Annotated in this window: 200 protein-coding genes, 8 tRNA genes, 8 pseudogenes and 1 riboswitch (1 of these 217 only partly in view); of the genes and pseudogenes, 145 read left to right on the plus strand and 71 right to left on the minus strand. The window is 59.4% G+C overall.

What is annotated here, in order from left to right; all coding sequences use genetic code 11:
- The first annotated feature begins 113 nt into the window (after positions 1-113).
- The gene (locus BLIJ_RS01020; protein WP_012576644.1) at positions 114-827 is read left to right on the plus strand and encodes an AlbA family DNA-binding domain-containing protein; all 714 of its coding nucleotides are present in this window, start codon (positions 114-116) and stop codon (positions 825-827) included.
- A 514-nt stretch (positions 828-1,341) separates the two neighbouring features.
- Here the strand turns inward: BLIJ_RS01020 and BLIJ_RS01025 are convergent.
- Positions 1,342-1,426 (minus strand) — tRNA-Ser (locus BLIJ_RS01025).
- Between the two features lie 301 nt (positions 1,427-1,727).
- Here BLIJ_RS01025 and BLIJ_RS01030 point away from each other — a divergent pair.
- The 8 genes from BLIJ_RS01030 to BLIJ_RS01065 all read left to right on the plus strand — a co-directional run bounded on the left by BLIJ_RS01030 (position 1,728) and on the right by BLIJ_RS01065 (position 11,791).
- Positions 1,728-3,371: a DUF6020 family protein gene (locus BLIJ_RS01030; protein ID WP_012576645.1), complete on the plus strand. Its 1,644-nt coding sequence runs from the start codon at positions 1,728-1,730 to the stop codon at positions 3,369-3,371.
- A gap of 168 nt (positions 3,372-3,539) precedes the next feature.
- On the plus strand, positions 3,540-5,468 hold the full coding sequence (locus BLIJ_RS01035) for an FTR1 family protein (RefSeq protein ID WP_012576646.1): 1,929 nt from the start codon (positions 3,540-3,542) through the stop codon (positions 5,466-5,468).
- A 132-nt stretch (positions 5,469-5,600) separates the two neighbouring features.
- Positions 5,601-6,296, plus strand: coding sequence for an iron transporter (locus tag BLIJ_RS01040; protein ID WP_012576647.1), 696 nt, complete (start codon positions 5,601-5,603; stop codon positions 6,294-6,296).
- 152 nt (positions 6,297-6,448) lie between these two features.
- On the plus strand, positions 6,449-7,717 hold the full coding sequence (locus tag BLIJ_RS01045) for a DUF2318 domain-containing protein (RefSeq protein ID WP_012576648.1): 1,269 nt from the start codon (positions 6,449-6,451) through the stop codon (positions 7,715-7,717).
- Between the two features lie 21 nt (positions 7,718-7,738).
- Entirely contained in the window at positions 7,739-9,043 is a 1,305-nt protein-coding gene (locus BLIJ_RS01050; RefSeq protein WP_012576649.1) for an ABC transporter permease, read from the plus strand.
- A 33-nt stretch (positions 9,044-9,076) separates the two neighbouring features.
- On the plus strand, positions 9,077-10,300 hold the full coding sequence (locus BLIJ_RS01055; RefSeq protein WP_012576650.1) for an ABC transporter permease: 1,224 nt from the start codon (positions 9,077-9,079) through the stop codon (positions 10,298-10,300).
- A 15-nt stretch (positions 10,301-10,315) separates the two neighbouring features.
- Positions 10,316-11,113, plus strand: a complete 798-nt coding sequence (locus BLIJ_RS01060; RefSeq protein ID WP_011068491.1) for an ABC transporter ATP-binding protein — start codon at positions 10,316-10,318, stop codon at positions 11,111-11,113.
- 114 nt (positions 11,114-11,227) lie between these two features.
- Positions 11,228-11,791, plus strand: a complete 564-nt coding sequence (locus BLIJ_RS01065; RefSeq protein WP_012576651.1) for an FMN-binding protein — start codon at positions 11,228-11,230, stop codon at positions 11,789-11,791.
- Between the two features lie 5 nt (positions 11,792-11,796).
- Here BLIJ_RS01065 and BLIJ_RS01070 read toward each other — a convergent pair whose 3' ends face one another.
- The 3 genes from BLIJ_RS01070 to BLIJ_RS01080 form a co-directional block, all read right to left on the minus strand.
- Complete coding sequence (locus BLIJ_RS01070; protein ID WP_012576652.1) at positions 11,797-12,396, minus strand: TetR/AcrR family transcriptional regulator; 600 nt, start codon at positions 12,394-12,396, stop codon at positions 11,797-11,799.
- Between the two features lie 114 nt (positions 12,397-12,510).
- On the minus strand, positions 12,511-14,673 hold the full coding sequence (locus BLIJ_RS01075) for a YhgE/Pip domain-containing protein (RefSeq protein WP_012576653.1): 2,163 nt from the start codon (positions 14,671-14,673) through the stop codon (positions 12,511-12,513).
- Positions 14,670-17,300 carry a YhgE/Pip domain-containing protein gene (locus tag BLIJ_RS01080; RefSeq protein WP_012576654.1) on the minus strand — a complete coding sequence of 877 codons (2,631 nt, stop codon included), beginning with the start codon at positions 17,298-17,300 and terminating at the stop codon, positions 14,670-14,672. The genes BLIJ_RS01075 and BLIJ_RS01080 overlap by 4 nt, the downstream gene beginning before the upstream one ends.
- A gap of 587 nt (positions 17,301-17,887) precedes the next feature.
- Between BLIJ_RS01080 and BLIJ_RS01085 the strand changes: the two genes are divergently transcribed.
- Both BLIJ_RS01085 and gnd read left to right on the plus strand, forming a co-directional pair.
- Positions 17,888-19,174, plus strand: a complete 1,287-nt coding sequence (locus tag BLIJ_RS01085; RefSeq protein WP_012576655.1) for a putative ABC transporter permease — start codon at positions 17,888-17,890, stop codon at positions 19,172-19,174.
- Between the two features lie 174 nt (positions 19,175-19,348).
- Positions 19,349-20,803 (plus strand): NADP-dependent phosphogluconate dehydrogenase, encoded by a 1,455-nt coding sequence (gene gnd, locus BLIJ_RS01090; protein ID WP_041981587.1) that lies wholly within the window; start codon positions 19,349-19,351, stop codon positions 20,801-20,803.
- A gap of 147 nt (positions 20,804-20,950) precedes the next feature.
- Here gnd and pgl read toward each other — a convergent pair whose 3' ends face one another.
- The 3 genes from pgl to zwf form a co-directional block, all read right to left on the minus strand.
- Positions 20,951-21,793, minus strand: coding sequence for a 6-phosphogluconolactonase (pgl, locus tag BLIJ_RS01095; RefSeq protein WP_012576657.1), 843 nt, complete (start codon positions 21,791-21,793; stop codon positions 20,951-20,953).
- 293 nt (positions 21,794-22,086) lie between these two features.
- Complete coding sequence (locus tag BLIJ_RS01100; RefSeq protein WP_012576658.1) at positions 22,087-23,112, minus strand: glucose-6-phosphate dehydrogenase assembly protein OpcA; 1,026 nt, start codon at positions 23,110-23,112, stop codon at positions 22,087-22,089.
- Positions 23,109-24,647 (minus strand): glucose-6-phosphate dehydrogenase, encoded by a 1,539-nt coding sequence (gene zwf, locus BLIJ_RS01105; protein ID WP_012576659.1) that lies wholly within the window; start codon positions 24,645-24,647, stop codon positions 23,109-23,111. Before zwf ends, BLIJ_RS01100 begins: the two co-directional genes overlap by 4 nt.
- A gap of 151 nt (positions 24,648-24,798) precedes the next feature.
- Between zwf and BLIJ_RS01110 the strand changes: the two genes are divergently transcribed.
- Positions 24,799-24,871: transfer RNA gene (locus tag BLIJ_RS01110), tRNA-Lys, on the plus strand.
- A gap of 187 nt (positions 24,872-25,058) precedes the next feature.
- Positions 25,059-25,625: a hypothetical protein gene (locus BLIJ_RS01115; RefSeq protein ID WP_012576660.1), complete on the plus strand. Its 567-nt coding sequence runs from the start codon at positions 25,059-25,061 to the stop codon at positions 25,623-25,625.
- Positions 25,626-25,831: 206 nt separating this feature from the next.
- Here the strand turns inward: BLIJ_RS01115 and BLIJ_RS01120 are convergent, their stop codons facing one another.
- Positions 25,832-25,987, minus strand: coding sequence for a hypothetical protein (locus BLIJ_RS01120; RefSeq protein WP_012576661.1), 156 nt, complete (start codon positions 25,985-25,987; stop codon positions 25,832-25,834).
- 77 nt (positions 25,988-26,064) lie between these two features.
- Here BLIJ_RS01120 and BLIJ_RS01125 point away from each other — a divergent pair, with 77 nt between their 5' ends.
- The 4 genes from BLIJ_RS01125 to BLIJ_RS01140 all read left to right on the plus strand — a co-directional run bounded on the left by BLIJ_RS01125 (position 26,065) and on the right by BLIJ_RS01140 (position 29,814).
- Positions 26,065-26,262, plus strand: a complete 198-nt coding sequence (locus BLIJ_RS01125) for a type II toxin-antitoxin system RelE/ParE family toxin (protein WP_041981589.1) — start codon at positions 26,065-26,067, stop codon at positions 26,260-26,262.
- Positions 26,263-26,683: 421 nt separating this feature from the next.
- Positions 26,684-27,946, plus strand: coding sequence for an MFS transporter (locus tag BLIJ_RS01130; protein WP_012576663.1), 1,263 nt, complete (start codon positions 26,684-26,686; stop codon positions 27,944-27,946).
- 36 nt (positions 27,947-27,982) lie between these two features.
- Positions 27,983-28,651: a response regulator gene (locus tag BLIJ_RS01135; protein WP_012576664.1), complete on the plus strand. Its 669-nt coding sequence runs from the start codon at positions 27,983-27,985 to the stop codon at positions 28,649-28,651.
- 95 nt (positions 28,652-28,746) lie between these two features.
- Positions 28,747-29,814: a sensor histidine kinase gene (locus BLIJ_RS01140; RefSeq protein ID WP_126386276.1), complete on the plus strand. Its 1,068-nt coding sequence runs from the start codon at positions 28,747-28,749 to the stop codon at positions 29,812-29,814.
- Positions 29,815-29,951: 137 nt separating this feature from the next.
- Here the strand turns inward: BLIJ_RS01140 and BLIJ_RS01145 are convergent, their stop codons facing one another.
- Positions 29,952-30,236 (minus strand): ribbon-helix-helix protein, CopG family, encoded by a 285-nt coding sequence (locus tag BLIJ_RS01145; RefSeq protein WP_012576666.1) that lies wholly within the window; start codon positions 30,234-30,236, stop codon positions 29,952-29,954.
- A gap of 152 nt (positions 30,237-30,388) precedes the next feature.
- On the opposite strand from BLIJ_RS01145, the gene BLIJ_RS01150 reads away from it, so the two are divergent.
- A complete protein-coding gene (locus BLIJ_RS01150; RefSeq protein WP_014484522.1) occupies positions 30,389-31,963 on the plus strand; it encodes a C69 family dipeptidase in 1,575 nt (524 codons plus the stop codon).
- 214 nt (positions 31,964-32,177) lie between these two features.
- Here the strand turns inward: BLIJ_RS01150 and BLIJ_RS01155 are convergent, their stop codons facing one another.
- Both BLIJ_RS01155 and BLIJ_RS01160 read right to left on the minus strand, forming a co-directional pair.
- Complete coding sequence (locus BLIJ_RS01155) at positions 32,178-33,212, minus strand: glycosyltransferase family 2 protein (protein ID WP_012576668.1); 1,035 nt, start codon at positions 33,210-33,212, stop codon at positions 32,178-32,180.
- A gap of 23 nt (positions 33,213-33,235) precedes the next feature.
- Complete coding sequence (locus BLIJ_RS01160) at positions 33,236-34,057, minus strand: TetR/AcrR family transcriptional regulator (protein ID WP_070104403.1); 822 nt, start codon at positions 34,055-34,057, stop codon at positions 33,236-33,238.
- 174 nt (positions 34,058-34,231) lie between these two features.
- Here BLIJ_RS01160 and BLIJ_RS01165 point away from each other — a divergent pair, with 174 nt between their 5' ends.
- The 5 genes from BLIJ_RS01165 to BLIJ_RS01190 all read left to right on the plus strand — a co-directional run bounded on the left by BLIJ_RS01165 (position 34,232) and on the right by BLIJ_RS01190 (position 39,991).
- Positions 34,232-34,525, plus strand: coding sequence for a DUF2089 family protein (locus tag BLIJ_RS01165; RefSeq protein WP_012576670.1), 294 nt, complete (start codon positions 34,232-34,234; stop codon positions 34,523-34,525).
- Positions 34,526-34,851: 326 nt separating this feature from the next.
- A complete protein-coding gene (gene ftsY, locus BLIJ_RS01175) occupies positions 34,852-36,114 on the plus strand; it encodes a signal recognition particle-docking protein FtsY (protein ID WP_012576671.1) in 1,263 nt (420 codons plus the stop codon).
- A gap of 307 nt (positions 36,115-36,421) precedes the next feature.
- Positions 36,422-37,717, plus strand: a complete 1,296-nt coding sequence (locus tag BLIJ_RS01180; RefSeq protein ID WP_012576672.1) for an ammonium transporter — start codon at positions 36,422-36,424, stop codon at positions 37,715-37,717.
- Between the two features lies 1 nt (position 37,718).
- On the plus strand, positions 37,719-38,057 hold the full coding sequence (locus BLIJ_RS01185) for a P-II family nitrogen regulator (protein ID WP_007051565.1): 339 nt from the start codon (positions 37,719-37,721) through the stop codon (positions 38,055-38,057).
- 107 nt (positions 38,058-38,164) lie between these two features.
- Positions 38,165-39,991, plus strand: coding sequence for a [protein-PII] uridylyltransferase family protein (locus BLIJ_RS01190; RefSeq protein WP_041981593.1), 1,827 nt, complete (start codon positions 38,165-38,167; stop codon positions 39,989-39,991).
- Between the two features lie 33 nt (positions 39,992-40,024).
- Here BLIJ_RS01190 and BLIJ_RS01195 read toward each other — a convergent pair whose 3' ends face one another.
- Complete coding sequence (locus BLIJ_RS01195) at positions 40,025-41,470, minus strand: MATE family efflux transporter (RefSeq protein WP_012576674.1); 1,446 nt, start codon at positions 41,468-41,470, stop codon at positions 40,025-40,027.
- Positions 41,471-41,744: 274 nt separating this feature from the next.
- On the opposite strand from BLIJ_RS01195, the gene dnaB reads away from it, so the two are divergent.
- From dnaB to BLIJ_RS01225, 6 genes are all read left to right on the plus strand, one after another.
- Positions 41,745-43,205 carry a replicative DNA helicase gene (dnaB, locus tag BLIJ_RS01200; protein WP_012576675.1) on the plus strand — a complete coding sequence of 487 codons (1,461 nt, stop codon included), beginning with the start codon at positions 41,745-41,747 and terminating at the stop codon, positions 43,203-43,205.
- Complete coding sequence (locus BLIJ_RS01205) at positions 43,205-44,689, plus strand: Mur ligase family protein (protein ID WP_041981596.1); 1,485 nt, start codon at positions 43,205-43,207, stop codon at positions 44,687-44,689. Before dnaB ends, BLIJ_RS01205 begins: the two co-directional genes overlap by 1 nt.
- Before the next feature lie 100 nt (positions 44,690-44,789).
- The gene (locus BLIJ_RS01210) at positions 44,790-45,542 is read left to right on the plus strand and encodes a type 1 glutamine amidotransferase (RefSeq protein WP_012576677.1); all 753 of its coding nucleotides are present in this window, start codon (positions 44,790-44,792) and stop codon (positions 45,540-45,542) included.
- Positions 45,543-45,690: 148 nt separating this feature from the next.
- Positions 45,691-45,978 carry a phasin family protein gene (locus BLIJ_RS01215; protein ID WP_012576678.1) on the plus strand — a complete coding sequence of 96 codons (288 nt, stop codon included), beginning with the start codon at positions 45,691-45,693 and terminating at the stop codon, positions 45,976-45,978.
- Entirely contained in the window at positions 45,975-47,795 is a 1,821-nt protein-coding gene (locus BLIJ_RS01220) for an ABC1 kinase family protein (RefSeq protein WP_012576679.1), read from the plus strand. Before BLIJ_RS01215 ends, BLIJ_RS01220 begins: the two co-directional genes overlap by 4 nt.
- Before the next feature lie 64 nt (positions 47,796-47,859).
- On the plus strand, positions 47,860-48,696 hold the full coding sequence (locus BLIJ_RS01225) for a YggS family pyridoxal phosphate-dependent enzyme (RefSeq protein ID WP_012576680.1): 837 nt from the start codon (positions 47,860-47,862) through the stop codon (positions 48,694-48,696).
- Between the two features lie 75 nt (positions 48,697-48,771).
- On the opposite strand, the gene BLIJ_RS01230 is transcribed toward BLIJ_RS01225, so the two are convergent.
- Positions 48,772-49,785, minus strand: coding sequence for a ribose-phosphate diphosphokinase (locus tag BLIJ_RS01230; protein ID WP_012576681.1), 1,014 nt, complete (start codon positions 49,783-49,785; stop codon positions 48,772-48,774).
- Between the two features lie 258 nt (positions 49,786-50,043).
- Here BLIJ_RS01230 and rpsF point away from each other — a divergent pair, with 258 nt between their 5' ends.
- From rpsF to BLIJ_RS01260, 6 genes are all read left to right on the plus strand, one after another.
- Positions 50,044-50,334, plus strand: a complete 291-nt coding sequence (gene rpsF, locus BLIJ_RS01235) for a 30S ribosomal protein S6 (protein ID WP_003828111.1) — start codon at positions 50,044-50,046, stop codon at positions 50,332-50,334.
- 56 nt (positions 50,335-50,390) lie between these two features.
- Positions 50,391-51,050 (plus strand): single-stranded DNA-binding protein, encoded by a 660-nt coding sequence (locus tag BLIJ_RS01240; RefSeq protein WP_012576682.1) that lies wholly within the window; start codon positions 50,391-50,393, stop codon positions 51,048-51,050.
- A gap of 60 nt (positions 51,051-51,110) precedes the next feature.
- Positions 51,111-51,359, plus strand: a complete 249-nt coding sequence (gene rpsR, locus BLIJ_RS01245) for a 30S ribosomal protein S18 (RefSeq protein WP_007051545.1) — start codon at positions 51,111-51,113, stop codon at positions 51,357-51,359.
- Positions 51,360-51,378: 19 nt separating this feature from the next.
- Positions 51,379-51,825, plus strand: coding sequence for a 50S ribosomal protein L9 (rplI, locus tag BLIJ_RS01250; RefSeq protein WP_012576683.1), 447 nt, complete (start codon positions 51,379-51,381; stop codon positions 51,823-51,825).
- Between the two features lie 203 nt (positions 51,826-52,028).
- Positions 52,029-52,102: transfer RNA gene (locus BLIJ_RS01255), tRNA-Lys, on the plus strand.
- A 229-nt stretch (positions 52,103-52,331) separates the two neighbouring features.
- Complete coding sequence (locus BLIJ_RS01260; protein ID WP_003828118.1) at positions 52,332-52,568, plus strand: transposase; 237 nt, start codon at positions 52,332-52,334, stop codon at positions 52,566-52,568.
- Positions 52,569-52,615: 47 nt separating this feature from the next.
- On the opposite strand, the gene BLIJ_RS01265 is transcribed toward BLIJ_RS01260, so the two are convergent.
- The 4 genes from BLIJ_RS01265 to BLIJ_RS01280 form a co-directional block, all read right to left on the minus strand.
- On the minus strand, positions 52,616-53,308 hold the full coding sequence (locus BLIJ_RS01265) for a hypothetical protein (RefSeq protein WP_003828119.1): 693 nt from the start codon (positions 53,306-53,308) through the stop codon (positions 52,616-52,618).
- 25 nt (positions 53,309-53,333) lie between these two features.
- The gene (locus BLIJ_RS01270) at positions 53,334-54,038 is read right to left on the minus strand and encodes an ABC transporter ATP-binding protein (RefSeq protein WP_003828120.1); all 705 of its coding nucleotides are present in this window, start codon (positions 54,036-54,038) and stop codon (positions 53,334-53,336) included.
- A gap of 1 nt (position 54,039) precedes the next feature.
- Complete coding sequence (locus tag BLIJ_RS01275) at positions 54,040-54,648, minus strand: ABC transporter permease (RefSeq protein WP_231837847.1); 609 nt, start codon at positions 54,646-54,648, stop codon at positions 54,040-54,042.
- A 158-nt stretch (positions 54,649-54,806) separates the two neighbouring features.
- Positions 54,807-55,733: an ABC transporter ATP-binding protein gene (locus tag BLIJ_RS01280; protein ID WP_032744903.1), complete on the minus strand. Its 927-nt coding sequence runs from the start codon at positions 55,731-55,733 to the stop codon at positions 54,807-54,809.
- Between the two features lie 554 nt (positions 55,734-56,287).
- On the opposite strand from BLIJ_RS01280, the gene BLIJ_RS01285 reads away from it, so the two are divergent.
- The 3 genes from BLIJ_RS01285 (at position 56,288) to BLIJ_RS01295 (ending at position 59,407) form a co-directional block, all read left to right on the plus strand.
- Positions 56,288-56,890: a response regulator transcription factor gene (locus BLIJ_RS01285; protein WP_012576686.1), complete on the plus strand. Its 603-nt coding sequence runs from the start codon at positions 56,288-56,290 to the stop codon at positions 56,888-56,890.
- A gap of 11 nt (positions 56,891-56,901) precedes the next feature.
- Positions 56,902-58,068, plus strand: a complete 1,167-nt coding sequence (locus BLIJ_RS01290) for a sensor histidine kinase (RefSeq protein WP_013140531.1) — start codon at positions 56,902-56,904, stop codon at positions 58,066-58,068.
- 217 nt (positions 58,069-58,285) lie between these two features.
- The gene (locus tag BLIJ_RS01295; RefSeq protein WP_229773788.1) at positions 58,286-59,407 is read left to right on the plus strand and encodes an MFS transporter; all 1,122 of its coding nucleotides are present in this window, start codon (positions 58,286-58,288) and stop codon (positions 59,405-59,407) included.
- Positions 59,408-59,512: 105 nt separating this feature from the next.
- Here BLIJ_RS01295 and BLIJ_RS14080 read toward each other — a convergent pair.
- Positions 59,513-59,683: pseudogene (locus BLIJ_RS14080) on the minus strand (IS30 family transposase); the annotation flags it as partial.
- Positions 59,684-60,002: 319 nt separating this feature from the next.
- On the opposite strand from BLIJ_RS14080, the gene BLIJ_RS01300 reads away from it, so the two are divergent.
- The 3 genes from BLIJ_RS01300 (at position 60,003) to BLIJ_RS01310 (ending at position 64,126) form a co-directional block, all read left to right on the plus strand.
- Positions 60,003-61,220 (plus strand): MFS transporter, encoded by a 1,218-nt coding sequence (locus tag BLIJ_RS01300; protein WP_012576689.1) that lies wholly within the window; start codon positions 60,003-60,005, stop codon positions 61,218-61,220.
- 109 nt (positions 61,221-61,329) lie between these two features.
- Entirely contained in the window at positions 61,330-62,679 is a 1,350-nt protein-coding gene (locus BLIJ_RS01305; RefSeq protein WP_012576690.1) for an alpha-L-fucosidase, read from the plus strand.
- Between the two features lie 712 nt (positions 62,680-63,391).
- Complete coding sequence (locus tag BLIJ_RS01310; protein ID WP_012576692.1) at positions 63,392-64,126, plus strand: MIP/aquaporin family protein; 735 nt, start codon at positions 63,392-63,394, stop codon at positions 64,124-64,126.
- Between the two features lie 83 nt (positions 64,127-64,209).
- On the opposite strand, the gene BLIJ_RS01315 is transcribed toward BLIJ_RS01310, so the two are convergent.
- Positions 64,210-66,876: an HAD-IC family P-type ATPase gene (locus BLIJ_RS01315; protein WP_012576693.1), complete on the minus strand. Its 2,667-nt coding sequence runs from the start codon at positions 66,874-66,876 to the stop codon at positions 64,210-64,212.
- A gap of 110 nt (positions 66,877-66,986) precedes the next feature.
- Between BLIJ_RS01315 and BLIJ_RS01320 the strand changes: the two genes are divergently transcribed.
- The 4 genes from BLIJ_RS01320 (at position 66,987) to BLIJ_RS01335 (ending at position 70,467) form a co-directional block, all read left to right on the plus strand.
- A complete protein-coding gene (locus tag BLIJ_RS01320; protein ID WP_012576694.1) occupies positions 66,987-67,268 on the plus strand; it encodes a metal-sensitive transcriptional regulator in 282 nt (93 codons plus the stop codon).
- A gap of 206 nt (positions 67,269-67,474) precedes the next feature.
- Positions 67,475-68,899, plus strand: a complete 1,425-nt coding sequence (locus tag BLIJ_RS01325; protein ID WP_012576695.1) for a DNA recombination protein RmuC — start codon at positions 67,475-67,477, stop codon at positions 68,897-68,899.
- Positions 68,896-69,525, plus strand: a complete 630-nt coding sequence (locus BLIJ_RS01330; protein ID WP_012576696.1) for a phosphoribosyltransferase — start codon at positions 68,896-68,898, stop codon at positions 69,523-69,525. Before BLIJ_RS01325 ends, BLIJ_RS01330 begins: the two co-directional genes overlap by 4 nt.
- A gap of 93 nt (positions 69,526-69,618) precedes the next feature.
- Positions 69,619-70,467 carry a TrmH family RNA methyltransferase gene (locus BLIJ_RS01335; protein ID WP_012576697.1) on the plus strand — a complete coding sequence of 283 codons (849 nt, stop codon included), beginning with the start codon at positions 69,619-69,621 and terminating at the stop codon, positions 70,465-70,467.
- 434 nt (positions 70,468-70,901) lie between these two features.
- Here BLIJ_RS01335 and BLIJ_RS01340 read toward each other — a convergent pair whose 3' ends face one another.
- Complete coding sequence (locus tag BLIJ_RS01340; RefSeq protein ID WP_007051533.1) at positions 70,902-71,870, minus strand: type IV toxin-antitoxin system AbiEi family antitoxin domain-containing protein; 969 nt, start codon at positions 71,868-71,870, stop codon at positions 70,902-70,904.
- A 582-nt stretch (positions 71,871-72,452) separates the two neighbouring features.
- Here BLIJ_RS01340 and gatC point away from each other — a divergent pair.
- The 8 genes from gatC (at position 72,453) to rho (ending at position 83,644) form a co-directional block, all read left to right on the plus strand.
- Positions 72,453-72,752, plus strand: a complete 300-nt coding sequence (gene gatC / locus BLIJ_RS01345) for an Asp-tRNA(Asn)/Glu-tRNA(Gln) amidotransferase subunit GatC (RefSeq protein WP_011068473.1) — start codon at positions 72,453-72,455, stop codon at positions 72,750-72,752.
- 3 nt (positions 72,753-72,755) lie between these two features.
- Positions 72,756-74,297, plus strand: coding sequence for an Asp-tRNA(Asn)/Glu-tRNA(Gln) amidotransferase subunit GatA (gatA, locus tag BLIJ_RS01350; protein WP_012576700.1), 1,542 nt, complete (start codon positions 72,756-72,758; stop codon positions 74,295-74,297).
- 25 nt (positions 74,298-74,322) lie between these two features.
- The gene (gatB, locus tag BLIJ_RS01355; protein ID WP_007051530.1) at positions 74,323-75,822 is read left to right on the plus strand and encodes an Asp-tRNA(Asn)/Glu-tRNA(Gln) amidotransferase subunit GatB; all 1,500 of its coding nucleotides are present in this window, start codon (positions 74,323-74,325) and stop codon (positions 75,820-75,822) included.
- A 295-nt stretch (positions 75,823-76,117) separates the two neighbouring features.
- Positions 76,118-77,182: a GNAT family N-acetyltransferase gene (locus tag BLIJ_RS01360; protein ID WP_012576701.1), complete on the plus strand. Its 1,065-nt coding sequence runs from the start codon at positions 76,118-76,120 to the stop codon at positions 77,180-77,182.
- A 10-nt stretch (positions 77,183-77,192) separates the two neighbouring features.
- Positions 77,193-77,507 (plus strand): DUF2469 domain-containing protein, encoded by a 315-nt coding sequence (locus BLIJ_RS01365; RefSeq protein ID WP_003828150.1) that lies wholly within the window; start codon positions 77,193-77,195, stop codon positions 77,505-77,507.
- Positions 77,508-77,675: 168 nt separating this feature from the next.
- The gene (locus BLIJ_RS01370; RefSeq protein ID WP_012576702.1) at positions 77,676-79,547 is read left to right on the plus strand and encodes a histidine-type phosphatase; all 1,872 of its coding nucleotides are present in this window, start codon (positions 77,676-77,678) and stop codon (positions 79,545-79,547) included.
- A gap of 213 nt (positions 79,548-79,760) precedes the next feature.
- Positions 79,761-81,374 carry an NAD(P)/FAD-dependent oxidoreductase gene (locus BLIJ_RS01375; RefSeq protein ID WP_012576703.1) on the plus strand — a complete coding sequence of 538 codons (1,614 nt, stop codon included), beginning with the start codon at positions 79,761-79,763 and terminating at the stop codon, positions 81,372-81,374.
- 206 nt (positions 81,375-81,580) lie between these two features.
- Positions 81,581-83,644: a transcription termination factor Rho gene (gene rho / locus BLIJ_RS01380; protein WP_012576704.1), complete on the plus strand. Its 2,064-nt coding sequence runs from the start codon at positions 81,581-81,583 to the stop codon at positions 83,642-83,644.
- Between the two features lie 232 nt (positions 83,645-83,876).
- Here the strand turns inward: rho and BLIJ_RS01385 are convergent, their stop codons facing one another.
- From BLIJ_RS01385 to BLIJ_RS01405, 5 genes and pseudogenes are all read right to left on the minus strand, one after another.
- The gene (locus tag BLIJ_RS01385) at positions 83,877-84,995 is read right to left on the minus strand and encodes a LacI family DNA-binding transcriptional regulator (RefSeq protein ID WP_014484531.1); all 1,119 of its coding nucleotides are present in this window, start codon (positions 84,993-84,995) and stop codon (positions 83,877-83,879) included.
- Positions 84,996-85,157: 162 nt separating this feature from the next.
- Positions 85,158-86,603 carry an MFS transporter gene (locus BLIJ_RS01390; RefSeq protein WP_012576706.1) on the minus strand — a complete coding sequence of 482 codons (1,446 nt, stop codon included), beginning with the start codon at positions 86,601-86,603 and terminating at the stop codon, positions 85,158-85,160.
- A gap of 73 nt (positions 86,604-86,676) precedes the next feature.
- Complete coding sequence (locus BLIJ_RS01395; protein ID WP_012576707.1) at positions 86,677-88,497, minus strand: glycoside hydrolase family 2 protein; 1,821 nt, start codon at positions 88,495-88,497, stop codon at positions 86,677-86,679.
- Between the two features lie 365 nt (positions 88,498-88,862).
- Positions 88,863-89,339, minus strand: a pseudogene (locus tag BLIJ_RS14540) (transposase); the annotation flags it as partial.
- 32 nt (positions 89,340-89,371) lie between these two features.
- Positions 89,372-90,730 carry an IS256 family transposase gene (locus BLIJ_RS01405; RefSeq protein ID WP_012576708.1) on the minus strand — a complete coding sequence of 453 codons (1,359 nt, stop codon included), beginning with the start codon at positions 90,728-90,730 and terminating at the stop codon, positions 89,372-89,374.
- 134 nt (positions 90,731-90,864) lie between these two features.
- Here BLIJ_RS01405 and BLIJ_RS15330 point away from each other — a divergent pair, with 134 nt between their 5' ends.
- From BLIJ_RS15330 to BLIJ_RS01425, 4 genes and pseudogenes are all read left to right on the plus strand, one after another.
- Entirely contained in the window at positions 90,865-92,328 is a 1,464-nt protein-coding gene (locus BLIJ_RS15330; protein ID WP_012576709.1) for a site-specific integrase, read from the plus strand.
- Positions 92,327-92,617: pseudogene (locus BLIJ_RS01415) on the plus strand (transposase); the annotation flags it as partial. The gene BLIJ_RS15330 and the pseudogene BLIJ_RS01415, both read left to right, overlap by 2 nt.
- Before the next feature lie 77 nt (positions 92,618-92,694).
- Positions 92,695-93,084, plus strand: a complete 390-nt coding sequence (locus tag BLIJ_RS01420) for a chorismate mutase (protein WP_012576710.1) — start codon at positions 92,695-92,697, stop codon at positions 93,082-93,084.
- A 121-nt stretch (positions 93,085-93,205) separates the two neighbouring features.
- Positions 93,206-95,248, plus strand: coding sequence for a hypothetical protein (locus BLIJ_RS01425; protein ID WP_012576711.1), 2,043 nt, complete (start codon positions 93,206-93,208; stop codon positions 95,246-95,248).
- A 357-nt stretch (positions 95,249-95,605) separates the two neighbouring features.
- Here the strand turns inward: BLIJ_RS01425 and valS are convergent, their stop codons facing one another.
- The 8 genes from valS to BLIJ_RS01465 form a co-directional block, all read right to left on the minus strand.
- Positions 95,606-98,341, minus strand: coding sequence for a valine--tRNA ligase (gene valS, locus BLIJ_RS01430; protein ID WP_012576712.1), 2,736 nt, complete (start codon positions 98,339-98,341; stop codon positions 95,606-95,608).
- 143 nt (positions 98,342-98,484) lie between these two features.
- Positions 98,485-100,011, minus strand: coding sequence for an ABC transporter substrate-binding protein (locus tag BLIJ_RS01435; protein WP_014484535.1), 1,527 nt, complete (start codon positions 100,009-100,011; stop codon positions 98,485-98,487).
- 60 nt (positions 100,012-100,071) lie between these two features.
- On the minus strand, positions 100,072-100,758 hold the full coding sequence (nth, locus tag BLIJ_RS01440) for an endonuclease III (protein WP_012576714.1): 687 nt from the start codon (positions 100,756-100,758) through the stop codon (positions 100,072-100,074).
- Positions 100,759-100,816: 58 nt separating this feature from the next.
- Positions 100,817-101,599: a winged helix-turn-helix transcriptional regulator gene (locus tag BLIJ_RS01445; protein ID WP_014484537.1), complete on the minus strand. Its 783-nt coding sequence runs from the start codon at positions 101,597-101,599 to the stop codon at positions 100,817-100,819.
- Between the two features lie 179 nt (positions 101,600-101,778).
- Positions 101,779-102,483 (minus strand): hypothetical protein, encoded by a 705-nt coding sequence (locus BLIJ_RS01450; protein ID WP_012576716.1) that lies wholly within the window; start codon positions 102,481-102,483, stop codon positions 101,779-101,781.
- Positions 102,484-102,592: 109 nt separating this feature from the next.
- Entirely contained in the window at positions 102,593-103,171 is a 579-nt protein-coding gene (locus BLIJ_RS01455; RefSeq protein ID WP_012576717.1) for a manganese efflux pump MntP, read from the minus strand.
- A gap of 173 nt (positions 103,172-103,344) precedes the next feature.
- On the minus strand, positions 103,345-103,839 hold the full coding sequence (locus BLIJ_RS01460; protein WP_003828172.1) for an inorganic diphosphatase: 495 nt from the start codon (positions 103,837-103,839) through the stop codon (positions 103,345-103,347).
- Between the two features lie 227 nt (positions 103,840-104,066).
- Positions 104,067-106,307, minus strand: a complete 2,241-nt coding sequence (locus BLIJ_RS01465; protein WP_041981642.1) for an alpha-1,4-glucan--maltose-1-phosphate maltosyltransferase — start codon at positions 106,305-106,307, stop codon at positions 104,067-104,069.
- Positions 106,308-106,549: 242 nt separating this feature from the next.
- On the opposite strand from BLIJ_RS01465, the gene BLIJ_RS01470 reads away from it, so the two are divergent.
- The 4 genes and pseudogenes from BLIJ_RS01470 (at position 106,550) to BLIJ_RS14660 (ending at position 109,858) form a co-directional block, all read left to right on the plus strand.
- Positions 106,550-108,514 (plus strand): cell surface protein, encoded by a 1,965-nt coding sequence (locus BLIJ_RS01470; protein WP_014484538.1) that lies wholly within the window; start codon positions 106,550-106,552, stop codon positions 108,512-108,514.
- Between the two features lie 113 nt (positions 108,515-108,627).
- A pseudogene (locus BLIJ_RS13255) lies at positions 108,628-108,729 on the plus strand (transposase); the annotation flags it as partial.
- 53 nt (positions 108,730-108,782) lie between these two features.
- Positions 108,783-109,475: an alpha/beta hydrolase gene (locus tag BLIJ_RS13260; RefSeq protein ID WP_014484540.1), complete on the plus strand. Its 693-nt coding sequence runs from the start codon at positions 108,783-108,785 to the stop codon at positions 109,473-109,475.
- A gap of 233 nt (positions 109,476-109,708) precedes the next feature.
- Positions 109,709-109,858, plus strand: coding sequence for a hypothetical protein (locus tag BLIJ_RS14660; RefSeq protein WP_014484541.1), 150 nt, complete (start codon positions 109,709-109,711; stop codon positions 109,856-109,858).
- Between the two features lie 673 nt (positions 109,859-110,531).
- On the opposite strand, the gene BLIJ_RS13270 is transcribed toward BLIJ_RS14660, so the two are convergent.
- Together BLIJ_RS13270 and BLIJ_RS13275 are read right to left on the minus strand one after the other, a co-directional pair.
- Positions 110,532-110,837 carry a VOC family protein gene (locus tag BLIJ_RS13270; RefSeq protein WP_197535188.1) on the minus strand — a complete coding sequence of 102 codons (306 nt, stop codon included), beginning with the start codon at positions 110,835-110,837 and terminating at the stop codon, positions 110,532-110,534.
- 182 nt (positions 110,838-111,019) lie between these two features.
- A pseudogene (locus tag BLIJ_RS13275) lies at positions 111,020-111,142 on the minus strand (Maff2 family mobile element protein); the annotation flags it as partial.
- Between the two features lie 199 nt (positions 111,143-111,341).
- On the opposite strand from BLIJ_RS13275, the gene BLIJ_RS01490 reads away from it, so the two are divergent.
- Both BLIJ_RS01490 and BLIJ_RS01495 read left to right on the plus strand, forming a co-directional pair.
- Positions 111,342-112,163, plus strand: a complete 822-nt coding sequence (locus BLIJ_RS01490; RefSeq protein ID WP_014484542.1) for a hypothetical protein — start codon at positions 111,342-111,344, stop codon at positions 112,161-112,163.
- Positions 112,164-112,579: 416 nt separating this feature from the next.
- Positions 112,580-113,803 (plus strand): tyrosine-type recombinase/integrase, encoded by a 1,224-nt coding sequence (locus BLIJ_RS01495; RefSeq protein WP_012576724.1) that lies wholly within the window; start codon positions 112,580-112,582, stop codon positions 113,801-113,803.
- A gap of 10 nt (positions 113,804-113,813) precedes the next feature.
- Here the strand turns inward: BLIJ_RS01495 and BLIJ_RS14890 are convergent, their stop codons facing one another.
- Positions 113,814-114,218, minus strand: a complete 405-nt coding sequence (locus tag BLIJ_RS14890) for a BsuBI/PstI family type II restriction endonuclease (protein WP_231837848.1) — start codon at positions 114,216-114,218, stop codon at positions 113,814-113,816.
- A complete protein-coding gene (locus BLIJ_RS01500) occupies positions 114,146-114,763 on the minus strand; it encodes a truncated deoxyribonuclease (protein WP_014484544.1) in 618 nt (205 codons plus the stop codon). The genes BLIJ_RS14890 and BLIJ_RS01500 overlap by 73 nt, the downstream gene beginning before the upstream one ends.
- Before the next feature lie 387 nt (positions 114,764-115,150).
- Between BLIJ_RS01500 and BLIJ_RS01505 the strand changes: the two genes are divergently transcribed.
- The 3 genes from BLIJ_RS01505 (at position 115,151) to BLIJ_RS01510 (ending at position 117,018) form a co-directional block, all read left to right on the plus strand.
- Positions 115,151-115,624, plus strand: coding sequence for a VOC family protein (locus tag BLIJ_RS01505; protein WP_197535189.1), 474 nt, complete (start codon positions 115,151-115,153; stop codon positions 115,622-115,624).
- Between the two features lie 24 nt (positions 115,625-115,648).
- Positions 115,649-116,044, plus strand: a complete 396-nt coding sequence (locus tag BLIJ_RS13280; RefSeq protein WP_012576726.1) for a bleomycin resistance protein — start codon at positions 115,649-115,651, stop codon at positions 116,042-116,044.
- A 422-nt stretch (positions 116,045-116,466) separates the two neighbouring features.
- Positions 116,467-117,018, plus strand: coding sequence for a helix-turn-helix domain-containing protein (locus BLIJ_RS01510; protein ID WP_012576727.1), 552 nt, complete (start codon positions 116,467-116,469; stop codon positions 117,016-117,018).
- Here the strand turns inward: BLIJ_RS01510 and BLIJ_RS01515 are convergent.
- From BLIJ_RS01515 to BLIJ_RS14745, 6 genes are all read right to left on the minus strand, one after another.
- The gene (locus BLIJ_RS01515) at positions 117,015-117,323 is read right to left on the minus strand and encodes a hypothetical protein (RefSeq protein WP_041981656.1); all 309 of its coding nucleotides are present in this window, start codon (positions 117,321-117,323) and stop codon (positions 117,015-117,017) included. The genes BLIJ_RS01510 and BLIJ_RS01515 overlap by 4 nt on opposite strands.
- 90 nt (positions 117,324-117,413) lie before the next feature.
- A complete protein-coding gene (locus BLIJ_RS01520) occupies positions 117,414-117,629 on the minus strand; it encodes a hypothetical protein (protein WP_012576728.1) in 216 nt (71 codons plus the stop codon).
- Positions 117,616-117,807 carry a hypothetical protein gene (locus BLIJ_RS14090; RefSeq protein ID WP_012576729.1) on the minus strand — a complete coding sequence of 64 codons (192 nt, stop codon included), beginning with the start codon at positions 117,805-117,807 and terminating at the stop codon, positions 117,616-117,618. The genes BLIJ_RS01520 and BLIJ_RS14090 overlap by 14 nt, the downstream gene beginning before the upstream one ends.
- Before the next feature lie 19 nt (positions 117,808-117,826).
- Positions 117,827-118,237: a Rep family protein gene (locus BLIJ_RS14095; protein ID WP_012576730.1), complete on the minus strand. Its 411-nt coding sequence runs from the start codon at positions 118,235-118,237 to the stop codon at positions 117,827-117,829.
- 3 nt (positions 118,238-118,240) lie between these two features.
- Positions 118,241-119,020 (minus strand): type IV secretory system conjugative DNA transfer family protein, encoded by a 780-nt coding sequence (locus BLIJ_RS01535; protein WP_230581255.1) that lies wholly within the window; start codon positions 119,018-119,020, stop codon positions 118,241-118,243.
- Positions 119,021-119,554: 534 nt separating this feature from the next.
- On the minus strand, positions 119,555-119,722 hold the full coding sequence (locus tag BLIJ_RS14745; protein ID WP_012576732.1) for a hypothetical protein: 168 nt from the start codon (positions 119,720-119,722) through the stop codon (positions 119,555-119,557).
- Positions 119,723-119,875: 153 nt separating this feature from the next.
- Between BLIJ_RS14745 and BLIJ_RS01545 the strand changes: the two genes are divergently transcribed.
- Entirely contained in the window at positions 119,876-120,943 is a 1,068-nt protein-coding gene (locus BLIJ_RS01545) for a helix-turn-helix domain-containing protein (RefSeq protein ID WP_012576733.1), read from the plus strand.
- Positions 120,944-121,067: 124 nt separating this feature from the next.
- On the opposite strand, the gene BLIJ_RS01550 is transcribed toward BLIJ_RS01545, so the two are convergent.
- Positions 121,068-121,144, minus strand: a tRNA-Met gene (locus BLIJ_RS01550).
- 53 nt (positions 121,145-121,197) lie between these two features.
- On the opposite strand from BLIJ_RS01550, the gene BLIJ_RS14545 reads away from it, so the two are divergent.
- Positions 121,198-121,356 (plus strand): hypothetical protein, encoded by a 159-nt coding sequence (locus tag BLIJ_RS14545; RefSeq protein WP_155392792.1) that lies wholly within the window; start codon positions 121,198-121,200, stop codon positions 121,354-121,356.
- A gap of 126 nt (positions 121,357-121,482) precedes the next feature.
- Here the strand turns inward: BLIJ_RS14545 and brnA are convergent, their stop codons facing one another.
- The gene (brnA, locus tag BLIJ_RS01555) at positions 121,483-121,767 is read right to left on the minus strand and encodes a type II toxin-antitoxin system BrnA family antitoxin (protein WP_012576735.1); all 285 of its coding nucleotides are present in this window, start codon (positions 121,765-121,767) and stop codon (positions 121,483-121,485) included.
- Complete coding sequence (locus BLIJ_RS01560; RefSeq protein ID WP_012576736.1) at positions 121,745-122,026, minus strand: BrnT family toxin; 282 nt, start codon at positions 122,024-122,026, stop codon at positions 121,745-121,747. Before BLIJ_RS01560 ends, brnA begins: the two co-directional genes overlap by 23 nt.
- A 358-nt stretch (positions 122,027-122,384) precedes the next feature.
- On the opposite strand from BLIJ_RS01560, the gene BLIJ_RS01565 reads away from it, so the two are divergent.
- The 10 genes from BLIJ_RS01565 to nucS all read left to right on the plus strand — a co-directional run bounded on the left by BLIJ_RS01565 (position 122,385) and on the right by nucS (position 131,560).
- A complete protein-coding gene (locus tag BLIJ_RS01565; protein ID WP_012576737.1) occupies positions 122,385-123,419 on the plus strand; it encodes a homoserine O-succinyltransferase in 1,035 nt (344 codons plus the stop codon).
- Positions 123,420-123,711: 292 nt separating this feature from the next.
- Complete coding sequence (gene atpB / locus BLIJ_RS01570) at positions 123,712-124,524, plus strand: F0F1 ATP synthase subunit A (protein WP_012576738.1); 813 nt, start codon at positions 123,712-123,714, stop codon at positions 124,522-124,524.
- A 103-nt stretch (positions 124,525-124,627) separates the two neighbouring features.
- A complete protein-coding gene (gene atpE / locus BLIJ_RS01575; RefSeq protein ID WP_012576739.1) occupies positions 124,628-124,858 on the plus strand; it encodes an ATP synthase F0 subunit C in 231 nt (76 codons plus the stop codon).
- Between the two features lie 46 nt (positions 124,859-124,904).
- Positions 124,905-125,423, plus strand: coding sequence for a F0F1 ATP synthase subunit B (locus tag BLIJ_RS01580; protein WP_012576740.1), 519 nt, complete (start codon positions 124,905-124,907; stop codon positions 125,421-125,423).
- A gap of 34 nt (positions 125,424-125,457) precedes the next feature.
- Entirely contained in the window at positions 125,458-126,294 is an 837-nt protein-coding gene (locus tag BLIJ_RS01585) for a F0F1 ATP synthase subunit delta (protein WP_012576741.1), read from the plus strand.
- Positions 126,295-126,369: 75 nt separating this feature from the next.
- On the plus strand, positions 126,370-128,001 hold the full coding sequence (gene atpA, locus BLIJ_RS01590) for a F0F1 ATP synthase subunit alpha (protein ID WP_012576742.1): 1,632 nt from the start codon (positions 126,370-126,372) through the stop codon (positions 127,999-128,001).
- Between the two features lie 3 nt (positions 128,002-128,004).
- Positions 128,005-128,928 (plus strand): F0F1 ATP synthase subunit gamma, encoded by a 924-nt coding sequence (locus BLIJ_RS01595; protein WP_012576743.1) that lies wholly within the window; start codon positions 128,005-128,007, stop codon positions 128,926-128,928.
- 8 nt (positions 128,929-128,936) lie between these two features.
- On the plus strand, positions 128,937-130,409 hold the full coding sequence (atpD, locus tag BLIJ_RS01600) for a F0F1 ATP synthase subunit beta (RefSeq protein WP_012576744.1): 1,473 nt from the start codon (positions 128,937-128,939) through the stop codon (positions 130,407-130,409).
- Positions 130,409-130,702 carry a F0F1 ATP synthase subunit epsilon gene (locus BLIJ_RS01605; RefSeq protein ID WP_012576745.1) on the plus strand — a complete coding sequence of 98 codons (294 nt, stop codon included), beginning with the start codon at positions 130,409-130,411 and terminating at the stop codon, positions 130,700-130,702. Before atpD ends, BLIJ_RS01605 begins: the two co-directional genes overlap by 1 nt.
- 87 nt (positions 130,703-130,789) lie before the next feature.
- On the plus strand, positions 130,790-131,560 hold the full coding sequence (gene nucS, locus BLIJ_RS01610) for an endonuclease NucS (RefSeq protein ID WP_007051476.1): 771 nt from the start codon (positions 130,790-130,792) through the stop codon (positions 131,558-131,560).
- A gap of 51 nt (positions 131,561-131,611) precedes the next feature.
- Here nucS and BLIJ_RS01615 read toward each other — a convergent pair whose 3' ends face one another.
- A complete protein-coding gene (locus BLIJ_RS01615) occupies positions 131,612-132,601 on the minus strand; it encodes an FKBP-type peptidyl-prolyl cis-trans isomerase (protein WP_012576746.1) in 990 nt (329 codons plus the stop codon).
- Positions 132,602-132,681: 80 nt separating this feature from the next.
- Here BLIJ_RS01615 and BLIJ_RS01620 point away from each other — a divergent pair, with 80 nt between their 5' ends.
- The 3 genes from BLIJ_RS01620 (at position 132,682) to BLIJ_RS01630 (ending at position 135,981) form a co-directional block, all read left to right on the plus strand.
- Positions 132,682-133,752 carry a hypothetical protein gene (locus tag BLIJ_RS01620; RefSeq protein ID WP_012576747.1) on the plus strand — a complete coding sequence of 357 codons (1,071 nt, stop codon included), beginning with the start codon at positions 132,682-132,684 and terminating at the stop codon, positions 133,750-133,752.
- Complete coding sequence (locus BLIJ_RS01625; protein WP_012576748.1) at positions 133,752-134,759, plus strand: DUF8094 domain-containing protein; 1,008 nt, start codon at positions 133,752-133,754, stop codon at positions 134,757-134,759. Before BLIJ_RS01620 ends, BLIJ_RS01625 begins: the two co-directional genes overlap by 1 nt.
- 247 nt (positions 134,760-135,006) lie before the next feature.
- On the plus strand, positions 135,007-135,981 hold the full coding sequence (locus tag BLIJ_RS01630) for a tetratricopeptide repeat protein (RefSeq protein ID WP_012576749.1): 975 nt from the start codon (positions 135,007-135,009) through the stop codon (positions 135,979-135,981).
- Positions 135,982-136,063: 82 nt separating this feature from the next.
- Here the strand turns inward: BLIJ_RS01630 and BLIJ_RS01635 are convergent, their stop codons facing one another.
- Entirely contained in the window at positions 136,064-136,690 is a 627-nt protein-coding gene (locus tag BLIJ_RS01635; RefSeq protein ID WP_012576750.1) for a CYTH domain-containing protein, read from the minus strand.
- A 97-nt stretch (positions 136,691-136,787) separates the two neighbouring features.
- Here BLIJ_RS01635 and BLIJ_RS01640 point away from each other — a divergent pair.
- The 10 genes from BLIJ_RS01640 (at position 136,788) to BLIJ_RS01685 (ending at position 147,319) form a co-directional block, all read left to right on the plus strand.
- Positions 136,788-136,863: transfer RNA gene (locus tag BLIJ_RS01640), tRNA-Arg, on the plus strand.
- A 345-nt stretch (positions 136,864-137,208) separates the two neighbouring features.
- Positions 137,209-137,598 (plus strand): Rid family detoxifying hydrolase, encoded by a 390-nt coding sequence (locus BLIJ_RS01645; protein ID WP_007054771.1) that lies wholly within the window; start codon positions 137,209-137,211, stop codon positions 137,596-137,598.
- A 182-nt stretch (positions 137,599-137,780) separates the two neighbouring features.
- On the plus strand, positions 137,781-138,698 hold the full coding sequence (locus BLIJ_RS01650; RefSeq protein WP_041981660.1) for a lysophospholipid acyltransferase family protein: 918 nt from the start codon (positions 137,781-137,783) through the stop codon (positions 138,696-138,698).
- 93 nt (positions 138,699-138,791) lie between these two features.
- Entirely contained in the window at positions 138,792-139,793 is a 1,002-nt protein-coding gene (locus tag BLIJ_RS01655) for an NAD(P)H-dependent glycerol-3-phosphate dehydrogenase (RefSeq protein WP_012576752.1), read from the plus strand.
- 186 nt (positions 139,794-139,979) lie between these two features.
- Positions 139,980-141,167, plus strand: a complete 1,188-nt coding sequence (locus BLIJ_RS01660; RefSeq protein ID WP_012576753.1) for a D-alanine--D-alanine ligase family protein — start codon at positions 139,980-139,982, stop codon at positions 141,165-141,167.
- A gap of 305 nt (positions 141,168-141,472) precedes the next feature.
- Positions 141,473-142,639 carry an ABC transporter substrate-binding protein gene (locus tag BLIJ_RS01665; protein WP_012576754.1) on the plus strand — a complete coding sequence of 389 codons (1,167 nt, stop codon included), beginning with the start codon at positions 141,473-141,475 and terminating at the stop codon, positions 142,637-142,639.
- A 9-nt stretch (positions 142,640-142,648) separates the two neighbouring features.
- A complete protein-coding gene (locus BLIJ_RS01670) occupies positions 142,649-143,596 on the plus strand; it encodes an ABC transporter permease (protein ID WP_012576755.1) in 948 nt (315 codons plus the stop codon).
- Positions 143,593-144,513 carry an ABC transporter permease gene (locus tag BLIJ_RS01675; RefSeq protein WP_014484552.1) on the plus strand — a complete coding sequence of 307 codons (921 nt, stop codon included), beginning with the start codon at positions 143,593-143,595 and terminating at the stop codon, positions 144,511-144,513. Before BLIJ_RS01670 ends, BLIJ_RS01675 begins: the two co-directional genes overlap by 4 nt.
- 4 nt (positions 144,514-144,517) lie before the next feature.
- Positions 144,518-145,804: an ABC transporter ATP-binding protein gene (locus tag BLIJ_RS01680; RefSeq protein WP_014484553.1), complete on the plus strand. Its 1,287-nt coding sequence runs from the start codon at positions 144,518-144,520 to the stop codon at positions 145,802-145,804.
- A 483-nt stretch (positions 145,805-146,287) separates the two neighbouring features.
- Positions 146,288-147,319: a CPBP family intramembrane glutamic endopeptidase gene (locus BLIJ_RS01685; RefSeq protein ID WP_041981662.1), complete on the plus strand. Its 1,032-nt coding sequence runs from the start codon at positions 146,288-146,290 to the stop codon at positions 147,317-147,319.
- A 38-nt stretch (positions 147,320-147,357) separates the two neighbouring features.
- Here BLIJ_RS01685 and BLIJ_RS01690 read toward each other — a convergent pair whose 3' ends face one another.
- The 6 genes from BLIJ_RS01690 to BLIJ_RS01715 all read right to left on the minus strand — a co-directional run bounded on the left by BLIJ_RS01690 (position 147,358) and on the right by BLIJ_RS01715 (position 153,600).
- Positions 147,358-148,155 (minus strand): mechanosensitive ion channel family protein, encoded by a 798-nt coding sequence (locus BLIJ_RS01690; protein ID WP_012576759.1) that lies wholly within the window; start codon positions 148,153-148,155, stop codon positions 147,358-147,360.
- Between the two features lie 178 nt (positions 148,156-148,333).
- Complete coding sequence (locus tag BLIJ_RS01695; protein ID WP_012576760.1) at positions 148,334-149,767, minus strand: aspartate ammonia-lyase; 1,434 nt, start codon at positions 149,765-149,767, stop codon at positions 148,334-148,336.
- A gap of 117 nt (positions 149,768-149,884) precedes the next feature.
- On the minus strand, positions 149,885-150,601 hold the full coding sequence (locus BLIJ_RS01700; RefSeq protein ID WP_012576761.1) for a TetR/AcrR family transcriptional regulator: 717 nt from the start codon (positions 150,599-150,601) through the stop codon (positions 149,885-149,887).
- A 90-nt stretch (positions 150,602-150,691) separates the two neighbouring features.
- Positions 150,692-152,104, minus strand: coding sequence for a DUF2974 domain-containing protein (locus tag BLIJ_RS01705; protein ID WP_012576762.1), 1,413 nt, complete (start codon positions 152,102-152,104; stop codon positions 150,692-150,694).
- Positions 152,105-152,423: 319 nt separating this feature from the next.
- Positions 152,424-152,975 (minus strand): methylated-DNA--[protein]-cysteine S-methyltransferase, encoded by a 552-nt coding sequence (locus tag BLIJ_RS01710; protein WP_041981663.1) that lies wholly within the window; start codon positions 152,973-152,975, stop codon positions 152,424-152,426.
- A 457-nt stretch (positions 152,976-153,432) separates the two neighbouring features.
- Positions 153,433-153,600 (minus strand): hypothetical protein, encoded by a 168-nt coding sequence (locus BLIJ_RS01715; protein WP_007057690.1) that lies wholly within the window; start codon positions 153,598-153,600, stop codon positions 153,433-153,435.
- Between the two features lie 226 nt (positions 153,601-153,826).
- On the opposite strand from BLIJ_RS01715, the gene BLIJ_RS01720 reads away from it, so the two are divergent.
- The 4 genes from BLIJ_RS01720 to BLIJ_RS01735 all read left to right on the plus strand — a co-directional run bounded on the left by BLIJ_RS01720 (position 153,827) and on the right by BLIJ_RS01735 (position 154,703).
- Positions 153,827-153,899: transfer RNA gene (locus BLIJ_RS01720), tRNA-Gly, on the plus strand.
- Positions 153,900-153,945: 46 nt separating this feature from the next.
- Positions 153,946-154,017, plus strand: a tRNA-Val gene (locus BLIJ_RS01725).
- A 48-nt stretch (positions 154,018-154,065) separates the two neighbouring features.
- A tRNA-Val gene (locus BLIJ_RS01730) sits at positions 154,066-154,138 on the plus strand.
- A gap of 340 nt (positions 154,139-154,478) precedes the next feature.
- Positions 154,479-154,703 (plus strand): hypothetical protein, encoded by a 225-nt coding sequence (locus BLIJ_RS01735; RefSeq protein WP_014484555.1) that lies wholly within the window; start codon positions 154,479-154,481, stop codon positions 154,701-154,703.
- A gap of 415 nt (positions 154,704-155,118) precedes the next feature.
- On the opposite strand, the gene BLIJ_RS14100 is transcribed toward BLIJ_RS01735, so the two are convergent.
- The gene (locus BLIJ_RS14100) at positions 155,119-155,328 is read right to left on the minus strand and encodes a hypothetical protein (protein ID WP_014484556.1); all 210 of its coding nucleotides are present in this window, start codon (positions 155,326-155,328) and stop codon (positions 155,119-155,121) included.
- Positions 155,329-155,587: 259 nt separating this feature from the next.
- Here BLIJ_RS14100 and BLIJ_RS01740 point away from each other — a divergent pair, with 259 nt between their 5' ends.
- The 3 genes from BLIJ_RS01740 (at position 155,588) to BLIJ_RS01750 (ending at position 157,017) form a co-directional block, all read left to right on the plus strand.
- Positions 155,588-155,911 carry a type II toxin-antitoxin system RelB/DinJ family antitoxin gene (locus BLIJ_RS01740; RefSeq protein ID WP_012576766.1) on the plus strand — a complete coding sequence of 108 codons (324 nt, stop codon included), beginning with the start codon at positions 155,588-155,590 and terminating at the stop codon, positions 155,909-155,911.
- Positions 155,901-156,095, plus strand: coding sequence for a hypothetical protein (locus BLIJ_RS01745; protein ID WP_014484557.1), 195 nt, complete (start codon positions 155,901-155,903; stop codon positions 156,093-156,095). Before BLIJ_RS01740 ends, BLIJ_RS01745 begins: the two co-directional genes overlap by 11 nt.
- A gap of 178 nt (positions 156,096-156,273) precedes the next feature.
- Positions 156,274-157,017 carry a MerR family transcriptional regulator gene (locus BLIJ_RS01750; RefSeq protein ID WP_012576767.1) on the plus strand — a complete coding sequence of 248 codons (744 nt, stop codon included), beginning with the start codon at positions 156,274-156,276 and terminating at the stop codon, positions 157,015-157,017.
- Positions 157,018-157,197: 180 nt separating this feature from the next.
- Here the strand turns inward: BLIJ_RS01750 and BLIJ_RS01755 are convergent, their stop codons facing one another.
- Complete coding sequence (locus BLIJ_RS01755) at positions 157,198-158,475, minus strand: MFS transporter (protein WP_012576768.1); 1,278 nt, start codon at positions 158,473-158,475, stop codon at positions 157,198-157,200.
- A gap of 245 nt (positions 158,476-158,720) precedes the next feature.
- Positions 158,721-159,737, minus strand: coding sequence for a carbohydrate kinase family protein (locus BLIJ_RS01760; RefSeq protein WP_012576769.1), 1,017 nt, complete (start codon positions 159,735-159,737; stop codon positions 158,721-158,723).
- A gap of 370 nt (positions 159,738-160,107) precedes the next feature.
- On the opposite strand from BLIJ_RS01760, the gene rpmB reads away from it, so the two are divergent.
- Both rpmB and BLIJ_RS01770 read left to right on the plus strand, forming a co-directional pair.
- Positions 160,108-160,302, plus strand: coding sequence for a 50S ribosomal protein L28 (gene rpmB, locus BLIJ_RS01765; protein ID WP_007051452.1), 195 nt, complete (start codon positions 160,108-160,110; stop codon positions 160,300-160,302).
- 99 nt (positions 160,303-160,401) lie between these two features.
- A complete protein-coding gene (locus BLIJ_RS01770) occupies positions 160,402-163,236 on the plus strand; it encodes an ATP-dependent DNA helicase RecG (RefSeq protein ID WP_012576770.1) in 2,835 nt (944 codons plus the stop codon).
- Between the two features lie 137 nt (positions 163,237-163,373).
- On the opposite strand, the gene BLIJ_RS01775 is transcribed toward BLIJ_RS01770, so the two are convergent.
- Positions 163,374-163,913, minus strand: a complete 540-nt coding sequence (locus BLIJ_RS01775) for a substrate-binding domain-containing protein (protein ID WP_256756172.1) — start codon at positions 163,911-163,913, stop codon at positions 163,374-163,376.
- 363 nt (positions 163,914-164,276) lie between these two features.
- On the opposite strand from BLIJ_RS01775, the gene BLIJ_RS01780 reads away from it, so the two are divergent.
- From BLIJ_RS01780 to rsmD, 9 genes and pseudogenes are all read left to right on the plus strand, one after another.
- Complete coding sequence (locus tag BLIJ_RS01780) at positions 164,277-165,188, plus strand: carbohydrate ABC transporter permease (RefSeq protein WP_012576772.1); 912 nt, start codon at positions 164,277-164,279, stop codon at positions 165,186-165,188.
- A complete protein-coding gene (locus BLIJ_RS01785; protein WP_012576773.1) occupies positions 165,188-166,165 on the plus strand; it encodes a carbohydrate ABC transporter permease in 978 nt (325 codons plus the stop codon). Before BLIJ_RS01780 ends, BLIJ_RS01785 begins: the two co-directional genes overlap by 1 nt.
- Positions 166,166-166,279: 114 nt before the next feature.
- Positions 166,280-167,668: an ABC transporter substrate-binding protein gene (locus BLIJ_RS01790; protein WP_014484561.1), complete on the plus strand. Its 1,389-nt coding sequence runs from the start codon at positions 166,280-166,282 to the stop codon at positions 167,666-167,668.
- Between the two features lie 89 nt (positions 167,669-167,757).
- A pseudogene (locus tag BLIJ_RS01795) lies at positions 167,758-168,333 on the plus strand (enolase-like domain-containing protein); the annotation flags it as partial.
- Between the two features lie 310 nt (positions 168,334-168,643).
- Positions 168,644-169,867: an MFS transporter gene (locus BLIJ_RS01800; protein WP_012576776.1), complete on the plus strand. Its 1,224-nt coding sequence runs from the start codon at positions 168,644-168,646 to the stop codon at positions 169,865-169,867.
- A 77-nt stretch (positions 169,868-169,944) separates the two neighbouring features.
- Positions 169,945-171,969 (plus strand): beta-galactosidase trimerization domain-containing protein, encoded by a 2,025-nt coding sequence (locus BLIJ_RS01805; protein ID WP_012576777.1) that lies wholly within the window; start codon positions 169,945-169,947, stop codon positions 171,967-171,969.
- Between the two features lie 837 nt (positions 171,970-172,806).
- Positions 172,807-173,118 (plus strand): annotated as a pseudogene (locus BLIJ_RS15335) (type IIL restriction-modification enzyme MmeI); the annotation flags it as partial.
- A 292-nt stretch (positions 173,119-173,410) separates the two neighbouring features.
- Positions 173,411-174,010 (plus strand): IS5/IS1182 family transposase, encoded by a 600-nt coding sequence (locus BLIJ_RS14110; protein WP_012576779.1) that lies wholly within the window; start codon positions 173,411-173,413, stop codon positions 174,008-174,010.
- An 80-nt stretch (positions 174,011-174,090) separates the two neighbouring features.
- Positions 174,091-174,702 (plus strand): 16S rRNA (guanine(966)-N(2))-methyltransferase RsmD, encoded by a 612-nt coding sequence (gene rsmD, locus BLIJ_RS01820; RefSeq protein ID WP_012576780.1) that lies wholly within the window; start codon positions 174,091-174,093, stop codon positions 174,700-174,702.
- Between the two features lie 23 nt (positions 174,703-174,725).
- On the opposite strand, the gene trmD is transcribed toward rsmD, so the two are convergent.
- Complete coding sequence (trmD, locus tag BLIJ_RS01825) at positions 174,726-175,541, minus strand: tRNA (guanosine(37)-N1)-methyltransferase TrmD (RefSeq protein WP_012576781.1); 816 nt, start codon at positions 175,539-175,541, stop codon at positions 174,726-174,728.
- A gap of 73 nt (positions 175,542-175,614) precedes the next feature.
- Between trmD and BLIJ_RS01830 the strand changes: the two genes are divergently transcribed.
- The 27 genes and pseudogenes from BLIJ_RS01830 to BLIJ_RS01955 all read left to right on the plus strand — a co-directional run bounded on the left by BLIJ_RS01830 (position 175,615) and on the right by BLIJ_RS01955 (position 209,628).
- Positions 175,615-177,261: a peptidase U32 family protein gene (locus BLIJ_RS01830; RefSeq protein ID WP_012576782.1), complete on the plus strand. Its 1,647-nt coding sequence runs from the start codon at positions 175,615-175,617 to the stop codon at positions 177,259-177,261.
- Positions 177,262-177,362: 101 nt separating this feature from the next.
- Positions 177,363-178,343, plus strand: coding sequence for a purine nucleoside phosphorylase YfiH/LACC1 family protein (locus tag BLIJ_RS01835; RefSeq protein WP_012576783.1), 981 nt, complete (start codon positions 177,363-177,365; stop codon positions 178,341-178,343).
- 79 nt (positions 178,344-178,422) lie between these two features.
- On the plus strand, positions 178,423-179,298 hold the full coding sequence (locus BLIJ_RS01840; protein ID WP_012576784.1) for an IspD/TarI family cytidylyltransferase: 876 nt from the start codon (positions 178,423-178,425) through the stop codon (positions 179,296-179,298).
- Positions 179,299-179,307: 9 nt separating this feature from the next.
- Entirely contained in the window at positions 179,308-179,985 is a 678-nt protein-coding gene (locus tag BLIJ_RS01845) for a pyroglutamyl-peptidase I (protein ID WP_012576785.1), read from the plus strand.
- A 147-nt stretch (positions 179,986-180,132) separates the two neighbouring features.
- The gene (locus tag BLIJ_RS01850) at positions 180,133-181,692 is read left to right on the plus strand and encodes a cell division protein (protein ID WP_012576786.1); all 1,560 of its coding nucleotides are present in this window, start codon (positions 180,133-180,135) and stop codon (positions 181,690-181,692) included.
- Positions 181,693-181,806: 114 nt separating this feature from the next.
- Complete coding sequence (locus BLIJ_RS01855; RefSeq protein WP_012576787.1) at positions 181,807-183,150, plus strand: C1 family peptidase; 1,344 nt, start codon at positions 181,807-181,809, stop codon at positions 183,148-183,150.
- 171 nt (positions 183,151-183,321) lie between these two features.
- Positions 183,322-184,455 (plus strand): 3-deoxy-7-phosphoheptulonate synthase, encoded by a 1,134-nt coding sequence (locus BLIJ_RS01860; protein ID WP_014484562.1) that lies wholly within the window; start codon positions 183,322-183,324, stop codon positions 184,453-184,455.
- 128 nt (positions 184,456-184,583) lie between these two features.
- On the plus strand, positions 184,584-185,816 hold the full coding sequence (locus BLIJ_RS01865) for a 3-deoxy-7-phosphoheptulonate synthase (protein WP_014484563.1): 1,233 nt from the start codon (positions 184,584-184,586) through the stop codon (positions 185,814-185,816).
- 120 nt (positions 185,817-185,936) lie between these two features.
- Positions 185,937-186,650 (plus strand): 5'-methylthioadenosine/S-adenosylhomocysteine nucleosidase, encoded by a 714-nt coding sequence (mtnN, locus tag BLIJ_RS01870; protein WP_012576790.1) that lies wholly within the window; start codon positions 185,937-185,939, stop codon positions 186,648-186,650.
- A 257-nt stretch (positions 186,651-186,907) separates the two neighbouring features.
- A complete protein-coding gene (locus tag BLIJ_RS01875) occupies positions 186,908-188,221 on the plus strand; it encodes an MFS transporter (protein WP_014484564.1) in 1,314 nt (437 codons plus the stop codon).
- A 148-nt stretch (positions 188,222-188,369) separates the two neighbouring features.
- On the plus strand, positions 188,370-189,749 hold the full coding sequence (locus tag BLIJ_RS01880) for a sensor histidine kinase (protein WP_012576792.1): 1,380 nt from the start codon (positions 188,370-188,372) through the stop codon (positions 189,747-189,749).
- Positions 189,750-189,932: 183 nt separating this feature from the next.
- Entirely contained in the window at positions 189,933-190,637 is a 705-nt protein-coding gene (locus tag BLIJ_RS01885; RefSeq protein ID WP_029680021.1) for a response regulator transcription factor, read from the plus strand.
- A gap of 237 nt (positions 190,638-190,874) precedes the next feature.
- Positions 190,875-192,008 (plus strand): phosphate ABC transporter substrate-binding protein PstS, encoded by a 1,134-nt coding sequence (gene pstS, locus BLIJ_RS01890; protein WP_012576794.1) that lies wholly within the window; start codon positions 190,875-190,877, stop codon positions 192,006-192,008.
- Between the two features lie 203 nt (positions 192,009-192,211).
- A complete protein-coding gene (gene pstC, locus BLIJ_RS01895; protein ID WP_012576795.1) occupies positions 192,212-193,165 on the plus strand; it encodes a phosphate ABC transporter permease subunit PstC in 954 nt (317 codons plus the stop codon).
- Complete coding sequence (gene pstA, locus BLIJ_RS01900) at positions 193,165-194,163, plus strand: phosphate ABC transporter permease PstA (protein ID WP_012576796.1); 999 nt, start codon at positions 193,165-193,167, stop codon at positions 194,161-194,163. Before pstC ends, pstA begins: the two co-directional genes overlap by 1 nt.
- A gap of 53 nt (positions 194,164-194,216) precedes the next feature.
- Positions 194,217-194,996, plus strand: coding sequence for a phosphate ABC transporter ATP-binding protein PstB (pstB, locus tag BLIJ_RS01905; RefSeq protein ID WP_007051433.1), 780 nt, complete (start codon positions 194,217-194,219; stop codon positions 194,994-194,996).
- 296 nt (positions 194,997-195,292) lie between these two features.
- Positions 195,293-195,871, plus strand: a complete 579-nt coding sequence (locus BLIJ_RS01910; protein ID WP_007051432.1) for a LemA family protein — start codon at positions 195,293-195,295, stop codon at positions 195,869-195,871.
- Positions 195,872-195,934: 63 nt separating this feature from the next.
- Complete coding sequence (locus BLIJ_RS01915; protein WP_012576797.1) at positions 195,935-198,205, plus strand: DUF2207 domain-containing protein; 2,271 nt, start codon at positions 195,935-195,937, stop codon at positions 198,203-198,205.
- A 9-nt stretch (positions 198,206-198,214) separates the two neighbouring features.
- Positions 198,215-200,251 (plus strand): annotated as a pseudogene (locus BLIJ_RS01920) (DUF2207 domain-containing protein).
- Positions 200,252-200,565: 314 nt separating this feature from the next.
- Positions 200,566-200,736 (plus strand): hypothetical protein, encoded by a 171-nt coding sequence (locus BLIJ_RS14750; protein ID WP_014484569.1) that lies wholly within the window; start codon positions 200,566-200,568, stop codon positions 200,734-200,736.
- Between the two features lie 207 nt (positions 200,737-200,943).
- Entirely contained in the window at positions 200,944-201,807 is an 864-nt protein-coding gene (locus BLIJ_RS01925) for an aldo/keto reductase (protein WP_014484570.1), read from the plus strand.
- 88 nt (positions 201,808-201,895) lie between these two features.
- Positions 201,896-202,951, plus strand: a complete 1,056-nt coding sequence (locus BLIJ_RS01930; protein ID WP_012576799.1) for a nucleoside hydrolase — start codon at positions 201,896-201,898, stop codon at positions 202,949-202,951.
- Positions 202,952-203,202: 251 nt separating this feature from the next.
- Positions 203,203-204,189, plus strand: coding sequence for a LacI family DNA-binding transcriptional regulator (locus tag BLIJ_RS01935; protein WP_012576800.1), 987 nt, complete (start codon positions 203,203-203,205; stop codon positions 204,187-204,189).
- 150 nt (positions 204,190-204,339) lie between these two features.
- A complete protein-coding gene (locus tag BLIJ_RS01940) occupies positions 204,340-205,605 on the plus strand; it encodes an ABC transporter substrate-binding protein (RefSeq protein ID WP_012576801.1) in 1,266 nt (421 codons plus the stop codon).
- Positions 205,606-205,719: 114 nt separating this feature from the next.
- On the plus strand, positions 205,720-206,652 hold the full coding sequence (locus BLIJ_RS01945) for a carbohydrate ABC transporter permease (RefSeq protein ID WP_012576802.1): 933 nt from the start codon (positions 205,720-205,722) through the stop codon (positions 206,650-206,652).
- Positions 206,649-207,482, plus strand: coding sequence for a carbohydrate ABC transporter permease (locus BLIJ_RS01950; protein WP_010081158.1), 834 nt, complete (start codon positions 206,649-206,651; stop codon positions 207,480-207,482). Before BLIJ_RS01945 ends, BLIJ_RS01950 begins: the two co-directional genes overlap by 4 nt.
- Before the next feature lie 19 nt (positions 207,483-207,501).
- The gene (locus BLIJ_RS01955; RefSeq protein WP_014484571.1) at positions 207,502-209,628 is read left to right on the plus strand and encodes a hypothetical protein; all 2,127 of its coding nucleotides are present in this window, start codon (positions 207,502-207,504) and stop codon (positions 209,626-209,628) included.
- Between the two features lie 368 nt (positions 209,629-209,996).
- Here BLIJ_RS01955 and BLIJ_RS01960 read toward each other — a convergent pair whose 3' ends face one another.
- From BLIJ_RS01960 to rpsP, 5 genes are all read right to left on the minus strand, one after another.
- Positions 209,997-211,214: a type II toxin-antitoxin system HipA family toxin gene (locus tag BLIJ_RS01960; protein ID WP_008782865.1), complete on the minus strand. Its 1,218-nt coding sequence runs from the start codon at positions 211,212-211,214 to the stop codon at positions 209,997-209,999.
- Positions 211,215-211,221: 7 nt separating this feature from the next.
- Positions 211,222-211,515, minus strand: a complete 294-nt coding sequence (locus BLIJ_RS01965) for a helix-turn-helix domain-containing protein (protein WP_012576804.1) — start codon at positions 211,513-211,515, stop codon at positions 211,222-211,224.
- 193 nt (positions 211,516-211,708) lie between these two features.
- On the minus strand, positions 211,709-212,323 hold the full coding sequence (gene rimM / locus BLIJ_RS01970) for a ribosome maturation factor RimM (RefSeq protein WP_012576805.1): 615 nt from the start codon (positions 212,321-212,323) through the stop codon (positions 211,709-211,711).
- 22 nt (positions 212,324-212,345) lie between these two features.
- Complete coding sequence (locus tag BLIJ_RS01975; RefSeq protein WP_007051427.1) at positions 212,346-212,579, minus strand: RNA-binding protein; 234 nt, start codon at positions 212,577-212,579, stop codon at positions 212,346-212,348.
- 20 nt (positions 212,580-212,599) lie between these two features.
- Complete coding sequence (gene rpsP, locus BLIJ_RS01980; protein WP_012576806.1) at positions 212,600-213,061, minus strand: 30S ribosomal protein S16; 462 nt, start codon at positions 213,059-213,061, stop codon at positions 212,600-212,602.
- Positions 213,062-213,338: 277 nt separating this feature from the next.
- On the opposite strand from rpsP, the gene BLIJ_RS01985 reads away from it, so the two are divergent.
- From BLIJ_RS01985 to ribH, 6 genes are all read left to right on the plus strand, one after another.
- Positions 213,339-214,136, plus strand: coding sequence for an aminotransferase class IV (locus BLIJ_RS01985; RefSeq protein WP_012576807.1), 798 nt, complete (start codon positions 213,339-213,341; stop codon positions 214,134-214,136).
- Positions 214,133-215,527, plus strand: coding sequence for an aminodeoxychorismate synthase component I (pabB, locus tag BLIJ_RS01990; protein ID WP_012576808.1), 1,395 nt, complete (start codon positions 214,133-214,135; stop codon positions 215,525-215,527). The genes BLIJ_RS01985 and pabB overlap by 4 nt, the downstream gene beginning before the upstream one ends.
- Positions 215,526-215,640, plus strand: a riboswitch (FMN riboswitch). (Overlaps the previous gene by 2 nt.)
- A 99-nt stretch (positions 215,641-215,739) precedes the next feature.
- Positions 215,740-216,867 carry a bifunctional diaminohydroxyphosphoribosylaminopyrimidine deaminase/5-amino-6-(5-phosphoribosylamino)uracil reductase RibD gene (gene ribD / locus BLIJ_RS01995; RefSeq protein WP_231837849.1) on the plus strand — a complete coding sequence of 376 codons (1,128 nt, stop codon included), beginning with the start codon at positions 215,740-215,742 and terminating at the stop codon, positions 216,865-216,867.
- Positions 216,852-217,481: a riboflavin synthase gene (locus tag BLIJ_RS02000; protein ID WP_012576810.1), complete on the plus strand. Its 630-nt coding sequence runs from the start codon at positions 216,852-216,854 to the stop codon at positions 217,479-217,481. The genes ribD and BLIJ_RS02000 overlap by 16 nt, the downstream gene beginning before the upstream one ends.
- 17 nt (positions 217,482-217,498) lie before the next feature.
- Complete coding sequence (locus tag BLIJ_RS02005; protein ID WP_012576811.1) at positions 217,499-218,704, plus strand: bifunctional 3,4-dihydroxy-2-butanone-4-phosphate synthase/GTP cyclohydrolase II; 1,206 nt, start codon at positions 217,499-217,501, stop codon at positions 218,702-218,704.
- Complete coding sequence (gene ribH / locus BLIJ_RS02010) at positions 218,705-219,172, plus strand: 6,7-dimethyl-8-ribityllumazine synthase (RefSeq protein ID WP_012576812.1); 468 nt, start codon at positions 218,705-218,707, stop codon at positions 219,170-219,172.
- A gap of 90 nt (positions 219,173-219,262) precedes the next feature.
- Here ribH and BLIJ_RS02015 read toward each other — a convergent pair whose 3' ends face one another.
- On the minus strand, positions 219,263-220,372 hold the full coding sequence (locus tag BLIJ_RS02015) for an endonuclease/exonuclease/phosphatase family protein (protein ID WP_012576813.1): 1,110 nt from the start codon (positions 220,370-220,372) through the stop codon (positions 219,263-219,265).
- A 76-nt stretch (positions 220,373-220,448) separates the two neighbouring features.
- Positions 220,449-222,101, minus strand: a complete 1,653-nt coding sequence (gene ffh, locus BLIJ_RS02020) for a signal recognition particle protein (RefSeq protein ID WP_012576814.1) — start codon at positions 222,099-222,101, stop codon at positions 220,449-220,451.
- Between the two features lie 304 nt (positions 222,102-222,405).
- Here ffh and BLIJ_RS02025 point away from each other — a divergent pair, with 304 nt between their 5' ends.
- Positions 222,406-223,314, plus strand: coding sequence for a cation transporter (locus BLIJ_RS02025; RefSeq protein ID WP_012576815.1), 909 nt, complete (start codon positions 222,406-222,408; stop codon positions 223,312-223,314).
- A gap of 18 nt (positions 223,315-223,332) precedes the next feature.
- On the opposite strand, the gene cysS is transcribed toward BLIJ_RS02025, so the two are convergent.
- The gene (gene cysS, locus BLIJ_RS02030) at positions 223,333-224,982 is read right to left on the minus strand and encodes a cysteine--tRNA ligase (protein ID WP_012576816.1); all 1,650 of its coding nucleotides are present in this window, start codon (positions 224,980-224,982) and stop codon (positions 223,333-223,335) included.
- Positions 224,983-225,200: 218 nt separating this feature from the next.
- On the opposite strand from cysS, the gene BLIJ_RS02035 reads away from it, so the two are divergent.
- Together BLIJ_RS02035 and BLIJ_RS02040 are read left to right on the plus strand one after the other, a co-directional pair.
- Positions 225,201-225,929 carry a type 1 glutamine amidotransferase gene (locus tag BLIJ_RS02035; protein ID WP_012576817.1) on the plus strand — a complete coding sequence of 243 codons (729 nt, stop codon included), beginning with the start codon at positions 225,201-225,203 and terminating at the stop codon, positions 225,927-225,929.
- Positions 225,930-225,976: 47 nt separating this feature from the next.
- On the plus strand, positions 225,977-228,253 hold the full coding sequence (locus BLIJ_RS02040; RefSeq protein ID WP_012576818.1) for an ABC-F family ATP-binding cassette domain-containing protein: 2,277 nt from the start codon (positions 225,977-225,979) through the stop codon (positions 228,251-228,253).
- 52 nt (positions 228,254-228,305) lie between these two features.
- Here BLIJ_RS02040 and BLIJ_RS02045 read toward each other — a convergent pair whose 3' ends face one another.
- The 4 genes from BLIJ_RS02045 to BLIJ_RS02060 form a co-directional block, all read right to left on the minus strand.
- Positions 228,306-228,725: a type II toxin-antitoxin system VapC family toxin gene (locus BLIJ_RS02045; RefSeq protein ID WP_012576819.1), complete on the minus strand. Its 420-nt coding sequence runs from the start codon at positions 228,723-228,725 to the stop codon at positions 228,306-228,308.
- A gap of 9 nt (positions 228,726-228,734) precedes the next feature.
- Positions 228,735-229,013 carry a FitA-like ribbon-helix-helix domain-containing protein gene (locus BLIJ_RS02050; RefSeq protein WP_012576820.1) on the minus strand — a complete coding sequence of 93 codons (279 nt, stop codon included), beginning with the start codon at positions 229,011-229,013 and terminating at the stop codon, positions 228,735-228,737.
- Between the two features lie 154 nt (positions 229,014-229,167).
- Positions 229,168-229,722, minus strand: coding sequence for an acetolactate synthase small subunit (gene ilvN / locus BLIJ_RS02055; RefSeq protein ID WP_012576821.1), 555 nt, complete (start codon positions 229,720-229,722; stop codon positions 229,168-229,170).
- Positions 229,723-229,738: 16 nt separating this feature from the next.
- Positions 229,739-230,686: the 3' portion of an acetolactate synthase large subunit gene (locus BLIJ_RS02060; protein ID WP_012576822.1), read on the minus strand. It continues 984 nt past the right edge of the window; 948 of the gene's 1,932 nt are visible here — the last part of the coding sequence; its start codon lies beyond the right edge, outside the window; its stop codon occupies positions 229,739-229,741.

Raw genomic sequence — 230,686 nt, forward strand, 5'->3', positions numbered from 1 at the left:
TCGGTGCGGCTTTCGCTGAATGTTTCACTGAATACACTGAATTCAGTTATTAAACATTGAATTCAGTGTAAAATTCAGTGTATCAAGAAGAATGCGTTGGGTTGGATCCCTTTATGGCACATGAATATGGCAAGGAAACGTTGTCGCTCGAGTTCAAAAGCGATTTGAAGCGTCTGCCAGATGACGATCTACTTGATGCCGTCGTGGCGTTGGCGAACTCGGATGGCGGTACGGTGTATATGGGCGTCGAGGATGACGGCACGCCGACCGGCATCGACAAAGTACATCAGGATGCGGTCGGTTTGTCGGCGATGATTGCCAACCGTACAGTTCCTCCGGTTTCCGCTCGTGCGCAGATCGTCGGGACGGAGAAGACGCCGGTGATGCAGATCGATGTGCCGAAATCCCGCAGCGTGGTCTCGACCAAGTCGGGCAAGGTGTTGCGACGCCGTATGAAGGTGGATGGTACGCCGGAGAGCGTGCCGATGTACCCGTACGAGATCGCCACGCGCCTGTCCGATTTGGGACGTTTGGACTTTTCCGCACAGCCGGTGCCGGATGCGACCCGTGATGATTTCGATCCCCTTGAACGCGACCGTCTGCGCCGGATTATCGGCACCTACCAATCCAGTGACCGTAATTTGTTGGAACTGACCGATGAGGAGCTGGAGAAATCCCTGCAAGCGGATGTCATGGAACTGCTGCATGTCGATGCGAACCAGGCGTACTACCAGCTGTCCAAGCTCGTTAAGGGTGGGAAGCTGGGGGTCATTGGCCGTGGCAAGGGGGCGCGCTATACGATCGGTGGCTTTACCGGGCGAAAGTGATGTGCTGGCGGATGTGCCTGTATGGATGCTTTGTGCTGGGCATCGTCCGAACTTGGGAAGTCGTTTCGGTACTTAGGAAGGTACCTAGGAACCTAGGAAGTGGTGTGGGTAAGGTTCCTAGGTTCAGGTATGCGTTCGTGTGGCGTTCATCGGAGGGGGTCAGGGGGAACCTTCGCGCTGGGCCGACCGGTATTCGCTGCGATGCGCTTGCGATACGGAGGCTGGGATTGTTGCGAACCAAAACGAAAAAAACTGCGCGGGGGGCATGAGGGGATCCGAATCGGCCCACTGACGGGACACATGGGACGCGGCCGGACTCCGATGACGAACACACGGCGGGCGAAGGCTCGAAGGCGTTTTCGGAATCGTCGGTTCCGATATGTGACACGCGCGGCAGGTCGGGGCCAAAGGTGTCGAAACGGAGGGAACCTGGAGGGAACCGACAATCGGAAGGAACCAAAGCAAAACCCCGGAAACCGAATGATTTCAACGGTTTCCGGGGCTTCAATACGGGCGGAGGATACGAGATTCGAACTCGTGAGGCTGTTACACCAACACGCTTTCCAAGCGTGCGCCATAGACCACTAGGCGAATCCTCCGTGCTTTGCAGCGCGCAGTCGAACTGTGTTCCGCAGGCAACTCGAATAAGTTACCACAGGTTTCGGATAAGTGCACGCTTCGGCGTGGCGCGTGTCGCGACGCGGATGCGAAGAATGATTACTGCGAGTGAAGGACTCACTGGAAAGTCCCGCGCAACACCTGCACAAGGACCGCATACTTGTGCAGGGCCCACACACCCGCGCGCACCTACACAACCACCGGTAAAGAAATCACCGTGTCCAGGTGAATTTTCGATGTTCGCCCGGCGCGCGCCCGCAATCGCGCCTAGGCTGTGGAGTCATGAACGAGGGGACAGCGGCCGACGTAACCGCAGCACATGGCGGCCGGTCGCGCCAATCGAAGAAACACTCAAAGACGTACCGCAGCATATCCGCGATCCTTAGTTGGCTCACGGCCCGCCGCCCGACCACGTTATCCACATCGCTGCGCGCGCGATTCCTCCCTTACCTGCTCACGCTCGCTATCGCCTGGCTGCCGTGGCTCATACTCACCTGGCCGGGCTCGATGCGCGACGATACGCTTGCCCAATATCTGCAATCGTCCGGTCTGCACCACTACTACACCCAGCATCCGCTGTTTGATACTCTCACGTTCGGCTTGTTCTGGCATATCGGCAGCGCACTCGGCTCCCCTCTGATCGGGCAGGCCCTGTACACCGTGACCCAAGCGGTTCTACTCGCCGCCGGGTGCGCGCTTCTGCTGTGCTACATCCGCAAAATCGGCTCGCCGCGCTGGCTCATCGGTCTCGGCCTCGTCTATCTTGCCACCAACTATGTGGTGGTCGGTGCAATCACCACGATGGGTAAGGACTCGTTGCACGCCGTGTTCTATCTGCCGTTGGCCGTGCTGTTCGTGGAGGCTTGTCTGACGCGCGGCTCGGTACTGGCTCGCCGCCCGGTGGCATTCGCGTTCGTCATCCTGTTGTTCGCCACCATCGTCTCCAAGCGGACGGCGCTCATAATCGTGCTATGCGCCGGCTGCTGTTTGCTCGCCGTCTGCACGCCCAAAGGCGCGCGGCGTCGTGCGTTCGCGTGTCTTGCGGTTGCCATCGTTGTGGCGCAGGGTGTGTGGACGCCATTAAGCGCGGCCGCCACGCATGCGAATCGATCGCCCGGACGTGAGGTGTGGGGCCTGGTCACCCAGCCCGTGGCCCGGCTCGCGCACGATGATCCCAGTGCGATAGACAAGGTTCAGCGGCGGCGACTGAACGCAATCATGGATCTCGACTGGGCCGCCGCCGGCATCAACCCGCACCGCACCGATGAGACCTTCCGCACTCTGCGCGAGCACCCTAGGCCAACCGCGGCGCAACAACTCGCGGCCCTGCAGGTCTGGGCGCAGCTCGGCCTCGCGCATCCGACTGAATATGCCACGGCCTATGCCGGGGTGACTCGCGGATGGTGGGACCCGCGCGTCAATTTCGCGTACCCCACTGATTCCGACTACCTGTTCACGCCTGGCTATCTCAGGCAATGGGCATCTTTCCTGACTGAAGGTGCTTGGAAGCATACTTCCGACGGCGATGCCGATACCGTGGCAGCCGAACGGCTTGCCGCCATCGAACATGACCTTGCGCCGCTGAGGGGTACCTCCGATAAGCCGCAATGGCAGAAAAATATATTGCGGGCGATTCATCGGTGGGCGCGTTCGGATGGTCGCGTCGGTGTTCGTAAAGGCAATCTGCTGACTTCGATGGCCCTGTACGTCACGTGGATTCCGCTGGCTGCGGGTCTTGCGCTGGTGGTGCGGCCTGCGCGACGACGCTACGGCCCCGCACTGGCCGCTTACGGTTTGTTGGCATTCACGGTGCTGTCGCTGTATGCCTCACCCATGGCACTATTTTGGTATCCGATTCCGGTATTCCTCGCGTTGCCGCTTTTTGTGGTGTTACCGTTCACATTCCGGGAGAGCCATCCTCTCTGAGCATAGTTATCTCAGATAGTGAAATAATTGCGGGGTTGAAAAGCACTAAAACGCCTTCTATTACCTCGCACCCGTCAAAAAATCAAGACTGTTGTTCAAGAATTTTTTTCTATAGAGTTCATAGTTGTTTTTGGACCATTCGAGTACTTGAAGTGAGAGGAATTCAGCATGGTTCGTCGCGCCTGCGCGCAGTCCGCTGAAATGAACACGATGCGGGAACGTGATACGCGCGTTGCCGTTTCTCGCGTGCGCGCGAAGTCGGGCAGCACCGGTCGTCTGCAGTCGGCCACGGTCTCGGCTCGTGCATTTGCGGTCATCGTTTTTCTGTTTGCGATGATCGCCGCGACCTTCCTCCCCTCCGCCATCATTCCGCAGTCCGCGTTCGCCGTGACGCCGGCAACCACTGCCACTGCTGCCACCGTCAAGAGCGACGACACCACCAGCGTCGATTACGCGACCTGGGCCGACGTTGCCAAGGCCGTCGAAGCGCAGTTGCAGGAAGGCCTTAAGGAATACAAGGACGGCAACCCAATGGGTGCCAAGTCCGATTTCGGGGCTGCATACACCACCGTCTACGTGACGTCCAACTTCAACAAAGTGGTGAGCGACACCATCGGCGCAGACAAGCAGACCGCGCAGCAGCAGGCCTTCCAGGACCTGCAAAGCCAGGTGTTCACGTCAGACCAGGCCGATCAGCTTACCCAGAAGGTCAACGACCTGACCGCCGACCTCGACGCCACGGCCCAGCAGCTCGACGCCAACACCAGCCTCGCCAACCCGAAGCAGTACTCCGAAGACCTCCAGAAGCAGATCGCCAAGGAGCGCAAGGAGCTCGACGCCAAGAAGAAGCGCACCGAGGAAACGGCCAAGACTTGGAAGGAAGTCGCGGATGCGATGCTTCCGATCCTGGACAACGCCTACAAGGCCTATGAGGGTGGCGACGCCGCCAAGGGCGCCACGCTCGTGAACGACGCCTACTACCAGCACTACGAGAAGCTCGGCTTCGAGAAGACCGTGCTGAGCGCCATCAGCGGCAACCGCGTCTCCCAGGTGGAATACCAGTTCAAGCTGTGCCGCTCCTCGATGAACACCGGCAAGCCTGCTTCCGAAGTCAAGAAGTACATCGACGACCTGAAGAACATGCTGGCCACCGATGCCGCCAAGCTCGACGGCGGCGCGGCCGATGAGGAGGGTGGCTTCCTCAAGTTCATCACCAGCTCGGTCGGTCAGGCGTTCCTGATTCTGATCCGCGAGGGTCTCGAGGCCCTGCTCGTGGTCGCCGCTGTGGTGGCCTACCTCGTCAAGTCCGGCAACAAGCGTTTCACCAAGTGGATCTACGTGGGCGTGCTCGCTGGTCTGGCCGGTGCCGGCATCGTGGCGGTCATCTTCATGCTCGCATTCGGCGGCTCCAGCCCGCTGCAGGAGATCATGGAAGGCGTGTGCGCGCTCGTCGCCATGTGCATGCTGTTGTGGACCAGCAACTGGATGCTCAACAAGTCCTCGGTGGAAGCGTGGAACCGCTACATCAGGGAAAAGACCGAAGCCGCGGTGGCCTCTGTCTCCTCGCAGGTCGAATCCGGCGAGAAGGTGGCTTCCCGCACGGTGATTTCGCTCGCCATGCTGAGCTTCCTCGCCGTGTTCCGTGAGGGCGCTGAAACCGTGATCTTCTACCAGTCGATCTACACGATGAGCCAGGATACGCATGGCATGGTGGTCGGCGCACTCGCCGCCGCCGTGGTGCTCGTGATCATCTTCCTGGTGATTCGCTTTACCTCCGTGAAGATTCCGATTGGCCCGTTCTTCCTGGTCACCTCGATCCTCATGTCCGTACTGGTGGTTGTCTTCGCCGGCGGCGGCGTGCACGCGCTCATCGAGGGCGACCTGCTGCCCGCCAACTACCTGCCGGGCGTTCCCACCAACGACTGGCTCGGATTCTACCCGTACGTCGAATGCATCATCGCCCAGGTACTGGCAGCCATCGCCGTCATCGCGCTGTTCGTGGTCGGCTTTGCCAAACAGCGTAAGGCCAAGGCCCGGCTTGCGGCCGGTGCAAGCAAGTCGGACGCGAAGGCTGACGAGGAGAGCGCGCAGGCGTAGCACAACGCCCGGTGCGACCATCTCGCGCAACACAACTTGCGACATGGCAACGGAAGCGATTCCAGCCCACGCCGCCACAACTAAAAACAGATAATAAATAATCCATTCACCACAACAAAAGGAATAAGAGAAATGATGAAGAACAAGAAGCTTGCTGCTCTGCTCGGCGTGCTGCTCGCCGGCTCCATGGCTGTTTCGATGGCTGCTTGCGGTTCCACCAACAACGCTTCCGATACCAAGTCCTCGACCAGCTCCTCCGACACCGCCAAGAAGGACGACTCCAAGAAGGCCGACGCCCCGACTGAGACCTCCGGCTTCGAAGAGGTCCCGGTCGGTCCCTCCGGCACAGCCAAGGAGCAGGACAAGGCCGCTGGCCCGCTGACCGTGGGCGCCGTCTACTTCCAGCCCATCGACATGTACCCTGCGTCCATGGGTCTGAAGGCTGCTGATGCTTCCTTCCACCTGGAAGCCGACATCCACGCCTCTGAGGAAGGCACCGACTACGGCTACGGCAAGGGCGACTTCGTCCCTGACCTGACTGTGAACTACACCATCATCGACAAGTCCACCGGCAAGGAAGTCGAGGGCGGCCAGGCCACCTCCGGTACCTTCATGCAGATGAACGCTTCCGACGGCCCGCACTACGGCGCCAACGTCAAGCTCGACAAGGCCGGCACCTACCAGCTCAAGCTCTCCATCGAGTCCCCTGAGAAGAACGGCTGGATGCTCCACGTTGACCCGGAGACCGGTGTCAAGAACCACAAGTTCTGGACCGAGCCCATCGAGGTCACCTTCGACAACTGGGACTACACCCCGCGTCAGTGGTGATTGACTAAGCAGAAAGCCCCTTCGTCAGAGGGGGCTTTACGCCGCTTTAGGGAGATAATTCTTAGGACGGTCTAAAAACTCCCCTCAGTCCGCTTTGCGGACAGCTCCTCTCAGGGGTGGGGGAGCCTAAGGTGAATAGAGAAAGGACGCGAATGCTTGAACAATTCGTGGCAGTGATGCCGGGCACCTTGGCCCCCACATTGCTGGTGATGAGCCTGAGCGTGATGCTCACGGTCGGCGAGGGGCGAGATAAGCCGATAAGCTCGCATTGGCGTCTCATCGGCCTGACCGTCGGCCTGATCGCCGCTATCACATTCGCCGGCCTGCGCGCCTCGGCCGTGATCAACCAGCGCACGTTCGTCAACTATCCGGTGCTGTGGTGCGCGATCATTGCCGACATCCTGACCATCGTCGTGGTGGTGTTCGCACGCCGCATCACCACCAATTGGCAGCAGCACAAGGTGTTCATGCACATTGCGAACGCCGTGGCCGCCATCGACATCGCGCTCACCCTGTTCTACGCGCTGCCGGACGTGATCCTGCAGCTGACCATCTGGGTGGAGCCCGGCGACCCGATCTTCACGTCCGACATGCTGCTGCGCGCGCTCGGCTTCGCGCTGGGCCTGGCCATGTCGATCATCGTGGCCGTGATCTTCCGCACGATGCGTTCGACCGCGGTGCGTGCCTCGTTCACCGCCGCCGTTCTCGCGGTGCTGGTGATTCTGTTCGTCCGGCACCTGACCGGTGTCATGCAGATCCTGCAGGCACGCGGTTTCCCGATAGGCCACACGGGATTCGTGGCCCTCGCCTGGTTGATCAACCACAACGACTGGATGATCATGGCCCAGGCGTTCGTGTTCCTGATTCCGGCCGTCGCCTCCGTGGTGGCCGGCTTCCGCATGCCGCTGACCGGCGCGAACGAAGCCATCGGCCGCAAGCACAAGGCGTTCCGCCGCCGCGCCGTGGCCTCCGCTGTCTGGAGCCTCGTGGCCATGATCGGCGTCACGCTGACCCTCACCGTCGGCGTCGCCGCGACCCATCAGACCATCACTCTTTCGCCGCCGGAAGCCTACTCGCTCAAGGACGGCGTGGCCACCATTCCCTTCAGCCAGGTCGAGGACGGCCACCTGCACCGTTTCGAATACAAGGCCAAGGACGGCACCGTCATGCGCTTCATCATCATCCGAAAGAACGGTGGCGCGTACGGCATCGGCCTGGACGCCTGCGAGAACTGCGGCGACGCCGGCTACTACGAGAAGGACGGCAAGATCATCTGCAAGAAGTGCGAGGTGGCCATCAACCTGGCGACCATCGGCTTCAAGGGTGGCTGCAACCCGATACCATTCCCGTACAAGACCGGCCACGGCAAGATCACCATTCAGACTACGGATCTGGACGCGCTGAGCGCCCACTTCCAGTGAGTCAGGCAGGAGGCAAGAATCATGTTCTTTCTGCGTATGATTACTCGCTCGTTCACCCGACAGCTGCGCCGGCGCCTGCTTATCGCGCTGACCGTATGCCTGTCGGCGACCGTGTCCGTATCGATGCTGGGCGTCGTGTTCGACGTGGGCGACAAGCTCAACGCCGAGCTGTCCACCTACGGTTCGAACATCACCGTGCAGCCCAAGGCGGACGCGGTCGTTTCCGACCTGTACAACACCGAGTCGGGCGGCGCGGCGTCCACCAGCGACCCGACCGCCTTTCTGAAGGAGTCGGACGCGGCCAAGATCAAGACGATCTTCTGGTCGTTCAACATCACCAACTTCGCGCCGCAGCTCAACATCCACGCCATGGTGAACGGCACCAACGTGCCGGTCGTCGGCACGTGGTTCAACAAGGACCTCAAGATTTCCACCGGCGAGACCACCGTCGTGGGCGTGGAAGGCATGCGCTCGTGGTGGCAGCTGGATGGCAAGTGGCCCAAGGACGATTCCGATCAGGGCGTGATCGGCAAGACGCTGGCCTCCGAACTCGGTGTGACCACCGGCGACACCATCACCCTCAACAAGACCACCGCCTCGGGCAAGAAGAACGAGCAGAAAATCAAGCTCACCGGCGTCTACGATTCCGGCGACGAGGACAACGGCTCGCTCTACATCGCCTCCTCCACGGCCCAGGTGCTCGCCGACCTGCCCGATTCGGTCGACAAAATCGAGGTCAAGGCCCTGACCACGCCGGAGAACGACCTGGCCCGTAAGGCCGCCGCGAATCCGGCCGCGCTGAGCCAGGAGGAATGGGAGACCTGGTACTGCACCGCCTACCCGAGCTCGATCGCCTACCAGATCGAAGAGGTGATTCCGGGCGCGGTGGCCAAGCAGGTGCGCCAGGTGGCCGCGTTGCAGGGCAATGTGCTGCAGAAGACGCAGGCCGTGATGATTCTGATGACCGTGCTGAGCCTGATCGCCGCAGCCGTGGCCGTGGCCAACCTGATGGTCGCCTCGATCGGCGAACGGTCTGGCGAGCTGGCGCTGCTCAAGGCGCTCGGTGCCACCGATGCCGCGGTATCCCGCCTGATGCTGGCCGAAACGGCGGCAATCTCGCTGCTGGGCGCGATTGTGGGCGCGTTGCTTGGTTCCGGCGTGGCCCAGCTGATAGGCCGGGTGGTATTCGGTTCCGGCATCACGATGCGGCCGATGGTGTTCGTGCTGGTGTTCGTGCTGCTGGCTGTCACCGTGCTGCTGGCGTCCGCCTCCTCGATTCGTTCGATTCTGAATCTCAAGCCCGCGGAGGTGCTCCATGGCCGCTGAGTTTATCTACGTAGGTGTGGAAGGAGGAAACCGATGACCAACACCGGTATGTTCTTCAGAATGCTGTTCAGCGCCGTGTTCCGCCGGCGTTCGCGCGCGGTGATGGCCGTGGTGGCGTCGCTGGTCGGCGCGGCCACACTGTTCTGCCTGGCGATGATCTGCCTCGCCGTGCCGCAGCAGATGAACGAGGAGATGCGTGCGTACGGCGCGAACCTGATTGTCACACCCACCGAATCGACCAATGCCGACGGCAAGGCCGGCATCGACAAGGCGATGGTGCAGCACACCACTGAAATGGTCAAGGCCAAGGGTTCCGCGAAATACGCCACTTACCGCTACGAGAACGTGCGCGTCAACGCCTCGCCGTACGTGATGGCCGGCGTGAATGCGGCGCAGGTCAAGAACCTCAACCATCACTGGGTGGTCGACGGCTCGTGGCCGACCGACGGCAAGGTGCTGGTCGGACGTGACATCGCCGACGCCATCGGTCTGAGAATCGGCTCCGCCATCACCATCGGCTACCGTGCATCCGATAACGCCAGCACCAACGGCACTTCGTCGAACTCCTCGATCGACCAGCAAACCAAAGACGGCCGTGTCTCCAGTGACATCATGGACACCTCCGGCACCGAATTCCGCGTGGCCGGCATCGTGGACACCGGCGGCAGCGAAGACTCGATCATCTACGCCACCAACGCCGACGTCAACAAGCTCACCGGCATCACGCGCGGCGTGGACGTCATCGAGTATTCGGCCGGCTCCAGCGACCTCGCAGGCCTGGTGTCCAGCATCAACGACATGACCTCCATGCACGTCAAGGCGCAGCAGGTCACCAAGATCACCGCCTCCGACACCCGCATCATCACCATGCTGCAGACGCTGTTCTGGATCGTCTCGTTGGTGGTGCTGGTGCTGACGCTCGTCGGCGTCGGCACCACAATCAGCTCGATCGTCTCGCAGCGACGCAACGAGATCGGCCTGCGCAAGGCCCTCGGTGCCAGCTCGCGTGCCATCGGCACCGAGTTCTACATCGAATCATCGCTCTACGGCCTGATTGGCGGCCTCGTCGGCACCGCAATCGGCTACGGACTTGCCAGTTGGCTGTGCGTGGCGGTGTTCGAACGCTCCATCGGATTCAACTGGTGGCTGGCGCTGATCTCCGTGCTGTTCAGCGCGCTGGTCGCCATCGTCGCCTCCATCCCGCCCGTCCACCGCGCCACCCGCATCGACCCCGCCGTCGTGCTTCGCGAAGAATAAAGAAAGAGAAACGTCATGCTACTTGAACTCGACCACATCTCGAAGATCTACGGCGACCTGCATGCCGTGGACGACCTCAATTTGACCGTGCCGGAAGGCGAATGGCTCGCCATCGTCGGCTCCTCCGGCTCAGGCAAGACCACGCTGATGAACATGATCGGCTGCATGGACACGCCCTCCAAGGGCTCCGTGAAGCTGGAAGGCCGCAAGCTGGAGGACCTGAACGCCACGCAGCTGGCCGACGTGCGCAAGAACCTCATCGGACTGGTGTTCCAGAAGTTCTATCTGGTGCCGCACCTGACCGCCGTGGAAAACGTGATGGTGGCCCAGTACTACCATTCGGTGGTCGATGAGAAGCAGGCCATGGAGGCGCTGGAAAAGGTCGGCCTGAAGGACCGCGCCCACCACCTGCCCGGCCAGCTCTCCGGCGGCGAGCAGCAGCGCGTGTGCGTGGCCCGCGCGCTGATCAACGACCCGAAGCTGATTCTGGCCGATGAGCCCACCGGCAACCTCGACGAGAAGAACGAGAAAATCGTGCTCGACCTGTTCCGCAAGCTGCACGAGCAGGGCACCACGATTATCGTGGTCACCCACGATGCGCTTGTCGCCAGCTGCGCGCAGCGCGAGATCATGCTCAACCATGGCGTGCTCGTCGGTGAGAAGTGGAATGACGAGGATGCGCGCAAGGCCTACGAGGCGGCCGGCGGCAAGCCCGCCTCCACGGGTGCACAGGTCGAGGGCGCGCAGAACGGCGAGACCGCCATTGGTTTCGCTGACCCCACCAAGGCCGCGAAAACCGGCGGCGAGGAGTAGGGCCGTCAGGGGCATCGAGCAGTATGTGAGGAATACATGGCAAGCTGATGGTCTCTCCCCCCAGTCAGCTTCGCTGACAGCCCCCTCGTCAGAGGGGGCTTAAGGAGCGTGAATATGACCGAAAAGAATACGTTGAAGAAATCTGCGACATTGGCGGCGGCCGGACTGGTCGTGGCTGGCGCGCTGCTGGCCGGGTGCGGCGAATCCAAGGCCACGCCGATGGACGATGCGTACGCCGGCAACTCGGGCGAGACCGAGAAGTCGCAGGAAGAGCAGTCGCAATCCCAGTCGAACGGCTCCGATAGCTCCGACGGCTCCGATTCCGGCTCATCGCACAACGACCCGTCCACCACCACGTCCGACAAGAAGGACACCGGCAACTACAAGGACGGCAACTACTCGATCAACGGCCAGTACGGCCCGGTCGGCGAGGATTCCATCGACGTCCATCTGACCATCAAGGACGGCAACGTCGAGACCGTCAAAATCATTGGGCACCCGTTCACCACGATTTCCAAGAACCATCAGGACGACTTCGCCAAAGCCATCAACGGCGTAGTGGACGGCAAGCCCCTGAAGGGACTCAAAGTGGACAAGGTCGCCGGCGCCAGCTGGACTTCCGACGCCTTCAACAAAGCCCTCGAAGTCGCCCGCCAGGAGGCTTCGATTCAGGAGTAAGACCGCTACTTCAGCAATGCTGGCCACAGCAGATCGGCCATGCGCGAGGCCCAGGCGGTGTCGTCGTCCATCGCTTTGCCCTCGATGGCCTCATACGCCACCAAAGATCCGATAATCGTGGACAACAGCAACTTCTCGTCAACGTCCTCGCGAAACACGCCCTGCGCGACTCCCTGCTTGAGGAACGCCCCCACATGCTCCAGCCACGGGGTCACCACCTGGTCGACGATGTGCTGGAAGAACTCGGCCTCGCTGGACAATACAATGCCCACGCGCTTGACGTCGATGTCGTTGTCGCGCACCCAATCGACCAATCGCTGCAATAGTTGCGTGAAATGCTCACGCGTGGGGCTGGGCACTGGGCCGGAATCTGGGATGGCCAGATACATCGCGCTGATCTCGCGCAGCAGCTCGTCGGCATTATGGTATCGACGGTAAATCGTGGTTTTGGCCACACCGGAGCGCCGGGCCACCTCCTCGATGGTCACGCCGCTGATGCCGCGGTCCACCGCAATCTGCAGCGTGGCTCGCATGAGCTTGCGATCCGTCGCCTCGCGCGTGCGCTCACCGCGCGGTGTCGCCGTCGTACCTGTCATCTCCGTCATCTCTTCTCTTCGAAATATGCTCCCGTACGCTCCAGCTGGCGGGAGCTGGCTGGCAAAGCCAGACTGAGGGTGGTAAGTCCATGCCGTTTGTAGGCAACTCCCGGATAATACCTACTAGCCCAGCACTTTAGTGCTCTCGACTTTGGCTACATACCACTGGTTGAACCGCACCAGTGGCTTCCTGAGCAACAGTCCAAGCAACAGTAGCGGCGGCACGAATGCCAGCAGCATTCCGGCGGCCCGCCAGTAATCCATGTCGTAGATGCCGGCGATGGCCGCACGCATCATCGTCACCGCATGGGTGAGCGGCAAGAACGGACTGACTTTGGCGATGAAGTCGGGCAACATCTGCACCGGGTAGGCAGCGTTCGCACCCGAAATCTGCACGATGAGCATAAGCACGCCGATTGCCTTACCCACATTGCCGAAACTCACCACCATCGTATAGGTGAAGAACGAGAACACCAGCGAGGCCAGCCATCCGGACAACATAAACAGCAGCGGATGCACGGCCTGCACGCGCAGGAACAGCAGATCGCCGCCGAGCGACACCGTGGATTGCAGCAGCGCAATCAGCGCGAACACCCCGTAATGCCCAAGGAAGAGCCGATGCGGCCGCGGATCGCCCAAGGCTTTGCGCGTCCGGCGAGACACGGTGGTTTTCAGCGTCACCACCATCAGCAGCGCGCCCACCCACAGCGGCAGCAGCGTGTAGAACGGCGCCATCGACGAACCGAAATTCGCCACCGGGAATACGGCCTTGCGCCTGAGCTGCACCGGCGCGGCCAACGTACTGGCCAGCGTTTCGGGATCATTGCCCAGCACCTCTTTGACCATGCTCATATCGCCACTGTTTAGTGCGTCGCTCAGTGTGCTGTTGAACGAAGCCAGTTCGGCACCGGCGGAACGCAGTTTGCCGGACACCTTGTCCAACGTGGTGCGAGCGTCGCTGAGCATATCGCTGGCGTCGTCGGAAGTCCTTTTCAGGTCGCCGAGCGTGGAGTCCAACTGGGTGGCGCCGGAACTCAGTATGCCGGAGGCGTCAGAGACGGTGGACGACAGGGAGTCGATCTGCGGTTTCACCGTGGCCGTGAAATCCGACTTGATATTGGCGATACTGTTCTGCGCTTGATCGGCCAGATCCTTGACCTGCGCATGCTGATCCTGCGCGTCCTGATTACCTTGGCGAATATTGGTCGCCGCCGTATTCAGCGCTTGCCGCAGCCTGTTCTGCCGTGCGATTGAACGGTCAATCGCCGTGATGATGGATGAGTCGTTGCCCAGTATGCCGGCCAACGTGTTGCGAATTTCAGTGTATTTCTCCGTCTGCTTGCCAATGGCCGTGGCTTGACGGTCCAATTCGTCGGCGGCCGTGGTGGCACCATCATTCGCGTCGGAATACAGCTTGTCTATGGAATCGGACACCGCGCCGAAACTGGAGGCGCTCGCGTCCAGTGCGCTGCTCATCGCGTCAGCGGTGGTGCCCAGGGCTCCGACCACGTCGGTGACTCCCTGCTTGGCGCTGGCGAGATCCTTGCCTCCTTGTTTGGCGGCAGAGGAAACCTGAGTGATCAGCGAGTTCGAGGTGTCGAGCAAGGCGCCGGCCGTATCGGTCAATGCGCTGTATGTGCCAAGCAAATCCGCCGTATCGTCAAGCCGTGTGGCGAAATCGGCGATATTGGCGTTGAAGGTATTCAGTTGCTCTTTGGCTTCGGGCTTGGACAGCTGATCGGCCAGCGAAGACGCGATTTCCAGCCCTGCCGAAGTGATGGTCTTGGCGAACGTGGTGTTGATTTCCGCCGCCACCTCGTCCGTGCCCTCGTTGAGCAGATTCGGTGCCAGCGCGTTCTTCTTCTCGTTGCGGTAATAGGTCAGTTCGGCATGCTGCACATCGTCGGAGAAGAAGGTCATCATGTCTTTGCTGAACGACTTCGGAATTACGATGGCCGCGTAGTATTTGCCGGATCGTGCGCCCTCGACGGCATCGGCTTTGGACGTGATCGTCCAATCGAGCTGACTGTTGGCGCGCAGCGCGTTCACCACCTGATTGCCGACCGTGACTTTCATCGGGATCAGGTCGGAACGATACCCCTCATCCACGTTCGCCACCGCGAATTTCAGGTTCTTCATATTCGAGAACGGGTCCCAGCATGCGGCCACGTTGAACCAGGTGAACAGGCCGGGAATCATCACCAAGCCGATCACGATGATGATGGAGACCACGTTGCTGGTCAGGCGTTTGATGTCGCCGGTAAACAGTTTCCACATGGTGTTCATCGTGCGTGCCTGCCTTCCTTGGTCGGCGGAATAGTGGGGATGATTGCGGTAACGGCGGCGCTCGGGTCCGCTTCTTCGTGGCGTTCGGCGGAGGTGTCGCGACGCTTGGCCTTATGCCCGTACAGCATGGCGCGGATCGACTCGTCGGAGAGGTTGCCGAGCTCGGTTTGGCGGCGGATGGAATCGCGCATGAATTCCACGACCATCAGGAAGCCCATGATGATGAGCACCCATGCCAGCCATGTGCCCATGACCACGATTTTCTCGCTGGTGGTCAGCGCAAACACGATAATGAGCGCGGCCGGCACCACAAATCCGGCGATAAGCGCACCCAGCAGCAGCCGGGGATACTGGTAGGCGAATTTGGCGGCCCGACGTTCGATGGCATGACGGTATTCGTCGCGGTCGGCCAGTGCCGCAATGGCCTGAGTGACACGGTATTCGCTGCCGGGCAGGTGCACCGGCTCGCCGATAATCATGTCGCTTTCCTTGATTTCCCGCGCGAACAGGCGGTTGAGATTGGCCAGTTTCGGCCGGGCGCCGAGGCCAAGCACAAAGGCCAGAACCGCGAAAACCAGCAATTTGCCGATATAGGCGAACCAGAGGCCGTCGTAGAAGCCGCCGATGGTTTCACGCATTGCGTCAATCGAATAGGTGAACGGCAGCAGCGGATAGATGGCGCGGAAGAACGCGGGCATCATTTCAATCGGGTACAGGCCGGAGGCGCCCGGCACCTGCAGAATGACCAGCGCCACGCACACGCCTTTGCCCACGTGCATGAACGTGGTGGAGAGGGCGAAAATCACCGACATATACACCAGTGAGGTGATGACGCAGGTGAGCAGAAACACCGGGGCGCTCGCGCATTGAATGCCGATGACAAGATCGCCGATGGCTGTGACCAGGCCTTGGACGGCGGCCAGCGTGGCCAGCAACAGGAAACGGCCGAGATAGCCTTGAGTGGGCGTGAGATCGTCGATGCCCTCGTCGTCGGTTTCGAGTTTGGGAATGACCACGAGCACGAACGCGCCCACCCACAAAGACAGGGTGGTGAACAGCGGTGCCATGCCGGAACCATAGGAGGCGACTGGGTAGACGGCCCGTTCGCTGATAACACTGGGGGAGAGCATGAAGTCGGCGATTGTGGCGGCATCCAGCTTGCCGTCGGTGTCGATCAGGGAGCTGAGTGAACTGGAGACGCTCAGGGTTTTGATGTCGGTGGCCAGCGTTTCGAGCTTGGTTTGCATGCCGGCCAGCGCCTTATCGGTGTCGCGTAGCGCGGTCACCGTGGTGGAGGCGGCTTTGTCGAGTTGGTCGAGGGTGTGCTTCGACTGATCGATGAGTGAGCCTTGCGACGTGATGCCGGTCGACAGAGTGTTGGCGGTCGAGCTGAGGGTGTTGAGGCCGGTGTTGAGCTGAGGAATGGTGCCGGAGATGATGGTGCCGCGAGCGGTATTGGCCTCGCGCACCGTGGTTTGGGTGGCGGTATTGAGATGCTGCGCCAATCCGGCGGTGTCTGTGGAGGCGTTGCCGATAGTGGTGTTCAGGCTATCGAGGTTGCCCAGTGCGCCGGCAAGCTCGCTATTGCGGCTTTCCAGTGCGGCAATGGCGGATTGCAGCGGTTCTCGATCGGTGTTCGGCAGCCCTTTGAGTTGGTCGATGATGTCGGCGTTCGCTTGGTTGATGTCTTCCGCCGTATTGATCAGTCCGTCTACCTGCTGATTGGCGGCGCTGATGGTTCCGGCTACCGTGCCCACGCTTTGGTTGGCCTGCGCTGCGGCTTGGCTCAGCAGGCTTGAGCCTTGGTCAAGCGCTTCGGACGTGGAGGTGACGAAGCCGTTCAGGCTGGTCTGGGTAGTGCCGATCAGGGTGGAGACGCCGGCCAGGCCTTTCGCGGTGTCGATGCCAAGTGTGCGCGCGTCGTCCAGCGCCTGACGTGCGGTGCGTGTCTGCTCTGGGGTATCGGTGAGTTTGGTGGTGAGTTTGGCGATGGTGCTGCGTGTGTGCTGCACATCGCCGGAGGCCTCGGCAAGGGCCGTGAGGGCCTTGGCTTTGGTGGTGTCTTCGGTGCTGATGACTTTGTCGCCAACCGTATTGATGACTTCGGTAAGTACTTTGGATACGGTGGAGACGAATGTGGAATTGACCGTGCGGTCCACAGTGGACGCGCCGACGTCGGTGACTTTGGGGGCGATGGCGCTGGCTTTTTCGTTGACGTAATACTCCAGAGTGGGCCGACTCTTGCCGCCGGTCACCACGCCGGCGAGATCGTTGGAAAAGTCTTTGGGGATGATGATGGCTGCGTATGCCTTGCCGGATTCCACCTGGTCCATGGCCTCGGCTTCGGTGACGAAGGTCCAGCCGAGCTGGTCGTTGCTTTTCATCTGCTTGACGATTTGATCGCCGAGGTTTTGCTTGCCGATGAGTGCGTTGTCGGTGCCGTCGTCATTGTTGGCGATGGCGACGGTGATGCCTTTGGTATTGCCGTACGGGTCCCAGAAGCCGACGATGTTGTACCACGAATACAGTGGTGGGATGAACACCATGCCGAACAGGATCACCCATGCGGCCGGCACCTTGAACAGGCGCAGGAAGTCGCGTTTGAGGACCTTGAAGATATTGCCCACTGATACCTCCGGAGCTTGGTGTTGCTTGGTTGCTACGTTTTCCGTAGCGATACGTTAATCGTAGCGCTACGGTTGCCGGAGATCAATGGGGTGATTGATGATGTCTTTGGCGGAATAACGCCGCTGCCCAGCGGCTTATCGTGCGTCGCTGGGCATTGTGCCTAATTTTTGTGGCTGGGGTGCTGTGTGGCTGGGGTGCTGTGGGCTGGGGTGCTGTGTGTGTTGGTGTGAGGCTGCCCTCCATGGGGCGGTAAAACCTTCATCGGGCGGTAAGTGGCCCATGGGGCGGTGAAATCCCCATGGGGCGGTGGCTTAAAATGGCTTTATTCCGCGGAATGCGGTTTTGGGCTAACCGCCCCATGGGGTAATTACCGCCTCATGAGAGAGCTACCGCCCCATGGATAAACCGTTGTATCAGCTTTCGATGGTGCCGGATTGGCCGTCGATGGCCGACTGCTCGTTCTGGCTGGATGACTGGTCGGAGCTGGAGTTGCCGGAAGTGTCAGAACCTGTGCCGGCCGTCCATCAAGTTCGGCAAAACTGCAATCGGGTGATAGTGTAAGGGGACGCTATGTGGGGAGGAAACCATGGTTGAATTCAAGGACGATGGCACGGCCACTACCCTTGGAAAGACGCGAGAGAACCGTGACGCCGAGTCCGCAGTCGTGGCCGATCTGGTGGCCGTTGAATTGGACGACGCCGGCTTGAACCTGAACGCCAAGCGATTACCGATTCTGGCGCGCATCTATGGCGCGGTCGTACTGCTGGACGGACTCGCCACATTGCCGATTATGGTGATTTCCATCCTCTATGCCGTGCGCGAGATTCTGGATGGTCATGTGCACGTCGATGCGATGAGCCTGACCTTCATCCTGTCCGCGGTCCGCGCGGTGGTGCTGGTGGTCAGCGCCGTCTGCCTGATCGTGTTCGGCGTGATGCTGCTGCGCAACCATCGCCGGTATGCCGCGCGCTGGACCTACGTGCTGATGCCGCTGACGCTGGCGGATGGCATGCTGTCACTGGCGTTGACCGGCCTCGGCCCCAACCTGCTGATGCCGCTGGTCCAGATGACCATCCTCATCGTGATCTCGGTGACCGCCGACCCCTCCCTGAGCGAGGAACGGCGCCTGCAGCGCGCGCTCAAACGCATGGACGATCGAGATGACTATGAGTCGGCGGTGGCGGCCGGCATGCTGGGACGCGACCAGTCCGGCAAAGGCTACATCGCACTGGACTTCTTCAACATCTTCTGGCTGTTCACCATCGCCTCGGTATTCGGTCTGATCATGGAGACGATCTATCACATGGCGTTGTACAACGGCGAACTTCAGGACCGTGCGGGCCTGCTGTGGGGGCCGTTCTCGCCTATCTACGGCTGCGGCGCGGTGCTGGTGACCGTATGCCTGAACCGCCTGTGGAAAGCGAACCCGTTCCTGATCTTCTGCGCCTCGGCGGTGATCGGCGGCGCGTTCGAATACTGCACGAGCTGGTTCATGGAGGCGGCCTTCGGCATCACCGCGTGGGACTACACCGGCCGATGGCTGTCGATCGACGGGCGCACCTCGGGCCTGTTCATGTTCTTCTGGGGTCTGATCGGCGTGGCGTGGGTCAAATGGCTGCTGCCGCGACTGCTCGCCCTGATTAACCGCATTCCCTGGAAGGTGCGGTATTCGCTGACCGCCGTATGCGCGGTGCTGATGGTGATCGACATCGCCTTCACGCTGATGGCCTTGGACTGCTGGTACGGGCGCATGGCCGGCCAACCGCAGAATTCACCGGTCGCGGTGTGGTTCAGTGAACGGTATGGCGATGCGTACATGGCCAACCGTTTCCAGACCATGCACATCGACCCTTCCAAGGCCGGGCGTATGTGAATGGCAAGTAATTACGCTTCGCGGGCAGAAGGTGCGTAGAGCCTAAGACAGCCCTCGTGCGTGGGTGATAAGCGGGATACACTTTCAAGCGTTGAAGGAATGATTCCCTCCGCTGATGCGCTGTTTTGTGACGCGCGTGATGACGATGGGACAATCAAACGAAAGGCAAGGCACATGGCCGAAGCTACAGCAAACATTGGTGTGATCGGACTGGCCGCGATGGGCTCCAATCTGGCGCGTAATCTGGCGCACCATGGCAATACGGTGGCGTTGTTCAACCGTCACTACTCGCGTACCGAGAAGCTCATGAACGAGCATGGCGCCGAAGGCAACTTTGTGCCGGCCGAGACGCTCGAGGAATTCGCCGCGTCCCTGAAGCGTCCGCGTACCGCCATCATCATGGTCAAGGCCGGTGCTCCGACCGACGCGACCATCGCGCAGCTAGAAGAGGTGTTCGAACCGGGCGACATCATCGTCGACGGTGGCAACTCCTTCTTCAAGGACACCATCAAGCGTGAGAAGGAAGTACGTGCTAAGGGCTTCCACTTCGTGGGCTGCGGCGTGTCCGGCGGCGAGGAGGGCGCGCTCAACGGCCCGTCCCTGATGCCCGGCGGCACCGTGGAATCCTGGAAGACCCTGGGGCCGATTCTGGAATCCATCGCCGCCAAGGTGAACGGCGAACCGTGCGTGACCCACATCGGCACCGATGGCGCCGGCCACTTTGTCAAGATGGTGCACAACGGCATCGAGTATGCGGATATGCAGGTGATTGGTGAGGCGTATGACATTCTGCGCCGTGGACTCGGCATGGATGCCGAGGAGATCGGCGACGTGTTCGAGGAGTGGAACAAGGGCGATCTCGACTCCTACCTGATCGAGATCACCGCCCAGATCCTGCACCATAAGGATGCCGAGACCGGCAAGCCGTTCGTGGACATGGTCGTGGATCATGCCGGCATGAAGGGTACTGGTACGTGGACCGTGCAGACTGGTCTGGAATTTGGTTCTCCTGTGGCTGCCATCGGTGAAGCCGTGTTCGCTCGTGCACTGTCTTCGCACGGTGAGCTGCGTGAAGACGCTCAGAAGGAAGGTCTGGCTGGCCCGAACAAGACCATCGATCTGGCCGGAGAAGACGAGGCCGCGTTCGTCGATGACGTGCGCAAGGCCCTGTTCGCTTCCAAGGTCGTGGCCTATGCTCAGGGCCTGAACGAGATTCAGGACGGTGCCAAGGAATACGGCTGGGATATCAACCTGTCCGAAGTGGCCCGCATTTGGCGTGGCGGCTGCATTATTCGCGCCCAGTTCCTGCTCGACCGCATCACCGAGGCCTTCAAGGGCGATAACCCGCCGGCTTCCCTGCTGTTCGATCCGTACTTCGAGAAGATCATCGGCGAATCGCAGGACGCATGGCGTCGCGTGATCGTTCGCGCGGTGGAGGCCGGCATACCGACCCCGGTGTTCTCCAGCTCCCTGGCTTACTACGATGGTCTGCGCTCCAAGCGTCTGCCCACCGCTCTGACCCAGTCCCAGCGTGACCTCTTCGGTGCCCACACCTACGGCCGCGTCGACAAGCCCGGCGTGTTCCACACGCTGTGGGCTGAAGAAGGCAAGCCTGAAATCGAGGCGTAGCCTCGTGATTTCAGGCTTAGGACAGCCCTGTGGGCTGTCCGGCCTTCTTCAGGCTCGGCGATAGCCGAGCTGAGAAAACAGCAAGCCTGAGATCGAGGCGTAGCCATAGACGAATTAAGCCCCCTCATCAGAGGGGGCTTAATTCACTCACAATGCGGTGACGGTTTCTTCGGTGGAGAACCAGGTGAACTCGTCCACTCCGTTGGCGTAGGAGGACGGGTAATCCGGGTTGTTGGGCTGCTCGAAGACATGGGCCAGCGATTCGGCTTTGCCGGCACCGGCGGCGAAGAACCACGTATGGCGTGAACGTGCGATGAGCGGCGCGGTCAATGAAACACGCAGCGGCGGCATCTTGGGGGAGTGGTTCACACCCACGGTGAGCCTATCGGTAACCTTGACCTCATCATGACCAGGGAACAGCGACGCATAGTGACCGTCCGGTCCCATGCCGAGAATCATCAGATCGATTACCGGTTCCGGACCAAGCTCACGGATGAGTTCGGCCCCATAATCGCGGGCGGCGGCGTCCAGCAATGCATCATTCGCGGCATCGGCGGCGGCGCGAACGGAATCGTCGGCGCTGTCGGCATCGGACATAACATCGGCGATCTCGTCGGCGGAACGAACGTCGGCCGCCATCTCATGGATATTTGATTCCGGCAGCTTGCCGTTGGCCACGAGCTGGTCAAGCAGCAGGCGACGGGCCTCCAAAGCATTGCGATCGGTGTCGTAAGCCGGCACAAAACGTTCGTCGCTCCACCAGAAATGCACGCGCGACCAATCAATCGCATCAGCCAGCGGATCGCTCAGTACCAAGCCCAACGGCTGCGCGGCCGAACCGCCAGACAGCGCCACATCCACGCGCGTGCGGTGCGTGCCATCCGGCAGTCGCTCGGCGAGCAAATCGAGTAGCGCCAAGACAAAACGTTGCGCGCCAGCCTGAATCATCAGATCTTTATTCGGATACACAATGAGTTTTCGAGTTGCCATGTATGGTCCTTATATGGGGTATGTGTCGTACTTTGCAATGTGGATTGTGTTGTCAGTTGACAACGCATAATACGGGTGGCATGCCGGGAATCCAGCCATTTGCAGCAATGAAATGTGTTGTCAGTTGACAACACAATGTACATTGTGCGACATCGCATATGTCACTTTATTACTCCGCGGTCATGAGCTTCGGCATCGCATGAGGTAGGAAACGATGAGCAACGGCGTTGGCATGGCTCGACCACAATTGCCGAACTCATGCCAACGCCGCTGTGGCAACGGTTCTACCGACTTCAGTGACGAATCAGATCCCAGCCTTCGTTGATGACCTCGGCGTAGATCTCATCGGGATCGATGCGGCGCAGTTCCTCGGTCAGACAGTCCTCGATGGTGCGCATCGGCACGGACACTTCTTGCGGAGTCTGGCCGGGCATCGAGATCAGCGCTTGGTCCTCATACGGGCGTTCCAGCGAGATCACACCGTCCTCACGGGTCAGGTACACGCCGGTCACAGCCTCGGCATCGGGTACGAATTCGGTTTCGACTGGCACTCCGAGCTTGAGGTGCAGCCATGCGCACAGCAGTTCCAGCGGCAGGAAGTCGGCCTTGCCGGTCACCTTCACGGCGGTGATGGGCAGGTGCGGTGGCTGGTCGAGCATCGAGGCAAGCATCGCGCGCCAGACGGTCAGTCTGGTCCACGACAAGTCGATGTCTTCCGGCGTCCAATTGCGGCGCAGACGTTCGATCGTGGCCTCAGGGTTGTTGGAATGCAACGCATCGGTGATGCGGCTTCGGGCCATCGCCCCCATCAGATCCTTGGCTGGGTTCGACGGCGGCGTGGTCGGCCACCACGCCACTACGGGCGCGTCCGGCACGAGCAGCGGGATGACCAGCGTATCCGGATGGTTGATCAGGCCGCCGCGCGGGCGCAGGATGATGATCTCTCCCGCGCCGGCGTCCGCGCCGAACCGCACCTGGGCGTTCAGGTTGGAGCCGCTCGGGGCGTTCGGCCCATCGGTCAGGTCGACGTCCGGATTGTCGCGATCCGCGCTCACCTCGGCGGCCGCTTCGGCCGCGTCCAGCTCGCCATCGGCGGACCGGGCGACGGGATCGGTGTCCGGCACCACGGCGATCACGCGGCACGGATGCTCGCGGCTGGCCGAATTCGCGATCTCCAGCGCATGCTCCAGATCGGCGTCCTCGGTGGCGATCAGCAGCGTCAGTACGCGGCCGGTCGCCGATTCGCCGCGCTCCTCATGCAGTTGTTCGATCTTGTGCGCGATTTCGCGGGTGCGGGTATTCGGCATGTCGATGATCATGGCATCCTCCAATGGCGTCCGTCGCGTGCCAGCATGTCGTCGGCTTGGGTTGGGCCCCATGTGCCGGAGCGATAGGCTTGCGGCTGGCCGAGCGTGGACCAGAATCGTTCAATCGGGTCGAGAATCTCCCAGCTGAGGTTCACCTCTTCGGTGGTGGGGAACAGCGGCGGGTCGCCGAGCAGCACGTCCAGAATCAGTCGTTCGTAGGCTTCCGGCGAGTTCTCGGTGAAGGAGCGACCATAGCTGAAGTCCATGTTCACGTCTCGGACCTCCATGGTGGAGCCGCCCGGCACCTTGGCGCCGAAACGCATGGTGACGCCCTCGTCGGGCTGAACGCGAATCACGATGGCGTTCTTGCCGAGTTCGCGCACGGCGGTCTGTTCGAACGGCAGGTGCGGGGCGCGTTTGAACATCACGGCGATCTCGGTGACACGCTTACCCAGACGCTTGCCGCAACGCAGGTAGAACGGCACGCCGGCCCAGCGGCGGGTGTCGATGTCAAGGCGGATGGCGGCGTACGTTTCAGTGGTGCTCTTGGGGTCGATGCCTTTTTCTTCCAAGTAGCCGACCACTTCGTGCGAGCCCTGCCAGCCCTTGGCGTACTGGCCGCGCGCGGTGTTGGCGGCAAGATCCTTGGGTAGACGCACGGCGGAAAGCACCTTGGTCTTCTCGGCGGTCAGATCCTTGGCGGTGAAGCTCACCGGCTCCTCCATGGCGGTCAGGGCCATGAGCTGCAGCAGGTGGTTCTGGATCACGTCGCGCGCCGCGCCGATGCCGTCATAATATCCGGCGCGTCCTCCGATGCCGATGTCCTCGGCCATCGTGATCTGCACATGATCCACGTAGTTGGCGTTCCAGATCGGCTCGTACATGGCGTTGGCGAAGCGCAGGGCCAGCAGGTTCTGCACGGTCTCCTTGCCGAGGTAGTGGTCGATGCGGAACACGGAACTCGGGTCGAACACCTCGGACACCACGCTGTCGAGTTCCTTGGCGCTGGCCAGATCATGGCCGAACGGCTTCTCGATGATCACGCGGCGCCACGCTCCCTCGGACGAGCGCGACAGGCCGGAGGCGGCCAGCTGCTTGGCAACCTGCGGGAAAGCCCGCGGCGGCACCGACATGTAGAAGGCATGGTTACCCTGCGTGCCACGATCGCGGTCAAGCTCCTGCACGGTGGCGCTCAGACGCTCGAACGCCTCCTGATCGTCGAACGTACCCTGAACGAAGCGGATTCCGGCGGCCAGATTGCGCCAAGTCGACTCCTTGAACGGCGTACGGCAATGCGCCTGGATAGCGGCCTTGACGAATTCGATGAACCGTTCCTGTGTCCAGTCTCGGCGGGCGAAGCCGGTCAGACCGAAGCTCGGCGGCAGCAGGCCACGGTTCGCCAGGTCGTAGACGGCCGGCAGCAGTTTCTTCTGCGCCAAGTCACCCGTGACGCCGAAAATGACAAGGCTGCACGGGCCGGCGATGCGGGGCAGTCTGAGATCGCGCGAGTCGCGCAGTGGATTGCTCCAGTTGGGGGATTCACTCATATGGCCAAGGGTAGTCGTTCATGGCCGTGCATGGCCAGAGGGCGCGTGCGATGTGGGCGTGATATGGGCCATACGCGCGGACGGGCCGACGGTCGTCGCGGCAAATCGCCGATTTGGTTTGTCGGATGAGCGCGTGTATCCTAGTAGAGTTGCCCCTCTAGCTCAACGGTTAGAGCAGCGTCCTTTTAAGTCGTGGGTTGTGGGTTCGAATCCCACGGGGGGCACCGAAAACCCTTGGAAACACTGAGTTCCAAGGGTTTTGTTTTACCCGGCGATATGGTTTCCAGACGCAATTAGACACAATGACCGCACTACCTATGCCCTCCGTTGGGCTGTAGCCGTCAGGCAAAAACCTGTCTAACCGCTAGTATCGAAACCCTTGGCGGATTACATAATCGGAGGGATGGTTCGATGGCCACGGCATGGGGCGACGAGAGCGTTCGCAAGTCGAACGTGCCCGAGTCCATGTATCTCATGGGGGCGTGCGTCTGCGACCTCGACGAGGATTTCACCCGCTCCCGGCTCAATACCGTCAAACCCAGAGACGCAAGCAAGCTCCATTGGCGGGACATGCAGCCCAAGCTGCGATTCAAAGCCATCGACGCCATCTCCGGCCTCGGGCTCACTCACGTCATCGTCGCGGCGATTCCCCTAGGCGATTGGAACACTGCCGAACGTGCGAGAAGGAAGTGCCTGGAAACCCTGCTGCCGGTGCTGGAACGCGAGTATTCGGTTGATCGCCTCGTGCTGGAGCGGCGCGACAAGGCCCAGGACGCCAGGGACATCCGTTTCATCGACGCGTTGAGAAGCCGGCGCTTCATCGACTCCATCCGGGTCGATCTCGTGGCAGGTGCCGCCGACGCCAGGCTGTGGCTGCCCGACCAGCTGCTCGGCTCCTACGGCGACTGGCGGGCCGGCGAGCACCAATATGATGGATTCCTTGCCTCCGTGCGCGCCATCGTTATCAGCGCCGGGTGAACGTCTTTGAAAGGCGTTACACTGTAACCAAGCCAACCCCGCTGGGGAAATGGAAGTGAGAGCCGGACGCCCCGAGTATCTTGGGGGCCGGCTCTTGCGTTACTTGCCGCCGTTCGTTGCCTGTCTCCCGATTCAGCCCACGGGCGCGGCGAGCTTGCGGCGCATGTATTCGCTGCGGCTGATGTGGTAGCATCTGGCCGTTTCGGTCAGCTCGTCGACTTGGGCACGCGGATGCTGACGCTGATCATCTCCTCGTCCGGCTGGTCAAGATGCAGCCCATAGTGGACGCGCCCGGTCAGGCCGTCGGGCTCGGTCTCCGACTCGGCCATCCTCTCGTCACGCTCCACCTGCTCCTCGGTCATGCCGAACTTCGCCAGCAGTTCCCTGTCGCGTTCGACGCCACGCGGATCTCGCGGACCTCAAGGAGGTCATACACCTGGTGCTCGCGGATACGTGCACCGCAAGGGAAATGCTGCGGCGTCGGCATCGGGCTCATATGCTGACCGGCGACCTGGCGGGCGTTATGGAATGCCACATCGGCAACGCCGGTGACTGGCTCGCGATCTGGATGCGCGACGACGGAATTGCCGTGTTCATGCGCACGGGCGGCCACGACGAGCTCTTCGGAAGAAGATAACCAGGCCTTCTGAGCGGACATCAGACTCGAATGAGTTGATCAGGCCTTCACACAGCCGGAACGATTCGATGACTTCATTCCTTGATCCCGTCCTCGCCATACCGGTTTGGACAAATCGACATTGCAAGTCATGACGTCCGGAACGACATTTCTGCCACCGAACAAGGGATTCTTTCAACAATATGTTTGGATTCGCACGTAATTCATCAACGAGATGAATGACGGGTTAACGGACAGCGCCAAAACCATATAAGTGACAACGGCGAGTTACAGCCGGTGGATTTCGTCGTAGCAGACAGTTCACAATTCCTTCTGCCGGCAACACTGCTGACAGAAGGAATTCAACGAAGACAGATGAAATGTCTTTCATCACTGGGAATACGGTTGAGGTCATGTCTTGGAGCAGAGAAGAAGGTGTCCGATGAGCATGGACGAATGCGGTGAGACACCCCTGATGCGTCAACGGGAATACCGGTATTGGTTCCTGTGCGACACCTCGTCGCAAATCGGCGTCGTGGTCGGCGGCTTCGCATTCACACTTCTCGGCTACACGGTCACCCATAATTATGTGCTGAGCGGCCTGGCAGGCACGCTCAATTCGCTGGTGACGGCATTCATGGTCATCCCCGGCGGCATCATCTCCGACTATCACGACCGTAGGCGCCTGATCATTCTATCCGGGGCATTCGCCGCCGCGCTTGACGCCGCGCTGGCACTGACGCTGTTGGCGGGACGCATGTCAGCTCCCCTGCTTTTCGTGTTCGTGACGGCCAACGGCGCGCTGTCGGGGTTGTTCTCCAACACGACCAACGTCGCACTCCCGCAGGTCGTGGAGAAAAACCAGCTGGCCGACGCGACCGCGGCGAACCAGTCGCGCGATGCGGTATTGCAACTCGCCGCTTCACCGTTGGCCGGTCTGCTGTACGGCGTGAGCGCCGCGCTTCCCCTCGCCGTGGCCTGCGCGTCTCGCGCCCTGCAATCCGTATTCGGCATGGCATTGCGCTGCGACCTGCGTCCCCACCCTCGGAACCATGGAGAGGACGGTGGGCCGGCCGTCCTCCGGGACGGTCTCGAGGGGGCGCGCTGGTACGCGCGCAACGGGCGGGCCCGTCTCATACTGCTGCTGATCGTCGTCCAGGTTATGGTACTAAGCATGTGCGGGACGGTCGTGGTCCTGTACCAGCAGTCGCTCGGCACGACGTCTCTGATGCTGGGCGTGATACAGACGTTCCAGGGAGTCGGCATGCTTCTAGGCGGCGTCATCGGCATGAGGCTCGTCCGCGAGCTCGCCGGACGGACGGTGTTCGTATTGACGTCGCTTGCATTCGTCACCAGCTTCTCGCTGATGTCGCTCACCGCGTCACCATGGATACTTGCGCTGCTGGGTTTTTGCGCCTCGGTGCCCCTCATCCCGCTCAATTCCATGATTGAGACCTACCTCATGCTACTGATTCCGATCAGCCTGCGAGGGCGTGTCGGAGCAGTCAACGTGCTGTTCATGTCCGTCGCGCAGAGCGTGTCCTCAGTCGCTGCCGGTACTCTGCTGCATATTGTGGGATACCGGGGCGCCCTGCTGCTCCCGCTGGCGATAATGTTCGTGGTGAGCATGATGGCATGCTCGACGCCTGCGATCGGTGGCATGCCCGGACTGTCGCGTATGGACAGCCTCGAGACGCTGTCGTGATCCCGGCGCATCCCGCGAATCGAGAGGAGATGTGGAATGCCTTCATCCGAGCATGCCGACGGGCCGGCCGCCGTGGTGGTCCTCGACAACGACCCATTCGCGGCCCGCGCCCTTGCGGCCGTCCTGTCCCACGATCCCCGTCATTTCCGTGTGATGTGGTGGTGCTCGTCCGCTCCTGAGGCCATCCAGCGTTGCCTCCATGCCCGTGAGCTTCCCCAGGTGCTGGTCTGCGACATCGCACTGTCCGGGATGACGGGGATGGATGTCTGCGCCACGATCCGGAAGGCGGGGTCCCGCATCGGGGTCGTGTTGGTGACGGCCTACGACCCTAAAGAATACGTGGCGGACGCCGTTTCCGTCGGAGCGCAGGCCGTGCTGGGCAAAGACGAGGCCATGCACGGTTTGATGGAGGCCGTTCAGAAGGCGGCCGCCGGTAGGGGCGTGTGCGGATGCCCCGACGTGTCCGCCGCGGCGGGTCCAGGACGGAATGAAGGCGGTCCGAGGGTCGTTCCGCGTCTGTCGGAAAGAGAGAGGGCCGTCATGAGGTTCTTCGCAAAGGGCATGAAGGCGGACGACATCGCGGAACGTCTGGACCTGAGCCGCAACACCGTGATGACGTACAGCCACCGCGCGCTGCGCAAGCTGCATGCGGAGAATCGGGAGGAGGCGATGGAGAAATGCGGCCGGTACGATCTGTTCAAGTGAGGCAGACGACTCGCTCCCTCCGGTCCGAACCCACGTCCGCAGGGAGTCGCGGAGGGACGATCGATCCCGTGCGCGTCGGCCTGACGGCGCTGTACATGGTGTTGATGTTCGTGACCGTATACGCGGAGACGTCGATAGCGTGCGATGACCGTTTCCTGGTCTGGCACGCGGCGTTCATCGCATACGAGACGCTGGCACTGTGCGCCGCCGCGCTGTGGCCGGATTCCGGTTCCTGGATGGTGGTCGGCATTTGGACGGTCAGCACGCTGACGAGCATGCCCACGACGTTCCCGGTCTCCGCGCCCTTCGCCGTGGCGGTCCTCGGCGGATGCGGGCTCGGACGGGGCCTGCTCGCGGCGAGCGTGTGCGTGCTGTCCCGCATGCTCAGCTTCGCGCTGCGCATCGAACCCTGGCCGGGTATGCCCGGAGCGGCCGTTCTGTGTCTCGTGTTCTTCTTGGCGGCGTTCCTCGGGGCGCTGGCCAACGCGCAATACATACGGATGCGGGAACGGGAACGGGAACGGATGCGGGAACGCGACCAGGCGGTCATCGACAGACTGCATGACCGCGTCTGCAATTCGCTGTCCTTCCTGATTAACGCCTTGGAAGACCGGGCGGCGTCCGGGCTGTCAGGCGGGGACGGATTGCCCGACGACGAGATGCGGCGGATTCTGCAAGAAGCGCTGCGTGACTCGCGCGCGGCCATCACACTGGTCAGGACCCGGGAGGACGCTCCATCGGGCAGCCCCGGACACAGCGAATCGTTCACCTCACTTGCCGAGACGCATGCGAGACGACTGCGCATGGCAGGAATCAGAGGGGACGTCTTCGTCGACCCGTCCGTCGACCTGCTACTCGACGAGGAGACGATGCGAGACGCGGTCTCCTTCCTAACGGAGCTTTTCGGCAACATCGGCAAATACGCCGACCCGGACGCCGGCTATGTGATGAGCGTGGGCGTGCACGCGGACGGATTGCATATCGATGAAAGCAACCTCGTACGGACTGCGGGCCCGGACGATGACGGGCTGCTTTCCAACGGCGACGGGCTGCGCCGGTACCGGAGGATCATCGAGGCCCGCGGGGGACAACTGGCGGCGGGCGCGGACGACGGCATATGGTCCGTGCAGAGCCTATGGCCGCTACGACGGTCCACGTCATGAACGATACGGTGCCGGGACCCGCGACGACGGACAAGCGCCGACGCACGACCGGCGGACGGTGACGAGACCGGACGCCCCGAGTATCTTGGGGGCCGGCTCTTGCGTTACTTGCCGCCGTTCGTTGCCTGTCTCCCGATTCAGCCCACGGGTGCGGCGAGCTTGCGGCGCATGTATTCGCTGCGGCTGATGTGGTAGCGCCTGGCCGTTTCGGTCAGCTCGTCGAGCGTGGACTTGGGCACGCGGATGCTGACGCTGATCATCTCCTCGTCCGTCTGGTCAAGATGCAGCCCATAGTGGACGCGCCCGGTCAGCCCGTCGGGCTCGGTCTCCGACTCGGCCATCTTCTCGTCACGCTCCACCTGCTCCTCGGTCATGCCGAACTTCGCCAGCAGCGCCTTGTCGCGTTCGTTCAAATCGCTCATTGCCGCCTCCTCAAGTGGTCGATTTCGTTCATGAACTTCTTGGTCGGCGGCCAATGGGAGCCGGCAGACCAAGCTCCAAGGGCATCGTCATGAGAGCGGGGCGCGTCGGCCGCGTCGCCTGCCGACCAGTCCGGCTCCTACCATGGTGTTCCATGTCATGCACCACGATCCTTGTCGGCAAAAACGCAAGCTACGACGGCTCCACCATCATCGCCCGCGACGATGATTCCGGTTCCGGTCGTTACGATCCCAAACGATTCATCGCAGTCGCCCCCGCCGATCAGCCGCGCCACTACCGCAGCGTGCTGAGCCATGTCGAAATCGACCTGCCGGACGATCCTTGCCGGTACACCATCGCCCCCAACGTTCTGAACAATCGCGGCATTCTGGCCGAAGCCGGCGCCAACGAACACAACGTGGCGATGAGCGCGACCGAAACCATCGCCGTCAACGAGCGCGTGCTCGGCGCGGATCCGATGGTCGAGCTCAAGCCGGCCCACGGCGAGCCCGGCGACGTCGACCATCGCGACGAACGGCCGGGCGGCATCGGCGAGGAAGACATCATCACCCTCGTGCTGCCATACGTCGCCACCGCGCGCGAGGGCGTCATCCGCCTGGGCGAACTGCTCGAAACCTACGGCACGTACGAGTCGAACGGCGTGATCATCTCCGACGTGGACGAAATCTGGTACGTCGAGACCATCGGCGGGCATCATTGGATCGCCCGCCGGGTTCCCGACGACTGCTACGCCACGATCCCCAACCAGCTCGGCATCGACGATTTCGATCTCGCCGACGCGTTCGGCGAACGGCGCGAATATCTGTGCAGCGCCGATCTGCGCGAGTTCATGGCCGCGCATCATCTCGACCGCACCATGGACGCCGCGCCGGGCCATTTCAACCCGCGCAAGGCGTTCGGCACGGCGACGCCGAAGGATCACATCTACAACACGCCCCGCGCCTGGTACATGCAGCGCCACCTCAACCCCAGCGAGGATTGGGATTCGCCGGCCGCCCGCCACACGCCGGAGTCCGACGACATTCCCTGGTGCCGCGTGCCGGAAGCCAAGATAAGCCTCGAAGACGTCGATTTCCTGCTGTCCTCGCATTTCGAAGGCACGCCATATGATCCGTACGGCACGGCAGGCACGGCGGAAAGCCGTCATCGTTACCGTCCGATCGGCATCAACCGCACCGGGCATATGGTGGCGATTCAGGTGCGCCCGTATGCGCCGGCCGTCAACCGCACGGTGATGTGGGTGTCGTTCGGTTCCGGCCCGTTCACCGCCGCGGCGCCGTTCTACGCGAACGTCAACGATACGCCCGCCTACCTGCGCGACACCACGCCGGAAGTCTCGACCGGCAACCTGTACTGGGCGAACCGTCTGATCGCCGCGCTCGCCGACGCGCATTTCTACGAAACCAGCAATGCGATCGAAGGATTTGCGGAATCGGCCCGCGCGTACGGCCATCGTCTGGTGGAACGTACCGATGCCGAATTGCGTGAGATGACCGCGCAAACGAGCGCGTCTGAATCGCAAGAGAGTGCAGGAGCCGCGGAGATTACGGAAAACGCCAGTATTGCAACCATCGCCAGACTGCAGCAGTCCAACGAGGAAATGGCGGAATACTTGCGCACTCACGTTACGAAACTGCTCAACGACGTGCTCTACACGTCCAGCAACCTCATGCACAACAGTTTCGCCATGTCCGACCGCTGGAACTGAGCATAAAGCCCCGAAATCCGGCAAAACCCGTCCCAATGAGCCAGGTTTCCGCGCTCGGGGAGGTTCCGCATGAACGTAGGCTGTTGGAAGCGTCAGTGCTGCTTCCAACAGCCTCACGACTGCATCCTCACCCCCGTACGTCAGTTCTGCCATATATAAGGCAGATAGTGCCATTCAGACCGTCGATTGACCATCAAATCGTCGGAAATCGCGATCAGTTGAACCCGACGACGTGTTCCGCCACGAAATATCCCTTGCGAATCACGAAACGACCGATCGACCCGCGCAAGTTCAGCGCGCGAGACATGGCTTTCTTGCGCACATCCTTGTAAATAGTGGGGGAGTGCGCCTTGATGTCGTCCCACATATCCTTTTTCTTCTCATAATTTTCCGGATCGCGAGACAAAATCATGAACACACTTGCCACGGAACTTTCAATCGCCAGGAAGTGGATCATATAACGGTACAGGCCGTCCGGCACCGTGTCGCGTTCCGGGGTGGCACGCACCATGCACTGGTTGACGAGGCGTAGCTGGTCGACGCGGCGGATCATCACATCGGTCTGCACGCTTTGCCCGTCGCGCCCGATGAAATAGTGGTAGAACGGCGTATCCAAATACTTCATGGTCTTCACCCACGGGAACGGCTGGTACGCGTAAATGAAGTCCACGTAGAACGTGTGCTCCGGCAGCTGCATGCCGGACTCTCGCACCACGGCGGTGCGGTACGTCAGCGCGTGCATGAGAATGTATTCAGCCAAGCCGAAATGCCCAAGATCGTTCCAGGTCAGGCGCGCGCCGGCCTTCATGGCATGGCGGAAGTTCACCACATGCTTGTTGCGTTTGCCAACCTTGTCATACACATAATTGGTGACGAGCATGTCGATCGGCTCGGTGGAATCGGCCTCTTCGCGCAGCACGGCCATGACCTGTTCGAGCGATTCGGGGTCCACCCAATCATCCGCGTCCACAACCTTCACATACATGCCGTTCGCCGCCGCGATGCCGGTGTTGACCGCGCCGCCGTGGCCCTTGTTCTCCTGGTGGATGGCGCGCACGATGCCTGGATAGCGGGCCTCGAATTTCTGTGCCATTTCCAGCGTGCCGTCTTTCGATCCGTCGTCGACGACCAGCACTTCGATGTCGTCGGTGTTCGTCGCCGAAAGCAGCGAGCTTACGCAGCGATCGAGATAGGATTCCATATTGTATGCGGGGATCACAAAGGTGAGCGTCTTTGCCGTGCGGGCCATGAAAGTCTTTCGTCCTCACATATTCAGTCGTTGCGTTCAGTTTCCTGTTCAAACCGTAGCACTTCGTCTCCCGGCCCGGCGGGGCGGTGTGCGGTCTGCGCCGCCGAACCCGTGCCCCGAGATTCCGGATCCTCGCCGGTACCCTGACCGGGATCCGTCCGGACTTCATTCGACCGGCCCTGGTCGGCGCCGTCGGAATCGGCCAGGTGTTTGGCCCGGCGCCTGGCCTCCTTGCGTGCCTTGTCACCTTCGAAGAGCAGTTGGGGTTTGGAGTCGAGCCGGCTCAGCCCATGCCATGCCAGATCCACGATATATGCGGCCAACTGCTCCTTGTTCACCTTCGGGCGGTCCGCCCAGTATTGGCCGGTGAACACGGTCATGCCCACCAGCATCTGCGCATAGTACGGCACGCCTTTGGTGGAGAGTTTCTGCCGTTTGAACGTTTCGGAAAGGATGTCTTCGACGCGCACGGCGATGTCTCCCAGCAGTGAGCTGAACGAGCCGGACGGTTCGGTGCTGGGCGAGTCGCGCGCCAGTACCTGGAATCCCTCGGCGTCCTCTTCGATATAGGTGAGCAGTGCGAGTGCGGTGCGTTCCACGATCTGGCGTGGGTGCACGGTCGGATCATCCAACGCGCTGGTGAGCGTGCCGGTCAACGCGCGCATTTCGCGGTCCACCACCACGGCGTACAGGCCCTCCTTGCCTCCGAAATGCTCGTAGACGATGGGTTTCGACACTTTTGCGGTGGCGGCGATCTCCTCCACGCTCACTGCTTCAAAACCCTTCGACGCGAACAGCGAACGACCGATTTCGATGAGCTGCTCGCGCCGCTGATACGACGTCATTCTGGATGTATTGGCCATGCTGTCCAGTTTTTCACGCCCCGTGGATAGCTCCTTGACCGTCCGCCTCCACGTATCGTCCGATTCTGGTGAATCGGGCATGTGTGTCATATTGACAATGCTTCATTGCAGCTTTAATATATTCAATAAATAATAAATTTTATTAAAGGGGGTGATGTGGACCGTCTACCAGAATGGTTGGCCAACCTTGCGGAGGAGGATTTGGCCTTCATCAAGAACTTCGTGCTATCGTCAGGATCTCTGAAGCAAATGTCCCAGCTGTATCAAGTCTCCTACCCGACCATGAGGATCCGGCTTGACAGGCTTATCGAAAAAATACGGTTGAACGACAACGAGACGGAGGATCCATTCATCCTCTTGGTGAAGAGTCTCGCCATTGACGATAGATACGACGTCGACACGGCTCGAATACTCATAGACGAGTACAGAAAGAGAAAGGATGAATCATGAGCTGGACATGGATCGCAGTATTGATCGTATCATTGATTAAGATCCTAGGCGTAATCGCCGTATTCGTTCTGGTCTTCCTCATCGCGAGGAGTCTGATTCGCTACGCAAATTCCCTAAAGAAAGGAAGCGGTCCTTCAAAGCAGACAGCGGAAGACAAAAGAATCACTCTTCATGATCTATAAAAACGTCACCAGATGTATCGAAGTCAAGATCGCATTATCGATGCCTTGCATGGCAGAGCACCTTATCCCCCTGGCGAATCGGACATTCGTGGTGCGTCCGCGGGGCGGAGCCGGTGTGTCCGTTGCGCTTCTTAGGCTGGAGCCATGGATACGAATGTGATTATTGCGATTGTCGCCGTCGCCGTCATCGCGGCAATTCTGGTGATCGGCGGATGGTGGTTCGGCAAGAGCCGCAAGGCTGCCGTGGCCAAGTCCACCGAAGCCGCGAAAGCCAAGGCCGACGCCCGTCTTGCTGCGGAAGCGGAGTCGGCCGCATCTGATTCTTCCACGGTGAAGCCGTCCGTTGATTCCAATGTTGATGCAGCTGAAAAAGCTCCGGCTGAAAGTCAGCAGAAGTCCTCAGCTCAAGCTTCCTCTTCCGAAACGGCGGCTCCTGCACCAGCCACCGAAGCCAAGCCCGAACCGGTTCATGACACCCCCGAATCCGCCGGCACACGCATGCAGCGTCTTAAGGCGCGGCTGTCGAAATCCGGCAATCCGTTCGGCAAGGCCCTGTTCAACATTCTTGCGAAGGATCAGCTCTCCGAAGCCGATTGGGAAGACGTCGAAGACACCCTTCTGCTCGCCGATGTTGGCGCGGAAGCCAGCGAACAGCTCGTCGAGGAACTACGCAACGACGCCCGAATCGCAGGCCAGTCCGATCCGGCCGAAGTGCGCGCGGCGCTGAAAGACAAACTGCTCAAGCTCGTCGGTACTGACATCGACCGCCGGCTCAACGCCGACAAGGACGGCGCGAACAAGCCGAGCGTTGTCATCATGGTCGGTGTGAACGGCACCGGCAAAACCACCACCGCGGGCAAGCTTTCCCGCCTGCTTGTTTCCGAAGGCAAGCAGGTCATGATGGGCGCGGCCGACACCTTCCGCGCTGCCGCCGCCGACCAGCTCGAAACCTGGGGCGCACGCGTCAACGTGCCCGTCGTCCGCTCCGACAAGGACGGTGCCGACCCGGCATCCGTCGCCTTCGAGGCATCCGCCAAGGCCAAGGAAGCGAACGCGGACGTGCTCATCATCGACACCGCCGGCCGACTGCAGAACAAGTCGAACCTGATGGACGAGCTCGGCAAGATCCGCCGCGTCACCGAAAAGAACCTGCCGGTGGACGAGGTGCTGCTCGTGCTCGACGCCACCACCGGCCAAAACGGCATGGCCCAGGCCAAGGTGTTCGCCGAAGCCATCGGCATTACCGGTGTGGTGCTCTCCAAGCTTGACGGTTCCGCCAAGGGCGGCATCGTGATCAGCGTGCAGAAGGAGCTCGGCGTGCCGGTCAAGCTCGTCGGTCTTGGCGAAGGTCCGGACGATTTGGCACCGTTCGATCCCGAAGGTTTCGTGGACGGCATTCTCGCGTAAGCCAACGTCCACGTTGTGAGAGCGCAAAACGCACGACTTACCTATAAACCAAGCCCCGAATCATGCTCGAAACATGGTCGGGGCTTCGTCATATCCGTTGGAATCGCGCCAAAATTTCCTCGAGCGGTCGCACGTACGCTTCCAGCCACGCTTAACAATCGCGTAACTTGGCGTAACGAAACCAAAACGAGACCGGTTTTAACTGACAAACTGTTAGCCCCCATAAGGGGGACGGTATTGTAGAGACAAATAAGACGCCGGCCGCACAAAGCCCCCGGTGCCATGAACGAAAGAGAGGGAGGTAGACATGGGAGCGATTGATTCCGGTAACACCGCATGGATTCTGACATCCGCGTCCTTGGTTTTCCTCATGACGCCTGGTGTGGCGTTCTTCTACGGTGGTATGGTTCGCGCCAAGGCCGTACTGAACATGCTGATGCTTGAGGCGGCCGCGCTGTCGGTCACTATGATTATCTGGACTTTGTGGGGTTGGTCCATCGCATACGCCGGTTCCGACATCGGAGGCATCTTCGGCGACCCGGCCAGCGGCTTCCTGCTGAAGGACTCCATGGTCGCGCAGGACGGCGTGTTCACCGCCACCGGTCTGAACGGCAACAACTACCCGGTTTCTGTGGACGTCGCCTTCCAGGTCGCCTTCGCGATGATTACCGTAGGCCTGATCTGTGGCGCCATCGCCGAGCGTGTGAAGTACAGCACCTGGATGATCTTCGTGGCGCTGTGGGTTACCTTCGACTACGCTCCTATGGCCCACATGGTCTGGAACGGTGGTCTGCTGTCTGCTGACGGCGCCATCTCCAAGGCCATCGGCGCGGCCGCCCACGATTTCGCAGGTGGTACCGTGGTGCACATCAACGCCGCAGTCGCCGCCCTGATTATCGTGCTCATCATCGGCAAGCGTAAGGGCTTCGGCACTCAGCCGTTCCGCCCGCACAACGTGCCGTTCGTGATGCTCGGCGCCTTCCTGCTGTGGTTCGGCTGGTTCGGCTTCAACGCTGGTTCCGCCTTCGCCGCCAACGGTACCGCTGGTTATGCTTGGGTTTCCACTTCCGCCGCTACCGCCGCCGCAATGCTTTCGTGGGGCTTCACCGAGAAGATTCGCTCCGGCCACTACACCGCAATGGGTGCCGCTTCGGGTATGGTCGCCGGCCTGGTCGCCATCACCCCGGCCGCCGATGTGGTTTCCCCGCTGTGGGCCATCGTGATGGGTGCCATCGCGGGTGTTCTGACCTGCCTGGCTTGCGGTCTCAAGTTCAAGTTCGGTTACGATGACTCCCTCGACGTCGTCGGCGTACATGGCGTGGGTGGTTTCACCGGCACCATTCTCGTTGGCTTCTTCGGCGAAGGCGCCGGTCTGCTGGCTGGTGGCGACTGGCGTCAGCTCGTTGTCCAGCTGGTCATCGCTCTCGTCGCCATCCTCTACTCCGCGGTGATCACCGCGATCATCGCCTTCGCTCTGGAGAAGACCATTGGTTGGCGCGTCACCGAGGCCCAGGAAGTCGGCGGCATCGACCTTGCCGACCAGGGCGAACGTGCTTACGATTTTGCTGGTACTGCCAGCTCCGTCCTCAAGGAGGTGAAGTGAAATGAAGCTGATCACCGCTATCATTCAGCCTCATAAGCTCGACGATGTCAAGGAGGCCCTCGCGGCCGCCGGCGTGCACGGTCTGACCGTGTCCGAGGCCAACGGCTACGGCCGCCAGCGCGGCCACACCGAGGTCTACCGTGGCGCTGAGTACACCGTGGACCTGATTCCGAAGATTCGCGTTGAAGTGCTGTCCGATGACGCGGATGCCGAGACGCTGGTCGGTGTGATCATCAAGTCCGCCGGCACCGGCACCATCGGTGACGGCAAGGTGTGGGTCGCTCCGCTGGACTCCGTGGCCCGCGTGCGTACCGGTGAGACCGGTTCCGCCGCGATCTGATAACACAGACGTCCATGCCTAGAAGGGGATGGACTGCATAGGAAAGGTCCCCGCTCGCCGCGAATTGACGCCGTGCGGGGACCTTTTTGGCAATGAAAGATGAAGCAATGACTTCAGCAGTCGATGGCTTGAAACAACGATTCATGGATATGAGCCAGCCGGATGACGACGGCGTCTACCGGAATGGTGCGACCAAGCGCAAAGCTCGCACGGAACTGGCCATGCAATGCCTCACGGAGCTGTGGAATGCGGCCTGCAAGGATGTCTCTTTCCCTGTGCCCGACTCCGGCATCGGCTTCGCCGCGGTAGGCTCGCTGGCACGTGGCCAACTGGGCCCCAGCTCCGACCTCGACCTGGTCATCATCTACGAGCCTCGCACGTTGAACGACCAGCAGCTCAACGAGTTGGCCAACAAACTCTGGTACCCGCTATGGGACAGCGGTCTGGACCTCGACCACTCCATCCGCACGCGCGCCCAATGCGAGGAAGTCACCGACCATGACCTTCCCGCCGCCATGGGCTGGCTGGACGTGAAGCCCATCGCCGGCGACACCGCTCTGATCACCACCACCGCCACATCCATCCTCGAACGCTGGCGCAAGGCCGCCCGCAAGCGCCTGCCCGAACTGCTCGACTCCGCCAAAGCCCGACTCGACGAATTCGGCCGGCTCCAATACGTCAATCAGCCCGACATCAAGGAGGCCCGTGGGGGTTTGCGCGATGCGGTGCTCGTCTCCGCGCTCGCCGCCTCATGGCTGGCCGACCGCCCGCACGGCATCTACGACGAAGCCGTGGAACGTCTGCTCGACGTACGCGACTGCATCCATCTGGTGGCCGGCAAGGACACCAACCTGATGCTGACGCCCTATCAGGCCAAAGTAGCTGTCATGCTTGGCCTCGCCGATCCGACTTGGCCCGAAAACGAGCGTGCCGCCTACTCGATCGACGATTTGCAGACACTGCTTGCCCGTATCGGCCGGCGCATCTCCTTCTCGCTTGATTCCACCGCATCCCGCGCCGAACATTCGCTGACCCACGAAAAGCCGCGATTCGCGTTCTTCCAGATGTTCTCTCAGCGTTCTGGCGGCAAGCGCGAAGCCCCGCAATTCGACGTGGTGGCTCCCGGCGTGGCCAAGCACGAAGGCGAATTGGTGTTGGCGCCCGGTGCCGAGCCTGCCAAGGATGCCAAGCTGGCATCGCGTATGGCCGTGGCGGCCGGCGAATTCGGTTTGCCCATCAACCCGTCTACCTTGGTTAATCTGAAGCGTTGCCCGATTCACGACAACCAGTGGGATGACGAATCGCGCGAGCTGTTTATTCGTCTGCTTGCATGCGGGCCGAATCTTATGGAAGTGTGGGAGAGCATCGACTTCGTGGACATTCCGGGTCGATGGATGCCGGAATGGCTCGGCGTCCGCAACCGTCCGTCCGCCTCGGCCGCCCACCGATACACCATCGATCGGCATATGGTGGAGGTCACGTCGCGTCTGGGGCGCGAGACACCGTCCGGTGGACGGTACGATGACGATCATTTCAAGGCGTTGCTGTTGGCCGGTATTACCCATGACATCGGCAAGCGCGCGTTCGTGGCCGATCACGCCGCCGAGGGTGCCCGCCATGTGCCGGTGATTCTCAAGCGTATGGGCTACGCGCCGGACATCGTCGACTGGGCCACCGTGCTGGTGCGTGAGCATTTGACGCTATCCGAATTTGCCACGGGTAAGGACCCTTATGATCCGGCCGTGGCGGAGGAGTTGGCCGACCGTTTGCACCACGACAAGATGCTGTTGGATATGCTGTTCGACCTGACCCGGGCCGACGGCTCCTCGCTCGGTGCCACCGCCGGTGAGACCATCACCAAGCAATACGGCTGGTCCAAGTGGCGCGAACAAATCGTGCGCGGCATGTATTCCGCCGCCCGCGCCGCGATGTAAACGGAATCGCCCAGCGCTTTGCGCGGCCGATACCTACTTCATCCATGCGTCCGAACGCATGCGCAGCCCGTTGGACAGGCCGCGCCCGCCCATGAGCACCACGTTGAACGCGGCCCAGAGTACGGCGGTACGCATCAGGTCGCTCGTCAGCGCCGGCGTCACCATATTGGCCAGTATGAGTATGAGCGTCACATACACCACGGCGGTCAGCGTGCATGTGACGGCCAGATAGCGGTAGTCGCGCGCGCCGATAAGAATGCCGTCGATTGCCATCATCCAGCCTTGCAGCGGGAAGAAGATGCCCATCGTCACCATGCCGATGGCAATCAGCGTCTGAATATGTGGCGTAGGGGAGAAGAAGTGCCCGGCGAACAGGCCGACTACCGCAAAAGCCGTGCCGATTACCGCGCCGGTGACCAGTCCCGCACGCCCGGTCGCCCGCGTCAGCCGCCGCGCCTGCTGCACGCTGCCAGCGCCCAGCGTTGTGGCCACCAGCGTCTGGCCGGCGATGCCCACGGAATCCAGCATGTTCATCGCAAAATTCCAAGAGGAGTTCACAGCCTGAAACCCGGCCAACACGGCAGTACCCATGCGCGCGGCACAGGCGACCGTAGTCACCATGGCCGCACGAATCGCCAATGTGCGAATGAACAATGGCAGTCCGTCGCCCCCGGCTGCCGCAATACCGGCCAAACGAGGCCGCAGACTCGCACCATCCGCCCGGGACCACAGAATGGCGGGGATTACCAGGAACAGCCCCATGAACCACTGAGCCACCAGCGTCGCCACTCCGGAGCCGGCAATGCCCCAATTCAGCACAATAACGAACAACACATCAAGCACCGTGTTCACCACCGCGCCGCCCACCGCAGCGATCAGCGTGATACGAACCTTCTGCAAACCTCGGAAAATGCCGTTCGCCGCATATACCATCAGCATGCCTGGCGCGCCCAGCACGATTGCGCGCGTATAGGTCACGGCTTGTTCCAATACTTCGCCCTGACCGCCCAGTGCCCGGCATAATGGCTCGGCAGCCGCGAACAATCCCAATCCCAGCACGGTGCCGATACTCAAGGCCAGCCACAGGCCGTCAATGCCTGCCTGCAGTCCCTCGCGACGACGACCAGCTCCCAGCAGGTGCGCCACCTGCGCAGTGGTCGAGTAGGCCAGGAATATGCATAGTCCGACTGCCGTGAGGATGATGGTGGAGCCGATTGACAGGCCGGCCAACGCCGCATCCCCGATATGGCCGACGATGGCTGTGTCGATAAGGACGAAGGTCGGTTCGGCGATGAGCTGGCCGAAGGTCGGCAGGGCCAGCGCCACGATCCGGCGGTTGGTGGAGCGGGCGTCGGTCGGGCCGTTGCTGGTGTTTGTGTTTGCGCCGGCATGCGGGGTTCCGAAGCCATCGCGGCGTGTGGTATCGCCGGAACTGGTGGCTTTGGCGTCGGAAGAGTCTATATGCACGCTCACACGCATATCACGCCTGACTACATTGCGCAAGCACCTGTTGTGGACGCGGAATGTTATCCCCAGACTATCCACTAAGTTATCCCCAGTATGTGGATAACTTAGTGGATTATCCCCAGAATTATCCCCAAAATGTGGATAACTTATTTTTCTATCCACATTTTGCTTTCTGCGTGTCGCGGCGCTGACTCATAGGTGAATGAGAAATGAACCGATGCGGGCAGCCGTTTCGTTTCCACGCGATATCGTTCACCCGCCACGCCACATCCTATACTTGAAAGCTATGGCAGAAGGAAGTGAACACTCGTATCAGAATGGGTTCGGCGGTGGCTTGGATCGTGGCGATCGTGGCGACCGCGCGGGCCGGGGCGGCGCACAGACGTCGGCGGCGGCCGGCGACCCGATTTTCGACCGTGTGCCCCCGCATGATGACGACGCGGAAATGGCCGTGCTCGGCGGCATGCTGATGAGTAAGGATGCCATCGGCGAGGTCTCGCAGACCATTGACGTCACCGATTTCTACCAGCCCAAGCATCAGACGATCTATAACGCGATCATCGATCTGTTTTCCGCCAGTCAGCCGGTGGACGTGGTGCTCGTGGCCAACCAGCTGTTGGCGGATGGCAACCTCGACAAGGTCGGCGGCGCGGACTATCTGCACAGCCTCGTCGCATCCGTACCGACCGCCGCCAATGCCATGTACTACGCGGAAATCGTCCATCAGCGGGCCATTTTGCGCAATGTGATCGCCGCCGGCACCAAAATCGCCCAGCTCGGTTATTCCGCCGAGGGGTCGCAGGCCGAGGACGTGGTTAACCTCGCCCAGTCCGAGATCTACGAGATGTCGATGGGCAAGGTGCGTCAGGACTATGCCGCCATCGGCCCGGTGGTCCACGACGCGCTCGACCAGCTGGACAAACTGCAGCAGGGTCTCGTCAACAAGGGCGTGCCGACCGGATTCCGCGACATCGACGACGTGACCCAGGGCCTGCAGCCCGGACAGATGGTCGTCGTCGCAGGACGTCCGGCCATGGGTAAGTCCACACTCGGCATCGACTTCGCCCGAGCCGCCGCGTTGCACCACAACATGACTTCCGTGGTCTTCAGCTTGGAGATGAGCAAGGTGGAACTCGCCCAGCGCATCATTTCCGCCGAAACCAATATTCCGATGGCCGCCCTGCGCCGCGCCGACGACATCACCCCCGAACGCTGGAACACCCTGAACCAGTTCTGGACCAAGATGCAGAACGCGCCGCTGTTCATTGACGACAGCCCGAACATGAGCCTCATGGAGATCCGCGCGAAATGCCGTCGCCTGAAGCAGACCAACGATCTGAAGCTCGTGGTCATCGACTACCTGCAGCTCATGACCTCGGGCAAGGCCGTGGAATCCCGCCAGCAAGAGGTATCCGAATTCTCCCGTGCCCTGAAGCTCTTGGCCAAGGAACTCGAAGTGCCGGTTGTGGCCTTGTCCCAGCTGAACCGTGGCCCGGAAATGCGTAACGACAAGAAGCCGCAGCTCTCCGATTTGCGTGAATCCGGCTCAATCGAACAGGACGCCGACGTGGTGTTCCTGGTCCACCGCCCTGACTTCTACGACAAGGAAGACCGCCCCGGCGAGGCCGATATCATCATGGCCAAGCACCGTAACGGCCCGACCGAAACCTTCCACCTCGCCTTCCTCGGTGCCACGTCCAAATTCAAGGACATGCCGCAGGACTACAACAGCAATCAGGGGGTGTGATGATGGCAAGCAACGTTTCACGCGATGTTTCGCAAGACCAATCGTCCGTGGCACAGGCCCGCAAACCGTGGTATGCGTTCGCCACCGTGGCCGCAGGCCGCTTCGTGCGGTTTGCATCCCGCGTCACCAAACATGGCGGTTCGGCTTTGCCCGGCAAAGTCGTAGAAAAGATTGACCCTGGCTTCCTGACCCGTACGCTCGGGCAGTTGCCGCTTGGCGTGGTATTGGTGTCCGGCACGAACGGCAAGACCACCACCACCCGCATGGTCGCCTCGATGCTCTCCGATCTGGGATTGAAGGTGTTCACCAATCCGACCGGCTCGAACTTCGTGCGCGGCGTGGTTTCCGCACTGCTTACCGAGGTCACGCTCGGCGGCAAATTGGACGCGGACATCGCCGTACTTGAGCTCGATGAGGCGTACGCCGTCCACTTCGTCAAGCAGGTCAAGCCCCGTTATGCGTTGCTGCTGAACGTGATGCGCGATCAGCTTGACCGATTCGGTGAAATCGACACCACGGCCAAACTGCTCAGCCATGTGGCTGCGGCGACTACCGGCACTGTGGTACTGAACCGCGAGGACCCGCGTATCGCCGCGCTCGCCGCGAAGGCCCCGGCTGGCACCACAGTGCGATACTTCGGCCTCGCCGACGATTTGCGCCACTATTTCCCGTCCGATGACGACATGGCCACGACCGTGTCGGTGGAAGGTGTGGCCGGGCCGCTCCCTTCAGTCAGTACTCCCCTCAGTCCGCTTCGCGGACAGCTCCCCTCGGAGAGGGAAGCTGCCGCAGGCATGGCAGAACTCCCCGCTGACGTGACACTTACCGCCGTGGGCGACCACAAGGCCACCTTCCAGATGGACGGCCAGGACTACGCCACCGACGTCAAACTTGAAGGCGTCTACAACTTGTACAACGCGGCCGCCGCGCTCGCCGTGGTACGTGCGGTGATGCAAGACAATGCCGCCGCATCCAAGGCCACCGCCGCAGCCAACGCCTGCGCCGTGTCCGCCGACGAGCTCATCGCCGCCGTTTCCCGCGTCACGCCGGCTTTCGGCCGTGGCGAGGTCATCGACATCAACGGTTCCCCGGTCGAACTGCTGCTGGTCAAGAACCCGATGGGCTTCCGCCTCTCGCTCGCCAGCTTCGACCCGGCCAACGCGGACACCATGATCGCCATCAACGACGAATATGCCGACGGCCGCGACATGAGCTGGCTATGGGACGTGGACTTCACCTCTTTGCGCGCGTCCGGTGTCGCCATGGTCTCCGGCGTGCGCGCCTGGGACATGGCACTGCGCTTGGGGTATGACCAAGTGCCAGTCGCCGATACGAACACCGACCTCGAACAGGCCGTCACCGCATTCGTCAACGCCAATCCCGGCACACGCAAGCACATCTACTGCACCTACACCGCCATGCTCAAAACCCGCGCCGTACTGGGCCGCATCACCGAAGTACGGGACGCTGGCGTGGGCAAGTAACCACCCTCTAGCGCCCGCGCGCCACCTCTCGCCTGCGGGAGGACATGGTGAGGAATAAGACTTCCCCTTAGCGGGAAGACATCGACAAGGAGAACGCGACATGGCCAGAACAATTGATGTAGTGTCCCTGTATCCCAAAGACATGAACATCTACGGCGATTCCGGCAACGTGCTGACTATCCGCCGCCGTCTGGAACTGTACGGTTACGAACCGGTCGTTCACCAGTACAATCAAGGCGACGACTGGCCCGACCAGGTGGACCTTATTCTGGGAGGCGGCGGCCAAGACACCGGCCAGAAGAAAATCATCGACGACTTCTACCATCGCGCCGACCTGCTGCGTTCGCTTGCCGCAGACGGTACGCCGATGCTGATGATCTGCGGCCTGTACCAGCTGTTCGGCGAGTATTTCGAGACCGTGGACGGCACCCGTCTGGATGGCATCGGCGTTATCGGTGCTTATACCGTGGGCCAGAACGTGCGTATGATCGGCAATCTTGTTGAGCATTCCGACCAGTTCGGCGATGTGATTGGCTACGAGAACCACTCCGGCCAGACCTTCCTGCGCGAAGGCGTTCAGCCACTCGGCACCGTCGATCAGGACAGCCGAGGCAACAATGGCGAAGATCATACCGAGGGCGCGCGCGTGCACAACGTGATCGGCACCTACATGCACGGCTCGTTGCTGCCTAAAAACCCCGCCATCAGCGATTTCCTTATCGAAACCGCCGTGACTCGTCGTTACGGTACGTTCGATACGTCCGATCAGGCCCCCGAACAAGCCAAGGAGCTCGCCCGGCTCGATCAAGTAGCCACCAACGCGCGCAAGGCTGCCGCCGAACGTCCTCGGTGAATTCTCGGTGAGTCCTCGGTAAGTACCAATCAGCGAAAAATCAGTCGAAATCAGTCTGAGGGTCTAGTACATTGCCCTGTTGTTTGCGCTAGGCTTGGTGGTACGAGACATGGCACCAGGCCATGTCGGACCTCGAAGGAGGGGTATCATGGCTGATTTTAATCTTTTGGGTGATGGCCTGCGCAAGGTCCTGCTGGCGGGCATCGGAGCCCTTGCCACCGGATATGAGAAGAGCAGCGAGCTCGTCGACGAACTCGTCAAGAAGGGTGAGATTACGGTCGAGCAGGGCAAGGCGCTGAACACCGAGCTCAAGCGCAAGGTGAGCGAGACGGTGGATGACGCCAAGAAGGCCGCCGCCGAAGCCGGCGACAAAGCTGCTGCCGCAGCCGACACCAGTGCCGCCGACAAGCCCGCTGACGAGGGCAAGGCCGAGTGACCAAGCCCACACGCACTACGCCGGAATCAGAGTCGACCCCGCTTTCCAGCAGGGTCGACCCTATTCTGACGCCTGCGAAAGCCGAACGTGAGGCGGCGGCGAACCGGTCCGTCGACACGTCGGACACGCTCAAGCAGACCGTTACCAAGGCGACTCCGAGCGTATCCGACGAAACGCTGGCACTGTTCGGACGCAGGAACGATTTCGCCACGCGCTACCATCTGACGCACCGTGGCAAGATCAAACGACTGGGGCAGATCACCAGAATCGTCAAGCAATTCGACGTGCTGCACGGCCTGACTCCGGTCAAGATGCGCCTCATGTTCGAGGCGCTCGGTCCCACGTTCGTCAAAGTGGGCCAGATTCTGTCGATGCGCTCCGAGATTCTGCCGCAAAGCTTCTGCGACGAACTCGCCAAACTGCGCGCCGACGCCGACCCAATGCCGTATTCCACGGTGTTGGATGTGCTTGCCGCCGAATACGGGCGTCCCGCCGACGAGGTGTTCGCGCATATCGACCCCAAGCCGTTGGGCTCTGCTTCACTGGCGCAAGTGCATCGCGCCACGCTGAAAACCGGCGAAGATGTGGCCATTAAAGTGCAGCGCCCGGGTGTACGCGAAATCATGGCCCAGGACGTCTCCATCATGCGCTCCATAGCCAAGGCCGCCACTAAGGTGATTCGCACCTCACAGATCGTGGACCTGAAGGGCGTGGTCGAGGAGCTGTGGGACACCTTCGAATCGGAGACTGACTTTCTGATCGAGGCCCGCAATCTCGCCGAATTCAAGCGTTTCGCCGCCCGATTCAAATACATGGACTGCCCGACGGTGTACGCCGAACTGTGCACCGAGCATGTGGTGGTCATGGAGTACATCGACGGCATCTCCGTCTCCCACCCAGGCCAGCTCATCGACGCCGGTTATGACTTGAAGGAGATCGGCACCAAGCTCGTCGACAATTACGCCACACAGATTCTCGACGACGGCTTCTTCCACGCCGACCCACATCCCGGCAATATCCTCATCCGGGGCGGCCAGATCGTACTTATCGACCTCGGTATGACCGGTCGGCTCGACCAGCGCACCCGTGCAGTCCTCAAAGAAATGATTTTCGCCGTCGCCAAACAGGATTCGCCCGCTCTGGCCGAGGGGCTGCTGCGATTTGCCGGCACCGAGGCCGATCCGGAGGACTATCCCGCGCTATTGGCCGATCTGGACGTGATCGTCAAGGAATTCGGCACCGTGGATCTGGCCGAACTGGACATTGCCGCTTTCCTGACCGCACTGACGCAGATGGCCGGCCGCCACAACATCGAGGTGCCCAGTACGGTGACCACCGTCGGCCGCGCGTTGGTTACGCTCGAAGGCTTACTGGACGAGTTCATTCCTGATGTGAATATGATCGAAATCATTTCCGACCATATCGCCACGTCGAAATCGCTGAAGAACGCCACCAAAGACGAGATCAAGTCGCTGGGCGTTGAGGGGCATCAGGCTTTGCATGCCACGCTCGGCACCATGACCGAACTCAAGACCGTGGCCCGTATGCTGACCCGTGGTCAGTTGCGCGTCAACATGGAACTGGTCGGCTCCGAAGAGCCGTTCCAGCTGCTTTCGGATATGGCGAACCGCCTGACCATGGCGTTGATCGTGGTGGGACTGTTCATCGGCTCGTCGATTGTCTACTACGCCGGCATGAAGCCGATTATCTTCGGCATTCCGGTCATCGGCTTCATGGGCTACGTCGTGGCCTTCGCCCTCGGCGTATGGATCGTCATCGACATCTACTTAAAGGGCCGCAAGACCAGGAAGCGATGAGGCGCCGGCGCAACGCCTTCCCGTATGGGTATGATGGAATGTCGATTCACCGGGGAGAACAGCAATGACGGCATACATGGAGCATAAGGACCTGACGAACGAGGTCATCGAGCGCGGGCGCACGAATGAGATCGCCGATGGCGTGCATCGGGTGCTCGACCGTATCGCCGAGGCTGAGGCCGTCGCCGGTCGCAGGAGCGGGTCGGTGCGGCTGCTGGCCGCCACCAAGACCCGTGACGTGGGTGAGATCCTGGCCGCGATCGACGCCGGTGTGCGCTGCATCGGCGAGAACCGTCCCCAGGAGGTCACCGTCAAGGCCCCGGGCCTGGCGAAGCGCCTGGCCGAACGAGGGTATGCGCTGGGCGTGGTCCGCGACGCCGCTTCGGGCGATGATGCCTTGGCCGGGGCCGGACGGCATGTCCCGTTCCATCTCATCGGCCAGTTGCAAGCCAATAAAATCGGCAAGGTGTTGCCGGCGGTGGACACCATCGAATCCGTGGATTCCATCGAACTGGCGGAGAAGATCGCCCGCCGCGCCACCATGCGCGGCATCACGGTCGGCGTGTTGCTGGAGGTGAACGAATCCGGCGAGGAATCGAAGTCCGGCTGCGCACCCAGCCACGCCATCGACTTGGCTCAGCGCATCGGTGCGATGGGCGGACTGCGCTTGCAGGGTCTGATGACTATTGGTGCCCATGTGGATGATGAGCGCACGATTCGTGCGGGCTTCGCGCATCTGCGCCGCACTCGTGACCAGATTCTTGCCTCCGGTGCCGAAGGCACGGCCGACTGCACCGAACTGTCAATGGGCATGACCCATGACATGGCCTACGCCATCGAAGAAGGCTCCACCATCGTGCGCGTCGGCACCGCCATCTTCGGCGAGCGCGCTTTCATCTGATTGGAGCTATACGGAAAAACGCCGCTTGATCAATAGCCAAGCGGCGTCTTTTCGTAAGGATTTTCGGCGTATCAATCACGCATAGATATTGCGCGGACGCATGTCTTCGGGCAGGCCGTCGAGCAGAATCGCCACAGAACCTTCCTCGAACACGGAGCGAATACCCGCGGCCAGCAGCGGTGCGCAAGACAGCACGGTCATATTCGGCAGGCGCTTCTCTTCAGGAATCGGCACGGTGTCCATAAACACGATTTCATGCGCGCCGCAGTTGGCCAGTCGCTCCACGGCCGGGCCGGAAAGCAAGCCATGAGTGGCGACCAAGGTCACCGACTTGGCGCCGGATTCGTTCAGTGTGCGCACGGCTTCGCAGATAGTACCGGCGGTATCGACCATGTCGTCGATGACCACGCAGTTGCGGCCGTCGACATCGCCGATAATGCCATGTGCCTCGGCATGGTTCGGGCGGGTGATATCACGCTGTTTGTGGATGAACGCCAGCGGCAGATTGCCTAGCTTGGCGGCCCACTGTTCGGACACCTTGATACGGCCGGCATCCGGGGACACGATGGTGGTGTTGCCCAGATCAAGGGTGGAACGCACGTAATCGAGCAGCACCGGCATGGCGGTTAGATGATCGACCGGACCATCGAAGAAACCCTGCTCCTGAGCGGCGTGCAGATCGACCGTCATAATGCGGTCGGCACCGGCGGCGTGGAACAGATCGAAAATCAGACGGGCGGTGATGGGCTCACGACCGCGGTGCTTCTTATCCTGGCGCGAGTAGCCGAGGAAGGGCGCCACCACGGTAATCGACTTGGCGGAGGCGCGCTTCAAAGCGTCGATCATGATGAGCTGTTCCATGATCCACTTGTTGATATCGCCCGAATGACACTGCAGCACGAACACGTCCGCACCACGCACCGGTTCGGTGAAACGCACGTACATCTCGCCATTGGCAAAGTCATAGGACGTGGTTTCGAGGATTTCGGTTCCCAAGCATTCGGCCACCTTCTCAGCTAGCTCGGGGTAGGCGCGGCCCGTGACCAATACGAGTCGTTTATCCGGAGTGCCTTCAAGAATCGCCGACATGCTTTCGCATCCTTTTGTGTTGCAGTGTTTTTAGCCTTAACCAGTGTACTAGCACCCCACCGCAGCGCGTGCCGTGAAGTGGGGCTGTGTTGTAAGAGTGCTGCAATCGTTGATGAACATGCGGCACTGTCCCGCCCTGACCATAAGATGGGTAAGTTGCTCACAGGGTGAAGTGCATCTGCATCGCCCTATGATTAACACGCATACACACTCCTGCCACGGAACGTCCGTGGCCGAATAGTCCGAAGGAGGTGGGTGATGTCTGCGCACAAGTACGAACTGATGTTCATCGCCGATCCTGAGCTGGATGAGCGCGGTCTGAAGAAGCTGACCGAGCAGTATCTGGAACTCGTCACCAAGGAAGGCGGCTCTTTCGATGAGCCCGATTACTGGGGCCGTCGCAAGCTCGCCTATGAGATTGCCGGTAAGACCGAAGGCAACTACGTCGTGGTGAAGTACACCGCCGAGCCCGCTACCAGCGATGAGCTCGACCGTGTTCTGAACCTCAACGAATCCGTGATCCGTACGAAGATCCTTCGTAAGGGCTGAATCAAGCGTTTAGTCAGCTGAACAGCTGGTATTCAAGGTAAGTAAGAAGGACCGTTATGGCAGGCGAAACCGTCATCACCATCGTGGGCAACCTCACTGCGGACCCCGAGCTGCGCACTATCGGCAGCGGCGCGACCGTGGCGAGCTTCACGATTGCTTCTACCCCGCGAACCTGGAATCGTCAGACCAACCAGTTCGAGGATGGTCAGGCGCTGTTCATGAGGTGCGCCGCTTGGCGTGATCTGGCCGACCACTGCGTCCAGTCCCTGAAGAAGGGCATGCGCGTGATTGCCACCGGTCGCCTCCAGCAGCGTTCCTATCAGGCACAGGATGGTTCCCAGCGAACCGTCGTGGAGATGCAGCTCGATGAAATCGGGCCCTCCCTGCGTTACGCCACCGCACAGGTGACCCGCCAGTCGTCCGGTCAGGGCGGCTTCCAGGGTCGTTCCGGTGGTCTCCAGGGTGGTCAGCAGCCCAATCAGGGCTATGGCAACCAGGGTGGCCAAGGTGGTTATGCCGGTGGCCAGGGCGGTTACAACGGTGGCTATCAGGGTGGTGGCGCTGGATACTCCCAGCAGCCTGCCGCTCCCGCCAACCCGTCCGCTCCTGCGGCCGACCCGTGGAGCAATGCCGGTGCATCTGATGCCGGTAGCTTCTCCACGTTCGGCGCTTCCTCCGATTTCGGCGGCGGCGACGATTCCGACCCGGAGTTCTGATCAGTACTTACCTCCCCGCTGCCAGCAGCAATCAATATCAAGATTTATAAGGAGAACATCATGTCACGTAAGAGGCCGCAACCGCCGGTCAAGCCGTTCAAGAAGAAGCCGAACCCGCTGAAGGCCGCCAAGGTCACCGAGATCGATTACAAGGACGTCGCGCTGCTGCGCAAGTTCATTTCCGATCGCGGCAAGATTCGTTCCCGTCGTATCACCGGCGTGACCGTGCAGGAACAGCGCGAGCTCTCCAAGGCGATCAAGAACGCCCGCGAGATGGCCCTGCTGCCGTACGCCACCTCGGGTCGCTGAGTTAGGGAGGCTTTGAACAATGGCTGAAACCAAGGTTATTCTCACCAAGACCGTGTCCAACCTGGGCCACTCCGGTGACGTTGTCGACGTGAAGGCCGGCTACGCCCGCAACTACCTGTTCCCGCAGGGCCTCGCTTTCGCGTGGACCAAGGGTGCTGAGGCTCAGATCACCGCTATGAAGCGCGCTCGTCTGGCCAAGGCCGTCGCTACCCGCGAGGACGCCGTCGCCGCTAAGGCCGCCATCGAGGGCACCACCGTCGAGATCGCCGCCAAGGTGTCCGAGTCCGGCAAGCTGTTCGGTGGTATCTCCAACGAGGCCATCGCCATCGCTCTGTCCGACAAGGCCGCGGTGAACCCGAAGGCCATCGAGGTCGAGACCATCAAGACCACCGGCGATTTCCCCGCCAAGGTGGCCCTCCACCCGGAGATCACCGCTTCCTTCTTCGTGAAGGTCGTGGCCGAGTGAGTCATTCCGGCCTAGTGCTGGAATCACACAGACCAAGAGTCTGAGCTTAAGCATCATCCCCCGTGCGGTTCGCGCCGCATGGGGGATTTTTGTATTGGTGTTTAAAAACGCTGGAAATAGGCGCGACACGCCGAGAGTTGCATCCGCTTCAAATCTGAGTATATTTAACACCTGTTGCAAGGAACACTTCAACATCTAACCAAGCCCCTGTAGCTCAGTTGGTTAGAGCAGCTGACTCTTAATCAGCGTGTCCAGGGTTCGAATCCCTGCGGGGGCACAGTTCGGAAGGCTCCGGTCGATTATCGGCCGGGGTCTTTTTGTTTTCCGGCTTAATTCTGCTGATGAAATCCTCATCCTGGCGATAGTAGGTATCGTCGGTCAGATCGCTAATGGTTACGCCGAGTTCTTTAGCGGCGAGATACATCTTCTTCGGTCGAATTTCTGATCCCCCGTTGGGCCGTTGGCGGCACCGGGATCTCGGCTGCTGGAGGGTGGGGCCGGCCGCCATGATGCCGCGCGTCGACTGCCCCATGTGCGGCGTGGTCGTCGCATCGGCGCCGGGGGGCGGAGCCCGGCGGCCGGTTCACCCGGGCTGTTCGAACGCGGGGCTCGAGGCGTTCAACAACGGGATCAAGGTCGCCATCCGCATGGCCTACGGCTTCCACCACGTCACCAACCTCATCGGCCTGGTCATGCTCAGATGCGGCGGACTCGACATCCGACTGCCACAACCCGCAATCTAACCCACGAAAACAGCATAAGCCTTACTTTTTCTGGGGATGTGCATTGGTCAAATTACGTCTTCTTTCGTGATATGTCGAGCTTTGTTGATTGTTGCGCAGAGCGCCGTAATCGCAAAAACGAGGCAGGTTCCGATTTCGATGACAACCGTCCAGCCTTTGGCGTCGCTGTTGGCAAAGCCGTTGGCGGCTATGGAGCCGAGGATGATTGCCGCTACGATTGCGGTGACGCCCGAGCCTCGCAGCAGTCCAATCAGCCCGCTGATGACGCTTACGCTGGCGGATAGTATGGCAACGCCGAGAGCTTCGACCATCATGCTTGCCAATGCGGGGAGACGGGAACCGTCTCCGGTCAATAGTGCGTAGGGAATCAGGGGCGCCGACATGCCTGCCCATGTGGCGAGGAACGTGCCGGACCAGATCATCGCGTTTTTCACCAAGAACAATGGGGCTCTGCCACAGGGCCATGCATAGGTGATTACGCGGCCCGTGCCGGAGTAGGCCGGAATGATGATACGGGCGTAGTGGGCGGTTGAGGCGATGGAGCAGCCGGCGGTGGCGACCGCGCAGGTCACGGCCACCGTTAAGTCGGAAACCAGGAAACCGAGATGATCGACTCGGGCGATACCCACGATCCTGAAGAACAGCAGCGACAGCGAGCTGCCGATAAGAGTGGCGGCCAGTAGAAACAGGTAGAACCTATACGAGGTGTATTGTCGTTCGATGCGGTAGACATCCAGCATGGGACATGCTCCTTGGTTGTTTGTGTTAGTCCTGAGTGTGGCGGAAATAGTAGGATTCCAGATCGCTGATGTCGCTCATGGCATGTTGCGCTTTGACGGAACCGTGATTGATGACGATGACCTGGTCTCCGATGGTTTCGAGTTGGGCGAGCATGTGCGCACTGATGATGGCCGTGACTCCTCGTTTGTTCTCTTCCCGGATGATGCGGCAAAACAGCTTCATACCCGTGGGGTCTAACCCGTTCATCGGCTCATCCAGGAGCAGGAGCGTGGGATGATGCGCCAGGGCCGTTGCCAGTGCAAGGCGCATGCGGTTGCCCATGGACAAGGTATCGGCCGGTAAATCCCCCATGGAGGCCAAGCCGACCCGTTCCATTGTTTCGTCGGGGGACCAGTCGCATCGCATGAACGCTAGATGCTTGTGGAGGATGGCCCGTACGCTCATGCCTCGCTCGAAGACGGGAATGCCGATCAGCATGCCGACCTGTCTCAATAGCATGTCGCGGTTCTCGGGGTTCATGATACGGCCGCGGATATTAGTTTCACCTTGGTCGGGGGCGATCAGGCCACCCAAGGTTTTGAGCAGCGTGGTCTTACCGGCCCCGTTCGGGCCGATCAGGGCGATGGTTTCTCCGGGATACGCGCTGAATGATATGTCGTTCAGGACCGGTTTCCCGCCGATAGTTTTCGACACCCTGTTGCAGTAGAGAGTTGCCGACAGTGATTTCATTTCATCTCCTTTTGGATAATCCCGCAAGGCAACCGGCCACGCCGGTAAGACACCATGCGAAGACTACGAATAAATCAATCGAATGGCTTATGTTGCTACCGGGGAATGCGGCATCGGTGAGCATTCGGTGCATCGGTACGAAGGGCATCCAATCATGAATGGTAAGAACTATTGATGGTAATTTGTCGGACGGGTATAGAATCGGTGCGAACAGCATTGTTGCTAGCATGATTAGCTGACCGACAACCGTTACTCCACCGCAAGGTAGCCCTATAGCCAACATGTACCCCAATGACAGGTTCCCCAATGCACAGAGAAGTAACATCATGACTAAATATGAGGTCGCCATCTGTATGAGTCCAAATTTCATTGTTGAGGCAACGAATCCGGCAACGACACCCGGAATGGACACCGCAATCCAGATAATGAAGTCAGCTATCAGGAGACAAATCCTCGGTACCGGCAAATTACGCTGATATTCAAGTAATCCTTCGGAAATGGATTCCGATAATAGCTGCGGAGCAATAGTGCACCCCACCGCCACCAGACCAAGCTGCCATACACCTGCAGAGAGTTGCTCAGCCTGACTGGTGGTGAGACTTCCCATCATCAGAGTAAGACCGTATACGATTGCTAGCGCAAATACTGTCTGTACCATGGTGAAAGCGATAAATAGATATCTATGCCGTACAAAGCTCCATTTTAATAGAGATGTGAGCATTCGCGCACCGCATATAAGCCGCGATTTATTCAGTCCACTCTCACTTATCATCGGACGTCGATTATCCTTTCATATGCTTCGCGCAACGTGCCGTGTTGCACCGAGAACGACAGTTCTGGCTCATCGCCCATCAGCATGTTCAGCCGGCTCAGTAGCATTTTGGCTTGTTCCGACGAGCAGACATAGCGTAGCCGACCGTCCTCAGCCAGTACCGGAGTTGCAGCTAATTCCGTCAAAACCAAAGAGGGATCCGCAGTGTTGACTTCGATCCGTATAAGTTCGTCAATAGAAGTGAGTTGGCGTGGTGACGCATTACATACGAGGCGACCGCAGTCGAAGATCAACAAATTGTCGGCCACCGAACCTATCTCATCTAGATTGTGAGTCACTACAAGTATTGTTTTGCCTTGGTCGGCTTCCTGCCGGAGTATTTTCCATACTCTGCTTCGACGAATCGGATCCACATCGTTGGTCGGTTCGTCCAGCAGTATTACGGAAGCCTCCTGAACGAGAGCCATCCCCAAAGAGACTAGGCGTCTGCAGCCACCAGATAGATTCTCTCCTGCGACATGCGAATATTGCTCAATGTCCAGACGACCCAAGAAGTCATTCGTTAGGCGAACCGCACGACGACGAGATATGCCACGCATGCCGGCTGCGCAGCATAAAGCCTCGACAGGAGTGACCCCGCGCAAAGGGACATGTGGCTGCGGCATATACGCGCATAGACGTCTCAGCTCGGCTGCATGGGATATTTCTCTTCCGGAAAAAAGTATGGTTCCAGAAGTCGGTTTCACTGATCCGCAAAGCGACCCGAGTAACGTGGTCTTACCTGCACCATTATGTCCGAGAACTCCTGTAAGTGTCCCTTTGGGCAATGAAAAACTGACATCCCGCAGCGCCCATACGTCGGAAGAGAATCTCCCGAACCGCTTATTTAAATCTCGCACGGATAAACTACAGTATTGCTCCATTTCCACCTTCCTATCGTTTACACTTCAAGTAAGCCAATAGTCAAAGCAATGGGCCTTTGCTCTGCTCCCCGGACTGTTGTTCCCGTCCATTTGAGCGGGTATTCGTTAGGTTACGGAGAGTCTCGCCATGAGCCAAGGTCTCATCCTCGAAAATGAGGATTATCCGCTGCTGACAGGCCGTCGATGTACCTTGCAGGCCTTGGCAGATGATGGGATGGCAGGCGTGGCCTTGCTATCTGCATCGATGTCAACAGCCATCTGTGGTGTTTCTAGGGGGCATATCGGGCGTCAACGTGTTTTGAGCCTGCGTCCTTCTCGCTTTAGCACATGTGCCGATTCCCGGATGGGGAACCGCACTACGAAATTTGGCCTACACATCAAGAGGCGCCGTGAAATCGGCCGCCGGCTTAGACCGAACTCGTGTAGCTGTCGAGGCGGCCATTGGAGAGAACATGTATCATATGCGTGTCAGACTTCCGATGACCCTTGGATGTCCGTTCCTGTTTCGCCACATTTTAGGGGGATTCATGAGATCTTCACCGACACTCTTGATCATGGATAACGACCGGCTGGCATTGCGATTGCTTTCAGCCAGTCTCAAACGCCTACTTCCCGGCTGTACGGTTCTTGCACCAGTCGATACTGGCGCTGAGGCCATAGCCGTCTGTACTTCGCATCACTGTCCGGATCTGTTGTTGGCGGATGTCTCCATGTCTGATATCAACGGATTGGTGGTGTGCCGGACGATTAGAAAAGAGAATTGGAAGACATCCGTACTCATGATGACATCATTCAGCGTCGCCGAATATGCTGCAGAAGCGGTGGCTTCGGGAGCCCAGGGAATCATACATAAGGACAATCCGAAAACAATCGCCGAGGCTTTGCTGCAGATAAAGGAAACAGGAATCTGTTCTGATCGTTTTCTGAATGCCCACGATTCGTTTTTGCGGCTGAAGTCAGAGAAGAACAAGGATCTGTCCCCTCGTGAAATGGAAATCGTTGATCGATGGGCGCGAGGGAGATCGATGTCCGACATAGCGGAGGAATTATCGATCGGTCAGACCACGGTGCGGACCCATCTTGAACATGCCGCGTCCAAGCTGGGGGTAGCGAACAACCGTGCATTGATTTCCGCCTGGATGCATCTCAATCGCTGATGAGGATTTCCATGAATACGGCGTTTACGTTTCCGTCAAAAATAATTCGGCGCTATGTGGCACATCCCTGCTTGTCCCTTCTGTCGCTGCTGGGGCTGTCTCTTGCCCTGATGGAGATAATCCAGATTGGTCCCATGCCTCTTCTGCCGGCAATGCTCTATGGAGTGCTTGCGGTTTCCTTTGTCCTTCTTCCTGCCATTGGAGGCCAAGCATGTTGGGCCATCATTGTTGCAGGTTCCGTGATCTCCATCTCCCTCACTCAGGACAGTCCCTTCGTTATCAGCGGCATGCTCATCGCTCTCGGCATTCTTGCGTTCTCCGGAACCGTGCCTGAATGGCTGATCGCAATGCTGATTTGTTCCTGTACGTATATAGCGCGAAGCGTTATGGTGGAGAACTTCAATGTTTTCGTTTCCGTGTCGGTCACGGTCATGTTCTTGGCCAGCTTGCTTGCCGGCAGATTGGTAGCGCTTCGCCAACAGGCTTTTATCAGAGAAGAGCAAAGGCTGAAATTGCAGATTGAGCTTCAGCAGCTTGATTATATGAGGCAAAAGAATCGTCTTGCGATACAGATACATGATTCCTTGACCAATAATCTTTCGGATATCTCATTAATGGCCCGGGTTCATATCGATGAAAACATACCTGACAGCGATGATTGGGCAATCGTTCTTGAACATAGTCAAGAGGCGTTCACGCAAGTGCACGACATCATAGACATCCTTTCCTCGGAAGACAAGGACGCGAAATCAGAAACGACGTTCATGGTTGAACTGCGTAATCTGCTGGATGAAAGATGCAGCCATCTTCATGCGCTGGGGTATGACGGAAATACGGCCATCGACGGATGCTGCATCAAAGCTTCGCCGGAAGAAAAGGAAGAAGCGTTATCCCTGATAAGAGAACTCTGCAACAACATACAGCGTCACGGTTCCCCACGCAATGGCTCGTTCGAGTTGCTGGTCAAGCTATCACCATCGTCAATGGAAATTAGCGAGATGAATGATATTGCAGCCGGATCGGCGCTGACTGCATTCGAACAATCGGGAAGGGGCCTTTCACTGCACTCAAAACGAATACAGGAAATGGGAGGCGAACTTAACTATAGAAGCGATGATGGATTGTGGGTGCTCTACGCCAAAATTCCGCTGAGTCATATGGAGACAACAAAAACTTGAAACCAAGTACAGCGAGAACTTTTAAAAAACAACAAATAATCCATCACAGATTAATACTCCAGTATGACGAATACAACAATCAAAACGCGGAAATATCATTTTATTTTGTATTACTCGGAGGAGGAGCCAGGTAATGATTCAGCGCTATAGTCAAGGGACGTCAGCAAGAAGAATCTTCCCCATATTGCTGATTGCGGAAGGATTATGCCTATCGGGCATGAGCGTGGATCTGACAATCACCTCACTGACCGGTTCGTCCCTCGCGCCAGCACCATGGATGGCAACATTCCCGATAGCGTGCATATTCATCGGTACGGTGATCGGCACACCGGCAATGGGACGCTTGGTGGGGCGATTCGGCTATCGGCAAGTATTCGTCTTCGGCGCCCTTCTAGCCGTCTTGGGTGGAATATCCTCAGCCACGGCTTTGCGATTCCACCAGTTCCCATTGCTCTGTATAGGGACGTTCTGTGTGGGCATATACCAGTCGGGGACGAACTACTACCGGTATGCCGCAGCCGATTCCATGCCCGGCAAAGAAAGCAAGGCAATCAACGGAATCCTATCGGCAGGAGCCATAGCAAGCATCATCGGCCCGGTTCTGGCGACATTCTTCGGCACTGCGACCAACATCGAATACGAGGGATCATATTACGTCGTCAGCGTGCTCGCCGCCTGCGCGGTAATCGTGCTGCTGGCGCTCCCGAAAATTCAGTCGCCAACTCCCGCGCATATGCGCGACAAAGCTACCGCGAGCACAACCCCCAATTATCCGGCATTGCTGACCCGACCCCGGTTCGTGCTGGGCGCGACCATCAGCTTCGTCGCATCATTCGTCATGGTGCTCGTGATGAGCGGCGCACCCATAGTCTTGGAGAGCACGTTCTCCCAAAACGCGCAAACCAGAATGGTCGCCATGCAACTGCACATGGTCGGCATGTACCTGCCAACCCTGTTCGCCATCTTCATTTTCCACAAGAAAAACAGCGAAATGGCGCAGGCGTTGACGGGGTTGATCATCGGCATGCTCGGCACAGTCGTCGCACTCGCCGCGTCGGCTTCGTATGCCGTCACTCTGGATCTGCTGCTGATCGGAATATCCTGGTCGCTGTGCTACGCCGCAGGCAGCGCCCTGTTGACAAAATCCTATACGGAGTCGGAACGTTCGTGGGCGCGAGGCGTCGGCGAACTCGCTCCCGTATTGGGACAGGTGCTGGGAAGTGTGCTCGCTGGCGTGCTGCTGGCCGCGGGGTGGAAAACCGTATTCGTCACCGTGCTGGCGATGATCGTATGCGCGCTCATCGCCATGGCAGGATATCGCAATAAAATCAAGTCATGAGCGCAAATGACATGTCCTTAGACGACATAGCCTAAGGACGTATATTGTATACCGTTGCAAACTAGAACAAACTAGCTTGCAACGGCGAGCGAGGAACCAACCCTAGTCCCAGGTCAGCGAGTTCCTCGGGAGCTTGAGCAGGTATTGCATTTTCCGGATGACGGCCTGCTGGACGTGTTCGGCGTCGTGCCCGTCGGACGGGTGCAGGAGGATCGTGAATCGTGTCGAGCGTTCCACGAGCGTGCCGATCGCGCTTTTGTTGGCCGCGCCGCGCACATCTCGCCACGCGTCGCGTACTCCACACCCTCGAACACCCACCTGTTCACTTGGCCCTCCCGTCAGTCAGCCAGGCGTTGCGACGATCACTGGAACCCGCCACGAAAGTTTTTTGTCGGGGGGGGGTAGCTTTTCCTAGTGACGGCAGCCGGATGGCGTGCAGTCGGCAAGATACAGAGAAGTATGTGCAATATACGGAGAAGTATATGAATGCGATAAGTATTGCGCTTCCATTCAGACAGTGGAATTACTTGCGTTGTATGGCGAAAGACGACGCCGTCTTCCGCCGAATGGAAAATAGAAAGAAACGAGTCTGACAATGGCATTAGATGTTGGCAAAGCGTTGAAATCCAAGACCTTGGTGGTCGGCGTCTTGTCGATGTCGTTGCTGATGTCCGCCAGCAATGCAGTCAGCGGCACCATACCGGCGATGAAGGAGGCGTTCTCCGACTATTCCGCGGCGAACGTCGAACTGCTGACCACGGTGCCGACGATCGGCTCGATGGTCGGCACGGCATTGACCGGCCTATTCGCCAATGCCATCGGCAGGAAGAAAATCGCGATGGCGGGATTCCTCATATCCGCCGTCACAGGCGTGATTCCGGCGTTCTTCCCGTACTATTGGCCGATTCTCATATCGCGTATGTTCTTCGGCTTCGGGTCGGCGCTGTTCGTCACCTTGAGTGTGTCGTACATCACCGACCTGTATGACGGCGATATGCAACGCAAGCTGCTTGGGTGGAGACAGGCGGTCGGCAATCTTGGCGACGTCGTGCTGCTGTTCGTCGCCAGTCTGCTGATCACCATCAACTGGCAATCCACGTACCTCATCTTCTTCCTGTTGTTCGTCCCCATGGTGCTCGTGGGCATGTTCATTCCGAAGGAGTTCGATAACTTCAGCATTCGCAGCGCGCTCGTCGACGATGAGGGCCACGTCGTCGACAAGAGCGCCTCGCAGAAGCAGACGACGAACTGGCAGGTGCTGTGGCTGGCGTTCATCTTCCTGGTGGTCTCCATGCTTTACAACGTCATGTCCATCAAGCTCGCCAGCTATGTGGTCGATGAAGGCATCGGTTCCGCATCGCTCGCCACATTGATCTTCAGCTTCCTCGTCGTCGCCACCATCCTCTCCGGCGTGTTGTTCGACAAGGTCGCCAAGGTCACCAAGCGCCTGACGGTGACCATCTCCGAAGTGGTCATCGGCATCTGTTTCATCGCCACTGCGCTGACGAAGAACGTGCCGCTGATGTTCGCCCTGGTGCTGATTGCCGGCTTCGCATGGGGCATCATCAACCCCGCGCTGACCGCACGATTCGTGGACTACTCGCCCGCGCACTCGATGAACCTGACCACGTCCATCGTGATTATCGGCATCAACATCGGCTGTCTGATCTCCCCGTACTTCTTCGCGCTGACGGCAAGCATCTTCGGCAATTCCTCGGCCGGATTCGCCATCATCGTCGGTGGTGCGCTCTACCTCGTGATGGTGGTCATCGAGCTGATCACCCTCAAGGTGGACAAGAAGCTCACGGTGTGATTCCCGCGGCGACGGAGCCGTACCGGAACCGGACGACGGCAATCAACGACCAGCAACCAACAACCAGCAACCAATCAGACACACAGACAACGAACAAAGGAGTTTCAACATGGTGTTGTTCATGGCCAATCCACAGCGTCCCAAGATGTATGAGAAGTTCGTGCACGATACACCCGAATGGTTCAAGGGCGCCGGTCTCGGCATCTTCGCCCACTGGGGTTCGTATTCGGTGCCGGCATGGGCGGAGCCGATCGGTGCGCTTGGCACCTTTGACGATCCGGTGTACTGGAACACCCACTGCCCGTATGCGGAATGGTATTGGAACACGATGAGCATCAAGGGCTCGCCGGCGGCCGAGCATCAGAAGGAAGTCTACGGTGACATGCCGTATGAGGACTTCATCGACATGTGGAAGGCCGAGGCGTTCGACCCCGCGGACATGGCCGACCTGTTCGCACGCGCCGGTGCCCGGTACTTCGTGCCGACCACGAAGCATCACGAAGGCATCACGCTGTGGAAGGCCCCCGACAACGATGGGTGGAATACCGTGGACCGTGGTCCGCATCGCGATCTGGTCAAGGAATTCGCCGACGCCATGCGCGACAAGGGACTGAAGTTCGGCGTGTACTACTCCTCGGGCCTCGACTGGCACAAGGAGCCCAACATGCCGATTCTCGGCGACGGGGAATACGGGCCGCAGAGCGAGGACTACGCCCGCTATATGTACTCGCATGTGATGGACCTCATCGACGAATACCAGCCGTCCATCCTGTGGGGAGATATCGACGTGCCGAAGATCTCGGAGGAGGACAACGATTTCAGCGTGGCCCGACTGTTCGAGCATTACTACGACGTGGTGCCGGATGGTGTGGTCAACGACCGCTGGGGCCTGACCCATTGGGACTTCCGCACCGTCGAATACGAACAGGGCAAGGAGCTCATGGGCAAGGGCATGTGGGAGATGACCCGAGGCATCGGCTACTCCTTCGGCTACAACCAGATGGAGGACGCCGACTCCTACATGACCGGTCCGGAGGCGGTGAAGTTGCTCGCCGACGTGGTCTCCATGGGCGGCAACCTGCTGCTCGACATCGGCCCCGACGCCGCCGGACGCATCCCCGAACTGCAGCGTCAGTGCCTCGAGGGCATGGCCGACTGGATGGACGTGAACTCGCCGAGTATCCATGATGTCGAACCGGTGCCGGAAGCCTCGCCTTCCGGAGAGGGGGACGGCGAGCCATGGGTCCGTTGGACCGGAGACGGCAAGAGCGTCTATGCCGTCGTCGATGCTGCGGGCAGGGTTCCGCTGCGCATCGCCGCCGATGCTGTGGACGCGGATTCCGCCGTGACGCTTGGCGGATCCGCAGTCGCCGTGGACGCCGACGGCGACGTGCTGACCGCCGATGTTCCGGCCTCGGAAGTGGCGGGGCCGCAGGTCGTGCACTTCGTCCGTCGCTGACGGATTGCGCTGAAGGTGCCGTATTCGATATACAGCTATATTATCGGATGCGGCACCTTGTCATATGCGCGCGTACAGGGTAGAAAATGGGCATCGTTCCTCCTTGGAAAGGTATCGAGGATTTCCCCTCCCGAAAACATAATTAGACAATATGTCTAATAAAAAATTATCCGTCCGGACGCAAGTTTTCAAGTCGTCGTCGGGCGTGCGATTCCGTTTCCTGGGACATGAAAAAACATTCACGGAGATCCCGGTTCAAACACTTCCTTCCCTGATCGCGGTCCATCATGGAAGCCGTCATGCGCGGCGACCACGGAAGGAAGAATCATGACGGCAAGCAAACCAACGAACGTCCTCGAAGGCAATCTCGCGTCGGAACCGAAATACCGGCAGGCCAATAGCGAGAAACAGGCGCGACTCGGAATACGATCCGCCGAAGAACAATAAAAGAGGTGAAGCCCGTATCTCGCAACCACTGAGATTCGAGGTCGCTTCGGCTGATTCCGGTGGCTTTCTGGGCATTGCATTCGGCTGGACATTCGACATCGCATCCTGCCGGCATTTCGTCGTGGGGCAAAGTGTACAATCGCCACGTTTGCTTTCGCGCCCAGCGTAAATCGCGTCGCCGGCTCCGCGAACGGATTTCCAATCACACAGAATGCCGTGAACAGTCAGCCATGCCTGTTGCGCGGCGAAGAGAAAAGAAGAAGCAGTGGATTATCCTCTCTTTACCAAGCTGGCCGCCGAGTTCTTCGGCACCGCCATTCTGATGATCTTCGGCAACGGCTCCGTGGCCAACGTCGAGCTCAAGAACACCAAGGGCCACCACGCCGGCTGGCTGAACATCGCCATGGGCTATGGCTTCGGCGTCATGTTCCCGGTGCTCATGTTCGGTGGCGTATCCGGCGCTCATATCAACCCGGCCATGACCCTTGCTCAGGCCATCAACGGCCTGTTCCCCTGGAATGAAGTGCTGCCGTACATCGTCGCCCAGCTGCTCGGCGCCCTGCTTGGCCAGCTCATCGTCTACATCACTTACTACCCGCACTACCAGGAGACCGAGGACGCCGAGGCGATTCTGGGCACCTTCTGCACCACTGACGCGGACAACAAGAAGGTCAACTACTTCCTCAACGAGATGTTCGGCACGCTCGTGCTGGTGTTCGGCGCACTGTGCTGCCTGACGCTGCCGTGGGGCAAGGCCGACGACGCCGCATCCTCCATCGTGGTCGGCTTCATTGTGTGGGGCCTCGTGACCTCCATGGGTGGCCCGACCGGCCCTGGCCTGAACCCGGCCCGTGATCTCATGCCGCGACTGCTGCACGCCATCCTGCCGATTCCGAACAAGGGTACGTCCCGCTGGGGCGAAGCCTGGATCCCGGTTGTGGCCCCGATTGTCGGTGCCATTATCGGTGTCTGGCTGTACGTGTTCTTCTTCGCCAGCTGATTCGTTGATTGATTCATGCATGCAAATGGCCTCCGCTCGTTTTGGGCGGAGGCCATTGTCGTTGAATCAGGTAAACGCAGAGACTACTGCTCCAGGAACACCTGCGGGGCCTTCATGAAGTTCGTGGCGCAGTGTTCGCCGCAGAAGTAATAGGGCTTGCCCTCATACTCGCGCGTGATCGCGTCGGCATTCACCGCCACGGTCATGCCGCACACCGGGTCGGTGGCGGTTTCGCCGTCGGTCGGGGTGACGTGGTGCATGTGCATTCCCATATCCATAGTGTTCTCCTTGTTGGTTGGATTATTGGATTGGTCGGATACGTGATTGGTTGGATTCAGCGTGGTGCGATCGTCGATGATGATGGTCGGCTCGTGAGGCGCGTTGGATGTGGTGGAGCCGGTGATGTTGGCGGCGTTGGCTGATTCGGCCGATCCGGCTGATTCGATATCCGCCGTGCTGTTGCCCGAGCCAGCGGTGCTATCGGCAGCACCCACGTTGATATTCGCCCCATGCAGCCTGTTCGCGTTCAGCACCAGGCACACCGAGCTCAACGCCATCGCCAGACCAGCGATCATCGGGCTCAACAGCCAGCCGGTGAACGGGCAGAGTGCGCCGGCGGCCACCGGAATGCCGATGACGTTGTAGCCGAACGCCCACCCCAGATTCTCGCGGATGTTGCGCATCGTGGCGTTGGACAGGTTGATGGTCTTGATGACGCCGCGCAAGTCGCCGCTCATCAAGGTCACGTCCGCCGACTGCATCGCCACGTCCGTGCCGGTGCCGATGGCGATGCCGAGATCCGCCTGGGCCAGCGCGGGGGCGTCGTTGATGCCGTCGCCCACCATCGCAATCAGAGTGCGGGATTGCGCGGCCGTGCGGGAGGCGCCATCCGCGGACTTGGCGGCGGCCTCGTCGCGTTCGCGCTGCAGTTTGGCGATCCAGTAGGCCTTGCCGTCCGGCTTGACCTCGCAGATCACCGTATCGATGCCGACTTCGCGGGCGATGCGCCCGGCTACCTCGGCCTTGTCGCCCGATAGCATCACCGTGCGGATGCCGCGTGCGCGCAACGCCGCGATGGCCTCGCGCGAGCCTTCCTTGACTGTGTCCTGCTCGTAGCTCGGCTTGTCCCAGTCGGCGGCCGCGTCCACCACGCCGCGCGTGATGGTGCCGGTCTTGTCGAACACCACGGTGCCGATGCGACGCGCCTGTTCCAGCGCCTTGGCGCTGGTGACCAGCACGCCGTTGGTGGCGCCCAAGCCCAGTGAGACCGTCACCGACAGCGGCGTGGCCAGTCCCAGCGCGCACGGGCAGGCGATGATCAGCACGCTGACCGCGGTGACCAGCGCATGCGCCAGTTGCGGCACCGGGCCCAGTGACACCCAGATGGCGAACGTCCAGATGGCGATGATCATCACCGCCGGCACGAAATACCGGGCGATCTTATCGGCCAGCTGCTGCACCGGCGCCTTGGTCGCCTGGGCGCGGGCCACCATCGCCGCGATCTGCGAGAGTACCGTGTCCGCGCCGACCTGGGTGGCGCGCATCACGCAGTCGCCCTTGAGCAGCACGGTGGCCCCGGTCACCGGATCGCCGACGGTTTTGGAGACCGGCTTGGATTCGCCGGTGATCATCGATTCGTCGATATGCGCCTCGCCGGCCACGATGATGCCGTCTGTGGGCACGCGCTCGCCGTTCTTGACGACCAGCAGGTCGCCGGTGGCGATGGCGTCGATGTCGGTGTCCGTGAAATACGCCGGATTGCGCCATTCGATGCCGTCCACATTGTCTGCGGAAGTGGCGTTGAGTTTGTGCGCGGTGCGCGGGCGCAGTTTGATGAGCGACTGCACCGCCTTGCCGGTGCCTTCGCGGGCCTTGGTTTCCAGAAGGCGGCCGACCAGCACCAAGGTGATGACCACGCCAACCGATTCGAAATACGGTTCGCGCGAGCCTTCCGGGAACACCCACGGGGCGATGCAGGTCACCAGCGAATACAGGTAGGCGGCCAAAGTGCCCAGTGAGACCAGCGAGTTCATGTCGGGGGAGTGATGCGCCAACGCGGGGAAGCCGACCGTGTGGATCGGACGCCCGCAGTAGAACATCACCGGCGTGATCAGGATGGCCTGCAACCACGGGTTCACCATCCAATGCGGCACCAGCGTGGGATTGGCCATATGCAGCATGGTGACGGCGAATACCGGCAACGTCAGTACCGCGCCCACAATCACCAGCTTCGTCAGCGCCTTGATCTCATTGGCACGTTCAGTCGCCTCTCGTCGATCGGCCTCCGCCGCATCCACGGCGGTAGGTGCCGTATACGAAGCATCAGGATGAGGAAGGGGCGTGTTCTCATCCGAGCCGTCCTCTCCCTCAACCTTCAACATCCCATGCACCATATTCATGCCGCACGCAAACGGATACTCGCCCGGCGGCAACGCCGGCAGTTCCACGTCGGTGGTGGCGTTGCCCGGCAGCATGGCGTCAAGTCCCAGATCAGCAAACACCACATGCGAGGTGCATTCGCCGGTCTCCTGCCGGTCGAAGGCTAGTGTGATCGGCGTACCCGCACGCATGCTCACCACGGCGGGGGAGTACCCGCCCTTGACGGTGATTGTTGCGGATTGGCGTTCGCCGGAAGCGTCCATGGCCCCGGCCGTTGCCTTCTGCGTTCCGAAGAAGAATCGCAGGACCAGCCATGTCAATGCGGCCGCCACTATCAGCGCCGCGACGGTCGAGAAAATGCTGAACTCCATAACTGTTCCTTCCCACTCCTGATGTACTGAACAACAGTGTATACCCTATACCCCTAGAGGGTATATAATGGGGTGTGTTCAGCTGACGGATAAGTATCAGGGGGTTTGCGATGCATGGTTATGACGAAGACAAGGCCAAGGTCATCGCACGATTACGCCGTATCGAAGGGCAGGTGCGCGCCATCACGCAGATGGTGGAGGATGACAAATACTGCATCGATATTCTGACGCAGATTTCGGCGTCGAATTCGGCGCTGAAATCCGTGGCGTTATTGCTGCTGGACGATCATCTCAACCATTGCGTGCGGCAGGCGTCGGTCCAGGGCGGCGAGGTGGCCGATGAAAAACTTGCGGAGGCTTCCGCGGCCATTGCGCGTCTCGTCAAATCGTGACGAGTTCTGCCGCATGATGACGCGCGCTGGCAAATCATGAAAGGCCGTCTGACGCTCGGATACGACACGGCATAATAACGGTTGATGCTCGACTGTGATAAGGCCAAGCGTCCAATGTGGGCTGCTGAGCGTCCGTTTAACGGCTTGAAATCGTCGAGTTCGGTAAAAATTTACCGTCATTCACCATCGATGACATACTGGGTACCATGTTTGAGCAAATAGGAAACGTGATTATCGTCATCGTCGTGCTAGTGGTTGGTGCAGGGCTTGGCCTCTTCGCCGGCTTCGTGCTGGGGCGCCATAAGGGTCAGGAGATGGCTCGAGGCGTCAAAAGCGAGGAGCTGGAGGAGGCCAAGACCTCGCTGGAGAATGCGCGATTCGAGAATGCTGAGCTCAGTGCTCGCAATGCTGCCGCACAGGCTCAGATTGAAGGCGTGAACCAGCAATTGGCTTTCGCCAAGTCACAACTTGCCCAGGCGCAGCAGGCTGAGCAGGTTCGCATTCAGCAGGAACGTGAGCGTGCGGCTGCGGAGGCGGAACGGAAGCGTCAGGCGGATGCTCGGGACGCCGAGGCCAAGCGTGCTGAACAGGAAGCGCGTTTGAAAGAACAGAGCAAGGTGCTCGAGGCGCTTGCGCCAGTGGCCAAAAATCTTGATACCTTGCAGAACAAGGTCACGCAGATCGAAGAGGGCCGCAAGAGGGAAATGGGCGCATTGGGAGCCCAACTCAAGGGGCTCAACGACCAGCAGGCCCGTTTGGACAAGGAGACCAGCTCCCTGTCCGCCGCATTGCGCAATAACAAGGTGCGTGGCGCGTGGGGCGAGGCCCAGCTCAAGAACATTGTCGAATCCGCCGGATTGCTGGAACATGTCGATTTCGATACCCAGGTGGTGGTCACGGATGCCGATGGGCGTACGTTGCGCCCGGATATGATCGTGCATCTGCCGGGAGGCAAGACCATTCCGATTGATGCCAAAGTGCCTTATGCCGATTACCAGCGTGCCTGCGAAATCCCGGACACCGCCAGTCCCGAGGATATTGCCCGCCGCGATGATTTGCTGCGGTCCCATGCCAAGGCGTTGCGCGAGCATGTACGTGCTCTCGGCGAAAAGGCCTATTGGAATGCCTTTGATGTGGCACCCGATTTTGTGGTGGCCTTCATCCCCAATGAGGCACTATTGCAGGCCGCGCTCGAAGCCGATCCCACACTGATGGATGATGCGTTCTCTCGCAAAGTGGCGCTCACCTCGCCGGTCACGCTGTGGGCCGTGCTGAAATCCGTCGCCTATGCCTGGCAGCAGCAGTCGCTCACCGATGACGCCAAGCAGCTGTTCGATCTGTCCCGAGAACTGTACGAACGGTTCTCCACGTTGGGTGATTATGCCATCAAATTGGGCACCCAGATTACTAAGACGGTCAGCGCCTACAACAAGTTCGCGTCCAGCTTGGAACGCCGTGTGTTGCCCACCGCTCGCAAGCTGCAAAAAATCGAACCGACCAAGATCATCGAGGAAGTACCGATCATCGAATCAGATAAAGGCAATGTGAGCGAACTGTCCGCCCCTGAAGTGGTGCCGGCCGATGAGGGTGATACTCATCTGACTGCCTCAGGCGATAGTCTGGAGTCATGACTGAATCTGGATTCCGCCCCACTGGTACCCCGGACCTCGCCGTCGCGAAGAGCCATAATGACTTTGCCATGCTGGAGCCGCGTGAGCAGCTAGCCACCTTGCTGAGGGAGCATGTGGTGGGCCGTCCGTTCTCCGAACTTGCCGCGGTGACTTTCGACCACCATGCCGCCACCGTCATGGGCCATGTGCTGATTGACGCTTTGGAAGATGCGGGCTATTCGGTTGATGACTTCGATGCTGTTGGTGCCTTGACCGCAGCATCTGTGCCCATGGTGTCCGCCATGATCCAGGCCGCCTCCTCTCGTGGCGAGGACCTAGATGGATTCGTGATGGACTTCGTCTACCCGTCCATCAAGGGCCCCTCCATCGAAGGCCGCCGTGTGGTGCTGTTGGATGCTTGGCTGTCCGAAAAGTCGTACGTGCAGACCAGCTCGCTGGTCACCCTGCGCAACGGCAATGAGCTGAGCCTCGACTTTGGCATAGTGGAGCAGTTGGGTGCCAAGGTCGTGGCCATCGCCTCGCTGGTCGGTGGCGGTGCCAAAGACATCAATGTGGTCAACCCCTCCACCGGCGACGAGCAAACGCTCCCCTTCATCCAGGTCTTCGACGAATCCGAACTGCGGTAAATCCACCTTTGACTTCCCTCGCATAAAGTCAGCCGGGCTGAGCAGCGAAGCTGACTAAGAGGAACCGGTGAATAGCGTTATCGAGGAGAAAGATTGCACGCACCCAACCAGATTTCTTTGGCTGCCAAGGCTTCAGGTGAACCGGAATTCCGTGAAATCGGCCTTGGGCCGTGGTCTGAGACCCATCCCGGCGAGCCTCGTCCTGACGATCCGACTTCTCCGAATTATGACGGTCGTTTCGACTCGGTGCTGTTGAACGACGGCGACCGCCGCAACGTATTGGACCGTTACCGCTACTGGACCGTCGCTGCCATTAAGGCCGATCTTGACGCTCGAGGGCGTCACGACTTCGAAGTTGCGGTGGAAAACTGGACCCACGATTTCAACATCGGTTCCATGGTCCGCACCGCCAACGCCTTCCAGGCCAAGCGCGTACACATTGTCGGTCCACATAAGTGGAATCGCAAGGGAGCGTTGATGACCGAACTGTACCAGCACGTCGAACACCACCCCTCCATCGCCGAACTGGTGGAAAGCTGGCATCATCGCATCGCCGGTGAAATCGCCTATGAACGAGCCAAGGCCGGTGCCGCCGCCATCCATGCGCATGATGTGGCTGTGGATGGAAACAACAAGCACCTTCATGAGCTGCTGGCCGAAATCGATGCTTGTGATGCGCGCATCAAGGAGCTTCAAGCCGCCCGCGTCATCGCCCTCGACATTATTCCCGGCGCAGTGCCGATGGAAGCCTATACCTTCCCCAAGCGGTGCCTGCTGCTCTTCGGTGCAGAAGGCCCCGGATTGAGCGACAAGTCTCTCGCATTGGCCGACGATGTGGTCTACATCTCTCAATTCGGTTCCGTGCGCTCCATTAATGCAGGCGCTGCGGCGGCCGTGGCCATGCACGCATGGATTGCCCAACACGCCGTATCAGGCGTGTAGCCATGCGCCGACAATCCCGCCGCATCTGCCCAATATGGGCCACATTAGAGGCATGATCTACGCCACCAAATCCATCGCCGCGGCATTAATTCGCATTTGCCGCCGGCATCGTCGGCATCCTGCTCGCCGCAGGCATCAGCAGCTCCGCGCAGTCCACACTGGCCGAAGCCGTTAAACCGGACTACTGGATTCCCGAATGGTGGCAGTCCGGCCTGATTCTCATCGCCTGGGCTGCCGCCGCATGGATCGGCGGTCTCATCATCACCGGAAAAGCGGATATCAGATATCAAATAACGCGGGTTACTGCTTTGGCAGTTCTGCCGGTTCGGCCATGATCCTGGCAGTTTGTCATGGCTATGGCTTTGGCGGTTCTGCAGTGACCATGGTTCTGGTGACTCTGACCCCATGGATTTGACCACCGTGGTTCACTGCGCTTAACCAGCTCCCATCACTGTTCCAGCATGAGGTATGCCGGCTGCCCGCAGCTTATTGAGTAAAGGATGTTGTTGCATCACCTCCTCATAGGTGAATCGGACAATGGTGTCGACTTTGGCCCGGTACAGTGCCGTCTCCCGTTCTTTCTCCGCCTGAACTGCACCACGAACACCCTTGCGGTCATTCATATCCGGGTTCACATATTTTTCATAGCCATCGAATTCGCCCACGATAAGCCGATTCTCAGGTAGCCGCCAGAGGAAATCCACGCGATACAGAGCACCGGTTTGCGGGTCGGTGATGTTTTGTTGCAGTTCTGGGGCTAATAGGCCGCCTGCGATGATGGTGCCTCGTCCAAGTGACTCGCCACCATTCTCACTCGCCGGATTGGCGTAATGCAGTAGGCGGAATATCGGCGTGCAATCACGTCGCATAGTGCTGCACACATTCAGAATGTCCGTGATGGCGACGCCGTTGCGCAGCGCCGAATCGATAATGGGCAGTGCAAATCGGAAGTCGACGGACAGCCCGCAATCCACCACCGTTCTGGCTTTGCTGGTCACCGGGAGTCCATTGGCATATTCTGGCGTGCTGCTTGACGTGAAGATGCGTTTGACCTTTGCACTGCTGGCGTTGGGGCCTCGTGATGTTGTGGCGAGAGTGATGGTGCCAGCATGAAGATGCCATTGGTGTTCAAAATCGTGGATGGCCGCTGCCGTGACCCCGGCGAACACCCAATCCGGATGTCTGTTATGAAGAGTTCGTGCAATATGTCTGATACGTTCGTCGGGTTGCAGCGAATCCCAGTATTCCGAAGCGGCGTACATGTTGGGGAATACACGTTTGAGTTCGCGCGCCTGCACGCGCCGAGCCAGTGCCGAGCGGTGTGCCTTGGTTGTTCCATAAGCGCACTGTTGCGTTGCTTCAGCCTTCGTGATGAGTATGTCCACTGCTTTGTGATGTTTCATGATTCGACGGTATGCCAATGGTGAACACGGTGTCTATCTGTCTGGGGTTATGTGGTTCTAGCTTCGGTGCCTAGATGTGTGTTTTTGCCTGATTATCAGGCATCTGACCGTATTGGACTGATTATGTGGATTCTTTTGGGTGGGTATGCAAAATGTGGATAACTGGCGAGGTGCGCAGGGCGATTGTCGTTCATATGTTCGATGTAGGTGTGTTTGGGCTCATTGTGAGCTTATTAGGGTGGCCATGCAGATACTTCAGTGGGGCACATTTGCGGTTGGGCCGTGGCGTTGCCTCGCTGCGGGGCGTCTCAGCGGGGCGTTTTATTGGTTGGACCGCGGTTTTGTTTTGCTGGGATGGCTGAGCGGGGCGTTTCATCGGTCAGCTCGCGGTTTTGCTCTGCTGCGAGTCGTCTCAGTAAGGTGAACTTGCGGTCCGGCAACGGTTTTGCCCCGCCGAAGAAGCCAGCAGCGGGGCAAATGCTCGACCGGCTTGAGCTTCTGATTCGCTGAAGGGCTCCAGTAGGCGGGAAAATGAGGCTTCCCGACAACTGCGTGTCACATACGGCTCATATAGTTATGGCCATGCCAACATTTTCACGCGAAGAAATCGTGCATTTGGGCGATCTGGCCCGAATCGCGCTCACCGATGAGGAAATCACCCGTCTGCAGGGCGAACTGAACGTCATCGCAGACTCCATCAACAAGGTCCAGGAAGTCGCCTCCGACGATGTGCCGCCGACCGCCAACCCGGTTCCGCTGGAAGCCTACCTGCGCCCGGACGTCGCCGAAACCCCGCTCACGCAGGAAGAGGCGCTCGCCGGTGGCCCGAAGACCGAGGCCGGCATGTTCGTGGCACCGCGAATCCTGGGAAGCGAGGAGTAATCGATGAGCAACGAAACCGCAACTCTTGTCAAACTGTCTGCTGCCGAGCAGGCCGCTGCCATCAAGAAGGGCGACGTCACCTCCCGTGAGCTCGTCGAAGCCCACCTCAAGGTGATCGAAGCCGCTGAGCCGTCTATCAAGGCCTTCCTGAAGGTTTCCGGCGATGTGGCTCTCGAGCAGGCCGACGCCTTCGACGCCAAGTCCGCCGAAGACAAGGCCGCCCTGCCTGAGCTGGCTGGTGTGCCGATCGCCATCAAGGACATGATCGTCACCAAGGGCATCGAAACCACCGCCGCCTCCAAGATCCTCGAGGGCTGGGTGCCGCCGTACGACGCCACCGTCATCGAAAAGCTCAAGGCCGCCGGCATGCCGATTCTCGGCAAGACCAACCTCGACGAATTCGCCCAAGGCTCCTCCACCGAGCACTCCGCCTACCAGACCACCCACAACCCGTGGGATACCGAGCGCGTGCCCGGCGGTTCCGGTGGCGGCTCCGCCTCCGCAGTCGCCGCATTCGAAGCACCGATCGCCCTCGGCACCGACACCGGTGGCTCGATTCGCCAGCCCGGCGCCCTGACCGGCACCGTGGGCGTCAAACCCACCTACGGCGGCGTCTCCCGTTTCGGAGCCATCGCCATGGCCTCCTCGCTCGACCAGATCGGCCCGGTCTCCCGCACCGTGCTCGACTCCGCACTGCTGCAGGAGATCATCGGTGGCCACGACAAGCGTGACTCCACCTCCATCCCCGAAGGCCCGCGCCCGATGGTCGCCGCCGCCCGCGAAGGCGCCAAGCGCGATCTGAAGGGCATGAAGGTCGGCCTCATCAAGGAACTCGGCGGCGAGGGCTTCCAGCCCGGCGTCGAGGCCCGTTTCGGCGAGGCCGTCGACAAGCTCAAGGACATGGGCGCCGAAGTCGTTGAGGTCTCCTGCCCGCACATCGGATACTCGCTGGGCGCCTACTACATCATCATGCCGTCCGAGGTCAGCTCCAACCTGGCCCGTTACGATGGCATGCGCTACGGTCTGCGCGTCATGCCGCCGGCCGGCGTGCCCCAGACCGCCGCCAACATGATGGCCTACACCCGTGAGGCCGGCTTCGGCGACGAGGTCAAGCGCCGCATCATCCTCGGCACCTACGCCCTGTCCGCCGGCTACTATGACGCCTGGTACGGCTCGGCTCAAAAGGTCCGCACGCTCATCATCGAGGACTTCAAGAAGGCCTTCGAACAGGTCGATGTGCTGATCTCGCCCACCAGCCCGTCCACCGCCTTCAAGTTCGGCGAGAAGATGGACGATCCGCTGGCCATGTACGTCAACGACATCGCCACGATTCCGGCCAACCTCGCCGGCATGCCCGCCATGTCCATCCCGGCCGGCCTGTCCGACGACGGCCTGCCCGTCGGCTTCCAGTTCATCGCCCCGCAGCAGCGCGACGAAGTCATGTACAAGCCGGCTGCGGCCCTCGAAGCAGCGCTGGAGGACGGCTGGAACGGCCCGATCTGGAACGACCTCAAGACCCCATGGCTTGACGGTCTGGGCAAGTGAGCATCGGAAGGAAAGAAACAACATCATGGCTGAAAAACTGATGAAGTACGCCGATGCCACCAAGAAGTACGATGTGGTCTTCGGTCTGGAAACCCACGTGGAGCTGTCCACGAACACCAAGCTGTTCTGCCCGGCCCACATCGAGTTCGGCGGCGAGCCGAACACCGAACTGACTCCGGTGAGCCTCGGCCTGCCGGGCAGTCTGCCGGTGATCAACAAGACCGCGGTCGATTACGCCATCAAACTGGGTCTCGCCCTGCACTGCGAAATCGCCGAGTGGAGCCAGTTCGCCCGCAAGAACTACTTCTACCCGGACATGCCGCGCGACTATCAGATCTCGCAGTACGACAAGCCCACCAACGGCAATGGCTACCTGGACGTCGAGCTGGAAGACGGCACTGTGTTCCGTGTGCCGATCGAGCGCGCCCACATCGAAGACGACGCCGGCAAGAACACCCACGTGGGTGGTGCCGACGGCCGTATCGAAGGCGCCGACCACTCGCTGGTCGACTACAACCGCGCCGGTGTGCCGCTGATCGAGATCGTCACCAAGCCGATCGAGGGTGCGGGCGACCGCGCTCCCGAAATCGCCGGTGCCTATGTGCGCGCCATCCGCGACATCGTGCGTGCGCTGAACATCTCCCACGCTCGTATGGAGCAGGGCAACATGCGCGCCGACGTGAACGTCTCGCTGCGTCCAAGCCCGGATGCCCCCTACGGCACCCGTTCCGAGACCAAGAACGTGAACTCGTTCCGCGGCATCGAGAAGACCATCCAGTACGAGATTCGCCGTCAGGCCGCTCGTCTGGACGACGGCAAGGAGATTCTGCAGGAGACCCGCCACTGGGATGAGGCTACGCAGACCACCGCTGGCGGCCGTCTGAAGTCCGATGCCGACGACTACCGCTACTTCCCGGACCCCGACCTCGTCATGCTCCACATCACCAAGGAGCACATCGAGGAGATGAAGGCCCAGATGCCGGAAATGCCGCGCGAGCGCCGCAACCGCCTCAAGTCCGAGTGGGGCCTGAGTGATCTGCAGATGCGCGACATCCTCAACGCCGACGCCCTCGACCTGATTGAGGAAACCGTCAAGGCCGGTGCCAAGGCGGCCGGTGCGCGCAAGTGGTGGCTGGGCGAGCTTTCCCGCGAAGCCAACGCCAAGGGTGTGTCCCTCGAAGAGCTGCCGATCACCCCGGCCGACGTGGCCGAAGTCGAGAAGCTCATCGCCTCCGGCAAGCTCAACGACAAGCTCGCCAAGCAGACCGTCGAAGGCGTGCTGAAGGGCGAAGGCACCCCGGATGAGGTCGTCAAGAAGCACGACTACAAGATCGTCGAAGACAACGGTGCCATCGAGGCGGCCGTCGACGCGGCGTTCGAGGCGAACCCGGATGTCGTCGAGAAGCTCAAGAGCGGCAACATGAAGCCGATGGGCGTGATCATCGGCGCCGTGATGAAGGCCACACGCGGCCAAGCCGACGCCAAGGCCGTCACCAAGGTCGTCATGGGCAAGATCAAGGGCTGATTAGATTCACTGGCTCCCGCTGGCGGGAGCTGTCGAACGGAGTAAGACTGAGGGTAGTCGCCATGGTCGGATGACCACCCTCAGTCCGCTTCGCGGACAGCTCCCGCCAGTGGGAGCACTTATTTGTAGGGAAATCCTCCAGTTCAAATTCGTTTGACAGCTCCCGCCAGCGGGAGCCTTTATTGATTCTGTAAGAAAGTCGACTCAGAGCATTTCCAGCGTTCACCCAGTCGAGTAAGATATGCTCGGCACTGGACCGTGAGCCGAAACAAGCCGAACCGGGGGATGTATACCGATGACCACAACCAACGAGACGCTGAGCATGGCTACCGAAGTGCAACTGAAGCGCGATCTGCCACAGAGCATCGTCATTCCGCCAATTCGTGGCGAAATGGTGCACCTGCGCCCCGCCACCGCCGAGGACCTGCCTCGTTTGGATGAACTAGATGCCTTCTATGGCGCATCCAAGATCACCGGCAAGGATGCGGTCACCGAACGCGCCATTGTACACACGTGGGTCCGCCGCTCCCAAGCCTGGGAAGCCGGTCAGGCGCCCGCCGAATCCGGCGTGGGCGACCCGGAATCTCGCCGCACCATCGCATGGGCTGTATTGACTGACGCCGACCATGACGATGACGGTCAGCTCGATGCGGCCAGCACCGATAACGTCATCGGCATGATTTTCCTTATCGACATCGACGGCTGGTCCAAGTCCGCCCGCATCCAGATCATCTTGGGCCGTGAATACCGTGGCCGCGGCTACTCCCGTGACGCCATGCCGCGTGTGATGACTTACGGCTTTGCGCCCGAACCGGCCGGCCTGGGCATGCACCGCATCTGGGTGAGCGTGCCGGAAAAGAACAGCCGTTCGATTTCGGTCTACCAGTCGCTCGGATTCGTGCCGTCCGGCACCTCGCGCGACGCGTTGTGGGATGTCGAAAACAACAAATATCAGGACCTTATCGTCATGGACACGTTGGTCGACGAGTACGATCCGATTCGTTCGCTTGACGCTTTTGGCATGCACTTGATTGAGGACAATCCGGGTGTCAAGGAGGCGCTGTCCGCGCGCGAGCATTCCATCGCCATCCAGCAGAACAAGCCGGAACCCGAGCCGGCACAGCGTGGTGAGGCAGCCGCCGTCACGACGAGTGACGTGCAGTCTCAGGCCCAGACGCCGGCGGCCGCACAGCCAGTCGAGCCACAGGCCGGGCACCACGACGATACGCAGAAGAACGCGCGCCACAGTCTCGAAGAGGAAAGCAACTGGCCGTACGATCAGGCAGAACGCAAGCCCTCAAAGGAAGCATGGTGGCGTACGCTGGGCCGCGGCCGCAAACGCGATACGGAAAGTGAGTGAGTAAACAAGCATGAGTGCCGAGGATCTCGACAATTACGAAACCGACGCCGAACTCGCGCTGTATAGGGAATACCGTGACGTCATCAAGCTGTTCACCTATGTGGTGGAGACTGAGCGTCGCTTCTACTTGGCGAATAAGGTCGATTTCAACGTGCGTTCCGCTGGCCAGGACGTGTATTTCGATGTGCAGCTGACTGACGCATGGGTATGGGATGTCTACCGTTCCAGCCGTTTCGTCAAGTCCGTGCGCATCGTGACGTTCAAGGACGTGAACGTCGAAGAAGTCCAGAAAACCGATATCGACATTCCCGACGACATCCACTGATCCGGTGTCGCGCCACGACAGTCGCCTATTCACCGATTATGCGACCACGGTTTGCCGGGACGTCACTTGATACGTGTGTCGTGTTCGATTCATGCTCATACCATACTCATGGCGCGCTCGGGTCACGGGCCCGTCTTTTTTCGTTGATGAGATGAGAGTGAATAATCGATGTCAACACGAGTGATGAAGAGGATAGTCGGTTCCGTCGCATGCCTCGCCGCGTCTGCCATGTTGTTGCCGGGAACAATCCGGCCGGCTCAGGCTATGGAGGCCGACGGCCGGTACTACAGCAGCAAACAGCCGTATGTGGCCCCGAATGACGCGACCGCGTCGTCCTATAGCAAGGCTCCGAAAGGATACGGACCGATTTATACCGAAAGCATGGCCCGTCACGGATCACGTGGCCTGTCCAGCTACAAGTACGATGCGTTGCTGATGAGGATGGCCGAGACCGCCGCTCGGGATGGCGGGTTCAAGTCGGAGGCCATCAAAGCCGAGTTCGTGAAAAACCTGAGCGGCATCACCGCGGCCAATGTCGAGAACGGCTATGGCATGCTGACCGGTCAGGGCGCACAGCAGCATTACGGTATCGGAGAACGTGCGTACCAGCGTAATCGGTCGCTGTTCGATCAGGCCGCAGCGGATGGCGGGACGATTGCCTACCAGTCCTCCGGCGAAGCGCGCGCCACTGAGTCCGGCGAGAACTTCGAGAAAGGTTTCAACGAGGCTTCGGGAGGCAGGCTCATCGGCAATGTCAGCGCGCCGACGAATCCCGCCGATTCCGGCAATGGCAAGGATTTCCAGAAGAATCCCGACACCCTGTACTTCCACAAGGTGCAGAATCCCGATGGCACAAGCAAGGTGCCGGGTACCAAGGCATACGACATCGCGAACAACTACCAGAATTTCGTTGCCAATGATGCGACCATCGCCGGTGCTGAGAAGACCATAGGTGACAACGTCGACGTCAAACGGGCCTCACATGACCTGTTGTCCCAGATTTTCACCGAAGAATTCCTCGCCAAACTCGAGAATGGCGAATATAAGTGGTACAACACCACGGACGGCACCAAGAAAGGCGGCAAGAACTGCGCGCCAGGTGCCGATGCGTCCAAAGATCCCGACGCATGCGGCGAAGTCTCCAAGAAGATCAAGAGTGAGTATGACGCCGCGATGGATTTGTACAACCTGTACATCATCGCCGCCGACATGCACAATGAGAACACCGGTGACCACACCTTCGCCTTCGACCAGTATTTCCAGGGAGCATATGCGGATGATGCCAGAATGTTCGCATGGGCGCTTGATGCCGAGGACTTTTATGAGAAGGGGCCGAGCTACGCCGGTCAGAACGAGACCTATTCCATCGCGCAGCCTCTGTTGGATGATTTCCTCAATACCATTGATGCGCGGGTGAACGGAGGATCCACTGTGGCGACGTTCCGGTTCGCCCATGCGGAAACCATGATGCCGTTTGCCGCATTGCTGGGATTGCCGGGCTCCACGCAGCAGGCACCGGCCTCCACCACGGACGTGTACACTTACGGCAACAATGAGTGGCGTGGCGAATCGGTGACGCCGATGGCCGCGAATGTGCAATGGGATGTGTACGCCAGGAAGGGTGAGGACCCCGCCACCGGACAACGGTACACGCCCATCGTGCGCATGTTGTACAACGAGAACGAGGTTCCGTTCCGTTCCGAATGCACGCCGGTCGCCGATGGTTCGACATGGTACAAGCTGACCGAACTGAAAAGCTGCCTGGCCGCCGATCATAAGACGCTCGGTCAGGATGCCCGCATCGCGGAACAGGCCGATGCGACCCCGTCGCCGCAGCCATCCGGCAAGCCCGCGACTGATTCCGATGCGGCGACGCATGCCGCCGGCAAGGGAACCGCTGCCGGTCAGGCATCATCCACCACGAATGCCCGTCCGACGTCACTGGCACGTACCGGAAGTTCGGTCACGGTGTTTGTCGTGCTGACGGTCGGATTGATGCTGATCGGCGTCTCGCTGAATGTGTGGCGTATGCGTCGCTGATGCCGACTGTCCGCTCATAATCATCCGGCGCCGTCTTCCACATGAAGTGAAGGACGGCGCCGCCTATTCGGCGCGAATGAAAGCCGCATGTAGGGCACGGGTCGAACCTTCGCGCGACAAAGCCGCACGCCGGGACCATGCACGATTGCAAGCATCGTCTTCCCTACCTTCGGGTAGACTGCTTGAGATCTTGTTTTATAAGGAGACCTCAAAGTGACGCAAAAGCAATCCGTGGTGATTATCGGCGGCGGTCCGGCTGGACTGACCGCCGCATGGGAACTCGTCAAGGACGGCGGCGCGGAAAACTATGACGTGACCGTGCTGGAAGCGACCCGCGAATTCGGCGGTATCTCGCGCACCGTGAAGCACAACGGCAACCGCATGGATATCGGCGGCCACCGTTTCTTCTCCAAAGACGAACGCATCATGGATTGGTGGAAGACCGTTCTGCCGTTGCAGGGCGCACCCTCCTATGATGACAAGAAGCTCGGCCGCGACCACGACATGGAGCCGGGAGGCCCCGATCCGGAGACGGAGGACAAGGTGATGCTCAAGCGCCACCGCGTGTCCCGTATCTTCTGGAACCGCCACTTCTTCGATTACCCGATTTCGCTGAGCCCCAACACGTTGAAGGCCATGGGCTTCAAGCTCACCATGGTGGCCGGTTTCAGCTACCTGAAGTCCATGTTCCACAAGCTGCCGGAAGACAACCTGGAGAACTTCTACATCAACCGTTTCGGCCGCAAGCTGTATTCGATGTTCTTCGAGGGCTACACGGAGAAGCTGTGGGGCCGCCACCCCTCCCAGATCTCCGCCGACTGGGGTGCCCAGCGCGTCAAGGGCCTGTCCATCATGGGCGTGCTCAAGAACGCCTTCCAGAAGCTTAGCCCTAGGAAGCGCTCCAACGCGGAGGTCGAGACCTCGCTGATCGAGGAGTTCTGGTATCCGAAGTACGGTCCCGGCCAGCTGTGGGAGACCGTCGAGTCCAATTGCGAGGCCGCCGGCGTCAAGGTGCTGACCGACGCCAGGGTGGTCGAGGTCCGCCAGACCGATGGTGCCGTGTCTTCCGTGGTGTACGAGGATTCCGAGGGCAACCGCACCGAGCTTTCCGGCGACCAGTTCATCTCCTCGATGCCGGTCAAGGACCTGGTCAACGCCATCGACGCGGCCGGCGACGATCCCGAGGCCGCTGATTCCAAGCCCGCCCCGGCCGATATGACCGAGGTGGCCAACGGCCTGCCGTACCGCGACTTCGTGACCGTGGGCCTGCTGGTCAAGCACCTGAAGCTCAAGAACACCACCAACATCCCCACCCTCGGCAATCCGCCGATCGTGCCGGACTGCTGGATCTACGTGCAGGACCCGGGCTACAAGGTCGGCCGTCTGCAGATCTTCAACAACTGGAGCCCGTATCTGGTCAAGGACGTGGACGACACCGTCTGGGTCGGCCTCGAGTACTTCTGCGAGGAGGGCGACTCGTTCTGGAACATGAGCGAGGAGGACGTCACCAAGTTCGCGATCTCCGAGCTCACCCGCATGCGTGTGATCAACGGTCCGGACGAGGTCATCGACTCCCATCGTGAGCGCGTCAGGAAGGCGTACCCCGCCTACTTCGACACCTATGAGCACATGGACGAGCTCATCGAGTACCTCGACGGCTTCGGCAACCTGTACTGCGTGGGCCGTAACGGCCAGCACCGCTACAACAACATGGACCACTCCATGGCCACCGCCATGGAGGCCGTCGGCAACATCAAGACCGGCAAGACGTCCAAGAAGAACGTGTGGTCCGTCAACACCGAAAAGTCCTACCACGAAAAAAAGTGAGTAAACCTTGTTGAGCTCCCTCGTCACAGAGGGAGTTTTTTTTGGTTTTCGGCGGGCCGTTTTGCGTTGGTCGAGTTGGCGTTGTACAGTAAACGAAGTTCGCGAAGACTCAGAGACGCAGCGAACATTCATGAGCGGTGCGACCGCAATAATCACTCTTAACGCCTGGATAGGCATGGGCCTGTTCGGTATGGAAAGGGCAACCAGTGGCAAATAGCCAGAATCTTGAGGATATGAAGCTGCCTGAGCTCAAAGAGCTCGCTAAACAGATGGGCCTGCGCGGCACGTCGACCATGCGCAAGCCCGAGCTGCGCGCCACCCTGCAGGCGGCGCGCAATGGTGGAGAGCCGCCGGCCGGTGTGACCGTGCGCGCCCCCAAGGCCGCCAAAACCGCCAAGGTCGTCAAGGCTCCGCAGCCCGATGCCGCTGAGGCCAGCACCACAGACAATGCTGACGCGGCCACCCAGTCGCTGGCTCCAGCTCCGGCTGCCACGGAACCGCAGCTCGATTTGCCGCTTCCCGTGGCCGACGATGCCAAGAAGGACGAGACCGAACCGCGACGCACCCGTCGTAAGGCCGCCGATGATGCCGCATTCGAACCGCGTGCGGCCCGTCGTCGTCGCGATGACGACCAGTCCGATTTCGCTCGCCGCAAGCCGCGCAAGAAGGCCGATGAGGCCGGCGATCTGCTGGCCACGCTCGATTTGGGAGATGCAGCGCCTACCGAGCGTCGCCGCGAGCGCCATGAGGACGTGGAAGTTCCTCTGATTCGCCGAGTCCGTGATGATGAGGACGAGCAGCCTCGCCGCCGCCGTCGCACTGCGGAAAACAGCGAAGAAACCGTGCGTGACCTCGACGATATCCTGGCCACGCTGCCCACGCAGAAGCACGAGGAAACGGCCGAAGACGGCGAGCAAAACGACGATCACGAGTTTGTGCGTCGTAACCGCCGCGACCGTAGCGATCGTAACGATCGCGATAACCGTAATGATCGCAACGATTGCCGTAACCGCCGCATGCGTGGCCGTGATCGCGACAACGCCGATGATGATCGTCGCTATGATGATCGCGATAATCGTAGCGATCGCAATGACCGTGATAGCCGCCGCGAAGAGCCGCAGGAGGATCTGGTGCCGGTGGCCGGCATCGTCGACGTGCTCGACTCCTACGCTTTTGTGCGCACTTCCGGCTACCTGCCAGGCCCGAACGACGTGTACGTTTCCATGGGCCAGGTCAAGAAGTACGGTCTGCGCAAGGGCGATGCCGTCCATGGTTCGATTCGCGCCCCGCGCGAAGGCGACCGTCGCAACCAGCGCCAGAAGTTCGTGCCGCTGCAGGCCATCGATTCCATCAACGGCCAAAGCGTTGAAGAAGCGCTCAACCGTCCGCAGTTCTCCAAGCTCACGCCGCTGTACCCGCAGGAGCGTTTGAAGCAGGAGACCGCCCCGAACAAGCTCACCGGCCGTATCATGGACATCGTTTCCCCGATCGGCAAGGGCCAGCGTGGTCTGATTGTCTCCCCGCCGAAGGCCGGTAAGACCATCACCCTGCAGAACATCGCCAACTCCATCGCCGCCAACAACCCCGAGGTCCACCTTATGGTGGTGCTCGTGGACGAGCGCCCCGAAGAGGTCACCGATATGGAGCGCACGGTCCAGGGCGAGGTCATTTCCTCCACCTTCGACCGTCCGGCCTCCGATCACACCACGGTTGCCGAACTGGCCATCGAACGCGCCAAGCGTCTTGTGGAGCTCGGCCAGGACGTGGTCGTACTGCTCGATTCCATGACCCGACTGGCTCGCGCTTACAACATCGCAGCCCCTGCCTCCGGCCGCATCCTGTCCGGTGGTGTGGACGCGCAGGCCCTCTACCCGCCGAAGAAGTTCTTCGGCGCCGCCCGCAACATCGAGAACGGCGGTTCCCTGACCATCATCTCCTCCGCGCTGGTCGAGACCGGCTCCAAGATGGATGAGGTGATTTTCGAGGAGTTCAAGGGCACCGGCAACATGGAGCTGCGCCTGTCCCGCGAGCTGGCGGACAAACGACTGTTCCCGGCCATCGACATCAACGCTTCCGGCACCCGCCGCGAGGAGCTCATCACCAATCCGCAGGAACTGCCGGTCATCTACCGTCTGCGTCGTCTGCTGGGAGGCATGGAGCCCGAGCAGGCCTACCAGACGCTGGTGCCGCGCCTCAAGAAGACCGCCACCAATCGGGACTTCCTCGCCGCCATCGTGCAGCAGCAGAGCGGAGCCGTGAACGGCAACTGAGGTTGCCGTTCAGGCAAACCCGGTGGGCTTGCCGACGGCGACGCCTGAGTGAGGCGGCAGCCGAACGAAGGTTGGATCGAGTCCGCGCGTAGCGTGGTCCGTTCTTGCTGGTGGAGCCGTGAACGGCAACTGAGGTTGCCGCTCGGAAGTCCGATGCCTTACCGATAATGATGCGATGATGGGGACCGCGGAGATTATTCCGCGGGCCCCATCGGCGTTTCCGGTGCGTCGATCACGCCACCGCCGGCGAGCTCTCCCGGTAGTGGATCGAGAAATCGACGTAACGCTGCTCGGCTGCGCCGCGCCCGCCGCCGGCCACTTGCTCCAGAATGGCGTCGACCGCGCATTGCGCGATCTGCTCCTTGCCAAGCTCGACGGAGGTCAGCGAGGGAATCGTGTATTGCGCCTCCTCGAGGTTGTCCATGCTGACCACGCGCAGGTCGTCCGGGATGCGCACGCCCATCTCGCGCAGTTGTCGCAACGCACCGAAGGCGAGCAGGTCGTTGTAGCACAGAAGGGCGTCGGCCTTGATGCCTTCCTCGAACATGCGACGCACGATTTCCGAACCGTTGCGTCTGGTGGCGATGCCCCGTCCCACATAGCCTGCGCCGCCGCTGGCATCGTCCTTGGCCTCCTCGTCGGTCTCCCAGGCGGGGATGGGCCTGATGAGCTTGGCATCCACTGGCACGTCGGCCTGTGCCAATGCTTCGAGATATCCCTGCGTACGCAGCGTTTCGGTTGAGGTCCGTCGTCGGTCGAGCGCGCCGCCGATCAGCGCGATGCGCCGGCAACCCGCGTCGAGCAGATGCTGGGTCAGCGCCTTGACCGCGTCGATGTTATGCACGAGGATATGGGGCGCGGGCACGTCAAACAGGCACTCGCCGAGCACGACGAGCGGATAGTCGCCGGCCAGGCGGGCGATGTCGCGGCGTTCCATGAGCAGGGGGCTCAGAATCAACCCGTCACTCATCTTGCGCGCCATGGCGGCGACGCTTTCCAACTCATGTCGCCGACTGAAGGCCGTGGATTCCACGGTTACGCCGTATCCGCGTCGCCGTGCCGCGGCAATCACGCGTTCGGCGAGCTCGGCGAAATATATCTGGGTGAGACTGGGAATGGCCAGGGATATCAGCCCGGTTCTCCCTGAGCGCAGGCTGCGTGCCCGTTCGTCGGTTACATATCCCAGCATCTCGATGGCCTGCCGGATGCGTTCGCGGGTAGTCTGCTTCATATACGGGTAATCGGAAAGATAGTTGGACACCGAGGTCACCGACACCCCGGCGAGCTGCGCGACGTCGCGCATGGTGGGGGTGGGTTTGTCGGCGACGGCCGATGTCGTTCTTTCACTCACAGGTGGCTCTTTTCTCGGGTGGGCGCCCACCGTCCGGCGGTGCGTTTCCTCCCATCATAACGACGGCCGTCCCGTTCTCCCGAAACGTCGAAGGGCTCCGTGTCCGATGCCGGAACGCATCGGACACGGAGCCCTCTCAGTCATTGTGTGGAGCGGATATCCTTACTTTGTCGCCGAGCCAGACGCGGCGGTCTCGGACACCAGATCGGCGGGTGCGGTCTGGTATCCCTCCGCGCCGCGTTCGACCAGGATGCGCTGGTATTCCTTGAACTCGGTCTCGGTGTAGTCGTACTTCGTCAGAATCAGCAGCTTGAGCAGCGCGCCCAGCGCCGGCAGGATCGAGATCACGATGAACAGGCCGTTCAGCGTGCCCGACGTCTGCGCGACGTTCGGCTGATAGCCGAGGAAAGTGAGCGTCAGACCGGTCGTGGCGCCGGCGAGGGCGATGGCCAGCTTGCTGGAGAAGGTCTGGCCGCCGAAGACCACGGCCTCCGCACGGTGCCCGGTCTTGACCTGGCTGTATTCGATAGTCTCGGCCAGCATGGCGGACAGGATCGGGTTGCTCATCGAGTACATGCACCAGGTGATGCCGATGAACACGAAGGTCAATGTCGTGTTCGAGTATCCGACGAAGTAGAAGACCACGCGGAAGGCGATCTCGGCGATGAGCAGCACGCGGACGAGGTTCACCTTCTTGTAGCGGCGGGTCAGCACCGGGATGAGCAGGAAGGTCAGCGCGCTGAAGGTGCCGATCAGGCCGAAGCCACTCATCAGCCCGGCGTTCGACATGTTGTAGGTGAAGAAGTAGATCATCATGTTGTTGACCATTTCCATGAAGAACTTCAGGAAGAAGATCACCAGGATCATCATCATGTACTTGTTCGCCTTGACGGCCTCGAACACCTGCTTGTAGGAGAGCTTCTCCGCCTTGTCGGAGGCGGCGATGCGCTCCTTGGTGAACAGGTAGCCGAACTCCATGATCACGAAGCCCGCGATCATGAGGATCGACACGGAGATCAGATAGCTCATCGACGGAGTGTTGTTCTGCTTGAACTGCGCGAGCATCACCGGCATGATGATGCCGGCCATGGCGATGCCGGCGGACACGCCGATGTTGGCGACGGTCACTAGGTCGGTGCGGGTCTGGCGGTCATGCGACATCACGGTGGACAGCGACCAGAACGGGATGTCGGAGAAGGCGTAGCAGGTGCCCCACAGGATGTAGGTGGTGCCGCAGAAGACGATCTTGCCGGCCACCGGGATGTCCGGGTCGATGAAGCAGGCGATCGTCGCGACGACCACGAAGATCGGGGCGATCTTCATCCACTTGCGGAACTTGCCTTGCTTGCTGGGCTTGCGGGAGTCCATGAACCCGGAGACCAGCGGGTCGAAGACGGCGTCCCACAGGCGGGCGACCAGGAAGATCGCGCTGGCGACCACCGAGGAGATGCCGACCACATCCGTGTAGTAGATCAGGATGAAGCTGCCGATGATGCCGTAGCTGAAGCACTGTCCGAATCCGTAGCAGAAATACGCCACGTATTCCTTGAGGCTCACTTTGTCCGCATTGCTGGATTTGACCGGTGCGGCTGCCGTTGCCGATGTCATATTGTTCCCTTTCTCTATTTATTGGTTCGATTGTGAAGGGTGGCCATATCCGCACCCATGTCGGCGCTCGTTCTCACACCTGCACGTAGCCGTAGGTGTGCTTGCTCAGCAACACCTCTCGTATGCGCTTGGGGTCGAATTTGTATTCGTGGTCGTGGTCGAGCAGGCCGTTGACCTCCTGTTCCACGTCGGAGGTCTGCGTGTAGCAGAAGCCAACGCAATAGTCGATGTCCATCACGGCCCGCGTCAGGGCCGCGATCTGATCAACGACCTTGTCGGGGTCGGTGATACGCTCACCGTAGCCCCACGAATCCTCGGTGTGACCGCCCGGCTCATAGGCCACGCCGCCGTATTCGGTGACCATCACCGGCACGCGCTGCTGTTCGTACCCCTGGCAGAACACGCGGCGGCCGCCCATCGGGGAGGGTGCTCCAGCCAACACTTCGTCGCGACGGCCCTGATAGGTCTCCAGCAGTTCGTCGGCATCGGCGTTGTAGTCGTGGATCGTGGCGATGTCGGTGCGCGTCTGCTCGTAGCCATCGTTGCCGATGACCAGGCGCGAGGGATCGAAGGCCTTCGCCTGATAATAGAGCGAGTTGACGAAGGTGCGCTCCTGCTCGCTGTGGGCGATGTCGAAGACGCCCCACGACTCGTTCATCAGCACATAGGCGAACACCGAGGGGTGGTTGACGTGCTTGCGCAGGTAGGCGGGCAGCTCGCGCTCCACATTGGCGATGAGCTCCGGGCCGAATTCGTAGGCGCTGGGCATCTCGGCCCAGACGATGAAACCGAGCTTGTCGCACAGGTAGAGCATGCGGTTGGACTCGAGCTTCTGATGGATGCGGTTGCCGTTGAAGCCCATGGCCTTCATCTTCTCGATGTCGGCGCGGAACTCGTCGGCGGTGCCCGTCAATCCTCCGCCCGGGTAATAGCCCTGGTTGAGCAGCAGCTTCATGTAGTACTTCTGGTCGTTGAGGAAGATCATCTTCCCGTCGCTGGTTACATCACGCAGACCGAAGTAGCTGGACACCTCGTCGGTGGTCTCGCCGCCGGAGCGCACGGTGAAGTCGATGTCGTAGAGGTCCGGCGTCGAGGGCGTCCATGGATGCGGTTCGGGGGACGGGTCGTAGTTGCGGATCTCGACGGAGAACCGGGCGCGCGCGTTGGTGAAGGAGACGGTGCCGTGCGTGACCGGCTTGCCTTCGAAGGTCACGTTGTAGTCGAGCTCCGCGTCGACGTTGACATTGAGCGAGGCATCCACGTCGAGGCGCGCTTGGTTGGCGTGCGGGGTCATCGTGAAGTCGGTCAGATGCACGTCGCCGGTCTCTTCGAGCCACACGCTCTGCCAGATGCCGATGGTGCGCGTGTACCAGCAGGCGAAGTTGCCGTCCTTCCATGCCTGCTTGCCGAGCGGTTGGTCGGTGCGGTTGAAATCGACGACCTTGACGACCAGTTCGTTTTCCTTGGCCGCGTAAGGCGTCACATCGAAGCGGAAGGGCGTGTGTCCGCCTTGGTGCGAGCCGACGTGTCGGCCGTTGAGCCACACGTCGCAGGCATAGTCGACGGCCTCGAAGTTGAGCAGGTATCGTTTGCCCGGGCGCATGTCGAGGTCGAAGGAGCGGCGGTACCACACGACGGGGTGATACTGCGGTTCGTCCACGCCGGACTTGGGGAAGGTGTAGCTGTAGGGCACCTCGATGGTGCGGTCGAATTCGGGGAAGGCCATCGAGGCCGCGGCTTGGAGGGTCTCGGGTGTGGACTCCATCGCGTTGTTGCCTTGGTTGCCGTTCTTGGTCCCGGCCGGTGCGCCGGGGATCGCGAAGTCCCAGGTGCCGTTGAGATCGACCCAGTTGCGTCGGACGCATTGGGGGTCGGGGTATTGGATTCGCTCCATTGCTTTCCTTTCTCTGTATCGTTTCACAAAAACAATGTCGTTGTCTTTGTGATTGAAAGTACTGTTATCGCACTACTTTGTCGCAGTCACTTCCTTGTTGACGCTTCTATTCTGTAACGTTTCAGAATTGCTGTCAAGTGCGGGACGCCGTTATTGTTGGAATTTGTTCCCATTTATGCTGAAATGTGTCAGCGGTAGCATATTTAACCCTATAGCCGATGGATTTATCAAAAAATCGATGAATGCGGCAAGGTATGACCGTCTTGGCTGACGTAAGCTGAAGCCACAACAGAAGAACGAACCAAGATAAACAGGCCGCACGAAAAGAAAAAGGCCTTTCGCTGTTTGGTGTGGGTGGGAGCCGGTCAGGTGGTGACGGTTCGTAGGTCGAGTCTGCCGCAGGTCAGGTAGATCATCGTGGAGAAGTACTCCATGTTGCGGAAGCCCCGGGCACGGGTCTTGACGTGCCGGATGACGCTGTTCAGGCCCTCGAGGACCGCGTTGGTGCGCCGGTGGTCGAAATAGGCCAGGATGTAGTCCCAATGGCGGCGCAGCTGTCGGGCCAGGGCCTTCATGGGCTCCAGCCGTGAATGCATCATCCACGAGCACAGGGCCCTGAACCCGGCCTCGGCCTCCGCGCGGCTGGCGCTGTCGGCGTAGATGTCCTGCAGGGTCTCGCGCATCCGGCAGGCCCGGGCGGTCTTGAGCCGCTGTTTTTGCAGGCCGCGCTTGGTCTCCAATTGGAGTTCGGTCAGGCTGGACTCGTTCCCGGGCCACAGGTATTTCGTGCGTTTGAGCAGCGCGTTGTGCCCGCCCTCGGCCTTTCTGACCCTGTCGACGGAGCTTGTCAAGTTATTTGTGTTTGGGGTGTGTTTTATAAATAAGGTTCCATTCGTTCGGGGTATGCGGCCGCGAGTTGGGCGAGGGCCTGTTTCCAGTTGGTCGTCATGCGCCCCTCGATGAGCCTTCCCTCGCTTTTGCGCCTGGTTTTGTTGCCGTCTTTGGCGCGTTTGAGGCTGCGTTTGTCCTCGATGTCGCAGATTGCCAGCCAGAACAGCTTGACCACGGCCTGGTCGTTGGGGAACTGGCTGCGGTTGCGGCTGACCTTGCGCGACTGGTAGTCGGGCGATTCGATGCTGTTGGTGGTGTACGCCACCCGGCGGAGCATGGGCGGGAACCGCGGGAACGGGACGAACCGGTCCCACGAGCGTTTCCACGTGGCGGCCACCGACGGGTATCTCCGGCCGAGCTCGCTTTCCGCGAACTCGCCGAGCGCCTTTTCCGCGGCCTGCCCGTTGGGCGCGCGGTACACGCTCCTGAGCGCCGCGCACACCCTCTTCCTGTCGTGGTCGGCGACGAACCTGTTGGCCGCGCGTATCGGGTGCGCCACGCAGGTCCGCGCGATCGCCTTGGGCCACGTGGCCTCCACGGCCTCGGGCAGGCCCTTGAGCCCGTCGCAGCACACGATCAGCGCGTCGGCCATGCCCCGGTTGGCCATCTCGGCGCACACGTGCGCCCGGAAGGAGGCGCCCTCGTTGTCCTGGACCCACATGCCAGGCACATGCTTGAACCCGTCCATGTCGACGCCGATGGCGATGTGCGCCGCCTTGGGCAGCACTCTGCCGTTGTCGCGCACCTTGACCCTGACGGCGTCCAGGTACACGACCGGATAGGACTCGTCCAGCGGCCGCTCCTGCCATTCGAGCACGGCGTCGCTCACCGCGTCGGTGATGTTGGATATCGTCTCGGGGCTCAGGTCCGTGCCGATCGTCTTGGCGAGGTGGTGCTGGATGTCGCGCACCGTCATGCCGCCCGCGTACAGGGATATGATCATCTCGTCCAGTCCGCCCAGCCTCCTGGAATGCTTGGGCGCCAACCTCGGGGTGAACGAGCCGTCCCTGTCGCGGGGAACCTGCACGGCCGCCTCTCCCACCGGCGTGGACGGCGTCTTGGGATACGAGCCGTTGCGCGAGTTCGCATGCCCGCCGCCCGCCTTCGACTCCCTGTCGCCGGGCGCGTAGCCCAGGTGCGACGTCATCTCCGTCTGCAGGCCGCGTTCCAGGGCGGCCCTCGTGAGCTCGCCCGGTAGTCCGCCGTCGCCGGTGAGCTCGATCTGCCCGCCGTCTATCCGTTCGAACAGGGGGTCCAGCGCTCCCGACGCGACCAGCGAGTCCACCAGGGACCGCGAATCCGTCACGGCACCATTGTCGTTCCCGGCCACATCGCCGGCCATAGGCTTCACTGCCTCGGTCACCATGATCGTTTCCTTTCCATCAGATGATCCCATACACAAACAATTAGACACCCTCTCAGAATGACCGGCCGGCGTTTTTCGTCGCCTCCACCGGCAGCCCGGTCTGCCCGAGCATGCCCGGCGTGGTGTTCTGCCGCGTCTGGACGCAGGCTGGGCTTGCGTGGCCGAAAGCCGGCAAACGGCCCAGACCCTATGATTTCCGGCATCGGCTCGCGTTCGCGAACATCGAGCGATGGGCTCGCGACGGCATGGACGTGATGGCGATGCTGCCCTACCTGGCGGCCTACATGGGACACGCCGGCATCGGCAGCACCCCCTACTACGTGCACGCCGGCCCCGATTTCATGGACGGGTACGCGGATATCGTCGCCGACGCCGAACGAGTGGTCCCCGGAAACGGGGGGACCATGAACACGGCAAGACCGATGAACACCAGGCCGGACGAACCGGATTTCTGGCGTGTCGCGCGCGGCTGGCTGCACCACCGGCTTTCCCGCGTGCGCGGCAACTCGCCGAAGACCGTCGAGGCATGCCGCATCGGCCTGGAATCCTACATCCGATGGCTCGAGACCATGGAAGGCGTGGAACGCGACGACATCGGGTTCGGGCATTTCGACCGGGCGCACCTGGGCCGGTGGGTCGAATGGATGCGGGCCGGACGCGGATACTCGGACCGCACCATCATGCTGAGGATGACGACGATGCGCGCATTCCTCGGCCACGCGAGCCTCGAGCATCCGACGTTGACCGCATTGGCCAACGACGCGGCCGGCATACGTGTCAGACCACCCGCGCGAAAACCCGTCGACCACCTCGGGGAGGAGCACACCAAAGCGTTGCTGACCGCATGGGGCACCGGCGACGCCAAATCGCGCAGGAACCGCATGCTCCCGATCCTCATGTACGACACCGCCGCCAGGATCGGCGAACTCGCCGCCCTGACACTCGAGGACGTGAGGATGGACGAGCCGGCCAGGATCACGATCACAGGCAAACGCGGCAAGACACGGATCGTGCCCATGGGAGAAAGGACGCGACGTCACCTGACGTCCTACCTCGACGAATTCCATCCCGACACGGACGGGAGCGACGGAGCCAGACCGTTGTTCCACTCGACGAGGAACGGCACCATCCGCCCGCTCTCCGTGGACCGGATCGACGAGATCCTCAAAACCGCGGCGTCAAAGGCACGCGGGACGTGCCCCTCCATGCCCGGACGTATCCACTGCCGCCTGATACGACGGACCCGTGCCATGGACCTCTACCAACAGGGCGTGCCACTGCCGACCGTCATGCAACTGCTCGGCCACGAAAGCATGAGCACCACCAGCGCGTTCTACGCGTTCGCGACCCTCGACATGATGCGCAAGGCCGTCGACGCGGCCGACCCCGGCCCCGACCCGCCAAGGAGACATGGCTCAGCGAACAACGGCTCCGACAGCTCCGCACCCTCAAATAGCCAGAAAACGTTAAACCGGGAAACAACACGGAATGCGGCACTCCCACCACAATCCCGAACCGTTTCCCGGCTTAACAACAAACCCGGCTTAATCACTGTTAAACCGATATCGGTTTAACAGCGACATGGGATGGCAGTACCAGCACCCATGGTGGCGCGAGGAACTCGAACGACTGAACATCCGCCAGTCGATGAGCCGCAAGGGCAACTGCCTGGACAACGCCGCCACCGAACGGGTGTTCGGCCACTTGAAGGACGAGTTCTACAGGGGACGGGAGTTCGACTCGTACGAGCAATTCAAGGCCGAGCTCGACGCGTACATCGTGCACTGGAACACCAAACGACGCCAGATACGACTCGAGGGACACACTCCGGAGGAATTCCGGAACATGTCCCTCACAGCTTAAACCCTGTATCCTGATATACAACGTCCAACAAACGTCGAGTATCGCACAAGGACTCGAACGGGAGTATTCTCGATATCATGAGCGAAACGAGCAGCGACTGGCAAAAGACCACCATTGATTCCGCCCAAGCGGCGGCTCACCCGGAAACCGCGCAGGCGGTGGCGCGCATCAAAGCGCTGCGCCAAACCATCGATAACATCGATTCGGCGGCCATCGCATTACTGGCCGAGCGGTTCAAGACCACCTCGCAGGTCGGCGTGCTCAAAGCCAACGCCGGATTCGCGCCCGAAGACACCAAGCGTGAGGACTATCAGATCGAGCGCCTCCACCGCATCGCCATCGATGCCGGGCTTGATCCGGAAATTGCCGAAATGTACCGTGAATTCGTGGTTACCGAAGCCAAGAAGCGCCACCAGCGCATAGCCGATGCCGGTGGCGACCCGGGCGTACTCGACGTATTCGCCTGATTCGCCCGCAGCGAATGGGCACCTTTCGGATATTCGTCTATAGGGCAAGTTGCCTGCAGCGACTACATTAATACGGGAATGGAATGCCCATAGTGGCCGACTGTATGAATGGGATACGTAGATGAGATGTGGCACCGCACTGGTCAGTTGCGCATTGTGCGTGGCTTCGATTCTCGGCGGTGCTTGGATGTCTCGTCCGACTCCGGTTGATTACGGTCCGGTGCTCGCTACGGCAAGTGATATGTACGCCGTCACCGATGCCGAAGGGGAGCCGGTCCGTTGGTATGTGGTAGGGAAGGGCGGCGCCGGCAATGGCGCCAGTGCCGATTCCGGCAATAGCGGTTCCACTGATACCGATTCCGCCAATAGTGATTCCGGCACGTCCAAGGTTTCTCGTGTCCCCGCTTCCGCCGCCACCCTGCCATGGAAAGTCAGCGTCACCTACTCGCTTGACGGTCCGAACGTCGAGGCAAACGAGGTTGCCGGCGCGTCTGGACTGATCGGCGTGTATATCGATATTAAGCCGCAAACCAAGGAGGCCAACCGTACGATCCCGGTTGTCGCCTTTACCGTGCCTACGCAGGTAGCCGATGATGTTTCCGCTGACAACTCCATTACGGTGACCATGCAAGGTTCCAATACCGTAGTCGCTGCAGCTGGAAAAGCCGCAACCGGCTTGGAATTCAGCTGCTATATGAACGCCAAAGACTTCTCCATGAGTTCCGTGGCGCTCGCCGTATTGCCTTCCAATTCCAGCAGTCCGGCAGTTGGTGCTAATCCCGATGCCGCGAATGCTGCCGCACAGCCTGCTGCCGATACGGATGTCGCCCAACTCACCGCCTCTGCCGCCACACTGGTCGATGCGCTGACCGACGCCGGTTCCGGTGAACAGCAACAGCTCATCGAGCAGCTTCAAACCCTGCGCGATAACGAGCGTGCGCTGAACAAGTCTGTAGTGGCCGAACGCGAAACCGCCCATAAGCGGACGTTTGAAGACTATATGGCCGCGTATGTGGGCTCATATACCACGCACCTGTCTGGATCGATTGGTACCTCCACCCAGTTGCCGGCGTTGATGGGCACGGCCGGCGAACTATCCGGGGACACGCCTTTGGCTCAAGCCGTACTCGACTTGGCCAACGCGGTGAACAACGTCAGTGCCGCACATCAGCATGCCGGTGCGGTCGATGCGTTGGACGAGGTGATTCGCCGCATCCAGCAGCAAGGCACCAGCGGACTGGTGGATGATCTGACCGCCGAGGCTTCGGAGGAAGCCACTCGAGGCTCCAAACAATACGCCGATGGACAGAGCCAGCTCTCCGCCGCAATGATTCCGTATTCGATGAAATACACGGACTTCTATACGGCCAATTTGAGCGCCCTGACCGGTGGCACGTCCTCGGGCGCCACCGCTTACGAGAGCCAAGCCATCGCCGAAACCAACGGTAGCGATGAACTCGCCGACGCTCAATCCAAGGTCGATGCCGCGATGAGCACGCTTGCCACCGCCTCCGAGCATACGGGCAAAGCCACGGCCTTGCGCCAGATTGTATTGCGATTCTCCGATCAGTTCGAAGGCGGCACGTCCTCGGCTTCCGGCAGTGATGGTGATGGCTCGTCCGGTGATGTCTCTTCCGGTCCGGTGACCGAGGCTCAGGCACTGACTAGCCTGGTCGATTCGCAATCGCAATCGTTCTACGGTAAGACCCGGGCCACCCAAGCCAAGCGTAAGGCCGATGCCGCCCGTAAGCAGGCCAAAGCCGTGCAACAGCAGCAGTCGCAGCATTCCAAGGCCTCACTGGTCGATGACACCATGTCCATGTCTGCTGGCGATGTGATGAACTATGCGGGTGGTCTTACTTCGGCCATCGGTGGTGGTGATAAGTCCGACTCGTCTAAGAGCGCTGGTTCGGGAACGAACGACTCAGCCAAGTCGAGCGATACTGACGATTCCGGCAACAATCTTGACACCGCTCCAGTACTGTTCGGTTTTGGCACTGGCGGCACGCTGCTCAAGCACGATATGAACGCGCTGATTAATGAGACCGTGAAAATCAGTGATGCTGGCACGCTCTTGGCGCAGGCCGTCGCGCAGCTCGACAGCCCCAATACGCAACAGAAAACCGCCGAAACCCGATATCTCATCGTGATTCCGACGGTGTGATGGTGTATGCGGGAAAATCCGCATGGGACAGGTGCCCAATACGCGTAAAGTGCGTTATCGGTGTGGGACGCCGCGTCAAAAACTGGCTTTTTCGATGCGGCGTCCCACACCCTCTTGTAAGTCAGAGCTAACTATAGTTTGAAGAATGGCTAAATTCCAAGGATCTGTTGATTTGGTCTGTGGGACGCCGTGTATATAAAACGTTTGACACGCGTGGTGGCCCACGCTATTGTGGGCCGCCAGCTTACAATGCGGGATATTTGCGTGCCGTCCCACAGTCGTGTCATCCGAACGTCAAAAAACAAAAGAGGGGAACCTCAATAGGAGGTTCCCCTCTTTTGCTGCTGCGCGCAACGCTCAGTGCTTTGGCTTCTTGACTGGTGGCTCACCGAGCTCGCTGGCTTCGACGGCGACCTCGGTTTCGGGCGCGTCTTCGGCGGCGGATTCCTCGGCGTGCTTGGCCACCAAGTCGAACTTGCCGACCACGCGACCGGCCTGCGCGATATCGCCCAAGGCGGCGTGAATCGCGTCCACACCTTCCGAAGCAGCGGACAGCGCCACGGACAGGATCGGGGTCTTCATGGAGACCTTGGCCTCGGACTTGATCTTGCGCAACTGCTCGACGGCCTTGCCCGCCCAAGTCAGCAGCTCGGGGGAAGCACCGGTGGCGGCCTCGACATACGGGTCCACGACCGGCCAGGCGGCGCGATGCACGGAACCGGAACCGGCGTGCATCCAGCTCCACACTTCCTCGGTGGCGTACGGCAGGTACGGGGCCAGCAGACGTGCGAAAGCGTCCAGGCCCAGACCCAGAGCGGTGCGGGCGGACTTCACAGCCTTCTCGGACGGCACATTGCCGTGCTCGTCCGGAGTGCCATAGGCACGGTTCTTGACCAGTTCGATGTAGTCGTCGCAGAACTGCCAGAAGTAGGACTCGATGACTTCCAGCGCCTTGGAATGCTCGTAGGATTCCAGCGCCTCGGTGGCCTGACGCACCACCACGGCCAGCTTGGCCATAGCGGCGCGATCCAGCGGTTCGGTCACATCGGCCGGGTTCCACGCGGCCTCGGCGGCGGCACCCACATGATGGTTCTCGTCCTCGCGGCCGATGGCCAGCGCGAACTTGGTGGCGTTCAGCAGTTTGATGGCCAGTCGACGGCCGATCTTCATCTGGCCGATGTCATACGTGGCGTCCAGGCCTAGGCGGGCGGCGGCGGCCCAGTAACGCACGGCGTCCGCACCGAACTTCTCGATCGGCTCGTTCGGCACCACGACGTTGCCCTTGGACTTCGACATCTTCTTATGGTCGGGGTCCAGGATCCAGCCGGACAGCGTGGCATGGGCCCACGGCAGGCACTTGTTCTCCAGATGCGCGCGATCGACGGTCGAGAACAGCCAGGTGCGGATGATGTCCTGACCCTGTGGGCGCAGATCCATCGGGAAGGTGGACTTGAACAGGGCCTGAGAAGCCTCATCCGGCTCAGCCCAGTGGGTCACGATCTGCGGGGTCAGCGAGGAGGTGGCCCACGTGTCCATGATATCCTTCTCGGCGGTGAAGCCGCCGGGCACATCACGCTGGGACTCGTCGTAGCCCTCCGGCACGTCGATGGTCGGATCGATCGGCAGGCGATCCTCGGACGGAGTGATCGGGTGATCGTAATCCGGCTCGCCGGAAGCGTTCACCGGGTACCACAGCGGGAACGGGACGCCGAAGAAGCGCTGACGGGAGATCAGCCAGTCGCCGTTGAGGCCGTGCACCCAGTTCTCATAACGCACGCGCATGAAGTCGGGGTGGAACTCGAGTTCCTTGCCGCGCTCGATAAGCTCGGCGTTCAGCTTGGCGTCGGTACCGCCGTTCTTCAAATACCACTGGCGGGAAGTGACGATCTCGAGCGGCTTGTCGCCCTTCTCGTAGAAGTTCGTCATACGCTTGGTCGGGGTCGGCTCGCCGTCCAGATCTCCGGACTCGCGCAGCTTGTCGACGATGATCTTGCGGGCGGAGAACGTGGTCTTACCCGCGGTTTCGGCAAAGACCTCGCGGCCGGCCGGGTCCTCGATCCAGTCCGGGGTATCCATCACGATACGGCCGTTGCGCTGGATGATCGGGCGGGTGGGCAGCTTCAGGTCGCGCCACCACTCGACGTCGGTCACATCACCGAACGTACAGCACATGGCGATGCCGGCACCCTTGTCCATTTCGGCGGCCGGGTGCGCCAGAATCGGCACCTTGACCTTGAACAGAGGGGAGTAGACGTACTGGCCGAAGTACTGCTTGTAGCGTTCGTCGTTCGGGTTGGCGATCAGCGAGGTGCAGGCCGCCAGCAGTTCGGGGCGGGTGGTCTCGATGTAGATCGGGGTGCCGTCCTCAAAGCGGAAGGCCACCTTGTGATAGAAGCCGGGGTATTCGCGGGACTCGAGTTCGGCCTGGGCCACGGCGGTCTGGAAGGTCACGTCCCACAGACCGGGGGCGTCCTGCTGGTAGGCCTCGCCACGGGCGAGGTTGCGCAGGAAGGCCTTCTGGGCCACACGCTGCGGGTGCTGGCCGATGGTGTGGTAGGTCTGCGACCAGTCAATGGACAGACCCAGCTTGCGCCACAGGGCCTCAAACAGCTTCTCATCCTGAGCAGTCAGACGCTCGCACAGCTCGATGAAGTTCTTGCGGGAAATCGGCACCTGATCCTTGGCGTCGATCTTCTTGCCATCAGTGCCCTCGAACGGCGGCTTGAAGTCGGGGTCGTAGGGCAACGACACGTCCACGCGCACGCCGTAGTAGTTCTGCACGCGGCGTTCGGTGGGCAGGCCGTTGTCGTCCCAGCCCATCGGGTAGAACACGTCGTAGCCGCGCATGCGCTTGTAGCGTGCGATCACGTCGGTGTGCGTGTAGGAGAACACGTGGCCCACATGCAACGAACCGGAGACGGTGGGCGGCGGGGTGTCGATGGAGTAGACGGCCTTGCGGTCGCGGGTATTGCGGAATTTGTAGGTGCCGTCTTCATCCCAGACGGCTCGCCACTTGTCCTCAAGTCCGTCCACACCGACCTTGTCGGGCAGCGGGGTGAGGTTGGCGTTGATGATGGATTTGCCTTCAGTCATAAAGCCAAAGTTTATGCACGTTGCATGACAAGCCGAACTGTACAGTAAACAGCCCAGTAGGCTGTTCGCAGGCGAGGTACGAACGATCGAACGATAGTGAGCCAAGGACTATCGGGCGTAGCCCGTCCGTGACTGAAGGTTGCCTATTCCACCGTCAACCCGGCCAGCGGCATGCGGCGATTGATCATCGAGGTCGGGTAGCCGGAGACCTTGGTGGACGCCACAGTGAAGCATTTGCGGGTATACAGCCAATCACTGGCCGCATCCTCGCTGATCAGCCGGGCGTACGCCTTCATTCGTGCCTCATAATCGGCGTCATTAGTGGCGGCGCGAGCATCCGCATAGGCCTGTTGCGCTTCGGTATGGTCGTAATGGAACATGGAATCAGGATCGGCGAATATGCCGGCATCATCCGTGCCGTCCATGCTCATCACGGTCAGTTCCCATTTGCCGTCCTTGATTCGTTTGGCATAATCCTCATCGGAGAGCACTTCAAGGTTCACCATGGGGCGCGGCTGCCGCTCGATCTGCTGCTTGATGGTTTCGGCCAACGACCGGTATTCTTCGGGAACCACCAGATTCACCGTAGTCAGATATTGCGCGCCGAAGTAGGAGAACATCTGCCCGGCTTGGTTTTCGTCATGCGGGTACAGTCCGGTCAGATCTTCGTATCCGGGTTCCAGCGGGCTGATGGGGCCGCCCAATGTTCCGGCTGCGTCGGGTTGGGCGGAGGCGATGCCGGCTGCGTCGATTTGATAGCGGAAGGCTTTACGCGCCTGTTCGTCGGAGAGCAGCGAATCGGTACCGTTGTTGTAGGCCAGCAGCACCTTATCCGTAGTGGCCCCCTCCTTGACGGTCAGGCCATCCTTGCCGTTCAAACCGGTGGCCGTCGAAGCCGAAACCGGTGCCGCCATATCGAGACTGCCGTCGGTCAGGGCCTTGCTGAGCGCATCGGCGTCGGAGTATTGCATAAATTCAATGGCCTGGCTGACCGTTTTGGTGCCATGGTAGGTATCGCTGCGCGCCAGCTTCAGGGAATGGCCAGGCTGGAAATCGGCCACGATGAATGGTCCGGAACCTATGGCCTTGCGTTGATAATCGGCACTGGACGACTCGGAATCGTAGACAATGCCGAGTCTGCCGGACAGCGCTCGCAACAGCGTCGGATTGGGTTTGGCAAGCGTGATGACCACCGTGGCGGCGTTCGGATTGGTGACCGACGCCAGATCGCCCAATTCGTCGACGTCCGCCACCTTGTTGGTCACGTTCTGTTGCAACGACCACACGGCGTCCGAGGCGTCCAACGTATGACCGTTCGAGAAGGTGACGCCCGATTGCAGTGTCAGGGTGACGGTCAGTCCGTCATCGGAAGTCTTCCAGCTTGTCGCCAGTCCCGGCTGAAGCTTGTTGTCTTGATCGACGGTCACTAATGTCTCATACACATTGTCGATGAGCAGACGTTCGGCTGCCGCAGAGGAATCGGACCGAATATCCAAGGATTGCGGCATATCGCCGATGCCAATGGTCACATCGGCATCGAGAGGCGATCCCGGCTGGAACCGGTTTTGCATGAACGTCCATCCCACAACCACGAGTGTGCCGAGTGCCACGGCGACTCCGAGAAAAATCCCCCACTTGGACCATGTATTGTTCCGCTTGCTGTGCTGCATGGTCTTCAGTCTAGCGGTGGACTCAGCCTAGAATCCGCAATTCACCATGATGGGCATGAGCTAGTGCTTGGACGTGCTCTTGCCGGCGGGCGGCGCATAGCTAGGGCAGGTGTCGGACAGCGGGCAGTTGGCGCAGTCAGGGGTACGTGCATGGCATGTGGCCCGGCCGAACAGAATCAGTCGGTGGCTGAGATTCGTCCACTCTTCGGGCGGAAAACAGGCGGTGATTTCCTTCTCGATTTTCACGGGATCAGGGTGCGCGGACCGCCAATCCGACCGCCAACGCAGTCGTCCGGTTACGCGCATCACATGCGTATCGACCGGGAATCCGGGGATATCGAATGCGTTGCCGAGCACGACGTTCGCGGTTTTGCGGCCGACCCCCGGCAAGCTGGTCAGTCCATCCATCGTGCGCGGCACCACGCCGCCGAACCGTTCGTCCAGTGCCGTGGCCAGTCCGATGAGATGCTGGGTTTTCGAACGATAGAACCCCAGTGGATGAATGATGTCTTCGACTTGGGCCGGATTCGCGGCCGCCAAGTCACGAGCGGTGGGGAAGGTGGCGAAGAGTTCGGGGGTGACCGTGTTGACGCGCTTGTCGGTAGTCTGGGCGCTGAGCACGGTGGCGATCAGCAATTCGAGCGGATTCGAGAAATGCAGTGCACAAGCTGGTGCCGGAATCACTTGGCGCAGAATGTCGTATTCGTCATGCATGCGCGTGAGACGCGCGGATTTGGTTTCTCTCATCGTATGGATCTAAGCGGCGTAGTGTCGATGATTGATAGTTTGCAGCGCTGCTGGTCTGTCAGGCGGCGGTGTTGAGATCGGGAGTATCGTCATCGATGTCGATGGCGGCAGAGGATGCTTTGGCGGCCTGCTGTGCGGCGGCAGTTTCCTTATCCGTCTCCGGCGGGTCGAATCGGTAGCCCACGTTGCGCACGGTGCCGATGAGGTGTTCGTATTCACCGCCGAGCTTGGCGCGCAGACGACGGATATGCACGTCGACCGTACGAGTGCCACCGTAGTAGTCGTAGCCCCATACTTCCTGCAGCAACTGGGCGCGCGTGAACACGCGGCCGGGGTGCTGGACCAAGTACTTGAGGAGTTCGAACTCCTTGTATGCCAAATCGATGGGGCGTCCATGCAGGGAGGCGGTATAGCCGTTGGTGTCCACGATGAGGTCGCCGGAGCGAATCTGGCCATCTTCCACCGTGGTGGTGGATTCGGCGGGAGAACCGGCTGCTGCGGCTGTGGGAGCGTTGCCGCGCTCGGAGACCAATCGCAATCGGCCCTCGACTTCAGCCGGGGAAGCGGTGGTGACCACCACATCCGCAATGCCCCACTGGGAGTTGACCACGGTGAAGCCGCCTTCAGTCAGCACCAGTACGATCGGCGTGGATAGGCCGGAAGCGTGGATGAGGCGGCACAAGGTTTTGGCGGTCGCCAGATCATCGCGTGCATCCAGAAACAGAATGGTGTTCTCCGGCATCTTCACCAAGCTGGCTGCATCCATCGGCAGTACACGGACGCGATGAGAAAGCAGGGCGAGTGATGGCAAAACGGTGGCGGGGTCGCTGGCGAAAGTCATCAACGTAAGATCCGTCACGCTAATCCCCCTTTATCCTGCAATGTGTTACGCAATTGCTTGGTGTGGCCGTACGAGTCGTCAGCGGCGTTATGCCGCTTTCGCAAAGTTTTCATTATTCTACGCGCTTGTAGTGGACACATAGGTTACAAGTTTGCGGAATATGGAACGGCGGACGTCCATCAACCGATGATACGGCCGAGCACCAGTGCGGTTGCGGCGATGGTCACGCCCATCAGCATCACCGGCATCAGGCCGGTGCCGATCCACGGATAGCGGATATCCGGGTCCGGATCGGCGTCGCGCACCCACAACGTGGAGGCCACGGCCAAGGCCAGTCCCAAAACGATGAGGATGATCAGGGCAACGGTTCCCGCAACGGTGCCCTTGGCAAGCATTGCGCCCAAATCAGGCAGGAAGCACCAGCCGGCCACGGCGAGAGCCGCCACGCCGGAAGTCACGGCGTGGGACAGGGCACGGATGAGATGGTCCCGCTTCTCGCGGGCCATCTGACGTCCGAACGAGAAGACCACCAGCATGACCAGCAGCAGGCCCATGGCCAACGCCCACGAATACCACGGAAGCGTCGAACCATCCGCGGCGGTCTGGTCCGGCGGCACCTTGCCGGCGGGGAACGGCACGGTGACGAACATCAGGGAGGCCGCGCCGAACAGCAAGGTGACGACGCGATCCAGCATCGTGCCGCGCAACGGCCAGAAGACAAGGAACACGACCAGCGTCAGGCATGCGACGACCCGGGGGGCGGTGGGGTCGGCGCCGGGCAGGGTGACGGCCGCGGCCGCGATGAGCAATGCGTAGGCCGACAGCTGGACCAGCAGCATGCGCAGAACCTTGTTCTTGCATTCCTTCCAGGTGATTTCTGTCATGGTACGCCTCTCAGATAATCGAATCGCTACGTCAATCCTACGTCGGGCGTTGGAACGGTGCCGTCGAGCATTGATGGCCATCCGTGGCGACGAGATGCGTGACGGCAAGTCAGAACGCGATGACGCCCAGATGCTCCAACAGCACTTTGACGCCGATCAGAATCAACACCACACCGCCTGCGATCTGCGCGGGTTTCTGCCAGTGAGCGCCGAAGGCGCGCCCGATGTACAAGCCCGCCGCGGAGAAGAGGCCGGTCACCACGCTGATGCAGAGGATGGCGAACGGCACGCTGGTTGCCATGAACGCCAGACTCACGCCCACGGCGAAGGCGTCGATGCTGCACGCCACGGCGAGCGGCAGCATGTGCTTCCAGTCGAATTGCGCGGTCTCCTTGGCGTTCTCCGCGTCCTCCTCGTATGCCTCATGCACCATGTTGCCGCCGATGAACGCCAGCAAACCGAAGATGATCCAATGATCGAATGCGGTTACATACGCGCTGAATGCGGAGGCCGCGTAATGCCCCAGTATGAGGAAGAGGGCCTGGGAGCCGCCGAACCAGAGCGCCGATCTGACGGCATCCCCGGGTCTTACGCGGGAGACGGTGAGCCCCTTGCCGATGGAGACGGCGAACGCATCCATGGCGACGGAGACGGAAATGAGCAGGGTCTGAACGATTATCGCAATCATGATGTGATGGAAGGTTCATCGCCCGAACTCCAGACGATGGGCCTCGACCAGCGTTCCCACACGCCGCCTACGCCTAGCTGAAAAATACACCAGCACTATATCACGCGATGCACGTCGAACCAAAAAGGCGGGAGACCTCCGGAGAGGTCTCCCGCCGACGATTCGGAATCGAATCACTTGCCTTCGTTCGCGAGACGCTCACGCGCGGCAATGATTTCCTTTTCGGCGGCGTCAGCACCGGTCCAGTAGTCGCCCGGCAGGACTTCCTTGCCCGGCTCCAGAGCCTTGTACTGCTCGAAGAAGTGCTTGATTTCGGCCTTGTGGTACTCGTTGACGTCGTCGATGTCCTTGATGTCATCGAAACGAACGTCGGCGGGCACGCACAGCACCTTGTCGTCGCCGCCGGCCTCGTCGACCATGTGGTACAGGCCCACGGCGCGGCACTCGACCACGCAGCCCGGGAACACGGAGTTCGGAATCATCACGAGAGCGTCCAGCGGATCGCCGTCCTCGCCCAGGGTGCCGTCGATGTAGCCGTAGTCATCCGGGTAACCCATTGCGGTGAACAGGGTACGGTCCAGGAAGACGCGACCGGTCTCGTGATCGACTTCGTACTTGTTCTTGGAGCCGCGCGGAATTTCCACAACGACGTTGAAGGTTTCTGCCATGTCATTTCTCCTTGAAAATCGACAGTTACGTTATCGTCTCACCACAATACCCTGTTTGCGCCTGCAAAACAGGTGCGGAACTCAAGAAACCGTGCTGAGATTATGCCGACACTATGTCTAAACAGACGAAATCCTCCCGTTGAGGGGAGGATTTCTAGCGGTTTACACGCACGATATACCCGTGCGCGTAAACCGCATCACTGTTGCATTACCGTTGCACTACCGCATCACTGCACGGACAGGATGTGAGCCACATCCGCCCAAGGCGCCAGAGACACGTAGTTGTCCCAACCCCACTGGAATTCGCGGCCGGTCAGCTCGTCGCGCACGTTGAGCGGGCGGTCGGTGGGCAGACCCAGCTCGCCGAGTTCCAGGTGAATCATCGACTGGTGTGCGTTGTGTCCATCGAGGTTCACGACCACAATCAGCGTGTCCGCTTGGCCGGTGCCGGTCAGTTCGGCCGGCGTGTGGCGTGCGAAAGCCAGAATATTCGGGTCGGACGTAGGCAGCACGGTGAGGTTGTGGTAGCTCAACGCGGCCGGGTGGGCGCGACGAATCTTGTTGAGCGCGGTGAGCATCTCGGCCACGCCGTACTGCTTGGCCTTGCTCCAATCGCGAACCTTGACCTCGTACTTCTCGTTGTCGATCTGCTCTTCGAAGCCGGGGCGCTGCTTGTTCTCGATGAGTTCGTAACCGTTGTAGATACCCCAGGACGGCGAGCCCATGGCTGCCAGCACCGCACGCACGCAGTGGCCGGCTACGCCGTTGTCTCGCATGTAAGCGGTGAGAATATCCGGCGTGGTGGGCCAGAAGGTGTTGTGCTGGTAGTAGCCGTCGTCGCCATTGGTGACCGGCAGATACTCTTCCAGTTCGTCCTTGGTGTTGCGCCACGGGAAGTAGCAGTGGGACTGGGTGAAGCCCACGTAGCTCAGGGCGCGCATCATGCCTGGGCGGGTGAATGCCTCGGCCAGGAACAACACCTCGGGGTGCTTCTTCGTGACCGCGGCGATCACATCCTGCCAGAAACGCACCGGCTTGGTGTGCGGATTATCGACCCGGAAGATCGTCACGCCCGCCTTGATCCACAGGTCCATGACGCGCTCGACTTCCTTTTCGATGCCCGCCATGTCGGCGTTGAAGTCGATCGGATATATATCCTGATACTTCTTCGGCGGGTTTTCGGCGAACGCGATGGAGCCGTCCGGCTTGTGCCGGAACCAGTTCGGATGAGCCTTGACCCACGGGTGATCGGGCGAGCACTGCAGGGCGAAATCGAGCGCTACCTCCAGTCCGAGTTCGTGCGCACGCCGGCATAGGGCCTTGAAATCGTCCATGGTGCCGAGCAGCGGGTCCACGGTGTCGTGGCCGCCCAGCTCGGAGCCGATGCCGAACGGTGAGCCCGGGTCATCGGGGCCGGCGACCAGCGTGTTGTTGCGGCCCTTGCGGTTGGTCACGCCAATCGGGAAGACCGGCGGCAGGTAGACGATGTCGAAGCCCTCGGCAGCGGCGCGTTCGAGACCAGCCATCGAGGTCTTCAGCGTACCCTGAATGATCTTGCCGGTGTTCGGATCGATGGTGGCGCCTTCGGAACGCGGGAAGAACTGGTACCAAGCCGCGAAGCTGGACTTCGGGCGTTCCACCTTGAAACGCTGGGGCTGACTGGGGGAGATACCGTCGCGCAGCGGGTGAGTCTCGTGCAGGGCGGCGATGGTCGGGTTGTCGCCGGCGGCGAGACGATCCTCGGCGCTCAGCGTCTGATCGGCCATGGTCTCAGCGGCCTTCTCCAAGGTCTTGCGATCGCGTGCGGTCAGGCCGGCGTCCGGGGTTGCGGACCAACGGGCCAGCAGCTCGGCACCGGAATTGAGTGCGTTGTCCACGTCGTCCATCACACGCACCTTGATACGGGCGTCATGCAGCCAAGAAACGTACGTGTCTTCCCAACCTTCGATGGTCACGGTCCATTCGCCGAGCTGACGCTTGACGGCCGCGTAGCCATCCTCCCAAGGCTTCAGATCGCTGTGCTCGCCGCACTTGACCATCACGGTCCAACGATCGAGGCCGGGATTTATACAGGTCATGGCCTGGCGCATGGTTTCCTTGCCGCGCGGGTTGCGCACGATGGCGGTGGCACCCACCTTGGTGCGGCCTTCGATGAACACTTGGGCGGTCATCTCAAACGGTTCGCCGAGTTCCACGCGGGCGGGGAAGATGCCACGCTCCTCGGCGGGAGTGATGTCCATGACATTGATGCGGCCGAACTGGCCGGGCTCGTTTGCTTCGATGGACGGTGCGGGGGCTTCGACAGCCAGGCCTTTCAGCACTGCTGCGGCGCGTGCCGTTTCGGCGCTGACTCTCTTGCGCTTGGTTGCGGGGCTCTTTCGGGCAGAAGTCGCCTTTGACTTCGTCTTCGTGGTGTTGTTATCGGTATTACTAGTGCGCGTGGTCGCGCGATGTTGTACTGCTGCCATAAGGCCCTATTCTAGAGGCTTTTGAACATATGTTGCACATTGTGGATAACTTGCAGGTAAACGTTCGGTCAACCGCATGAGGTGGATAACTCGGCGGAAGAGTTATCCACAACTCGCCGGCAAACGGCAAGCTCGGACCACATAGGCCGAAAAACCGGCTGTAGCGAATGAAAATCTGCCATGATCGTGGCCTACCCGCACACAGTGCAGTATGCGGGGAACGTACCAGGAAAGGACGAATGATGATAACGACATGGCGGCAACGGGGCATGGCCATCGTAGCGATGCTGACCGGTCTGATAATAATGGTGGGAGTGGTGTTCGGCTCGGCGAATACGGCGTATGCCGCGACGTTGACGCCCGCCGACGAAAGATATCACGTGACGTTTCCATACAACGATATGGAATATTACGTCGGTGTCGCGGGGCTGGACGCTTCGGGCAACAAATACTACTGCATCGAAGCGGGGAAACTGAGCGACTATGTGATAGGCCCCACCACGGTGCTTGCCTCCGATGAGAACGCCCGGCGTATGGCATGGATCCTTGACCGGTACCGCGACACGGATGCCGCCACCCATGCGGCGATCGGCATCATCGTGCAGGATCACTTCGGGCGCGATCGGGACGAGTGGGCGAGACAGATGGCGGTCATTCAAGGCCGGTATCCCGAGATCGTGGCGAAGGCGGCCCAGATATGGGATCAATCGGCCGGCATGACGCCTGCGGGCACGACGGTGGAACGCACCGATGCCGAGGCTTTGCGCAGCGGTTCCATCTTGGTGAAAGTGGTGAACCGCGTCGGTGACGCGATCGCGGGAGTGCCGTTCACCGTCACCTTGCAGGGGCCGGCGCGGTTCGTCCAAGGCGGCAACACGTTCTCGGGGGTGTCGACGAGCGCCGGATCCTCGATCGCGTGGGAGGCGACCGGTGCCGGCGAGGTGACGGCGAACACCACATACGAGTATGGGCGGATGCACGTCATGGACAGCACTCAGGACATGCTGGCCTTCGATTCGATGGCTTCCGTCGGCGGTTCGTCGTCGACGTTCCAGGTGCGCAAGGATTTCGTTCCGTCGGTGTCCACGCAAGTGTCCGATAAGGTGCTTGATGCGGCTTCGCCGGTGTTCGATGATGTGACCAGCGGCGTGGGGGACGAGGGCAGTCATTGGGTGCCCGGTCTGAAGCTGCAGGCGCGTGGATACTATTTCGACGGGCTCGGCAAGGACGATCTGGGCAAGGTCATCGCGCCGAACGCACGGGAGAGCGCGGACGCTTTTCTCGCCCGGTTGGCGTCCTCGGGTCATAAGCCGAGTGCTTATGGCGAGGCGTCCTTCACCGGTGTGGGGCAACGGGTTCGTGTGCAGGCCATGACCAAGCCGGACGGTGACGCCGCCTATCTGACTCCGAAGACCGGCGGCTTTGGCACCTGGGTGTGGGTGTTCCGGCGGAGCGAGCAAAGCAAACGGGCGCAGGAATACCTTACCGGCGACTGGGTGAGCCCGTTCATGGAGGCTTCGGAAAGCAACGTGGGGCGCGGGAAGGTCGAAGTCATGTCGACGGTTACCGAACATTCAGCGGATATCGGCGCCGAACTCAGCGACACCATCACCGTATCGGGGTTCCCGGCGGACCACGGCCAGTTCATGGGCGATGAAACCTATGGTTTCACGGCGGATCAGCCGTATGCGACGGTGAGTGTATGGTGGTCCGGCGATCCCGACAATCCCTCCAACGATGAGGCGTACAAGCCGTCCGGGGGAGAGGTTCCCACGGAAGACGACAACCACCGGTTGCTGGCCACCTGGGAGATTCCCGCGATGAACGGCACGTTCAAAATCGGCGCCGGGGCGTTGGACGCGCATGGCGCTCCCATGCATCTGACCGCCGAACGGCATGGGTGGTACGTGTTCGTCTGGCGGTTCGAGGGGGATGACCGTGTTTCCCCGGCGTCCAGCCGGTATGACGATGCCTGGGAGCGTGTGCGGGTGCTTCCCCCATGCGAGCCGGAGAAACCGTGCGAACCGGAGAAACCCGAGACGCCGCCGGCGCCGGCGGAGACAACCACGCCCAACCCTCGCCCGTCACTGCCCGTCACGGGTGGCGATGTGTCGCTTGCCTCGGTTCTGGCCGTGTCGGTCCTGGCGATAGGCGCCATACTGTCCATCGTCGTTCGGTGGCGTCGTCGCTATGACCGATTCAACTGATTTTGCCGAGGATTCCCCCGCCTCTTAGCGGAAGCGTGGGCGGGGGATGAATCGGCTTTCCTTTTATGCTATACCGGCATTCAGTCGTACCTATCGGAAGCGAGGTGTTTGCTGTGAAACTCGAATCGAATCATCATTCGGTGTTCCTCATGCATTATCATCTCATACTCGTCGTGAAATACCGGCGCGAAGTGTTCGACGACACCATAAATAACATTATATTGTAGTGCTTACTTTTGCAATAATACTATTTCCAAGGAGATGCTATATGGAAAGAAATTTAATTTTGATTGATTCTATACCAACTGTCGTTTGGGGCAAAGAATCAGAAAAAATATATATTTATGTTCATGGAAAAAACGGGAACAAAGAAGAAGCTCTTTTTTTCGCCAATATTGCTGAAAGAAAAGGTTATCAAACTATTAGTTTTGATTTACCATCTCATGGTGAGAGAAAAAATAAAGATATTGAATGTAATATATGGAATGGAATACATGACTTAGAATGTATCTGGAAATATGTTCAACGTAACTGGGATAAAATTTATTTATATGCTTGCAGCATAGGCGCATATTTCAGTCTGCACGCTTATAAGAGCAGAAATATTGAAAAATGTCTTTTTCTTTCGCCGATACTAGATATGGATTATTTAATACATAATATGTTTTCATGGTTTGATGTAAGCGAGAATGAATTAAAGGAAAGACAAAAAATCGAAACACCGATTGAAACTTTATCATGGAAATACTACCAATATGTAAAAGAGAATCCTGTTCAACACTGGGGTATACCAACAGCTATTATGTATGGCAGCAAAGATATATTGCAATCAATAGAAATTGTTCGTCATTTTTCAATGAAATTTAATTGCCAATTATACATATCAAAAGAAAGCGAGCATTCATTTATGAGTGATTCTGATAGAAAAATTGTAACTGATTGGATAGAGGGAAGTATTTGAATCTCTTATTTTGTATAAATCTAAACCAATCTAATGCAGTCTAAGGTAAATATGGAGCTATCATCATCTATCAAGACAACGCTCACCGATGGTCTTTGCCGTTCATGCGGTCAGCGCGGTGGCTTGCACGGCGGCCCTGAGCCGGTCCTCGGGCATGGCTTCGGCCGCGCCGCCCAAGGGGAACTGTGCGGCCCCATGGGATCGCGACAGGGAGGCGTGCAAGGGTCGGAAACATGGTCGAACGCGTCTTCAACCGCATGAAGCACTACAGCAAGGCCGCCACCCGCCACGACGGGCTCGACGAGGCCTTTCTCGCCGACCCCCGGTCCATCCTCAGCCCCATCCCACCTGAAAAAACGCGGCCAAAAACCCAACTAGTGTAAACATAGGGGAGAAGCCCGTCATTTCTCATAGGCAATTCCCTCCATTTCCCGTTGTAGCTGCCGCAGGGTACGCCGGATATGGTAGCCTGCTGTGGTTCTGAATCGTCCGTAATGTCTGCCGATTTCTTCCTGTGTGTACTTCTTAAAAAATCCAGGTAAATCATTTCCCGTTTCTTCTCTGGCAACCGGAACATGGCAGCAACAAGGGAAGCGTTACAAAAGGTTACTGTCTGCCCGCAGATTGTGACGGGATATTCCGTGTCCGGTTCCGGGGAGGGAAAATATTCATCATCTGTGCTTAAAGGATAGTGCTTTTCATCAAAGAAATATTCAAGGAATATTTCTTTTCCCGTCTTTTGCACCTTTGCCGTCCTGCGTCAATTGCTGCATGGCGTATGACAATCTTACAGTAGGCGTTGAACGTATACTCGATATATTCCCGGTATGCTTCTGTATCGGTCGTGGAAATTCCCTCCCCTTCCTCCTAAAAGGGTGGTACTTGGTTTAAAAGTTTTTGTATGATAGAGAGGGGCGGCAGCACTTTTTGCTGTCGCCCCTTGACTGCCCATAAGCGAAAACAGGCGAGATTGTCAACGGCGGCTCGCAGAGCCGTTTATCTTGACCGTTGACTGGCTCGACTGGTTTTGCTAACCGTTCGACAAACTGGAAATTATCAAACAGGGGCTGTCAATTCAATATGATTCCCCTCTGAATCAATAAACTCTACTACCCAATTAGTGTTTATTTGCGTCAACGGAAAACATAGTTCTAAATCTTCAATTTTATTTCTAAGAATTTCTAAATCTGCAACATCAATACTGGGTAAGCAATTACTACCAAAACTGTGATTCTCATTCATCTTTTCAAAAGCAAATAAACCGAAACGAAATCCGTTTATATCAAAAACACTATAAATTTCGTTTTTTATAGTCACTTCTTTTTCAAAGAAACTCTCATAAAAACGGATTGCTCTCTCCATGTTCTTAACGCATAGATATAGTGACTTAATATGACAGTCCAATATTTCCTCCTCTCAGAACCCTGATTTGTCTTTTGGTTTCTGGTTTTATTTTATCGCATAAATATTAACTTCTCTATGAATTTTCCCTTATATTTTTCGGAATAGAGGGATAGCTGCCTATCAGATTTTAGTGTGTTACTTTACCGCACATGAGCATTGGAACCTGGGTTGTCCGATCCATAGCCCTCCAGCAGATTGACAACGCCCCACACGCCAAGTCCAGCGCCGAGGGCTACAACAAGAGCCTGCGAAGTATCAATAGCGGAAGTGAAAAACTACATAGAGCCTCCTTTTCTCCGGGATATTCCCGGCCATGAAAAAAGCCGCCATTTCTGGCGGCAGGTTACATACTTCGGGTGTGATGTCTTGGGGCATAGTTGACGGGTCTCCTGAGGCATGCTTCACATCTGTCGTGGGGCATCGTTGACATCGTTCGCCGGCTTGCGGTATTGGTGTTCGCGGGTGGCGTCGAGCGTCTGGCCGGCGAGGATCTCGCCGGTCTCCGGGTCGGCGAAGCTGCTGGACTACGTGCATGGCGGCGGCAAGGTCATCGGCACGTACATGTCGATGGACAACGGCTGCGACGAGACCAATCCGCTGTACGGCAACAGGATGCTGGGCGATTCCTATTGGGATCGGGATTTCATCATGCCGAACGACGAGGTCGGGGCGCGTCTGCCCAAAGAGGAGTTCGTCATGTACGAGCGTGGCGCGCGGGTGAGGACGGCGGGATCGCGGGTGCTGCTGGATTCGGTCGAACCCTACTTCAATCGTGAGGGGAGGTATTTCTGCTCCCACCTGCATGCCCCCTCGACCGGGAGGGTCGGGTTCCCCGCGGCGACGCGGTACGGCGACGTCGTCTATTTCTCCCACCCGTTGTTCCGCATCTACAAGGATTTCGCCCCGTCGTGGGTCAAGGCGATATTCGCCGACGTCCTCGATCTGCTGATGCCGAGGCAGCTGGTGCGCAAGGAGGACGGGCATACGGTCAGCGGGCTGGAGGTGCAGCTGCGCCGTTCGGGTTCGCGCAATTCGTTGATGCTGCATTGCCTGTACTACCCCTGCAAGAAGTCGGCCGCCAACCTGTACACGATCGACGAGAAGGTTCCGCTGTTCGACCAGCGCGTGCGCGTGTATGTGGGCGACGCCGAGATCGAGTCGGTCCGCGCGATCCGTCAGGGCGAGGTGATCTCCGAACGGGACTACACCGTGGCCGACGGGTATGTCGATCTGAACATTCCCAAGATCGACGGGTACGAGATCATCGAGTTGTCGCTGAAATGACGCACCGACTCAGAATCCCGGTCTAACGGCCGACATGGGGGTCTGGAATCGTCTCTAAGCCTTTGCCGAAGGCTCAGAGACATTGAATGTGGCTGCAGGGTGCGGGAGTTCCCTTGATTCCTTTGTACCATGGAACGCAAGAGGCCACCAGCCTTGTTGGCTGGCGGCCTCTTGCATGATTAGTAGCGGGGCATGGATTTGAACCATGGACCTCTGGGTTATGAGCCCACGTTTTCTTATATTGTTCTAGTTTGTTATTGTCTATTGTATAGTGCGACAATGGTTCGAAATACGGCGTTTTGTTTGTTTCATATTGGTTGTGATTGGCGAGTTTGTCCAACTTTTGTCCAGATTATTTGTGTCCAGATTTGTCCAAATCTGGTAGCATATAACCAACTGTTGAAGGAGTAGCTGATATGACGAAGCGGGAAACGTCCGGACAGATCACCGAACTGGAGCGAGGACGGAAGTATTCGATTCGCGTCCGTCTCGCTCCAGACAATGAACATAAGTCTTGGCATTGGTCAAAGTCGCGTAAGGTCTACGGGAACAAAGCCGAGGCCACGGCAGCGATGGTTGCCTACAAACAAGAACTCGAGGATGAGCGTTCCGGCAAGAACGTGACGGTGGCGGAATACGCTGACATGTTCCAATCCAACCGCAAGGCTCTCGGCACGGTTTCCGTGCTCACCATTGAGCGGGACCAACATGAGATTGACCACATCAAGAAATATCTTGGAGAGACAAGAGTAATCGACCTTACCTCGCAGCAGATCGAGAACGCCTATTTACGCATGTCGGAACAGGATGGAGCTTCGCCAGATGCCATTCACAAGGTCCATATGAAATTATCCCAGATCATGCGCAAGGCTTTCTTGGATGAGCTGATTAACCGCAACCCATGTGATGCGGTGGAAGGCGTCAGGCGCCCAAAGGTGAGCCAACAGAAGCGCAGGGAAACACGAATCACAAAGGAACAGGCACTCGCATTCGTTCACAAGATACGGCAGGAACCTCAAGACGGGCGAATTGTAGCGGTCTGGTTGGGCGTGGCCACGGGTCTTCGCCGTGGCGAAGCACTGGCGCTGGTGTGGGAAGACGTGGACCTAGACAACGCGCGATTGCGCATTCGTAAGCAGCTCGGCAAGGAGAAGATTCTGAAGGATCCCAAGACCGCCAAGTCTCGACGCACCATTTCCATCGACAGGCAGACAGTTGAATTTCTGAAGCAGTGGAAAACTCGCCAACATAATCTATTCCGCGCCGCAGGTGTTGAACAGCAAGATGATTCACCAGTATGCAGCAACGAATTATGCGGATTCTTGGACCCCGACAACTTCAGCCGTTGGCGTCGAAAGTTTTACGTCAAAGAAGGTCTGGCGCACTATACCAATGAGACTCGGTACGTTGATAAGCGCGGAGTCGAAAGGGTGAAACAGACTGGCTACGTCGGTCCTAATTTCCATGCGCTTCGTCGTGCTCAGGCCACACTACTCGTTGCTGGAGGCGTGGATCCTAAAACGGTTCAGGCTCGTCTTGGACACGAGAGCCTGAACACGACGTTGAATATCTATGCTGAGGAGGTAGGAGAAAACGACCGCAAGGCAGCTGACTTTATGGGAGAGCTGCTTCGCAGCTAATGTTAGTGGCCTATTCTCCGTATGGTCCCATGAAACGGGATCCGTTGAAGTGCATCATATGATCTGGTGTGTCGGCGCACCATGCTTCGGTTTCCCATGCTAGTAGGGCGAGGTATTTTTGCATGGTCTTGCGATCAGGAAAGCATGAGACCAATACGATTTTGTCCCACTGCTCGGAGAACAGTTCGTGCAGTTCATTCTTTCTGGTCACGTCAACCGGGCCGTGAGTACTTGCAGCTTCCATGAGAAATAGCCAGCCACGTTTTGCATCCCAAGCGATGACGTCTGGCGCCTTCTCGCGAGCCTTAAGACTGATTCCAAGTTCATCCAACAATGCGGGGTCTACGGCACCATGCTTATGGTCAGTATCGTCGATATAAGCGACTTGGCATCCGGGAGCAAAGCGTGGCAGCATATTTCCTCCACCATTGCTTTAATCAGAAGAGACTGACCACTTGGAGATAGACTCAGGGCAGCACCTGAAGGAAGAATCACAGGTGTTTTTGGCATATTCTTCCGTTCCTCTGCAAGAGATTGATAGGATTCATGCTGCTCGAGGAATCTCTTGAGAATCAATTCGAACTCGGACTCGCCGCGATGCAGCAGCATATTCAACGTGTCATTTGTTATACGGTAGTTCCATTTTGGAGAATTGATTGGGCGATCGGGTCGATCGGCATTCTCCTCCACTAATTCGGCGATTACGAATTGATGGAGCGTAAACCTGCGGATGGTTTCACGGGTATTTGGTTTGTAGTCCACTTCATAGTAGTCTCTAATCCAATCCATGATGGCGCGGGTTCCCAACATGGGATTGGTAGCCTGCTGCCAGTTGTCTCCGGGCTTGAGCTGAAGTAAGGCGAGCAATGTCATTGCGCTACGCTCATTTTGTTGGTCCTTGCCAACTCCAAGTTCGCGCAATGTGTCAATGGCATCAGCAATCAGCTGGCTTTTGTCCATGAAAAACAGATACTAAATTGAGAAAAGCCGCGTAAATACAGTATCTATCAGCAAAAAACCAAAAAGAAAATAAGGAAAATTACAACGAAATTACAACAAATGAAAGAGCCTGATGTAACGACTTATGCAAAGAAATACAGAGTTATGAAAAAATAACATTTGAAAAAGAGTGTCTTTTTCTATGCAGTGTAACAGCAACTATTTCATTTCTGCTTGATTACTCTAAAACTTATTAGTCTATGGTTTGTCAAGGGCTTGTTGCGTAAGCAATGCTGAACAGCACCCTTTACAAAATATAGGCTAATAAGTAGTTTTTCAAAAGCAGAAAAGAAATGACAACGCTTATAACAGCATGATTTAATGCAGATAAAGGCAAAATTGAAAGTTATGGAGGTAACGGAAATGAAAATGAAAAATCCTATGCTGGTGGTAACAGATATAGAGAAATCAGTTGAGTTTTATAAAAAGGTTTTTGGGCTTCATGTGATTATGGATTTCGGAGCAAATAAAACTTTAACTGGCGGTTTGGCTTTGCAGACAGTTGAAACATATAAAGACTTTATTGGGAAAAGCGATATTTCTTTTGGTGGCAATAACTTTGGAATTTATTTTGAAGAAGATAATTTTGATGAATTTGCGGATAAGCTGAAAGAATGTGATGTTGAATATGTCCACCCTATTGTAGAACATTCATGGGGACAGCGTGTTGTTCGTTTTTATGACCCAGATAAACATATTATCGAAGTTGGAGAGAATATGAAAATAGTATGCAAGCGTTTCTTAAACAGTGGAATGACGCCGGAACAAGTAGCGGAACGCATGGACGTACCTATGAAATTTGTCAATGCTCGTATGCGATAAATTAGAATTTGTGGAGATGATAGAATGGAATTTAACAAACTAATACCAGAATTAACAGTTAAAGATATAAAAAGAACGAGGGAATTTTACCTTAATATATTACAATTTAAAATTGAATATGAACGAGTAGAAGATAAGTTCATGTTTCTATCATTTGAAGATTCACAGTTTATGTTTGAAGAATTACGAGATGATGGCTGGAATGTTGCTGAAATGGCATATCCTTTTGGTAGAGGAGTTAATTTTTCTATTGAAGTAAATGATATTGATAAAGTATATCAACAGCTTATTCGCTCTCAATATCCGTTGTTTAGAGAAATGATGTTGAATAAATACGAATCTAATGGAGAACTTATTGAACAAAAAGAGTTTTTAGTGCAAGATCCAGATGGTTATTTATTAAGATTTACACACGAATAATACAAATCCCAGTTTGTGTGGGAGATACGCTCCAAATCTCGCAAACCGACGGAGTGATCCGCCAGCGGTGGCGGTCGTAAGACATAGCGCCACGCCAGCTTGCTGGCGAGCGGGCGGTTCACTTCGGCGGTTTGGCGAGCGCAGCGAGCCTTAGAAAGCCCCCGTTATCTAACAAGGGGGGCACAAAAAACAAGAAACAATATACACTACTAAGCGGAAAACGCTGTATTTATAAGGTAAAACCGCTTATGACAAGATGTTAACTAAAAAAGCACTCATTTAACACATAAAAATTGAATAAGGCATAGGAAAGACAGTTGATTTCAAATAAGGAATTGATTGTCTTTTTCTTTTAGGAAAAATTTAAGTAGAGGTAATTATCAGTAAATGGTAGTTGTTTTTTTGATTGGAGGAATTAAAGAATGAATGATAAAAATTTTATTGAAGAATTAAAACATAAACGGAATGAATATGGGGTATCTCAAAGAAGATTTGCCGTTGCCTGTGGTATCAGTCGTACATATTTTAATCAAATAGAGAACGGTAGTGTTGTTCCCTCTGATGAACTAAAACAAACAATGCAAAAACAGATTGAGCGTTTTAATCCGCAAGAACCATTATTCTTATTGATTGATTACTTTCGTGTCCGCTTTCCTACTACGGACGCATTAAAGATTATTCGTGATGTGTTGCAATTAAAATCTGATTATATGCTTTATGAAGATTTTGGCAAGTACGGATATGAAAGCAAATATGTTTTAGGCGACATCAACATCATGTGTTCCATGCAAGAGCATTTAGGTGTTTTATTAGAACTAAAAGGCAGAGGGTGTCGGCAAATGGAAAGTTATCTATTGGCACAGGAACGCTCATGGTATGACTTTATGCTTGATTGTTTAACGGCAGGTGGTAAGATGAAACGGCTTGACTTGGCAATCAATGATAAAGCAGGAATATTAGATATTCCAAATTAATGGATGACCTTTGTCCTATCGCAAACTTGGGCGAGAGAGAGCTCGGAAGCAGAAGCGAGCTTGTCGTCCTGTTCAATGGCTAAGACGCTGCTGCCGGGGGCTGCTTGACGTGCAGTCACCGCTCCTAAGATGCCGGTGCCGGAACCAAGATCGAGTATGTGAACGGGCTTATCAGAGTGAGTGAAGAGACTCGTGGCTTGTTCGGCAACTGGCATGGGAGTAAGAAACTGTTCCCATTGCTGCTGCTGTTCTGGAGAAAGCAGAGTGGCGGCTTTGTTGCGTATTTCGGCGATGGTTTCACTCATGTGGTTAAGAATAACCGGTCCCGTCGTCGTGCGCAGAAAGGCCCGGCCTCCTTCTGGCTATTTGCCTAAGAAGAAAACCGGGCCGAAGTTTTATCGGCGGCGCTTGGGCCAGCTGATGGGAATGCCGCCATTGGCGGTGAGGTAGTCGTTCAGGGCCTTCTGACTGATGTAGTCCTTGTTTCCCACTCGGATTGATGGCAGCGCGTCCATCATTAGACGAGCTTTGGAACGGCCAACTTTGAACATGCTTTGGAGAGCTGCGACATCGAGGAACTGGAGCTGAGTGTCTGGTTCAGGCTTTTCCATGACGTTCCTCCTTCGGCAAAGCGAAATACGAATTCCAGTAGCTCCAAATGACTTCTCGACAGAAAGTGACTTGTTTAGTCGCGAATTCGAGAAGGTCGGGGTGGTCAGCCTCACAGGCCTTCAGAAGATCGAAATATCCGTGAATGCGCTCTTCCTCCACCAGTTTGACAATGGACATGGCGTCGGATTGATTGCCTTCAACCAGTGCGATTTTTTTTCCAGTCCGCACCGTTGAACTCGAGCACGTCTTCGGGACTGTATGGAGCCTTATCCGGATCATCCATGTGGATCAGGTATCGAGCCATGCCACGGGGATTCTCCAATCGCAGGATCATCTTTGGGCCGCCGAATTGCTCAAAGAAACGCTCGGCGTTCTGGCGTGTGGTCGTGTTGGCCCACATTGCGATTACATGGCGGTGTGGCTTCTTCAGTTCGCCAGTGGCGATGTCGGCAATGTCCTGATCGTGTACGGGAGAAACAAGGATTTCCAGACCGCTGATCTTCATTCGGTCTTTCCAATCGTCGGGACAACTATCGGGATAGATTAGGCCAGCCCAGTACCTGCCTTTTTCGTTCGTAGCTTTTCTCTGATGAGTCATGTCCCTCATCTCTCATCCCTTGCGGGGGCGTCGTAGTAGCCCCCACAACTTGTTTGTCGGGTGTGAACGGGCTCCCGCTGTCGCTTCGCCCGCTTCGTCGTCAGTGCCGGGGCGTCGCAGTGAGTGGATGTCCTGATCCGTCATGAACGGCACATGGATATACCGCACGGTATTGGACTCGCTATCCCACAAATAGCCATCACCGGGACGGTTGAAACTGATCTGCCATGGGCGGGCACCACGCTGCACGGCGTCCTCGCCAAGGGCCATCACAGCCTCGCTCTTGGAATTCAGACGCAACGCTAACGTGGTAAGCAGCAGACTGCGATAGGGGAGACTGGTGCTCACGCGCGGGTTCTGCGTGGACACGACCACGGTACAGTTCAATGCTCTAGACCGAGACAGTGCCGATCTAATGGACTCCACGCACGCGTCCGAAGTCTTCTTATCAGAACCGGAACGGATGAGATCGGCGGCCTCATCAATGACGAGCAGGCGGTGCCGCTCATGCTGATCATCGACGGTGCGGACTTGCCCACGCCAACGTTCGGCTCGTGTGTCCACGTCCATGTTGAAAGCGGAGAGAAGATCTTTCGCTTCTTGCAAGGAGTAAGCCTTGTTATCGAGCACGGCGGCGTAGTTTTCGGCCTCCATGCCGGACTTCAAATCAATGAACCAGACTTCCCCGCCAGCCTCCACTTCTTGCCTGATGATGTTTGCGATGACGCTGCCCTTGCCGGAATTGGATTCACCGATGATGGCGAGGTGGGCGGTGCGGGGTATCGAGGCCATTTGCTTTGGCCTCGATACCTCTGCACCTAGCTCATACCGTTGAACGGCATTTTGTTTCTTAAGAAGCATTATCGGAGCTCCTTCAGTTTTGCGAAGGTGACCTTGTATTGCGCTGATCGGAAGAGCCTGCGTGGAATGATCCGGACCTCGGTAGGCTGGAATCTCATTCCCAATCGTGGAGCTACTTCGTCCGCCCACTTGTTGATTCCCTCGTCGCTCGTGTAAGCGGCTGGAATTGTGAAAGTGATTCGTGAGGGGTTCCAGCGCCATTCCACGGAGCAGCATTTGATCTGTTCTTTCGTGAGGGACATCGGCTTAGCAGATAGTGCGGATGCCATGAGACTATTGCGTAGAGCGAATACCACGTATGCTGCGACCCCGATAACTGCAATAGCGCAAGCGATTGCAAGAATGGCAGCCGGATGTTGATGTACTAAGGTGATGAGTGCGTCCATTTGTCCTCCTTGTGGACTTAAGGGTTTGGATTGTGGATGTGGCTGGAGGGCGTCCGACAACGTCCTCCAGCGCTATATGTCAGATGCCGAGGGTCTGCTTGATCATGGCCATTTCGAGCTTGCTGGGGAAGATTCTGCCGATCGACATTCCGTCGAGCAGGACTTCGATGCACTCGTAGCGGTTACCGGCTTTGCTGATACCCTGCACGATTTCCGCGTGCAGCCGTGGTGTCTGTTCGTCTGCCATGTTGCCCACCTCCTTTCTGGGTTTCGTCGATGGTTCCATCCAATCGCGTATCCGAAAACTTGTTTTTATTGAGGTGTAAAATTTACACTAAACAGTATTGAAGAGGATTGTTTTTCGTTGGAATCCCGGCGTTTCTAAGGATCTGATAAAAATATGAAAATTGACTGCGATAATCTGATTCGTGCCTTGAAAACGTTGGCTATGTCGGAGGGCTTGAGTCAGAAAGAGCTGGGTGCGAGTCTAGGTTTTAGCCTTAATCGAACGAAGAACCTTTTCTCCGGACGGTCAAAACTCAGCGGTGAGGAAGTGCTCCGGATTCTTACCAGTCGAGAGCATCCATTACCGAAATTGAAGCGTTACCTACCGCTCTGCCAACTGCAACAAGATCTATGGGCTATCGAGTCCGAAAACCGTGGCGCGTCTGAAGAGAGCGAACTGGCTGTTGCGGATGCACAAGCAATACAGGGTTCCCTCATGACGGTGAATGTCAATAAACCACTTTCGGAGATGGCTCGTGATGTCATGCATGACAAGAAATGGCGAGTGCTTCCGACCGGTTGGATCTGTTCGGTGACAATCGTGGGTGACCAATGTACGTATGATCCGATTGCTCCGGACTTTGTTACGGCAGTATCGGCGATGAAGAAGATGGGGTGGATTTGGAAGCGAGGAAGTGGCGTATTCGCAAATTGGAACAAGATAAACGGCGGCATGTCGGGGGAAGAAGCAGCTGGATATTGTGAGAACGCCTTACGGTCGTTCATTCTTGATCCTGAAAATGATGTAAGTATGAGTGACTCGTTTCGCCGGGCCGTACAGAAATATTGGGTGGGGGCGTCCGATACCGAAGAAATCGACAGGCTTCGGAATGTTGTGGAAAATGTTCGGCGGATGGCTGAGCATTGGGTAGATTGGGAATTGTCTGACGAGCCCAATGAATATGGTGTGTCACCAAAACAGATTTATGCGAACAAGTTCGACTACTTCGAGCAAGAGGTTCTCGGAATGCGGCAGCTTCATTTTGATTTGCTCAATGATGGAACTGAAATTCCGTCCGACTTAGAAACTAGATATCGTGAGACCTTCTCGGAAGACGGCAAGCCTTACAAATATTCCTACCGTATTGACCCTATCCTCAAAGTCAACGATGGTCCGGGACCCCTTGTAGACGCCTCTCCAGAGGACTGGAAGCGGTACCATGCAATCCGTGATGGTTCGTGAATTTGTTGATTCATGTTGGTACTGCTTGGCGGATTTGTCCAGAATTTGTCCAGATTCACGGTGTGTAGACGGATGTTGGAATACGAGAAAAGGCTAGGAATCAAATAATTCCTAGCCTTTTCACTGGTAGCGGGGCATGGATTTGAACCATGGACCTCTGGGTTATGAGCCCAGCGAGCTACCGAGCTGCTCCACCCCGCGTCGGCACGTCCTGTATTTGGACAGCTCGCTCAACAATACCCGATTAATCAGGAGTGTCAAGATTCTCGGGCGTGTCGGCCATGGGATGGGGCACGGCTCAGGCGGCCGGCTGGCCGGGCACTGACCTGACGGTGACCGTGCTCAACGCGCTCGGCCTGTTGGTCGGCGCGTTCATCGGCGCGTCCACGTCCACGGCCAAGCTCACGGCCTGATATGCGAAATATTTCGCCCGGTGGATTCGGTGGAATATTTCGCGCCCCGGACAAACAACCCCCGCCCAAGATCGCGGACCATGCGCATGGCGTGGATGCCGCGACTTGGGCGGGGGTTTCGTCGTTTCAGACCGTCAGAAGCCGTTGTTCCTTCCTGCGTTCGGCGATCTTCTCGGCGAGCCATGTGTTGACCACGGCGTTGCGGCTGACCGCCAGCTCGTCCGCTTCGGCGTCGAGGCTTTCGACCATCCAGTCGGGCAGGGTGAGATTGACCTTGCGGGTCTTGGTCTTCGCGGGGCGGATGACGCGGGGCTTCGTCATGTCGAAGTACCGGCGCATGTCGTCGCCGCGTTCGAAGGCCTCGTCGATGTCCGAGGCCTTGACTTCCTCAATCGTCCTTGTGCTGCTCATAGGTGTCCTCCTCGTAGTCGCGTGAGCGCCGCACCGAGATGATGCGGACGATGTCCTTGTGTTCTCCCCGGTAGGTGACGATGGCCGTCCAGTGCTTGCCGTCGATGACGCCGAGCTCAAGGTAGCGGGCGTCGTCGCTGCGCGGGTCGGCGTCGAATTCAAGCACGACGTCGTCCCACATGCGTTGGGCTTGCTCGAAGTCGATGCCGTGCTTGGCGAGGTTCTTCGCGCTTTTGGCCGGGTCATACTCGAATTCCACGTCCTACCTCCTACTGAATACCTATCATACACTTAACGAATACCATTGCAATACCTGTGGTGTTCATGAGGTGAGTATGCTCGCTGACACCGTCTTCCCGGGCCTTGAATCGGGCATGGGTGCGGATGCGGCTGAGGGACGTCAACTGGCAGCGCCTCGTGCTGATTGTGTTGCGAAAGAACCCCCGACCGGATGGTCAGGGGCTATGCAAAGTATGGAATTGACGAGGTGAAAACCTCTGGGTCATGAGCCCAGCGAGCTACCGAGCTGCTCCACCCCGTGTCGCGCCGGTGTCCCGTGAACCGCCCGCCGGACGGATGCCTTGAACCGTTATCCCGAACGTTGACATAATGGGAGCATGCCTATCAAGATCCCCAGTGGCCTGCCGGCCAGAGATATCCTCGATTCGGAGCGCATCTTCGCTCTGGAGAAGCCCGAGGCGGAGCGTCAGCGCGTCCGTCCTCTCAAACTGGTGATCCTGAACTTGATGCCCAAGAAGATCGAAACCGAAACGCAGCTGCTGAGACTGATCTCCAAATCGCCGCTGCAGGTCGAGATCGACTTCATGAAGACCTCCACACATGAGGCCACGCACGTTTCCGCCGATCATCTCGTCAAGTTCTACGAAAACCTCGATGCGCTCAAAGACAACTATTACGACGGTTTTGTGGTCACCGGCGCGCCTGTAGAGCATATGCCGTTCGAAGATGTGGACTACTGGGACGAGTTCAAGACGATTCTCGACTGGGCCTCCACCCATGTGTTCTCCACCATGTACCTGTGCTGGGGCGCGATGGGCGCACTGTACTACCGCTACGGCATCCACAAGGTGGATTACCCCGAGAAGATTTTCGGCGTATTCCCGCAGTACCTGCAGGACGAATACTGCTTCCTGACCAATGGTTTCGACGAGATTGATCTGCAGCCGCACTCCCGCCTCGCCGGCGTGAACGAAAACGAGGTACGTGCCAACCATGACCTTCAGATCTTGACTTGGGGGCCACAGTCCGGCCCGGGCCTGATCGCCACACGTGACTTCTCCGAAGTGTTCGCGCTCGGCCATTGGGAGTACGGCAAGTACACGCTCGCCGAGGAATACGAGCGCGATATGGCCAAGGGCATGACCAACGTGCCCTTCCCGAAGAACTACTTCCCGCATGACGATTCGAAACTGGAACCGTTGTTCGCCTGGCGCGCCCACGCCAATCTGCTGTGGCGCAACTGGCTCAACTGGGTGTACCAGACCACGCCGTATGACCTGACCGAGGTGCCGCAGCTCAGGGCTGAGAAGAAGCTCGGTACTGATCGTTCGATTCGGCATGAGCCGGGCGGGCCGCGCCAGGATGATTTCGAGCCGTTCGCCCACGACGGATACGGAGTGATCAGAGGGTAGCGCAAATGCCGCACATCCTCGTATTGTGACTAATAGCGCACAATGCTTGCGCAACATCCGAAAAACCTTGCGCCGCCGCCGATTCCAGAAGACGCGCCGGTGTAGTATTGACATTGTCTAGACGCAGGCAAATAATCACTCTTCAGTCATTCGGAGCCGAATGCCCAGCGCAGACTCCGTGTCCGCGCCCGGCAGACTCCACACCGAGGAGACGAAAGTAACGAGCACGTCACATTTGCCTGCCCGGTGGGTTTAAACTGACACCTGACATTGAAGAAGCAGGAGGCGTGATATGGTCGGTTCGCTCAGCGCAGGATTGCTGTTGGCTGACGAGGCAGGCGCTCATCTGCCCTCGGTTGATGACTTCCTTCCCCCGGAGATTCTGTTCCAGGGAACTCCGTTTGCCATCAACCGCATTATTCTGATTCGTATCGTGGCAACCATTGTGCTGCTGGTGGTGCTCGGCGTGACTGCGAAACGCGCCAAGCTCATCCCCGGCCGTTGGCAGGGCGTAGTCGAGTACGGTCTCGACTTCGTGCGCGACAAGGTCGTGTATGACGTGATGGGCGAGACCCGCGGCAAACGTTACGTGCCGATGATCACCACCCTGTTCTTCACGATCTTCGTGTTCAACCTGTGCGGCATCATCCCCGGCATGAACATGGCGGCCAACGCCACGGTGGTCATGCCGCTCGTGTTCGCCGTCTGGACACTGATCCAGTACTGGATCGCCGCCATCCGCTCGCAGGGCCTCGGCCACTATCTGCGCCACGAGCTGTTCACCCCCGGTGTGCCGTGGCCGGTCTACATCCTGCTGGCTCCGATCAACCTGCTTGAGTTGTTGATCATCCGCCCGGCCTCTCTGACCATCCGTCTGTTCGCCAACATGGTTTCCGGCCACCTTATGGTCGCCACCTGCCTGGCGTTCGCACAGTTCTGGATGGTTGACGCGGCCAACAAGTTGCAGGGCATCCCGGTGGGTGCGCTGTGGTTCGCCGGTGGTTTCGCCATGACCTGCTTCGAGGCGTTCGTCGCCTTCCTGCAAGCCTACGTCTTCGCGATTCTTTCCACCGTGTACATCAACCTGAGCTTCCCGGAAGAGTGACGGGCGACTAACCCGCCGCTTCCGGTCCCCGGTCTGGGAAAATCGCAGACCGACCAAACCCCAAGATTTATAACGTCGCCAAGTACGTTAGAAAGGAAACACAATGGATATCATCACCCTCGCAGAGGTCGCCGGCAACCTGTCCGTCATCGGTTACGGTATCGGTACTCTTGGCCCTGGCATTGGTCTGGGCATCCTCTTCGGCAAGGCCATGGAATCCACCGCTCGTCAGCCTGAGATGTCCGGCAAGATCCAGACCATCATGTTCATCGGCCTGGCTCTGGTCGAGGTGCTGGCACTGATCGGCTTCGTCGCCGCCCTGATCATCCGCTGATCAACAGACGAAAACCGATTATGTCCATCACTGAAAGGAGGGCTTGATGGCACAAGCAGCAAGCGGGATTGACCTGTTCATTCCCGAGGTCTATGACATCGTATGGTCGGCGATCATCCTCGTCATCGTTGCAGTGTTCTTCTACAAGTTCTTCATGCCGAAGTTCAACGCGATCTTCGACGAGCGTGCCGCCAAGATTCAAGGCAACATCGCCAAGGCGGAGCAGGCTAAGAAGGACGCCGACGAGGCCAAGGCCAAGTATGAGGCCCAGCTGAGCACTGCCCGTGTGGACGCCGCCAAGATCCGCGACGACGCCCGTGCCGAAGCGTCTCACATCATCGCCGACGCCCGTTCGCGCGCCGAGTCCGATGCGGCCCAGATCGCCGCATCCGCACAGCGCTCGATCGAATCCCAGCACCAGCAGGCCATCGTCTCGCTCAAGGGCGAGGTCGGTGCGCTTGCCACCGCTCTGGCCGGCAAGATCCTTGGCGCCAAGCTGGAAGACAACGACGTGCAGTCCTCGATGATCGATTCGATGATCGACGATCTGGCCGTCAAGAAGTGACCGTGACCATCCGTAACCAGAAAGGGAGGTGACCATGCGAGGAGAGGCATCACGTATTGCAGACCGCGAGTCGCGTGATTCGCTGGCCCCGAAACTGCGCGACACCCGTGAGGACGCGTGGCGGATCGGCAACGAACTGTTCACGATCACCAAGGTGCTCGACGACAGCATCCAGCTCGAACGCGCGTTGACCGACCCGTCCCGCCCGGTTGCCGACAAGGTGGCCGTGCTGACGGAACTGCTCGGCGACAATGTGCATCCGATGACCATGGAGATCATGACCGATTTGGTCTCCCGTCACTGGAGCCGTGCGCGGGACATCGCCAACGCGGTGGAGGATTTCGGCGTGGACGCCATGATGTACTACGCGGACGCCACCGGCGCCACGCTGCAGGTCTCCGTCGAGCTGTCCGAACTGCATTCCGCGTTGCTGAACCTGCCGGTCGTGCGCGCCAAGCTGTACGACTACCAGGCCACCAGCGAGGCCCGTGTGAAGCTGTTCCGTGAGGTGTTCTCTGGCAAGACCCTGAACAAGGTCACCATGAGGCTCGCCGAACACGCCACTTGCAACCTGCGCCGCCGCCGCTACTTGGAGACCATCCAGTGGATGATCAACAAGTTCTCCCGTCACATGGGCGAGTCGATGGTCACCGTGACCACCGCCACCCCGCTGAAGAAGGAGCAGATCAAGCGACTGGTCGAGGTCTACTCCGCCAAGGTGGGCCGCCAGGTGCACATCAACTCGGTGGTCGATCCGACCGTGCTGGGTGGTATGCGCATTCAGGTGGGCGACGAAGTCACGGACAACACCGTGGTCGCACAGCTGCAGAACCTTCATCGCAAGGTGCAGACGGAGGCGACTCCGGCCTGACCGGCCGAGCCAATCCGTCCAACACCACACACAAGCAAAGACTTGACTGAACAATAACCAATAGAAGGAGTGATCATGGCAGAACTGACCATCGATCCCGCCTCGATTCGCAAGGCCCTCGACGACTTCGTGTCGTCGTACAAGCCGAGCGACACCCCCACCCAAGAGGTGGGATATGTCGCCACGGCCGGTGACGGCATTGCGCACGTGACGGGATTGCCTGGTTGCATGGCCAATGAGCTGCTGACGTTCGAAGACGGCACGCTCGGCCTGGCGTTCAACCTTGACGCCCGTGAGATCGGCGTGGTGATCCTCGGCGATTTCGCTGGAATCGAGGAAGGCCAGGAAGTGCGCCGCACCGGCGAAGTGCTCTCCGTGCCCGTCGGCGACGGCTACCTCGGTCGCGTCGTGGACCCGCTGGGCAAGCCGATCGACGGCCTCGGTGAGATTCAGAACATCGAAGGCCGGCGTATCCTCGAAGCCCAGGCCCCCGACGTGATGCACCGCCACCCGGTCGACGAGCCGCTGTCCACCGGCCTCAAGGCCATCGACGCGATGACCCCGATCGGCCGCGGCCAGCGCCAGCTCATCATCGGCGACCGCCAGACCGGTAAGACCGCCATTGCGATCGATACCATCATCAACCAGAAGGCCAACTGGGAATCCGGCGACCCGAAGAAGCAGGTCCGCTGCATCTACGTGGCCATCGGCCAGAAGGGCTCCACCATCGCCTCGGTGAAGCAGAGCCTGGAAGACGCCGGCGCCATGGAGTACACCACCATCGTGGCCTCCCCGGCAGCCGATTCCGCTGGCTTCAAGTACATCGCCCCGTACACCGGCTCGGCCATCGGCCAGCACTGGATGTACAACGGCAAGCATGTGCTCATCGTCTTCGATGACTTGTCCAAGCAGGCAGAGGCCTATCGTTCGATTTCCCTGCTGCTGCGCCGCCCGCCGGGGCGTGAGGCATACCCGGGTGATGTGTTCTACCTGCACTCCCGCCTGCTCGAACGTTGCGCCAAGGTCTCCGATGACCTGGGCGGCGGTTCGATGACGGGTCTGCCGATCGTCGAGACCAAGGCGAACGATGTGTCCGCCTATATCCCGACCAACGTGATCTCCATCACCGACGGCCAGATCTTCCTGCAGTCCGATCTGTTCAACGCCAACCAGCGCCCCGCCGTGGACGTCGGTATCTCCGTCTCCCGAGTCGGTGGCGCCGCACAGACCAAGGCTCTGAAGAAGGTCTCCGGTACGCTGAAGATCTCCCTGGCACAGTACCGTTCGCTGGAATCCTTCGCCATGTTCGCCTCCGATCTGGATGCGGCATCCAAGGCCCAGCTGACCCGTGGTGCCCACTTGACCGAGCTGTTGAAGCAGCCGCAGTTCCACCCGTACTCGCCGGAACAGGAAGTCGTGTCCGTATGGACCGGCACCCACGGCAAGCTCGACGACCTCGACCTGAAGGACGTCCTTCCGTTCGAGCAGGGACTGCTGGACTACATCGACCACAACACCGATATCCTCAAGACCATTCGCGAGACCGAGGAATTCACCGCCGACACCGAGGCTGCCCTCGATAAGGCCGTGGATGAGTTCCGCTCGACGTTCGTCTCCGGCAGCGGCAAGCCGTTGGAAGAGAAGAAGGTCGAAAGCGTCAAGGCCGCGCCGGTCGATCAGGAAAAGATCGTGGCGGGAGAAAAGTAAGCCATGGGCTCGCAACTCGCATTGAAATCACGCATCCACTCCACCGAGTCGTTGGCGAAGATCTTCAACGCTCAGGAGATGATCGCGTCTTCGCATATCGCCAAGGCCCGTGATGTGGCCCTGAACGCGAAGCCGTACTCCGATGCGATTTTCGATGCCGTGCAAGCGTTGGTGGCCCACACCCATATCACGCATCCGATTGCGGTGAAGGACGAGAACAACCCGCGTGTGGCCGTTCTCGCCCTCACCTCGGATCGTGGCATGGCCGGCCCGTACACCTCTTCGATTATCCGTGAAACGGAGTCGCTGCTGTCCCGCCTTGATGCGGCAGGCAAGCAGCCGGAGCTGTTCGTGTACGGGCGTCGCGGTTCGACGTACTACAAGTACCGCAATCGTGACATCGCGGCGACGTGGGAAGGAAACACCGACCAGCCCGGCGTGGAAATCGCTGAAACGATCTCCGACACCCTGATGGACGCCTACATGAAACCGGCCGAGAAGGGTGGAGTCTCCGAACTCTACATCGTCTACACCGAGTTCATCAACATGGTGGTGCAGAAGGTGCGCGTGCTGCGCATGCTGCCGGTCGAGATCGTGCAGAACGAGACCAAGGTGCCGTCGCCCGATGAAGCGGCCCCGTCCACTGCGGACATCGCCCCGCTGTACACGTTCGAGCCCAGTCTCGAAAAGGTGTTGGACGCGATTCTGCCGAAGTACATCCAGTCCCGAATCCACGAGTGCCTGCTGACCGCAGCCGCGTCGGAAACCGCAAGCCGCCAGAACGCCATGCACACGGCGACCGACAACGCGCGAAACCTGATCGATGACCTTACCCGCAAGCTCAACGCTTCCCGTCAGGCCTCGATCACCCAGGAACTTACCGAAATCATCGGCAGCGCCGACGCGCTGACCAAGAAGGAAGAGTAGGAACGCATATGGCTGACAACCAGACCACTGCGGCCGAGCCTACCAACGGTCGCGTCACCCGCGTCCAGGGCTCGGTTATCGACGTTGAATTCCCGGTGGGTCATCTGCCCGACATCTACAACGCCCTGAAAGTAACGATCGTCAACACCGGCGCCAAGGAAGAAGGCGAGGCGAAGGAGACCGAGATCACCCTCGAGGTCGAACAGCACCTCGGTGATTCCACAGTCCGTTGCGTCGCTCTGAAGCCCACCGACGGCCTGGTCCGTGGTGCCTCCGTCTCCGACACCGGCGTCCCGATCTCCGTGCCTGTCGGCGACGTGACCAAGGGCCACGTCTTCGATGTGTCCGGTAACATCCTCAACAAGAAGCCGGATGAGACCATCACCGTCTCCGAGCGTTGGCCAATCCACCGCAACCCGCCGGCCTTCGATCAGCTGGAGTCCAAGACCCAGATGTTCGAGACGGGCATCAAGGTCATCGACCTGCTGACCCCGTACGTGCAGGGCGGCAAGATCGGTCTGTTCGGTGGTGCAGGTGTGGGCAAGACCGTGCTGATTCAGGAAATGATTCAGCGCGTGGCCCAGAACCACGGTGGTGTGTCCGTGTTCGCTGGCGTCGGCGAGCGTACCCGTGAGGGTAACGATCTGATCGGCGAAATGGCCGAGGCCGGCGTGCTTGAGAAGACCGCACTGGTCTTTGGCCAGATGGATGAGCAGCCGGGCACCCGTCTGCGCGTCCCGCTGACCGCACTGACCATGGCAGAGTACTTCCGTGACGTGCAGAACCAGGACGTGCTGCTGTTCATCGACAACATCTTCCGCTTCACCCAGGCCGGTTCCGAGGTGTCCACCCTGCTGGGTCGTATGCCTTCCGCCGTGGGTTACCAGCCGAACCTGGCCGATGAGATGGGTTCCCTTCAGGAGCGCATCACCTCGACCCGTGGTCACTCGATCACCTCGTTGCAGGCCATTTACGTGCCGGCCGATGATTACACCGACCCGGCCCCGGCCACGACCTTCGCCCACCTGGATGCGACCACCGAGCTTTCCCGTGACATCGCCTCCAAGGGCATCTACCCGGCCGTGGATCCGCTGAGCTCCACTTCGCGAATCCTCGATCCGCGTTACGTGGGCCAGGCCCACTACGACTGCGCCAACCGCGTCAAGGCGATTCTGCAGCGCAACAAGGAACTGCAGGACATCATCGCCCTGATCGGTATCGACGAGCTCAGCGAGGAAGACAAGACCACCGTGAACCGTGCCCGCAAGATCGAGCAGTTCCTCGGCCAGAACTTCTACGTGGCCGAGAAGTTCACCGGTCGCCCCGGCTCCTACGTGCCGGCCGACGAGACCATCGAAGCCTTCACCCGCATCTGCGACGGCGTGTACGACGACGTCCCGGAGCAGGCGTTCTCCGGCATCGGCGGCATCGACGACCTCGAAGAGAAGTGGCACAACATGCAGAAGGAACTGGGTGCGTGATGGCTGCGGAAAAAACCACGATGAAGGTCAACATCGTCGCCGCTGACCACCCTGTGTGGCACGGCGAGGCGACGAGTGTGACCATTCCCGCCTCTGAGGGCGGCATGGGCATCCTGCCCGACCATGAGCCTGTGCTCACAGTGATCAAGCAGGGTACGCTCACCGTGGTTGAGCCCGATGGCGATCGTCACATGTTCGAGGTGACCGACGGATTCATTTCCTTCGACTCGAACAAACTCACCGTGGCGGTCGAGCGCGGCCACGACGTCCAGTACTCCGGCATCGCCGAGTGATCTGAACCAACTCCTTAAGGGACTCTCTGGTTTTCCAGAGAGCCCCTTTTGCTATGTATGCCATGTGTTGCGCTACAGTGGTGGCCTATGCGAGTTATTGTTGCCGACTGTTCGGCCGAGTATTCGGGCCGCCTCAACGCCTCACTGCCCCTGGCCAAACGTGTATTGCTGATCAAGGCCGATTCCAGCCTGTTGATTTTCTCCGAATTGGGCTCCTACAAGCCGCTGAACTGGATGACCGCGCCCTGCACGATTCGTGAGATCGACCCAGCCGCCAAATCTGCGCAACATTCCCGGGAAAGTGTCGCTGGTGGGGCTGTGGATGGTGATTCCGCGACGCATTCCCCGGAAAGTGTCGCCGCTGGTGAGCCGGAAAAGGTGTTACGTGTCAGCGCCGACAAGGGCTCGGACATTCTTGAAGTGACGCTGCAACACATCTATTCCGACCAAACCTATGATCTGGGCGAAGATCCGGGTCTCATCAAGGATGGCGTGGAAGACCATCTGCAGCGCTATCTGGCCGAGCAGATCGAGCGTATCGGCAAGGGAGCCAAGCTGGTGCGTCGCGAATACCCGACCGCCATTGGCCCAGTGGATATTATGGCCGTGAATGCCGAAGGCGAGCATGTGGCTGTGGAAATCAAACGTCACGGCGGCATTGATGGCGTCGAGCAGCTGACTCGCTACTGCGAACTGCTCAATCGTGATCCGCTGCTGGCCCCGGTGCACGGCATCTTCGCCGCACAAACCATCACGCCGCAAGCCCAGGTCTTGGCCAAGGACCGTGGCTTCACCTGCCTCATTCTCGATTACGACGATATGAAAGGCACCGAGGACGACAGTCTCAGGCTGTTCTAGATATAGCAGGGGCTCCCTCATCAGAGGGAGCCCCTGCTATATCTTTATCTTTTAGTACGCGGCGAGAATATCGATTACGAAGACCAACGTGGAGTTGGCGGGAATCGAACCTTGCTCCTTATCTCCATAGGCCTGATCCGGCGGAATCACCAGCAGAACCTGAGAGCCGACGGTCTGGCCGACCAGACCCTTCTGCCAGCCCTCGATAACCTGATGCTGGCCGCTGGAATCGCTGAACAGATCGGCGTCGATTGTGGAATCGCGATCCCAGGACGAATCGAACTGCTTGCCATTCGTAAGCCAACCGGTGTACTTGACCACCACGGTGTTCTTGTCGGTCAGCTTGGCGCCGTTACCCTTGATCAGCGTCTGCGAGATCAGCGAATCAACCGAACCCTGACCGTTCATGTCAATGGACGGCTTGCCATTCTTGGCTCGCGTCACCTTCGGCAGATTGGCCGGCACATTCTTGACTTCCTCGCCAGTGGCCTTCTTCAGGTCCTTGGACTTGGAGACAAACGTCATCGCCAGAATGTAAGAGTATCCGGACGAATCCTGAGCGTTGACGCCAAAGCCGATCGTGGTGTTGATCTTGGCGCCCTTGATCTGGTTGTAGTAGGTCGAGGAGAGGGTCTTGGAATCCACCTTCAGCGAGCAATCCGGCGTGTTCTTGGTCCAGGTGTCCATGAGCTCGGTGCCGTCTTTAACGTTGAGCGCGATGCCTTGGGCACAGACGCGGTCGCCCTCCTCGATCACGTCGCCATCGCCCTTTTGCAGCACCACATAGGAGCCGTCGGACACGGTCATCGGCGTATTAAAGGAGATGGTCGGCTTCTCGCCGAGCTTGCCCTTGGCGGTCACGCCGGCAATTTGGCCCTTCTTGTCAGAAGAGTCGGAAGATGAAGAGGAATCGGAAGAAGAGGATTTCGAGTCCGAGCTCGAACTGGAGCAGGCAGCCAGCGACACGCACATCGCCAGTGAACAGGCAAGAGCAACGGCCTTGCCGAGGGGGGATAACATAGACTTAACAGACTTACGCATGGCACACCACCCTACTGGTAAACCTTGATTTTCTGCGCTCCTAGGTAATAAACAGGTGAAGATTGTAGAATGGTTGAGTTATGAGTGCTGAAGAACAGACTACAAGACCGGATAAGGGCGCCAAGCGTCCATCCCGTCATGCCAAGATCATGCGTGGAGTGGTGACGCCTATCTTCGGCCTATTGGCCGTGGCGGCTGTGGTGTTGGGGTACATGAATGCCACGATATGGAAGCCCTCCACTGAAATCACCGCTTCCGCAACCATGAGCGGCTCCCGGTATGCCGTCACTGATCCGAATGTGCTGACCTTGTTGGATCAGAACGCCACGATAACCGTGGACTCGGGATCCTCTCAGGACGAGGCGTGCGTGGCGTTGGGGCCGGCCAAGGATGTTGCCGGATGGGTCGCGTCCGAGAAGTCCTATACCCGCATCACCGGATTGGCGTCATGGAGCGAGCTGAGCACCCGGAAGGGAAGCAGCACGAGTCAGGGAGCGCCTACCAGTGCCGATGGCGCGGTGTCGTTCAAGGATTCCGATATGTGGACTGACGTGAGATGCGGCACTGGGTCCGTTTCGCTGGAGAGCAAGAAGACCGGCGCCTCGACGGTAGCCATTGTGGATCTGGGCGAAAATGTCACCAACGCCAAGGTGCAGCTGCACTGGGTGCGCTCCGCAGTGCCGGACTTTGCGATGCCGTTCTATCTGTCCGGCGGATTGCTGGCCGTGCTGGCCGTACTGTGCGCCTCCGTGTTCGCCATGCCGCCGCATAAGCGCCGCAAGCGCATGGTGGAAGGCACGGCAAGCGCCGTAATTGAGGAAGAGGCGCCCGCCAGCATCGCAGTGTCCGGGAAGCCGGATGGGGCAAGTCGACGTAATCGTCGCCGCCACGCCACGCATCAGCGTTCGGGCCGTGCGTCCTCGCAATCTGAAGCCACCGAAACACCGGTTATCATCGACCCAAGTTCGCGTAACCTGGTCGCCGACCAGCAGACCGGTGCCGAGAGCGGCGCTGAGACCGGCTTCAGCGCCGGCGATAACGAAGCGACTTCGGTAATCACCCCTGACGAACTGCAGGCCTACTTCTCCCGCTTGGCCCAAGAGGTCAATACCGGAGACGACTCGGCCGATGCCGGACAGGAGGAAAGCTGATGAACAAGCGATGGAACAAACTGTGTGTGGCCGCCCTCGCCTGCGTGGCGTTGGTCGTGCCGTTGACCGCCTGTGAAGGCCGGCTGCCGACGCCGGCTGCTGATACCTCCACCAAGGTTGCGCCGGATTTGACCGAGACGCAGGAGAAGAAGATTCGCCTGAAGATTCTCAAGACGATCGATGAAGCCGATCAGGCCAAGAATCCCGATGGATATGCGGCCGTTATGGGCGGGCCCCAGCTGGACATTCGCATCAGCCAGACCACGATCAATCAGCGTGGCGGCGGTATGTCCCAATATGCGACCATTCCCAAGGACATCGCCCAGACGGTGATTCCTACGGACGACGGATGGCCTCGCTCGGTGTTCACCATCACGACCACCACCGAAGATCAGCAGTCCAAGCGTTTGCTGGTCTTCGATCAGGAATCCGCCCAGCAGAATTACAAGCTGATGGCCATGGCTCGACTGTTTGAGGGAGCCAAGCTGCCAAAGTTCGAGATTCCGACTCTTGGCTCGCAGATGGGCACCGCAAAGGATGAGAAGCTGGTGGCCACTCCCGCCGATGCCTTGACCCAATACGCCGATGTGCTGCAGAACGGCTCCAAGAGCCAATACGCTTCCAAGTTCGCAGACGATCTGCTGCGCCAGGAACTGGCCAATACCACGGCCAAGGTGCAGGAAGGTATGCAACGCAACAATGGTACGCAAGAGCAAAAATTCACCGCTGTGCCTGAACAGATGTGGGTGATGCGTGCTGCAGACGGTGCCGGTGATTTGGTGGTTGGCCGTATTAACGGCGAATGGACTCGCAAGGCAGGGGATGGCCGCGAATCGCAGCCGGCTTCCGACGACGAGAAGGCGCTGTTCAATAGCGACAAGTACACCAGCACCATGAAGGTCACGTATGTGAACGTGGTGGCCTTGTACATTCCGTTGGCAAGCTCCGGTGCGCAAATCACCGCAGTGGGCGCCGACCGTCAGCCGGTAAAGGTCGAAGCGCTGTAATTGTTGCCGCCACCCACCGCGCGGTTAACGTCCCACCACGATGTGATTCGTCCACCACGATGTCGATAAAATCTTACCTTTCGCATAATGGTGCCGTTTGGGGTCACATCGTGGTGGGCGTTTTGCTACGTGGTGGGAATTTCACCGCGTAGTGGAAGAATCACTACGTGGTGGGAATCGGCATTACAATCAATGTCAGCAAATGTGATTGTTGTTGTACGCGAATCGCGTGGAATCGGGAGGCATTATGGCAGAGCAGCAGTTCAATCCGGGAGTCTCATTGGCGGGTGCCGTCGATTTGGAGGCGCTGAAGCATCAGGTCAAGGCCGAGCCCGGCCAAGCGGGCGGCGCGCCTGCCGCTGGTGGGTACGTGATCGACACCACCGAAAACACCTTCCAGGCAATGGTGCAGACTTCTGCGACCTTCCCGATCCTGTTGCTCCTGTGGGTGCCGACCGATGACCGCCTGTTCCCGATGGCCCGTGTACTGGGCGACGCGGTGAATGCCCTGAACGGCCAGATTCAGCTCTCCCGTATCGATATCTCGTCCAATCCCTCGATTGCCCAAGCGCTGCAAGTGCAGGGCGCGCCCGCACTGTTTGCGTTGATTGCCGGCCGTCCGATGCCGCTGTTGCAGGGCCTTCCGGGTGACGACGAGCTCAAGCAACTTACCGACGAGGTGATTCCGAAGATCATTCAGGCCGCCGCACAGTCTGGTGTGAACGGTACCGCGCCGTACTCGGGTGATCCTGATTCCGATGCCGCCAAGAGCGCTGGTGCCACCGGTGCCGGCGCGGGTGCTGAGCAGGTGCCGCCGGAGCATGCCGAAGCCCATCGTTTGGCCGAGGAGGGCGATTACGCCGGTGCCGCCGCCGAATACGAGCGCGTGCTCGAATCCGACCCGTCCGATGCACTGGCCGCCCGCGAACGTGCGAAGGCGCTGTTGCTGGCCCGCTCCAGGGCCGCTGATGTACGTGACGTACGTGCCGCTGCCGCCGCAGCGCCGGACGATGTGGAATCGCAGTTGGCCGTGGCTGATATCGACATGATTGGTGGCCAGATTCAAGACGCTTTCGACCGTTTGCTGGACTTTTTGGCCGCCGGGCACAAGGCCGATATCGAGCAGGTTCGCAAGCGTCTGCTCGAATACTTCGCCATCCCCGAACCCACCGACCCGCGTCTGGCCCGCGCCCGCCGTCGCCTAGCCACCCTCATGTACTAAGTGGTTTTGGCTCCCCTCTTTGAGAGGAGCTGTCAGGCGTAGATGACTGAGAGGAGCGCGCGAGCGTACTTGACTGCTTCCCCTAAACCATCCGATTCTTCCCGAAATACTGCTGGAATCTTGGCCCCTCCAGCGCCAGCTCCTCCTCGAAATCGTCCGCCCACTTACAGAACGGACGGTTGGCGAGACCATCGTTATTGAATCGCGCCTGATCGGTGATTTCGGTGATGCAGAATTTCGGAATCGTCAGATTGGTAACCGGCCCGGATCGTTCGGCCTCGGCTACGATGAGCGGCGCGTTCGGCCCGCCGAACACGTCCACGCTCCAGCCGTCTTCCGCAATCCACACGGAATACCGGTTCTTGATGATTACCGAGCCGCCGCGCTTGATGAGTTCGGCGGCGATGCGCGTGTCGATCTCGCGCTCGACCTCGTAGCGCGTGCCACCCACGGACGGACCTTTGACGGTGATATACGCTTCCGAGAACCGGTCGCGGTACTCGTCCAGCACGGCCACCGGATTTACGTCGGGCGTCATGTCGACGTGAACCTTGTGCGAGACCAGCCGCACGCGCAAGGCGTAATTGTCGGCATGCACGTAGTAGCTCTGAATAATGAGGGTCGGGGCGTCGCCGTCGTCGTATTCCGCCGGCAGCTCGCGGCAGAAGAAGCGGCGTTCGTATTCGAAGTCATCTGTAGGTTCCGACATAACCTCATTGTAGAGCCGATGATGGCGATTTTCTCGTTATTTTGGCGACGTATGTGCCTCATGCAGCGTGATGTGGTGTACAGTAAAGAAGTTACTCGGGTTTGTAGCTCAGTGGATAGAGCGTCTGTCTCCGGAACAGAAGGTCGTGGGTTCGATCCCCATCAAGCCCACCAGCATGGCTTTCGGCTAGCCGCCGGAAGCCTTTTGCATATTCGGCGCGTGCTGGTGCTGGTGCTGGTGTCGGCAATGGCAAGGCTGGTGATGCCGGCTCGCTTGGGTTGTGGAAAAACCGCCCGGTTTGGCGAGAAAGGTAGCCGAATCGTCTGGAATAGCAAGGAATAGTCTGTTGATGGCCGTATGCCGGGCATCATGCGCGCTAAACGCGACTTCGCTCAGTAGACTGCTACGTAATCGGCATTGCCAATCGTTGCCGATCGTGCGATTGGTCGTAGCCGGTGGTGATGTGTACCGGCGCCGGCCGCAGCAGGTGGGCGCCCCAAGATGAGAAGGAGCACAATATGAGCGAAAAGATGGAAGCCGTAGCCACTTCCGAGGCGCCGGCCGCGCTGGGCGCATACAGCCAGGCGGTGAAGGCCAATGGCTTCGTGTTCGTATCCGGCCAGCTGGGCATCGATCCGGCCACCGGCGAACTGGCGGGCGAGACCGCTGGAGAGCAGGCCGCGCAGGCGTTGAAGAACATCAAGCACATTCTCGACACTGCCGGCACCGGCATCGAGCATGTGTGCCGTGCCACCATCTACCTGAAGAACGTCGAGGACTTCAAGGAAGTGGACGCACGTTACGCTGAGGCGTTCATCGGCTCCGTCAAGCCCGCCCGCGTGGCCTTTGGCAACAACATGATTCCCAAGGGCGCGCTCGTGGAGATTGACGCCATCGCGGTGGAGTGATTCGAACGTTTCCCCGGCGGCCCGTCTGCGCGCATGGTGTGTGCAGACGGGCCGCCGCGTATTGTGCGACGCATTCCCGGGAATGTCGCGCTAGGCGGGGGTGTGAGGTGTGGTTCCGCGGCACATTCCCGGGAATGTTGCGCTGGAATCGTTGGGCGGTGGTCCGTGCCACAATAGAGACCATGGCATCCAAAGGAAAACCGTCGCCGCGTTCGGCCGTCAGCCCGCTGAGCGACGCCCAGGTCGAGCGTCTGGCCGCCCGTCATACGCTTGTGGACCCGACGCAGTATTACCCGACCGGCCCTCGCACGCCCAATCAGCCGGAGATCGACGCGCAGAACCCCAAGGCCACGAAACGGTTGCTGGCCGGCGTGTCTGGGGTGTTCCGCGCCAGCTGCAAGACCAAGGCCTGGGGCTTGGAACAGGTGCCGGAAACCGGACCGTTCATCACCGCCGCCAGTCATATCACCATGTTTGATGTGTTCGTGCCGATGATGAGCCTGTTCCACATGGGCCGCCGCCCCCGGTACATGGCCAAGGCCGAGATGGCGAAGTGGCCATTGATCGGCAAGTGGTTCCAGTTGGTCGGCATGCAGCCGGTGCAGCGTCATTCGGGCAAGGCCAAGCAGATCGAAGAGACCTCGATTGATATTCTGACGTCCGGCCGCCCGCTGACGGTCTGGCCGGAAGGCACCGTGACCCGCGACCCGAAAAAGTGGGTGATGAGCATTAAGGAGGGCGTGGGATATATCGCCCTTGAATCCTCGCGCAGACTGGGGCATCAGGTGCCGCTGTACCCGGCGGTGACGTGGGGTGCCGCCTCCATCAACCACTGGTGGCCATGGCCGCGCAAAAACGTGGTGATGTGCTATGACCATGCGCTCGATTACTCCGATCTGCTTGCCGACATGGACTCATGGGGTGAAGAACCGCCTGCCGAGGCCGTGAACGAGCTGATGTGGCGCGTGCTCAAACGCATGAACACAGTACTGGAGGAAATTCGTGGCGAACAGTTCCCCGCTGAAGGCTACTGGGACTACCGCAGCATGAGTCGCAAGCCTTGGCCTGAAGCCGGCGGCCCGTTCCCGGCTGAGAAGTAGCCGCACCGGTTCCCGTACGGGGAGCCTAGGCGAGTAGCATGGCACAAGATTGTACCGATGAAGTTGCGCGACAAGCGAAGGTAGGAATTTGATATGGGTAAAAATATAACGGTTCTCGGTGCAGGAGCATGGGGTACCGCTTTCGGCCAAGTGCTGGCGGACGCCGGCAACACGGTGACCATGTGGGCCAAGGAGCAGCGGATTGTCGAGGACATTCGCGATCGCCACCACAACGCCGTGCGCCTGCCGTCCGTCGAAAAGTTGCCGGACAACATGACCGCCACCGGGGATCGCGCCGAAGCCGTCAAGAACGCGGACATCGTGGTTGTGGCCATCGCCGCGCAGTTCGCGCGAGTGGCACTCGTCGAATTCAAGGGACTGATTCCTGATCACGCCATCGTCGTCAGCCTGATGAAGGGCATCGAGCGTGGCACCAACAAGCGTATGGACGAAGTCGTCCGCGAATCCCTTGACCTGCCGGCCGACCGGTTCGCCGCCATTTCCGGACCGAACCTGTCCAAGGAAATCGCCGATCGTCATCCTGCCGCTACCGTGGTGGCTTGTACGAACCTCGATAATGCCACGAAGGTGGCTGAGGCATGTACCACCTCCTATTTCAAGCCGTTCGTGACCACCGACGTCATCGGCCTGGAAATGTGCGGCAGCCTGAAGAACGTGACCGCGCTGGCCGTGGGCATGGCCCGTGGTGCCGGCTATGGTGAGAACACCGCAGCCATGATCGAAACTCGTGGACTGGCCGAACTGACCGCGCTGGGCGCAGCTGCTGGCGCCGATCCCAAGACCTTCTTCGGCTTGGCCGGTGTGGGTGATCTCATCGCCACCTGTGGCTCTCCGCTGTCTCGTAACTATACGTTCGGCGCGAATCTCGGCAAGGGATTGACGGTCGAGGAGGCCACCAAGGTCAGCAACGGTGTGGCCGAAGGCGTGCCCACCACGGATGCGGTGGTGGCTCTTGGCGAGCAGCTTGATGTGCCGACCCCATTGGCGTATCAGATGAGCCGCGTGCTGAACGAAGGCATTTCCTGCTCGGAGATGCTTGCCGGACTGTTCGGGCACGAGGTTACCGGCGAATAACGAGAGAAGCGACGTATACGTGGCGTATACGTTGTACGTGCAAAGTCGTGTGGCGTATACGTCGTTGACGTGCGCGAGTAGACTGGTGTGTGTCTCTTGTGCGCGGCGGTCCGAGCGCGGTTCGGTCCGGTTGGCGGTGCAAAGCATAGGCTTGAAAACGGTTGTAGTTTCAATAAAAGGATGGTTATGGCCAAGAAGCGTGTTGTGGTGCTCTATGGTGGGCGTGCAGACGAGCATTCGATTTCCTGCATCTCCACTGCCGGTGTGCTGGGGGCCATGGACACTGAACGGTTCGAGCCGATTCCGGTCGGCATCACCAAGGACGGCAAGTGGATCATCAACGGCGAAGATCCTCGTGGCTGGAACTTGGACGGCGGCGAGCTGCCGACCGTAAAGATCACCCCGGAATCGCGCCCGGTGATGCTTGACCCCTCTCGCGGCCAGGACGGTTTCTTCATCGGCGAGCCCAGCCACATCAATTCCGCCGATTCCGGCTTCGGCACCAGCTTCGTCAGCATGCCCGACCCGGAAATGCACCATGCGCTGACCTCCCTTGGCCATGTGGACGCGGTACTGCCGGTGCTGCACGGCCCCTATGGCGAGGACGGCACGGTTCAAGGCCTGCTGGAAATGATGGGTGTGCCGTACGTGGGGTGCGGAGTGTTTGCTTCCGCCGCCTGCATGGATAAGCATTACACCAAGGTGGTGCTGGGTGCCGCCGGCATTCCCACCGCGCCGGGTGTGACGGTCGATGCGCGCAACTTCACCGCCGCCGATGTGCTTGCCAAGATCGAGGACGCCGGTCTTACCTATCCGCTGTTCATCAAGCCTTCGCGCGCAGGCTCCAGCTTCGGTGTGACCAAGGTCGAGAAAGCCGATGACCGCGAGACCCAGCAGGATCGTCTGGCCGCCGCCATCGCCACCGCCGGCGAGCACGATTGGAAGGTGCTCGTCGAACAGGGGATTGATGGCCGCGAAATCGAATGTGCCGTGCTGTGTCCGAAGGCCGGTGACGAGCCTGAAGCCAGCTGGCCCGGCGAAATCGTGCTCGATCATCAGAACGACGACCAGTTCTACGATTTCGACTCCAAGTACATGGATGCCTCCGCCAGCCACGTGGAAGTGCCTGCCAATCTGCCAGTCAGCGTGCTTGAGGACGTGCGTGACGTGGCCCGGCGTGCGTTCAAGGCCGTGGATGGTGCCGGCTTGAGCCGTGTGGACACCTTCGTGACGCCTGATGGCACGGTGATGGTCAACGAAATCAACACCATGCCCGGCTTCACGCCGATTTCTATGTATCCCAAGGCTTGGGATGCCACCGGAGTGAGCTACACCGAACTCATCACGCGATTGATTGAGGGTGTGCTGAGGTAGATCGAGGGCGTGCCGCGGTAGGCGCTGCGCGGCGGGCGGATGACGTGGGTCGGCCGGTGGTCGGCCCACGGACGACACGTCGTCCGTTGTCGTTGCCGTGCCCGTTCCCGTCGTTCGTTCATGCCGGGTTTCCCTAAGTTCAGCGGACGGACACCAAATGGCGAACGCAGTTCATCGTCGCGCCACCGTCAGGACAGGTTGGACGCTTAGTTTCTTCTCTTGGATTTGCAGGCCGTGCGGATGCCGCGCATCACGGGCCTGATTCCCCAGACCATCGTCTGGATGATGTTGAGAAAAGGAACAGTATGAACAACCTGTGTAAGATCGCGGCCGGCTCCCTTGCCGCCGTACTCGCGTTCTCGATGGCCGCCTGCGGTTCGAGCAACGCCTCCTCCGATGGCACCGGCGAAAGCACCGGCAAGGCCGTCACCGTGAATGAAAAGTCCGCCAAAGCCATCTCCCTCGCCGACTTCGGCACCATGGAAGACCTCGAGAAGGCCGCCAAGGAAGAAGGCGCGCTGAACGTCATCGCCTTGCCGCATGATTGGTCCAACTACGGCGAGGTCATCGAGGGCTTCAAGAAGAAGTACCCGGAGATCAAGATCACCGAGCTCGATCCGAACACTTCTTCCAAGGAAGAGCTCAATGTAGCCAAGACCAACAAGGGCACCGACGCCGCCCCCGATGTCTTCGACGTCGGCCAGGCCATCGCCGCCACCTCCACCGACTATTTCGCCCCGTACAAGGTGCAGGCCTGGGACAAGATTCCGGACGAGCAGAAGGACGCCAATGGTGCCTACTACGCCGACTACACCGGTATCATGTCCGTGGGTTGGAACGCCGACAAGTACGGCGATGTCACCTCCCTGAACGACCTGCTCGATCCGAAGTTCGCCGGCACCGTGGCCATGAACGGCAAGCCCACCGAGGCCGGCGCGGCCTTCAACGGCTATCTGATGGTCAACCAGCTCGCCGGCGGCGACATCAACAACCTGCAGCCCGGTCTCGACTTCTTCAAGAAGCTCAAGGAAGCCGGCAACCTGACCACCATCGATGTGACCAACGGCACCATCGACTCCGGCCAGGTCGGTGTGGTCTTCGACTGGACCTACAACCAGGCCTCCTACAAGAAGGAACTCAAGTCCAAGGGCGTGAACTGGAAGTACAAGACCTTCCCCAAAGCTCAGGTTGTCAGCTACTACAACCAGGCCATCAACAAGGACGCGCCGCACCCCGCCGCCGCACGCCTGTGGGAGGAATACCTGTACACCGCCGAAACCCAGAACCTGTGGTTCAAGGGCGGCGCCAACCCGGTGCTGCTCGACTCCATGAAGGCGGACGGCACCGTCGACCAGGTCACCCTGAAAGACGCCATCACCATCGAAGGCCAGCCGGTCACCTACAGCAACGATGACTCCACCCGCATCACCGAGTGGCTTCAAAACAACTGGGACAAGACGATCGGCAACTGAGAGTCCACGATGACCGCCGCAATCGCACCCATCGCACCGAACGGACCCGTCGCCTCCAAGGCCGCGGGTCCGTCCGCCGCATCGTCCCCCGCTTCGTCCGCACTGGCGAAGCATCGTCAGGAGCTTGGCACGCTCGCCACCACGCTCCCGTTCTTCGCCTACACCGCCTGCTTCCTGCTCGCACCCACCGTCATCGTGATTGTCGGTGCATTCCAGGACCGCAGTGGCAACTTCACGCTCGCGAACTTCAATAAGATGTTCGAGGCCAACACCATCGCCGCATTCGGCACCTCGATCCTGGTGTCTTTAGCATCCTCTCTGATCGGCGCAGTGGTGGGCGCACTCGCCTCCTACGCGCTGGTCATCGGTGCCAAGCCGAACGGCCTGCTGCGTCGTATGGTCTCCGCCATCTCCTCCGTGCTTGCTCAGTTCGGCGGCGTGATGCTCGCGTTCGCATTCATCGCCACCATCGGCATCAACGGCATCGGCACCATGCTTATCGAAACCCTGACCGGCTATACCGTGAACCCGAACTGGCTCAGCTCCCTGCCGGGGCTGGTGACCGTCTACTGCTACTTCCAGATTCCGCTGATGATCATCATCTTCCTGCCCGCGGTCGATTCCATTCGTCCACAGTGGCGCGAAGCCTGCGAGTCGCTCGGCGGCAATACGTTCCAGTACTGGACGCGTGTGGCCTGTCCGATTCTGGCACCCCGCTTCATCTCGGCGTTCCTGCTGTTGTTCGCCTCCGCGTTCTCCGCCTATGCGACCGCCGCCGCCCTGTTCTCCCAGCGTTCGATCCTGGTGCCGCTCATGATCCAGGGTGCCATGCGCAACGAGATGGACCCCAACCAGCAGGGCTTCGCGCAGGTGCTGGCATTCGCAATGATCATCGTCGTGGCCATCGTCATGCTGCTGAGCCACGCCGTGGAAAAGAGGGCCGGACGTTGGCAATGACTTCCCGAACCATACGCACCGTCGAAACCGTCGGCACCGAGACCGGCACCGTCGGCACCGTCGAAACCGTCGGCACCGGCGTCAAGCCGCCGCAATTGCGCGCCGCCCGCGCGCGCAAACAGAGCATCATCAAATTCGTGATCCTGTTCGTCACCCTGGCGTTCCTGTTCGTGCCGCTGCTGGCCATGCTCATCTTCACGCTGCGGCACCCGTTGTCCGGTCGCTGGTCGGCCGCGCCGTGGACGGCGATTTTCACCGGCAACGGCGAATCGTTGGGCGCCGACCTGAGCGTGCTATGGCAGGGCGTCGGCATCTCGCTGTCGTTGAGCGCCGTCACCGTCGCGATCATGCTCATCCTGCTGGTGCCCACCATGGTCATCGTGCATATTCGGTCCAAAGCCTTGGAGCGTGCGATCGAATGGGTGGCTACATTGCCGCTGACCATTCCGGCCATCGTGCTGGTGGTGGGTCTTGGGCCGATCTACCGCTGGCTGTCCGCCGACGTGCTGAGCACCAACCCAATCTGGCTGTGCTTCGCCTACGTGATTCTCGTGATGCCGTTCGCCTTCCGCGCGATCGCCGTGGGCCTCAACTCCATCGACGTCAAGACGTTGGTCGAAGCCTCCCGATCGCTCGGCGCCTCCTGGCCCAAAGTGTTCTTCAAGGTGATCATCCCGAACCTATGGCAGTCGATTCTCTCGGCATCCTTTATCTCCATCGCCGTGGTGCTGGGCGAATACACCGTCGCCTCGCTGCTCGGCCGTATGAACCTGCAGGTCGCGCTCTACCAGCTCGGCCAGTCCAATTCTCAAATCTCCACTGCCATGTCGCTGCTGGCTCTGCTCTTCGGCGTGGTGCTCCTCGTTGCGCTCGACCTGATCTCCGACGCAATGCGTAAGTCAAGGGAAGGTAAGTGACCCGATGAACAACGATTCAACTCCCACCCGTCAGGAAACCGGTACCGCAGTGGACGCTGCCCCGGTGTCCCCGGCCATCCCGGCAGCCGTGTCCTCCACCGCCGAGGACGCCTTCAAGAACGATCCCACCGCTACCCTCGAGGGCGTGCGCGGCAAGGACGTGACCAAGGCCGCCAAGGCCCTGCTCAAAGACACCGTCAAGCGCGGCGGTGGTTCCATTCAGATGCAGAACGTCGTCAAGATCTATCCCGGCTCCACCGTTCACGCGCTCGACGACTTCAACCTGGACATCAAGCCCGGCGAAATGGTCGTGCTGCTCGGTGGATCCGGTTGCGGCAAGTCCACCGCGCTGCGATCGCTTGCCGGTCTCGAAGATATCCAAGGCGGACGCATCATGGTCGGCGGACAGGACGTCACCGGTGTGCCGGTGAACAAGCGCGAGATGGCCATGGTGTTCCAGGCGTACTCGCTGTTCCCGCACATGACCGCCCTTGAGAACGTGGAATTCGGCCTTGAAGTGCGCGGCATGGGCAAGACCGAACGCCGCAAGATCGCCATGGAACAGCTGGAGCTCGTGGGGCTTGCCGATCAGGCCAAGAAATACACGCAGCAGATGTCCGGCGGCCAGCAACAGCGCGTGGCCCTGGCCCGCGCGCTGGCCGTCAAGCCGCGCGTGCTCCTGCTCGACGAGCCTCTTTCCGCCCTCGACGCCAAGGTGCGTGTGCAGCTGCGCGACCAGATTCGCCGCATCCAACTCACCACCGGCACCACAACCGTCTTCGTGACCCACGATCAGGAAGAGGCGCTGGCCGTGGCCGACCGCATCGGCGTGATGAACAAGGGCAAGATCGAGCAGATCGCCGCCCCGCAGGACCTGTACCAGCGCCCCGCCACCGAGTACGTGGCCACGTTCATTGGACTCACCAACCGCCTGCCCGGCGCATCCAATGGCGACGAGGCCGTGGTCTTCGGCCAGCGCGTGCCGCTGCTCGCCGGCTCCGCCAAGGGCGATTCCGTGGCCGTGCTCGTGCGCCCGGAGAACCTGATGCTGGCCTTGGCTGGCAGCAGCGATTCGCACGTCGGCGAACGCGCCCGCGTGGAGGTCATTCACTTCCTTGGCTCTTTGGTTCGTGTGGACACGGTCATCACCTCCGGCGAATACCAGCGCTGGAACAAGGGTGAACAGCTCAAGGCCACCGTGCAGCTGCCCGCCAGCGAGCTGCCGGCCGGTCTGGCGGTGGGCGATGACGTGATTGTCGCCCCGCGTCCGGTCGCCGCGCTCGCCTGCTGAATGGCGCTGCGATGATCGTGCGGTTCTGTTCTGTTTTTTGTGACTGTACGATCGTCGAATGGCTTATCGGCAATGATGTGTGTGGGACGGCGGCGATTTTTGGGCGATTATCGCGTGCCGTCCCACGCCGGTGCGGGATGGCATGAACGTCAAACGATGTACATTCGTGCCGTCCCACAGAATGTATTGGGGAATCGTTGCAATGACGCCATTTCTTCGTGCGGCGTCACCAGTCATATGTGGAGTGGTGTGGGCCGCCGCGAAAAAATTGGGTAAAATCGCGTGGCGTCCCACAGTAATCTTGCAGAGTAGGGGACTTTCTCGTCATTGGGAATGATTGACGTTGATCATTCCTTGCCCATTGATGATTTCCTCCCCATTCCCAATGCAATCGAAACGCCGTGCCGTATTCTTGAAGAGTATTGCACGTGTGATCGGTCCGTTTGCGGCCAGTAACTATGGGGGATAAGTATGAGCAAACCAATGCCGCCGGCGCAGCAGCCGCAGGTACCTGAGCGACCACAGCAGCCGCAACAAACCCCGCGCGATTGGTGGTTCACGGCCCATCGCCGGTTTTCGACAATCGGCTCGGCGCTCGCCATTATGATGGTGTTCTGGATCGGACTGAATATTCTGGCCACTGAAGCACTACGAACGCTGCTTGGCGCCGATGTGCCCGCTTGGGCTGTGTTGCTCGCCTCCTCCGGGCCGCTGTATGTGGTGGCCATGCCGCTGAGTATGTTGGCTTTCACTCGCGTACCGGTTATTCGCACCCGGCAGTACCCCATGAAGGCGGGGGAGTTCATTCAGATTTTCGTCATGTGCATTCCGGTAATGCTCTTGGGCAATATGATTGGCAATATATTGTCTGCCGGAGCCACTGATGGTCAGGCCACCAATCGCATCAACGACGTGATTCTTGGCAGCGACTGGCGGGTGAACGCATTGTTCATAGGCCTGTTGGCACCGGTTTGCGAAGAATGGATTTTTCGCAAGGAGATTATCTCCCGCCTGCGCCGGTACGGAGAAAAGACCGCAATCATGTTCTCCGCATTGGCATTCGCGCTATTCCATATGAACGTGTTCCAGTTCTTCTACGCCTTTGGCCTAGGACTGATGTTCGGATATGTATACACACGCACCTCCCGACTGCGGTATTCAGTGGCTATGCACATGCTGATCAACCTGAACGGGTCAGTACTCGCCCCATTGGTGATACAACAGATCGATCCCCGCATCCTCGACGGCACAATCAGCGAGGCCGAAATCATGCGTATGGCTGAAACCGGCAACATGGGCGGCATGGGCATCATGATGTTGTACGGCACAGTGATGTTGGGCCTCTGCATTGCCGGTATCGTGCTGCTTATCACCAAGCGCAAGATCTGGGAGTTCTATCTTGCGCCAGAGGAGTTGCCTGCTGGGCTTAAAATACGCACCGCCTATGCCAATCCCGGCGTTATCTCGTACCTACTGTTGACTGTGATTCTCACCGGTTGGATGCTGTTCGCATGACTGTCATAGCCGGACCCAGAGAGGCGAGCCGGGAGATATCACAGATTGTCTGACGAGCCGCCATCTTCAACAAGGTATTTGGTGCCCGAGCCGGCGATGGCTCGCGCCGCCATATCTTTGATGGTGGAAGGCAGTACACCCTCGCGCGCGAACACAAGCACTTGGCCGGTCATGCCGTAAGGGGAGAAGCCGGTGAACTTGACCAGCGGTGGCTGGCCCTCCAGTGCCACGTCGGCGGTGGCTTTGGTTACGCGGTCGAGAATATCCTGACTGATAGCGGACGGGTCGCCGGAGGCCTTGGCCGTGAATTCAAGCGTGGCCATGCCTTCGCTGACCGGCGTGAGCTTGGTCAGGGCGGCGGTATTGAGTACCGAATTGGGGATGACCATCATGTCCCCGGAGCGGGTGCGCACTACGGTCTGACGCCAGGTGATGTCGTGCACGGTACCTGTGACGCCTTGAATGGTCACCAGATCGCCGGGTTGGATTACGCGGCCCAGCATCAGGCCGAAGCCGCCGATGATGTTGGCGATTGTATCCTTCAGACCCAGCGAGATCGCCACACCTCCAACACCAAGGGCGGTGACCAGGGTGGTCGGATTGATGCCGAACACCGGTTGCAGCACCATCGCCGTACCGGTGACCCAGATGGTCACGCGCGTGAGATTCACGAAAATCGAGGCGCTGGGAATCTGCGAACTATCCAGAACCCTGCGCAGCACGCGGCTGATCACGCGATCGGCCGCGAACACGACGGCCAGCACGACGGCCAGCCAGATGAGCTTGCCCGCATTGACCTGGAACCAGTGTGCGATGTCTTGTGCATATTCGGTCATATGCCCTACTGTATCGACCATTTCTGGTGAAGTCGTAAACATGCGGGCCCACGTCGGGTTTTGGCCGTTGCGGTGGTGCTGGTGGTGCGATACCGGTGGTGCCGTCGGTGGCGTGCCGCCGGTGGCACCACCGGTATCGCGGTGCAGCATCGTCGTGGTGATGACGTCGCCGTGACGCCTAGTCCCGATGCTCGCGGCAGGTCTGTCCGAGGCCCCTGGCCAAACGAATCGGGTCGAGAATCTCATCCAGTTGCTCGGCGGGCAGATCGGTGCGTTCGCCGGCCACCTCGCGCACGGTGCGACCGGTGCGCACGGCTTCGGCGGCGATGTCGGCCGCATGCTCATAGCCGATGTAGTGGTTGAGTGCGGCGGCGATCGACGGCGAGGATTGGGCATACGAGCGTCCCAGACCGACGTGGATCTCGATGCCCTCCACGCAATTGACGCGGAATGTCTCCATGGCCCGCGTCAACAGGGCCATGCCGGTCAACAGCTCGTGCACCATCACCGGGTCGAAGGCGTTCAGTTGCAACTGTCCCTCGGCCACGGCCCAATTCACGGTCACGTCCATGCCGAAGATCGTGAAGCAGCACTGGTTGACGCATTCGGGGATCACCGGGTTCACTTTGGCCGGCATAATCGACGATCCGGCCTGGCGAGCCGGCACGTTGAGATCGTTGAAACCGCAGCGCGGCCCGGAATTGAGCAGTCGCAAATCGTCGGCGGCCTTCTTCAGGTGCACGGCGAGGCTCTTGATGGCAGCCGACGTGGCCACGTACGCGCCCATATCCGTCATGGCGGCCACCGGATCGGGCGCGGCGGTGACTGGCAGCCCGGTGATGTGCGCCAGATGCTTGATGGCGGACTTGCGGAACCGCAGATCCGCGCAAATGCCGGTACCGATGGCGGTGGCACCGAGGTTGAGCTGGGCCAGCAACGGCACCACGCGGTCGAACGCGGCCAAATCGGATTTCAGCAGCGTGGCGAACGAATGAAACTCCTGACCATAGGTCATCGGCACGGCGTCCTGCAGTTGCGTACGGCCGATCGTCACGTCATTGATATGTTTGTCGGCCAGATCGTGGAAGGCCTTGGCGAGTTTCTTGGTGGACTCGGCGAGCGGCCCGATCGCGTCGATAAGCGCGAGTTTGCAGGCGGCCGGGTAGGTGTCGTTCGTGGACTGCGACTCGTTGACGTCGTCGTTCGGATGGATGTATGTGTAATCGCCGCGCTGGTGGCCGGCGATTTCCAGCGCACGGTTGGCGATCACCTCGTTCATGTTCATGTTCGACGAGGTGCCGGCACCGCCCTGCATCACATCGACCGGGAACTGATCGGCCAGTTTGCCGGCCTCGATTTCCAGGCAGGCGGAGCGAATGGCCTCGGCCTTGGCCGGGTCGATCAGGCCTAATTCCTCATTGGCGATGGCGCAGGCGCGCTTGACCGTGGCATAGGCGCGAATCAGCTCGGGATGTTGGCTATCGGTGATGCCGGAGACCGGGAAGTTGCCGATAGCGCGCTGGGTGTGAATGCCCCAGTAGACGTTCGCCGGCACCTCCATCTGGCCGATGCAGTCATGTTCCAGACGGGTTTTGTTCGATGTTTCGCTCATGCTTCCATCTTCCTGTGTGAGGGCTGGAAACGCCAGCATGAGAGGCTGATTGCGCCTTGTGAGAAACCTCACGCAGGGTTCATTCGACGGAAGCAATCCAGACTCACTGGTTTTCGGTCAAGCGGTGTACCCGGGGAATCCTGCGGGGCCGTTCGACGGTGAGATGGGGGATGGCGCGGCATGCATGCCGGGGGCGGCCGAATCCTGCGCATTGTGCACGAAGATGCGATTCCAGTAATTAAGCATGTCCTTTTGGCTCATGGCCAGGTATATGCCCATGGCCAGCACGGCCACATCTTCTTTAAGCAGGTCTTTGATTTCGATGGCGTCGCTCAATTCGGGCCAACGTTGCAGCACGGCGAGCATGCCGCCCACGGTGAACTCGACCATGAGATCGGTTTTCAGGTCAAGGTTCTTGGGGTCGCGTTGCAATGTGCTGAGCATTTGCAGACGGCAGAAGTCGCGCAGCGATTCGGTCAGTTCAAGCGTGCTGTGCGGGCCTGCCAACAGGGCCAGGCGGTCGAGGCGTTGCCGTTGCTCTGGATCTGAGAGCGTGGCGGTGACGCGGTCTCGCCATTGTTCCTCGGGATTGCCATTTGGGTCGGGGGTGCGGTTGATCGGAATCGATTCGACCTGATGCAGGATGGCTGAATCGGCCAATTCGGGCAGGCTGGAGAAGTGATAATAGAACGAATTACGGTTCACGCCAGCCTCACGCACCACATCGGTGACGGTGATCTTGCGGTAGTCGCGGTCGGCGAGCAATTCCCAGAAAGCGTTCTCTAGGCGTTCTTTGGCGGGCAGCACCTCGGAATCATGGCGTGGACGTGGCATCTCTTCCTCCTGATGCACCAGCGTGATATGGTCACGCTGTCTAATAACTTATTGGGCAGTATAACTATTATTTGTGGACATGTCTATGAGCTAATCGGCGATTTCAGTTGCGTCCTCCGCTGAGGGCGAAGCTGCGGTGCCGGCATCGGTATCGGCTCTGGCCGGGGCCGCTCTATCTGTTCCTGTCGCGGTTCCTGTCGCGGTTCCTGCTGGGGTCTCGGCTGTTCCTTTGGCGGTCGCAGAACTTGGTGCGGAAGCTGGGGCGGGCGTCGGCCTGCGTTTGGCCGTGGACGCCTTGAACAGTATCGCCAGGGCCTCAACCAAATGACGCCGGTCTGCGGGGGTCAGCCCTACATACGCGCCAAGCATCGCCGGAATCGAAGCGGGGAAGTTGCTCATCACCTCGCTGAAACTGGTGGCGCCGTTGGCGTGCAGCACGGTGAACAGCGCGTCCACCGCACGCTTGCGCTGTTCGGGCGTAAGCGTGGCGATCCAATGGTTCAGCTCCTCGTTAAACAACTGCGAGCTGGAACTCAAATCCGGCTCGGTGATGAACTGGTCACCATCCAATAGCCAGGTGAAGGCGGAATGCTGCATGATGCCATCCGAATCGGAAGAGACCACGCGGCAAGGCTCCGGGGTCTCGAAAATCATGCCCACAATCGACGAACTTGGCACGATTTTCGTCACCTTCGGCTGGATGGTGCGGTAGGCGGGGCTGGTCACAATCTCCGGCGGGAAACCGGGGCCGTCCAGTGAATAGACATGCTGAATGCGCTTGCGCACCTTGGGGTCGGCGTTCATGGCCGCGTAAATCGCCAGGTTGCCTCCCTTGGAATGGCCGACCAGAATAATCGGACCTTCCCACAGTCGCGCCACCGTATCCAGATAGGCGCTGGCTGAACGTTGCGCCGGCACCGGATACTGGAAAGCCATATTGAAATCTTCCTTCCATCCGATGAGCGAATCATCGGTACCGCGGAAGGAAATAACCAACGTGCCTTTGTAGGTCGGCTTCCGGCGCTTGTGGCCGTCGGGCAGTTGGAAGGTGGCGGCGGCGAATTGGGTTTGCTCGCCCTGATTGATGCGCTCGACCACCGCGCCCAGGCGAACGTTGGCGTAGCGGGGGTTCTCGCCTGCGGCCTGGAACAGGTCGTGGGTCAGGTCCGGATTGACCACTGAAACCATTTGGGCTTCGTGCGGCTTGTCGTCGGCATGCGTTTTCGGCGAACGATGCAGCTCGCGGTTGGCCTCGTCAAGGCTTACCGATTCAAGCTCGGGATGCCAGATACCCTTCAACCAGATCAGTGGATGCTTGGGCTCGAAAGCGCGAATGCGTGCGGCGAACGAGCCTGACCGCGTCTCATCCAGCATCAACGTCGGGCAGATACTGGCCACATCCTCATAGATGAGCGTGGAGATGATCAAGGCGTCGATTTCGTTGAACGGCAAGTCGGCGAAGGAGCGCGTTTCGGTGTGCGCGTAATCGATAATGCCGGTCATACGCACCTCCTGCTTCCGTTGATATTGCATATCCCCTTGGGTCATGTGGTCTTGCGATCGCGTGCGGCCGTGCGGCTGCGCGCAGCAATTAACCATATGCATTCCATTGTAGGGATTGTACGGTTTTGGCCGGCGCGATCGAGCAAGACTGCACCGACGGCGAACAATTCGTGGAAGGATTCCCGTCAGCTTGTCGAAAATTGTCGGGTGGCAGGGTTGCGATGCCAGCCAGCCGACCACCCTACGACGCACGCGCCATCTCCCGCCGGCGGGAGGGTTAACCACTCAATCCTTTTGACGAGGCGGACCGCTGGGCCCGTCAAGGGTTCGGCAGATCGAAGCGCGCCAGATCCACGCCCTCGAGTTCAAGCAACTCGGCCTTGATGTCGAGTCGGCCGCCGTAGCCGCCAAACGCGCGGCCCGAGCCGACTACGCGGTGACAGGGCACGATGATGGTAACCGGATTGCGCTTCACTGCGCCTCCGACCGCCTGCGCGGCCATGCGGCCGCCACCGCGTCGTTCGGCCAATTCGGCGGCGAGTTCGCCGTAACTTACCGTCATGCCATAGGGAATTTCGGCCACCAGATTCCACACTTCATGTTGGAATGGCGTGCCGGCGGGATGCAACGGCGGCGTCTGATCTAGGCCGGGGCGCTCGCCGGCGAAATAGGCGGTCAGCCATACGCGGGTCATACGGAACACATCGGGTTCACGATCGGATTCGCGATTCGAATCGAGAACGGCTTGGTGATCGGTGGCCCACCACCAGTCTTCAAGACAGAGTTCGGTAAGTCCCTCGCCGTCCGAGGCCATCATCATCCTGCCGATGGGCGTTTCGACTGTGGCCCGCATCAGTTGTCGTTGCGTCATACCGCCATTATCGCGCGTTGAGGGATGAAGCCCATACTGTGCCTGATTTCATGAAGGACGGGTCGTGCTGTACAGTCAGTATTGCGTGCTGGGCAGCGATATCTGACATAGTGGGGGTTCTTGGGCCGGCGTGAGTGTTCTTTCCGACATCCCAACCGTCTAACTCCGCTTCGAGGGGCTGATTTGGGTTATTCCGGAGGTCTATCTCCGTTTCGAGGGGCTCTTCATCCGGGAAACCGCAAGTATAAACGGCTCCGGGCTAACGTCATTACGCCGTTTTTGGCCCGTGTCTACTCAGCCACCAGCCCCTTGAAACGGGAGTAGACCTCCGGAGAAGGCCAAATCAGCCCCTTGAAACGCAGCGACCCCTCTGATTGGAGTCAATCAGAGGGGTTCGGCACATTGCTGATGCAGCTGGTCCGCCTTGAGGTGGAACGTAACCAAGATTCAGGCGGGATTACTCCGCAACGAGCGCCAGGAAGGCGGCGGCCACGGCGGCTGTCGGGTTCGGGAATTCCTCGTCCTGGTTGAAGAACGGCACGTCGGCGTAGTTCAGGAACTTCACTTCGGCACGGTCGCCGATCAAGGCCTTGGCCTCTTCGGCCAGCTGATCGGTTATCGTCATGCGTTCCTGATTTCCACGGCCATGGCCGTGCAATGTGCCCATCGCTTGGTTCTACCCGCTGTTTATGCTGGCCATGCCCATCGCTTGGCTGCTGTATACGGTCACCGCGAGTTATGTGCACGGCGGCACCCGATAATCGTTGGAAAACCGGTGGGACACGCGGGGGCTTGGCTTTTTCCTGAGATTGGCGTATCTTTGTCACCTGTTGCCCGTGAAGGTAACACATGCGGACATAGCTTAGTTGGTAAAGCGCAACCTTGCCAAGGTTGAGACCGCGGGTTCGAGTCCCGTTGTCCGCTCTCGGATGGCTGGTTCAGGATGATTGATTCAGCCTGAGGATGACCCGGGCGGTTGGCGCAGTGGTAGCGCACTTCCCTGACACGGAAGGGGTCACAAGTTCGAATCTTGTATCGCCCACTCGATGAATCGCCGGCAGAATGTTGCCGGTTTTTTCATCACAAGCTCGGGCGATTGGCGCAGCGGCTAGCGCACTTCGTTCACACCGAAGGGGTCGTAGGTTCGATTCCTACATCGCCCACCCGATATCACGCTCGTCAGCCTATGATGGCGGGCATTTTCTATATCTGCTGTGCCACGGCTCCTTATATGGCGTCCGGCTTCGGGTGGCATCTGGCTGTGAGCGGTTTCGATCATGAGTGGCGTCCGGCCGTCGTGCAATCCCGCTGCGCGCGGTGCCGTTTGGGCTGTAATACGGGTGCTTTGAACCGGCCATAACTTCTTCATATGTCCCGGGGCTTGTGTCGTGTGCCGCGGCGTGCTTCCATAGTGGATATGGCGGTGCGGAAGGGGAGCCGCCATACTTGCTTACACAAGGACGTCTTGGTCAGCCAGGGCAACGGCATGGAAAGGGGTTTGCGATGGTGTGCACCACGCTGAATTTCGCGGAGAAATACCTGCTGAAAACCGAAGTCAGGTCCGTTGCCGGTATGTCCGGCGGTACTTCCGATGCTGGTACTGATTTCGATGTCGATCTCGGTGGCGAGGGCGACCTCAGAAGCGATCATGCCACCGGTTTCAATCGCTCGCTATCGGCCGACGATTATTGGGCTGCAGCCGGATATGCCGATGAGTCATTGTATTGATGGACGTGATGACGCGGTAAGGGCGCGTCGATAAGTGCGGCTGGTGTCGTGGCTGATGCCGCATTTGGTGCTCGTTCGGTGGTCGCGGCTGATGTTCCGTACGGACCGCCTGCAATGGTTTTGCATCGGTGGTGCGTCAAAATCCGGACCGTCGCCGACGCTGTTGACGTCTGGCGGCGTTGGAGGGACAGATAATGGATTGTCAACGCCGCTGAGAACGATTGGCGACGGTGGTGGGACAGCGGATGCCCTACCACCGTCGCCAAGAGTGGTACTTGTGTCGGTGGCGTCCAAGACATGGCCCGGCACCGACATCAGATACTCTGAACGTCGGCGGATTCCCGTTCTGTGTCCCAGCGCCGACGTTTGATTCCTGCTTATGCGAGCTGGCGTCGGTAAAAAGGCAGAACTTGGTTCACCGGCGATGTCTCAGCACGTTTGCGCGCGTCGGATCCTTCTGGAGCAGCGGGAAAACGAGCGCCACAACGAGCAGGACGGCGATGGACAGCACGCCGAACGAGGCGTTGCCGGTCAGGGACGTGGTGGTGGCTACCAGGAAGGTGCCGATGATTGAGGCTGTTTTAGGGAAGAAACAATAGTGAGACCGGGGAACCCTTGAAATCATTGGGGAATCATGGTGGCGATGCATGCGATTAACGCATGTTGTTAACACAGATGTGGAATGAGGAGGCGCGTGAGGCTCGTGGTCTGCGACGCATGAGTGTGACCGTGAGCTCCCCAGCTGATGAGCGCAAAGGCAGAGATTGGTTTCACGCGGGATTGTCCCGATGTCAAGGTCATGATGCAAAAGCGTTAAGCATCCTACGGATTATATTGAGAAGAGAAGTCATTAGTAATACAATTGGCTTTGGAAAGGATTCATTATGAGCACTACTACTGTTCGCATGGATGATGATCTCAAAGCTGAAGTGAACGCCATTCTTGATTCCATGGGATTGAATTTCAATACGTTCGTGAATATGGCCAGCGTGCAGTTGGTGTCGCAGCGTCGTATTCCGTTCGAGGTGAAGGCGCCTGAACCCGTGCTGCCTCGCGCGGGACGTGTTGCCGCCAATGGAGTTACGTACCGTGGGGTCGACGAACAGGGATATCCGGTGATCGAAGTGCCGAACGCCATGGTGTTGAATCCAAGCCGGGGCGCCGATGGTGTTGCCGTACTGCCCAAGGCGTGGCGCGATGGCGAATAATCATGATATTCCGGAATTGATGCCGGTTCCGGAGCAATTGCATGTCTTCGACGTGTATCGCATGCAGGTGCGGTTCCTCCGGTCGGATCTACAGGGATTCACCGGTAGATTGAGCCGAAATGATGCCATACGTGTGGCCAATGCGGTCGGCGAGGTAAAGCCTGAAGAACAGGTGTGGCTGTAATTCTGTTCTGCCGTCTAACTGGTTCGGGGTACTCACTGTGAACCAGTGCACAATTGCGATGGTCGGATGTCTTTCTACAGTCCGCTTATATGTGAAGGTTTTGTGGTCGACGTTGCGTCATATGTTGCTTGTGACGTTGCGTAATGCGGCATATTGCTTGGTGAAAGGAGGTTAGGCCATGTCGATGGACGATGAAACGGACAGCCGATACACCACAGGGGACATCGCCAAACTCACTGGTGTGAGTGTGCGAACCGTGCAGTACTACGACGCCAAAGGTCTGTTGATTCCCAATGAGATCAGCGACGGCGGCCGAAGGCTGTATGGGGCTGCAGAGGTCGAGCGGATGCGGGTCATCCTTTTTCTCAAAGGACTCGGCTTCAAGCTGGAGCAGATTCGCTCGATTCTGTCGGACGAGCGGCCGGAACGGGTGCTGGTTGATTTGCTGGATCAGCAGACGGCATCCTTGCAGTCGGGTATCGCCGAGCAGAAGCAACGTCTTGATGACTGCTTGCAGCTGCGCAAAGCACTGACGGTCTCGGCGTCGGACTTCGTATCGTCAACATTAACCGACATGGCAACCGTTATGAACACCACAACCACTCATTCCCTGCGCACCACATATTTGGTCATGCTGGCAATCGCATTGCCCGCGACTTTGTTGCAAATTGCATGCCTCGTCATCGGTGTGATGACAGATGTATGGTGGCCGCTGCCGGTCGCCGTTCTGCTGGCGATTGCGCTCACTGTTGCGGCGATGAAGTACTATCGCTCCCGCGTGCAGTACCTATGTCCGGCTTGCCATGAGACCTTCCAGCCGGGTATGCGAGAGTTCGTATTCGCCGCACACACGCCCAAGACACGCAAGCTTACCTGCCCGCATTGCGGTCACAGGGGGTACTGCATGGAACTCAGCATCTGAAAGTTTCTGATTATAGCGTTCGATTTACCAACGGTAGTTGTCGCAGAATTTGCGACAACTACCGCCCTGTCAAAATATGTGCGTTGTGCAGGGCTAAATTGTTTCAGGTCGCGGCTCGGGCGGTAGGGTCTGCCGTTTTATCGCTGCTTCGGCGTTCCTGTTGCTGATTGATGGATGATATTACGCTTGCGTCGGGTCTTTCTGCAGCAGCAGGAAGACCAGCGCCGCGACGAGCAGGATTGCGATGGACAGCACGCCGAACGAGGCGTTGCCGGTCAGGGACGTGGTGGTGGCCACCAGGAAGGTGCCGATGATTGAGGCGGTCTTGCCGAAGATATCGTAGAAGCCGTAGTACTCGTTGGCGTGATCCTTGGGGATGATCTTGCCGTAGTACGAGCGGGAGAGCGCCTGGATGCCGCCTTGGAACATGCCGACCAGAATCGCCAGAATCCAGAACTCCACGGCCGATTTCATGAAGAACGCGGCGAAGAGCACGATGCACATGTATGCTACGACCGCCGCCGTGATCATCGCCTTGCAACCGAATCGCGCCGCCAGGCGGCCGTAGAGAATCGCGCAGGGGAAGGCCACGAACTGCGTGACGAGCAGTGCCACCACCAGCTGGGTGGAGTCGATGCCAAGCTCGGCACCGTAGGAGGTACTCATCGAAATCACCGTGTTCACGGCATCGATGTAGAAGAAGAACGCGATCATGAACATCCACAACGGCTTGTTCTTCACGATTTTGCCGAACGTGCCCGCCAGTTCGCTGAACGTGCCGCGCATGGCCGAGCCCAGCTGGTCACGGGTGGCGCGATAGTGCACTTGGCGGTAGCTGGTAAGCAGCGGGATGGTGAATGCCACCCACCAGATGGCGGTGATGATGAATGAGGCGCGCGTGCAAGCCACCGTGGACCAGCCGAAGAGCGACGGGCCGCCGAAGATCAGCACGATGCAGAAGATGAACGGCACGGTGGAGCCGATGTAGCCCCAGCCGTAGCCGTGCGAGGAGACCTTGTCCATGCGCTCGTTCGAGGTGGTGTCGATAAGCATCGAATCATAGAACGTCAGCGAGCCGTTAAGGCCGATGGTCGCCAGAATGTAGACGACCAGGAACGGCAGCCAGGTCAGGGGCAAGGCCATTGCGCAGCAGGTGACCACGCCGGTGCCGAAGAAGCCCAGGAAGAACTTGATTTTCATGCCTTGCACGTCGGCGATGGAGCCGAGCAACGGCATGAGCAGCGCTATGACCAAGGAGGCAATGGTTTGCGCGTAGCCCCAGGCGGACACGATGTTGCCGTCCGCCGGCATCAGCGATTTGGCGTAAATGGGGATGACGGCGGTGGACAGCAGCACGAATGCCGAGTTGCCGACGTCGTAGATGATCCACTTCTTTTCGCGGGCGGTCAGTTTGGCGCTTTGCGGCACCGGTTCGTGGACATTCGTGGGATCAGTCATATGCACTCCTCGACGGTATTCAACTCAATCTATCGTAGAAGCGCGGACTAGGGTGGGGGGCCATTCCGGTTGAACGGCGGGTGAATAATGCCGGGGCCCCTTTCTAAGGGGAGCCAGGGCAGAAAAATAGCTCCCCTCGCTGAGGGGAGCTGGCCGCGAAGCGGACTGAAGGGAGCCGATCGTGGACTGAAGGGAGCCGATCGTGGATTCCCCCAGATGAGGAAATCCACTCAATCGTCCGGAAACTATTCGCCGATCAGCGCGATGGCCTCGTCGTAATCGGGGCATTGCGGCACGCCGTTGAGGCTGCGCTGGATGGCGATGGATGCCGCCGCGTTGGCGATCTTTACCGATTCGGCCAGACTATGGCCCTTTGCCAGCATCGCGCACATCACGCCGGTGTGGCAACCGCCCGCCGAACGGGTGTGTACGGCCTTGGTCGGGTATCCCTCGATATGAATCGTCTCGCCACCTGGCTCACGAATCCAAGCGCCGCGGGCGCCGACACGCACCACCAGCGGCGCGCGCAGTGTAGTGCCCAAGCCGTCACACAACTGGTGCATGAAGTCGTCGAGTCCACCGCCGATGGTGACCTTGCTGTCGTCGATCGGCGCGCCCAGGCGCTCGGCCAGCGTCATGGCCTCCTGACGGTTGCAGGACCAGACCGGGCGTGCGAGCACCAGGTCCTCAAGCATATGGTCGTTGACCAGACGCAACGTATTGGTGGGATTGATCACCAGCGTGTAGTCGCGTGCAGCCGGGTCGGTACCGGCCTTGAGTAGGAATCCGTCCACGCCGGTGGCCGTATGGTCCATCAGTGTGTTGCCGCTGATGTGCACCACGTCTTTGGGCTGCGGCTCCAGCGTGTTGAACGTGTCCGCGTCGCCATGAGCCTCGGCGCCATAGGAAGCGATGAACGTCTTCTTCGGCGCGCCGGAGCTCAGCACCACGCGGAAACCGGAATCCTCATCAAGACGATCCTGGCCGATATGCGTAATGCCGTTGTCTTGGAATGACTGGCGGATGAAATGCGCCCACAGGCCGTTGCCCAGAATGCCGGCGTGCTCGGTCGGCACGCCCATGCGGCTGGCCGCCTGCAGCACGCGATAGCTGCCGCCAATGGAAGGCTTCGGATGATCGGCCACGGCGAATCCGCCCTGTGCCGGCACCTCGTCCACATTGAGCATAATGTCCACCCAGACTTGCCCCAGTGAAATCACGCTGGGCTCGTGAGTGCCGATACCTCGCCTGAGATTCAACATGACAGCCTCCTTCGTCGTAAGTTGCACGAGGACCCCTTCGTCCCTTGCCATCTCTTATACCGAGATTATATGAGAGTTTGCTGGATGCGGAATAGGCAAGCCGGCGTGTTTTATCAGGTAAACGCTACGATTTGCGGCGTAATTCGCCGATGGCGAACCAATGCCGAGCCGCTCGCGAACCGCTGATGGCCCACTCGCAAGTTACGCTCGAACCGCGCGTGAACCGCCGAAGTTCACCCATGATACACGCAAGAGTTGCGGTTGTCGGTATTGGGCTATATATTTGTGAAGTTGTGTGTTCGGCATGTCGGGTGAAACCGGCGGTCGAATGCGCGAAAGACTTGACACATCAAGGTTAAGGGAGTCCATCATGGCAGCTCGTTGCGCAGTGTGCGGCAAGGGACCGCAGACCGGTTTCACCGTTTCCCATTCGCACCGTCGTACCAAGCGTAGCTTCCGCCCGAACCTGCAGTCTGTGCGCACCACGATTGATGGCGAGAACACTCGCCTGCGCGTGTGCGTCAAGTGCCTCAAGGCCGGCAAGGTTCAGCGCGTGGCCGCGTGAATCGCGTACTAACGTGGAGCAAAACCCGTTTGAGCTTCGGCTCAGCGGGTTTTGTTGTTTCTGCGGCCTAAAGGGGCCGTGCGAATAGAATAGGCCAATATGAGCATCACTATGGACACCACTCTCGCTTCGCTGGTCACCAACAAGCGTCGCGTGTCCGCGCTCAAATCGCTGGGAATCGTCACTGTCGGCGACGCCCTGACCTACTATCCCTTCCGCGTCACCGAACCGGTGCCGCTTCGCGCCATCCGCGAGGCCGCACCCGGCCAGCAGATGGCATTTGCCGCCGTGATACGAGACATGCGCGTGGTGCCGATGAACGCTCGCCGCGGCTACCGACTCGAGGCGGCGGTTGACGACGCCGACTTTGCCCGGTCTCGTCGCGTACCCGGCAGCACGGCTCGGCTCACGTTCTTTTCGTATCGTAAATCGTATGTGGATTGGGTCAGCATGCGGCTGCGCGCCGGCACGTCTGTGGTGGTCTCCGGTATGCCCAGCGAATACATGGGTCAGCTGCAATTCACGCACCCCGAAATCCTCACTGTCGCGCCCGGGTCGGCCGGAACAGGAGCGGGGCTTGAGGGTTACGCTCGGGGCGCGGCATCCGGCAATGGCGCGTTTGCGGGAAGTACCGATCCGTATGCCAGTGCGCAGTCCGCGTATCCGCCGGCCGCGGCTGCCCCTTCCGGGGCCGCGCTGAAATACGACGCCGATACCGTGCAAGAGGCGCTTACCCGCGTCTGCCGGCCCCGCCCGGTATATCACGCCAGTTCGCGTATTTCATCCGAACATATTCATGAGACGATTCTGGGATTGCTGTGGATGATGGGGGCCCGCACGTCATCCACGCCTGACGGGCAACTCGCTGGCGCTGGGTCAGTCGACATCGTGGCTCCCACGACCGACACCATCGCCGTCCAAAACGGGGAAGAGAAGTCCGGCACGACCGCCGAATCCGGTGCTGAGGCGCTCTCCCGATCCATCCCAGATGTGCTGCCCGAATCGGTGCGCAAGGCCAAGAACCTCATGCATCGGGCTGAGGCGTTCCTGGCCATTCATGATCCGGCCTCCACGGCCCGGTTCAAGGAAGCCATCGAAACCCTGCGCTATGAGGAGGCTTTCGTTTCGCAGACCTCGCTGCTGAAGGCTCGACAGCACGCGCACAAGTCATCGGCGCATCCTTGCCCGCTGAACGAGGCGCTGGAAACAGCTCGAGCGTCGGTGGGCGAAGCGGCCGCGGAGCCAAGCGCACAACCGGGAGCATCGGAGCGCGGTGCTGCGACCAATCTGCCTGATCTGCCCAATTTGCGTGACCGTTTCATCGCCTCGCTGCCGTTCACACTGACAGCCGGGCAGAGTCAGGTGGTGGACGACATCGCGGCCGATCTTGAACGTGACTGGCCCATGCAACGTCTGTTGCAGGGCGAAGTCGGCTCCGGCAAAACCGTGGTGGCGCTCGCGGCCATGCTGCAGGCGGTCGGCGCCGGCTATCAGGCGGTGCTGGTGGCTCCCACTCAGGTGCTTGCCGAACAGCATTACGAGACCATCAGCAAGATGGTGTCGGGGCTGGCCCTTGCACAGCCGGGTGCCAAGGAGACCGATGCCGCGGCCGACGTTGAGGGCGCGATGGGCGCGTCCAGTGCTTCGACAGTCTCTTCTTCCAAGGTGTCTGCGGAAATTCCCGTCACCCTGCTGACCGGTGGCATGAAGCTTGCTGCGCGACGTAAAGCACTTGCTGCGGCCGCCAGTGGCGAGCCGGGCATTATCGTGGCCACGCACGCGGCATTTTCCAAGACCTTCCAAGCCCCGCACTTGGCCTTGGTGGTAATCGACGAGCAGCACCGGTTCGGTGTGGAACAGCGCGAAAGTCTCAACGCCAAAACCGACGACGGCACCACGCCGCATCTACTGGTGATGACCGCCACGCCCATCCCGCGCACTGCCGCCATGACTTGGTTCGGTGATCTCGATATTTCCTGGCTCACCGAATTGCCCGGCGGCCGCAAACCGATTCGCACCGTGGTGGTCAATGAGGCCGACGCCGCCACCATGGGGCGTATGTTCGCGCACATTCGCGCGCGAGTCGACGCGGGGGAGCGGGCCTATATCGTGTGCCCGCGCATTGATGCGGATGATGAGGAGAACGAAGGCGGTTCCGGCGTTTCGTCAGCAGCCGGTTCTGCCAGCGGACGCGCCGCAGCATCTGGTTCCAGCGCCCGCACAGCTGCGGGCGGCCGTGCGACGCGCGCGGCGGCCGACGCCATCGGCATCGACGATCCCTACGAAACCTTCGACGAGAACGGCGAAACCGTGGCTCGCCCGCCATTGCATGCGGTGGCCGAAATCGCCGACCGGTTGCAGAAACTCCCGCAATTCCAAGGCATTCGGTTTGCGACTCTGACCGGCCGCGACAAGGATGACGTCAAAACCCAGGTCATGGCCGATTTTGTCGGCGGCGAGACTCCGATCCTGGTGTCCACCACGGTGATCGAAGTCGGCGTGGACGTCAAGCAGGCCAGCTGCATCGTCATCTTTGATGCCGACCGATACGGCCTCTCTCAGTTGCATCAGCTGCGCGGCCGCGTGGGACGTGGCGGCACCAACTCGTGGGCGTTCCTTATTTCCCGTGCGGAACCCGGCTCCCCGGCCGAGCAACGGCTCGAAGTGATTCACCACTCGCTCGACGGTGCCGAAATCGCCCAAGCCGACTTGGAATTCCGCGGTGCCGGCGATGTGCTCGGCGACGCCCAATCCGGCGGCAAGTCCAGCCTGAAGCTCCTGCGCGTGGTCAAGGACGCCGACATGATCGCCGACGCCCGCACCCGTGCCGAGCAGCTTCTGGCCGCCGACCCCGAACTGGCAGACGAGGTCCAACTCGCCGGTGCCGTCCTCGACTTCACCCGAGGCAACGAAACCTTCCTGACCTCCAGCTGAGGCTAGGGCTGCGCCCCCCCCCGTAATCGCACGATATTGTATTTTCATCTGGTAAACAGAAGTAAATGCTTGTGCCAGAGACGGATTGCATATGCATGGGTGCTTCGTGGAAGCTGATTCTGTGTTCCGTTGCTGAGTTACGGACGTGCTGGCGATACGCAGCTTTCGCGTTCGACAAGCTGCGTGGGAAAAATGAAGTAATTCTGTTCCACCTTTCCTTCCCGCGCTTCGAGAATCAGGTTGATGCATTGTCTGGCGATGAGGTCGAATGGCTGCCTGATGGTCGTCAGGGATGGACACATGCTTGCCGCAGGATAGACATCGTCGAAACCGATGATCGATAATTGTTCGGGCAGACTGATGCCGTGCTGTCGGGCGGCGCGATAGACGTTGATCGCGACGAGATCGTTGAACGCGAAGATGGCGGTCGGTCGGTCCTGCTCCCTCATTTCCAGGAGATTGCATGCCGCCTTGTATGCCTTGTCGGATACGTAGTCGCCGACCTTGATGAGATGCGGATCCGCGCTGATGCCGCTTTTCTGCAGCGTCGCCATGTATCCGCTCAGCCGCGCTTGTGAGGATTGTGAATTAGTAGGGCCAGTGATGACGGCGATTCGTCGATGCCCCAATGATATGAGATATTGTGTGGCGATCATTCCCCCGGTCCAGTTATCAATGCCTACCCCCGGCTCTTCTCTTTTCGTATGCGACGCTGCAAAAAGCGTTACATATAGAGTAGAGAAATTTTCGCTACTCTAGAACAGCTTTTCTATCGGCGTGTTGCTGCCTATATAGCGGAGACGGATGCTGCAGCCATGGATTGGCTGCTGTTTCTTCGATGGGTGCGATTTGTGCATATCGTTGCAATAAAGCCCTTCTAAGGCGGGAAAACAAGATAACGAAAATTTCGCCACGCGCGATGAAGTTTTATTTGCTTTTTTTTTTTAAAGCCTTGTACATTGAAGGACGTACCGATGGATGAAACGGCAATGGCGACGATGTTGTTGACAGGCTCATTCAGACGGGTTAGGAGAAAAACTATGACAAATGCAACGGCGCAACCGGATACTTCCGTGATGCGCAAGCCGAAGCGCCAATACATAGGCATATTGTATTGTCTTCCATACGTGGTGGTCTTCCTGTTCGGCATGATCGTCCCGATGTTCTACGCGCTTTATCTCAGCTTCTTCAAGCAGTCCCTTCTCGGTGGCACCACATTCGCGGGCTTCGACAACTTCATCCGAGCGTTCAAGGATGAGGCTTTGTGGGGCGGCTTTAGGAACGTGCTGATTTACGCGGCGATCCAGATTCCGATGAATCTGATTCTGTCCCTCGTGGCGGCGCTCGTCTTGGACTCCCAGAGGATCCGCCATATCGCGGTGCCGCGAATCCTGCTGTTCCTGCCTTATGCCGTCCCAGGCGTCATCGCGGCGCTGATGTGGGGATACATTTACGGCGATAAGTATGGTCTTTTTGGACAAATCGCCGGTATGTTTGGCGTAGCGGCTCCTAATATGTTGTCGAAGCAGCTCATGTTGTTCGCCATCGCGAACATCTGCACTTGGTGCTTCCTTGGCTATAACATGCTGATTTATTATTCTGCACTGATCGGCATTCCGAACGACCTGTACGAATCTGCCCGTATTGACGGCGCTTCGGAGCTGCGCATCGCTTGGTCCGTGAAGATCCCCCAGATTAAGAGCACCATCGTGATGACGGTCCTCTTCTCTGTGATCGGCACGCTCCAGCTGTTCAACGAACCGAACATCTTGCGTACTTCCGCCCCGGACGTGATCAACAGCAGCTATACGCCGAACATCTACACCTACAACCTCGCATTCAATGGCCAGAACGTCAACTATGCCGCTGCCGTCTCTCTGGTCATCGGCATCATCGTCATGGCCTTGGTCGCCGTCGTTAAGATCATCGGCAACAAGTGGGAGAACAAGTGATGAGTGAAGCAATCGCAAGACCGCGTTCCAAGTCGCTGCAGCGCAGAGACGCCAAACTGGCGCTCAAGGCAAGCAAGCATTACAAGCGCATGCAGCAGCGTGAGCCGGCTCCGAAGCTGACCGGCAAGCAGCGTGTGCTCAACTGGCTGCTGCACATCATTATGGCTGTGATGGTCATCTACTGCCTCGTGCCGCTGCTGTGGGTCGTCTTCTCTTCCACAAAGACCAGTGAGGGCATCTTCAGCTCTTTCGGCCTGTGGTTCGATGACAAGAATGTGTTCTGGCAGAACGTGCAGGATACGTTTGCTTATCAGCATGGTGTCTACACTCGTTGGCTGTTCAATACGATCATGTACGCAGTGGTAGCAGGTGTTGGTGCAACCATCATTGCCACTTTCGCTGGGTATGCCATCGCCACCATGCGATTCCCTGGACGTAACGCCCTGCTGGCCGTCACTCTGGCATTCATGTCAATTCCTTCTACGGTGATCACCGTGCCGCTGTTCCTCATGTATTCGAAGATCGGGCTGGTCGGCACTCCGTGGGCCGTGATTATTCCGCAGCTTGCCACGCCGTTCGGCCTGTATCTGATGATCATCTATGCGCAGACCTCGATTCCGGTCTCGCTGATCGAAGCCGCGAAACTGGACGGTGCAAACACTTGGACCATCTTCTGGAAGGTCGGTTTCCCGCTGCTGTCTCCAGGTTTCGTCACCGTACTGCTGTTCACGCTGGTCGGTGTTTGGAACAACTACTTCCTGCCGCTGATCATGCTTACGAATACCAACGACTACCCGTTGACGGTCGGTCTGAACATGTGGCTGAAGATGGGTGCCCAGGGAACTTCAGACGGTCAGGTTCCGAACAACCTCATCATCACGGGCTCGCTTATCGCAGTTGTTCCGTTGATCATCGCATTCATGTTCCTGCAAAAGTACTGGCAGTCTGGCCTCGCGGCCGGCTCTGTCAAGCAGTGAACCCTTGGCCGCACGGTCCCTACGATCACACATTCGTTGCCTTGGCGACCGTGCGGCATCCATCTGTTTGAAAAAACAACAAGATAGTAATTCATGACACACAAAGGAGTAATCATGAAGAAGAGTATTCGCCTTATAGCTGCTGTAGCAGCATTGGCCATGACTGCTGGAGCGGCTGCCTGCGGCTCTGGTACTTCGCAGAAAAACAATAAGGCTGATGTATCTTTGAATGATATTAATTCCGCTTTAACCGATACCTCAAAAACAACGGATTTGACGGTATGGGCATATTCGGCTAAGCAAATCGAAGGTCCGGTCAAGGCTTTCCAGGAGAGATATCCTCATATCAAAATTAACTTCGTCAATACAGGCGCTGCATCTGATCATTTCACGAAATTCCAAAACGTTGTTTCTGCCAATAAAGGCGTTCCGGATGTAGTACAAATGTCGATCAGCGAATATGAGCAGTATGCGGTTAGCGGAGCGCTCCTAAACTTTGAATCAGATGAAATTGAAAAGGCTTGGGGAACGCAGTATGCACAAGCAGCGTGGAAAAATGTGCACTTTGGTGGTGGACTGTATGGCACCCCGCAGGATGCTGCACCTTTGGCCCTATATGTTCGAAAGGACATTCTCGATGAGCATGGGCTGAAAGTTCCCACTACTTGGCAAGAATTCTATGATGAAGGAGTCAAGCTTCATAAGCAGGATCCAAGTAAGTACATGGGGTTCATTTCCTCTAGCGATACTTCTTTGTTCGGTGTATTACGTACCGTTGGCGCAAAGCCTTGGACGGTAAAGGATACAACGAATATTGATTTCTCGCTAACCACAGGTCGGGTGGCGGAGTTCATTAAATTCATTCAGAAGTGCCTGGATGATGGAGTTCTTCGTGCTGCTGCTACCGGTACAGATGAATTTAATCGTGAAGTCAATGATGGCGTATATGCAACCAGATTGGAAGGGTGCTGGCAAGGCAATATCTACAAGGATCAGAATCCTTCTTTGAAGGGTAAGATGGTCGTCGCCCATCCTTTGGCATGGGGTAATGATGGAGAATCGTATCAGTCTGAGTCTACTGGCTCCATGTTCTCTGTTTCATCAGCTACACCAAAGGATAAGCAAGCAGCGGCATTGGCTTTCATTCAGTGGGTCAATGGCAGCAAGGATGGAGTTTCTGAGTTCTTGACGGCAAATAAAGGTAATTACTTTATGGCCTCTAACTATTATCAGAAGGATAAGAGCAAGCGAGATCAGCAAGAAACAGACGGATATTTCGCAAATACTAATGTGAATGAGATCTATTTTGAGTCTATGGATAAAGTGAACATGGACTGGGATTATATTCCATTCCCTGCGCAGCTCACAGTTGCGTTTGGTGATACCGTAGCTCCTGCTCTGACAGGTAAGGGAGACTTGTTGACTGCATTTACCAAGTTGCAGGATAACCTTAAGTCTTACGCCGAGGATAACGGTTTTAAAGTCACCACTGACGCAGACTGATAACCGCCCATAATATGTTGTTGCGGGGAGGATGGCTGGTCTGCCGTCCTCCCTTTTTGAGATTAAACATCTTTCCAAGGAAGCGCACTGTGAGCGTTATCACCAAAGTCACCACGTATGATTTCCGGTTCCCGACATCGGCCACGTTCTCGGGTTCCGATGCCATGAACCCTGATCCGGATTACTCCTCCGCCTACGTCGTCGTCTCCACGGATGCCGGTGACTCCGGCAATGGATTCGTCTTCACCATCGGCCGTGGCAACGATGTCGTCGTCCGGGCCATCGACTCCATGTCCGAGACCCTTATCGGTCGTAACGTCGAGGAACTGCTCGACAACATGCGTCTCGCATGGGATCTGTTCGTGCGCGATTCGCAGCTGCGCTGGCTCGGCCCTGAGAAGGGCGTCGAGCACATGGCCATCGGCGCCGTGCTTTCGGCCCTGTGGGACCTCAAGGCCAAGCGCGCCGGCAAGCCGCTCTGGCTGCTCCTTTCCGAGATGGAGCCTGAAGAGCTCGTCGCGACGCTTGACTTCCGTTACCTGACCGACGCCCTCACTGCGCAGGAGGCCATCGATATCCTGCGCGCCGCCCAGGAAGGCAAGGCGGAGCGTATCGCCCACCTCAAGGAAGTCGGTTACCCGGGATATTCGACCGCCGCCGGATGGCGTGCGGTCGGCAAGATACAGAGAAGTATGTGCAAGATACGGAGAAGTATATGAATGCGATAAGTATTGCGCTTCCATTCCGACAGTGGAATTATTTGCGTTGTCTGTCTAATGTGATTCGACCAGATGGGACGTCGATAGTCGGTCCTATTCCGTGTGCTGGTGATGTGGAGTTGATCATCCATTAGTGCCTCATATGCATATCGGCTATCAATGTGGGTAGGTGAAGGAGATATACGCAAGAATATCTAAGATATAAGTTCAAATTCTTAATCTTTTCAATGTTGATTTATATGTGTCTGGAGTGATAATGTCAAAAATAATTAATTATAGTGAAGTACTGGAATCCAAACGTCTGATGGTTGGCGTCTTGTCGGTGTCTTTCTTATTGTCCGCTGGTAATGCTATTAGCGGAACGATTCCCGCGATGGAAGAAGCGTTCTCGAATATTTCGAAAGCCAATATTGAGACACTAACGACCATACCGACAGCGGGAATTATGCTCGGAACCGTCCTCTCGGGTGTTTTCTCGAATTATCTAGGAAAAAAGAAATCCGTGCTCGCGGGTTTGATTATCGCTTTGGTTGGCGGTGTTATCCCCGCGTTCCTGCCTCAATACTGGCCAATCTTTATTTCGCGTTTCCTCTTTGGCGTGGGCATGGGTATCTTTAATCCGCTTTCTGTGTCCTATATCACCGATCTGTATGTGGGGGATCGTCAGCGTAGTCTTCTTGGATACCGCAATGCGGTTAGCAATCTGGGTGATACCATCATGCTTTTCGTTGCTGGTATCTTGATTACCTTTGGTTGGAATATCACCTATCTGGTCTTCTTCGCCTTGCTGATACCGATTGTTTTAATAATTTTGTTCGTTCCAAAGGAATTCGATAATTTCGATATCAGGAACAGTGCTCTGGATGAGAATGGTCAGATTAGTGACAGTGTGTCTGATGTCAAACCATCTACGAATCTCAAGGTGATCGAGGTTGGCGTTGTATTTATGGTTATCACTATGCTATATAACGCGATCCCGCTGAAATTTGCGAGCTATATTGTCACGGAGCATATCGGCACTGCCTCGACCGCCACATGGATCTTCAGCTTCCTGGTCTTGGCGGGCATTTTCTCCGGCGTGCTGTTCGAGAAGATTTCCAAGGTTTTCAAGCGTTTGACGGTGTTCGTATTCGAGATTGTTATTGGCGTCGCCTATATCACGATTGCGTTCACCTACAACATTCCGTTGCTGACGGCTTTGGTGTTGATCTCTGGCTTTGGTTGGGGTATTATCAACCCGGCATTGACAGCGCGACTCGTAGATGTGTCGCCGATTAACTCTATGAATCTGAGTACTTCAATAATTGTTATCTTTATCAGTGTTGGTTCTCTTATTTCCCCGTACTTCTTCGCAATGTTCGCGGGCTTGTTCGGTAACGATTCGGCTGCGTTCGCTATTGTTGTCGGTGGTGCCCTGTATGTGGTCATGGCCGTGCTTGATTTCATCAAAATAAAGAAGAACAAGGAGCTGAGCATCTGATTGATTCGTGGTTGGAATCGTTGACGACGATTCCAACCCGGCAATCGGAAGCCGTTCCATCGCAACAAAGGAGTTCAATGATGTCCACCGCAACTGGTTTCCCAAATCGCCAGATTAATCTGGATTTTCATACCAGTCCTTACGTTGAGCATGTCGCCGACGATTTCGACGCCGAGGAATTCGCGGAACGTCTGCATCGTTCTCACGTAAACTCGATAACCTGTTTCGCCCGTGACCATCACGGCTACCTGTTCTATCCCTCGAAGCGCCATCCCGAGCTCGTGCATCCGCACCTGTCGGACAGGAATCTCCTGCTTGAGCAGATAGACGCCTGCCACAAGCGCGGCATCCGCGTCCCCGTCTACACGAGCGTGGGCTGGGACGGGTACAGCGCGCTCAACCATCCCGAGTGGCTTGCCCGGGACCCCCAAGACAATGTAATAAACGGATGCCCGTCGGTTCCAAAGCCGAACTTCTACGATTCGCTGTGTCTGAACAGCAATTACAGGGCCTATCTCATCGATCACCTCAACGACATCATCGACAGCCTCGGCCCGGACCGCGTCGACGGGCTCTTCCTGGATATCTTCTCCTTGGTGCCGTGCGACTGCCCGCGTTGCCGGGAGCAGATGGAGCGTCATGGCTTTGACCACACCGATATCCGCCAGCGGGAACGGTATTCGGCCATCCTGCTTGACGAGTTCCGTCGTGAGGTCCACGACCTCGTGGATGATCGGGTGCCTGGCGCGACTCTGTTCTTCAACGGTGGGCATATCGGCCCCTCGAACAAGACCTCGTTGGACACGTTCACCCATCTGGAGGTCGAGAGCCTGCCAAGTGGTTTTTGGGGCTACGACAACTTCCCAATCGTGATGAGGTACGTGCGCAATCTCGGCAAACCCGTGGTCGGCATGACGGGCAAGTTCCACACGGCTTGGGGTGATTTCCATTCGCTGAAGAACGAGGACGCGATGGAATACGAGTGCTTCCAGATGCTGACGATGGGCGCCGGCTGCTCCATCGGGGACCAGCTCCATCCGAGAGGCGGGTTGTCCGACGCCACCTATGATCTGATCGGACGGGTCTACTCCCAGGTGGAGGCCCTCGAACCGTACACGCTGGATACCGACACGATGGCGGACATAGCGGTCATGACGCCGGAACGCGAATGGAACATGGACAGCGCGCTGTCCGATTCGTTGATCGGCGCCAACCGGATGCTCACGGAACTGGGATGCCAGTTCGACATCATCGATCCGGACATGGACTTCACGCGGTACGGGCTCATCGTCCTTCCCGACGAGATCGTGTCCTCCCCCGAACTCCAACGGAAGCTGCTGGACTACGTGCATGGCGGCGGCAAGGTCGTCGGCACGTACATGTCGATGGACAACGGCTGCGACGAGACCAATCCGCTGTACGGCAACAGGATGCTGGGCGATTCCTATTGGGATCGGGATTTCATCATGCCGAACGACGAGGTCGGGGCGCGTCTGCCCAAAGAGGAGTTCGTCATGTACGAGCGTGGCGCGCGGGTGAGGACGGCGGGATCGCGGGTGCTGCTGGATTCGGTCGAACCCTACTTCAATCGTGAGGGGAGGTATTTCTGCTCCCACCTGCATGCCCCCTCGACCGGGAGGGTCGGGTTCCCCGCGGCGACGCGGTACGGCGACGTCGTCTATTTCTCCCACCCGTTGTTCCGCATCTACAAGGATTTCGCCCCGTCGTGGGTCAAGGCGATATTCGCCGACGTCCTCGATCTGCTGATGCCGAGGCAGCTGGTGCGCAAGGAGGACGGGCATACGGTCAGCGGGCTGGAGGTGCAGCTGCGCCGTTCGGGTTCGCGCAATTCGTTGATGCTGCATTGCCTGTACTACCCCTGCAAGAAGTCGGCCGCCAACCTGTACACGATCGACGAGAAGGTTCCGCTGTTCGACCAGCGCGTGCGCGTGTATGTGGGCGACGCCGAGATCGAGTCGGTCCGCGCGATCCGTCAGGGCGAGGTGATCTCCGAACGGGACTACACCGTGGCCGACGGGTATGTCGATCTGAACATTCCCAAGATCGACGGGTACGAGATCATCGAGTTGTCGCTGAAATGACGCACCGACTCAGAATCCCGGTCTAACGGCCGACATGGGGGTCTGGAATCGTCTCTAAGCCTTTGCCGAAGGCTCAGAGACGTTGCATGCGGCTGCCTGAGGAGTGGAAGACCCTTGTGTTCCGCACCCTTGGGTCACAGCCGCTTCGGGCGCGGAGTTTTCGTTGTTTCAGGACTGGATTCCGTGTGCCCCGTCTTGTCGGCGCGTGGCATCAGGCATTGGTCAGAGCGCTGACTCGCTGGGGTGACTCCAATGATGTCGGCCGTATTCGACGAATACGGCTCGTACACGTCCTCATGGTCGGCGGTCTGCGCGAAATCCATCGCCGAAGACGAGGACTGGTGGAACGAACTTTCGTCCGCCTATCAGTGGGTGATGTCTGAAATGGGGCACAAGGGAATGCCGCGTCCGGACCCGGATGCGGCCCCGTTGTGGGCGTGGGTGCGCTGGGTCGATTCGAAAAGCCGGGCGCGCACCCGTCCCGACCGCCGGTATCCGGGTTTCCGCAACCAGTACGACGGGTTGGAGCTCCTGCATCTGCAGGTCGATGAGAATCGTGTATTGTGCACGGATTTCGACCAGTACCATTGTGTGATCAACCGGTGGCCGTGCGCCCCGTTGGATGCCGACAGGTGGCCTCCCGCCGAATGCGACCGGTGGCTGGACGAGCATTGGGACGACCCGGCCGACATGAAAGCGGTCCAGTATCGGAAGAACACGATCGTGGATCCGAAACGTCTGCCGGACCGGTGGATACAGGCCTGCCTGTGGACGGTCACGCCCGAAGATGTGTTTGATGTGCGCCGTGCGTGCGGGAAACCGGATACCATTGGGAATCTGGATGATCTGAGGAGCAGGGCGGCCAGGTTTGCCGAATCATGGGCTGGACGCGGCGACGAGAAATCCGAGACCCAACAGTATTGGCGGGACCTGTTGGACAAGGTGCTGCTCATTCCGGACACGAGCGACGGGCAGACGCTCTGGTTCGAACGTCGCACCGCATTGGGCGGTTTCATCGACGCGCTCATGATTCAGGCCCGCGTGCTCGTGGAGCAGAAGAGCCTCGGCGTGGATTTGGACAAGCCGGAGCCGCGCCGGGGGAGCATGGTCACGCCCGTCCGACAGGCGAAACGGTATGCGGACGCCCTGATCGCTGATCCCGGTTTTTCAGGACGCATGCCTTCTCCTGGAAAGGAGCGGAGAGCAATGGATTACAGCGAATTCGACGCCCTGCCATTGGAGACCGATATGGTTTCCATCAGCAAGGACCCGTCGCACGACGGCATTCGCGACATGTCCTCATTGGAAAAGGCTGGTGAAATCGTCTCCGCACGAATCGGGAGATTGGGCGGACTCCGTTGGGAATCGCGGATAGGAGCGGGGTGTCAACTGGTAACTAGGGTGTGTTTACACTATCTAGGTTTTGTGTGATGATTGGCGTATGTGTACGCCGGGGTATGGCATCACGCTTGACCGGTTCATGAGGGTCGCGCACCTGTTGCCGCGCCAGAGGGGCAACGTGGCGGTCGACAACTACAGGTTCGTCAACGCCCTGCTGTGGATGTGCAGGACGGGAGCCCCGTGGAGGGACCTGCCGGAGTGCTACGGCAAGTGGATCACCGTCTGCCGGCGGTTCGACCGCTGGTACGGGAACGGCGCGATGGAACGCCTGTTCACGGCATTGCAGGAGGAGCGGATCATCGGGGTGGAGATCCGGGTGCTCGCCATGGACTCCACGAGCGTGAAGGTCCACCAGCACGCGCCCGGCGCGTTCATGGGAGCCAGCCTGCTCATGGACCGCGCCTACGAGGGGGATTCCACCCGCCTGCTGGCGGAGTCGTTCGGCCTGACGCCGGTCGTGCCGCCCAAGAAGAACCGCACGGACCCATGGGACTACGACAGGGAGGCATACAAGGGGCGGAGCATGGTCGAACGCGTCTTCAACCGCATGAAGCACCACCGCAAGGCCGCCACCCGCTACGACAGGCTCGACGAGACCTTCCTCGCCGCGCCCGGCTCATCCTCATCGCCATCTACCTGAAAACACAGCCAAAAACTCAAAGTGTAAATACACCCTAATTCATGATTGGTATGCGTAGATGAGCCTGTACAGTGAAAGCTATGCGTGTAATTTCTGGACGATTCAAGGGTATGGCGCTTGCTACGCCGAAAACGGGTACCCGGCCTACCACGGATCGCACCAAAGAGGCGATTTTCTCGCACCTCGACTCATGGGGAGTGCTGGATGACGCCCGTGTACTGGACCTGTTCGCCGGTACTGGTGCGTTGGGCATCGAAGCACTGAGCCGTGGCGCGCGAGAACTCGTGGCCGTGGAAAGTTCCCGGCCTGCGGCGGCGCTGATTACCAAGACCTTGTCGCAGTTACAGAAGAACCGTTCGTGGGATGCTTCGCTCAAGGCCCGTGTACTGGTCAAAAAAACCGAGCAAGTGGCTGGCGGCTTTGGTGAATCCTTTGACGTGATATTCATCGATCCGCCCTACGCCTATGAGACCGCTGAATGCAATCAGTTGTTGGCCAATCTGGCGGTGGGCAGCGCCACCAACGAGAACACCGTGATTATGCTCGAACGCTCGGTACGCTCCGACACCCCCACCGCCCCCGAAGGCTGGCAAATCACTGAAAGCCGCAACTACGGCGAAACCGCCGTCTTCTACATCGAATCCGCGGATGACGACTCGGATATAGAGCGTTCCGACGATTCCGCCGCGTAGTGAATCTCCCACCGTGTGGTGAATTAATCGGCGAGCCGGCGCGGATGGGCGGCGGAGACCTCCCAGCCCAAGGCCATCAGGGTCTTGCGGTCGGCCTTATCCAGCGCCTTGCAATCCAGTGCCGCGATAAGGTCTGGCCGAATCTCGGCGGTGCGGGCCAGCGCTTCGTCGCGGCGAAAACGGTCCACCTTGCCGTGGTCGCCGGACAACAGCACGTCCGGCACCGCAATACCACGCCACACGGCGGGCTTGGTGTACTGGCGATGTTCAAGCAGTGCGCCCTCGCCGGTATAGGACTCCTCCACGATCGAATCGGGATTGCCCATGAACCCGGGCATCAGGCGGGTGATGGCCTCAAGCATCACCGATACCGCTACTTCGCCACCGTTCAGCACATAGTCGCCAATCGAATATTCGCGTACATCGACGCCCTGGGAGCGGTAGTAGTCCGGGATGCGCGCATCGTAGCCCTCATACCGGCCGCAGCCGAACAGCAGATGGTCGGCATGGCTGAGCTCGGTGGCGTCGCGCTGGGTAAACAACGGGGCCGATGGGTTCGGGAAGATGAGCACCGGTGTGCCGGATGGGGCGGAGGAGTCAGACGGCCGCGAGAATCCCAGCAGTTCGTCCAGGCATTCGCTCCACACCTCGGGCTTCATCACCATGCCGGCACCGCCGCCGACTGGCGTGTCATCCACCGAATGATGCACATCGTGGGTCCAGTCGCGCAGGTTATGCGCCTTGATCTCCAACAATCCCTTGGCCTGGGCTTTGCCCATCAGGCTGAGGTTCATCACCTCAAAGTATTCGGGGAACACGCTCACGATATCGATCTTCATGTTATCCAGCCTAACGGTAGCCCCGCCCGCATTACACGGCCACCACTACACTATTGCGGTGATGAATACGACGATGAGAATCCCCACCCGCAAAAAGCCCGAAGTGTTGTCCCCGGCCGGCAACCTGAGGGGTCTGAAAACCGCGGTCGATTATGGTGCCGACGCCGTCTACTGCGGCGGCAAAGCCTTCGGCATGCGATCGGCCCCCAAAAACCTAAGTCTTGAGGACTTTGAGGAAGGCTCGCGCTACGCCCATGAACGCGGCGCCCGCGTGTACGTGACCTGCAACGTGCTGCCGCGCAACAACGAGATCGAAGCCATGCGCGAGTACGTCGGCCAGCTCAAGGACACCGGCGTGGACGCGCTGATCGTCTCTGACATCGGCGTGATGATGATGGCCCGCCAAGTGGCTCCGAACCTGGAATTGCATGTCTCCACGCAGGCCGGCGTCACCAATTACCAAGCTGCGAACGCCTTCTATGAGCTTGGCGCTCGCCGTGTGGTGTTGGCCCGCGAGATGGACTTGCAGGCCGTGCGTGATATTCGCGCCAACATTCCCGGTGACCTCGACATCGAATGCTTCGTGCATGGCGCGATGTGCATGGCCTTCTCCGGCCGCTGCCTGTTCTCCAACTATCTGACCGGCCGTGATGGCAATCACGGCGAATGCGCCCAGCCATGCCGCTGGAAATATTCGATCGTGGAAGAGAAACGCCCCGGCCAGTACTTCCCGATCGAACAGACCGAGAACGGCGCCTATCTGTTCAATTCGCAGGACATGAATATGCTGGGGCACTTGGATGATTTGATTGACTCCGGTGCCACCAGCCTCAAAATCGAAGGCCGCGCGAAAAGCGCCTACTATATCGCCGCCATGACCAACGCCTACAAAACCGCGGTTAATGAATACATGATTCAACGCGGTTTTGAAGACGCTGATGGCAATGTTCTGAAGCCTTTCCGTGACCGTGTGATTCGCCAGGGCGACCCCGATTTTGGCCAAGGAACCGAAGATCAAGTGATGCGCAATGCCGATGCCGCGTTCGCCGGTGTGGCCGATGAGGGATATGACCGTGGCTCTGATACTGCGGTTGCCGATTCGGTCGCCAGCTCGGTTGCCGCAGAACGTGACCGCGTGACGGTTGCTGATGCCGCCGACTCAACTGCCTCTGGTACGCCGGCCGGCACCGCCGTCGAACCCGACGGCATGAGCTCTCACGCCCGTTCCACGCGCCGCAAGTCCAACACCGCGGTCGAACAGATCGAGACCGATTGGAAGCATGCGGCCGTTCGCCCGGCCCCACACGTCGAACTGCCCGAATGGCTGCTCGAGGAAACCGACAAGGTGGCCCACCGCGACTACTCCACCGGCTTCTACTACCCGGAGCACAAGGTCACACAGAACACCGACCGCTCCGCCTACTTCCGCTCATGGCTGGTAGTGGGCGAAGTGCTGAGCTGGAGCGCGGACGAAGACGGACGTGTCACGCTGATGAGCCGTAACAAGATCGAGCCAGGTCAACAGGTCGAATTCCTGCTGCCTGGCGAGAGACCATTGGTCTTTACCGTGCCGGAAACCGGCCTGCGCGATGCCGATGGCGCGCCAGTACCCGCCATCAATAATCCGGCGCACGTGTTCTCGATGCCCTGCCCACACCAGGTGCCCATCAACGCCGCCATCCGCTCGCGCACCAAAAAGCCCACCCTCAAAGCCGAATAACCTACCACTCCGCCCCCTCTGGCGGAGGGCTGTCAGCCGTAGGCTGACTGGGGTGGTCATGGGAATCATGAACACCGCCCGCACCCAAGAAAGAATGCCTTATGCCTGAATACAGCGAAGAAATCCTCGATTCCAACAGCATCAGCTCTACCGATAAAGCCGGTCGCCCTATTCCGGTGACCATCCCCATCGCACTGGCCCCCGGCATCAAGGTGGTGTACACCACGCGACTGGGCGGCCTGAGCGCCGGCGATTACGGCAACCTGAACCTCGGCGGCAAGTCCGGCGACGAACCTGAGGCCGTACTGTCGAACCGCATCGCACTCGCCGAAGCGGTGCAAGCCCGCCTATCGCTGGTCTCCCAAGTACATTCCGGCGTGGCTGTGGACGTGGACGACTCGTTCGTCATCAACACCCCCTTCGGCTTCGACGTGTCCGGCACACATGGTGAGACTGACACTCCGCACGTCATCGAGGCGGACGGCCAGGTCACCGCACAATCCGGCATAGCCCTAGGCATGTTCGCGGCCGACTGCCTGCCGGTGCTGCTGGGCGACCCGGTCACCGGTATCATTGGTGCGGCCCACTGCGGCCGTCGTGGTTTGGAGCGTGGTGTGATCGGCACCACGGTAGACCTGATGAAGAGCAAGGGTGCCGATCCGGCGAACATCGTGGCCACACTCGGCCCGCGCATCTGCGGCGACTGCTATGAAGTGGGCGACGAGATCGCCGACCAGTTCATCAAGCGCTTCCCGCTGACCAAGACGAAGACCCGTTTCGGTGGTGCCGGCATTGACATCGCCGAGGCGGCAATGATCGACCTCGCTTTCGCCGGCGTACATCAGGTGGTCGATTCTATGCCGCGCGTGCACGCCGCCACCCAGTACCTTGAGGAAGACCCGGAACTCGCCGAACTGTGCCGCACGGACGGCGAAGGCCCGGCCGAGCTCGCGGAGCGCATCGACAACATCAGCCACAGCATGTGCACGCTCGAAAACCCACTGTGGTACTCGCACCGCCGCGCCGCGCTCGCCAACAAAACACACGAAGGCCGCCTCCTCGCCCTCATCGTGCGTGACTGAACGGAGAATGCGAGCACATTCCGTGGAGAAGATGTGATGCAGTTCACGGACGGCCAGCCCTCACCCTACGGTGGTGCCTATGACTGAGAGAGATTTCGATACCCCCGTCGAGACGCCTACCGTCCAGCCGGCCCCCGCTCAGGGCACCAAACCGGCACAAACCGTGCCGGTGGTAGCCGTAGTGCTGGCCGCCGGCTTCGGTACGCGCTTCGACCCCGATAATCCCAAGCAGCTTGTCTCCGTGGGCGGCAAGCCCATCGTGTGCTGGAGCATTGATGCCTTTGAACATTGCGATCGCGTCAGCGACATCGTGGTGGTGGTCAATCCCAAGGTGCGCGGTGAAGTGGAAACGTTGGTTGGCGAGATGGGCTACACCAAGGTCCGCGTCATCATTGACGGCGGTGACGAACGTGTGGACAGTACCGCCACCGCGCTCGACATGCTGGCTACGGCTGGCATTCCGGACGATGCCAAGATTCTGATCCATGACGCCGTCCGTCCGTTCGTGGAACAGTCCGCCATCGACGGTTCGATTGATGCGCTCGACCAGTTCACGGCCGCGACCGTGGCCTACGCCTCAACCGACACCGTGCTGTTGACCGAGGATCTGGGCGATTTGAAAGTGGTCAAGTCGGTGCCGGACCGCCCGAACACCTTCCGCGCGCAGACCCCGCAATCCTTCCGCTTCGCGACGATTCGTCACGCTTACGATTTGGCTGCCGCCGACCCGGACTTCCATCCCACCGACGACACGCGCGTAGTGGTCGATTATCTGCCTGATGAACCCGTCGCCATTGTCTCCGGTGCGGAAACCAACCTGAAGATCACCACGTTGGAAGATATTCCCACAGCTGAGCGTATCGCCGAGGAGATTCTCGGTCGTGATCCCAAGGAAGAGGCCCGCGCCCGCATGCATGCCCTGCTGGCCCAAGCAGCCGGCCAGATGCATCGCTAGACTGGCATTATGCGTGAACTCAATGTTGTGATCTCCGGCTTCGACCACTATGACGGCGTGGAGGTCAATCCCGCCGTCGAAGTGCCCAAGGCCATCGCCGAGCAGGGACTGGGCGTCTCCTCTGCTCCGGACGATCCGTTGGAGCAGGTCGCCGTCACCGTTCATGCCGTCAGCATCCCGGTGAGCTTCGCCAAAGCCTGGCCCACGCTGAAAGAGACCATTGAGGCCACCAAGCCCAATATCGTCATCGCCACCGGGCTCAAGCACGCAGCCCGAGGCGTGATGCTTGAACGATGCGCCACCAACCTGATGGACGCGATCAGGCCGGACGCGGACAACGTGACCCCACGCCGCGAACCCATCGACCCCAATGGCCCGGCCGCCTATTGGACCCGCCTGCCGTTGCGCTCGATCCTGAATGATTTCACGGATGATTCTATTCCGGCCACCCTGAGTTCGGACGCAGGTACGTTCGTATGTAATTCGCTGTTCTACAACTTGCTCAACTGGACCGCCACCCAGGAGCGGGTGCTGGGCGGATTCGTCAGCTTCCCTCCGGTCGTTCCGGCGCATTCCAGCCAGCATGGTCTACCACTCGACCAGCAGATCGCCGCTGGCCGTGATGTGGTGCGCGAAGCCGTACGCTACTATCTCAAGCCCTCCAGCTCCGACATCCTCATCGCCTAGCACGCTGTGCGCCACGCCGGAATAGAACATGGTTCGCACGCATTGTAACGATTGCGCGTCGCTCAACGCTCAGCGCTAGTGCGATGCGCTACAGTGCTTCAAGGATGTGCCAAGAGCTTTATGCGTGTGCGAAAGGAATAAACAGCGATGGTGGATCGTTTCCCGGTGGTGCTGCGAGGATATGACAAGGAGAAGGTCGATGCTGCCTTCGACGCTACTCAGGAGAGTGTGAAGCGTGCGCAGCAGACGTTGGCCAGCATGCGTGAGCAGATTGCGGCGGATGACGACCGTATTCTGCAACTGCAGGCCCAACTTCAGGAAGAGAAGAACAAGAAGCCGGAAGGCAACAGCTTCGCTTCCTTGGGAGCGAACGCCCAGCAGATGCTTGCCTCCGCCGAACAGACGAGTACCGAACTGCTGGAACGCGCCAAGCAGGACGCGTCCTCCATCCGTACCACGGCTCAGGCGCAGGCCGAAACACTGATCAACAATGCCAAGCTGGATGCCCAGCATATTGTTGACGACGCCAATGCCAAGGCCGCCTCGATTCTGACGAACGCCAACAATCAGGCCGAATCAGTGACCACCTCCGCCAACGAGGACGCCGCACAACTGCGCTCCGAAACCGCCAAGACCATCACCGAACAGCGTCAGACCGTCGAGCTTGAGCTCAGCAACGCGCGCGAAGAGCACACCAAGAAGATGGCTTCCGAACGCTCCACCCAAGAGCGCGAAATCGCCGATATGAAGGCGGAAGCTACCCAGCAGGTTGCCGCAATGCGCAAAAGCGCCAATGAGGAGATCACCAAGCTTAAGTCCGATTCCAACGATCAGATTGAGGCGGCGCTCGCCGAGGCCAACAAGAAGCTCGCCGACGTGCGCGAGCAAGTGTCCAAGATGATGACCGAAGCCCAGCGCAAGGCCAGCGAAATCATTGATGCGGCCAAGACCAAGGGTCAGGAAATCACTGATGAGGCCGAGGTCAAGCGCACCAGCACGATGAGCCAGGTCAACGCCGAAGTCGAGCAGATCCGTCACGACATCGCCGCTCAGCAGGATGAGGCCACGAAGAAGGTCAACGAACTGCTGCAGCACCTCGAAGAGCGTCGTGTGGCGGCCAAGCGGGAAGCCGATGAGTTGGTCGGCCAGGCCAAGAACACTCGCGACCAAGCCGATTCATATGCCGCGTCCAAGCGCGAGGAGGCGGACATCCAGGCCGCCGCAATCGTGCATAAGGCGGGCGAGGAAGCCGATGCGCAGATCGAGGAGCGTCGTGCCGCCGCCCAAAGCGAGCTTGACGGTCTGTCCAAGCGCATCGCCGATCTGCAGGAACGCGAGTCCGTCATCACCCAGCGTGTTTCGGAACTGCGTTCTATGTTCTCGCAGGCGTTCTCCGGATTCGCTTTCGGTGGTAATGCGGCGGCCTCTGGTCAGAGTCAGGAAGCCGCTGCCGTGGCGTCATTGCCGGTGGTCGCGCCCGTCCCGGAAGTCAAGCCTGTGCACAACGAGGCCGATGATCAGCCGGGTGAGTTGAGCGGAAACGAGTCGGCTGCCGACGATCACAATGAGACAGATGCGGCACCGGCTGATTCGGCTGCGCAGAATGAGCAGTCCGAATCGTCTGAGCCGTCCGAGCACCAGACACAGGGCGAACCGGAGGCCCCGACTCAGGAGAATACAGCCGTATCTGAGCAGAACGGCGAATGACAGGCCTTCGATTAGACTACTAGCGGTAAGAATTACGGCACCTGCGCTTTCGAGCCAGGTGCCGTATTCGTTTGGATCTGCGCCGCAAGCGCACCATCACAGAAGGAGTATGACATGAGTGAATTGACGCCTCTGACCGGCGAAGCATTGAATACCCTGCGCGGCGATTTCGCACAGAGTGGCACCAACCGTCTGGCCATGAACGCGGTGACCGCCGCCGGCATCGACAAGGTGGCTCGCAATTATGACCGCGCTCGTCTGATGCAGCGCCGTTTCTCCACCATCGTTGACAATGGCGAAGCCACCCATCAGGATCGCTCCGGCCGCTGCTGGCTGTTCAGCTCCCTGAACGTGGCCCGTTTCGTGGCCAAGAAGAACATGAACTTGAAGGAGTTCGAGTTCTCCCAGAACTACGCGATGTACTACGACAAGCTGGAGCGCGTCAACTACTTCCTTAAGGATGTGGCCGCTCTGGTGGCTGCCGGGGAGCCGTCCGACTCCCGCCTGATGCAGCACCTGCTCGCCGACGTGATGGGCGATGGCGGCCAGTGGACCATGGCCATGAACGTGTACAAGAAGTACGGCGCTGTGCCCAAGGACCTGTTCCCGGAGACCGAATCCTCCAAGAACACCGGTGAGATGAACACCCAGCTGCGCCACATGCTGCACACCGCCGTGGCGCACATGTACGCCGCTGACGGCGATGCCTCCAAGGTCGAGGCGATTATTGCCGACGCCACTGCTGCCGGCCACCGTATTCTGACCATCCACCTGGGCGAGCCGCCGGTCTCCTTCGACTGGGAATGGACCGACAAGGATGGCGAATTCCACCGCGACGGCGAGATCACGCCGGTCGAATTCTGGAAGAAGTACGTGGGACCGGCCGGTCTCGAGGACTACGTGTGCCTGGTGGATGATCCGCGCACCGAGCACGCCAAGGGCAAGAAGATCGGCATCGAGCACCTCGGCAATGTGGCTGGCGGCGACGCCACCGAGTACCTCAACGTGCCAAACCAGTTCATGAAGGACTGTGTCAAGCAGATTCTCGTTGAGCAGGGCATCCCGGTATGGTTCGGTGCCGACTGCCACCCGTTCATGGACCGTGAGAACGGCGCTTGGGCCACCGACCTGTTCGAGTACGGCCGCGTGTACGACGTGGACTTCGATTTGGACAAGGAAGCCCGCGTGCGCTTCGGTGACTCCGCCATGAACCACGCCATGGCCTTCGCCGGCGTGGACGTCGCCGATGACGGCTCCACGCGGCGCTGGCGTGTGGAGAACTCCTGGGGTGCCAAGATCGCCGACAAGGGCTACTTCACCATGTCCGACGACTGGTTCACCGAATACGTCTACGAGGTCGCCGTCCCCAAGGCCATGCTTCCCGAAGAGTACCGCAAGGCCTTGGAATCCCCGGCCACCATGCTCCCCGCATGGGATCCGATGGGCGCGCTCGCATAAGAGGGCGTATGGGCTTGACGGGTGGGCGCCGCCCGTCAAGCCCGGCGCCGCCGCAGACGGTCCATAATCGCCGGCCCCGCCAGCGGTGCCGGCGGCGAACTGCTATAGTGGGGCCTTCGCATCCACGGCGGCATGCCCGCGGTGCGCGGATTACGGGAAAGGAGTCGAGCATTGGCAGCGTTACGTGGCCCGGATAGTTCCGAGGATGAACGTCGGTTGGGGGAGCAGGCCGTCTTTCCCGAGACCGTCGATGTCAACATTCGTCAGCTTGACCCCATTCCCGCGCCGCGTGCCTTCCTCAGGGAGCAGCCGCTCACCGATGAGATGAGCGAGCTCGTGCTCCACTCGCGGCAGGAAATCCGCGATGTGCTCAACGGCCGCGACGACCGACTGCTCGTCATCGTGGGCCCCTGCTCAATCCACGACCCGAAGGCCGCGCACGAGTACGCAGAAAAGCTGGCTGCCGTCAAGCGCGAGCTGGAAGACCGACTCGTGATCGTGATGCGCGTGTACTTCGAGAAGCCACGCACCACCATCGGCTGGAAAGGCCTCATCAACGACCCCGATCTGGACGGTCGCTTCAATATTCGTAAGGGCATGTGGCTGGCCCGCAAGGTGCTCACCGACGTGCTGAGCCTCGGTCTGCCCGCCGCCACCGAATGGCTTGACCCCATCACCCCGCAGTACATCTGCGACGCGATCAGCTGGGGTGCCATCGGCGCGCGTAACACCGAATCCCAAGTCCACCGCGAACTGGCCAGTGGCCTGTCCATGCCGGTGGGCTTCAAGAACTCCACCGACGGCTCCATCAAGGCCGCCGCCGATTCCTGCTTCGCGGCCGGCTTCGAGCATCACTTCCTGTCCATTAACTTGGACGGTCGCGTGATTTCCGCCGAAACCAAAGGTAACCCGGATTGCCATCTGGTTCTGCGCGGTTCCAGCCACGGCCCGAACTACGATGCCGAATCCGTGCGCCGGGCTTTGGGAGATCTCAAGGCCTCGCAGGCGACGGGGCCGAGCCGGCACGGGCTCGTCATCGACGCCGCCCACGGCAATTGCGGCAAGGACGAACGCCGCGAAGCCGAAGTCATCGAAGAGATAGCCGAGCGTCTGGCGCATGGCGAGCAGGGCATCACCGGCGTGATGATGGAGAGCTTCCTGGTGGGCGGCCATCAGAAGCCGGCCCCGCTCGACCAGCTGGTCTACGGCCAGTCCGTCACCGATGCCTGCGTGCCGTGGGATCGCACTAACGAGCTGCTACACACCCTGGCCGACGCCGTCACCGCTCGCAGCTCGGCTAAATAGCTTTGTCTTTGTAGAAATGCTCACTGAGACCCGCTCAGTGAGCATTCTTTGCCAATAACGGTGGTCATGTCAGTTTGTTCCCGTGACACCTTATCCTTGGGAAAGATACTGACCCAAGGAGAGATGTTATGCAGCAGCAGGAGGAAGCAGCGCATTCGCTGCGTCCGTTGCAAGTCGGTCCGCAGCCGTTGAACACCCCGGAAGAGCTTCGCGCCATTCGTCAGGCGATGGGGGAGGGGAAGAATCCGCTCGTCGTCACCGATGTGCCTCGTTGGGAGGATCAGGTGGGTGTCAGTCGCATCATCAACCGCCGCGTATTGGAGTTGGAGCCGCTGCCCACACCCGCGCAAGTGCTCGCTGAGCTCCCGCTGACCGATCAGGCTCAGGAAATCGTCGCCTACTCGCGTGATGAGATTCGCGCGTGCCTGTACGGCCAAGATGACAGGTTGTTGGTCATCGTCGGCCCCTGTTCGGTTCATGACCCGAAGGCCGCGCTGGACTACGCGCATCGATTGGCCAAGCTGAAAGACGAGCTCGGCGAGCAGCTGCTCATCGTCATGCGCGTGTACTTCGAGAAGCCGCGCACCACCATCGGCTGGAAGGGCCTGATCAACGACCCGGATATTGATGGCAGCCACAATATCCGCAAGGGCCTGTTGCTTGCCCGCAAAACCTTGCTTGGTGTGCTGAAGGAAGGATTGGCGGCCGCCACGGAATTCCTGGAGCCCACCAGTCCGCAGTTCATCTCGGATGCGGTGAGTTGGGGCGCCATTGGTGCGCGCAACACGGAAAGCCAGATTCACCGCCAATTGGCCAGCGGGCTTTCCATGCCGGTCGGCTTTAAGAACGCCACCGACGGTTCGGTGAAGGCGGCGGTCAACGGTTGCTTCGCCGCTGCCCAGCAGCACACGTTCTTCGGCATTGACCATCTGGGGCGTGCCTGCGCAGTCGAGACCCTTGGCAACCCGGACTGCCATGTGGTGTTGCGCGGCTCGATTCACGGCCCGAACTACGATGCCGAATCCGTGGCCAAAGCCATGGAAGACGTACGCGCCGAAATGCCCGCTGAATCCGCCGCTTCGCATGGTCTGATTGTTGATTGCTCGCACGGTAACTCCGGCAAGGACGAACATCGTCAGGCCGAAGTCGTGCGCAATATTGCCAGCAGAATTGCAGCTGGCGAGCGGGGCATCACCGGCATCATGATGGAAAGCTTTATTGAAGGAGGCAATCAGAAGGCCGCGCCGCTTGATCAGCTGGTCTATGGCAAGTCGATTACTGACAAGTGCATCAGCTGGGAAGAGACCGAGGCCTTGCTGCGCGAGCTTGCGGAAGCCGTGGCCACGCGGCGTTGGCACTGAGTTGCGTCATCGGCTCTCTCGCAGGAGCAATGCAACGAAACGTCTCTACCCCTCAGCCTGCCATTCGGCGGCCACCTCCCCTGACATGGGAGTCGAAAGCGTTGTGAAAGGAACTTACGTATGGGTATGAAAACTGTAGCTATTATTGGCGCATTGGATGAGGAAGTGGCGCTGATCGCCAAATCGCTCACGCATGTGACGCACACCGCCAAGGGCAGCCTTGACATCGTGTCCGGCACGGTCGACTCCTTTGGTTCTGACGTCATCAAGGTTGCCGCAACGGTAGGCGGCATGGGACTGGTCAATGCGGCCGCCACCACGCAGCTGCTGATTGACGAGTTCGCCCCGGACGCCGTGATTTTCAGCGGCATCGCCGGCAACCTCAACACCCACCTGCACATCAACGACGTGGTGCTCGGCGGCACCCTGCGCTACCTCGACACTGACATGCGGCTCGTAGGCCAGTGGAAGCCCGGCACTGCGGACGCTCCGGTGGAGGAATTCCACTCTGATGACCGTCTGCTGGAAGTTGCCGACGAGGCGCTTGCCAATGCGGGCATTACCCACATCACCGGCATCATCGCCTCCGGCAACTACTTCGTGGACACGCCCCAAAAGGCCGAGGAGGTCATCCGACTCACCGGGGCTGACGCCGTGGAGATGGAAGGAGCCGCCGTGGCACAGGTCGCCGCCCGCAATGACGTGCCGGCACTGGTGATTCGTGCCCTTTCCGACAACGCCGACACTGATTACGAGGTATTCAAGGAGTTCGACATCTCCGAATACGCCGACACCGCCGCCCGTCTGGCCGTCGATATCGTCAAGCGCCTGTAATCGGCGGGCTGGCCCATCTCACCATCCACGCTTTGGATATGATGACCACTATATGAGCGCTTTCAAACTATTGCTTATAACCTGAGTCATACTCGGTGTTCGGCACGGCGATGTGCGGGAGCTCATCGCTGGGGCCACAAGCCGTGCCAGTCCTTCTCCCGTATCCCGGTCGCTGTGCTTGATTCGTCCGTCATCGCGAACACGTGATGCGCACGCCGCACCGGGGTTTATCCGCAAGAGGAGAAAGAAGAAGGACAATGTCTGCAAGCGCATCCGCGACTGTGGCCAAACCGGTGAAGAAGGATTCCGTTCCCGAGATCATCGCCGCCTCGATGGTGGGCACCGCCATCGAATTCTACGACAACTACTGCTATTCCATCGCAGCCGCCAGCTATTTCGGCGCGATTTTCTTCACGGACGTCGCCAAGTCCAACCAGGCCCTGGCCACGCTGATGGCTTTCGTGACCTTCGCCGTATCGTTCCTCGCCCGCCCGTTCGGTTCCATGTTGTTCGGCCACTTCGGCGACAAGCTCGGCCGCAAGAAGACGCTGGTCATCGCCCTGATGACCATGGGCATCGCCACCTTCCTGGTCGGATGCCTGCCCGGCTATGAGCAGATCGGCGCATGGTCCATCGTGATCCTGTGCATCTGCCGCGCCTGCCAGGGCGTGGGGCTCGCCGGTGAATGGTCCGGCGCGGCCTTGGTCGCCACCGAGAACGCCCCGGCCGACAAGCGCGCCCTGTATGGCTCCTTCCCGAACCTGGGCGCCCCGATCGGCTTCTTCTGCGCCTATGGTCTGAACCTGGTGCTTGAGGCCAACCTGAGCCAGGAGCAGATGCTCGCCTTCGGCTGGCGCATCCCCTTCCTGTGCTCCGCCGTGCTGGTGGCCATCGGCCTGTACGTGCGTGCCCGCATGTCCGAGACCCCGGTGTTCAAGAAGGCCTCCGAGGAGAAGCGCACCTCCAAGCACCCGCTGCGTGACCTGCTGCCGTACTGGAAGGAGGTCCTGCTCGGCACCGTGGCCATGGGCATCACCTACACCCTGTTCTACGTGCTCGGCACCTGGTCGTTGGCCTACGGCGTCAAGGGCCTGAAGTTCACCCAAAGCGAGTACCTGCTTATGCAGATGTGCTCCGTGGTGTTCTTCGCCATCTTCATCGTGGTCTCGTGCGTGTATGCCGACAAGGTGGGTCGCAAGAAGGTCATGATCACCGTGACCGCCGCCGCCTTGGTGTTCAGCTTCTTCGTGCCGATACTGCTGGTGCACTCCGTCTCCCACATCATGATCTTCCTGTGCGTCGGCTTCGTGATCATGGGCGGCCTGTTCGGCCCCTGCGGCGCGTACCTGCCCGAGCTGTTCCCGGTGCACGTGCGCTACTCCGGCGCCGGCCTGAGCTACAACCTCGCCGCCATCTTCGGCGGCGCGTTCGCCCCGACCATCGCCCAGGCGCTGGTCTCCTCCGAGTTCGGCGTGGCCGGCGTGGGCTGGTACATGGCCATCATGGCCGCGCTCGCCCTGCTCGCCCTGTTCCTGATCAAGGAAAGCAAGGACAAGGACTACGAGCTCTGATCCCCGCCCGTCCGCGGCGGTCCGCGACAGGGGGCATCGCCCGGCAAGGGCGGTGCCCCTTTCGTATGCCGGCCGATAAGATGAACAGTAGGCGAACTTACGTAGTCTATGCGGGGCACTACGCCTCGGGCGTTTTACTCTGGGAGTCATGGATATCTCGCAGATCGTCGTGGCCGTGGTGCTCGCCGTGCTGGCGGTGGCATGGGTCGCCGTCATCGCCTACAACAAGGGCCGGGTTTCGGGTCGCCTTGCCGCCGAACAGGACCTGTCCGGCGATGAGGACGCGCGTTCCCTGTTCGGCGTCGACGTGCCCGTGCGCCCCACCGAGCGGCGTCTGATCGAAGCGCTGCCCGAAGCCCTGATCGTCACCGATCGCAATGGTCTGGTCCAATACGCAAGCCCCGGTTCGGTGCCGTTCGCCCTGGTGTCCGGGGGGCGGCTCAACTCGCGTGAGATCGAGGACATTCTCACCCAGGTCGCCAACGATGGCGGTGTGCGCGAGCGCGAGGTCCGGCTGCCGGTCAACCACGGCGCCTATCCATCCTCGAACGGCCGCGGGCTTGAGGCCGGTCAGTCGCGCCCGTCCAACACGATGTACCTGCGTGTGCGCATCGGCGACATCGGCGACGACCTGTATGCCATCTTCATCAATGACATGTCCGAACAGCGTCGTTTCGAGGCCGTCCGCCGCGACTTCGTGACCAACGTCTCGCATGAACTCAAGACCCCGGCCGGCGCGATCTCGCTGCTCGCCGAAACCGTGACCGACGCGGCCGACGATCCGGACGCCGTGCGGTACTTCTCCGGCCGCATCTCCAAGGAATCCGCGCGCCTGACCGAGCTGGTGCATCATCTCATCGACCTGCAGAGGGCCCAGAGCCCGCAGGGCATGATCAACGCGCGGCGCATCTGCGCGCTGGATGTGGCCCGTGCCGCCATCGCCGACAATCAGGTCCAAGCCGACTCGCGCCATGTGGACATCTGCCTGAGCGTCAACGGCAAGCCGGTGCCGACCAGGCTTGCGGACGATGCCGTGGCCCCGCAGGTGGCGGCGCCCATGATCAAGGCCGATCGGGAGGCGATGCAGACCGCGGTCAAGAACCTCGTCGAAAACGCCATCCACTATTCGCCCGAGCACACCACGGTGGCCGTCGGCGTGGCGGAGCGCGACGGCAAGGTCACCATCCGTGTGGTCGATCAGGGCATCGGCATCCCCGCCAAGTCGCTGGACCGTATTTTCGAGCGGTTCTACCGGGTCGATCCGGCCCGTTCCCGTGAAACCGGAGGGTCGGGACTTGGTCTGGCCATCACCAAGCACTGCGTTCAGGAGAACGGCGGACGCATTTCGGTATGGTCGCGCAAGGGGGAGGGCTCCACGTTCACCATCGAACTGCCGGCCGCCGCGGATGAGGATGATGAATCAACGCAGGACGGGGACGGTGCGGACACGCCGAGCGCGGCGGTGACGGACGGTGCGCCGGATGGCGGCCATGGCGGCACGCCGAACGGCTCGGCGGCGCGGGAGTAGCGCCGGCGGCGCCGATGCGGCGTCGGCCGATCGCATGGCGGGCTGGTTTCGCCCGTGGCGTGTAGCCTCATTGAGCAATTACGTACTTTCGGGAAACGGCAGGCTAACGGAGAACAAATGGTTACGATGGTGTCGGAAAATTTTGCGCCGATGCGCACGGGAACATATCCAAGAAAGGCTACTATGGCACGCATTCTTATCGTCGAAGACGAGGAATCCTATCGCGAGCCGCTGGTGTATCAGCTCACGCGCGAGGGGTACGACGTGTCCGCCGCCGCCACCGGCGAGGAAGGCCTGGAACTGTTCACCAAGGGCGGCATCGACTTGGTGCTGCTCGATCTGATGCTGCCGGGCATTGACGGCACCGCGCTGTGCCGGCGCATCCGCGAGCAGAGCCGTGTGCCGATCATCATGCTCACCGCCAAGAGCGCCGAGATCGATAAGGTCGTCGGCCTTGAGATCGGCGCGGACGATTATGTGACCAAGCCGTACTCCTTCCGTGAGCTTCTGGCGCGCATCCGGGCCGTGATGCGCCGCAACCAGGCCACCGCCCAGGCCTCCGGCACCGTGGACGACGACATTCCGCTGGTGTGCGGCGACATCGCCATGCAGGTGGGCCAGCATCAGGTCACCGTGCGCGGCGAGACCGTGTTCTTCCCGCTCAAGGAATTCGAGCTGCTCGAATATCTCATGCAGAACAAGGGCCGCGTGATGACCCGTCATCAGTTGATCGACCGCATCTGGGGCTCGGATTACGTGGGCGACACCAAGACGCTCGATGTGCATGTCAAGCGCGTGCGCTCCAAGATTGAGGAGGATCCGGCGCACCCCAAGTATCTGACTACCGTGCGCGGTCTCGGATACAAGATCGATACTCCCGCGGAGTAAATGGGAGGCGGCCTTCGGGTCGCCTTTTTTGTTGTGGATTGGGGGCTCGCCGCAGGTGAGTCCGCTCCAAAAACTACGTAGCCTCAACGTAGCCCATAAACATCCAAGTGTTCATCTTCTGTTTACTGATTTCGGTTCCGCCTTTTCGAAACCGCTAATAGTCTTGTAGTTGTCAAGAATTGACCGGGCGGTTTCGCTCCGCCCGCGAATAGTTGATAGAGGGATTAGGTAATAATCATGCAGAAGAACATCCTCGTTCGCTCCATTGCCGCGCTGTCCGGCATTGTGATGCTTGCTTCCGTGGCTGCCTGCGGCGACAACAGCGCCGCGAAGACCGACAACAACGCTTCCTCCGACTCCACCGCCAAGGCCGCTCCGGTCTCCGGCGACTTCCAGGGCGCCGGCGCCTCCTCCCAGCAGGCCGCCGTCGAAGCTTGGATCGCCGGCTTCCAGGGCTCCAACCCGGACGCCAAGATCGCCTACAACCCGTCCGGTTCCGGCGCCGGCGTGCAGACCTTCCTGACCGGCGCCACCGCATGGGCCGGCTCCGACAAGGCCCTCGCCGATAACGAGGTCGAGCAGTCCAAGTCCGTGTGCGCCTCCGGCTCCGCCTTCGACGTTCCGGTCTACATCTCCCCGATCGCCGTGGTCTTCAACCTCAAGGGCGTTTCCGATGCCGGCAAGCACATCAACATGGACGCCGCCACCATCGCCAAGATCTTCGACGGCAAGATCACCAAGTGGAACGACCCGGCCATCGCCGAGCAGAACAAGGACCTGAAGCTGCCCGACACCGACATCACCGTCGTGCACCGCTCCGATAAGTCCGGCACCACCCAGAACTTCGTCTCCTACTTCAAGGACGTCACCCCGGACAACTGGAACTACGACCTCTCCGAGAACTGGCCGAACGAGGTCGGCCAGGGCGCCAAGGGCACTTCCGGCGTGATCTCCACCGTCAAGCAGGCCGACGGCACCATCGGCTACGCCGACTTCTCCCAGGTCGGCGATCTGGGCACCGTGGCCGTCAAGGTCGGCGAGAAGTACAACGTGATCTCCGCCAAGGCCGGCTCCAAGGTCATCGAGGACTCCAAGCAGGACACCACCGTCACCGGTGACAACCGCGTCGTCATCAAGATCAACCACGCCACCAAGGCCGACGGCGCCTACCCGATCGTCCTGGTCTCCTACGATGTCGTCTGCCCGGCCTACAAGGACGCCAAGCAGGCCGAGTTCGCCAAGGCATGGCTGACCTACGTGACCTCCGACGAAGGCCAGAAGGCCGCTCAGGATGCCGCCGGCACCGCTCCGCTGCCCGCCTCCCTGAAGACCAAGGTCGCCAAGTCCATCGAGGCCATCAAGACCAAGTGATGCCGTCGGCCCACAGGGTCGCATGGACTGGGCCTGACCTCTGAACGCCGAACTGTGAACGCACAGTCGCCAGCATGAAGCCGCAGTCGTAAACCATACGGCTGCGGCTTCAGTCGGGTCAGGACCCCAACGGTTTGACAACGTCGCCGACGGGCAACCGCACCACTCGAATACTTGATAACCACCCTATATAAGGAGAATCCGTGAGTTCGCAAGACAAAACGGTTGTACAGCCGGTTGGCGGCAAGACCGCCGACAAGGTGTTCCGCGGTGTGGCATACGCCTGCGGCATCCTGATCCTGGTTGTGCTCGCCGCTGTGTTCCTGTTCCTGTTCTTCCGCGCATGGCCGTTGATCGGCGGCGATCAGGCCGCCAACAGCAAAACCGTGTCCAGCTTCACCGGCGGCAAGGCCGACAACTTCTGGAGCTATGTGCTCCCGCTGCTGTTCGGCACCGTGCTGGTATCGCTGCTGGCGCTGCTGATCGCCTTCTTCGTGTCCATCGGCATCGCGCTGTTCATCTCGCATTACGCACCCAAGAAGCTCGCCACCGCGCTGAGCTATGTGGTCGATCTGCTCGCCGCCATCCCCTCCGTCATCTACGGCCTGTGGGGCGGCCTGATTCTGGTGCCCGCCATCTACCCGTTCTGGAACTGGGTGGCCAACCATCTGGGCTGGATTCCGCTGTTCGAGGGCCCGGCGGCCAACCCGTCGCGTACCGTGGCCACCGTGGCCGTGGTGCTCGCCGTCATGATCCTGCCGATCATCACCTCCATGTCGCGCGATATCTTCATGCAGACCCCGCGCCTGCATGAGGAGGCCGCGCTGGCGCTTGGCGCCACCAAGTGGGAGATGATTCGTCTTGCCGTGCTGCCCTTCGGCAAGTCGGGTATCGTGTCCGCCTCCATGCTGGCTCTCGGCCGCGCGCTTGGCGAAACGATGGCCGTGTTGATGATCCTGTCCCCGGGCCTCAACTACTCCATCAAACTGCTGCAGGCCTCGCAGAACCAGACCATCGCCGCGAACATCGCCGCACAGTACCCTGAAGCCAACGATCTGGGCGTCTCCACGCTGATCGGAACCGGTCTGATTCTGTTCCTGATCACCTTCGTGGTCAACTTCATCGCCCGTAAGCTTACCGAGAAAGCGACTGCGTGATGACTGCTGCCGAGAACACTGAAAAGACCCCGATGTCCGGTGCGCCCAAGATCGATTTCGATCGTTTCCGCCCGACCCGTTCCGCCATCCAGCGCCGTAACGTCATGGACCGCTTCATGTGGGTCCTGATCGCGGTGGCGTTCGTGATCGCCTGCATCCCGCTGGTCTCCCTGCTGTGGACCACCATCGTCAACGGCGCCAAGCGGCTGAACCTGAACTTCCTGAGCTACAACATGACCGGCGTGGTCGGCGGCAGCCAGACCCCGTCCGGAGGCTACGGCGGCGTGCTCCACGCCATCATCGGCACGCTCGAGATCACCGCCGGCGCCATGATCATCTCCATCCCGATCGGTCTGATGTGCGCCGTGTACCTGGTCGAATACTCGAACCGCGGAAAGCTCGCCACCACGATCTCCCTGCTCGTCGACGTGATGAGCGGCATCCCGTCCATCGTGGCCGGCCTGTTCGCCTTCTCGATGTTCACGATTCTGCTGGGCCCCGGCACCATCAACGGTTTCGAAGGCTCTGTGGCCCTCTCCCTGCTGATGCTGCCCACCGTGGTCAAATCCTGCGAGGAGATGCTGAAGATCGTGCCGAACGACCTTCGTGAGGCTTCCCTGGCGTTGGGCGTCACCAAGCAGCGCACCATCACCAAGATCGTGCTGCGCACCGCCCTGCCCGGCATCGTCTCCGGCGCCATCCTGGCCATCGCCCGCGTGATCGGCGAGACCGCCCCGCTGCTCATGACCGCCGGCTTCATCGCCAGCACCAATGTGAACCTGTTCTCCGGCCAGATGACCACCCTGCCGGTGTACGTCTACCAGGAGTACTCGAAGCTCAACGCGAACTGCCCGCCCAACGCCGACGCCACCTGCGTGACCACGATCCCGATGGAGCGCGCCTGGGCCGCCGCCCTCGTGCTGATCGTCATCGTGCTGCTGCTGAACCTCATCGGACGAATCGTGGCGAAGGTCTTCGCCGTCAAGACCGAACGCTAAGCCCAGCCGCTCAGCCTAAGCCTTAAGAACACAAGGAAACATAAGGAAACATCATGGGACAACGTATTGACGTCAACCACGAGAACATCTACTACGGCGACTTCCTGGCCGTCGAGGATGTGAACATCAACATCGAGCCGAACAAGGTCACCGCCTTCATCGGCCCGTCCGGCTGCGGCAAGTCCACCGTGCTGCGCACCCTGGACCGCATGCACGAGATCATCCCCGGCGCGCACGTCGAGGGCGAGGTGCTGCTCGAAGGCAAGAACCTGTACGACAAGGACGTGGATCCGGTGGCCGTGCGCCGCGATGTCGGCATGGTCTTCCAGCGCCCGAACCCGTTCCCGACCATGTCCATCCGCGAGAACGTGCTGGCCGGCGTGCGCCTGAACAACCACCATCTGGCCAAGTCCGACGCCGACGATCTGGTCGAATGGGCCCTGCGCGGCGCCAACCTCTGGGAAGAGGTCAAGGATCGTCTCGACAACCCCGGCATCGGCCTGTCCGGTGGCCAGCAGCAGCGTCTGTGCATCGCCCGCGCCGTGGCCGTCCACCCGCAGGTGCTGCTCATGGATGAGCCCTGCTCCGCTTTGGACCCGATTTCGACCCTGGCTGTCGAGGATCTGATCAACGAGCTCAAGAGCGACTACACCATCGTGATCGTGACCCACAACATGCAGCAGGCCGCCCGTATCGCCGACTACACCGCCTTCTTCAACCTGAAGGCCGTGGGCCAGCCCGGTCACCTCGAGTACTTCGCGGACACCATCACGATGTTCAACAACCCGCAAAACGAAGAAGCCGAGCGCTACATCTCCGGTCGCTTCGGCTGATCGTTTCCTGCGCGCAGCGTAATGATTTGTGCGTAGGAGAAACGGCAAAGCCCGCCGCAAGGCGGGCTTTCGCATATTGAGGGCGAGTATTGCCGAGTATTACCGTTCTCGCAACGGAGCGAGCTGGAATACTTCGTCGGACTGGGCGGCGACTTCCCGCTTCGGTCGATCGACGGGAGAACGGCGGGCAAAGCGGTACAAGACAAGTCCGCACGATGAATACTCTGTGATGAATCTTCTGTTTACGGTGCGAGTGTGGAAGAATGGTCACAGCAAGGTCCAGCAAAGGAGCATAGGTGAGTACTGGTCTGATCGTCGGCATTGTCGTTGTCGTTATTATCGTTGTCTTGATTGGTTGGGGCGTCAGCGCCTATAACAACCTGGTGACGCTGAAGAACCGTGTGAAGAACGGTTGGGCGCAAATCGACGTGCAGTTGAAGCAGCGCGCCGACCTCATCCCGAACCTGGTGAATACCGTCAAGGGGTACGCATCCCACGAGTCTGAAGTCTTCACTCAGGTGACCGCCGCCCGCGCCGGCGTAGTGGCTGCGGCCAGCAACCCGAGCACGACCACTGCTCAGCGCGCCGCCGCCGAAAACCAGCTGTCCCGCGCCCTGTTCAACCTGCAAGCCACGGCTGAGGCATATCCGCAGCTGCAAGCCAACCAGAACTTCATGGATCTGCAGAACCAGCTCAAGGAACTGGAGAACAAGATCGCCTACGCCCGTCAGTTCTACAACGACGTGGTCCTGAAGCTCAACACCGCCATCGAAACCGTGCCGACGAACATCATCGCCGGTCTGTTCCACTTTGAGCAGGCGCAATACTTCGAGGCCGATGACGCTTCCCGTCAGGTGCCACAGGTCCAGTTCTGACCCGCTTCAGGCCCGTCCGGTAAGCCGCCGGCCGGGCCCGTATTGTCTTAAGAGAGGGAAGATATGCGGATACGATTCATTCGCGCCGGAATCATCAGCATTGTTGCCACGGTGGTGTTGGCAGTTATCACCTTGGCGATAATCGGGACTTCCGCGTTCGGCGATTCGGCCGACCTCAGCTACCGCACGCTGGACTATGACGTGACCGCCACCGCGAACGGTGATTTGAAGGTCACGCAGCATATCGACGTCAAGATGCGTGAGCGTACCGACAGTGACGACAACACCAAGCCGTGGAAGCAGCTGTTCCAGCAATACACGCTGAACTCCGGCACCTTGACTGATATCAGCGATATCAGCGTGCGCAACGTCACCGACGGCATCGACTACGCACAACAGAGCGAGCCCAAGCTGCCCAGTGACGTCTCTTCCGACAAGGAATGGAACAGCGACTACGCCAACCATTGGTATGTCGCCGATGTGAGCGATGGCAGCGACCATCCAAAGGCATACACGCCCGGTACCGATGGCCTCAAGCCCAGCGCCTCTGCCACCGAAGATGACACAACCGTGGAGATCGGCTGGAATATTCCGGTCACCACCGAGGCCGACAGCATGAAGTTCGATGTAAGCTTCACCATGCACGATGTGGCCACCAAATGGAAAGACGTGGCCTCCTTCCAATGGGAGCCGTTCGGCAAGAAGAACCAAGTGCCTATCGGCACGGTCACCGGCACCGTCCATTTCCCCAACGGCATCACCGGCAAAACCTCATGGACATGGCTGCACACCGAGCGCACCTCGGAAACCAAGCGCAACAGCGACGGCAGCTACACGTTCACGGCCTACAACATCCACAATGGCGACTACCTCGATGTGGTCGCGGCGTTCGATGCCGCCAAAGCCAAGGGCATCGCCCGCAAAGGAACCGGCAATCATCTCAAGGACCTGAAACAGGACGAATATAAGCAACAGCAGCGCTGGCTCGACAAGCAACGATTCGCTGCCAGAGCTCGTCTCGTGTTCTGGATTGTCAGCATCGTGCTCGGCATCGCGTTGTGCGCGTGGGGTATCTGGGCTGTGATCTCCAGCAACCGGCGTGCGCAATACAGTGGCAGCGTCGAATACTGGCGCGACCAGCCCGGCATCAGTCCGGCTTCCGCAGCCCGTCTGATTCGCGTGGTCGATCCGTCGACGCGCCAATCCGATGAAGACCGCCAGCTGACCGCCACCATGCTGTCGCTCGCCGTCAAGAAGGCCATCGCCATTTATCCGGGGCCATCGGACATGTATCGCGGCATCGACATGAGCCAGGCCACGCCGGTGGGCTTGAGCCAAATGATTGCCGCCGACCAAGGCAAGCAGTATGCGGCAGGCATCACCAGCACCATCGTGATTCTGCCGCTCGCCATTGATGAGGCACCCAACGCGCAACAGTTGGGATTGAGCGAATCGGAAGATGCGCTGCTGAACCTGCTCATCGTCATTTCTCAGCGCGTGGGCAGCCCGGTATTCGACCTGAACCAGATGAAGGCGACCTGCCAGAACTGGCAAGACGGCTATATTGAGCTCGGCAAATTCACCGGTGCATGCAGCATGGAATACCAGCGGCTGGGTGCCACGCGCTCTGTGGACTGGCAATGGATCCTACCCGGCGTATTGGCCGCCGTGCTGGGATTTGGTTCGCTGCTGGCCAACAGCTTTATCGGATACCCGGTGGCTGGTCTTATCGGGCTGCCGATATTCCTGGTCGGACTGTTCTGCTCGATGGCCGGCGCGATGACCGTGCTCACTGATCAAGGGCAGGATATCGCCGGCCGGACTCTGGGCCTTAAGCGTTATATGGAAGACTTCTCCAACTTCACCGACCGGGGTACCGCCGATTTGGCCTTGTGGGATTGGTATATGGTCTACGCCGCCGCGTTTGGCATTTCCGATCGCGTGATGCGTGAACTGGCCAAAGCATATCCTCAGGTCAACGACCCGGCTTGGCTGGATGCCAATGCCTCCAACTCGTTGTTCTACTGGAACTACCGCCCGTATGGCTGGTACAGCCACCGTCATAATGGTCCATTCGACCACGATGCTGCCGGGCAGATGGACCTAGGCGTTGGCGGCCCAGCTCCGGCTTACGGAGGCACGTCGTTTGCCGGCGGATTCTCCGACCTCGGCTCGCAGCTGAACTCCGGTCTGGCGGACATCAGTTCGACCATCAGCGCGGCAGCACCATCCGCCGATTCCGGTGGCGATTTCTCCAGCTTCGGTTCGGGCGGCGGCTCCGGTTTCGGCGGCTCGTTCGGTGGCTCAGGTGGCGGCTCGTTCGGCGGGCGGTAGCGCATGCCTATGCCGAAACGCATTGTTCGTGCCCTGGGCTTAAGCCTTGTCGGTGCGCTGATTCTTGCCGCACTCTGTGCCGGTGCCTTGATTCTCGGCACAGATGGTGCCGACCTGAGCTACCGCACGCTTGATTACGATGTGACCGCCACCGCCGACGGCGATCTTAAAGTCACGGAGCATATCGATATCAAGTTGCGCAAACGCAAGGATGACGATGGCAAGACCAAACCGTGGAGATCGGCTGGAATATTCCCACCACCGTAAAACCAACAGCATCAAGTTCACGGTGAGCTTCACCATGCATGACGTGGCCACCAAGTGGAAGGACGTGGCGACCTTCCAATGGGAGCCATTCGGTGAGAACAATCAGGTGCCGATTGGTACGGTCACCGGCACGGTGCATTTCCCCCAAGGTGTGACCGCGAGCAACTCGTGGACTTGGCTGCACACTGAACAAACCTCGGAAACCGGCCGAACCAAGGATGACAGCTTCACCTTCACCGTAAATGATGTGAAAAGCGGCGAGTACCTAGACGTGGTGGCCGCTTTCGACGCGGCCAAGGCGGGAGATATGGCTCGTGTCGAGACCGACGATCATCTGCAGGAGTTGAAGGAAGACGAAGCCGACGACGAACGGTTCTGGCGCAATCTGGAACGCCAACGCTCCACAAGGCGCCTGAACAACTGGATGACCACCATATCGGCCGGCCTGATATTCGGGATTATTGGTGTTGTTGCAGCCTTACGCTCCTCCGGACGTTCACGTTACCGTGGCTCCATCGAATATTGGCGCGATCGCCCCGAGCTGAGCCCCGCATCGGCGGCCAAACTCATCGATATCGTGACTTCCGGCGACAAACCCGACATTTCCGAGCGCCAACTCGTCGCGACCTTGCTTTCTCTGGCCGTGAAGAAAGTCATTGCTGTGTTCCCCGGTTCGGCGGACCTGTATATCGGCGTGGATCTGAAACAAGTTTCTCCGGTGGAGCTCAGTCAGCGAATCGGGTCCGATCCATACAAGCGCAATAATGCGCGTACCAATAGCACGATTGTGATGCTGTGGCAGTCCGATTACGGCGTATCTGAGGGATTTGATGAATCAGTATTCGTCGAATCCGTATTTGATGGATCTGGATCTGGCGGATCTGGATCTGCCGCATCTAGCGTGTTCGATGCACACCAGCCCGATCTCAGTGCTTCTGAGCGGGCATTGCTCTATCTGCTCACCGTGATTTCCGAGCGCGTAGGTCGTACGGCATTTGACATGGATGACATCAAAGACGCCTGCAAGGATTGGAAAGACGGCTACAAGGAACTCGAAAAGTTCACCAATGCGTGCAAGACCGAATTCGCGGCGGCGGATATCACGCCGAAAACCGAGAACGGATGGCTCATTCCCGGGGCAATCACCGTGCTGATCGGTGGCGCCAGCATATTCATCAACGGTTTGGCCGGATATCTGGTGGCCGGGGCCTCATCGGCATTCCCCTGATGACGGTCGGCATATTCTGCTTCCTGATGGGGAATTCCTACGTGCTGACCGATCATGGTCAGCAGATGGCCGGGCAATGCTTGGGTCTCAAACGATATATGCAAGGCTTCTCGAACTTCAAGTACCGTGGAGTCGCGGATTTGACGCTGTGGGATTGGTATATGGTCTACGCTGCCGCATTTGGCATATCCGACCGGGTGATGCGGGAGCTGGCCATGGCCTATCCGCAAGTATCCGATCCGGAATGGCTTGATGCCAATGCCTCCGACACGGTGTTCTATTGGAATTATCGTCCGTACGACTGGTATGGGTTGCGTTTCTACAATGGCTCGGCGTTCGCGGATTCCGCGGCTGACAGCGGATTGGCCGGAGCGGTGCCAGCGTTCGGGGGCACGTCGTTCGCGGCTGGGTTCTCTGACCTCGGCACGCAATTGTCGTACGGATTTGCGGATATCACCGCGACAATCAATGCGGCCTCGCCATCCGGTGGCTCAGGCGGCTTTGGCGGTAGCAGCGGCGGTTCCGGCGGCGGTTCGTTCGGTGGGCGGTAAGCGATGTGCTTCTGAAAGTCCCTATAGCTTTGAAAGTAAAAGGCCCGGTGTCATAAGACATCGGGCCTTTCTCTCAAAATCGAGGTGAGGAGACCTCAACAGTCAGGTCCAACGGGGCGAAAGTCTGTGGCGCCGCCGAGAAGATTGCCTCGAAGCTAGCGTGACCTTTCTGCTACAACACAGCATACCAGCCTCCACCGAAGCTCACCAGTACACTGGACTGACCAAACCAAGGTCTACTAGCGTGCCACTTTGGCGCGGTGTCGTTGTGTCAACCGGCATAATGACGTCTCAAAATTCAAGAGGAGGTTCTCATGGTAGGCAACAACCATGACAACCGTCCGAGACAAGACCGGCAATACCGGGAAGGTCTGATGACCGGCCTGTTGATCGCCCTGGCCAATCAAGTTGGACAGGGGCGGTCGACGGCCATCATCATTGCCGCACTGGTATTGCTGGGAATGAGTCTCAGACGAGACCACTGATCTATCAGCGGAACAGCCGGAATCCATGGGGTTCCGGCCCCTCGTTTTCACTGAACTGGATATGAGTAAGTTGCGTTTTCTATTCCGTGAAGTTGCGGAAATTTCATAGATTGATTGTGCGGGCAGGCCGAGAGTGTGAAATCCAACGGGATGCTTAGGCTTGATCGTGGATATCGAGTTTCCATAAGTTTCACGAAGGGAATCACCATGGCATTGTTCCGTAACCTCGGACCGTTCTCCACCACCGCCATCGGCCACGGCGAAATGCCGCTGACCATCGAAAACAACCGCGGCCACGAGGTCGGCATCGAAACCCTGCATGCCTCGCTGGACGCCGGTTGCCGCCACATCGACACCGCTTGGGCCTACTACTGCTCCGGCGGCGAGGAGCAGACCGGTGAAAAGCTGGTGCGCGAGGCCCTTGAGACCTGGAAGGGGCCGAAGGACGAGGTGCTGGTGGCCACCAAGGTGGGCCACTTCCGCAACTTCACCGACGGCCGCCCCACGTGGGATGTGGACGGTCGCCCGGAGAACCTGATTCGGCGCGGCAAGGAGAGCGCACTGGCGCTCGGCGTGGACACCATCGACCTGCTGTACTTCCACCGCCCGGACCCGAAGGTGCCGTACAACGAGTCCATCGAAGCCATCAAGCAGCTGGTGGACGAGGGCGTGGCGCAGGAGGCCGGTATCTCCAACGCCTCCATCGAGCAAATCGACATTGCGCGCGGCATTCTGGGCGACAAGCTCGTGGCCGTGCAGAACCAGTACTCGCCGATTCACCTGGAGACCCAGGACACGCTCGACTACTGCGCCAAGGTCGGTCTGGCCTTCGTGTGCTGGAGCCCGCTCGGCGGCTACCGTCACCCCTATGATGAGACCAAGTTCGACCCGTTCCGCGAGGTCGCGGCGGCCCATGGCGTGAGCTACCAGCAGGTCGTGCTGGCATGGGAGCTCGCCAAGGGAGATCACGTGTTCGTGATTCCCGGTGCGCACCGTCCCGAAACCATCCTCGACTCCCTGAAGGCCGACCAGCTCGAACTCACCCCCGAAGAACTCGCCAAGCTCGGCTGAACTTTCTCAGCTCCCCCTTGTCAGGGGAGCTGTCTCGCGTAGCGAGACTGAGGGGTAGTCGCTGGAGTAGTCCCGCAAGGAGATAATTATGCGTAAAAAACTCATCCTCGACCTCGATACCGGCATCGATGACGCGCTCGCCATCGCATATGCCCTAGGCAGTGCCGACGAGATCGATCTGATCGGTATCACGGCCACCTACGGCAATGTCGCGGTGCCCCTGGCCACGCGCAACGCGCTGGCGGTACTGCACTTGTTCGGGCGTGACGATGTCCCGGTCTATCCCGGAGTCGACTATCCCATCGCCCCGGCAACCTTGCCGACAATGCGTGGCACCACACCGGATGAGCGGGCCCAAGCCTATGCGCGCTGGCAGAACGGCGGCGCGGGCGGCTGGCAAACGGACGCTCCGTGGTCACCAACTCCCGGCTCGGTGGCGGTCCACCATCCCAACGGCATCGGTGGCGCAATCATCCCCGACTCCCCGCGCGCTCCGGAAGCACCAGGCTCGGCGGTCGATTTCATCATCACCGCCGCGCACGAATACGGCCCGGATCTGACCATCGTACCTACGGGCGCGATGACCACCATGGCCACCGTGTTCCGTAATGCCCCGGATCTGAAGGATTCCGGCGTGAACGTGACGTTGATGGGTGGTTCGCTGACACTACCGGGCAATGTAAGTCCTGCTGCCGAAGCGAACATCTCCCAGGATCCCGAGGCCGCTGATTACCTGTTCAAGTGCGGTGCCCGCACCACGATGATTGGCCTCGACGTGACTCATCAGACCGTGCTCACCCGCGAGAAAGCTCATGAATGGGACGCTCTGGGAACGCCGGCCGGTGACTTCCTCGTCACCATGACCGATTACTACATCGATTTCTACGTAAAGAACCAGCCGGAAATCCACGGCTGCGGACTGCATGACCCGCTCGCTGTGGCTGCCGCGCTTGACCCATCATTGATCACCACGTTCGGCTTCAACCTACAGGTCGATTTGGAGGGCCCGTTCCGTGGCCGCACCATTGGTGACCGCTCGCGGCTGCAAGATTTCGACAAGCACACTCAGGTTGCGCTCGGCGTCGACGTGTCGGAATTCCTCGACCGCTTTATGGCTCGCGTCACCGCCGCGGCTCGTGGGTAAACGCTTATGCTTTGGCGGTCGTGTCGGTTGCTGAAGCGTCGGTTAGTAGTGCGGACAATGCGGTTCTAGCTTCCGGGGTGATCCACATGGTGTGTGGATCACCCTGTGGATAACTAGCGGTACGATTCGTCGTCGTGTATATGCGGGATGGCATCGGTCGGTATGCATATGTTTATACACTTCAATATGCTGGAGGGTGAATGTTTCATGCCTGATCTACGGTGACGGGCGGCAAGCGACGAGGTGTATGGATGGTTACTGCAAGGGATGTGGCAAAGCGCGCCGGGGTGTCTCAGGCCACGGTGTCGTATGTGATGAGCGGTAGCAGGCCCATTTCCGAAGCCACCAAAAAACGGGTGCGCAAGGCCATGGATGAGTTGGGGTATGTTCCCAATATCAATGCGCGATCGTTGGCGGGTGGCAAGGTCGGTGTCATCGGTGTGCTGGTGCATATGGATGAGAATACCGATTTGGCCGAGCTTCGCCCGTTCCTGGTGGTAATCATGGAGGAGGCGAGAAAGCGGGGGTCTAGTGTGATGCTCGTTCCGGCCGACGAGGGGATTGAGGGACTGTGCCGTATGGTGCGTCAAGGCGTGGTCGATGGCGTCTTGGTGTTCGACGTCGAGTGGCATGATGAACGCCTGCCTGAGATAGCGCGATTGGATATTCCCGTTGTGCTGGTGGGTACGCCAGAAAACGCACATGGCCTGCCGTGCGTTGATGTGGATTATCGTCGAGTGGCGCAGATGGCCGTCAATCGTTTGGCGGAACGAGGGGCGCAGCGGATGGTCCTTGTTGGGGACTGGGGAAGAAGTCTCGACCGTTATGCGTTTGCTAAGTTCTTCGCCAGCGAATCTCGTGTGGTGGCTCAAGTGCTGGGCATGGAATATGAGATATTCATCCCGCGTGAAAAAGGATGGAGGGGCATCTGGGCGATGAAGGATGAATTGAAGCGAATGGCTCAATGCCATGGTGGTATTGCGGTGCGCACCCCTCATGCGTTAGATTCGCTGCTGCAGCTTTGTGTGGAAATGCAGATTCAGCCTGGACGTGATTTTTCCCTGGTCGCGGTGTATGTGGATGGTCATGACGAAGAGTTGCGCGTGCCGGTGGATAATGTGGATCCAGTGCCGCAGTCCGTCTCCAAAGCCGCCATGGGGCTACTGTTCGATCGGATCGATGGACATAAAACTGGTGAAAGATTGCTGGTTTCTCCGCATATCACCATCCGTAGCTAAGGAGTATGTCCGATTCTCGGCCTCGTATGGTTCTTGACGTCGCGTAGTTTATGCGCATCAACACGCCGGTGTTGCGTGCGTCGGATTCAATGATATATTCATTTATGCGCATCAATATTGAAGCGTATAACTAACTGAAAGGACTTAGTTATGAGGGGTAATACAAAGAAGTTCGCCCTAAAGTCAGCCGTGGCGGTGGCCGCTACGGCAGCCATGGTCGTGCCGATGGCCGCATGCGGTTCCGGTACCGCAGGTGGCGGGAAAACCAAGATTTCGTTCTATTCCTACTTCAAGGACAACCAGATTGGTGAGGTCGTCAAGGGGTTCGAGAAGAAGAACCCCGACATTACCCTCGACGTGCAGTATGGCCAGGATCCGGCACAGTACATCTCGACACTGCAAACCCGTCTTGCTGGTGGCAAGCCGCCGACCATCTTCAATCTGACGATGGATAACCGTACCGATGTCATGAAATCCGGTGCCGCGTTGGACATCTCCGGCGAGGATTTCCTCGATGGCATCGACGACACAAACTTCGCCTTGTTCCAGCAGGATGGCAAGACCTACGGCATGCCGGTTTCCGCATGGGTGGGCGCGTTCTTCTACAACAAAGACATTCTCAAGAAGGCCGGATACGATAAATTCCCCAAGACCTGGGATGAATTCATCGAGATGGGCAAGAAGATCAACTCCAACGGAAGCACCGCTTTCCTGGAGGACTTCAATACTCAGATCGCTGGCTCGTTCACCGGCTTGCTGGCTAGCTATTACGGCGAGCAGGGTAAGTCCGGCGATCTTGACGCGGACATCTGGTCCGGCAAGTCCACTTTCACCAAGGACTGGACTCCGGTATTCAAGAGATGGGAAGCTGCCGCCAAGGCCGGTGTAATTCCTCAGAAATCCGTTGGTCTGTCGGCCGATCAGGTCAAGCAGGAATTCGTGAGCGGCAATCTTGGCGTCATGCGCTCCGGTCCATGGGATCTGCCTGATCTGCAGAAGTCAGACATCGACTTCGGCGTGGCACCGTTCCCGGCCTACAGCAAGGAAGACGGCCAGTGGATCAACGGTGGCCCCGACCAAGGCTTCGCCATCGCGTCCAGGGCCTCCGACAAGGAGAAGGCCGCAGCCAAAAAGTTCCTTGCCTATCTCAACAGCGAAGAGGGCCTCGAGGCGTTTACCTCTGCCGCTGGCACCTTGTCGCTGTCGAGCAAGTACAATGCCGAACCTCCTGCCGAACTGAAGGATGTAGTGGATAACTACTTCAAGCAGAACAAGTTCTACTGGGTCAACTGGCCGAAGTCCCCTACGGTGATGTCCACCGAGGGTATCGCCCAGCAGCAGAAGATCGTGCAGGGCCAGATTTCCGCCAAGGATGCTGCCAAGGCTCTCGACGCCAAGTGGGCGACGCTGAAGTAACCCATCACACCACCAGTTCCTTTCTCTCCTCCTGACAAGGCCGTGCCGATCGCCCGTTCGGCGGCAGGCACGGCCTTGCTATGTCAAATCGACCATAATTCTCAAGGACTTCCCATGACCGCTGCAACCATTGGGCATGCTTCCAAACCAAAATCCAAGCGTGCATCATCCTTATGGGCGGAAAACCTCTCCTCATTCTGGTTTCTTCTGCCAATCATCATCATCTTCTTCATCCTTACCGTCGTGCCGTTGGCACAGTCGTTCTTCTATTCACTGACCGATTACGACGGATACTCCGAAAACTTCAGCTTCGTGGCCTTCAGCAACTACGCTGTGATCTTCAAGGACCCGTCGCTGCTATCCGCCCTGGGCTTCACCCTGCTGTATGCCTTCGGCACCACACTGTTGGTCACCTGTTTCGCCATTCCGCTGGCCGTGACCCTCAACAAAGCCATGTGGGGACGTAGCTTCGCCCGTTCGCTGTTCTTCTTCCTTGGTGTCCCGGCGCAGGCCATCATTGGTCTAATTTGGCAGTACATCTTCTCTCCACTGGGTTCCGGCGTGATGAACAAAGTCATCGCGGTATTCGGTATACCGAATATCCCTTGGCTGGCCGATGACAATTGGGCCCGGTTCTGCGTGATTTTCGTGGCCGTATGGATGCAGGTCGGCTGGCACGCCACCCTGTACCTCGCCTATCTGCAAACCATCCCGGCGGACCTGTACGAACAGGCTCGTGTCGACGGTGCCAATTCCCGTCAGCAGTTCTTCCATATCACTCTGCCGCAGCTCATCCCCGGCATCGTCGTCTCGATGTTCCTCTTGATGACCGGCGGACTGAAAATCTACGATCTGCCGTACACCTTGACCGGCGGTGGCCCCGGATACGCCACCAATACGCTGTCCCAGGCCATCATCCTCAAAGGTATCGGCCAAAGTCAGTACGGACTGGGCTCGGCGTTGTCCGTATGCTTCACCATCGCCTGCATTCTCGTCATCGCCGCGCAGACCGGCATTGCCAACGCCGTGGAAAAGAGGTTCCAATGACACCGTCTCAGCGTGAACTCGTTCGCAAAATCTTTCGCACCATCGTGGTGCTTGGCCTGGCCCTGATTTGCGCCGTGCCACTGTACTATGTGATCGTCAGCTCCTTCAAGACCTCAATCGATATGATCAAGAACCCATTGGGGCTTCCGGAGCAGTGGACGCTGGAGAACTACAAGGAGGCCTTCGCCGACGGCACCATCATTCGTGCGTTCGTCAACACGCTGATTGTCACCGTGGTGGCGGTGCTGCTGCAGGTTCTGGTCGGTTCGATGGCCGCATTCGGTGTGGTATACAAGAAATCCAAGTTCACCGCCATCGTCGGTGGCGTACTGATGGTCACCTTCGCCATTCCTGTGCAGGCCACAATGCTGCCGCTGTACCGCATGGAGTCCGAGACCGGACTTGTGGATTCGCTGCTTGGCTTGATTGTGCTGTATATGGGCTCGTGTGTGTTCTGCTACTTCCTGATCGTCGGCTACATGAAGTCCCTGCCACAGGAATTGTTCGAAGCGGCCAAAATCGACGGTGCCGGCCCATGGCGCATCTACTCGCGCATCGTGTTGCCGCTGATCACCCCAATATTGACCACCGTCGTCGTATTCCAAACCATGGGCACTTGGAACGACTTCCTCCTGCCGAGTGTGTTCCTCAGCTCCACGGATAACCAGACCGTCGTGCTGCAGGTATACAACGCCGTGCAGCAGTTCTCCACGAACTGGCCTCTGTTCATGACTATCACGGTGCTTGCCCTGGTTCCGGTGTTCATTTTCTTCTGCTTCTGCCAGAAGTGGATTGTCTCCGGGTTGGTTGCCGGCTCCGTTAAGGGCTGAGGACGAAATGAGATCAGTCATGAGTGACGTACAGAATGCTGCACAGCAAGCCGCTATCGAACGTGCTACTGCAGAAGCCGGTGCCTCAACGGATTTCTCTCAATTCGCTGGAAGTTCGCTGCCGTTCGGCAATGGCCAGGTTCTTCTGGATCAATCCACCGGTGCTCCCATCGCTTTTGTGAACGAAGATAATCCCAATCGTCATTATCTGCTGGACGACAGTGTCTCTTGGCACACATCGGACCAGTATTGGGGCAGCGGCTATGTGGTCACTACCAGTGGTGGCTCGCAGTGGAACACGCCGCAGGTATATGGCATAACCAATGGTCTGGAACAGCAGACGTTCGCACTGTGCGGTGCGGGACTCGCCCTGGACGTTACCCGCAGTAGCGGCGAACGGCTGACCGAGCGTTATGAATGGCGCAACGTTTCGAACCAGCCGGTGACCATCACAGGCTTGGGCATCCAGACCCCATTGAACGACCGGTATCCGGGCGCTCGCAAAGCGTTGAGGGAATGTGTGCATGCGCATATATTCGCGGGAGGCGACTGGAGCTGGGTGCTGGCCGAGCCGATGGACGGCCGCGGTGCGCGCTTGGGGCTGATCGTTACGGAAGGCGCAATCAATGCCTATGCCATCCAATCGCGTAACCAGGTCACGTATTCGGATATCCGCGGGCACATCGTGCTGCAGGTCACCGATTATGCGCTGAATCCCGATGCGTTCGGCGGGCAGCCGACCATCACGCTGGAGCCGGGGGCCTCGTATGCGCTGACGTGGGAACTGGGATGGTATGCGGACGAGGATGCATTCCTGGCCGCTACGATTGCTCCTGCATCGTTCTCCTCGTTAAGCGCCACTGTGGGCGGGCATATCGATATCGCCACGAATCGTGCTGTTACGGCGCTGGATGACGGTCTTACCGTCGAACGGACTGTGAGCGGAGTTCGGTTGACGGCCGAACAGGCGGGTACCTACCAACTGCAGCTTGTGGATGGAGACCATCGTGCACATACCGAAGTACTCTTCCACAAGACGTTGAGGGATACCGTCAACGACCGTGCGCGATACATCCTGGAGCATCAGGTGGCGTATGAGCGCGTCGGCGCGTTGGCTGGGGCCATCGTGGCTACCGATACCCGCACCGGGCAGCATGTGCTGGATCCCAGTTGGGATGACTGGTCGGATGGTTCCGAGCGTATCGCCATGCCGGTATTGCTACAACGTGCGCTGAATCTTGGGCTGCTTGACGAGTCCCTACGAGAGCCGGCCCAGCGTGCCGCCGATGCTTGGCGCACGTTCGCCGAGTCCGCGCTCATCGACGCCAGCGGCGCGGTACGTCGCGGCTCGGGGCTGCCGGAATCCAAATTCGGAGGCCGTATCTATGACTGCCCGTGGATTATCAGTTTCTTCACCGAACATTATCTGGCCACCAAGGATGCGCACGATCTCGATATGGCGGTGAACATCGCCGATCGGGCGGCCGAAATTGGCGGCGAACACTTCCTGAGCATCGAGTTCGCCGAATCCAGTGCGGCCTTGGCGCGTGTGCTTAAGCAGACCGGGCGAACCGAGGAGACCCAACGTCTGCTCGATCGTGTGGTGGTCAGTGCGGACTACTTCCTGGGATTGGGTATCGACCTGCCCTACCATGAGGTGTCTTACGAACAGTCCATCACTGCGCCGTTGGTGAGTCTGCTGTTGGAAGCGCATCGCATTACCGGGCGCGCCGAATACCTGGATGGTGCCGTGGAGCGATTGGATTGGCTATTGGCGTTCAGCGGCCCGCAGCCGGACTCGCGTCTCTACGGTGTGGCGATTCGACATTGGGATGGGTATTGGTTCGGCATCAACCGACAATTCGGTGATGTGTTCCCTCATTATTGGTCCACGTTGACCGCCGAAGTGCTGGCACGGTTGCCGCAAGAAAGGCGCTCCGCACGTACCGATGATTTGGCCAAGGCGATTTTCGAGGCCAATATGGCGAACTATGGCGCGGATGGTTCCGCCACGTGTGCCTATGTGTTTCCCTCCAACGTCGATGGGCGGTCCATGCATCAGGCCGACCCATTGGCCAATGATCAGGACTGGCACCTCAATATCTGGATGCGCATGATTGCCGAAGAGGGCTTCTCTGCGCTCTGAGCCCAGCGGCGCTCTATTCGGGGCACGCCATTGCAGCGGTGGCGTGCCCTTTTGGGGATGCTCGAATAGGGAAGTAGGCAAGGATTTTTCATTTGGTGCCGTCCGAGCTAATTGGCTATAAACGTATCGAACGTGCCTGTAACCGATGGAGAAAACGTAAGGAAAGAATTCTCGGAACTTTGTCATCTGCCTGAACTGACCTTTAGCAGTCGGATGCCAATCAGCTGCCGTATGACGTGTCGGCCACGCAGTCATCGCAATCGTTGCTCTCCGGTGTGAGGACCGCCGTGACTTTTTAAGCGATACCAGAGACATACCGAGGCCGGAGCCACGAGACGAGTAACAGTTTGCGGTAGATCCCCATCGCTCTACTGCAGAGCATGAACCGCCTTATCAAAACGTTCGGCCATCAGATTGATGGAATGCATGTCAATGCGGCGCATCGCGGCTCGAGATAATGCCTGAGATAAGGCTGATCGCAATGTCGGCAACCAATGATCCGCATATTTACGGCTTACACCGAACAAAGACAGACTCTCATCGGACATCAATTTATCTATATCGACTTCGGTGTCACCTAATAATGACATCTGGTGTGAGTCGGGTAGCGACGGATCGAATGGTTCAGGATTCATGTCAAAAGCGGGTGCCAATTGCCAGGAATTATTCTTACGCAAATACCCGTGGTTTCGTAGATGGTCATCAGTGTTGCCGATGGCCGCGCCAAACATTGCTCTCCGCCACAGCTCTATGGTGTCTCCTCCTGCCCTACGCGTAAATTCTGCTAGATCCAACCAGTCTCCGCCGTCCCCATCTCTTGCTTCCAGCGCGGTCATTGCGGATATATAAGGTAATCGCTCCATTCGCTCAACTGATGGTGCAGACACGCGATCAAAACGGTGAGTCAATAGCACGGTCCGGCTTCTCTCCTCCGAATCCTTTATTGCAATGACGCGATGTTCGGGCACTTTGATGCCGGCCATGTTCGCGATTTCCAAGGTGACGGCTTCCCAACCGATAACATCCCAATCATCGCCGTTCGGTTTCGGAAATTTGGCCAGCCACAGCGCATTACGATCCGACACCGAAGCTTTAGGTCGTGCGCCTCCGAGTGAGCCGGTTGCCCGATACAACCTGCGTAAGGAGACATCACTTACCTCGCGGTTCTGTTCCACCGCATCCGCAGTGTCCAATAACTCCGGCAGCTTTGACAGTACGGGTACTCCTTCATCTCCTGCCGCTGGCTTGCCATCAACAATGAATCGAATGGCACCCTGTCTTGTCAGATCGTTGACACCGAACAAATATTCCGACTCGCTGACACGCGTCCGTTTAAGACTGCGGGAAAACACCTTTCTGCCCCAACGGTCTGGGGCGGAATCCGAAAATGGACCAAGTCCAGAGAAGAAGAATGGGGCCAACGAGCGGGGCATAGATGGGAAGAGGTCGAAGGAATCGCTGCTGATTGTGTACGTCGAATCATAGCGGAACGATAGGTCGTCGCCAGTCGCATACAATGTGCCGGCAGGAGCTTCCATTCCAGGCCCTAGCGTAATCAGTACAGTTGATTCGATAGTTTTTGCCATCAGGGATTCACCTCCGAACGCGCTTCGGGAGTTGTTGGCCAGCGCGGAGACGCCCAAGATCGGTGGAATAGGGGTCGCATGCGGCTACGAGTGTGTCAGCAAGTTGCAACACGCGCGCGATGGTTAACAGCGAATCTGACCGGACAGCCTTGCCTTGCTCCAGATTTGACACTGTGGTCGGGCTGACACCAGAGCGGTGTGCTACATCCGCAACCGTCAACATCAGTAGTTTGCGCTGTTGCGAGAACTGTTCGCCTAGGATGCGTAAATCGCGTTTGGTGGTGGTGGGCACATACTTCATTGCGATACTCCGAGTGTTATAACATATAGTTTTCCATGAATAAAATCATTTATTCACTAGTATACTATTGATTATCTGCTATGCGATACCGGAATGAGGAAGGTTTAGCGTCTCGATGTTTCTGCTCATACGCAAAAGGACTTTCTGCCAGCAAATAGCCAGAAAGTCCTTTGGTCTCACGTGTATATGAGGTTTACAATCCCGGAATCAAACCACCGGGTGGGTCGAGCGTGAGGTATTGCTCCTCCAGATCGATGTCGGGCACCAGTTCCTCCACGAACGGCACCAACGCGGTCTTCTCGACTACATCCTCGCCCTTGGAATTCTGGCCGGTTACCACCGGCTCGGTCAAACGAATCTTGAGCAGTGACTGAGCGGGGGAGTCGACCACATTCACCACTTTGCCGACCACTTGGCCGGCGGGCAGTCCCAGACCGTTGCCCTCGACTAGACGGGCCTCAAGGCCAATAAGATCCTTGGGATACCATTCGTCGGCTTCGAGCATATCTTCTGCGTCGTCGACCTCGCCGTAGAGTTCGACACCGTTTAGGGCCTCGGCGGCATTGCGGTCGTCGACGCCCTCAAGCTTGAGAATCCAACGATCCTTGAACGTGCGTGAGCCCTCGACGATGTACTCGGCCTCGCCATCCTGGCTGTAGAGCACGGAGTCCGGCTCGAAGCGCCACTCGGGATCATCGGTGTACAGGCGCACGGTGACTTCGCCCTTCAGGCCCTGTGCGCGGCCAATACGAGCGACCCTCAGCAACTCGAGCTGCTGAGGGTCGTCGTGCATGTCTTGCTGTGCCATGCTGTGAATCGTTCCTTATCGGTTATCGACGGACGTCCATGATGTCAACGCGGACCTTGTGGTCAGACAGTGCCTGAATCACGGTGCGAATCGCGTTGGCGGTGCGGCCGCCACGGCCGATCACACGGCCGATGTCTTCCGGGTTCACGCGTACACGAAGCAGTTCGCCGCGCGCGTTCTCATGAGACTTGACGGAAACATCGTCGGGAAAATCAACGATGTTCTTGATGAGGTGTTCCACAGCCTGTGCGAGCATAGCTAGCCTTTCGTTTCCGCTCAGGCCTCAGCCGGAGCTTCTTCGGCGGCCTCTTCAGCCGGGGCTTCCTCAGCGGCGGCAGCGGCTTCGGCTTCAGCCTTGGCCTTGGCAGCAGCTTCGGACTTGGCGGCCTTCAGCTTCTGAGCCTGGTTCTCAACGGCCGCGATGCGGGCCTCGGCGTCCGGGCCAGCTTCAACGGTCTTCAGGGTGCCTTCGGCACCTTCAAGGCCCTTGTACTTCTGCCAGTCGCCGGTGATGTTCAGCAGCTTGAAGACGGGCTCGGACGGCTGAGCGCCGACGCCGAGCCAGTACTGAGCGCGGTCAGACTTGATCTGGATGGTCGAGGGCTGGGTGTTGGGGTTGTAGATACCGATCTCCTCGATGACCTTGCCGTCACGCTTCTTGCGGGAATCGACGACCACCACACGGTAGAAGGCGTAGAACTTCTTGCCCTGTCGCTTCAGACGAATCTTGGTTGCCAAAATGGCTCTCCTTGTAATGCTAGGTGTGCGGGTTCTCGGTTTGCCATGTGGGGCATGACCGGCCGGAATCCACGTGTCCTCGCGGCTCGGGGTGTAGAGGGCGCCACGCGCGCGCGAATAACCGTACTAGTGTAACGCGGAAGCCGGATATTGCGCATCGGTCCGGTCGTGACGCACGGAATCGCCGGACGGACGGCGTGTCGGCGGCGCACCTACCGTCTTCATGACTGATAGCCTGATTGATGGCAGTGCGAGACGGGAAAGGGGGCGCTGATCGATGGGTGAGTGCGTGATCGGCCCCGGTGCCCGGGCGCGTGTGGATGCGGATGACGGATTCTTCTTCGGCATGGGGGCCTTCGAGACCATCGCGGTATCCGGCGGCGCGCCCGTGTTTCTGGACGACCATCTGACGCGTTTGGGTGAGACGTTGCGATACCTCGGCATCGAGGCGCGTCGCGCCGATCTGGAGACGATGGTTCTCCGCGCATGCGCCGGACTCGGCGCATCGGACGATTCGGCCCTCAAGCTCACGGTCACCGAGCGCAACCGCGTCGTCTCGTTGAGACACAACCCGTATGCCGCGCCGGGGGCGAAGCGCGTCTTCCGCTGCGACTTCGCCGATGTGCGCAGGAACGAATCCTCCCCCCTCGCGCGCATGAAGACGCTGGCGTATGCCGAAAACATCATGGAGAAGCGTCGCGCCCGTGACCGCGCCGTCGACGAGCCGTTGTTCCTCAATACGCGGGGCGAGGTCGCCGAAGGGGCCGTCTCCAATATCTTTGCCGTCATCGGGGGAGACGTCGTGACGCCTCCCGTCTCCTGCGGTCTGCTGCCCGGGGTCATGCGCCATGCCGTGATCGGGTTCACGGGGGCCGTCGAACGCCCGATCATGCCCGACGAGCTGCTTCGGGCCGACGAGGTGTTCCTCACCAACTCCCTGATGGGTGCCATGCCCGTGGCCGGTATCGGCGGCGTGGAATTCGAACCGGGGAGCGTGTCGCGCGACGTGAACGACGCCTATGCCCGCATGGTGGCGCGGACGCGGGCCCGGGCGCAGACGAAGGAGTTCCGGTGAGCGCGCAGGTGTTCAAGCTCAGGACGTTCCGACCGCTTGCCGACATCGTGGAGCGCGTGCGCGGCGAGGAACGCTTCGCGTTCCTGGACTCCTCGATGCCGGGGGCGCAGGGGCGCTACTCGATCCTGGGACTCTTCCCCTATCTTGTGATCGAACATGGGCGGGGCGGATGCCTCGTCGACGGCGTTGCCGTGGAGGGTGATTTCTTCGATGTCGTGAAGAAGCGGCTTGGACCCTGCGATGGCGCGCGCGATCCGCGTCTGCCCCTCACGGGAGGCGCGATCGGGTATCTGGGATACGATTTCGGCCGCGAATCGTGCGGCGTGCCGACCAGGCACGATCCCGTCGCGGCCACACCGGAGGCGAGCATGGTCTTCTACGACCTGCTACTCATCGAGGACGTCCGGTCGCGGGCGTTGTTCTGTTGCTGCCAGGGGCGGACGATGACGGCCGCCCACGCCCTGACATGGGCGCAGGACCTGGTGGATTCATGCCCTCCCGCCCCTCATCCCGCGCGCCGACGTTCGCTCGCCCCATGCTCCTCCGATTTCACGCGGGCCGGGTACGGCGACGCCCTGGCCCGTCTCGTCGATCATCTGCGCGCCGGCGACGCCTACGTCGTCAACATGGCGCAGCGCCTGCGCCTGGAGACGTCCGAGAGCCCCTATGCCATCTACCGTTATCTGCGCACCCACAACCCGGCCCCGTTTTCCGCCTATCTGCGCGCGCCGGGTCTCGACGTGTGCTGTTCGAGCATGGAACGGTTCATGGAGATTCGCTCGGGGCATGTGGTGACGCGGCCCATCAAAGGGACCCGGCCGCGCGGCGGCACGCCGGACGAGGATCGGGCGAACCGCGAGGAACTCGCCCGCAGCGAGAAGGACCACAGCGAACTGCTGATGGTCGTGGACCTCGAACGCAACGACCTGTCGATCGTCTGCGAACCGGGTTCCGTCGGCACGGACCCCGACTTTGCCATCGAGACGTATCCTTCCGTATTCCATCTCGTCGCGACCGTCGAGGGGACGCTGCGCAAGGATCGTTGCGCCGTGGACGCGGTTCGCGCCGCGTTTCCCACCGGTTCGATCACCGGCGCCCCGAAGGTTCGCGCCATGCAGATCATCGACGAGCTCGAACGCGCGCCCCGGGGATTGTACACGGGCAGCATCGGGTATTTCTCCGATACGGGCGATTGCGATTTCAACGTCGTGATCCGCACCATCGTGAGGGAGGGAGGCGAGACGTCGCTCGGCGTGGGCGGAGGCATCACCGTGGAATCCGATTTCGACTTCGAGTACGACGAGACGATGCAGAAGGCCCGGGCGCTGCGTGAGGCCGCTTCCGTTGACAGGGGGAGCGTCGGCGAGTACAATCGTGGGCAAAACGAATAACTATCTTCAGGGCAGGGTGCGATTCCCTACCGGTGGTACAGCCCACGAGCCGCAAGGCATGATTTGGTGAGATTCCAAAGCCGACAGTACAGTCTGGATGAGAGAAGATGAAAGTACGTTTATGCTTCGTCGTACGCCCTGAAATGATGCCATATCATTTCAGGGCGTTTTCGTGTTCGCATGAACCTTCTTTTGTATGCCTTGGATAGCGTATGGGCGCAACATGCTTGGAGGCGTACATGGACGATGCGCAGTACATGGGACTCGCGATCGAGCTGGCGAAGCGAGGGGCCGGATACGTGAACCCCAATCCCATGGTCGGCGCGGTGATCGTCAAGGACGATCGGATCATCGGGCAGGGGTATCACGAGATGTTCGGCGGATTGCACGCCGAGAGGAACGCGTTGCGGCATTGCACGCAGTCACCCGCCGGGGCGACGTTGTACGTCACGCTTGAGCCGTGCTGCCATTACGGCAAAACGCCGCCATGCACGGAGGCGATCGTGGAAAGCGGCATCGCAAGGGTCGTCGTCGGAACCTTGGACTGCAATCCCGTGGTGTCCGGCAAGGGCGTGCGCATGCTCGAAGACCACGGCATACGGGTCGATGTGGGGGTGCTGGCCGACGAGTGCCGGCATCTGATACGGGTGTTCAGCAAATACATCACCACGCATACGCCGTATGTCATCATGAAATACGCCATGACGATGGACGGGAAGATAGCGACCCATACCAATCAATCACGGTGGATCAGCGGCGAGGAGTCGAGGCGTCGGGTCCATCAGCTCCGTCGATCCGTCGCGGCGGTCATGGTGGGGGTGAACACGGTGATCGAGGACGACCCGTTGCTGACATGCCGCATGGCACACGGAAGGAACCCGGTTCGCGTCGTCTGCGATACGCGATTGAGGACGCCCCTCACCTCGCGGATCGTGCAGACGGCGAATGACGTCAGGACCTATATCGCCACCGCCTGCGATGACGAACGCAAGGCGGAGGACTACCGGCGGCACGGCTGCGAAATACTCGCCGTCGGAAGGAAGGGCGACCACGTCGATCTGGCGGACGTGGTGCGGCGCCTGGGGGATATGCAGATGGACAGCGTGCTGCTGGAAGGCGGGAGCGCGATGAATTGGAGCGCCCTCGAACAGCGGATCGTCGATGAGGCGCACGTGTACATCGCGCCGAAGATATTCGGCGGCACCGCGAAAAGCCCGGTGGGCGGCCAAGGGGTCGCCCTGCCTTCCGACGCCGTCATGCTCCGGCCCCGCGCCTGCTCCCGAGTGGGAGAGGATTATCTGGTGGAAAGCGAGGTGGTGTATTCATGTTCACGGGAATAGTGGAGGAAGTCGGAACGGTGGCGGACATACGGAGGAGCGCCGCCAACTGCACGCTGTCGGTCGATGCCACGAACGTGATGGAGGACCTCCATATCGGCGACAGCATGGCGGTGAACGGCATCTGTCTGACGGTCGTCGATTTCGACCGGCGGCGCTTCACCGTCGACGTGATGAATGAGACGTGGCGCAGAACCTCGCTTGGCGTATTGCGCCACGGGAGCGGCGTCAACCTGGAACGGGCCCTGCCGGTGAACGGAAGGTTCGGTGGCCATATCGTCACCGGGCACATCGACGGCACGGGCAGCATATCCTCCGTGCGGCGCGAAGGCAATGCCGTGTGGTACCGGATCGCGGCGCGGAACGAGATACTCGAAGGCATCGTCGAGAAAGGCTCAATCGCCGTCGACGGCATCAGCCTGACGGTCGCGGAGGTCACGGAAAGGGACTTCTCGGTATCGATCATCCCGCACACCTTGGCGCAGACGGTGCTGGGCGAGAAACGGGTCGGCGGCGTGGTCAATCTCGAAAACGACGTATTGGGAAAATACGTGCGGAACATGATGACGACCCGGACGGGACTGACGCAGGATCTGCTGTCCCGGTGCGGGTTCTGAGAAAGGATGTATGAATCATGAACCATCAGTCGGTGCAAGCGGCGTTGCAGGCGCTGCGGGAAGGAAAACTCGTTCTGGTCATCGATGACGAGGACCGGGAGAACGAGGGGGATCTCATCTGTGCCGCGCAGTCGGCCACCACATGGAACGTCAATTTCATGGCAACCCACGCCAAGGGATTGATCTGCATGCCCATGAGCGAGCAACTGGCCCACAAGCTGATGCTTCCGCCCATGGTCGAGCACAACACCGATAACCATGAAACCGCTTTTACGGTGTCCATTGATTACCGTGGCACCACGACCGGCATCTCCGCCGAAGAACGGGGATTGACGGCTCGCATGTGCGTCTCCGATGACGTGGAACCCCTCGATTTCCGCAGACCGGGGCATATGTTCCCCCTGGTGGCGAAGAAGGGTGGCGTTCTGGAACGGAACGGGCACACGGAGGCGACCGTCGACCTCATGCGGTTGGCGGGATTGCGCGAATGCGGCCTGTGCTGCGAGATCATGGACGACGATGGCCGGATGATGAGGACACCCGACCTGACCCGGTTCGCCCAGGAGCATCAGATCCCGCTCCTGACCATCAAGGAACTGCAGGAATACAGGAAAGCGCACGATACGCTCGTCGAATGCGTCTCGACCGTGGCGATGCCCACGCGATACGGGGAATTCACGGCGCACTGCTATGTGAACAGGTTGAACGGCGAGCATCATGTCGCGCTGGTCATGGGGGATCTGGGCGACGGGACCGATGTGTTGTGCCGGGTGCACTCGGAATGCCTGACCGGTGACGTCTTCGGCTCGTTGCGTTGCGATTGCGGTCAGCAGTTGGACGCGGCGATGCGAACGATCGCGGAGCATGGCTCTGGCGTGCTGCTGTACATGCGTCAGGAAGGGCGGGGCATCGGTCTGGTCAACAAGCTGAAGGCCTACCGTCTGCAGGACGAGGGCATGGACACGCTCGACGCCAATCTCGCGTTGGGGTTCCCCGGTGACGCGAGGGAGTACTACATCGGAGCGCAGATTCTCAGGGATCTGGGGATACGGTCTATGCTCCTGCTGACCAACAATCCCGACAAAGTGTATCAATTGGAAGACTATGGAATGGAGATCCGCGACAGAATACCAATCGAAATCGAAGCCAATGCTTACGACAGTTTCTATCTCAAAACCAAGAAAAACCGCATGGGACATATCCTGAACATGGAGGAGGAATAAATGCACACGTTCGAAGGCGATCTGGTAGCCGAAAACATCACGATAGGCATCGTTGTGGCGAGGTTCAACGAGTTCATCACCTCAAAACTGCTGGCAGGGGCGCTGGACACCCTGAAAAGGGAGAATGTCCGCGAACAGGACATAGCGGTGGCCTGGGTGCCGGGTGCCTTTGAGATACCCCTGATCGCGTCGAGGATGGCCAAGAGCAAGCGCTACGATGCGATCATCTGCCTGGGCGCGGTCATTCGGGGCAGCACCAGCCACTACGATTACGTGTGCAACGAGGTCTCGAAGGGAATCGCGCAGACCAGCCTCGACACCGGTGTGCCGGTGCTGTTCGGCGTGCTGACGACGGATTCCATCGAACAGGCGATCGAACGGGCCGGCACCAAAGCGGGGAACAAGGGTTCCGAGTGCGCGCAGGGCGCGATCGAAATGGTGAATCTGATCCGCTCCATGGACCTCTGACGGCGAACCACCCGGCTGCGGGCGGGGTCTTCCAGACGTTCCCGCCCGCTTCTCGCCACACGGCCAAGGCCCGATCGATCGCCGCGCCCGCTACCGCAGGGTGAGCGTTGCGGCCAAAGCCAGATGGTCGGTGTCCGGCACTTCGAAGGACGTCACGCCGGACGGTCTGAGCCCTTGGGCGAACAGAATATGGTCCAGTTCGATGCGCGGCCACTTGAGCCAGCGCGGGAAGGTGAGATTCGGGCCGGCGGCTTGAGTCAGACTTGCGTCCTTGAATCCGGACTTGAGCAACGCGCGGAAGCTCGGGTGGTCGGTGCTCGAGTTGAGATCGCCCATAACGACGACGATATTGCGATTGCTGACGGATTTTGCACGGGCGAGTTCTCGCAGCCCCAGAATGCCGGCCGACCAATCCGCGCAGCCGCGCATCGGCGATTTCGGGTGAGCCGAACAAAGCGTCACTGTGCGATTACCGGAGGTTTTGAGGGTGATGGCGGGAACGTCGGCGGCAGGGATGGAGACCACGTTGGGCACCGCTGCGCTCGGCTCGTAGCGGGAATAGATCACGTTGAATCCGCCATTATCGGTCTCTTTGGCGTCTCCGAACTGATGGTAGGGGAGGAGTTCGTTGATGTCGGCTTCGGTAAGACGTGTGATGAGGTCGTCGGTGACTTCCTGCAAGGCCAATACGCTGATATTGCGTTCGCGAATATTGCGAATGATTTCAGCGGCGTCGGCGCGTCCGTATCGACAATTCATCGTCATAACCGAGAACTGGGGCGAGAGTGTTTCACGCGTTGTTTCACGGTGCCCATCGGGGACTGTTTCGGGTCCTTCCTTCGGAGTGTTTGAGGTGCTCGATGTATTGCTGTTATGGCTTTTTGACAGCGTCGGCGAAGTTGTTTCACGGGCTGTTTCACGATGGGATTCTCTGCGTTTGCCGGCTGGGTCGATTGACGTACCCCAGTAGCTGATGCGCTGTGAGCTGGCAATCAGCGCGACCATAATAAGCAACGACATCGCAGTCCATTCATGTTGCCATGCGGCGACCGCGGCCAGGATCATCAAAGGAACCCACAACAGCGGAGTCAGGGCAATCATGTACGGAAGCGGCATGCGGGCCTCGAGACCGGCGGGCAGCGCGCTTAAGGCCGTCCATAACAGTGCGATGATTGCCACCGCGCCGAGGATTGTCGTCATGGAAGTTCCTTTCGAAATACAAATTGAACCGAGATATAACTTGGCTCCCCTCTGCGAGGGGAGCCAAGTTGTGAGATCAGCGGCCGAACAGTCCGCCAAGGCCTCCGCCGAGGTTCGGCGGCAGTTCAGTGCCACCATCGACGTTGCCCATCATCTGTTCAAGGCCGGCGGGCAGGGCCGGGTTCTGTGGCTTCTTGGCGAAGGCGGAACCGCCGGTCGAACCGGAGGACTTGCCGGCCAGCTTGTCGCGCAATGCCTTTTCCTCGGCCTCGCGCTTCATCGGATTGCCGGATTTGCCGCCCTTCTTCTTGTTCTTGCCCTTCTTCTTGCCGCCGCCCATAGCCGGGCCGCCGAAGCCGGGGATGCCGCCGCCCATGCCGCCACGGTTGGTCATGCGACGCATCATCTTTGCGGCCTGCTCGAAACGCTGCAGCAAAGCGTTCACCTGGGAGACCGTCACGCCGGAACCATAGGCGATGCGGGCGCGGCGGGAACCATTGATGATCGACGGATCGCGGCGCTCGGCCGGGGTCATCGAGCGAATAATCGCCTCGGTGCGGTCGATTTCCTTCTCATCGAACTGCTCGAGTTCCTTGCGGTGCTGGGCCATGCCCGGAATCATGCCGAGCAGGGACTTCATCGACCCCAGCTTGCGCACCTGCTGCAGCTGATCGAGGAAATCGTCCAGGCCGAAGGAGCCATCGGAGATCTTCGCGGCGGCCTTGCGGGCCTCCTCCTCGTCGAACTGCTTCTGCGCCTGTTCGATGAGCGTCATGATGTCGCCCATGTCGAGGATGCGCGAAGCCATACGGTCCGGGTGGAAGACCTCGAAGTCCTTCAACCCCTCGCCATTGGAGGCGAACAGGATCGGCTTGCCGGTCACGGACGCCACGGACAACGCGGCACCACCGCGGGCGTCACCATCGAGCTTGGACAGCACCACGCCGGTGAAGTCCACGCCCTCGTCAAAGGCCTTGGCGGTCCTGACGGCGTCCTGGCCGATCATCGCGTCGATGACGAACAGGATCTCATTCGGCTGCACGGCATCGCGAATGTCGCGGGCCTGCCTCATCAGCTCCTCGTCCACGCCCAGACGACCGGCGGTATCGATGATCACCGTGTCGTAGAGCTTCTGCCTCGCGAGTTCGATGGAATCGCGGGCCACCTTCACCGGGTCGCCGGAGGTCTGGCCCGGAGCTGCGACGGCCTCGCCGCCATCGGATTGGACGCCCTTTTCGGGAGCATAGACGGGCACGCCGGCGCGTTCGCCGACCACCTGCAGCTGCGTCACCGCGTTCGGACGCTGCAAATCGGCCGCCACCAGCAGCGGCGTGTGGCCGGACTCCTTGAGCCAGTAGCCGAGCTTGCCGGCCAGCGTGGTCTTACCGGCACCCTGAAGGCCGGCGAGCATGATGATCGTCGGCGGGTTCTTTGCGAAGTTCAGCGGACGATCGACGCCTTGGCCGAGCACGTCGGTGAGCTCCTCGTTGACGATTTTCACCACCTGTTGGGCGGGGTTGAGTGCGTCGGACACCTCGGTGCCCAGTGCGCGCTCACGCACCTTGCCGGTGAAGGAACGCACCACGTCGAGCGCCACGTCGGCGTCGAGCAGCGCGCGGCGGATTTCACGGATCGTACCGTCGATATCCGCCTCGGAAAGCTTGCCCTTGCTCTTGAGATGCTTGAACGCATTCGAGAGTCTGTCTGTCAAAGATGAAAAAGCTGCCATAATGGGCAACAGTCTAGCCGCCACGCGGGAAATTGCGGTGTTGGGGACGACGCTTTCCGGGGAATGTGTCGCGTAGTAGTCAGGGATGTTGGGCATTCAGACGGCAAATGCCGTGCCGTCCGCTCGTGGCGAAGCCAATCGAGTGCTTCCGATACCATGGAAACCGTAAAGAATCCTGTGTTTTTTGGAATGCTTACGCTGTTTTGAAAATCGCTGGACACCGCTTATACGCAGACTGCCGTGCGCTCCGAACCATGACGTTCGGGCCAACGCAGACATGCCGTGCAATAAGGAAGGCCCACTGATGCCCACCCAAAAACTACTCGAACGCAAAGCCCTGATCGTTGGCATCGTCATCAACGTGCTGCAGGTCTTAGCCGGCATGGCCGTGTTCTTCATGACCGGCCTCAAGGCCATGTTCCTCGACTTCTCCTTCACCGCGATTTCCGTCCTGTCCGGAATGGTGGCGGTGTATCTCTCGTCGCGCACGGTGCGAACCACCGAGCGCTTCCCCAATGGCATGTTCGCACTGGAACCCATCTACGCGATCTGCAAGGCCATTTTCACCATGTCGTTGTTGGTGTATTCGCTGATTGACGTGTGCCGAGTAGCGTACGACTACTTCGTGTTCGGGTCCGGCGAACGCATTGAAACCGGCCCGGTGGTCATCTACGAGATCCTGACCGTAATCGTGTGCTTCAGCCTATACACGTATTACCGGCGTTCCAACCGCTCCATCGGCGATTCCAGCACCATGCTCACCGCCGAGTGCAAGAGCACGTTGGTCGACGGATCGATGTCGTTCGGCATCGGCGTGGTTGCCATCTTCCTGATGCTGCTACCGGCCGGCGGTCCGCTTGACTTCCTGCACTACACCGGCGATTTCTTCATCACCGTGGCTTTGGTGGCATTGACCATCAAGGAGCCGTTCAGCGTGCTCAAAGAGGCGTTCGTGGAATTGGTCGGCGGCGTGCATGACGACGATGAAACCAACGCCTACGTGGAGGCCGAGGCACAGCGCCATCTGCCTGCCAACACCGACTACGAGCAGACGCTGATCTTCAAGACCGGCATGAACTACACCGTTGACGTGTATCTGAGCGGCATCGGCGAAACCATTGATGTAGCCGACCTCATCGAATGCAAGCGCTCGCTGGAGAAGGAGCTCATCAAGCGCCTGCACATCGTGGACGTGGACTTCGTGTTTGACTGATTGATGGGTTTGAAGCGGCTACTTCAGGCTCCAAGTGGAACCCTGCGGGCCGTCTTCGATGGCGATGCCGGCCTCGGTCAGGGCGTCGCGAATCTGGTCGGCCTTGACGAAGTCCTTGGCCTTGCGGGCCTCGGCGCGGGCGTTGAGCTGCTCGGCAATCAGTGCCTCCAGCGCCGCATGTTCGGGTGACTCGGCCGTGCCATCAGCGGCACCGCCGGCAACGCCGGCGGACACCCACGGTTCGGCCAGCGGGTCGAGACCCAAGGTGTCGAGCATGGCACGCACGGCGAGCAGCGCCTCACGCACCTCGGCCTTGGCGGTTTCGGAATCGGCGCGGTCAGCCAGCTGTGAAAGCAACGTGTTGCCGGAACGGATGGCGGTGAAGATCGCGGCGGTTGCACCAGACACATTGACGTCGTCATTCATGGCGGCCACGAAATCAGCGGGCAGGTCGTCGGCGGAGACGGCAGCAACCTCCTCGCGAGAAGGCTGACCGCCCAGTGCCACGCCGGCTCGTTCGATGAAGTTCGAGACGCGGTCGTATGCGGCCTGCGCCTCGACCAGCGCCTGATCGGACCATTCGAGCATCGACCGGTACTGCACGGAGCCCAAAGCGTAACGCACCACCCAAGCGGAATGCTCGGCCAGCACGCTCGGCACGGACAGGCCGGTGCCCAGCGACTTCGACATCTTCTCGCCCTTGGCGGTCACCCATGCCGAATGCATCCAGCGCGCAGCAGAGGGGTAGCCGGCCGCGCAGGTCTGCGCCATCTCGTTTTCGTGGTGGGGGAAGCGCAGATCCAAACCGCCGCCGTGAATGTCGAAGCCATCGCCCAGGTAACGGTGGGACATGGCGGAGCATTCGATGTGCCAGCCAGGGCGACCCACGCCGAACGGCGTCGACCAACGGGCGTCCTCGGGATCGGTGTCCTTGGGGGCCTTCCACAGGGCGAAATCACGCGGGTCGTGCTTGTCGGGGGAGGCGTCGGCCGGGTCGACCGGATTGTACTTGTCGGCACCGGTGGCGTCCACGGACGGGCCCATGCGGTCGGCCACGGCGGCGGCCTCATCGACTTCGGAGGTCTGCTTCTGGTGGGTGAGTTCGCCGTAATGCGGCCAGGATGCCACATCGAAGTACACGTTGCCGGTGGGCTTGCCGTCCGCATCCGTGACCACATAGCCGTGGCCGTTGTCGAGAATGCGCTGAATCAGGTCGATCATGTCCGACATGTGGCCGGTGGCGCGAGGTTCCACGGTGGGCGGCAGTACGCCGAGCGTGTTGTACGCCTCGGTGAATTCGCGCTCGTAATAATAGGCGCGGGCCCACCAACGCTGGCCGGCGGCCGCGGCCTTATCGAGGATCTTGTCGTCGATATCGGTCACATTACGCACAAAAGTGACTTTGTAGCCGAGCTTCAAAAACCAGCGGCGCACGATGTCGAACGCCACGGCGGCACGGATATGGCCGATATGCGGTGACGACTGCACAGTCGCGCCACACACATAAATGCCGACTTCGCCCGGCTTGAGCGGCACGAAATGGCTGACCTGGTGCGAGGCGGTGTCATACAGATTCAGGCCTTCTGCGGCCTTGGCAACATGTATCGGCGTCAGGCTTGAAGGCATGACGGAAATGTTGAAATCCTGCGGTTCTTGGCTGTTTCCCATAACACTCAAGCGTAGGGTCCGAACCAGACATGCTGAATCGTTACTCGAAGAGTTTGATGAACGCTTCACAGGCGGGGCCCGAACGAGGTGACAGACGGATGAGAAGCAGGACAACAGTCTCGCGAGAATACGTCTTTGACCGCTGCGGAAACTGCGAGATTCATGGATTTGCCCTGCCTGTTACGCAAACGGGGAACGCTCGTGCCACAATAGAAGTCATGGCCACACCACAAGTGCTCATTTTGCAACATGTCCCATGGGAACGTCCGGGACGCATATTGTCGAACCTCGAAGACATCGGTCTTGAGACGGTGACGATGAATATCGTCGACAAAAAGAAACCGGACTTGCCTGATTTCGGCGAACTGGCTGGCGTGGTAATCATGGGTGGACCTATGGGCGCGCTTGATTACGACAAGTATCCGGGGCTGAAGGCGGAAGCCAAGTTGGCGCGTGCCGCTGTGGCTTCAGGCAAGCCGATTCTCGGTGTATGCCTGGGGCATCAGATTATCGCCACTGCGCTTGGTGCGCAGCTGCGCAAGGGTGATGCGCCGGAGATTGGGTTCGCGCCGATCAAGCGTGTGGACAAGCATGACTTCTTCTCCATGTGGGATAAGCAGCTGACGGTGCTGCACTGGCATAACGACGTGGTGGGCTTGCCCGAGGGAGGCCAGCTGCTGGCACGTTCGTCTTCCACCAAGGTGCAGGCGTTCCGACTGGGATCCGCGCTGGGCATGCAGTTCCATCTTGAGGTGTGCGGCTCGCTGCTGGACGAATGGCTGGATGAACCGAGCATGGTCAAGGATCTCAAGGCCGCGGGTGGGTCCAAGTCCCAATTGCGCGAGCAGTTCGCCCAATACGATCAGCTACTGCATCCGCTCGCCGAGCAAGTGTTCTCCGGTTTTGCGGCCCGCTGCAACTCCTACGCTCAGACGCTGAACAAATAACGTTTGTGGGCCGCCGCTGGGCAAGCGTGGCGCTACATTGGTGAGTCATGCCGACTTATGACATTGGACTGGAACACGTTTCGCTCGCTTTCGCTACCAAAACCATCTTCACTGATGTGACGCAGGGTGTTTTCGAGGGCGACCGCATCGGCATCGTCGGCAAGAACGGCGACGGCAAATCCACGTTGCTGCACCTGTTCCGCGGCACCCAGGAGCCGGATTCCGGCCGCGTGACGAAGCGCGGCGGACTCACGTTCGGCATGCTTGACCAGCGCGATCCGCTCGACGACAACGCCACCATTCGCGAAGCCGCACTTGAGGGGCGCGCCGACTACGAATGGGCGTCCGACAACACCTCCCGTGAAATCGTCGAGGCATTGCTCGGCGGCATGAGTCTGGATGCCAAGGTCGGCTCCTTGTCTGGCGGCCAGCGTCGCCGCGCCGATTTGGCCCGGCTTCTGCTCAAGGATTGGGATATTCTCGCGCTTGACGAGCCCACCAACCATCTCGACGTGGTCACTATCCACTGGCTTGCCGAGCATTTGAAGAACCGCTGGTCCAAAGGCCAGGGCGCTCTGTTGCTCGTGACCCACGATCGCTGGTTCTTGGACGAGGTCTGCGAATCGATGTGGGAAGTCCACGATGGCGTGATCGAGCCGTTCGAGGGCGGGTATTCGGCGTATATGCTGCAGCGCGTGGAACGCGATCGCCAAGCGGATGTGCGTGAAACGAAGCGCCGCAATCTGGCCCGCAAGGAGCTCGCATGGCTTTCGCGCGGTGCCCGTGCCCGTTCCACCAAGCAGAAATTCCATGTCAAGGCCGCGCGCGAGCTTATTGCCGACGTGCCGCCGATGCGTAACACACTTGAACTGAAGCAAATGGCCACCTCCCGTCTCGGCAAACAGGTGGTCGATTTGGTCGACGTGACGCAGATTTTCGAAAAACCGCAGGGCATGGCCGATATCGACCCGGATGTGGCGGCGCTCTCCGCGTCCGCTTCCCGCGTGGATGTGGTCAACGCCATGTACGCCGAGCCGCAGCTGCACGGTTCCGTTGAGGTGGCGGTCACCGACCTGACTGACCCGCGCCTGGTGGACGCCGGCGTGCCGGAAGCCGTCGAGGCCGCTGAGGAAGCGCGTAAGAAGGCCGAGGCTGAGAGCGGCAATCCGCAGCTTGCTGACGATCGCGAGGTTCGTCGCATGAACACGGGTGGTGAAACCATCGGCGGTGACACTGCTGCAACGGATTCGGATGATGACACTGCTGCAGCCGGTGTCACCTCGGCTGCACGCAAGGTGACGGTTTCCGGCCGCGAGATTTTGGATGATGTGACATGGCTGATTGGCCCGGGCGACCGTTTCGGCATCGTCGGTGCGAACGGTGCCGGCAAGTCCACATTGCTGAAGTTGATTGACGGTTCGATTACTCCGACCGTGGGCCATGTGAACATCGGCAAAACCGTGAAGTTCGCCGTACTCTCGCAGCGTCTTGATGAGCTGGAGAAACTGGGCCAGTACAAGATCAAGGAAGTGCTTTCCCGCTATAAGCCGAGCTACATTGTGGATGGCAAGGAAGTAACGCCGGGACAGTTGATGGAGCGTCTCGGCTTTGAATCCGCCCAGTTGATGACGCCGATTCGCGACCTCTCCGGCGGGCAGAAGCGCCGCATGCAGTTGCTGCTCATCCTGCTCGACGAGCCGAACGTGCTCATCATGGACGAGCCCGGCAACGATCTGGACACTGATATGCTCGCCGTCATGGAGGATTTGCTCGATACTTGGCCGGGTACGTTGATCGTCGTATCCCACGACCGGTACCTGCTGGAGCGCGTCACCGATCAGCAGTTCGCGCTGATTGGCGGCAAGGTACGCCATCTGCCCGGTGGTGTGCAGGATTACCTCGATATGGTTGAGGCTATTAAGAACGGCAAGGGATTGCCGGCTGACACGCCTGGCTTCGCGGGCACCGGTAGCAGCTCGGCGAAGTCTGGTAGGGGTAAGGCGGCCGCCGTCAATGCTGCTGCATCTCTCCCTCAGTCCGCTTCGCGGACAGCTCCCTCGTCAGAGGGAGCCAATAACGGTGAGGACTCCACCTCGAAGCTCACCGGCAAGGCCTTCCACGAGGCATCCAAGCGCGTGAATGCCATCGAGCGCAAGCTTGCCAAACTGGAAGAGCGGAAGACCGAACTTGAGGCACAGATGGCCGCCCATGACCCGAGCGACTACGAGGGTCTCAACAAGCTCAATGAACAACTCACCGCCGTCAATACTGAAAGCGATAATCTCGAAGCCGAATGGCTCGAACTCTCCGAACAATTGGAGTAGCGGGAGAAACCGTAACGTTCACAAGGCCTCGGTAGTTTGCCGGGGCCTCCCTCTATGCAAACTCCCACGGATTAATCAATTCCACGTCGGTACCTTCGAAGTCCTTGATATTGCGCGTGGCTATGGCCGCATCCCAGGAACAGGCAATTGCCGCAATCATGGCGTCTTGAATACTGGTAGGGGTGCCCCTGCGTTCGCGTTCGACAAGGATATGGGCATAATCCGCAGCTGCCTGGGTGTCAAATGCGAACGTCCTGTCCTCTAATGTCATAAGCGCCAGCTTGATGGTCGTATCTGTGTACTTTCGTCGTTTGCCTTCAGGCATGCGACATATTCCGACCAACAACTCGGCGACGGTGATGGCGGTGGTTGCCAGATTGCTTGTATCTTGGTTCCTCAGCCAATTGGCAACGTGTTCGTCTGGCTGTTTCTTGATGATTTCGCTGATGACGTTGGTGTCCAGAATAATCATGGCCGATTCCTATTCAAAAGATACTGGCTGTCGGGAATCGGCGGAATTTCGCTCGGATAGTGGGAGTTCCCCCTTGTCGAGTCCCTCAAAATCCATGTTCTTCATGAATTCGCGGATCTCGTCGTAGAAATTGGTCTTTCGTGTGATTTCATGCGCCACCGTGCCGGCCAGCCATTCTTCAAGAATGAATCGCACCTGAGATTCCATGGAGCGGTTGTTTTTCTCAGCCACTTCTTTGAGCTGCTGAATCTGCTCATCGGGTATTTTTCGGATGGTCAATGTTGCCATGATGCACCGCCTTGTTGCTGTCATAATGCTAGCATAAGGTGCTGTCATTTTGCTTGCAGTACGGGTGATGAGGTATGCACGCATGAAAAAGGCGGATATGCATCATGCACATCCGCCCTTTGAGCTTGGACTGGGTCTCCCCACAGTCGCCGAATCAGCGCCCGGTAACCTCGGAACCGACGACCTTTTCGCTCAGGGCGCGCGGGCCGCGGGTCACGGCTACGGCACCGGAGCGCACCAGCTCAATCACGCCGTAGTGCTCCAAAAGCCCCAGCAACGCATCGATCTTGCCTTCGGCACCGGTGGCCTCAATGGTTAGGGACTCGGGGTGTACGTCCACCACACGCACGCGGAAGAGGCGCACGATCTCCAGCACGTCGGAACGGTTGGATTCGTCGGCGGCCACCTTGATGAGCACCAGTTCGCGTTCCACGGTGGAGTTCGGGTCGAGTTCCACGATTTTGAGCACATGCAGCAGCTTGTTGAGCTGCTTGATGATCTGCTCCAGTGGCACGGCCTCCACGTCGGCGGTCACCGTGACGCGTGAGATGTCCGGACGCTCGGTGGGGGAGACGGACAGCGAGTTGATGTTGAACGCACGACGGGCGAACAGGCCGGCGATACGCGCCAGCACGCCCGGGCGGTTCTCCACCAGCACGGACAGCGTATGACGCTGGGAGCCGGGCTGGGATGCAGGATAGTTAGCCATGAGTACGCTCCTTTCCTCAGCGCTCGTTCGCGGCGCCGTCATCGGGACCGGTTCCCGGTGCGGGCGCACCGCCGGCCAACGGCTTGACGCCGGGCTTATACGTCACTTCATCGTTGGAGGTGCCGGCGGCCACCATCGGCCACACCATCGCATCCTTCCACACGCGGAAATCAATCAGTACCGGGCGGTCGTTGATCTGGTTCGCCTTTTCGATGGCGGCAATCGCCTCTTCCTCGGTGAACGCGCGGATACCCACGCAGCCGTATGCCTCGGCCAACTTGATGAAATCAGGCACTTCGAGCGGCGCATCGCCGTCGACCAGTGCCGCCGCACCATCGGCACCGTGCGCCTCGCCATCGAGCAGGTTGGTCTGCGAGTAGTGGTGCTCGTAGAACAGCGTCTGCCACTGACGGACCATGCCGTACACGGAGTTGTTCAGAATCGCGATCTTCACCGGAGCGTGGTCCAGGAACGCGGCGGCCAGCTCCTCAGAGGTCATCTGGAAGGAACCGTCACCATCGATCAGCCACACCGGCTTCTTGCCCTCGAACTCGCGGGCCGAGCCCACGGATGCGCCGATGGCGGCTGGCAGACCGTAGCCCATCGTGCCGAGGCCTCCGGAGGAGATCCAAGCGTGCTGGTTCTCGAAATCGATGAACTGCGAAGCCCACATCTGGTGCTGTCCCACACCGGTCACCCAGATGGTGGACGGATCGGCCATCTCAGAGAGCTTTTTGATGACCCACTGCGGGGCCATTGATCCGTCGGTCGGCTCATCCCACGTCATCGGGTATTCCTCGCGCCAGCCGTCGATCGCCTTCCACCAAGGGGCCAGATTCGGCTTGCCCTGAATGGCCTGCGTGCGCTGGATTTCGGGAATCAAGTCGTCGAGCACGGTAGCCGCATCGCCCACGATCGGCACGTCGGGCTGACGGTTCTTGCCGATTTCAGCCGGGTCGATGTC

The organism is Bifidobacterium longum subsp. infantis ATCC 15697 = JCM 1222 = DSM 20088 (genome assembly GCF_000269965.1).
GTDB classification, from domain to species: domain Bacteria; phylum Actinomycetota; class Actinomycetes; order Actinomycetales; family Bifidobacteriaceae; genus Bifidobacterium; species Bifidobacterium infantis.

Coding starts and splice junctions, on each gene's coding strand:
- BLIJ_RS01280 (WP_032744903.1), bottom strand. CDS start 55,733: ATGGAGCAATACTGTAGTTTATCCGTGCGAGATTTAAATAAGCGGTTC.
- BLIJ_RS01320 (WP_012576694.1), top strand. CDS start 66,987: ATGCATGGTTATGACGAAGACAAGGCCAAGGTCATCGCACGATTACGC.
- BLIJ_RS14100 (WP_014484556.1), bottom strand. CDS start 155,328: ATGATTTCAAGGGTTCCCCGGTCTCACTATTGTTTCTTCCCTAAAACA.
- BLIJ_RS01445 (WP_014484537.1), bottom strand. CDS start 101,599: ATGACTTTCGCCAGCGACCCCGCCACCGTTTTGCCATCACTCGCCCTG.
- BLIJ_RS01680 (WP_014484553.1), top strand. CDS start 144,518: ATGAACAACGATTCAACTCCCACCCGTCAGGAAACCGGTACCGCAGTG.
- BLIJ_RS01360 (WP_012576701.1), top strand. CDS start 76,118: ATGACCACAACCAACGAGACGCTGAGCATGGCTACCGAAGTGCAACTG.
- BLIJ_RS01835 (WP_012576783.1), top strand. CDS start 177,363: ATGCCTGAATACAGCGAAGAAATCCTCGATTCCAACAGCATCAGCTCT.
- BLIJ_RS01260 (WP_003828118.1), top strand. CDS start 52,332: ATGATGCCGCGCGTCGACTGCCCCATGTGCGGCGTGGTCGTCGCATCG.
- BLIJ_RS01675 (WP_014484552.1), top strand. CDS start 143,593: ATGACTTCCCGAACCATACGCACCGTCGAAACCGTCGGCACCGAGACC.
- BLIJ_RS15330 (WP_012576709.1), top strand. CDS start 90,865: ATGCCCGGCGTGGTGTTCTGCCGCGTCTGGACGCAGGCTGGGCTTGCG.
- BLIJ_RS01850 (WP_012576786.1), top strand. CDS start 180,133: ATGGTGGATCGTTTCCCGGTGGTGCTGCGAGGATATGACAAGGAGAAG.
- zwf (WP_012576659.1), bottom strand. CDS start 24,647: ATGAGTGAATCCCCCAACTGGAGCAATCCACTGCGCGACTCGCGCGAT.
- BLIJ_RS01520 (WP_012576728.1), bottom strand. CDS start 117,629: ATGGAAAAGCCTGAACCAGACACTCAGCTCCAGTTCCTCGATGTCGCA.
- BLIJ_RS01065 (WP_012576651.1), top strand. CDS start 11,228: ATGACCGAAAAGAATACGTTGAAGAAATCTGCGACATTGGCGGCGGCC.
- BLIJ_RS01545 (WP_012576733.1), top strand. CDS start 119,876: ATGAAAATTGACTGCGATAATCTGATTCGTGCCTTGAAAACGTTGGCT.
- BLIJ_RS01955 (WP_014484571.1), top strand. CDS start 207,502: ATGAGTGACGTACAGAATGCTGCACAGCAAGCCGCTATCGAACGTGCT.
- BLIJ_RS01740 (WP_012576766.1), top strand. CDS start 155,588: ATGAGCACTACTACTGTTCGCATGGATGATGATCTCAAAGCTGAAGTG.
- BLIJ_RS01585 (WP_012576741.1), top strand. CDS start 125,458: ATGCGAGGAGAGGCATCACGTATTGCAGACCGCGAGTCGCGTGATTCG.
- BLIJ_RS02025 (WP_012576815.1), top strand. CDS start 222,406: ATGCCCACCCAAAAACTACTCGAACGCAAAGCCCTGATCGTTGGCATC.
- BLIJ_RS01705 (WP_012576762.1), bottom strand. CDS start 152,104: ATGACCGGCATTATCGATTACGCGCACACCGAAACGCGCTCCTTCGCC.
- BLIJ_RS01595 (WP_012576743.1), top strand. CDS start 128,005: ATGGGCTCGCAACTCGCATTGAAATCACGCATCCACTCCACCGAGTCG.
- ilvN (WP_012576821.1), bottom strand. CDS start 229,722: ATGGCTAACTATCCTGCATCCCAGCCCGGCTCCCAGCGTCATACGCTG.
- BLIJ_RS01695 (WP_012576760.1), bottom strand. CDS start 149,767: ATGAGCGAAACATCGAACAAAACCCGTCTGGAACATGACTGCATCGGC.
- BLIJ_RS01290 (WP_013140531.1), top strand. CDS start 56,902: ATGAATACGGCGTTTACGTTTCCGTCAAAAATAATTCGGCGCTATGTG.
- BLIJ_RS01330 (WP_012576696.1), top strand. CDS start 68,896: ATGACTGAATCTGGATTCCGCCCCACTGGTACCCCGGACCTCGCCGTC.
- BLIJ_RS01605 (WP_012576745.1), top strand. CDS start 130,409: ATGGCTGCGGAAAAAACCACGATGAAGGTCAACATCGTCGCCGCTGAC.
- BLIJ_RS01120 (WP_012576661.1), bottom strand. CDS start 25,987: ATGACCGAGGAGCAGGTGGAGCGTGACGAGAGGATGGCCGAGTCGGAG.
- nucS (WP_007051476.1), top strand. CDS start 130,790: ATGCGAGTTATTGTTGCCGACTGTTCGGCCGAGTATTCGGGCCGCCTC.
- rsmD (WP_012576780.1), top strand. CDS start 174,091: ATGCGTGTAATTTCTGGACGATTCAAGGGTATGGCGCTTGCTACGCCG.
- BLIJ_RS01210 (WP_012576677.1), top strand. CDS start 44,790: ATGGCCAGAACAATTGATGTAGTGTCCCTGTATCCCAAAGACATGAAC.
- gatC (WP_011068473.1), top strand. CDS start 72,453: ATGCCAACATTTTCACGCGAAGAAATCGTGCATTTGGGCGATCTGGCC.
- BLIJ_RS01455 (WP_012576717.1), bottom strand. CDS start 103,171: ATGATTGCGATAATCGTTCAGACCCTGCTCATTTCCGTCTCCGTCGCC.
- rpsR (WP_007051545.1), top strand. CDS start 51,111: ATGTCACGTAAGAGGCCGCAACCGCCGGTCAAGCCGTTCAAGAAGAAG.
- BLIJ_RS01935 (WP_012576800.1), top strand. CDS start 203,203: ATGGTTACTGCAAGGGATGTGGCAAAGCGCGCCGGGGTGTCTCAGGCC.
- BLIJ_RS01945 (WP_012576802.1), top strand. CDS start 205,720: ATGACCGCTGCAACCATTGGGCATGCTTCCAAACCAAAATCCAAGCGT.
- BLIJ_RS01295 (WP_229773788.1), top strand. CDS start 58,286: ATGAGCGTGGATCTGACAATCACCTCACTGACCGGTTCGTCCCTCGCG.
- BLIJ_RS01420 (WP_012576710.1), top strand. CDS start 92,695: ATGAGCGAAACGAGCAGCGACTGGCAAAAGACCACCATTGATTCCGCC.
- BLIJ_RS01195 (WP_012576674.1), bottom strand. CDS start 41,470: ATGCGTGTGAGCGTGCATATAGACTCTTCCGACGCCAAAGCCACCAGT.
- BLIJ_RS01425 (WP_012576711.1), top strand. CDS start 93,206: ATGAGATGTGGCACCGCACTGGTCAGTTGCGCATTGTGCGTGGCTTCG.
- BLIJ_RS01760 (WP_012576769.1), bottom strand. CDS start 159,737: ATGTTGAATCTCAGGCGAGGTATCGGCACTCACGAGCCCAGCGTGATT.
- BLIJ_RS13260 (WP_014484540.1), top strand. CDS start 108,783: ATGGAAAGAAATTTAATTTTGATTGATTCTATACCAACTGTCGTTTGG.
- BLIJ_RS01830 (WP_012576782.1), top strand. CDS start 175,615: ATGAGAATCCCCACCCGCAAAAAGCCCGAAGTGTTGTCCCCGGCCGGC.
- BLIJ_RS01685 (WP_041981662.1), top strand. CDS start 146,288: ATGCCGCCGGCGCAGCAGCCGCAGGTACCTGAGCGACCACAGCAGCCG.
- BLIJ_RS01690 (WP_012576759.1), bottom strand. CDS start 148,155: ATGACCGAATATGCACAAGACATCGCACACTGGTTCCAGGTCAATGCG.
- BLIJ_RS01660 (WP_012576753.1), top strand. CDS start 139,980: ATGGCCAAGAAGCGTGTTGTGGTGCTCTATGGTGGGCGTGCAGACGAG.
- BLIJ_RS01625 (WP_012576748.1), top strand. CDS start 133,752: ATGAACAAGCGATGGAACAAACTGTGTGTGGCCGCCCTCGCCTGCGTG.
- BLIJ_RS01565 (WP_012576737.1), top strand. CDS start 122,385: ATGCCTATCAAGATCCCCAGTGGCCTGCCGGCCAGAGATATCCTCGAT.
- BLIJ_RS01325 (WP_012576695.1), top strand. CDS start 67,475: ATGTTTGAGCAAATAGGAAACGTGATTATCGTCATCGTCGTGCTAGTG.
- BLIJ_RS01130 (WP_012576663.1), top strand. CDS start 26,684: ATGAGCATGGACGAATGCGGTGAGACACCCCTGATGCGTCAACGGGAA.
- atpD (WP_012576744.1), top strand. CDS start 128,937: ATGGCTGACAACCAGACCACTGCGGCCGAGCCTACCAACGGTCGCGTC.
- BLIJ_RS01510 (WP_012576727.1), top strand. CDS start 116,467: ATGAATGATAAAAATTTTATTGAAGAATTAAAACATAAACGGAATGAA.
- BLIJ_RS01655 (WP_012576752.1), top strand. CDS start 138,792: ATGGGTAAAAATATAACGGTTCTCGGTGCAGGAGCATGGGGTACCGCT.
- BLIJ_RS01240 (WP_012576682.1), top strand. CDS start 50,391: ATGGCAGGCGAAACCGTCATCACCATCGTGGGCAACCTCACTGCGGAC.
- BLIJ_RS01070 (WP_012576652.1), bottom strand. CDS start 12,396: ATGACGGAGATGACAGGTACGACGGCGACACCGCGCGGTGAGCGCACG.
- BLIJ_RS01840 (WP_012576784.1), top strand. CDS start 178,423: ATGACTGAGAGAGATTTCGATACCCCCGTCGAGACGCCTACCGTCCAG.
- BLIJ_RS01275 (WP_231837847.1), bottom strand. CDS start 54,648: ATGATGGGAAGTCTCACCACCAGTCAGGCTGAGCAACTCTCTGCAGGT.
- BLIJ_RS14660 (WP_014484541.1), top strand. CDS start 109,709: ATGGTCGAACGCGTCTTCAACCGCATGAAGCACTACAGCAAGGCCGCC.
- BLIJ_RS01155 (WP_012576668.1), bottom strand. CDS start 33,212: ATGGCCCGCACGGCAAAGACGCTCACCTTTGTGATCCCCGCATACAAT.
- BLIJ_RS01075 (WP_012576653.1), bottom strand. CDS start 14,673: ATGAACACCATGTGGAAACTGTTTACCGGCGACATCAAACGCCTGACC.
- BLIJ_RS01750 (WP_012576767.1), top strand. CDS start 156,274: ATGTCGATGGACGATGAAACGGACAGCCGATACACCACAGGGGACATC.
- BLIJ_RS01950 (WP_010081158.1), top strand. CDS start 206,649: ATGACACCGTCTCAGCGTGAACTCGTTCGCAAAATCTTTCGCACCATC.
- BLIJ_RS01925 (WP_014484570.1), top strand. CDS start 200,944: ATGGCATTGTTCCGTAACCTCGGACCGTTCTCCACCACCGCCATCGGC.
- BLIJ_RS01390 (WP_012576706.1), bottom strand. CDS start 86,603: ATGACATCGGCAACGGCAGCCGCACCGGTCAAATCCAGCAATGCGGAC.
- BLIJ_RS01985 (WP_012576807.1), top strand. CDS start 213,339: ATGGGTGAGTGCGTGATCGGCCCCGGTGCCCGGGCGCGTGTGGATGCG.
- BLIJ_RS01370 (WP_012576702.1), top strand. CDS start 77,676: ATGTCAACACGAGTGATGAAGAGGATAGTCGGTTCCGTCGCATGCCTC.
- BLIJ_RS02005 (WP_012576811.1), top strand. CDS start 217,499: ATGAACCATCAGTCGGTGCAAGCGGCGTTGCAGGCGCTGCGGGAAGGA.
- pstA (WP_012576796.1), top strand. CDS start 193,165: ATGACTGCTGCCGAGAACACTGAAAAGACCCCGATGTCCGGTGCGCCC.
- BLIJ_RS01100 (WP_012576658.1), bottom strand. CDS start 23,112: ATGATCATCGACATGCCGAATACCCGCACCCGCGAAATCGCGCACAAG.
- BLIJ_RS01845 (WP_012576785.1), top strand. CDS start 179,308: ATGCGTGAACTCAATGTTGTGATCTCCGGCTTCGACCACTATGACGGC.
- BLIJ_RS01965 (WP_012576804.1), bottom strand. CDS start 211,515: ATGAAGTATGTGCCCACCACCACCAAACGCGATTTACGCATCCTAGGC.
- BLIJ_RS02000 (WP_012576810.1), top strand. CDS start 216,852: ATGTTCACGGGAATAGTGGAGGAAGTCGGAACGGTGGCGGACATACGG.
- BLIJ_RS01055 (WP_012576650.1), top strand. CDS start 9,077: ATGACCAACACCGGTATGTTCTTCAGAATGCTGTTCAGCGCCGTGTTC.
- BLIJ_RS01630 (WP_012576749.1), top strand. CDS start 135,007: ATGGCAGAGCAGCAGTTCAATCCGGGAGTCTCATTGGCGGGTGCCGTC.
- BLIJ_RS01495 (WP_012576724.1), top strand. CDS start 112,580: ATGACGAAGCGGGAAACGTCCGGACAGATCACCGAACTGGAGCGAGGA.
- BLIJ_RS14095 (WP_012576730.1), bottom strand. CDS start 118,237: ATGAGGGACATGACTCATCAGAGAAAAGCTACGAACGAAAAAGGCAGG.
- BLIJ_RS01785 (WP_012576773.1), top strand. CDS start 165,188: ATGAGTGAAGCAATCGCAAGACCGCGTTCCAAGTCGCTGCAGCGCAGA.
- BLIJ_RS01035 (WP_012576646.1), top strand. CDS start 3,540: ATGGTTCGTCGCGCCTGCGCGCAGTCCGCTGAAATGAACACGATGCGG.
- BLIJ_RS02035 (WP_012576817.1), top strand. CDS start 225,201: ATGGCCACACCACAAGTGCTCATTTTGCAACATGTCCCATGGGAACGT.
- ribH (WP_012576812.1), top strand. CDS start 218,705: ATGCACACGTTCGAAGGCGATCTGGTAGCCGAAAACATCACGATAGGC.
- BLIJ_RS01115 (WP_012576660.1), top strand. CDS start 25,059: ATGGCCACGGCATGGGGCGACGAGAGCGTTCGCAAGTCGAACGTGCCC.
- BLIJ_RS01305 (WP_012576690.1), top strand. CDS start 61,330: ATGGTGTTGTTCATGGCCAATCCACAGCGTCCCAAGATGTATGAGAAG.
- BLIJ_RS01505 (WP_197535189.1), top strand. CDS start 115,151: ATGGAGGTAACGGAAATGAAAATGAAAAATCCTATGCTGGTGGTAACA.
- BLIJ_RS01315 (WP_012576693.1), bottom strand. CDS start 66,876: ATGGAGTTCAGCATTTTCTCGACCGTCGCGGCGCTGATAGTGGCGGCC.
- mtnN (WP_012576790.1), top strand. CDS start 185,937: ATGGGTATGAAAACTGTAGCTATTATTGGCGCATTGGATGAGGAAGTG.
- BLIJ_RS01050 (WP_012576649.1), top strand. CDS start 7,739: ATGTTCTTTCTGCGTATGATTACTCGCTCGTTCACCCGACAGCTGCGC.
- trmD (WP_012576781.1), bottom strand. CDS start 175,541: ATGAAGATCGATATCGTGAGCGTGTTCCCCGAATACTTTGAGGTGATG.
- BLIJ_RS01085 (WP_012576655.1), top strand. CDS start 17,888: ATGGTTGAATTCAAGGACGATGGCACGGCCACTACCCTTGGAAAGACG.
- gnd (WP_041981587.1), top strand. CDS start 19,349: ATGGCCGAAGCTACAGCAAACATTGGTGTGATCGGACTGGCCGCGATG.
- BLIJ_RS01450 (WP_012576716.1), bottom strand. CDS start 102,483: ATGACAGAAATCACCTGGAAGGAATGCAAGAACAAGGTTCTGCGCATG.
- BLIJ_RS01300 (WP_012576689.1), top strand. CDS start 60,003: ATGGCATTAGATGTTGGCAAAGCGTTGAAATCCAAGACCTTGGTGGTC.
- BLIJ_RS01735 (WP_014484555.1), top strand. CDS start 154,479: ATGGTGTGCACCACGCTGAATTTCGCGGAGAAATACCTGCTGAAAACC.
- nth (WP_012576714.1), bottom strand. CDS start 100,758: ATGAGAGAAACCAAATCCGCGCGTCTCACGCGCATGCATGACGAATAC.
- BLIJ_RS01650 (WP_041981660.1), top strand. CDS start 137,781: ATGGCATCCAAAGGAAAACCGTCGCCGCGTTCGGCCGTCAGCCCGCTG.
- BLIJ_RS01460 (WP_003828172.1), bottom strand. CDS start 103,839: ATGGCAGAAACCTTCAACGTCGTTGTGGAAATTCCGCGCGGCTCCAAG.
- gatA (WP_012576700.1), top strand. CDS start 72,756: ATGAGCAACGAAACCGCAACTCTTGTCAAACTGTCTGCTGCCGAGCAG.
- BLIJ_RS01710 (WP_041981663.1), bottom strand. CDS start 152,975: ATGACGCAACGACAACTGATGCGGGCCACAGTCGAAACGCCCATCGGC.
- BLIJ_RS01215 (WP_012576678.1), top strand. CDS start 45,691: ATGGCTGATTTTAATCTTTTGGGTGATGGCCTGCGCAAGGTCCTGCTG.
- BLIJ_RS01535 (WP_230581255.1), bottom strand. CDS start 119,020: ATGGCCTCGATACCCCGCACCGCCCACCTCGCCATCATCGGTGAATCC.
- atpE (WP_012576739.1), top strand. CDS start 124,628: ATGGATATCATCACCCTCGCAGAGGTCGCCGGCAACCTGTCCGTCATC.
- BLIJ_RS01770 (WP_012576770.1), top strand. CDS start 160,402: ATGAGCATCACTATGGACACCACTCTCGCTTCGCTGGTCACCAACAAG.
- rpsF (WP_003828111.1), top strand. CDS start 50,044: ATGTCTGCGCACAAGTACGAACTGATGTTCATCGCCGATCCTGAGCTG.
- BLIJ_RS01515 (WP_041981656.1), bottom strand. CDS start 117,323: ATGAGTGAAACCATCGCCGAAATACGCAACAAAGCCGCCACTCTGCTT.
- BLIJ_RS01500 (WP_014484544.1), bottom strand. CDS start 114,763: ATGGACAAAAGCCAGCTGATTGCTGATGCCATTGACACATTGCGCGAA.
- ftsY (WP_012576671.1), top strand. CDS start 34,852: ATGGATACGAATGTGATTATTGCGATTGTCGCCGTCGCCGTCATCGCG.
- valS (WP_012576712.1), bottom strand. CDS start 98,341: ATGACTGAAGGCAAATCCATCATCAACGCCAACCTCACCCCGCTGCCC.
- ffh (WP_012576814.1), bottom strand. CDS start 222,101: ATGGCAGCTTTTTCATCTTTGACAGACAGACTCTCGAATGCGTTCAAG.
- BLIJ_RS01855 (WP_012576787.1), top strand. CDS start 181,807: ATGAGTGAATTGACGCCTCTGACCGGCGAAGCATTGAATACCCTGCGC.
- dnaB (WP_012576675.1), top strand. CDS start 41,745: ATGGCAGAAGGAAGTGAACACTCGTATCAGAATGGGTTCGGCGGTGGC.
- BLIJ_RS01700 (WP_012576761.1), bottom strand. CDS start 150,601: ATGCCACGTCCACGCCATGATTCCGAGGTGCTGCCCGCCAAAGAACGC.
- cysS (WP_012576816.1), bottom strand. CDS start 224,982: ATGGGAAACAGCCAAGAACCGCAGGATTTCAACATTTCCGTCATGCCT.
- BLIJ_RS02015 (WP_012576813.1), bottom strand. CDS start 220,372: ATGACGACAATCCTCGGCGCGGTGGCAATCATCGCACTGTTATGGACG.
- BLIJ_RS01615 (WP_012576746.1), bottom strand. CDS start 132,601: ATGCGTAAGTCTGTTAAGTCTATGTTATCCCCCCTCGGCAAGGCCGTT.
- BLIJ_RS01285 (WP_012576686.1), top strand. CDS start 56,288: ATGGATAACGACCGGCTGGCATTGCGATTGCTTTCAGCCAGTCTCAAA.
- BLIJ_RS01975 (WP_007051427.1), bottom strand. CDS start 212,579: ATGCTCGCACAGGCTGTGGAACACCTCATCAAGAACATCGTTGATTTT.
- BLIJ_RS01885 (WP_029680021.1), top strand. CDS start 189,933: ATGGCACGCATTCTTATCGTCGAAGACGAGGAATCCTATCGCGAGCCG.
- BLIJ_RS01580 (WP_012576740.1), top strand. CDS start 124,905: ATGGCACAAGCAGCAAGCGGGATTGACCTGTTCATTCCCGAGGTCTAT.
- BLIJ_RS01665 (WP_012576754.1), top strand. CDS start 141,473: ATGAACAACCTGTGTAAGATCGCGGCCGGCTCCCTTGCCGCCGTACTC.
- BLIJ_RS01135 (WP_012576664.1), top strand. CDS start 27,983: ATGCCTTCATCCGAGCATGCCGACGGGCCGGCCGCCGTGGTGGTCCTC.
- BLIJ_RS01790 (WP_014484561.1), top strand. CDS start 166,280: ATGAAGAAGAGTATTCGCCTTATAGCTGCTGTAGCAGCATTGGCCATG.
- BLIJ_RS01915 (WP_012576797.1), top strand. CDS start 195,935: ATGCGGATACGATTCATTCGCGCCGGAATCATCAGCATTGTTGCCACG.
- BLIJ_RS13280 (WP_012576726.1), top strand. CDS start 115,649: ATGGAATTTAACAAACTAATACCAGAATTAACAGTTAAAGATATAAAA.
- BLIJ_RS01270 (WP_003828120.1), bottom strand. CDS start 54,038: ATGAAATCACTGTCGGCAACTCTCTACTGCAACAGGGTGTCGAAAACT.
- BLIJ_RS01150 (WP_014484522.1), top strand. CDS start 30,389: ATGTCATGCACCACGATCCTTGTCGGCAAAAACGCAAGCTACGACGGC.
- brnA (WP_012576735.1), bottom strand. CDS start 121,767: ATGAGCAGCACAAGGACGATTGAGGAAGTCAAGGCCTCGGACATCGAC.
- BLIJ_RS14745 (WP_012576732.1), bottom strand. CDS start 119,722: ATGGCAGACGAACAGACACCACGGCTGCACGCGGAAATCGTGCAGGGT.
- BLIJ_RS01470 (WP_014484538.1), top strand. CDS start 106,550: ATGATAACGACATGGCGGCAACGGGGCATGGCCATCGTAGCGATGCTG.
- BLIJ_RS01465 (WP_041981642.1), bottom strand. CDS start 106,307: ATGGCAGCAGTACAACATCGCGCGACCACGCGCACTAGTAATACCGAT.
- BLIJ_RS01040 (WP_012576647.1), top strand. CDS start 5,601: ATGATGAAGAACAAGAAGCTTGCTGCTCTGCTCGGCGTGCTGCTCGCC.
- BLIJ_RS01800 (WP_012576776.1), top strand. CDS start 168,644: ATGTCAAAAATAATTAATTATAGTGAAGTACTGGAATCCAAACGTCTG.
- BLIJ_RS01060 (WP_011068491.1), top strand. CDS start 10,316: ATGCTACTTGAACTCGACCACATCTCGAAGATCTACGGCGACCTGCAT.
- atpA (WP_012576742.1), top strand. CDS start 126,370: ATGGCAGAACTGACCATCGATCCCGCCTCGATTCGCAAGGCCCTCGAC.
- BLIJ_RS01405 (WP_012576708.1), bottom strand. CDS start 90,730: ATGGCCGGCGATGTGGCCGGGAACGACAATGGTGCCGTGACGGATTCG.
- BLIJ_RS01225 (WP_012576680.1), top strand. CDS start 47,860: ATGACGGCATACATGGAGCATAAGGACCTGACGAACGAGGTCATCGAG.
- BLIJ_RS02050 (WP_012576820.1), bottom strand. CDS start 229,013: ATGGCAACATTGACCATCCGAAAAATACCCGATGAGCAGATTCAGCAG.
- pgl (WP_012576657.1), bottom strand. CDS start 21,793: ATGGCAACTCGAAAACTCATTGTGTATCCGAATAAAGATCTGATGATT.
- BLIJ_RS01145 (WP_012576666.1), bottom strand. CDS start 30,236: ATGAGCGATTTGAACGAACGCGACAAGGCGCTGCTGGCGAAGTTCGGC.
- BLIJ_RS01875 (WP_014484564.1), top strand. CDS start 186,908: ATGTCTGCAAGCGCATCCGCGACTGTGGCCAAACCGGTGAAGAAGGAT.
- BLIJ_RS01265 (WP_003828119.1), bottom strand. CDS start 53,308: ATGCTGGATGTCTACCGCATCGAACGACAATACACCTCGTATAGGTTC.
- BLIJ_RS01670 (WP_012576755.1), top strand. CDS start 142,649: ATGACCGCCGCAATCGCACCCATCGCACCGAACGGACCCGTCGCCTCC.
- BLIJ_RS01030 (WP_012576645.1), top strand. CDS start 1,728: ATGAACGAGGGGACAGCGGCCGACGTAACCGCAGCACATGGCGGCCGG.
- rpmB (WP_007051452.1), top strand. CDS start 160,108: ATGGCAGCTCGTTGCGCAGTGTGCGGCAAGGGACCGCAGACCGGTTTC.
- BLIJ_RS02045 (WP_012576819.1), bottom strand. CDS start 228,725: ATGATTATTCTGGACACCAACGTCATCAGCGAAATCATCAAGAAACAG.
- BLIJ_RS01865 (WP_014484563.1), top strand. CDS start 184,584: ATGCAGCAGCAGGAGGAAGCAGCGCATTCGCTGCGTCCGTTGCAAGTC.
- BLIJ_RS01930 (WP_012576799.1), top strand. CDS start 201,896: ATGCGTAAAAAACTCATCCTCGACCTCGATACCGGCATCGATGACGCG.
- BLIJ_RS01755 (WP_012576768.1), bottom strand. CDS start 158,475: ATGACTGATCCCACGAATGTCCACGAACCGGTGCCGCAAAGCGCCAAA.
- BLIJ_RS01435 (WP_014484535.1), bottom strand. CDS start 100,011: ATGCAGCACAGCAAGCGGAACAATACATGGTCCAAGTGGGGGATTTTT.
- BLIJ_RS14750 (WP_014484569.1), top strand. CDS start 200,566: ATGGTAGGCAACAACCATGACAACCGTCCGAGACAAGACCGGCAATAC.
- BLIJ_RS01805 (WP_012576777.1), top strand. CDS start 169,945: ATGATGTCCACCGCAACTGGTTTCCCAAATCGCCAGATTAATCTGGAT.
- BLIJ_RS01140 (WP_126386276.1), top strand. CDS start 28,747: ATGGTGTTGATGTTCGTGACCGTATACGCGGAGACGTCGATAGCGTGC.
- BLIJ_RS01745 (WP_014484557.1), top strand. CDS start 155,901: ATGGCGAATAATCATGATATTCCGGAATTGATGCCGGTTCCGGAGCAA.
- BLIJ_RS01340 (WP_007051533.1), bottom strand. CDS start 71,870: ATGAAACATCACAAAGCAGTGGACATACTCATCACGAAGGCTGAAGCA.
- BLIJ_RS01020 (WP_012576644.1), top strand. CDS start 114: ATGGCACATGAATATGGCAAGGAAACGTTGTCGCTCGAGTTCAAAAGC.
- BLIJ_RS01395 (WP_012576707.1), bottom strand. CDS start 88,497: ATGGAGCGAATCCAATACCCCGACCCCCAATGCGTCCGACGCAACTGG.
- BLIJ_RS01620 (WP_012576747.1), top strand. CDS start 132,682: ATGAGTGCTGAAGAACAGACTACAAGACCGGATAAGGGCGCCAAGCGT.
- BLIJ_RS13270 (WP_197535188.1), bottom strand. CDS start 110,837: ATGGAGAGAGCAATCCGTTTTTATGAGAGTTTCTTTGAAAAAGAAGTG.
- rimM (WP_012576805.1), bottom strand. CDS start 212,323: ATGGCACAGCAAGACATGCACGACGACCCTCAGCAGCTCGAGTTGCTG.
- pstS (WP_012576794.1), top strand. CDS start 190,875: ATGCAGAAGAACATCCTCGTTCGCTCCATTGCCGCGCTGTCCGGCATT.
- BLIJ_RS14890 (WP_231837848.1), bottom strand. CDS start 114,218: ATGCTGCCACGCTTTGCTCCCGGATGCCAAGTCGCTTATATCGACGAT.
- BLIJ_RS14110 (WP_012576779.1), top strand. CDS start 173,411: ATGTGTACGCCGGGGTATGGCATCACGCTTGACCGGTTCATGAGGGTC.
- pstB (WP_007051433.1), top strand. CDS start 194,217: ATGGGACAACGTATTGACGTCAACCACGAGAACATCTACTACGGCGAC.
- BLIJ_RS01365 (WP_003828150.1), top strand. CDS start 77,193: ATGAGTGCCGAGGATCTCGACAATTACGAAACCGACGCCGAACTCGCG.
- BLIJ_RS01045 (WP_012576648.1), top strand. CDS start 6,449: ATGCTTGAACAATTCGTGGCAGTGATGCCGGGCACCTTGGCCCCCACA.
- BLIJ_RS01880 (WP_012576792.1), top strand. CDS start 188,370: ATGGATATCTCGCAGATCGTCGTGGCCGTGGTGCTCGCCGTGCTGGCG.
- BLIJ_RS01940 (WP_012576801.1), top strand. CDS start 204,340: ATGAGGGGTAATACAAAGAAGTTCGCCCTAAAGTCAGCCGTGGCGGTG.
- ribD (WP_231837849.1), top strand. CDS start 215,740: ATGGGCGCAACATGCTTGGAGGCGTACATGGACGATGCGCAGTACATG.
- BLIJ_RS14090 (WP_012576729.1), bottom strand. CDS start 117,807: ATGTCCATTGTCAAACTGGTGGAGGAAGAGCGCATTCACGGATATTTC.
- BLIJ_RS01645 (WP_007054771.1), top strand. CDS start 137,209: ATGAGCGAAAAGATGGAAGCCGTAGCCACTTCCGAGGCGCCGGCCGCG.
- BLIJ_RS01635 (WP_012576750.1), bottom strand. CDS start 136,690: ATGTCGGAACCTACAGATGACTTCGAATACGAACGCCGCTTCTTCTGC.
- BLIJ_RS01205 (WP_041981596.1), top strand. CDS start 43,205: ATGATGGCAAGCAACGTTTCACGCGATGTTTCGCAAGACCAATCGTCC.
- BLIJ_RS01230 (WP_012576681.1), bottom strand. CDS start 49,785: ATGTCGGCGATTCTTGAAGGCACTCCGGATAAACGACTCGTATTGGTC.
- atpB (WP_012576738.1), top strand. CDS start 123,712: ATGGTCGGTTCGCTCAGCGCAGGATTGCTGTTGGCTGACGAGGCAGGC.
- BLIJ_RS01185 (WP_007051565.1), top strand. CDS start 37,719: ATGAAGCTGATCACCGCTATCATTCAGCCTCATAAGCTCGACGATGTC.
- BLIJ_RS01780 (WP_012576772.1), top strand. CDS start 164,277: ATGACAAATGCAACGGCGCAACCGGATACTTCCGTGATGCGCAAGCCG.
- gatB (WP_007051530.1), top strand. CDS start 74,323: ATGGCTGAAAAACTGATGAAGTACGCCGATGCCACCAAGAAGTACGAT.
- BLIJ_RS01160 (WP_070104403.1), bottom strand. CDS start 34,057: ATGACGTCGTATCAGCGGCGCGAGCAGCTCATCGAAATCGGTCGTTCG.
- rplI (WP_012576683.1), top strand. CDS start 51,379: ATGGCTGAAACCAAGGTTATTCTCACCAAGACCGTGTCCAACCTGGGC.
- BLIJ_RS01960 (WP_008782865.1), bottom strand. CDS start 211,214: ATGGCAAAAACTATCGAATCAACTGTACTGATTACGCTAGGGCCTGGA.
- BLIJ_RS02040 (WP_012576818.1), top strand. CDS start 225,977: ATGCCGACTTATGACATTGGACTGGAACACGTTTCGCTCGCTTTCGCT.
- BLIJ_RS01180 (WP_012576672.1), top strand. CDS start 36,422: ATGGGAGCGATTGATTCCGGTAACACCGCATGGATTCTGACATCCGCG.
- BLIJ_RS01190 (WP_041981593.1), top strand. CDS start 38,165: ATGACTTCAGCAGTCGATGGCTTGAAACAACGATTCATGGATATGAGC.
- BLIJ_RS01715 (WP_007057690.1), bottom strand. CDS start 153,600: ATGACGATAACCGATCAGCTGGCCGAAGAGGCCAAGGCCTTGATCGGC.